The organism is Niabella aurantiaca DSM 17617 (assembly GCF_000374125.1).
GTDB classification, from domain to species: Bacteria; Bacteroidota; Bacteroidia; order Chitinophagales; family Chitinophagaceae; genus Niabella; species Niabella aurantiaca.
Genome location: NZ_KB893643.1, coordinates 171,141 through 401,826, shown reverse-complemented (window position 1 = coordinate 401,826; position 230,686 = coordinate 171,141). Strand labels below are relative to the sequence as shown.

Annotated in this window: 206 protein-coding genes, 3 tRNA genes and 1 pseudogene (1 of these 210 running past the window's edge); 119 read left to right on the top strand and 91 right to left on the bottom strand. The window is 46.5% G+C overall.

Annotation, left to right across the window (positions count from 1 at the left end; translation table 11 throughout):
• Positions 1 to 325 precede the first annotated feature (325 nt).
• The 5 genes from B160_RS0118640 to B160_RS0118620 form a co-directional block, all read right to left on the bottom strand.
• Complete coding sequence (locus B160_RS0118640; RefSeq protein ID WP_018629441.1) at positions 326 to 622, bottom strand: cell division protein ZapA; 297 nt, start codon at positions 620 to 622, stop codon at positions 326 to 328.
• A 16-nt stretch (positions 623 to 638) separates the two neighbouring features.
• The gene (locus B160_RS0118635; protein ID WP_018629440.1) at positions 639 to 929 is read right to left on the bottom strand and encodes a hypothetical protein; all 291 of its coding nucleotides are present in this window, start codon (positions 927 to 929) and stop codon (positions 639 to 641) included.
• A 27-nt stretch (positions 930 to 956) separates the two neighbouring features.
• The gene (gene pheT / locus B160_RS0118630; protein WP_018629439.1) at positions 957 to 3,404 is read right to left on the bottom strand and encodes a phenylalanine--tRNA ligase subunit beta; all 2,448 of its coding nucleotides are present in this window, start codon (positions 3,402 to 3,404) and stop codon (positions 957 to 959) included.
• 152 nt (positions 3,405 to 3,556) lie between these two features.
• Positions 3,557 to 4,795: a serpin family protein gene (locus B160_RS0118625; protein WP_018629438.1), complete on the bottom strand. Its 1,239-nt coding sequence runs from the start codon at positions 4,793 to 4,795 to the stop codon at positions 3,557 to 3,559.
• Positions 4,796 to 4,866: 71 nt separating this feature from the next.
• Positions 4,867 to 5,988, bottom strand: coding sequence for a glycosyltransferase (locus B160_RS0118620; protein WP_018629437.1), 1,122 nt, complete (start codon positions 5,986 to 5,988; stop codon positions 4,867 to 4,869).
• A 470-nt stretch (positions 5,989 to 6,458) separates the two neighbouring features.
• On the opposite strand from B160_RS0118620, the gene B160_RS0118610 reads away from it, so the two are divergent.
• The 7 genes from B160_RS0118610 to B160_RS0118580 all read left to right on the top strand — a co-directional run bounded on the left by B160_RS0118610 (position 6,459) and on the right by B160_RS0118580 (position 12,108).
• Positions 6,459 to 6,791 (top strand): hypothetical protein, encoded by a 333-nt coding sequence (locus B160_RS0118610; protein ID WP_018629435.1) that lies wholly within the window; start codon positions 6,459 to 6,461, stop codon positions 6,789 to 6,791.
• 153 nt (positions 6,792 to 6,944) lie between these two features.
• The gene (gene tgt / locus B160_RS0118605) at positions 6,945 to 8,084 is read left to right on the top strand and encodes a tRNA guanosine(34) transglycosylase Tgt (RefSeq protein ID WP_018629434.1); all 1,140 of its coding nucleotides are present in this window, start codon (positions 6,945 to 6,947) and stop codon (positions 8,082 to 8,084) included.
• 42 nt (positions 8,085 to 8,126) lie between these two features.
• Positions 8,127 to 9,230 carry an LptF/LptG family permease gene (locus tag B160_RS0118600; RefSeq protein WP_018629433.1) on the top strand — a complete coding sequence of 368 codons (1,104 nt, stop codon included), beginning with the start codon at positions 8,127 to 8,129 and terminating at the stop codon, positions 9,228 to 9,230.
• Between the two features lie 211 nt (positions 9,231 to 9,441).
• Positions 9,442 to 10,767, top strand: a complete 1,326-nt coding sequence (locus B160_RS0118595) for a citrate (Si)-synthase, eukaryotic (RefSeq protein ID WP_018629432.1) — start codon at positions 9,442 to 9,444, stop codon at positions 10,765 to 10,767.
• 135 nt (positions 10,768 to 10,902) lie between these two features.
• Complete coding sequence (locus tag B160_RS0118590; protein WP_018629431.1) at positions 10,903 to 11,211, top strand: YtxH domain-containing protein; 309 nt, start codon at positions 10,903 to 10,905, stop codon at positions 11,209 to 11,211.
• A gap of 125 nt (positions 11,212 to 11,336) precedes the next feature.
• Entirely contained in the window at positions 11,337 to 11,678 is a 342-nt protein-coding gene (locus B160_RS0118585; protein WP_018629430.1) for a phage holin family protein, read from the top strand.
• Positions 11,671 to 12,108, top strand: a complete 438-nt coding sequence (locus tag B160_RS0118580) for a hypothetical protein (RefSeq protein ID WP_157558130.1) — start codon at positions 11,671 to 11,673, stop codon at positions 12,106 to 12,108. Before B160_RS0118585 ends, B160_RS0118580 begins: the two co-directional genes overlap by 8 nt.
• Before the next feature lie 117 nt (positions 12,109 to 12,225).
• Here the strand turns inward: B160_RS0118580 and B160_RS0118575 are convergent.
• Positions 12,226 to 12,302 (bottom strand) — tRNA-Ala (locus B160_RS0118575).
• Between the two features lie 141 nt (positions 12,303 to 12,443).
• On the bottom strand, positions 12,444 to 14,504 hold the full coding sequence (locus B160_RS32010) for a TIM barrel protein (protein ID WP_018629428.1): 2,061 nt from the start codon (positions 14,502 to 14,504) through the stop codon (positions 12,444 to 12,446).
• A gap of 376 nt (positions 14,505 to 14,880) precedes the next feature.
• On the opposite strand from B160_RS32010, the gene B160_RS0118560 reads away from it, so the two are divergent.
• The 7 genes from B160_RS0118560 (at position 14,881) to B160_RS29650 (ending at position 22,547) form a co-directional block, all read left to right on the top strand.
• Positions 14,881 to 15,576 carry a LytR/AlgR family response regulator transcription factor gene (locus B160_RS0118560; RefSeq protein WP_026309856.1) on the top strand — a complete coding sequence of 232 codons (696 nt, stop codon included), beginning with the start codon at positions 14,881 to 14,883 and terminating at the stop codon, positions 15,574 to 15,576.
• A 134-nt stretch (positions 15,577 to 15,710) separates the two neighbouring features.
• Positions 15,711 to 15,908: a hypothetical protein gene (locus tag B160_RS29655; protein WP_040680073.1), complete on the top strand. Its 198-nt coding sequence runs from the start codon at positions 15,711 to 15,713 to the stop codon at positions 15,906 to 15,908.
• Positions 15,909 to 15,942: 34 nt separating this feature from the next.
• The gene (locus tag B160_RS0118550; protein WP_169540100.1) at positions 15,943 to 18,144 is read left to right on the top strand and encodes a response regulator; all 2,202 of its coding nucleotides are present in this window, start codon (positions 15,943 to 15,945) and stop codon (positions 18,142 to 18,144) included.
• A gap of 240 nt (positions 18,145 to 18,384) precedes the next feature.
• Positions 18,385 to 18,651, top strand: a complete 267-nt coding sequence (locus tag B160_RS0118540; protein ID WP_018629423.1) for a hypothetical protein — start codon at positions 18,385 to 18,387, stop codon at positions 18,649 to 18,651.
• A gap of 218 nt (positions 18,652 to 18,869) precedes the next feature.
• A complete protein-coding gene (locus B160_RS0118535) occupies positions 18,870 to 19,073 on the top strand; it encodes a hypothetical protein (RefSeq protein WP_018629422.1) in 204 nt (67 codons plus the stop codon).
• 198 nt (positions 19,074 to 19,271) lie between these two features.
• On the top strand, positions 19,272 to 21,878 hold the full coding sequence (locus B160_RS0118525) for a phosphatidylglycerol lysyltransferase domain-containing protein (protein ID WP_018629420.1): 2,607 nt from the start codon (positions 19,272 to 19,274) through the stop codon (positions 21,876 to 21,878).
• Positions 21,879 to 21,881: 3 nt separating this feature from the next.
• Complete coding sequence (locus tag B160_RS29650; protein ID WP_018629419.1) at positions 21,882 to 22,547, top strand: AcvB/VirJ family lysyl-phosphatidylglycerol hydrolase; 666 nt, start codon at positions 21,882 to 21,884, stop codon at positions 22,545 to 22,547.
• A gap of 89 nt (positions 22,548 to 22,636) precedes the next feature.
• Here B160_RS29650 and B160_RS0118515 read toward each other — a convergent pair whose 3' ends face one another.
• Positions 22,637 to 23,977 (bottom strand): sensor histidine kinase, encoded by a 1,341-nt coding sequence (locus B160_RS0118515; protein WP_018629418.1) that lies wholly within the window; start codon positions 23,975 to 23,977, stop codon positions 22,637 to 22,639.
• A complete protein-coding gene (locus B160_RS0118510) occupies positions 23,964 to 25,319 on the bottom strand; it encodes a sigma-54-dependent transcriptional regulator (protein ID WP_026309855.1) in 1,356 nt (451 codons plus the stop codon). The genes B160_RS0118515 and B160_RS0118510 overlap by 14 nt, the downstream gene beginning before the upstream one ends.
• 219 nt (positions 25,320 to 25,538) lie before the next feature.
• On the opposite strand from B160_RS0118510, the gene B160_RS0118505 reads away from it, so the two are divergent.
• Entirely contained in the window at positions 25,539 to 25,985 is a 447-nt protein-coding gene (locus tag B160_RS0118505; RefSeq protein WP_018629415.1) for a peroxiredoxin, read from the top strand.
• Between the two features lie 347 nt (positions 25,986 to 26,332).
• Positions 26,333 to 27,586: an efflux RND transporter periplasmic adaptor subunit gene (locus B160_RS0118500; protein WP_018629414.1), complete on the top strand. Its 1,254-nt coding sequence runs from the start codon at positions 26,333 to 26,335 to the stop codon at positions 27,584 to 27,586.
• A gap of 66 nt (positions 27,587 to 27,652) precedes the next feature.
• Here the strand turns inward: B160_RS0118500 and B160_RS29645 are convergent.
• Positions 27,653 to 27,958, bottom strand: a pseudogene (locus B160_RS29645) (four helix bundle protein); the annotation flags it as partial.
• Between the two features lie 162 nt (positions 27,959 to 28,120).
• On the opposite strand from B160_RS29645, the gene B160_RS0118490 reads away from it, so the two are divergent.
• From B160_RS0118490 to B160_RS0118435, 11 genes are all read left to right on the top strand, one after another.
• Positions 28,121 to 28,798, top strand: a complete 678-nt coding sequence (locus tag B160_RS0118490; RefSeq protein ID WP_018629412.1) for an ABC transporter ATP-binding protein — start codon at positions 28,121 to 28,123, stop codon at positions 28,796 to 28,798.
• Between the two features lie 84 nt (positions 28,799 to 28,882).
• Positions 28,883 to 30,301, top strand: a complete 1,419-nt coding sequence (locus B160_RS0118485; protein ID WP_018629411.1) for a S41 family peptidase — start codon at positions 28,883 to 28,885, stop codon at positions 30,299 to 30,301.
• Between the two features lie 94 nt (positions 30,302 to 30,395).
• Positions 30,396 to 32,768, top strand: a complete 2,373-nt coding sequence (locus B160_RS0118480) for an ABC transporter permease (RefSeq protein ID WP_018629410.1) — start codon at positions 30,396 to 30,398, stop codon at positions 32,766 to 32,768.
• Between the two features lie 137 nt (positions 32,769 to 32,905).
• Positions 32,906 to 35,281: an ABC transporter permease gene (locus tag B160_RS0118475; RefSeq protein ID WP_018629409.1), complete on the top strand. Its 2,376-nt coding sequence runs from the start codon at positions 32,906 to 32,908 to the stop codon at positions 35,279 to 35,281.
• 376 nt (positions 35,282 to 35,657) lie between these two features.
• Entirely contained in the window at positions 35,658 to 38,063 is a 2,406-nt protein-coding gene (locus B160_RS0118470) for an ABC transporter permease (protein WP_018629408.1), read from the top strand.
• A 69-nt stretch (positions 38,064 to 38,132) separates the two neighbouring features.
• Positions 38,133 to 40,559, top strand: coding sequence for an ABC transporter permease (locus B160_RS0118465; RefSeq protein ID WP_018629407.1), 2,427 nt, complete (start codon positions 38,133 to 38,135; stop codon positions 40,557 to 40,559).
• Positions 40,560 to 40,650: 91 nt separating this feature from the next.
• A complete protein-coding gene (locus tag B160_RS0118460) occupies positions 40,651 to 43,110 on the top strand; it encodes an ABC transporter permease (protein ID WP_018629406.1) in 2,460 nt (819 codons plus the stop codon).
• A 127-nt stretch (positions 43,111 to 43,237) separates the two neighbouring features.
• A complete protein-coding gene (locus B160_RS0118450; protein WP_018629404.1) occupies positions 43,238 to 45,685 on the top strand; it encodes an ABC transporter permease in 2,448 nt (815 codons plus the stop codon).
• Between the two features lie 419 nt (positions 45,686 to 46,104).
• The gene (locus B160_RS0118445; RefSeq protein ID WP_018629403.1) at positions 46,105 to 48,483 is read left to right on the top strand and encodes an ABC transporter permease; all 2,379 of its coding nucleotides are present in this window, start codon (positions 46,105 to 46,107) and stop codon (positions 48,481 to 48,483) included.
• Positions 48,484 to 48,568: 85 nt separating this feature from the next.
• The gene (locus B160_RS0118440) at positions 48,569 to 49,237 is read left to right on the top strand and encodes an ABC transporter ATP-binding protein (protein WP_018629402.1); all 669 of its coding nucleotides are present in this window, start codon (positions 48,569 to 48,571) and stop codon (positions 49,235 to 49,237) included.
• Between the two features lie 136 nt (positions 49,238 to 49,373).
• Positions 49,374 to 50,681 carry a TolC family protein gene (locus B160_RS0118435; protein WP_157558128.1) on the top strand — a complete coding sequence of 436 codons (1,308 nt, stop codon included), beginning with the start codon at positions 49,374 to 49,376 and terminating at the stop codon, positions 50,679 to 50,681.
• Between the two features lie 89 nt (positions 50,682 to 50,770).
• On the opposite strand, the gene B160_RS0118430 is transcribed toward B160_RS0118435, so the two are convergent.
• The 5 genes from B160_RS0118430 to B160_RS0118410 form a co-directional block, all read right to left on the bottom strand.
• Positions 50,771 to 51,529 (bottom strand): M12 family metallo-peptidase, encoded by a 759-nt coding sequence (locus tag B160_RS0118430; RefSeq protein WP_018629400.1) that lies wholly within the window; start codon positions 51,527 to 51,529, stop codon positions 50,771 to 50,773.
• Between the two features lie 144 nt (positions 51,530 to 51,673).
• A complete protein-coding gene (locus B160_RS0118425) occupies positions 51,674 to 52,123 on the bottom strand; it encodes an NUDIX domain-containing protein (protein ID WP_018629399.1) in 450 nt (149 codons plus the stop codon).
• Positions 52,120 to 53,061 carry a magnesium transporter CorA family protein gene (locus tag B160_RS0118420; protein ID WP_018629398.1) on the bottom strand — a complete coding sequence of 314 codons (942 nt, stop codon included), beginning with the start codon at positions 53,059 to 53,061 and terminating at the stop codon, positions 52,120 to 52,122. Before B160_RS0118420 ends, B160_RS0118425 begins: the two co-directional genes overlap by 4 nt.
• A complete protein-coding gene (dapF, locus tag B160_RS0118415) occupies positions 53,054 to 53,845 on the bottom strand; it encodes a diaminopimelate epimerase (RefSeq protein ID WP_018629397.1) in 792 nt (263 codons plus the stop codon). The genes B160_RS0118420 and dapF overlap by 8 nt, the downstream gene beginning before the upstream one ends.
• A 43-nt stretch (positions 53,846 to 53,888) precedes the next feature.
• Positions 53,889 to 54,764, bottom strand: a complete 876-nt coding sequence (locus B160_RS0118410; protein WP_018629396.1) for a nucleoside phosphorylase — start codon at positions 54,762 to 54,764, stop codon at positions 53,889 to 53,891.
• A gap of 128 nt (positions 54,765 to 54,892) precedes the next feature.
• Between B160_RS0118410 and B160_RS0118405 the strand changes: the two genes are divergently transcribed.
• Positions 54,893 to 54,963: transfer RNA gene (locus tag B160_RS0118405), tRNA-Cys, on the top strand.
• Positions 54,964 to 55,234: 271 nt separating this feature from the next.
• Here B160_RS0118405 and B160_RS0118400 read toward each other — a convergent pair.
• The 3 genes from B160_RS0118400 to B160_RS0118390 form a co-directional block, all read right to left on the bottom strand.
• Positions 55,235 to 59,029, bottom strand: coding sequence for a TIM-barrel domain-containing protein (locus tag B160_RS0118400; protein WP_245562242.1), 3,795 nt, complete (start codon positions 59,027 to 59,029; stop codon positions 55,235 to 55,237).
• A 191-nt stretch (positions 59,030 to 59,220) separates the two neighbouring features.
• Positions 59,221 to 59,961, bottom strand: coding sequence for a DUF3307 domain-containing protein (locus B160_RS0118395; protein WP_018629394.1), 741 nt, complete (start codon positions 59,959 to 59,961; stop codon positions 59,221 to 59,223).
• Positions 59,958 to 60,569, bottom strand: coding sequence for a SatD family protein (locus B160_RS0118390; protein ID WP_018629393.1), 612 nt, complete (start codon positions 60,567 to 60,569; stop codon positions 59,958 to 59,960). The genes B160_RS0118395 and B160_RS0118390 overlap by 4 nt, the downstream gene beginning before the upstream one ends.
• Positions 60,570 to 60,851: 282 nt before the next feature.
• Between B160_RS0118390 and B160_RS0118380 the strand changes: the two genes are divergently transcribed.
• Together B160_RS0118380 and B160_RS0118375 are read left to right on the top strand one after the other, a co-directional pair.
• Complete coding sequence (locus tag B160_RS0118380; RefSeq protein WP_018629391.1) at positions 60,852 to 61,616, top strand: SDR family NAD(P)-dependent oxidoreductase; 765 nt, start codon at positions 60,852 to 60,854, stop codon at positions 61,614 to 61,616.
• Between the two features lie 234 nt (positions 61,617 to 61,850).
• A complete protein-coding gene (locus tag B160_RS0118375) occupies positions 61,851 to 62,708 on the top strand; it encodes a fumarylacetoacetate hydrolase family protein (RefSeq protein WP_018629390.1) in 858 nt (285 codons plus the stop codon).
• Between the two features lie 143 nt (positions 62,709 to 62,851).
• On the opposite strand, the gene B160_RS0118370 is transcribed toward B160_RS0118375, so the two are convergent.
• Positions 62,852 to 63,670: an enoyl-ACP reductase FabI gene (locus B160_RS0118370; RefSeq protein WP_018629389.1), complete on the bottom strand. Its 819-nt coding sequence runs from the start codon at positions 63,668 to 63,670 to the stop codon at positions 62,852 to 62,854.
• Between the two features lie 351 nt (positions 63,671 to 64,021).
• Positions 64,022 to 66,247: an HAD-IIB family hydrolase gene (locus tag B160_RS29640; protein WP_018629388.1), complete on the bottom strand. Its 2,226-nt coding sequence runs from the start codon at positions 66,245 to 66,247 to the stop codon at positions 64,022 to 64,024.
• 163 nt (positions 66,248 to 66,410) lie between these two features.
• Between B160_RS29640 and B160_RS0118360 the strand changes: the two genes are divergently transcribed.
• Positions 66,411 to 67,889, top strand: coding sequence for a glycoside hydrolase family protein (locus B160_RS0118360; RefSeq protein WP_018629387.1), 1,479 nt, complete (start codon positions 66,411 to 66,413; stop codon positions 67,887 to 67,889).
• Here the strand turns inward: B160_RS0118360 and B160_RS0118355 are convergent.
• Together B160_RS0118355 and B160_RS0118345 are read right to left on the bottom strand one after the other, a co-directional pair.
• On the bottom strand, positions 67,883 to 68,569 hold the full coding sequence (locus tag B160_RS0118355) for a DUF1003 domain-containing protein (protein ID WP_051107217.1): 687 nt from the start codon (positions 68,567 to 68,569) through the stop codon (positions 67,883 to 67,885). The two genes, B160_RS0118360 and B160_RS0118355, sit on opposite strands and share 7 nt — an antisense overlap.
• Positions 68,570 to 68,776: 207 nt before the next feature.
• On the bottom strand, positions 68,777 to 69,571 hold the full coding sequence (locus B160_RS0118345) for a phosphatase PAP2 family protein (RefSeq protein ID WP_245562241.1): 795 nt from the start codon (positions 69,569 to 69,571) through the stop codon (positions 68,777 to 68,779).
• Between the two features lie 226 nt (positions 69,572 to 69,797).
• Between B160_RS0118345 and B160_RS0118340 the strand changes: the two genes are divergently transcribed.
• Positions 69,798 to 70,832, top strand: a complete 1,035-nt coding sequence (locus B160_RS0118340) for an Atu2307/SP_0267 family LLM class monooxygenase (protein WP_018629383.1) — start codon at positions 69,798 to 69,800, stop codon at positions 70,830 to 70,832.
• Between the two features lie 126 nt (positions 70,833 to 70,958).
• On the opposite strand, the gene B160_RS29635 is transcribed toward B160_RS0118340, so the two are convergent.
• Complete coding sequence (locus tag B160_RS29635) at positions 70,959 to 71,966, bottom strand: GlxA family transcriptional regulator (protein WP_018629382.1); 1,008 nt, start codon at positions 71,964 to 71,966, stop codon at positions 70,959 to 70,961.
• Between the two features lie 120 nt (positions 71,967 to 72,086).
• Here B160_RS29635 and B160_RS0118330 point away from each other — a divergent pair, with 120 nt between their 5' ends.
• Positions 72,087 to 72,509, top strand: a complete 423-nt coding sequence (locus B160_RS0118330) for a VOC family protein (protein ID WP_018629381.1) — start codon at positions 72,087 to 72,089, stop codon at positions 72,507 to 72,509.
• Between the two features lie 38 nt (positions 72,510 to 72,547).
• Here the strand turns inward: B160_RS0118330 and B160_RS0118325 are convergent, their stop codons facing one another.
• The 25 genes from B160_RS0118325 to B160_RS0118195 all read right to left on the bottom strand — a co-directional run bounded on the left by B160_RS0118325 (position 72,548) and on the right by B160_RS0118195 (position 100,210).
• The gene (locus B160_RS0118325) at positions 72,548 to 73,111 is read right to left on the bottom strand and encodes a DUF5715 family protein (protein WP_211218090.1); all 564 of its coding nucleotides are present in this window, start codon (positions 73,109 to 73,111) and stop codon (positions 72,548 to 72,550) included.
• Between the two features lie 125 nt (positions 73,112 to 73,236).
• A complete protein-coding gene (locus tag B160_RS0118315) occupies positions 73,237 to 73,926 on the bottom strand; it encodes a sugar transferase (RefSeq protein ID WP_018629378.1) in 690 nt (229 codons plus the stop codon).
• Positions 73,927 to 74,009: 83 nt separating this feature from the next.
• Entirely contained in the window at positions 74,010 to 75,221 is a 1,212-nt protein-coding gene (locus tag B160_RS0118310; RefSeq protein WP_040680071.1) for a polysaccharide biosynthesis protein, read from the bottom strand.
• 2 nt (positions 75,222 to 75,223) lie between these two features.
• Positions 75,224 to 76,123 carry an NAD-dependent epimerase/dehydratase family protein gene (locus B160_RS0118305; RefSeq protein ID WP_018629376.1) on the bottom strand — a complete coding sequence of 300 codons (900 nt, stop codon included), beginning with the start codon at positions 76,121 to 76,123 and terminating at the stop codon, positions 75,224 to 75,226.
• Positions 76,120 to 77,325, bottom strand: a complete 1,206-nt coding sequence (locus B160_RS0118300; protein WP_018629375.1) for a glycosyltransferase family 4 protein — start codon at positions 77,323 to 77,325, stop codon at positions 76,120 to 76,122. The genes B160_RS0118305 and B160_RS0118300 overlap by 4 nt, the downstream gene beginning before the upstream one ends.
• A gap of 1 nt (position 77,326) precedes the next feature.
• Positions 77,327 to 78,178 (bottom strand): polysaccharide deacetylase family protein, encoded by an 852-nt coding sequence (locus B160_RS0118295; RefSeq protein ID WP_018629374.1) that lies wholly within the window; start codon positions 78,176 to 78,178, stop codon positions 77,327 to 77,329.
• A gap of 29 nt (positions 78,179 to 78,207) precedes the next feature.
• Complete coding sequence (locus B160_RS0118290; protein WP_018629373.1) at positions 78,208 to 78,990, bottom strand: methionyl-tRNA formyltransferase; 783 nt, start codon at positions 78,988 to 78,990, stop codon at positions 78,208 to 78,210.
• A 10-nt stretch (positions 78,991 to 79,000) separates the two neighbouring features.
• A complete protein-coding gene (wecB, locus tag B160_RS0118285) occupies positions 79,001 to 80,137 on the bottom strand; it encodes a non-hydrolyzing UDP-N-acetylglucosamine 2-epimerase (RefSeq protein WP_026309853.1) in 1,137 nt (378 codons plus the stop codon).
• A 52-nt stretch (positions 80,138 to 80,189) separates the two neighbouring features.
• The gene (locus tag B160_RS0118280) at positions 80,190 to 81,308 is read right to left on the bottom strand and encodes a polysaccharide biosynthesis C-terminal domain-containing protein (protein WP_018629371.1); all 1,119 of its coding nucleotides are present in this window, start codon (positions 81,306 to 81,308) and stop codon (positions 80,190 to 80,192) included.
• A gap of 33 nt (positions 81,309 to 81,341) precedes the next feature.
• Positions 81,342 to 82,385: a polysaccharide biosynthesis protein gene (locus B160_RS0118275; protein ID WP_018629370.1), complete on the bottom strand. Its 1,044-nt coding sequence runs from the start codon at positions 82,383 to 82,385 to the stop codon at positions 81,342 to 81,344.
• The gene (locus B160_RS32595; RefSeq protein WP_071597051.1) at positions 82,369 to 83,046 is read right to left on the bottom strand and encodes a CatB-related O-acetyltransferase; all 678 of its coding nucleotides are present in this window, start codon (positions 83,044 to 83,046) and stop codon (positions 82,369 to 82,371) included. The genes B160_RS0118275 and B160_RS32595 overlap by 17 nt, the downstream gene beginning before the upstream one ends.
• Positions 83,047 to 83,060: 14 nt before the next feature.
• Positions 83,061 to 84,152, bottom strand: a complete 1,092-nt coding sequence (locus tag B160_RS29625) for a glycosyltransferase (RefSeq protein WP_051107208.1) — start codon at positions 84,150 to 84,152, stop codon at positions 83,061 to 83,063.
• 52 nt (positions 84,153 to 84,204) lie between these two features.
• On the bottom strand, positions 84,205 to 85,152 hold the full coding sequence (locus B160_RS0118260) for a hypothetical protein (RefSeq protein ID WP_018629367.1): 948 nt from the start codon (positions 85,150 to 85,152) through the stop codon (positions 84,205 to 84,207).
• A complete protein-coding gene (locus tag B160_RS32590; RefSeq protein ID WP_169540098.1) occupies positions 85,145 to 86,209 on the bottom strand; it encodes an EpsG family protein in 1,065 nt (354 codons plus the stop codon). The genes B160_RS0118260 and B160_RS32590 overlap by 8 nt, the downstream gene beginning before the upstream one ends.
• Before the next feature lie 155 nt (positions 86,210 to 86,364).
• Positions 86,365 to 87,432, bottom strand: coding sequence for a glycosyltransferase family protein (locus B160_RS0118250; RefSeq protein WP_157558127.1), 1,068 nt, complete (start codon positions 87,430 to 87,432; stop codon positions 86,365 to 86,367).
• 68 nt (positions 87,433 to 87,500) lie between these two features.
• Positions 87,501 to 88,586, bottom strand: a complete 1,086-nt coding sequence (locus tag B160_RS0118245; RefSeq protein ID WP_018629364.1) for a TDP-N-acetylfucosamine:lipid II N-acetylfucosaminyltransferase family protein — start codon at positions 88,584 to 88,586, stop codon at positions 87,501 to 87,503.
• Positions 88,583 to 89,224 (bottom strand): acetyltransferase, encoded by a 642-nt coding sequence (locus B160_RS0118240; RefSeq protein ID WP_018629363.1) that lies wholly within the window; start codon positions 89,222 to 89,224, stop codon positions 88,583 to 88,585. The genes B160_RS0118245 and B160_RS0118240 overlap by 4 nt, the downstream gene beginning before the upstream one ends.
• A gap of 2 nt (positions 89,225 to 89,226) precedes the next feature.
• Complete coding sequence (locus B160_RS0118235) at positions 89,227 to 90,309, bottom strand: DegT/DnrJ/EryC1/StrS family aminotransferase (protein WP_018629362.1); 1,083 nt, start codon at positions 90,307 to 90,309, stop codon at positions 89,227 to 89,229.
• 4 nt (positions 90,310 to 90,313) lie between these two features.
• Complete coding sequence (locus tag B160_RS0118230; protein ID WP_026309852.1) at positions 90,314 to 91,759, bottom strand: lipopolysaccharide biosynthesis protein; 1,446 nt, start codon at positions 91,757 to 91,759, stop codon at positions 90,314 to 90,316.
• A 12-nt stretch (positions 91,760 to 91,771) separates the two neighbouring features.
• Positions 91,772 to 92,668, bottom strand: coding sequence for a glucose-1-phosphate thymidylyltransferase RfbA (rfbA, locus tag B160_RS0118225; RefSeq protein ID WP_018629360.1), 897 nt, complete (start codon positions 92,666 to 92,668; stop codon positions 91,772 to 91,774).
• Positions 92,661 to 93,710, bottom strand: coding sequence for a dTDP-glucose 4,6-dehydratase (rfbB, locus tag B160_RS0118220; protein ID WP_018629359.1), 1,050 nt, complete (start codon positions 93,708 to 93,710; stop codon positions 92,661 to 92,663). Before rfbB ends, rfbA begins: the two co-directional genes overlap by 8 nt.
• Before the next feature lie 3 nt (positions 93,711 to 93,713).
• Positions 93,714 to 94,925, bottom strand: a complete 1,212-nt coding sequence (wecC, locus tag B160_RS0118215; RefSeq protein WP_018629358.1) for a UDP-N-acetyl-D-mannosamine dehydrogenase — start codon at positions 94,923 to 94,925, stop codon at positions 93,714 to 93,716.
• A 5-nt stretch (positions 94,926 to 94,930) separates the two neighbouring features.
• Positions 94,931 to 96,052 carry a non-hydrolyzing UDP-N-acetylglucosamine 2-epimerase gene (gene wecB / locus B160_RS0118210; protein WP_018629357.1) on the bottom strand — a complete coding sequence of 374 codons (1,122 nt, stop codon included), beginning with the start codon at positions 96,050 to 96,052 and terminating at the stop codon, positions 94,931 to 94,933.
• Positions 96,053 to 96,890: 838 nt separating this feature from the next.
• Complete coding sequence (locus B160_RS29615; RefSeq protein WP_018629356.1) at positions 96,891 to 99,290, bottom strand: GumC family protein; 2,400 nt, start codon at positions 99,288 to 99,290, stop codon at positions 96,891 to 96,893.
• A gap of 68 nt (positions 99,291 to 99,358) precedes the next feature.
• On the bottom strand, positions 99,359 to 100,210 hold the full coding sequence (locus B160_RS0118195; protein ID WP_051107206.1) for a polysaccharide biosynthesis/export family protein: 852 nt from the start codon (positions 100,208 to 100,210) through the stop codon (positions 99,359 to 99,361).
• 216 nt (positions 100,211 to 100,426) lie between these two features.
• On the opposite strand from B160_RS0118195, the gene B160_RS0118190 reads away from it, so the two are divergent.
• Positions 100,427 to 101,404, top strand: a complete 978-nt coding sequence (locus tag B160_RS0118190; RefSeq protein ID WP_026309849.1) for an acetyl-CoA carboxylase carboxyltransferase subunit alpha — start codon at positions 100,427 to 100,429, stop codon at positions 101,402 to 101,404.
• 107 nt (positions 101,405 to 101,511) lie between these two features.
• Entirely contained in the window at positions 101,512 to 102,405 is an 894-nt protein-coding gene (gene dapA, locus B160_RS0118185; RefSeq protein WP_018629353.1) for a 4-hydroxy-tetrahydrodipicolinate synthase, read from the top strand.
• 275 nt (positions 102,406 to 102,680) lie between these two features.
• On the opposite strand, the gene B160_RS0118180 is transcribed toward dapA, so the two are convergent.
• Positions 102,681 to 104,036, bottom strand: a complete 1,356-nt coding sequence (locus tag B160_RS0118180) for a saccharopine dehydrogenase C-terminal domain-containing protein (RefSeq protein ID WP_018629352.1) — start codon at positions 104,034 to 104,036, stop codon at positions 102,681 to 102,683.
• Between the two features lie 149 nt (positions 104,037 to 104,185).
• Positions 104,186 to 104,791, bottom strand: a complete 606-nt coding sequence (locus B160_RS0118175) for a superoxide dismutase family protein (RefSeq protein WP_018629351.1) — start codon at positions 104,789 to 104,791, stop codon at positions 104,186 to 104,188.
• Positions 104,792 to 104,988: 197 nt separating this feature from the next.
• On the opposite strand from B160_RS0118175, the gene B160_RS0118165 reads away from it, so the two are divergent.
• From B160_RS0118165 to B160_RS0118115, 10 genes are all read left to right on the top strand, one after another.
• Complete coding sequence (locus B160_RS0118165) at positions 104,989 to 105,552, top strand: NUDIX domain-containing protein (protein WP_018629349.1); 564 nt, start codon at positions 104,989 to 104,991, stop codon at positions 105,550 to 105,552.
• Between the two features lie 53 nt (positions 105,553 to 105,605).
• Positions 105,606 to 106,112, top strand: a complete 507-nt coding sequence (locus B160_RS0118160; RefSeq protein WP_018629348.1) for a DUF4112 domain-containing protein — start codon at positions 105,606 to 105,608, stop codon at positions 106,110 to 106,112.
• Between the two features lie 25 nt (positions 106,113 to 106,137).
• On the top strand, positions 106,138 to 106,908 hold the full coding sequence (gene rlmB, locus B160_RS0118155; RefSeq protein WP_018629347.1) for a 23S rRNA (guanosine(2251)-2'-O)-methyltransferase RlmB: 771 nt from the start codon (positions 106,138 to 106,140) through the stop codon (positions 106,906 to 106,908).
• 85 nt (positions 106,909 to 106,993) lie between these two features.
• Positions 106,994 to 107,067, top strand: a tRNA-Asp gene (locus tag B160_RS0118150).
• 196 nt (positions 107,068 to 107,263) lie between these two features.
• On the top strand, positions 107,264 to 108,637 hold the full coding sequence (locus B160_RS0118145) for a site-specific integrase (RefSeq protein WP_018629346.1): 1,374 nt from the start codon (positions 107,264 to 107,266) through the stop codon (positions 108,635 to 108,637).
• A gap of 180 nt (positions 108,638 to 108,817) precedes the next feature.
• Entirely contained in the window at positions 108,818 to 109,927 is a 1,110-nt protein-coding gene (locus B160_RS0118140; RefSeq protein WP_018629345.1) for a Fic family protein, read from the top strand.
• Positions 109,928 to 110,107: 180 nt separating this feature from the next.
• Complete coding sequence (locus B160_RS0118135; RefSeq protein ID WP_018629344.1) at positions 110,108 to 110,434, top strand: type II toxin-antitoxin system HigB family toxin; 327 nt, start codon at positions 110,108 to 110,110, stop codon at positions 110,432 to 110,434.
• A gap of 12 nt (positions 110,435 to 110,446) precedes the next feature.
• Positions 110,447 to 110,893, top strand: a complete 447-nt coding sequence (locus B160_RS0118130) for a helix-turn-helix domain-containing protein (protein WP_018629343.1) — start codon at positions 110,447 to 110,449, stop codon at positions 110,891 to 110,893.
• Between the two features lie 45 nt (positions 110,894 to 110,938).
• A complete protein-coding gene (locus B160_RS29610; protein ID WP_018629342.1) occupies positions 110,939 to 111,283 on the top strand; it encodes a VTT domain-containing protein in 345 nt (114 codons plus the stop codon).
• Between the two features lie 524 nt (positions 111,284 to 111,807).
• Complete coding sequence (locus tag B160_RS0118115) at positions 111,808 to 112,056, top strand: hypothetical protein (protein WP_018629340.1); 249 nt, start codon at positions 111,808 to 111,810, stop codon at positions 112,054 to 112,056.
• Between the two features lie 9 nt (positions 112,057 to 112,065).
• Here the strand turns inward: B160_RS0118115 and B160_RS0118110 are convergent, their stop codons facing one another.
• Together B160_RS0118110 and B160_RS0118095 are read right to left on the bottom strand one after the other, a co-directional pair.
• Positions 112,066 to 112,365 carry a hypothetical protein gene (locus B160_RS0118110; protein ID WP_018629339.1) on the bottom strand — a complete coding sequence of 100 codons (300 nt, stop codon included), beginning with the start codon at positions 112,363 to 112,365 and terminating at the stop codon, positions 112,066 to 112,068.
• A gap of 683 nt (positions 112,366 to 113,048) precedes the next feature.
• Positions 113,049 to 114,284: a DEAD/DEAH box helicase gene (locus tag B160_RS0118095; RefSeq protein WP_026309848.1), complete on the bottom strand. Its 1,236-nt coding sequence runs from the start codon at positions 114,282 to 114,284 to the stop codon at positions 113,049 to 113,051.
• A gap of 745 nt (positions 114,285 to 115,029) precedes the next feature.
• Here B160_RS0118095 and B160_RS0118090 point away from each other — a divergent pair.
• The 8 genes from B160_RS0118090 to B160_RS0118045 all read left to right on the top strand — a co-directional run bounded on the left by B160_RS0118090 (position 115,030) and on the right by B160_RS0118045 (position 119,808).
• Positions 115,030 to 116,082, top strand: a complete 1,053-nt coding sequence (locus B160_RS0118090; protein WP_018629335.1) for a fatty acid desaturase family protein — start codon at positions 115,030 to 115,032, stop codon at positions 116,080 to 116,082.
• Between the two features lie 141 nt (positions 116,083 to 116,223).
• A complete protein-coding gene (locus B160_RS0118080; protein WP_051107205.1) occupies positions 116,224 to 116,784 on the top strand; it encodes a helix-turn-helix domain-containing protein in 561 nt (186 codons plus the stop codon).
• Between the two features lie 97 nt (positions 116,785 to 116,881).
• Complete coding sequence (locus B160_RS0118075; protein ID WP_018629332.1) at positions 116,882 to 117,103, top strand: hypothetical protein; 222 nt, start codon at positions 116,882 to 116,884, stop codon at positions 117,101 to 117,103.
• A gap of 297 nt (positions 117,104 to 117,400) precedes the next feature.
• Positions 117,401 to 118,141: an acyl-CoA desaturase gene (locus tag B160_RS0118065; protein WP_018629330.1), complete on the top strand. Its 741-nt coding sequence runs from the start codon at positions 117,401 to 117,403 to the stop codon at positions 118,139 to 118,141.
• 52 nt (positions 118,142 to 118,193) lie between these two features.
• Complete coding sequence (locus tag B160_RS0118060) at positions 118,194 to 118,424, top strand: hypothetical protein (protein ID WP_018629329.1); 231 nt, start codon at positions 118,194 to 118,196, stop codon at positions 118,422 to 118,424.
• Positions 118,425 to 118,674: 250 nt separating this feature from the next.
• On the top strand, positions 118,675 to 118,953 hold the full coding sequence (locus B160_RS0118055; protein ID WP_008582794.1) for a hypothetical protein: 279 nt from the start codon (positions 118,675 to 118,677) through the stop codon (positions 118,951 to 118,953).
• Positions 118,954 to 119,176: 223 nt separating this feature from the next.
• Positions 119,177 to 119,443 (top strand): RNA recognition motif domain-containing protein, encoded by a 267-nt coding sequence (locus tag B160_RS0118050; RefSeq protein WP_008582790.1) that lies wholly within the window; start codon positions 119,177 to 119,179, stop codon positions 119,441 to 119,443.
• An 89-nt stretch (positions 119,444 to 119,532) separates the two neighbouring features.
• Entirely contained in the window at positions 119,533 to 119,808 is a 276-nt protein-coding gene (locus B160_RS0118045) for a hypothetical protein (protein ID WP_008582788.1), read from the top strand.
• 35 nt (positions 119,809 to 119,843) lie between these two features.
• Here the strand turns inward: B160_RS0118045 and B160_RS0118040 are convergent, their stop codons facing one another.
• The 3 genes from B160_RS0118040 to B160_RS0118020 all read right to left on the bottom strand — a co-directional run bounded on the left by B160_RS0118040 (position 119,844) and on the right by B160_RS0118020 (position 121,875).
• Positions 119,844 to 120,068, bottom strand: a complete 225-nt coding sequence (locus B160_RS0118040; protein WP_008582786.1) for a hypothetical protein — start codon at positions 120,066 to 120,068, stop codon at positions 119,844 to 119,846.
• A 103-nt stretch (positions 120,069 to 120,171) separates the two neighbouring features.
• Complete coding sequence (locus B160_RS0118035) at positions 120,172 to 120,435, bottom strand: hypothetical protein (RefSeq protein ID WP_008582784.1); 264 nt, start codon at positions 120,433 to 120,435, stop codon at positions 120,172 to 120,174.
• An 855-nt stretch (positions 120,436 to 121,290) separates the two neighbouring features.
• Positions 121,291 to 121,875: a helix-turn-helix domain-containing protein gene (locus tag B160_RS0118020; RefSeq protein ID WP_245562240.1), complete on the bottom strand. Its 585-nt coding sequence runs from the start codon at positions 121,873 to 121,875 to the stop codon at positions 121,291 to 121,293.
• 466 nt (positions 121,876 to 122,341) lie between these two features.
• Between B160_RS0118020 and B160_RS0118015 the strand changes: the two genes are divergently transcribed.
• The 7 genes from B160_RS0118015 (at position 122,342) to B160_RS0117985 (ending at position 128,013) form a co-directional block, all read left to right on the top strand.
• A complete protein-coding gene (locus B160_RS0118015; RefSeq protein WP_018629326.1) occupies positions 122,342 to 123,325 on the top strand; it encodes an aldo/keto reductase in 984 nt (327 codons plus the stop codon).
• A gap of 24 nt (positions 123,326 to 123,349) precedes the next feature.
• Positions 123,350 to 124,447 carry an alpha/beta hydrolase gene (locus tag B160_RS0118010; protein ID WP_018629325.1) on the top strand — a complete coding sequence of 366 codons (1,098 nt, stop codon included), beginning with the start codon at positions 123,350 to 123,352 and terminating at the stop codon, positions 124,445 to 124,447.
• A gap of 81 nt (positions 124,448 to 124,528) precedes the next feature.
• Positions 124,529 to 125,179: a flavodoxin gene (locus B160_RS0118005; protein ID WP_018629324.1), complete on the top strand. Its 651-nt coding sequence runs from the start codon at positions 124,529 to 124,531 to the stop codon at positions 125,177 to 125,179.
• Positions 125,180 to 125,221: 42 nt separating this feature from the next.
• On the top strand, positions 125,222 to 126,283 hold the full coding sequence (locus B160_RS0118000) for an alpha/beta hydrolase (RefSeq protein WP_018629323.1): 1,062 nt from the start codon (positions 125,222 to 125,224) through the stop codon (positions 126,281 to 126,283).
• 13 nt (positions 126,284 to 126,296) lie between these two features.
• The gene (locus B160_RS0117995; protein ID WP_026309846.1) at positions 126,297 to 126,743 is read left to right on the top strand and encodes a nuclear transport factor 2 family protein; all 447 of its coding nucleotides are present in this window, start codon (positions 126,297 to 126,299) and stop codon (positions 126,741 to 126,743) included.
• 23 nt (positions 126,744 to 126,766) lie between these two features.
• On the top strand, positions 126,767 to 127,504 hold the full coding sequence (locus tag B160_RS0117990) for a carboxymuconolactone decarboxylase family protein (RefSeq protein ID WP_018629321.1): 738 nt from the start codon (positions 126,767 to 126,769) through the stop codon (positions 127,502 to 127,504).
• Positions 127,505 to 127,521: 17 nt separating this feature from the next.
• A complete protein-coding gene (locus tag B160_RS0117985; RefSeq protein WP_018629320.1) occupies positions 127,522 to 128,013 on the top strand; it encodes a cupin domain-containing protein in 492 nt (163 codons plus the stop codon).
• 271 nt (positions 128,014 to 128,284) lie between these two features.
• Here the strand turns inward: B160_RS0117985 and B160_RS0117975 are convergent, their stop codons facing one another.
• Positions 128,285 to 128,743 carry a MaoC family dehydratase gene (locus B160_RS0117975; protein ID WP_018629318.1) on the bottom strand — a complete coding sequence of 153 codons (459 nt, stop codon included), beginning with the start codon at positions 128,741 to 128,743 and terminating at the stop codon, positions 128,285 to 128,287.
• Between the two features lie 510 nt (positions 128,744 to 129,253).
• Here B160_RS0117975 and B160_RS30775 point away from each other — a divergent pair.
• The 5 genes from B160_RS30775 (at position 129,254) to B160_RS32135 (ending at position 135,315) form a co-directional block, all read left to right on the top strand.
• Entirely contained in the window at positions 129,254 to 131,515 is a 2,262-nt protein-coding gene (locus tag B160_RS30775; protein ID WP_169540096.1) for a GAF domain-containing protein, read from the top strand.
• A 59-nt stretch (positions 131,516 to 131,574) separates the two neighbouring features.
• A complete protein-coding gene (locus B160_RS0117965) occupies positions 131,575 to 132,201 on the top strand; it encodes a response regulator (protein ID WP_026309845.1) in 627 nt (208 codons plus the stop codon).
• Between the two features lie 272 nt (positions 132,202 to 132,473).
• Entirely contained in the window at positions 132,474 to 133,574 is a 1,101-nt protein-coding gene (locus B160_RS0117960; RefSeq protein ID WP_040680063.1) for a PA2928 family protein, read from the top strand.
• Positions 133,575 to 133,613: 39 nt separating this feature from the next.
• A complete protein-coding gene (locus B160_RS0117955; RefSeq protein WP_157558126.1) occupies positions 133,614 to 134,708 on the top strand; it encodes a hypothetical protein in 1,095 nt (364 codons plus the stop codon).
• Between the two features lie 124 nt (positions 134,709 to 134,832).
• A complete protein-coding gene (locus B160_RS32135; RefSeq protein ID WP_018629313.1) occupies positions 134,833 to 135,315 on the top strand; it encodes a hypothetical protein in 483 nt (160 codons plus the stop codon).
• A gap of 261 nt (positions 135,316 to 135,576) precedes the next feature.
• Here the strand turns inward: B160_RS32135 and B160_RS0117945 are convergent, their stop codons facing one another.
• On the bottom strand, positions 135,577 to 136,710 hold the full coding sequence (locus B160_RS0117945; RefSeq protein WP_018629312.1) for a homogentisate 1,2-dioxygenase: 1,134 nt from the start codon (positions 136,708 to 136,710) through the stop codon (positions 135,577 to 135,579).
• Between the two features lie 185 nt (positions 136,711 to 136,895).
• The gene (locus B160_RS31780) at positions 136,896 to 137,033 is read right to left on the bottom strand and encodes a hypothetical protein (protein WP_157558125.1); all 138 of its coding nucleotides are present in this window, start codon (positions 137,031 to 137,033) and stop codon (positions 136,896 to 136,898) included.
• A gap of 195 nt (positions 137,034 to 137,228) precedes the next feature.
• Here B160_RS31780 and hppD point away from each other — a divergent pair, with 195 nt between their 5' ends.
• From hppD to B160_RS0117895, 7 genes are all read left to right on the top strand, one after another.
• On the top strand, positions 137,229 to 138,359 hold the full coding sequence (gene hppD, locus B160_RS0117935; RefSeq protein WP_018629310.1) for a 4-hydroxyphenylpyruvate dioxygenase: 1,131 nt from the start codon (positions 137,229 to 137,231) through the stop codon (positions 138,357 to 138,359).
• Between the two features lie 124 nt (positions 138,360 to 138,483).
• Positions 138,484 to 139,764: a pyridoxal phosphate-dependent aminotransferase gene (locus B160_RS0117930; RefSeq protein ID WP_018629309.1), complete on the top strand. Its 1,281-nt coding sequence runs from the start codon at positions 138,484 to 138,486 to the stop codon at positions 139,762 to 139,764.
• A 19-nt stretch (positions 139,765 to 139,783) separates the two neighbouring features.
• A complete protein-coding gene (locus B160_RS0117925; RefSeq protein WP_018629308.1) occupies positions 139,784 to 140,785 on the top strand; it encodes a fumarylacetoacetate hydrolase family protein in 1,002 nt (333 codons plus the stop codon).
• Positions 140,786 to 141,577: 792 nt separating this feature from the next.
• Complete coding sequence (locus B160_RS0117915) at positions 141,578 to 144,067, top strand: glutaminase family protein (protein ID WP_040680124.1); 2,490 nt, start codon at positions 141,578 to 141,580, stop codon at positions 144,065 to 144,067.
• Positions 144,068 to 144,138: 71 nt separating this feature from the next.
• Positions 144,139 to 146,190: a beta-L-arabinofuranosidase domain-containing protein gene (locus B160_RS0117905; RefSeq protein ID WP_245562239.1), complete on the top strand. Its 2,052-nt coding sequence runs from the start codon at positions 144,139 to 144,141 to the stop codon at positions 146,188 to 146,190.
• Positions 146,191 to 146,261: 71 nt separating this feature from the next.
• Positions 146,262 to 148,547, top strand: a complete 2,286-nt coding sequence (locus B160_RS0117900; RefSeq protein WP_018629303.1) for a GH92 family glycosyl hydrolase — start codon at positions 146,262 to 146,264, stop codon at positions 148,545 to 148,547.
• Between the two features lie 159 nt (positions 148,548 to 148,706).
• Positions 148,707 to 149,567: a response regulator transcription factor gene (locus tag B160_RS0117895; protein WP_018629302.1), complete on the top strand. Its 861-nt coding sequence runs from the start codon at positions 148,707 to 148,709 to the stop codon at positions 149,565 to 149,567.
• Between the two features lie 154 nt (positions 149,568 to 149,721).
• Here the strand turns inward: B160_RS0117895 and B160_RS0117885 are convergent, their stop codons facing one another.
• Entirely contained in the window at positions 149,722 to 152,856 is a 3,135-nt protein-coding gene (locus B160_RS0117885) for a ligand-binding sensor domain-containing protein (protein WP_026309843.1), read from the bottom strand.
• Between the two features lie 627 nt (positions 152,857 to 153,483).
• Here B160_RS0117885 and B160_RS0117875 point away from each other — a divergent pair.
• From B160_RS0117875 to B160_RS0117845, 6 genes are all read left to right on the top strand, one after another.
• Positions 153,484 to 154,899: an IPT/TIG domain-containing protein gene (locus B160_RS0117875; protein ID WP_018629298.1), complete on the top strand. Its 1,416-nt coding sequence runs from the start codon at positions 153,484 to 153,486 to the stop codon at positions 154,897 to 154,899.
• 12 nt (positions 154,900 to 154,911) lie between these two features.
• Complete coding sequence (locus B160_RS0117870) at positions 154,912 to 158,010, top strand: SusC/RagA family TonB-linked outer membrane protein (RefSeq protein ID WP_018629297.1); 3,099 nt, start codon at positions 154,912 to 154,914, stop codon at positions 158,008 to 158,010.
• A 16-nt stretch (positions 158,011 to 158,026) separates the two neighbouring features.
• On the top strand, positions 158,027 to 160,075 hold the full coding sequence (locus B160_RS0117865) for a RagB/SusD family nutrient uptake outer membrane protein (protein WP_018629296.1): 2,049 nt from the start codon (positions 158,027 to 158,029) through the stop codon (positions 160,073 to 160,075).
• A gap of 15 nt (positions 160,076 to 160,090) precedes the next feature.
• Positions 160,091 to 161,068 (top strand): DUF4973 domain-containing protein, encoded by a 978-nt coding sequence (locus B160_RS0117860; protein ID WP_018629295.1) that lies wholly within the window; start codon positions 160,091 to 160,093, stop codon positions 161,066 to 161,068.
• Positions 161,069 to 161,403: 335 nt separating this feature from the next.
• Positions 161,404 to 163,068 carry an arylsulfatase gene (locus B160_RS0117850; RefSeq protein ID WP_157558124.1) on the top strand — a complete coding sequence of 555 codons (1,665 nt, stop codon included), beginning with the start codon at positions 161,404 to 161,406 and terminating at the stop codon, positions 163,066 to 163,068.
• 111 nt (positions 163,069 to 163,179) lie between these two features.
• Positions 163,180 to 164,910 (top strand): DUF4091 domain-containing protein, encoded by a 1,731-nt coding sequence (locus B160_RS0117845; RefSeq protein ID WP_071597060.1) that lies wholly within the window; start codon positions 163,180 to 163,182, stop codon positions 164,908 to 164,910.
• Positions 164,911 to 164,985: 75 nt separating this feature from the next.
• Here the strand turns inward: B160_RS0117845 and B160_RS0117840 are convergent, their stop codons facing one another.
• The 4 genes from B160_RS0117840 to amaB form a co-directional block, all read right to left on the bottom strand.
• On the bottom strand, positions 164,986 to 166,674 hold the full coding sequence (locus B160_RS0117840; RefSeq protein ID WP_018629291.1) for an FAD-dependent oxidoreductase: 1,689 nt from the start codon (positions 166,672 to 166,674) through the stop codon (positions 164,986 to 164,988).
• 225 nt (positions 166,675 to 166,899) lie between these two features.
• Positions 166,900 to 168,441: a signal peptidase I gene (lepB, locus tag B160_RS0117830; protein ID WP_018629289.1), complete on the bottom strand. Its 1,542-nt coding sequence runs from the start codon at positions 168,439 to 168,441 to the stop codon at positions 166,900 to 166,902.
• A gap of 146 nt (positions 168,442 to 168,587) precedes the next feature.
• A complete protein-coding gene (locus B160_RS0117825) occupies positions 168,588 to 170,246 on the bottom strand; it encodes a S8 family peptidase (RefSeq protein WP_018629288.1) in 1,659 nt (552 codons plus the stop codon).
• Positions 170,247 to 170,414: 168 nt separating this feature from the next.
• Positions 170,415 to 171,938, bottom strand: coding sequence for an L-piperidine-6-carboxylate dehydrogenase (gene amaB / locus B160_RS0117820; RefSeq protein WP_018629287.1), 1,524 nt, complete (start codon positions 171,936 to 171,938; stop codon positions 170,415 to 170,417).
• Between the two features lie 184 nt (positions 171,939 to 172,122).
• Here amaB and B160_RS0117810 point away from each other — a divergent pair, with 184 nt between their 5' ends.
• Complete coding sequence (locus tag B160_RS0117810; RefSeq protein ID WP_018629285.1) at positions 172,123 to 173,199, top strand: Gfo/Idh/MocA family oxidoreductase; 1,077 nt, start codon at positions 172,123 to 172,125, stop codon at positions 173,197 to 173,199.
• A 310-nt stretch (positions 173,200 to 173,509) separates the two neighbouring features.
• On the opposite strand, the gene B160_RS0117800 is transcribed toward B160_RS0117810, so the two are convergent.
• From B160_RS0117800 to B160_RS0117785, 4 genes are all read right to left on the bottom strand, one after another.
• Positions 173,510 to 176,956, bottom strand: a complete 3,447-nt coding sequence (locus tag B160_RS0117800; RefSeq protein ID WP_018629283.1) for a DUF1080 domain-containing protein — start codon at positions 176,954 to 176,956, stop codon at positions 173,510 to 173,512.
• Between the two features lie 20 nt (positions 176,957 to 176,976).
• Complete coding sequence (locus B160_RS0117795) at positions 176,977 to 178,230, bottom strand: Gfo/Idh/MocA family oxidoreductase (RefSeq protein WP_018629282.1); 1,254 nt, start codon at positions 178,228 to 178,230, stop codon at positions 176,977 to 176,979.
• 406 nt (positions 178,231 to 178,636) lie between these two features.
• Positions 178,637 to 180,568, bottom strand: a complete 1,932-nt coding sequence (nagB, locus tag B160_RS0117790; protein ID WP_018629280.1) for a glucosamine-6-phosphate deaminase — start codon at positions 180,566 to 180,568, stop codon at positions 178,637 to 178,639.
• Between the two features lie 65 nt (positions 180,569 to 180,633).
• Positions 180,634 to 182,262, bottom strand: a complete 1,629-nt coding sequence (locus B160_RS0117785; RefSeq protein ID WP_018629279.1) for a beta-N-acetylhexosaminidase — start codon at positions 182,260 to 182,262, stop codon at positions 180,634 to 180,636.
• A gap of 142 nt (positions 182,263 to 182,404) precedes the next feature.
• On the opposite strand from B160_RS0117785, the gene B160_RS0117780 reads away from it, so the two are divergent.
• From B160_RS0117780 to B160_RS0117765, 4 genes are all read left to right on the top strand, one after another.
• Positions 182,405 to 182,908: a nuclear transport factor 2 family protein gene (locus tag B160_RS0117780; RefSeq protein ID WP_018629278.1), complete on the top strand. Its 504-nt coding sequence runs from the start codon at positions 182,405 to 182,407 to the stop codon at positions 182,906 to 182,908.
• A gap of 618 nt (positions 182,909 to 183,526) precedes the next feature.
• Positions 183,527 to 184,552, top strand: coding sequence for an isoaspartyl peptidase/L-asparaginase family protein (locus tag B160_RS0117775; protein ID WP_018629277.1), 1,026 nt, complete (start codon positions 183,527 to 183,529; stop codon positions 184,550 to 184,552).
• 79 nt (positions 184,553 to 184,631) lie between these two features.
• A complete protein-coding gene (locus B160_RS29580; RefSeq protein ID WP_018629276.1) occupies positions 184,632 to 185,375 on the top strand; it encodes a copper homeostasis protein CutC in 744 nt (247 codons plus the stop codon).
• A gap of 34 nt (positions 185,376 to 185,409) precedes the next feature.
• Positions 185,410 to 185,751 (top strand): DMT family protein, encoded by a 342-nt coding sequence (locus B160_RS0117765; RefSeq protein WP_018629275.1) that lies wholly within the window; start codon positions 185,410 to 185,412, stop codon positions 185,749 to 185,751.
• 100 nt (positions 185,752 to 185,851) lie between these two features.
• Here B160_RS0117765 and B160_RS0117760 read toward each other — a convergent pair whose 3' ends face one another.
• The 7 genes from B160_RS0117760 to B160_RS0117725 form a co-directional block, all read right to left on the bottom strand.
• Entirely contained in the window at positions 185,852 to 188,080 is a 2,229-nt protein-coding gene (locus tag B160_RS0117760; protein ID WP_018629274.1) for a sodium-translocating pyrophosphatase, read from the bottom strand.
• 242 nt (positions 188,081 to 188,322) lie between these two features.
• The gene (locus tag B160_RS0117755; RefSeq protein WP_018629273.1) at positions 188,323 to 189,825 is read right to left on the bottom strand and encodes a bifunctional ADP-dependent NAD(P)H-hydrate dehydratase/NAD(P)H-hydrate epimerase; all 1,503 of its coding nucleotides are present in this window, start codon (positions 189,823 to 189,825) and stop codon (positions 188,323 to 188,325) included.
• An 82-nt stretch (positions 189,826 to 189,907) separates the two neighbouring features.
• Positions 189,908 to 191,272, bottom strand: coding sequence for a hypothetical protein (locus B160_RS0117750; RefSeq protein WP_018629272.1), 1,365 nt, complete (start codon positions 191,270 to 191,272; stop codon positions 189,908 to 189,910).
• 9 nt (positions 191,273 to 191,281) lie between these two features.
• Complete coding sequence (locus tag B160_RS0117745; protein WP_018629271.1) at positions 191,282 to 191,842, bottom strand: RNA polymerase sigma factor; 561 nt, start codon at positions 191,840 to 191,842, stop codon at positions 191,282 to 191,284.
• A gap of 106 nt (positions 191,843 to 191,948) precedes the next feature.
• On the bottom strand, positions 191,949 to 192,659 hold the full coding sequence (locus B160_RS0117740; protein WP_018629270.1) for a DUF4397 domain-containing protein: 711 nt from the start codon (positions 192,657 to 192,659) through the stop codon (positions 191,949 to 191,951).
• 169 nt (positions 192,660 to 192,828) lie between these two features.
• Positions 192,829 to 194,457, bottom strand: a complete 1,629-nt coding sequence (locus B160_RS0117730; protein WP_018629269.1) for a sodium/sugar symporter — start codon at positions 194,455 to 194,457, stop codon at positions 192,829 to 192,831.
• 243 nt (positions 194,458 to 194,700) lie between these two features.
• Positions 194,701 to 195,576, bottom strand: a complete 876-nt coding sequence (locus B160_RS0117725; RefSeq protein WP_018629268.1) for an inositol oxygenase family protein — start codon at positions 195,574 to 195,576, stop codon at positions 194,701 to 194,703.
• A gap of 275 nt (positions 195,577 to 195,851) precedes the next feature.
• On the opposite strand from B160_RS0117725, the gene B160_RS31190 reads away from it, so the two are divergent.
• The 3 genes from B160_RS31190 to B160_RS0117710 all read left to right on the top strand — a co-directional run bounded on the left by B160_RS31190 (position 195,852) and on the right by B160_RS0117710 (position 198,949).
• Positions 195,852 to 196,190, top strand: a complete 339-nt coding sequence (locus B160_RS31190) for a PD-(D/E)XK nuclease family transposase (RefSeq protein WP_083927730.1) — start codon at positions 195,852 to 195,854, stop codon at positions 196,188 to 196,190.
• A 171-nt stretch (positions 196,191 to 196,361) separates the two neighbouring features.
• The gene (lepA, locus tag B160_RS0117715; RefSeq protein WP_026309840.1) at positions 196,362 to 198,155 is read left to right on the top strand and encodes a translation elongation factor 4; all 1,794 of its coding nucleotides are present in this window, start codon (positions 196,362 to 196,364) and stop codon (positions 198,153 to 198,155) included.
• A gap of 131 nt (positions 198,156 to 198,286) precedes the next feature.
• Positions 198,287 to 198,949 carry a 2-C-methyl-D-erythritol 4-phosphate cytidylyltransferase gene (locus B160_RS0117710; RefSeq protein WP_018629265.1) on the top strand — a complete coding sequence of 221 codons (663 nt, stop codon included), beginning with the start codon at positions 198,287 to 198,289 and terminating at the stop codon, positions 198,947 to 198,949.
• Here B160_RS0117710 and B160_RS0117705 read toward each other — a convergent pair whose 3' ends face one another.
• The 6 genes from B160_RS0117705 to B160_RS0117680 all read right to left on the bottom strand — a co-directional run bounded on the left by B160_RS0117705 (position 198,950) and on the right by B160_RS0117680 (position 203,715).
• Positions 198,950 to 199,165: a hypothetical protein gene (locus B160_RS0117705; RefSeq protein ID WP_018629264.1), complete on the bottom strand. Its 216-nt coding sequence runs from the start codon at positions 199,163 to 199,165 to the stop codon at positions 198,950 to 198,952.
• Between the two features lie 41 nt (positions 199,166 to 199,206).
• Entirely contained in the window at positions 199,207 to 200,490 is a 1,284-nt protein-coding gene (locus B160_RS0117700; protein ID WP_018629263.1) for a gliding motility protein GldB-related protein, read from the bottom strand.
• 129 nt (positions 200,491 to 200,619) lie between these two features.
• A complete protein-coding gene (locus B160_RS0117695) occupies positions 200,620 to 201,540 on the bottom strand; it encodes an NADP-dependent oxidoreductase (RefSeq protein WP_018629262.1) in 921 nt (306 codons plus the stop codon).
• 102 nt (positions 201,541 to 201,642) lie between these two features.
• Positions 201,643 to 202,881, bottom strand: a complete 1,239-nt coding sequence (locus tag B160_RS0117690) for an RNA polymerase sigma factor (RefSeq protein WP_018629261.1) — start codon at positions 202,879 to 202,881, stop codon at positions 201,643 to 201,645.
• Positions 202,882 to 202,886: 5 nt separating this feature from the next.
• Positions 202,887 to 203,228 carry a YciI family protein gene (locus tag B160_RS0117685; RefSeq protein ID WP_018629260.1) on the bottom strand — a complete coding sequence of 114 codons (342 nt, stop codon included), beginning with the start codon at positions 203,226 to 203,228 and terminating at the stop codon, positions 202,887 to 202,889.
• Positions 203,229 to 203,253: 25 nt separating this feature from the next.
• Positions 203,254 to 203,715 carry a carboxymuconolactone decarboxylase family protein gene (locus B160_RS0117680; protein ID WP_026309839.1) on the bottom strand — a complete coding sequence of 154 codons (462 nt, stop codon included), beginning with the start codon at positions 203,713 to 203,715 and terminating at the stop codon, positions 203,254 to 203,256.
• Between the two features lie 324 nt (positions 203,716 to 204,039).
• Here B160_RS0117680 and B160_RS29570 point away from each other — a divergent pair, with 324 nt between their 5' ends.
• A complete protein-coding gene (locus B160_RS29570) occupies positions 204,040 to 204,975 on the top strand; it encodes a GNAT family N-acetyltransferase (RefSeq protein ID WP_018629257.1) in 936 nt (311 codons plus the stop codon).
• Positions 204,976 to 204,990: 15 nt separating this feature from the next.
• Here B160_RS29570 and B160_RS0117670 read toward each other — a convergent pair whose 3' ends face one another.
• The 10 genes from B160_RS0117670 to B160_RS0117630 form a co-directional block, all read right to left on the bottom strand.
• Positions 204,991 to 206,379 carry a sugar transferase gene (locus tag B160_RS0117670; protein ID WP_018629256.1) on the bottom strand — a complete coding sequence of 463 codons (1,389 nt, stop codon included), beginning with the start codon at positions 206,377 to 206,379 and terminating at the stop codon, positions 204,991 to 204,993.
• Positions 206,379 to 207,359 carry a Gfo/Idh/MocA family protein gene (locus B160_RS0117665; RefSeq protein ID WP_245562238.1) on the bottom strand — a complete coding sequence of 327 codons (981 nt, stop codon included), beginning with the start codon at positions 207,357 to 207,359 and terminating at the stop codon, positions 206,379 to 206,381. The genes B160_RS0117670 and B160_RS0117665 overlap by 1 nt, the downstream gene beginning before the upstream one ends.
• Before the next feature lie 120 nt (positions 207,360 to 207,479).
• Positions 207,480 to 207,815: a hypothetical protein gene (locus B160_RS32000; RefSeq protein WP_018629254.1), complete on the bottom strand. Its 336-nt coding sequence runs from the start codon at positions 207,813 to 207,815 to the stop codon at positions 207,480 to 207,482.
• The gene (locus B160_RS32405) at positions 207,815 to 207,946 is read right to left on the bottom strand and encodes a hypothetical protein (protein WP_018629253.1); all 132 of its coding nucleotides are present in this window, start codon (positions 207,944 to 207,946) and stop codon (positions 207,815 to 207,817) included. Before B160_RS32405 ends, B160_RS32000 begins: the two co-directional genes overlap by 1 nt.
• Before the next feature lie 564 nt (positions 207,947 to 208,510).
• Positions 208,511 to 208,981 (bottom strand): hypothetical protein, encoded by a 471-nt coding sequence (locus B160_RS0117650; RefSeq protein ID WP_018629252.1) that lies wholly within the window; start codon positions 208,979 to 208,981, stop codon positions 208,511 to 208,513.
• Between the two features lies 1 nt (position 208,982).
• Complete coding sequence (locus tag B160_RS32585) at positions 208,983 to 209,069, bottom strand: SHOCT domain-containing protein (RefSeq protein ID WP_071597059.1); 87 nt, start codon at positions 209,067 to 209,069, stop codon at positions 208,983 to 208,985.
• Complete coding sequence (locus tag B160_RS31995) at positions 209,066 to 209,575, bottom strand: hypothetical protein (protein WP_040680049.1); 510 nt, start codon at positions 209,573 to 209,575, stop codon at positions 209,066 to 209,068. Before B160_RS31995 ends, B160_RS32585 begins: the two co-directional genes overlap by 4 nt.
• Before the next feature lie 28 nt (positions 209,576 to 209,603).
• Complete coding sequence (locus B160_RS0117640; RefSeq protein WP_018629250.1) at positions 209,604 to 210,215, bottom strand: hypothetical protein; 612 nt, start codon at positions 210,213 to 210,215, stop codon at positions 209,604 to 209,606.
• A 34-nt stretch (positions 210,216 to 210,249) separates the two neighbouring features.
• Positions 210,250 to 211,062, bottom strand: coding sequence for a S24 family peptidase (locus tag B160_RS30770; protein ID WP_018629249.1), 813 nt, complete (start codon positions 211,060 to 211,062; stop codon positions 210,250 to 210,252).
• 103 nt (positions 211,063 to 211,165) lie between these two features.
• The gene (locus B160_RS0117630; RefSeq protein ID WP_018629248.1) at positions 211,166 to 211,516 is read right to left on the bottom strand and encodes a hypothetical protein; all 351 of its coding nucleotides are present in this window, start codon (positions 211,514 to 211,516) and stop codon (positions 211,166 to 211,168) included.
• Positions 211,517 to 211,689: 173 nt separating this feature from the next.
• On the opposite strand from B160_RS0117630, the gene B160_RS0117625 reads away from it, so the two are divergent.
• The 32 genes from B160_RS0117625 (at position 211,690) to B160_RS32130 (ending at position 230,455) form a co-directional block, all read left to right on the top strand.
• Positions 211,690 to 211,932, top strand: coding sequence for a hypothetical protein (locus tag B160_RS0117625; RefSeq protein ID WP_018629247.1), 243 nt, complete (start codon positions 211,690 to 211,692; stop codon positions 211,930 to 211,932).
• An 83-nt stretch (positions 211,933 to 212,015) separates the two neighbouring features.
• Positions 212,016 to 212,351, top strand: coding sequence for a response regulator transcription factor (locus B160_RS0117620; RefSeq protein WP_018629246.1), 336 nt, complete (start codon positions 212,016 to 212,018; stop codon positions 212,349 to 212,351).
• A gap of 533 nt (positions 212,352 to 212,884) precedes the next feature.
• Positions 212,885 to 213,037, top strand: a complete 153-nt coding sequence (locus B160_RS31770; RefSeq protein WP_018629242.1) for a hypothetical protein — start codon at positions 212,885 to 212,887, stop codon at positions 213,035 to 213,037.
• A 273-nt stretch (positions 213,038 to 213,310) separates the two neighbouring features.
• Positions 213,311 to 213,640, top strand: a complete 330-nt coding sequence (locus B160_RS0117595) for a hypothetical protein (RefSeq protein ID WP_018629241.1) — start codon at positions 213,311 to 213,313, stop codon at positions 213,638 to 213,640.
• 228 nt (positions 213,641 to 213,868) lie between these two features.
• The gene (locus B160_RS0117590) at positions 213,869 to 215,143 is read left to right on the top strand and encodes a hypothetical protein (protein ID WP_018629240.1); all 1,275 of its coding nucleotides are present in this window, start codon (positions 213,869 to 213,871) and stop codon (positions 215,141 to 215,143) included.
• A gap of 5 nt (positions 215,144 to 215,148) precedes the next feature.
• Complete coding sequence (locus B160_RS0117585; protein ID WP_018629239.1) at positions 215,149 to 215,403, top strand: hypothetical protein; 255 nt, start codon at positions 215,149 to 215,151, stop codon at positions 215,401 to 215,403.
• 11 nt (positions 215,404 to 215,414) lie between these two features.
• Positions 215,415 to 216,338: a hypothetical protein gene (locus B160_RS0117580; RefSeq protein ID WP_018629238.1), complete on the top strand. Its 924-nt coding sequence runs from the start codon at positions 215,415 to 215,417 to the stop codon at positions 216,336 to 216,338.
• A 1-nt stretch (position 216,339) separates the two neighbouring features.
• A complete protein-coding gene (locus B160_RS0117575) occupies positions 216,340 to 216,936 on the top strand; it encodes a hypothetical protein (RefSeq protein ID WP_018629237.1) in 597 nt (198 codons plus the stop codon).
• Positions 216,937 to 216,963: 27 nt separating this feature from the next.
• Positions 216,964 to 217,341 carry a hypothetical protein gene (locus B160_RS29555; protein ID WP_018629236.1) on the top strand — a complete coding sequence of 126 codons (378 nt, stop codon included), beginning with the start codon at positions 216,964 to 216,966 and terminating at the stop codon, positions 217,339 to 217,341.
• Between the two features lie 44 nt (positions 217,342 to 217,385).
• Positions 217,386 to 218,666, top strand: coding sequence for a DEAD/DEAH box helicase (locus B160_RS29550; RefSeq protein WP_018629235.1), 1,281 nt, complete (start codon positions 217,386 to 217,388; stop codon positions 218,664 to 218,666).
• Positions 218,629 to 218,979 (top strand): hypothetical protein, encoded by a 351-nt coding sequence (locus tag B160_RS0117560; RefSeq protein ID WP_018629234.1) that lies wholly within the window; start codon positions 218,629 to 218,631, stop codon positions 218,977 to 218,979. The genes B160_RS29550 and B160_RS0117560 overlap by 38 nt, the downstream gene beginning before the upstream one ends.
• Positions 218,976 to 219,788, top strand: coding sequence for a DUF7666 domain-containing protein (locus B160_RS32580; RefSeq protein ID WP_425411198.1), 813 nt, complete (start codon positions 218,976 to 218,978; stop codon positions 219,786 to 219,788). The genes B160_RS0117560 and B160_RS32580 overlap by 4 nt, the downstream gene beginning before the upstream one ends.
• A gap of 180 nt (positions 219,789 to 219,968) precedes the next feature.
• Positions 219,969 to 220,238: a PDDEXK family nuclease gene (locus tag B160_RS0117550; protein ID WP_018629233.1), complete on the top strand. Its 270-nt coding sequence runs from the start codon at positions 219,969 to 219,971 to the stop codon at positions 220,236 to 220,238.
• 14 nt (positions 220,239 to 220,252) lie between these two features.
• On the top strand, positions 220,253 to 220,465 hold the full coding sequence (locus B160_RS0117545; RefSeq protein ID WP_018629232.1) for a hypothetical protein: 213 nt from the start codon (positions 220,253 to 220,255) through the stop codon (positions 220,463 to 220,465).
• Positions 220,465 to 223,026 (top strand): bifunctional DNA primase/polymerase, encoded by a 2,562-nt coding sequence (locus B160_RS0117540; RefSeq protein WP_018629231.1) that lies wholly within the window; start codon positions 220,465 to 220,467, stop codon positions 223,024 to 223,026. Before B160_RS0117545 ends, B160_RS0117540 begins: the two co-directional genes overlap by 1 nt.
• Before the next feature lie 180 nt (positions 223,027 to 223,206).
• The gene (locus B160_RS0117530) at positions 223,207 to 223,713 is read left to right on the top strand and encodes a helix-turn-helix domain-containing protein (protein ID WP_018629229.1); all 507 of its coding nucleotides are present in this window, start codon (positions 223,207 to 223,209) and stop codon (positions 223,711 to 223,713) included.
• A gap of 85 nt (positions 223,714 to 223,798) precedes the next feature.
• The gene (locus B160_RS29540) at positions 223,799 to 224,545 is read left to right on the top strand and encodes a DNA cytosine methyltransferase (protein ID WP_018629227.1); all 747 of its coding nucleotides are present in this window, start codon (positions 223,799 to 223,801) and stop codon (positions 224,543 to 224,545) included.
• Positions 224,542 to 225,093: a hypothetical protein gene (locus tag B160_RS0117515; protein ID WP_018629226.1), complete on the top strand. Its 552-nt coding sequence runs from the start codon at positions 224,542 to 224,544 to the stop codon at positions 225,091 to 225,093. Before B160_RS29540 ends, B160_RS0117515 begins: the two co-directional genes overlap by 4 nt.
• Before the next feature lie 7 nt (positions 225,094 to 225,100).
• A complete protein-coding gene (locus B160_RS0117510) occupies positions 225,101 to 225,574 on the top strand; it encodes a hypothetical protein (RefSeq protein ID WP_018629225.1) in 474 nt (157 codons plus the stop codon).
• On the top strand, positions 225,567 to 225,905 hold the full coding sequence (locus tag B160_RS0117505) for a hypothetical protein (protein ID WP_018629224.1): 339 nt from the start codon (positions 225,567 to 225,569) through the stop codon (positions 225,903 to 225,905). Before B160_RS0117510 ends, B160_RS0117505 begins: the two co-directional genes overlap by 8 nt.
• Positions 225,902 to 226,348 (top strand): hypothetical protein, encoded by a 447-nt coding sequence (locus B160_RS29535; protein WP_018629223.1) that lies wholly within the window; start codon positions 225,902 to 225,904, stop codon positions 226,346 to 226,348. The genes B160_RS0117505 and B160_RS29535 overlap by 4 nt, the downstream gene beginning before the upstream one ends.
• 214 nt (positions 226,349 to 226,562) lie before the next feature.
• On the top strand, positions 226,563 to 226,877 hold the full coding sequence (locus B160_RS29530) for a helix-turn-helix domain-containing protein (RefSeq protein ID WP_018629222.1): 315 nt from the start codon (positions 226,563 to 226,565) through the stop codon (positions 226,875 to 226,877).
• Entirely contained in the window at positions 226,867 to 227,118 is a 252-nt protein-coding gene (locus tag B160_RS31180; protein WP_018629221.1) for a hypothetical protein, read from the top strand. The genes B160_RS29530 and B160_RS31180 overlap by 11 nt, the downstream gene beginning before the upstream one ends.
• 41 nt (positions 227,119 to 227,159) lie before the next feature.
• A complete protein-coding gene (locus B160_RS0117485) occupies positions 227,160 to 227,525 on the top strand; it encodes a dATP/dGTP pyrophosphohydrolase domain-containing protein (RefSeq protein WP_018629220.1) in 366 nt (121 codons plus the stop codon).
• A 31-nt stretch (positions 227,526 to 227,556) separates the two neighbouring features.
• Positions 227,557 to 227,766, top strand: coding sequence for a hypothetical protein (locus tag B160_RS0117480; protein WP_018629219.1), 210 nt, complete (start codon positions 227,557 to 227,559; stop codon positions 227,764 to 227,766).
• Between the two features lie 10 nt (positions 227,767 to 227,776).
• Positions 227,777 to 227,953 (top strand): hypothetical protein, encoded by a 177-nt coding sequence (locus tag B160_RS31765; RefSeq protein ID WP_018629218.1) that lies wholly within the window; start codon positions 227,777 to 227,779, stop codon positions 227,951 to 227,953.
• A gap of 114 nt (positions 227,954 to 228,067) precedes the next feature.
• Positions 228,068 to 228,565 carry a YopX family protein gene (locus B160_RS31760; RefSeq protein WP_018629216.1) on the top strand — a complete coding sequence of 166 codons (498 nt, stop codon included), beginning with the start codon at positions 228,068 to 228,070 and terminating at the stop codon, positions 228,563 to 228,565.
• 2 nt (positions 228,566 to 228,567) lie between these two features.
• Positions 228,568 to 229,089 (top strand): hypothetical protein, encoded by a 522-nt coding sequence (locus B160_RS0117460; protein WP_018629215.1) that lies wholly within the window; start codon positions 228,568 to 228,570, stop codon positions 229,087 to 229,089.
• A 49-nt stretch (positions 229,090 to 229,138) separates the two neighbouring features.
• Complete coding sequence (locus B160_RS0117450) at positions 229,139 to 229,402, top strand: hypothetical protein (RefSeq protein ID WP_051107200.1); 264 nt, start codon at positions 229,139 to 229,141, stop codon at positions 229,400 to 229,402.
• Positions 229,399 to 229,590: a hypothetical protein gene (locus B160_RS0117445; RefSeq protein WP_018629213.1), complete on the top strand. Its 192-nt coding sequence runs from the start codon at positions 229,399 to 229,401 to the stop codon at positions 229,588 to 229,590. The genes B160_RS0117450 and B160_RS0117445 overlap by 4 nt, the downstream gene beginning before the upstream one ends.
• 39 nt (positions 229,591 to 229,629) lie before the next feature.
• The gene (locus B160_RS0117440; protein WP_018629212.1) at positions 229,630 to 229,956 is read left to right on the top strand and encodes a hypothetical protein; all 327 of its coding nucleotides are present in this window, start codon (positions 229,630 to 229,632) and stop codon (positions 229,954 to 229,956) included.
• Between the two features lie 4 nt (positions 229,957 to 229,960).
• Positions 229,961 to 230,455 carry a hypothetical protein gene (locus tag B160_RS32130; protein ID WP_018629211.1) on the top strand — a complete coding sequence of 165 codons (495 nt, stop codon included), beginning with the start codon at positions 229,961 to 229,963 and terminating at the stop codon, positions 230,453 to 230,455.
• A 186-nt stretch (positions 230,456 to 230,641) separates the two neighbouring features.
• On the opposite strand, the gene B160_RS0117430 is transcribed toward B160_RS32130, so the two are convergent.
• Positions 230,642 to 230,686 carry the end of a hypothetical protein gene (locus tag B160_RS0117430; protein ID WP_018629210.1) on the bottom strand. 510 nt of this gene lie beyond the right edge of the window, so only the last 45 of its 555 coding nucleotides appear in the window; its start codon lies off the right edge, out of view — the gene reads right to left on this strand; it ends in the stop codon at positions 230,642 to 230,644.

Genomic DNA, 230,686 nt, shown 5'->3' with positions numbered 1-230,686 from the left:
TTTAGTGGGACATCAAAAAAGATGCAGGATCACTGCGGGTTTAAATTTAGCTAACAAAGCCGAATAATGGTGCTTAAAATACAGGTATTTTGCTAAAACGTTTTCGGCAGGGAGATTATAAGCCAGGTGACAGCCGATCGCTTGTTGTTCCAGGTCTCGACATTGGGTTCCCGTTTGGCAGCTGATCCCCGGTTTTTGACATCAATATCCCGGATCTCAGATCTCGATTCTCAAATCTCCTTCCACTCAAGGAACGCAACGCATCATTGGCTAAAAACTGATTGCTGACGGCTGATCGCTGAAAGCTATCGGTTCGTCGCTCCGGTTATCCCAGCTCGCTGTCAATAATGGCTTCCAGCTGGTTCAGCTTTTCCAGGATCGTTTCGGAATCCAGGGAGGAGGTTGCCTCCGCTTTGAACTCTGTAGCAAACCAGATCAGCACCATCGATACATAATCCTGCATATCCTTGCCCGGGAATGTTTTTTTGAACTCCATCACTTTATCATTGATGATCTTTATGGAGTGGCGTACGGTTTCCTCATCGGCAGGCTCTACTTTGATCCTGAAGTGCCGGTCGGCGATCATTATATTAGCGGGGATCAGATTCTCTTCCAGTGACATGATTCATACTTTTAGGTTAAACACTTAACAGGGCGATGCACCGGTCTATTTCTTTCAGGTAGCCATTGACCCTTTTTTCAAAAGCTTTCCGTTCCTCCGGGCTCATTTGCGTATTTCCATACCGTGCAATATCCAGCTGCTGCTGCATGGCCTCCATCGTTGAAGCGGCGGATGCTGCGGAAGCTTTTGATTCTTCCAACGCCTGTTTCAGGGCTATGTTCTCTTTTTCGATGATCGCATTTTTACGGCATAGCTGCACCAGTTTTTCCTGTATTTGCTTTATTTTTTCTTCGATTGCCTGACTCATCGGTAAACAATTTCTTAAGGTTACAGATTATTTCCGGATTTCTACCTGCAAATCTCTTTCCAAACTTTGCATGATCTTTTTCATCCAGCCATCAATTTCCGCATCGGTCAATGTTTTTTCATCATCCTGGAAGGTAACGTTAACTGCCAGCGACTTTTTGCCGGCTCCCAGTTTTTCGCTTTCAAAAATATCAAAAAGCTGTACCGATTGCAGTTTCTTAAGGTTTAACTTTTGAATGGCGGCTTCAACTGACCGGTAGGGCAGCTCCTGCGCAACGATCATGGCAACATCGCGCTGTACCGCCGGGAACCGGGGGATCGGCGCAAACTGGGGTTGGTATTTCAGGGCCGCTTTTAAAATAGCGCTCCAGTTCAGATCTGCATAAAATACCGGCTGCTTTATGTCGAAGCGCGCCAGCAGGTCTTTATGAACGGTGCCCAGCTTGCCTAAACGAACGGTACCTGCTTTCAGTTCCAGCCCGTATTGGAAATTTGCGTCCTGTAATTCGTCATACTGCAGGCCCGCCAGGCCGCAACACAGGAGTCCTTTTTCCACAAGGCCTTTCAATGCAAAAAAGTCGTACTTCACACCGGGTTGTTTCCACCCGGCTGTTTGCTGATTTCCCGTCAGGTAAAGGCATAAGTGCTCCGGCTCTTCAAATTTTCCTTTTTTATTGATGCTGTAGGTTTTGCCAAATTCAAATAGTCTCAGGTCCTCGTTCTTCCGGTTCAGGTTCCGTACGACGATCTCTAACCCGGTTTCCAGCATGTCCGGGCGCATAATGTTCAATTCGGCACTAAGGCTGTTCTTCATTTTGACCACGGAACCCAATTCTTCTCCACTGTAATAGGCCTTGTTGGTAATGGAATTGGTCAGAATTTCCTGGTGGCCCGATCCTACAAAAAAAGAAACGATCTTTTCTTTTATAAGCTCACCTTCAATATTTTCATCGACAGAAGGTGTTATTTTTATTGAAGTAGGTATCTCCACATTATCCAGGCCATCGATGCGTAGGATCTCTTCCACCACATCCGCCGGCAGGTGGATGTCGGGCTTGTGATAAGGCACTGAGATGAGCAGGGAATCGATGGTGTCTTTTTCCACTTCAAATCCCAGGGACTGCAGGATGGTTTTTACAGCATCCGGATGATAGTTTTTGCCGCTCAGTTTTTTAAGATAATGGTATTTAAGCGCGATCTCTTTTTTGGGCTGTGGTTCGGGATACAGATCATAGATGTCTGAACCGAGGGTTCCGCCACAGGTTTCCAGGATCAGTGATGCGGCCCGTTTCAGAACGGTTACGGTTGCAGAAATATCCGTTCCTTTTTCAAAGCGGGTAGCGGCATCTGTTCTCAAACCGTGCCGGAAGGAGGTTTTACGTATGCTGATGGGATCAAAACAGGCGCTTTCGAGAAAAATACGGGTGGTCTTTTCTGTAACCCCGCTTTCGAGTCCGCCAAACACTCCGCCAATACACATGCCGCCTTCCGCATCGCAGATCATGAGGTCTCCGGCACTCAGCTTCCGTTCTTTTTCGTCCAGGGTAACAAAGGGCGTGCCTTCCGGCAGGTTCTTGACAATGACCTGGTTGCCGCGGATCTTATCGGCATCAAAAGCATGCAGTGGCTGCCCTGTTTCATGCTGAATAAAATTGGTGATGTCGACGATATTGTTTATGGGTCTCAGTCCGATAGCTTTTAAAATATGCTGCAGCCATTTAGGGGATTCGCCCACCTGGATACCGTCAATGCAGATGCCGCTGTACCGGGGGCAGGCTGCTTTATTTTCGATGATGATCTTCAGCGGCGCTTTGCCTTTGGGTGCTTTGAAGGCCGAGGTCTCGGGAAATTTCGGGCGTTCTGATCTTTTGTCATGATGGGAAAGATAGGCGCAAACATCCCGTGCCACGCCCCAGTGGCTCATGGCATCCATCCGGTTGGGCGTAAGCCCGATCTCAAAAATGGTGTCCGTATAGCTTTGAAAATATTCCGACGCAGGGGCTCCGGCCCGTACATCCGCCGGCAACACCAGGATGCCGTCGTGTGAAGGGCTCAGTCCGATCTCGTCCTCGGCGCAGATCATTCCCTGGCTTTCCTCGCCTCGGATCCTGGCCAGCTTCATGGTAACAGGAGCGCCGTTTAACGGATAAATAGTGGCGCCCACCGGTGCAACAACTACTTTCTGACCGGCAGCTACATTTGGAGCACCGCATACAATATGCAGGGGCGCATCACCGCCCACCTGAACCGTTGTCAGTTTCAGTTTGTCGGCATTGGGATGCGGACGGGTTTCCAGCACTTCGCCGATCACCAGGCCTTTCAGGCCGCCTTTTAGTTCTTCGTATTCATGGATGGCCTCTACCTCAAGTCCGATAGCGGTCAGGATCTGGCTTAAACGTTCCACATTGACGGCTACCAGTTGCCCTGCCGGTCCGGCAGGCAGGTATTCACTCAGCCATTTGTAAGATATTGTCATCTGTTCGTTAAATATTAATAAAATCGGACTGCGAATATACAATCATTGCGACATCCTTCGCCGTAAAAGTTGGTAGCAATAACTACCCGGAGCCTCTTAAAAAAAAGCCCCGCAAGCCAGATGAGTTGCAGGGCGTATAATTGGTGGTTTCTCTATGGTAGGCCAATGGGTTGAGAAATACGCCCCATAAACAGAATGCTGTTGGAAGTATTTTCGCTGATGATGATCCCAAACGGACGGTTGCAGATAAATTGCGGTATCTGGGGTGCGCTGGTTACGCCGATGCCAATGCTGGTGACCGCTGCCGCTTCTGTACCCTCTTCATCCACTGCGGCAAACGTATTTTGCTTTACAAAACTGATGTAGACGGGTATTTTGCTCAGCGCATCAAAATCGGCGTCAAAGGTAAAAGCTTTCCGGATGCCCATGGCTTGCAGGGTCTCATTCAGTTTGAATTCCTGTTCCAGCTTAAACCGGGGGATCCCGATATTTACCGTGATGGTTCTGAAGGATTGCTGGAGCGCATTCCATTTTTGAAGGTCCATCTGTTCGAAAAGGTCGGCAACGGCACTTGTTTTGGGCAAAAGAATGGTCATGGTAAACTGTCCGTTGCCGTATGGTTTTTGAATGGCGTCAAAGTTTGCTGCAGGGGCATATTTTACCGTATCTGTCTGGTGCATCATGTTCACCTGCATCTGGGTGCCATCTGCTTTTGTAAACGTTTCGGAAGTGGTCTTGTCTTTATCGAATTTTGCACGCCAGTTACCCTTAAGGTAGAGGGCATTCATCAGCAGCATGACCAGGTCGGGACTCAGCTTGTTCAATACAACAGGGATTTTACCATTTGTATGATCGCTGGCCCATTTATTGATCAGCTGCAGATCGGAGGGTTGAAAGGGGAGGCCGGTTACCTGTGCTTTATAATAAGCTGCCAGAGTTTCTAAAAAGGTGGTTTCAACGGGAAAGCCGTTTTTGTAAAACACAGCATTAGCAAGGCCAAAGCTTATCTCCGGGTCTGCCTTTGGCAGTTGCTCCAGGAGCGTACGGTTGGTTTTATTCAGTTCTTCAGAGGAAAGGTCCTTTGCCTGAAGGGCGTTAAGGATCTCTTCCCTGGTGTCCCCGGTTGCGCCGTTGGCTACCATGCTCATGGCCATGTGCAGGCTCAGCGGGGAAACAAAAATATTTTCCTGGTCCTGTTTTGTCTGCTGCAATGCATTAAAAAATGCGAACGAAAAACCCGACATGGATTCCCGGACTGCTGCAGAAATAGTGATGGGTGTTTGTTTGGCCGACCGCAGGTCCGGCTTTCCTTCATCCGATACATGCTTTGCACAGCTGCCCAATATCAGGGCTGCCCAGCCAGCGCAGTAAAACAATCGCCGTTTCAACATGGTTCGTCCGGTTTAAGTTGTTACATTGTAACAGAACGCAGGAACGGCCGGTTTCGCAACAGGGGGGCGTATTAATTCCAGGTTTTTTTTTCTTTTTTTATAAGCGCGGGGGTAAAAAGCAGGTAGTAGAACACCATCCAGAGGTCCATGACCAACACCCATTTGCGGAGGTCCGCCTCGTTAAGCCTTTTCATTGCCCTGGCAAAAACGAGCTGCTGGATGATGGATTTACCGGCCAGGATGCCCAGGCCGATCCGCCAGTTGTACCAGATGCAGCAGCTGAGGATCAAAAAATAAAATAAAAAATGAGATAAACTATATAATCCAAGTAATATCTGATGTTTAGGTTTATAGTATTTTGAAGTGCTGAAATGCCTTGTTTTTTGATATCGCCAATCCTTCCAGGTACGTTTCGGGCTGCTCAGGGTATGCGCTTCCGGGTCAATGACAATGGCCGTATTTTTTCCGTTAGCTACTTTATTTATAAAAAGGTCGTCGTCTCCCCCCGGCAGGTGGTTCAGGCCGGAAAAGCCCTTGTTTTTCAAAAAAATATTTTTTTTGTAGCTCAGGTTCCGGCCCACACCCATGTACGGGTGGCCGGCCAGGGCATAGGATAAATATTGCAGGGCGCTGTGAAAAGTTTCATAGCGGATCACTTTGTTCAAAAAGCCGGGGAGCTTATGATAGGCACCATAGCCCAGCACGATGTCGATGCCCTCCTCGTAAGGTTCCTGCATTTTTTGCAGCCAGAATTCGGTAGCTGGCACACAATCGGCGTCCGTCAGCAAAAGGATCTCATGGGCGGCCTCCCGGATGCCCATCGACAGCGGATATTTTTTCCCGGGGATATGTTGGGCGTTCTGCTGCAGGTTTAAAACGGTGAGCCCGCCATACCGGGCATTCAGCTCCTGTAAAATGTATTTGCTGTCGTCGACGGAGTTGTCGTTTACGACGAGGATCTGGCGGCTGGCGGTGTATTCCTGGAAAATAAGACCGGGAATATTTTTTGCAAGGTTGCGGGCTTCATCCTTACCGCAGACGACGATGCTTACCGGATGCTGCTGCGTGCTTTTCCGGGGCCTGGCCCTGAAAAATACCAGTCGGGCAAAAAAGAAGAAATAATAAAACAGGAGAACAGCCGTAAAGAACAGGAGCGCGATAAATATAATATATCCAGGGGTTAGATCCGGCATGGAGCAAATATAGGGCTCTAATTTTTATTTTGGGCATCAGGCTTTGAGAATCGGTATTCGGTATCGGGTATCCGGAATCGAAAAGCCAGCCCCAAAAACGGATTCCGGCTCTCATTTCTCATTTCTTCATCCCTTGCCAATCTGATGGCGGAAAAAGAAACGCGGTCAATGAACAGGTATGGATTTACGGACTGCGCTACTGGGTGCTGAACCGGACGGAACGTGCGCAGGAGCTGTTTAAGGGATATTGCGCCACCGCGTTGAAACGTCTTCTTTTTGAAAAGCCCGAACCTCAGAAGGTGCACCGGTTTTATCAGGAGATGCTGCCTTATATAACGGATACTTTTTAAACGGCCGTTACAGTACGATTATTTTTATGAGACGGCCCATCATTTATATATAAAAAGCAACTATGATTCCTGTTTGGCCTACCTGGATTCCGCTTACCATATTACCCGCAGAACCTGCTGTTGCAGGAATTGATCGCCCAGTCGCTGATCCAGCAGAGCATACCCGTATCCGGCAAGGCCGGTGCAATCATCGTGCGCTGCCTGGAAGTCCGATTTGAGCGTTATCCTTTTTTAAGATCGAATCCCAAGGTCAGGGACCTGTATATCATCGGGCTGGCCAGCGCTACCGCGGATCTGTTTTATGAGAACCCGAAAGCGGCGGCAGACCGGTATCTGAAGCGGTACCTTGATCTGATGGGAACCAACCTGCCAGTTGTAAAAGAGATGCAGCCGTATTGGGCGATACGGGTCAGCGAAGCCTATATCTTATCATATCCGGCAATAGCAGTATAAAGAGGCGCGCATTTTTAACACATTTAAAAAAATAGGTGCCGGGTAATGGAGCTCAATAAACGGATCGGCTACCTGGATGAGGGGATCCATTAATAGCTGCCCTGTGATTTTTCGAGCCGGTAAAGCTTATTTTTTTAATTTTGCGCCCGATTTATGGCACAACTCAGTTTTCAGCTGCAACATACCGATAAGGGATCTGCTGCAAGGGCAGGACGCATCCAGACCGATCACGGACAGATCGAAACACCCATCTTTATGCCGGTGGGTACTGCCGGTTCCGTAAAAGCGGTCACCCAGGCGCAGCTGGAAAACGAAGTGCAGGCGCAGATTATCCTGGGCAATACCTATCATTTATATTTACGCCCCGGGCTGGAGGTGCTGGAAAAGGCCGGCGGGTTGCACCGGTTCAACCAGTGGCAGCGCCCCATCCTTACGGATAGCGGCGGTTTTCAGGTGTTTTCGCTGGCCGGAACACGGAAGATCAAAGAAGAGGGGGTCACCTTTGCCTCGCATATTGACGGAAGCAAACACCTGTTCACCCCGGAGCGGGTCATGGACATTCAGCGGGTGATCGGCGGTGATATCATTATGGCGTTCGACGAGTGCCCACCCGGCGGAAGCGAATACGGTTATGCCCGGAAAAGCCTGGACCTGACCCATCGCTGGTTGGATCGCTGCTGGGACCGGTTTACCACCACACCGGATAAATATGGGTATACCCAGAACCTGTTTCCCATCGTACAGGGGGCTACTTTTAAGGACCTGAGAAGGGAATCCTGCGATTTTATTGCTCAAAAGGACGCGCCCGGTAACGCTATCGGCGGACTAAGCGTGGGAGAGCCGGAAGACAAAATGTACGAGATCTGCGACTGGTGCTGCCAGCACCTGCCCGTGCACAGGCCGCGCTATCTTATGGGGGTGGGTACCCCCTGGAATATTCTGGAGTGCATCGGCATGGGCATTGATATGTTCGATTGCGTGATGCCCACCCGCAACGGAAGAAATGCCATGTTGTTTACAACAGAAGGGGTCATCAATATCGACAATAAGAAATGGGAGATGGATTACACACCCATTGATGAAGGCCTGCCCAACCCAATGAGCAATCTGTACAGCAAGGCCTACCTGCGGCACCTGTTCAAAAGCGGGGAGATCCTTGCATTGACCATCGCCAGTGTACACAACCTGGCCTTTTACCTGTGGCTGGTGCAGGAAGCGCGCCGGCAGATCATTTCGGGAAATTATCGCTCCTGGAAAAACCAAATGATTGTTAAGTTAAAAAGGCGTCTGTAAGCCATATCTTTTTTTCGGTTATTTTTACAGCTTATATATTTCATGAAGAAACTGGACTGGTACATATTAAACAAACTGTTGATCTCGTTTGTATTTTGCATGCTGTTGTTTACAGTCATTGCCGTAGCCATCGATACCAGTGAAAAATCGGACGATTTTGTAAAATCAGGACTTTCTTCCTGGCAGATCTTTACGAAATATTATATGGGCTTTATCCCCTATATCTGGAGTTTGTTGTTCCCGTTGTTTGTGTTTATCGCCGTCATTTTCTTTACCAGTAAGATGGCATTGCGGTCAGAGATCATCGCCATCCTTGCCAGCGGTACACGATTTACGCGTTTTTTGCGTCCTTATATGGTAGGCGGGTTGCTGCTGGCAACCCTGCTGTTTTTTGGAAGGGCCTATTTCATCCCGATGGCTAACGACATTATGAGCAATTTCCGGAAAACGTATATCGATAAGAATGACCCGCTGAAGAACCGGTCGGAGAGTGCCTGTAGCACCTGTTTTTATAAGCGGGTAGACAGCGTTACCTATATGGGCGTGAAAAATTTTGATGCGGTTACGAAAAAAAGCGGTGCCTTCTTTATGGACCGGGTAAAGCGGGGCAAAGTGGTGTACAACCTGCGTGCCGCTTCCGTTCGATGGGATACAACCAAAAGACAACGGAGATGGGTGGCCGAAAATGTAGTGGAGCGCCAGGTCGACAGCCTTGGTGAGCGGGTGACCCATTCCAAGGAGAAAGTTGTGCGCCTGAACATGGCACCGGATGAACTGATCAAAGACGAATACCTGAAAGATAAGCTGACGACCCCCGGTCTGAGACGCCTGATCAAAAACGAGGAATTGAGGGGGACGGAAGGACTGAACGCTTTAAAAGTGGAATTGTATAAGCGGACCTCAACACCCTTTACCGTATTACTGCTAACCTTTATTGGTGCGGTGATCGCCAGCCGTAAAACCCGGGGCGGGAGCGGCATGCACCTGGCGTTAGGTATTGTCATAGCCGCGGTATTCATTCTGGCAGACCAGTTTTCGACCGTTTTTTCCACCAAAGGAAATTTTCCTCCTTTGCTGGCCGCATGGATCCCCAATCTTTTTTTTACCATCGTGGCCCTGCGCCTGTATAAAACGGCTCCTAAATAAGCGGTCAGTTGTCACTCGTCAGCTTTCCTAAAACTGACAGCTGGCAGCTGAAAACTGACAACTAATTGCTGCTCTCTTAAACCCTTTTACAGGTATTTTGTTAAGGATTTATTGCCTCTGAAAAATTACTAAAATATAATTTGCTGTGGCAATTGGCTTTAACTATCTTTAGCGCAAACCATTTTTTTAATAGTTAAGACGAAGAGCATATATGGAACAATTCAAAGTGAAGTTTAAAGAGCAGGCGGATAAGCTTGGGGCAGAAATCAAGACCCTGCTCCAGGAACATGGGAATACGGTGATCGGAGAGACCACGCTGGCACAGATTTATCAGGGAATGAGAGGCATGACTGCCCTGGTTACCGAAACTTCCCTGCTGGACGCACAGGATGGCATCCGCTTTAAAAGACGTTCCATTCCAGAACTGAGAGAACAGCTTCCGAAAGCCAAAGGTGGTTCTGAACCGTTGCCGGAAGCGTTGTTTTACCTGATGATGATCGGTGAGATCCCCACGGAGAAAGATGTAGAAGACCTGAGTGCTATATTGCAGCGGCGCAGCCATGTACCTACCTATGTATTTGACACGATGAAAGCGCTGCCCAAGGATACACACCCGATGACCCAGTTTGTGGTAGGGGTGATGGCCCTGCAGGCGGAGAGTGTTTTTGCAAAGCGCTATGCCGAAGGATTTTCCAAAAAGGACTATTGGGAAGCAACACTTGAAGATACGCTGAACCTGATCGCACGGCTGCCACATATTGCCGCTTTTGTTTACCGCCGTAAATACAAGGGCGGAAAAGCTGTACAGCCGGACGGCATGCTGGATTGGGCTGCCAATTTTGCCCATATGCTCGGATATGATCATGAAGAGTTTAAGGAGCTGATGCGCCTGTATATGGTCATTCATGCCGATCATGAAGGCGGCAATGTTTCGGCGCATGCCACCCATTTGGTAGGCTCTGCGTTGAGTGATCCTTATTTAAGCTACGCAGCGGGTATGAACGGGCTGGCAGGTCCTTTGCACGGGTTGGCCAACCAGGAGGTGATCAAGTGGATCTTTGAAATGCAGAAAGAGCTGAACACAGAAGCGCCGGGCGCGGAGCAGATCGCCGAATACGTAAAAAAGACCCTGGGCGAAGGAAAAGTAGTACCGGGTTACGGGCATGCCGTATTGCGCCAGACGGATCCGCGCTTTACTGCGCAAATGGAGTTTGGCAAAAAACATATGCCGGATGATCCGCTGGTGAACACAGTGTGGCGGATCTATGAAACGGTTCCCGGTATCTTACAGTCACTGGGAAAAGTAAAGAACCCCTGGCCCAATGTAGATGCACACAGCGGCGCTTTACTGGTGCATTACGGCATGAAAGAATATGAGTACTACACGGTGCTTTTTGCTGTAAGCCGGGCATTGGGGGTATTATCGAGCCTTTGCTGGGACCGTGCCCTCGGCATGCCGCTGGAGCGGCCCAAATCAGTGACCACCGCTGCCGTAAAAAGGTGGCTCAGTAAGGAAGTAGAAAACCTGGGAGACTAAAAAAAGCCCCGGGGAATGCGGAATATTTTGTAAATTGAGATGACCCGAATTGTGAGGGTACAAACTTTTTTTGGTACGGTTTTTTGGGGAGTTTAAAGAGCATCTGATTATTCAACTAAAATAAAAAAGAAATTTATGAAAAATAGAGACAAGTACATCCTTGGTATTGCCGGGGCTGCGCTCGCCGGCATCGCTATCGGCTTGCTGTTCTATACAGAAGAAGGCAAGAAGACCCGTAAAAAAGTGAAGAATACGGCCAATGACTGGGCAGATTCTTTGGGTAGCCTCATTGCCACCGGTAAAGAAAGTCTTTCCGATCTTTCGCATAAGGCCGTGAATAAAGCCAAAAAAGGATATCAGCGGTTCAAAGGCCAGGCAGAAGATGGCTATGACGAGCTTCGGGGCGAATACAATGACTTGGCTGACGAGTATGCCCGTAAATAAATAAAGCGCATCCCTGTAAACGGGTTGTCTGCAAGGTTTGTTGTTGAGCCGGAAATTTTGGTTCGCTAAAAACAATATACTTTTGAGGCAACCTTTTTTTTATTTGTAACCGTAAAACGCAAACTATGCTGGAACTAAAAGAAAAGCTGGAGAATGTGGCTGAAGACGTAGAGGAGATTGCAAAAACCTATTACCGCCTGTCAATGCTCAACATTGTAGACAAAGGCAGTAAGCTGGGATCTTCTTTTTTGATTCTTGCCCTGGTTACCGGGTTGGCTTTTTTTATCTTTTTATTTATCGGATTTGGTGCCAGTTACTGGATCGGGCAGGCGCTGGGCAATCCCATGCTGGGTTTTTTTGTAGTGGCCGGATTTCTGCTGCTTGTTTTAATCCTGATACTGGCGCTCAATAAAAAGACCATTCAACCCCTGATCCGTAACATCATCATTAAGAACCTCTATGACTAAGCCTGTTATTACGACGCATAAAGAACTGATGCAGGAAAAGGCCCGGCTCAAAGCCCGGTTGAAACAGCGCAAAACGGATTTGCGTCAGTCGGTGGAAGCAATCAAAGACACATTGAACCCGATCAGCCATATCGCAAAAACCACGAAGGATATCTGGAATGCAGACGCATCCAATCCTCTGATTGCGCTGGGGGTTACCAAGCTGACGGATGTTGTGATCCGGAAGGGCATCCTGCGTAAAGCCGGCTGGTTATCGCGGTTGATAGCGCCCGTGCTGGTACAGAAAGTGGCCACCTACCTGATCAGCGAAAAGGCGGGAGATCAGATCGGCCGTTTGCTGCACCGTGCAGCCCATAAACTTCGCGAAGACGCGCGGATGGCTGATTTTTCAAAAGGGATGAGAACAAAAAAGGGGACCGCTGTCCGCTGAAAAGCGACCATAATAAATGATGACGGCTAATGGGAAATCCTGGCCGGGATCCGGCGGATATAAATGGTTGGGGAAGAAATAAAAAAGCCGTCTCAATATTGAAACGGCCTCTTTACCTGGTGGAGGATATCGGAGTCGAACCGACGACCTCTTGCATGCCATGCAAGCGCTCTAGCCAGCTGAGCTAATCCCCCAGGCGGAGCGCAAACTTAATGGATTGTTTGTTATTGTCCAAGATTTTTTTTGAAATAGGTCTCCGCGATTTTTTGAGCCTGCCCGGGCATTAAAATGAAGCGGTTGCTTGCTTTCCAGAGCCCGGGATGGCGGCGTAAGCACTATGGATCCAGCGGATCTGTGGCGTCCGTTTGCAGGCAATCTTTATTGGGATAATAGGAGGTCTGCTCTGCATTGATCTCCTGCATATTGCTGTAAGGAAGATAACCCAGGTCCCGCAGGGCGGTTTTGGTCATGGTACCCCGGATGTACCGGGTCTGACTGGCATCCGTAGCGATCAATACCGGTTTGTTTGCTGGTATTTTAAACCGGTAGATCATCCGGTTGGTATTGCGGATATTGGTTGTGGTGTGCCGGGCATGGGGTTCTATAAAAACCGCATTTTCCGGGATGCCCAAAACGCCGGTAAGATAGCGTTTCATTTCCACTGCCTCATTATAGGGGGTTAAGAAGGGGTGTACATTGCCGCCGGATACAACAATGAATGGGGCCAGCCCTTTCTTGTAAAGTACAGCGGCTTCGCGGCAGCGCCGGGCCCCGCCGGAGTCCAGCGTTACGGAAGGATCTTCCGGCCCCAGGCCCGGTACCAGGATGAGGCCGTAGGTATAGCGGTTCCATTTGGTCTTTTTCAACTGCCGGTATGGCGCGTTGTTGAGCCCGCCGTTCAGCGGCTCAAAGCGGGCGGATTCATAGCGCCCGTTGAGCTCAAGTACACGGATGGCCGCATGAAGCGGGGTGCCCGGCAGTGTGGCATTGCCGGCTGCCTGATCCAGGTAGGCCTGTATGGCTTTGGGATACGCGTTATCTTTTGCATTAAAACGGATGGAATCGATTTTGGGATAGCGGGGGGCATCGCCTTTTATATAGATGCTGAAAATGCGGTTGATGTTACCGGCTTCGGCTTCCCATACCCAGCGCAGGTAAGCGGTGTCTTTTAGCGGGTGCTGCCGGTAGTAGGTTTCTTTTTTCTTTAGCCCGGCAACTGCTGCTTTCAGGCGCGTATTGCGGGCGTATTCTTTTACCCATGCATCGCTTATCTGCCGGATCAGTTCCGGCGACAGGCGGAGCGCTGTTGCATAGCAGGCTCTGTTGCTGCAGTTTTGAACGGCCTGCCGCAATTGCGCTGCGTAGCCCTGTGTCAATGCCTGTATACCGGTCTGAAACGCTGCAGAGGTCTGCAATGCCGCCAGTTGCTGTGCCAGGGGAAAATTCTTTTGCTCCAGCGTAGGGGTGAGGTTCGCCCCGGTACCAAATGCCGCGGCATACAGCGACTGGTAGCAGGATTTATAATCGGCTACATTTTTGGAATGGCTTTCATACAGAAAGGGGCCGTCATAACCCACCTGATCCAAAGCCTGCAGGATGGCCACCCAGTTATTTTCGCCCTTGCCGTTACAGGGAAAATAGTGATTTTCTTCCCGGCCAGTGCCGTCTGCCACATGCAGAGTCTTCAGCCGTTGTCCCATGGCCAGGATGAGCTTTTCAGGGTACTTGATATGGTTGAGGTCAATGGCGGAATATACATCACCGGGCAGCAGGTTCATCACTTCTACGGCTTCTTCCACGGTGCGCAGCAGGGGGCGTTCCCGTACCAGCCCGTGCCGCAGCTCCGGCCCCAGCATATTTTCAATGACCATAATGGCCCCCTGTTGCTTTATCATCGGATCCAGTTCCTGCACCGACTGCACCAGCTGCCTTTTGCGCAGCGGCCGCTCGTTCCGGTTCAAATACCAGCTGGGGTGAAAAAGAATGATGTGCGGATCCAGGACTGCTACATATTTTAAAATACGGGTATGCATGGCTACTACAGCCCTGCGTGCGTTTTCATCACCCAGGGAGAGGTCGATGTTTTTTCCAAAGGGCATATGAACGGACCAGATCTGTATGCCCGCCTCTTCTGCAGCTTTGCGCGCCTTTTGCGCTGTTTCCAGAAACGCTTCGTCTGCTTTTAAAAAATTACGGGCAGTATCCACAATGCCTCCCATACCCACTTCAATACAATCGATGCCGGCGGCCTTTGCTGCTTTCATTCCTTCGGGGGTGATCTTGTCCATCCTGATATTAAAGCCCAGGCGCAGGGGTTTTGGAAATCCGGCCTGCGCAACGGCCATTGTACACGGGAACAGCAGAAGGAGCAAAAGTCCTTTCCGTAAGTAGATCATTGATTTCATGAGTGGCATAATAAATAAGAAGAACGCTAAAATAGCATATTCAGATCAAAACTTTATTTTTAGGGTCCGGGGAATAAGTAAAGAATAAAATACCCGGCTTGCTTGTAAAAATTTATATGAAGTTACAACCCGGTCGTAAACCTGCTTATGGTGGAATATGTTCTTTTTGTAAATTTTTTGTATTGCTCACACGGGTGTATAATCGCTGAAACATGAAAACTTCAACGGTATGCGGTTTTATTTAACCGTGCCGGGCTCGCTGTATCATTACGCTGTTGCGGGAACCAAGGCATCCCTTGCTTTAGTACTTCTATCGGCACAATGCAAAATAAGCCCTACTTTTGATATGCTTCAAACGAAGAGGTTTATGAACTGTTTGATTGTTGATGATAATAAGATAGCGCGGGCTACATTAAAACAGCTGGCGGCACAGATAAGCGATCTGAAAGTGGCCGGAGAAGCTTCCAGTGCATTGGAAGCCTGCAATCTGCTCCGGGAGAAACCAGTGGACCTGCTATTGCTGGATATTGAAATGGAGGAGATGACCGGGCTGGAACTGACCCGGCACCTGGGGGAAAACCGGCCGGTGATCATTTTTATATCTGCCAAAGAAGAATATGCCATCGAAGCTTTTGAACTGAACGTGGCCGACTATATTACCAAGCCGGTGCAACCGGCGCGCTTCCTGCAGGCACTCGACCGTGCAAGGGAAATTATTGACAGTAAAAGTGAGCACATAAATGTGCACGCGGACGCGTTTCTTTTTATCAGGGACTCCAATGTGGTAAAAAGACTGGGCTTCGATGAGATTCTTTATGCAGAAGCAATGGGCGATTACGTAAAGCTGCATACCACACACAGGTTTTATGCTGTGCACAGTCCGCTGAAGACCGTGGAAGAACGCTTGCCGGCTCAGCGGTTTATACGCGTGCATCGTTCATATATTGTAGCAGTGGATAAGATCGACCGTATAGAGCAGGGGGCATTGGTCATCGGGGGGAAGCCGGTGCCGGTTGCAGATGCCTACCGGAATGCGCTCAACAAGCGACTGAACGTGTTATAGGAGCGAAGGCCGGATCCCGGTATCCGGTCAGAACCGCACCACTTCCTCCAACGATCCTTTTTGCCCGTTCGGCGATTCTTCAGGGATCCCGGTTTTACCGGTAGTATTTTTACATTAAGATAAACCCCGGCATCGTGAACACCCGAAAAATCATATACATGACGCTGTCGGCCCTGCTGCTGATCGGGTTTGTATATGGGCTGCTTTATGAATTGTATGTGCTTCGTAACCTGCTGGTCATCTTTTTGTTCCTGAGCCTCATCGTGGCTGATCTTATTGTATTTGTAAAACTGTTCTGGAACATTACGGCCAACCGGCGTGACGATGCCTGATAATTGGACTATATTTGACAGGAATTGCCCGGTTATGAAATCTTCCTTCCGATACATAATGGTGGTTACGTTTATAGCTGCAGTCATCATTATTGTTTTCCTGCAGTTTAATTCCAGTCGGAGCATCAACCAGCTCATCAACGGCAATGAGGACCTGATGAGCCTGTTGAAGATCAAGATGGAGCTTCAGCATGTACAGGAAAATGTAGCACAGCTGGAAACAGAGGCCAAAAGCATCGTCATACGCGGACAGGACCTGAAGGACGGCCGGTTTGAGCAGCAGGTAAAGCGCGTGAACCGGTCTTTTTATGCACTGGACTCTTTTGAAACCGATCAGATCATTGGAGCGGGCATACTCCAGCTAAAACGGCTGGTTAATAAAAAGATCGGCCTGAATAAAGAAGTATTGCGCACATTTGCCGGAGATGGTAAGGACGCCGCAGAAGCGCTGATCAATGATCAGGAGGGAGCCCTGTTTACAGACTCCATCCGCAGCCTGGCACACCGGATCGACGAGCGCTACCAGGTGAGCGTTACCCAATTGATCGACAACGCCGATACCAACGGCCGGAATGCCAAGACTTTTGGAACGATCCTGGCGGCAATTGCAGCAGTAGCATCCCTGCTGGCCTTTGGCTATATCTCTTATAAAATGGGAGAACAGCAACGGCTGATCCACCAGCTCAATGCCTCGGAGCTGCGGGCCCGGCAGTCGGCCGAGGCTAAGGAGCATTTTTTGGCCAATATGAGCCATGAGATAAGAACCCCGCTGAACGCCATCCTGGGTTTTACTGGGTTGCTGCGGAAACGGGAAACAGACCCGGAAACAGCACGGTACACCGGGCTTATTCATAAAGCGGGAGAAAACCTTTTGCAAATTGTAAACGACATCCTGGATATCTCAAAAATAGAAGCGGGAATGATGCCGGTGGAAAAAACAGCATTGAATATACGGGAAACGGTTGCTTCCATTGAACACCTTTACCGGCAGCGAAGCCAGGAAAAGGGATTGCGTTTTTCCGTAGAAGTAGCACCCGAGATTCCGGAGATCGTGGAAGGCGATGAAGTACGGCTGACCCAGATCCTTGTGAATCTCATCAGCAATGCCATAAAGTTTACAGAGAAGGGGGATGTAACAGCAGCGGTTGGTCTGCAACAGATCACGGGCAACAAAGTGATGCTGGCCTTTGTGGTTTCAGATACGGGTATGGGGATGGACGCAACGGAATCTGCCGCGGTGTTCGCCCGCTTTCGCCAGGGTGATGAAAGCATTACCCGGAAATACGGTGGTACGGGCCTGGGCCTTACCATTGTAAAAGACCTGGTGCAATTGCTGAACGGAAGCATCGAGGTGGCCAGCAAAAAAGACGCCGGAACAACGTTTACGGTGCTGCTGCCTTTCCGGGTGCTGCCTCCGGCCGTTGAAAAGGAAAATGGTGCTGCTCCTGTAAAAGGAACGGTAATGGCATGGCCGCATAAAAAAGTGCTGGTTGTTGAGGATAATGAGCTGAACCGGTTGTTGCTGGTACAGCTGCTCAGCAACTGGGAGGTGGGCTTTCATACGGCTTCCAATGGAGTGGAAGCGATCCGGTTGCTGAAAGGCACGCATTACGACCTGGTGCTTATGGACCTGCAGATGCCGGAAATGGATGGCTATACTGCCACGGCTATCATACGGAACGAGCTGCACAACCCTGTACCCATTGTGGCGATGACGGCCGATGCGCTGGCAGGCCAGAAAGAAAAATGTTTACAGGCTGGAATGAACGATTATATCGCGAAGCCGCTGCATGAAGCCGTATTGCACCGGTTACTGGTGCAGCTGCTGGAGCAGCCGGCTGAGTCGGTCACGGCCATAGCGTCGCCTGCTGTTCCACCGGAAGAAAACGGGCTGCATTATTTACAGCTGGATTACCTGCTGGCGGTAAGCAGAGGCAACAAGGCATACGAAAAGGAGATCATGGAGCAATTCTGCGAGATGGTGCCGGAGGAACTGACCCGGATCGGAACAGCCTGGCAGCAGGGCCGCCCGGATCAGGTGCGGAGAACGGCCCACAGCATGAAAACAACCGTGGGCGTGTTGGGGCTTACTGCTCATGTGGAAACATACCTGTCTGCACTGGAAAAAATGCAACCGGCCGATCCTTCCTTTTCCGGGGTTTATGAGCGGCTGCAGGAAATATGCCGGCATGCCCTGGATGAAGCGAAGGCCTATTATGTGGTACACTATGCCTGAAGGAGCACCCCGGGCGGGTATCGTTGATATCGCCGCGTTATTTTTTATGCGGGGTCCTGCGCGTTACGCCTCTGCCCGGTCCTTGAATGAACCCTCAAAACCTCGGGAAAATGCACTGCTGCTTGATGTATTTGCCGCCTGTTTTTTTTGTTTCAGCGACTGTTTTTGCCTTTTCGTCTTTAGCGGGGGTCCCTGCAATGGTACCCGGTGTATCTTTATCCGGTTATAAAAAAATAAAAAATGAAAAAGATTTTTATTGCCGTACTCGCGCTGGTCACCTTTAGCCTGTCGCAGGCACAAACCGCTCCCGCGCAAACCAAGCCCGCCAAAGTGCAGGTCGCAAAGCCGGCTCAGAAAAGCGTGGGAAAAAAAGTTGCCGCAAAGAAGGCAGATCATTCGGTTGCCCATGTAAAAAAAGATGGCACGCCTGACAAGCGGTATACGGAAAATCAACATTTAAAAAAAGACGGTACACCCGATAAAAGGTATAAAGTAAATAAAAAATAGACACGTTTTGAGTTCTTGATTGTTAAGGTGCCCTGCGTTTGCGGGGCTTTTTTTAGGACTGCGCAATCTTATTTCCCGCCTTGCGAACAGATGATGGCTTTGCCTTTTCAACGATCGATTTTGCCGTTTTGCCTATTGCGCATGTGAAGCGGCGCTGGTGCAACGTAGCTTTAGTGTAGTAAACAAAAAATACCGAAGAATCTTTTAAAAATCAAAAAATGAAAAAAATTTTAATCGCAGCAATGTTCGTATTAAGTACAGGACTGGCAGTAAATGCAGCAGGAACCCATTTTCAGGATAAGCCTGTGAAGACCGAGACCGCAAAGGTCGATCATAAAAAAGGCAAAGCCGTGAAGCATAGCAAAAAGAAAGCTGGTGCAGCTAAGAAAGCGGTAACAAAAAAAGAAGCAAAGGCTAAATAGCCGGTGCTCTTTTTATGGCGGTGGATTTTAATACTGTCTCAAAACAACCCCACTTGCTGGGGTTGTTTTTTTGGGATCGTATGGGTATACATGGATCCTTATAAAACCATTTTTTTTTAATAATTTAAATGTAGATCCGCATGGTTTTACATTGAAACGGGTTATGTTTACCGGCCCAAATAACCGGACCCGATCTGTATGAAAGAACAGCTACTAAAACAGTTCCGGAAATTTTCGCCCAAAACCTATTGGAAGGAGATCCTGGCTGTGCTTGTGATCCTCTTGGCCTTTGTGTTTTTCAGAAGTGAGCGTAAAGAACTGCAATCCATATTCCCACAGCTGCGGGCTGCGGATGGCAGGTGGATCATTGCCGGGTTGGTAGTGTCGGCCCTGTACGTGCTGCTGCAGGCACTCATGTATATCTATAGTTTCCGGGCTATGGGTATGCGATTGAAGTTAACGGATGCCGTGGAGCTCTTTTTAAAACGGAATTTTTTAAGCGTGTTCCTCCCGGCAGGAGGAATCAGCTCTCTGGCCTATACCACGGCGCAGCTACGCAGGCGGAATCTGAATGCCACACAGATCCACCAGGCGAGCGTTGTTTACGGCTATGTGGGTTTGCTGACCGTTTTCCTGATCGGGGTGCCCGTTATCCTTTATAACCTCAGTAAGCAACGGCATGCGGGGGCGGCCGGGCTTTCGTTATTGCTGCTGGGGCTGCTGCTGGGCGGCGTTTTCTTGATCGTGTATTCTTTCAGAACAAAGGGGAAACCCTACCGGTGGGTCAGCCGGAAATCTCCTTCCTTTATCAGCAATATGGACGGGCTCTTTTCCGGTGCCGTCAATAAGCGGCAGCTGTGGTGCTCCATTGCTGCTTCGCTGGCAATTGAATGCTGTGGCATCGCGCATGTGTACATCAGTATTTATGCGCTGGGAGCAGCCCCATCGTTTCAGGTGGCGGCTGTGGGCTATACGCTCTCGGTGGTATTGATGATCCTGTCTCCGTTCCTGCGCGGGCTGGGAGCTGTGGAGTTTACCATGCTGTATATTTTTATGGACTATGGCTACCGTCATGATGAAGGACTGGGCATTACCCTGCTGTACCGGGTGTTTGAATTCTGGATCCCTTTGTTGCTGGGATTGTTTGCGTTTATATGGAGGGGGCGGCAGCTGGTGGCACGCATTGTGCCGGCGGTCGCCATTTTTTTCCTGGGTATGGTGAACCTCATATCGGTAGCCACACCGCCGCTGGCCGAACGGATGCGGCTGGACCGGTACTATCTTCCGGTGGAAGCCATTCATGCATCTAAGCTGATGGTACTGGTGCTCGGCATCTCATTACTCGTTACATCGGCTTACCTCATTAAAGGACTGCGGGCGGCGTGGATCGCTGCATTGATCTTTACGGCGCTTTCCATTTTAGGCAATATTGCAAAAGCGCTGGATTACGAAGAAAGCCTGCTGGCCGGCTTCATCCTTATATTGCTGATCGCAAACAGCAAACAATACCGGGTCAAAGAAAATCCCCGGTGGATCCGTATCGGCTTTGCTACCTTTTTCATCACGCTTCTTTCCGTTTGCCTCTTTGATTTTCTCAGTTTTTATTTTATTGATAAACGGCATTTTGGTATTGATTTTAACTGGCGCCAGTCGTTGTATTACACGCTGAGGAGCTTCCTGTTGTTTTCGGATGACGAGCTTACGCCCAAAACGCATTTCGGGCGTGACTTCATCAACATCACCCGCTTCCTGGGCGCTTGTTCCTGGCTGCTCCTGGTCTATTCCCTGCTGCGCCCCCGGATCTTTGAGGATGCGGCTCCGGATGCCCAAACTGCCACCCGGCTGGCAAGAGCGGTTCTGGAAGAGCACGGCCGGTCCGCAGTGGATTATTTTAAAACGATGCCCGATAAACAGCTGTTCTTTTCCGGCATCACCAGCGGATTTACGGCTTACCGGGTGGCCAATGATTTTGCAATGGTGCTGGAAGAACCGGTTTGTGCGGCGGAAGACAAGACAGAAGTGCTGAAAGAGTTTGAAGCCTTCTGCAAACAGCAGGGGTTAAAAACTGTGTATTACCGGGTCGATGAAAGCAGCCTGCTGCATTTTGAGGATCTTGGGAAGATGAAGATCTTTATAGGGCAGGAGGCCATAATGGAAACGGACCGGTTCACCCTGGAGGGTAAGGACCGCAAATCCCTGCGCAACGGGCTGAACAGTTTGCAGAAGAGGGGCTATGAAACCCTGCTGGCGGCTGCACCGCACGGCGATGCCTTCCTCGGGGAGCTGGAATCGGTATCTGATGAATGGCTGAAGAAATTTGAAAAAAAGGAAATGGTGTTTTCGCAGGGAATGTTCGACCGGGAGGCAATACGGCAATCGGATGTGATCGTTGTAAAAGATGCCGAAGGGGTGGTCCAGGCTTTTCTGAACATCATCCGCGATTACACACCGGAGGAGTGTACGTATGACCTTATCCGCAGGCGGCTGGAAGCACCCGGCGGATGCATGGATGCATTGATCGTAAAGCTGACGGAGTATGCCAGGGCGCAACAGTATAAATACCTCAACCTGGGAATGATCCCGTTCAATGGTATGAAGGCGCCGGACAACCCGGCTGAACGCATCATCAAATATGCTTCGCAGCGTATGGGCAGCCTGCGGCATTACCGGACCCTGCGCGATTTTAAGGAGAAATATGCCACCATCTGGGAGAATAAATACATGGTTTTTGGCAATGATTTTGACCTGTTGCAGATCCCCGGTGCGCTCAGGAAAGTAATGAAACCTTTATCTGATACAATTTAAGATATGAGAACATTTTTTTTGTTTTGTGGTATGGTATGGTCTTTATATGCTGCAGCCTCCGGCACCGCGGCATTGCCGCTGAAGAGCTGGCGGGGCAATGATAAAATGCCGTTGGTCCTTTATATAAGCGGGGATGGCGGGTTGAATAGTTTTACCGGCGATTTTTGCAAGGGGGTCAACCAGCTGGGGTACACAGTAATGGCGGTCAATTCGAGATCCTATTTCTGGAACAAGAAAACACCGGAGCAGGCAGCGGCCGAGCTGACGACCTGCCTGGAGGAGCAATTCAGCGGCCGGCCCAGTCAGCAACTATTGATCGTCGGGTATTCCTTCGGGGCAGATGTTACGCCGTTTATCCTGAACCGGCTGGGCAGGGCCGTTAAAAGCCGGGTGTTTCGTACGGTGCTTATGGCCCCGTCATCCACCACCGATTTCGTGATCCGCGTGGCCGATATGTGGGGCAGCAGTAAAAAGCGGAGCATGGATGTGGTGGCGGAGATCAACCGGGCCGCCGGGCAGCGCATCGTAGCCATCCTGCCGGGAGATGATGGGGAGTTTCCGGTGCAGGCGGTTAAGCTGGGCAGCTTTAAGGCCGTGGTTTTGAAAGGGGGCCATCACTTTGGCGGCGATACGGCAGCACTTGTAAAAGTTGTTGCGGGGTATTGGTGAACACCAACTTTCAAAGACCCAAGATCCAAAATACAAAACCCAAGGGCCAAATCTCAAATCTGAAATCTCGAATCTGACCCCTCCACCGTTTAAAAATAAAGCAGGAACATCGTGCCTTCCCCTTCTTTGCTTTTCATCTGTATGCTTCCTTTGTGCAGCAGCATGATCTGTTTGCAAAGACTGAGGCCGATGCCGTTCCCGTTTTTACGGGTACTGAAGAAAGGAATGAATATTTGCTCCGCAATGGCATTGGGGATACCGGTACCATTGTCGGCAATGCGAATGTAGGAACGCTCGCCCTCTCCAAAAGCAGAAAGCGTGATCTGGGGCGCCGGGTTGGCTTTTACCGCCTCAATGGCATTGGTCATCAGGTTGATCATTACCTGCTCAATTAAACTTACATCTGCCTGCACGCTCAGGAAGGGGTCTTTAAGAATAACGTCCAGCTGAATGTTCTTCTGGTCCAGTGTGGGCTGCATCAGGTTCTGAAGGTTTTCAAAAATGTCGCTGATCATTACTTTTTTAAAAACCGGTTTGGTGATCTTATTGAGGTTGCGGTAAGTGATGGCAAAGCGTTGCAGTCCCTCGCTTCTTTTTTTGATCGTTTCCAGTCCCAGCTTCAGGTCCTCCGGATCGATGGGGGCCGGCCCGCCATCCGGTTCCTTCGGCTCCAGCTGATTCTTCAGCGTATCAGCCAGGGAAGAGATCGGTGCTACGGAGTTCATGATCTCATGGGTCATTACATTCAGCAGTTTTTGCCAGGCTACGGATTCTGTTTCATCCAGTGTGCCTTTAATGCTTTGTATTGAGATCAGTTTATCAGTCTTCCCGTCCGTGGTAAAAAAAGTGGCGCTGATCAGCAGCTTTTCATCCAGCATGCCTTTTTTAAAGGTGAAGATGGTTGTTTGCCCGGTTGCCATTTCCAGCAGCAGTTTCAGGAATTCCGGGTTCCGTTTTTCGAGGGCGCGTATATTTTTAAAATACGGGATATCGGTCATTTTTTTGAATGCCTCATTCATCCAGTTGATCAGGCCGGTTGCGTTATCAAAGGAAAGGATGCCGATCCCCGTCAGTTCCAGGATCGTTTGCAGGTAGATGTTCTCCGCCTTCCGCTCTTTATTGATCGCTTTAAAACGGTCATTGATCGAGTTTAGCCCGGTCAGCAGCTTTTTCATGTCCCCGGTAGCAGAAGCTGTGTTGTAATTTTTACTGAAATCATTGTATTTAACGGCCTCTACAAATTCCAGGATGATCCTGTCTGTTTTTTCGGAGGTCTGAATGATGCGGATGAGGACGTAGATCCAGCACGGCAGGCAAGCGCTCGCCCACCACCATTCCCGGCGCCCTCCGCACCAGGCCATCACAGCGGTAATGGCCAGTAACAGCAGGAGCTCAATGATCAGTCCCGTCCTTTTTTTACTCAATATCATATTTATTCAGCCTGCGGTAAAGAGCGGTGCGCGTCAGTCCCAGCTCTTTTGCTGCTTTTGTGATATTCCCGTTGTTCTTTTCTATCGCCAGGAGGATGGCATTCTTTTCAAGAACATTCAGATTGATGGAATCCGGCGTTTTCATCGACTCAGTGTCCCTGCTTTCAATGGGCGAAAAAACAATATCCCCCGGTTGCAGGTATTCGCCGTCGCTCATGATCACGGCACGTTCTATGGCATATTGCAGCTCACGTACGTTTCCCGGGTAATGGTAGTGGTTGAGCTTATCGATGGCTTTTTTATCCAGTTCGAGATTGGATTTAAAATATTTTTCCTTATACTGTTTTACAAAATGGCGGGCCAGCAGCTCAATATCGCCTGTTCTTTTCCGCAGCGGCGGCAGGATGATCTCTACGGTATTGATGCGGTAGATGAGGTCCTTCCTGAAACGTTTTTCATTGGCCAGTTCGTCAAGCGGAACATTGGTAGCGCAGATCAGGCGTATATCAATCGGGATGGGCTGATGCGATCCCAGTTTGGTGACCTGCCTGTTTTGAAGCACGGTCAGTAAACGTGCCTGCTGATGCAGGGAGATATTACCGATCTCATCCAGGAACAGGGTACCGCCGCCGGCTGCTTCAAAACGCCCGGTCCGCTCTTCCCGTGCGTCGGTAAATGCGCCCTTGGTATGCCCGAACAATTCGCTTTCAAAAAGGCTCTCCGTTAGTGAGCCCACATCCGTTTTTATGAACGGCTTTGCGGCCCGCCGCGATTGCTGATGAATGGCATGGGCCACGAGGTCCTTGCCGGTGCCGTTTTCACCCAGCACCAGTATATTGGCATCTGTGGGTGCGATCTTTTCGATCTTTTTCTGTACATCCTGCATGGCCTCAGAATGCCCGAGCAGGCCGCTGGTTCCCGCGGTATGGAGCTGGGCTGCTGAGGATTTCGCCGCCCGCTTTTTCAGCAGCTCTTTTATGTTCAGGATCAGTTGGTCGTTTTGCCAGGGTTTCAGCAAAAAATCAGAAGCACCTTCTTTGAGCGACCGTACCGCCAGGTCTATGTCGCCATATGCGGTGATCATAATGATGGAGGCCTTTGACCCCAATTCCCGGATCTTGCGCAACCAGTATAAACCTTCATTACCGGTATTGATACTGCTGTTGAAGTTCATATCCATCAATACAAGATCGAAATCTTTTTTTGAGAAAACAGACCGGAGGTTCTCCGGGTTTTTCTCGGTGGTTACTTCCCTGGCTTGCGATTTGAGCAGCAGGCGTGCAGCGGTGAGCACATCAGGGTCATCATCAACGATCAATATGGATGCGTCTTTTAATAGCATAACGGATAACAAAAATGAGGATAGTAAACCGGATAACAAATATTCTGTTCCAAAATTTTTGCAACTGTATCAAAAACAGACGGTTGGTGTCCGGTTTTATACGTTTTTTTTAATGAGCCCGGATTTAAGTAATTGAGTGTTATGCTGTTATTATTGTGGCACGCCGTTTCAGTACCTGATAGCAGAATCATATTCCTCAAACATTTAAAGAACATCACAATGAAAAAACTGATATGGATCATCGCCGCTTTTATTACGTTGAATGTGGCCGCCGCCGATACGAACCCGGTGCTGAACGAAAAAGTACTAAAAAGTTTCGAGCTGGTTTTTGCGCATGCAGAGCAGGTGAAATGGAAACAAGAGAAGGACAATAACGAAGCGAGCTTTAAAGTAAACGACATGCTGGTACGGGCGGTTTTTGATGACAACGGGAAACTGATCCGGACGATCCGGTATTACCGGGAGGAGCAGCTGCCTGCCATCATCCGTTATCGCCTGAAAAAGAAATTTGAAAAACAGCACATCGCCAACGTCTCAGAACTGAGTATAAATGATGAGGTAACTTATTATGTGACCTTAAAGGATGAGCAATACCTGGTCAATGCCGTGGTGAACGGTAACGGCCAGATCGTTACATCAAAAAAATACAGGAGAGGAGATCTGTAGCAGCTCCTGTATCTTTCTATCTTTCGACATTTCTCATGTATATACGGGGCGGGTAGTCTTATCTGCTCCCTTTTTTCAGCTGTCAGGGTCAATTGTCAGATTTTGCTGCTGGCCGATAGCTAAAAGCTGTCCGCTTCACTGTATCAAAAACGGACAGTTCTTGTGCGATAGCGAACAGAAAAATAAAACTTTCCGGTATTAATGTATTTACGATCAATAGTTTGGTAAATTGGCATATTGTTGCATGATGGATAAAGGACTGTAAACCGTCCAGCGAAGCGCACTGCAAAATGAACGGTCAGCTATAAAATACGCAAAAGGCATATTACGGTAAAAAAAGAGCAAACGTGGACAGAGTAATTGAAAAAAAGTTCTGGAGTAAAAAAAGAATAGGAGCCATTGCCGGTATAACGGCGCTGGCATTGTTGATCGTGTTCAGCGTGGTAATAGCCGGCGGCAAAAGCAAACTGAACGTGGACCTGGAACGGATAACCGTCAGTGAGGTTAAAAAAGCGCCATTTAAAGAGTACATACCGGTAAACGGGGTTGTGCTGCCCATCAGCACCATTTACCTCGATGCGATGGAAGGCGGGCGGGTGGAAGAAAAGTTTGTAGAGGACGGCGCCATGATGAAAAAAGGGGAACCGATCTTACGCTTGAGCAATACCGATCTTGAATTGAACCTGATCGGTCAGCAGTCTTCCGTTTATACCACACTGGCACAGGTACAACTGGCCAAGGCTACTGCACAGCAAAATACTGTGAACAACCTCAACCAGATGACGGATGCGGAAAGCCAGCTGAAAGAAGCAGCGCGCCTTTATAACCTGAATAAGTACCTGTATGAGAATAAAGCCATCGGCGAACAGGAATTCCGTAAATCGGAAATCGATTATCAGTACAAACTCAAAAAACGCGACCTTGCAGAACGCATTACGAAGCAGGATGCGGAATCCAACCAGCTGCAGACAAAACAGGCCGCCCAGTCGTTTAACAATTCTCAAAGAGCATTGACCCTTTACGGTCGCAAAGTGGGCGACCTGGTGCTGCGTGCCCCGGTCGACGGGCAGCTGACCTCCCTGGATGCGGAGATCGGGCAGTCCAAGAACAAAGGAGAGCGCCTGGGGCAGATTGATGTGCTGAGCGGATATAAAGTGCGGGTGGATATCGATGAGCATTATATTTCCAGGGTGTTCAACGGGCTTACCGGGGAAGCTGCAGTGGCCGGAAAGACTTATCGGCTGCGGGTGAAAAAAGTGTACACCCAGGTAACCAACGGACGCTTTCAGGTAGATATGGAGTTTACCGGCGCTGCTCCTAAAGACATCCGGCGCGGGCAAACCTTGCAGATCAGCCTGGCATTGAGCGATGAAATGACCGCGATCCTGCTGGCGAAGGGCGGCTTCTATCAGCAAACCGGTGGCAACTGGGTGTTCAAACTGAGCGATGATGGAAAAACGGCCTACAAGGCTGAAGTGCAGCTTGGACGCCAGAACCCGGATTACTATGAAGTGCTGAAGGGCCTCAAACCCGGTGACAGAGTGGTTACCAGCAGTTATGAAAATTACGGGGATATGCAGGAGCTGATTCTCAGGAGGTGAGAATTGAGAACGGAGATATGAGACGCTGGTGTTGAAGAAGTAGCTGTCGGCTATCAGCCGTCAGGATCAAAGTTTGTCCATGAATCCGGAAATCATTTTTTTGATCTCGATAACTTCCTGAATTAAGCTTTCTGCAAGCGTAGCGGTAATATAGAAAAGATCTTTCGAAAGGATAAGCTGGTAATGAGTTTCGGTAGCAGAACCTGCGGCAATGTCGGGGAAGTTTCTGAATTGTGGAATTGTTCTCCTGCCGCAGCCTTCCGCGATGTTTGTAGGAATAGAATAGGCGGCTTTCCGCATTTGATAGGTTAATGCCCTATTTTCTTCTTTGGGAAAGTTTTTAGTGATGCGGTAGATCGTTAAGGTGCGTTGATGACTTCTTTGTCAAATGGTGAGTTTTGTAAAGTTCCTCATAGTCTGTTTTTATAGTATTAACAATAAGTAAACATAAAAAAATATTTTAATACAGGAGTCCGGAAAAATCTGATAACTGATACCTGACGGCTGATAGCTCAAATCTAAAAACTTGGATGCATGATAAAAATATCTGGTCTCGAAAAAATCTACCGCACGGAGGAAGTAGAAACCGTTGCTTTGAATGATCTTTCCTTTGAAGTAAAAGAGGGGGAGTTCGTGGCCGTAATGGGCCCGTCTGGTTGCGGTAAATCGACCCTGCTAAATATACTTGGTTTGCTGGACGACCCGGATGCGGGCAGCTTCCTGTTCAATGGTATAGAGGTTGCCAAATTCAATGAGCGCAAGCGCGCGGATATGCGTAAAAAAAATATCGGCTTTGTGTTCCAGAGCTTCAACCTGATCGACGAGCTGACCGTTTTTGAAAATGTAGAGTTGCCTCTGATGTATGCGGGAGTAAAGAAAACAGAACGTAAAGCCCGGGTAGACGAAGTGTTGGAGAAAGTGCAGATCATGCATCGGCGCAATCATTTTCCGCAGCAGCTTTCCGGCGGACAGCAACAACGCGTGGCCGTTGCAAGAGCCGTGGTCAACCGGCCCAGGCTGATCCTGGCCGATGAGCCGACCGGTAACCTGGACAGCAGCAACGGGAACGAGGTGATGCAGATGCTTACCGACCTGAACGAAGCGGGAACGACCATTGTGATGGTAACCCACAGCGAGCACGATGCGCGCTACAGCCACCGCATCATCCGGATGCTGGACGGGCATACGGTAACGGAAAATATTTTGGTATAGGGCGTAGGATTGTGGTGAATGGTATAACATTTTTCTATTTTCCCATATTATTCAAGGATCGCCCGGTTTTTTAAAAGTAATATAATGCTAAGATCTTCTGTTGCCTTTTTTTTACGCTTTGTTTTTGCCTGCTCCGGCCTCGTATTTTGTTTTCCGGGCAATGCACAGATCGCAAATGCTATTTCCGCCGCAGATAAAGTTTATGGCCTATCGAAATTCTGGCAGGAGGTGAATTATAATTTTGTATATCTGGATAGAATTGACCGTAAGATGTGGGACAGCACGTATAAGGCCCTCATCCCCCTGGTGCAGGAAACGGAAAATGATTATGCGTATTACCGGCTGTTACAAAAGTTCTGCGCCTTGCTGCATGATGGTCATACCAATATTTTTCCACCGAAAATAAAAGGATTAACGATCATGCAAAATGTGTTCGGTGATCACCTGGTGGTTGTGAAGCGCATTGAAGACAAACCGGTCATTATACGTTCCTGGAAAAAAGATCAGTCGCTATTGCCGGTGGGGAGCGAGATCATAGCAGTGAACGGCATCTCTTCCGAACGGTATTTAAGAGATAGCCTGTTGCCCTATATTTCCAGTTCTACCGAATATGTAAAATGGAACGGCGCTACCCACTGGATGCTTGCAGGTGCTCCCGGTACCTCTTTTAATATCAAAATAAAAAAACCAGACGGGAAGCAGGCGGTCGTAAACCTGGTGCATGCATCGCCAACAGACAGTATCTATTTCCCCGAGGCAGGCGCCTACTACGATGAGCAGGAGCGGGAACTGCTGGAGTTTAAAATGCTGGAGAATGGGGTGGCTTATCTTGGGTTGAACTCATTTTCAAATCGAAAGATTGATACCCTGTTTGATGCCGTTCTGCCGCAGCTCTATCAGGCCAAAGGTTTGATCGTAGACCTGCGTTTCAATGGCGGAGGCAGCACCAACATCGGCACCTATATCCTCAAATACCTGATCAAAGATACGGTTTTGGCGGGGGCAAGATATGCAACAAGGGAACACCTGCCCGCATTTAAGGCCTGGGGTGCATATGTAACGGAAAAGGATACCATCGGGAACGCGTGGAATAAGAAATGCCTGGAAGTATATAAAGGCGTGTACACTTATAATTTCCCGTACGAGCCGCAATCGTTCGTACTAAATAGGCCCCGTATTGTGGTACCCACGGTGATCCTTACCGGAAACAGAACGGCTTCCGCTGCGGAAGATTTCCTGATCGCTGCGGAAAATCAAAAGCATATGATACGTATGGGAGAGCCCAGCTTTGGCAGTACCGGCCAACCCCTGGTTTTTGATATGCCCGGCGGCGGTTCAGCACGGGTATGCACAAAAAAGGATACCTATCCCGATGGAAAGGAATTTGTGGGATATGGGATCCAGCCGCATATTCCGGTGGTGCCAACGGTGGATGATTACCTGAAAGGGAAAGATGTGGTGCTGGATCGTGCCAGGGCATACCTGCAGCAGAAAATAAAATAGGTTGGTAATGTTGTTGAGGGGAATGGGAAATAGTTAATAGAGAAAGATGAATCGATTCTTAAATCCCGGTTCCCGATCCTTAATTCTGAATTCTATGATCAAAAATTATTTTAAAACAGCCTGGAGGAGCTTGTGGAAAAGTAAAGGGTTCTCGTTGCTGAATATCCTGGGGCTGGCTATCGGCCTGGCAAGCTGCCTGCTGCTGTTATTGTATGCAAATTATCATCTTGGCTGGGATAAACGTTTTAAGGACCTTGAGAATATTTATGTGATCGAGAGCAACCAGTTTGCAGATAACGACGTTTTTACCTATCAGGTATCTCCGGGGCCTATGGCAAAAGCCATCCAAGACCAGGTGCCGGGAGTGGTCCGTGCAGTAAGGGTCGCCGATTATTTCGCAGGGGGCATCACCCGTTATAAAGACCGGATCTTCCGGACTTCGGGCCTGAACGCGGACAGCGCATTTTTCAGGCTGTTCAGCTATGCCTTCTTAAGGGGGAATGCCCGGACGGCACTGGCAAACCCCAACAACATCGTTATCACTGAAGAATTTTCAAAAAAGCTTTTTGGCGATGAAGACCCCGTCGGCAAAACCGTGATGCGGAATGATACCGTGCCATTGGTGGTGTCGGCAGTAGTTGCTACGCCCCGTCCCAATGAAACATTTCAGTTTGACTATATATTGCCGTGGCGTGTTCTGGAAAATGAAAATCCCTGGGCAAAGGATGCAGGCTGGGGATCGAATTTTACAGATACCTATGTACAGCTGAGATCTGAAAACGATTTCCTGCCTGCGGATGCGGTCATAAGAAAAATGGTTATGGCAAACCAGAACAATTATAAAGCGGAAGCCTTTCTATACCCGCTGGCCAGGAACCATCTGTACCGCGATTTTAAGAACGGGAAGGCAACGGGGTCAGGGCAGATCTCGCAGATACGGTTATTTATATATCTGTCCATAGCCATTTTACTGATCGCCTGTATTAATTTTATGAACCTCAGCACGGCGCGGTCGCAAAAACGTGCCAGGGAAGTGGGCATACTCAAAACCATTGGCAGCGACCGGAGATCACTCGTTTTCAGATTTCTCGGGGAATCATTGCTGATTACGGTGCTGGGACTTTTGGTTTCGCTTCTGATACTTACGGTCGCGCTTCCGTCGTTTAACCGTCTGCTGCAAATAGATCTGAAACTACCGTTCTCAGACTGGGAGTTTTGGGCAGGAATTGTACTGATGACGCTTCTTACAAGCCTGATAGCAGGTTCTTATCCCGCATTCTATCTTTCTTCTTTTAAACCGGTAAAAGTATTAAAAGGATTTATCACAAACGGAAAATCGGTAGTGCCGGTCCGTAAAATATCAGTGGTCCTTCAGTTCTCGACGGCCATGTTTTTAATGGTGGCGACCTTCAGCATCTATAAACAGGTGGAGTATATCCGTAACAGGCCCATTGGCTATAATAAGGAAAACCTGGTAGAGATAAAGATGGAGGGAGTGCTGGGCGCAAAGAAGGATGTGCTGATCAATGATCTGCTGCGCGACAATGTAATTACAGCGGCTACGGGAACAAGCATCAGCATTACCCAGGGTGGGAACAACGGATGGGGATTCAGCTGGCCAGGCAAGTTGCCGGGGGAACGGGTATTGATCGATTTTTTGGGTGTGGGCTTCGGTTTTACGAAGACCTTTGGAACGGTCTTTATCACCGGGAGGGATTTTTCACCGGATCATCCTGCTGATACCGCGGGTAAGAACGTGCTCATCAGCGAAACGGCCATGAAGGTAATGAAGCTGCGATCACCAATCGGTACCCAAATAAAAGAGGAGGATGGTACGCAATACACAATTGTAGGAGTGTTTAAAGACATTACAAAGGGATCTCCCTACTACAAGCTGAACCCGATGATCGTTTTTTACCAGAACCGGCCGGGCTTTGTGGCCATGCGTCTGAATCCTGAAAAAAATATTACGGCTTCAGTGGAAGCGATCAACAGGGAATTAAAGAAACGCAACCCGGCCTTTCCACCAGGCCTGGAATTTGTTGAAGAAAACTTTGCGAAGAAATATCAGAACGAACAAATATTGGGTATTGTGACCAACGTTTTTGGCGGCATCGCCATTTTTTTGTCCTGTCTTGGATTGCTGGGGTTGTCGGCATTTGCCGCAGAACAGCGTACCAAAGAGATCGGGGTACGCAAGGTATTGGGTGCGGATGTGCTGGGCTTAACGGCACTGCTGACCAAAGAATTTTTAAAGCTGGTCATGGTGTCCTTTATCATTGCGGTGCCCGTTTCCTGGTGGTGCATGCAGCGTTGGCTGGATAAATATGATCATCACACCAATTTGTCTGCGGGCATTTATTTATTGGCGGGGATTACTGTGCTGCTGATAGCCTTACTGACCGTTAGTACCCAGGGACTTAAAGCCGCTGTTGCCAACCCGGTAAAAGCCTTGCGGAGCGAGTAGGGAATGTAGAAATATGAGAATGTGCTGATTTGAACATTTGAAAATGATCTTTATAAAAGTTGGAAAATTAAAAGTAAGAAAAAATACGTAAGGTTACATGCTGAAGTCTTGAGTCTCAAATCTCAAACGAGAATCCAATGATCAAAAATTATTTTAAAACGGCCTGGAGGAGCTTGTGGAAGAACAGATCTTTTACAATACTGAATGTATTGGGATTGTCCGTTGGTATGGCGGCAACCTGTATGATCCTGCTATGGGTACAACAGGAGCTGCGGTTCGATCGCTGGTATAAAAATACCGACAGGCTGTACCAGGTATATAACCGCGACGTATCCAGCGGGGTGGCTTATACCTATTCCTCTACCCCTAACCCGATGGGGCCGGTATTGAAAACAGACTACCCGGAGATTGAAGATGTTTCCAGGACCGCAGAGGGGCAGTTCCTGATAGCGAACAAGGACCGGCAATTTAAGCCCGGCGGGCTATTTGTAGATGCGGGTTTTGTGTCTATGTTTGGGTTCCAGGTCCTGGAAGGGGACGCCTCCGGGTTATTAGAGAACCCGGGAGACATCTTTATTACCGAAGCACTGGCAGGAAAGCTGTTTGGGAAGGGGGATGCAGTTGGGAGGCTACTTACCTTGAATGATTCACTGTCGTTAAAAGTAGCTGCCGTATTAAAAGATGTGCCTGCGGCCTCCCGGTTCCGGTTTGAATTCTTATTGCCCTGGGCTACCTGTATCCGGCTGTATGGTCAATATCCGAACTGGACGGGAAACAATGTCCGTACCTATGTATTGTTAAAACCGGGTGTGCCGGCTGCTGTTGTGGGCAGTAAAATAAAACGGGTCACGGCGGAGCATGTTCCCGGCGACCATACGCTCCGGGAGCTGACACAGTTTCTTCACCCGGCATCAAAATGGCATTTGTACAGCAAAAGCGAGAACGGGCAATTAACAGATGGCGCCATCACGAAAGTGCGTGTTTTTGTTTTGGTTGCCCTGTTGATGATCATCATTGCCTGTATTAACTTTATTAACCTTACAACCGCAAGGACCGGGCGACGGGCAAAGGAGGTGGGCGTCCGTAAGGTAGCCGGTGCACGGAAACCGCTATTGGTTCTGCAATTCCTAAACGAAAGCATCTTGCTGGCGCTTTTGTCGGGTGTCATTGCCGTCTTCCTCTTGTCCATGGGCCTTCCGGTATTTAACCGCTTGATCGGGGCGGACCTGAAACTGAATTTTGGCGATTTCCGGTTGTGGTTTTTTTTCCTTGGAATTATTTTAATGACCGGTGCCGGTGCCGGTTTGTACCCTGCCTTCTATCTTGCTTCGTTTTCGCCGGTAAAAGTATTGAAAGGAGGGCTGCAAAACAACCATGGAAGTTTTAGCCTCCGGAAATTATTGGTGGTTACCCAGTTTGCATTTGCCATAGCCCTGATCATTTGCACACTGATCATAAAAAAGCAAATGCGCTATGCCCAAGACCGGGCGTTGGGCTATAACAAAGATCAACTGCTGTTCTCACCTGTTGAGGGAGACGCACAGAAAAACTACCTGCTGATAAAACAGGCCCTGCTGCAAAGCGGTGCTGTAACAACCGTTTCGGGTACTCAAAATCCCATAACAGGGTTTGCCCCTAATTATTATGGGTTTCATTGGGAAGGCAGCACGGAGCGTGATGCAAAATCGGGCTTTTATCTTTTCAATACGGACGGGGCTTTTACAAAGACCTTTGGAACGAAGATCATTGCCGGCCGCGATATCGATGCAAGCCGGTTCCCGGCGGACAGTACAGCGGTCCTGCTGAATGAGAAGGCGGTGCAGCTACTGCATCTGAAGGATCCGGTCGGAAAAAAGATCTGGAGGGATGATATGAGTTTGACCATTGTCGGAGTGGTGAAAAATTATGTCAGCGGCTCTCCTTACAGCAATACGCTCCCGGTCATGATCCTGGGTCCGCATCCCAATTTCAGTATCGGAACGCTGCATTATAAATTGAATCCGGCCAGACCGGTGCAGGAAAATATAGCCGCCGTGACGGCAGTCTTTAAGAAATACAACCCGGGATACCCGTTCGAGTTCCATTTCGTTGATCAGGAATATGCCAAAAAATTTGCGAGCGAAGAGGAGCTGGGAACCTTAATTGGCTTGTTTTCTGCGTTAAGCATTTTCATCGCCTGCCTGGGTTTATTTGGCCTCGCGGCCTATATGGCGGAAACAAGATTTAGAGAAATTGGTATTCGTAAAGTGCTGGGGGCGTCCGCTTCGGGGATTATCGGGCTGCTGGCAAAAGATTTTATAGTACCAATGCTCATTGCCCTGGCGATCGCTTCACCAATTGCCTGGTGGCTCATGCATCAATGGCTGCAGGGATATAGCTATCGTACGGATATCGGATGGCTTGTGTTCCTCATCGCAGGAATGGTGGTATTCGGCGTAGCGCTTATTACGATCGTTTCACAAACGATCCGGGCTGCGTTGTCAAACCCCTCAAAAGCATTAAGAAGTCAATAAAGAAGTAGCGGCGGATAAAACGGGTATGGAGTGCCCCGCGGCGCGAATCTCAATTCTATGGTTCGGGCACTGCGGCCTGAGTGATGCATCGGGAAAGAGGAGTGTGGGATCTTAAAGCTGGATGCCGGTATAATAGGGGTTGGTTGTACGGGTTGTTACGGTTGGGGTTGCGGCGAGTTGGTCTGGATTTTACTTTTTTACCAGGTTGTAAAACTGTATCAAAACCGGACGGTGCCTGTTTTAAAAGCGCACAATGAGAAGATGGGAATCTGGCTCCAACCGATTGGTTATTAGTGGCCTGTCTTCATGGCATCATCGTTGGAATAAAACATATGCGGCGGATGGCGACCTGCTGCATGCCTAAACGGAGATTGTAATGATAAGGAACTATATAAAAATTGCCTGGCGCAATATCCGGAAGCACCCGCTTCACAGTGGTGTAAACATCATCGGGCTGTTTGCCGGTATCCTGTTTTTCTTTTTGATCGGGGCCTATGTATGGGGCGAACTGCAGGTAAACCGGGGGCTTAAGAATGTAAAGGATCAATACATACTTACGAGCGTGTGGAAAGACCCCAACATGGGCTATGACCTGGCAACGTTAGGACCATTGGCCAAGCGGCTGAAACAGGATTATCCGCAGTTAGTAAAGAATTATTACCGGTATGACGGCATTTCGTCGATTGTTGTTAAAGGAGATAAGCGTTTAAAGGAAGAGGTGCAATTGGGTGATAGCACGCTGTTAACCATGTATGGTTTCAAAACATTACATGGCGATCCTGCTACGGCACTCAATGAGCCGTTTTCCGTAGTGGTTACGAAGGGAATTGCTGAAAAATATTTTAACAGAACGGATATTGTCGGAGAACGGATCGCCCTGCGGAGCTTTAGAGGCGAAATTCACGATTTTAAAATTACGGCGGTGCTGGATGTCATTCCTGAAAATACGGTCACCTCCCTGACGCCCGATTATCCCAGCAACATTTTTGTACCGACAGCCAACTATACGTATTTTGGCCGCAACGACCTGGAGCATTGGAATAATATACAGATCGCTTCCTATATTGAACTGCATGATGGGGTAGTGGCTGGGGACCTGGCCGGCCCGATCAGGCAGTTGCTGCGGCAGAACACACCCGCAAATATCCAGTCAAACCTCACGGTAAAACCCGTTGGCCTCACTGAATATCACCTATCAAGGAACAATGCATTCATAAAACGGATGATTTATACATTGTCACTGGTAGCACTGTTTATTTTAATGATGGCAGTGATCAATTTCGTCAATGTAAGCATCACCAGTGCGGGAACAAGAATGCGTGAAATTGGCGTGCGCAAGGTTATCGGCGGTTTGAGGAAGCAGCTGGTACTGCAGTTCCTTTCGGAGTCGGTCATTCTGGTAATGCTCGCAACACTATTGGCGCTTGCCGCCTACCCGGTCGCTAAGAATGTGTTTGCCGGAATTGTTGGAAAGCCGCTGCCGGCTTTGATCTCGTTCCCGGTTTACTTTGCCCTTATGCCGGTGCTGTTTATTTTAGTAATCGGTTTGCTGGCCGGTATTTACCCGGCTGTCCGGTTGTCGTCGGTAAATATGATCGCCGCCATGAAGGGTGTCAAAAAAACCGTTGGTGCGCATAGCGCGCTCCGGAGAAGCCTGGTCGGTTTCCAGTTTGCAGTAGCCCTCGTAGTCCTGGTTTCCACAGCGGTCATATCACAGCAGGTTACTTATTTTTTTGGAAACGGCCTTGGGTATAACAAAGAATATCTTGTTGCTGCACAGGTGCCTAGAGACTGGACCAAACCGGGGGTAGATAAAATGATTGCGGTCAGGGATCAATTTGCCCGGATGCCCCAGGTAAAGGAAGTGTCGCTATCTTATGAGATCCCAAATGGCAATAACGGGGGTATCGTTCCTGTTTATAAGTCCGGGGAAGATTCGATGCAGGCGCGTACTTTTCAATTGTTGTCAACGGATGAAAATTATCTGCGTACTTACAGCCTCTCTTTAAAAAGTGGCCGTTTCTTCGAAGGACATAAAAAAGATTCGGGCCAGGTGGTGCTGAATGAAACCGGTATTGCGGCCCTGGGATATAAAAATGCGGAAGCCGCAATCGGAAAACAGGTCAGGATACCAGGCGATCCCGCTGTTCTTACCATCAAAGCGGTCCTGAAGGATTTTCATTTCGGTGCCATGTCCGGCAGGATCGCCCCAATAATGCTCTTTAATGTAAACTTCAACCCGACCTATCGCTTTTTAACTTTCAAATTGAAAGCCGGGAACATGCAGCAGGCTTTGGAAGCCGTGCAAAAAAAATGGACCTCCCTGATACCGGAAGCCTCTTTTGAATACCGTTTTATGGATGATGCATTAAGGATCATCTATGCCAAAGAGCTGCAGCTGCAAAAGGCTGCTTACGCAGCCACATTGCTAACCATTGTTATCGTGCTGCTGGGTGTCTTCAGTATGGTGTCGCTAAGTATCCAGCAAAAGGTAAAGGAGATCGGGGTACGAAGGGTGCTGGGTGCATCTGTGGGCAGTATCGTTGGATTGTTTACAAAGGAATTTATTGTCATTCTTTTGATGGCCATTTTGGTTGCATTACCTGTAGGATATGCGGTTATGGAAAACTGGTTACGTAATTATGCTTATCGTATACCCCTGTCGGTTGAGCCCTTTGCCGCGGCAGTTACCTGTATTGCGCTGCTTACTTTTTTACTGATAGGACTTCAGACGGTGAAAGCGGCTCTGGCGAACCCGGTCAGGAGTCTAAGGAACGAGTAAAAAAAGACAGGGAATCGCCAATGGTCAATAGTTGATGAACGTTCAACACCAGACATCAGAAATTGCATTATGCTAAAAAATTATATAAAAACCTTAATCCGCACCTTTCGAAAGAATAAGGTGGCAACGGTTATTAATTTTATCGGCCTGACCGTGGCGTTTACCTGTGCTATTTTATTATTGCTGCGGGTATACCAGGAGTTTTCTTATGATCAATCCTATCCTCACGGGGAGCGTATTTTTAAAGTATATAACTATAAAAACAGGATAGAGGGAGAAAAGCAATCCGCTTCAATAGCGTTCCCCGCCCAGGAGGCATTGAAAATGGAACGCCTCGGTATAGAAAAAGCGGCCCTTGTCCGGAATGGCGGCGGCGGGATCCGTTATGGCGATAAACAGCTGAATAGTTCCATCCGGCTTGTAGGCGCTGATTTTCTGAGTATCTTTTCGCTTCCGATGCTGGAAGGTACCGGGGCCAACGCTTTATCCAATGAGAACAATGTGGTAATAACGGAACCGGTAGCTGCAAGCTTATTTGGCACAGAAGATCCTGTTGGAAAACAGGTTGCTGTGAATGTGGGCAATAAATGGCTGCCGTTGATGGTATCCGGCGTCATCGATAAACTGCCCTATAACAGTTCACTGGATCTTCAGGTGCTGGCCCGGATTGATCTGGATCCTGACTTTCCTGTAGGTAAGAACAGCTGGGATATGGCTTCCTCCAATTTATACGTGCGGTTGATGCCAGGTGTAAATCAAAAGGATGTGGAGCAGCGCCTCCGGCAATTTTCAAAAAAATATACGGCTCCCGCGAGCGACGGGGAAGCAAAAAGAATGGGATTTAAAAAAGATGCCTGGGGCGACTACGGCGGGCTGCGGCTGCTGCCGGTCACGGAGCTGCATTTTAACACAACCGTAGGCTCCGATGATGCTATTGATAAAACCTTTCTTTACCTCCTGCTGCTTATTGCCGGGGTTATTCTTTTAATTGCCGGTTTCAATTTTGTGAATCTGAATATGGGAGTGGCTTTTACACGTTTCAGGGAAATGGGTATTCGCAAGTATATGGGTGCGCAGAAGCGGCAGATCTGGATACAGGTCTGGTGCGAAAGTGCTTTTTTAATTACGCTTTCTGCATTCATGGGTACGGGGCTGGCATTGGCCCTGGTAAAAAAGTTTAATCAATTATTTGGAGCTTCTATTACAGCATCCCTGCTTGGACAGCCTGTTGTAATAACCGGCCTGGTAGCCCTGATACTTTTTATTTCATTAATGGCTTCCGGCTCACCTGCTTTATTAATGAATCGCTTAAAGGTTAACGAGATATTAAAGGGGAAATTGATCATTAAAGGAAAGAGTGGCTTAAGAAATGTATTGATCGTTTTTCAATTTATCATAGCAGTAGTGCTGATTTGTGCTACTGTTGTCATTTACCAGCAATTTCAGCATTTAAGGACGGCTCCCCTGGGTTATGAGAAGGAAAACCTTATTTCGGTGCCCATGAGCGGTGAGCATACCGCTTCCGCCGACCCGGTCGAAAGAATACGGAACCTTTTAAATAGTCAAACATCGGTTATAAGCGTATCTGCCAGTAATATAAACCTGGGGCTTGGAAAGGATGGGAGCTCCAATAAAGAGATGTTTGGCTTTGATCATCGGGAGCGGCATATCAGAACCGCCTATATGGCTGCCGGCTTTGATATACTGAAAACACTGGGAGTGCGAACGCTCGGTGGGCGTGATTTTACAAGAAACTATAACGCAGATTCCGCTCATCATGTAATTGTTACGGAAAGTTTTGTAAAAAAGCTGGATCTGAAAGACCCGGTAGGACAGCATATTTTATATGATTCGGCGGCGAAACCCTGGCATATTGTGGGCGTGATCCCTGATTTTCATTTGTATTCGTTATATCATGAAACGGAACCGCTCACCATTGGCTTAGAGCCGGGAGCAAATTTTTCTTACCTGCTGGTTAAGGTGAAAACGACCGATCCGGCTGCTGCCATGGATCTGGTAAAAAATGCCTGGCGGGAAGTGAACCCCGGTGCCGCATTTCTTGGGTCTTATGTAGATGAAAATGTGGACCGCTGGTACCGGTCTGAGCAAAAACTGGCAAGGATGTTTTCAATAGCGGCCGGCATCGCCATTATCTTATCCTGCATGGGATTATTTGCAATGGCCTTTATTGTAACAGGACAGCGTACCAAGGAGATCGGTGTACGGAAAGTGCTGGGGGCGTCTGTCGCCAATATTGCCTCGCTGGTCGGTAGGGAATTCGTTAAACCGGTTGTTATAGCAATTTTTATCGCAATGCCAATTGCTTTATGGGCGTTGAACAAGTGGCTGCAGCATTTTACCTACCGGGTATCTATTGCCTGGTGGGTATTTGCAGCGGCAGGCGGAATAGCGCTTGTTATTGCTGTGGCGACGGTGAGCATACAGGCTATTAAGGCGGCCGCAGCAAATCCTGTGAACAGCTTAAGAAACGAATGAGCCGATAAGATAGCATAAGAAATTGTAAATGTAAAATGATACCTGCTGCGGATATCTGAGATCTCAATTTACACGCCCAACACTGAAATCTATGCTGAAAAATTATTTTAAAGTGGCAGTACGGATCCTCTGGAAGAACAGGGTGATCAGCAGTATTAATATAATCGGGCTGAGTATTTCGGTTGCATTGTGCCTTTTATTGTTTTTTTATATCCGGTATGAGCGATCCTTTGATGGCTTCCACACAAAAAAGGACCGTTTGTTCCGGCTGGAGGCAACGCAGCGATATGAAATAAAGGAAGAGGAAGGTACAAAGAGGGGCTGGCTGAAGAAACTGACCGGTGGGGAGGAAACAAACAATTCTGTGGTTTTCCCCTTTGTTATTGCAGAAGAATTGCAGGCTGCTTTTCCGGAGGTAAAAAGTATCACCAGGATGGCAGGAATGTCATTAAATGATGAGGCCTGGAAAACGGTGGTAGAGGCCAATGATAAAGTGTTTAAGGAAACAGATATACTGGATGTTGACGCCAATTTTTTTGAAAATTTTAGTTTTCCTCTTTTAAAAGGCAACCCTGCTACGGTGCTTGAGGACATCAATAGCATGGTTTTGTCGGGATCTGTGGCGTTAAAATATTTTGGGAGCAGGGATCCTATAGGACAACGGGTGGTGCTGGATAATGATACTACTCAGCAATTTATTGTTACCGGAATAGCAGCGGATGCGCCTGCCAATTCCGGCATCCGGTATAGTATGGTTTATAATATAAGATCGAGACCCGACTATACCGACCGCATCAGCAGCAGGTTGAATACATGGTCGCACCAATACATTATCGAGCTGGCAACCGGGGTGGATGCAGCCCGATTCCAGCACAAGTTAAATAGCTGGATGAGGCAAAAATACGGGCAGGAGCTTCGTTTTGACAAGCCTGAAAGGGTCCGGGAATACCAGTGGCTGTTACGCCCGCTGCAGCAATGCCATTACAGTTCAAAGGGGTGGGGCCATTATACCAATTCCCGGGTATTGTACCTGCTGACCTGCCTGAGCCTCCTGATCCTGGTACTGGCTTCGGTGAATTACATTTTGCTCACCATCGCAGGTGCCATAGGCAGGATAAAAGAAGTGGGCATGCGTAAACTGATGGGGGCGGGTAGAAAAAGGGTAGTGTTTCAGTTATGGATGGAAACCCTGCTGGTAGTGCTGCTATGTATGGTGTCCGGATTGTTTTTCGCACGCCTGGGCCTGCCGCTTTTTAACCGGCTGCTGGATGTGCAGATCTCTTTTTCGATGATCACTTTTAAAGAAATTCTTATAGCGGGTGTCTCCTTAGCCGTATTGTTGAGCCTTCTCGCGGGCTGCTATCCTGCCGCTGCGATTTCGGCCACAAAAGCAGTAACAGTGGTAAAAAGCGGCCACACCTATAAGATCAATCCCCGCTTCTCAAATCCGCTGATCGTTTTCCAGTTCTTTATTTGTTTCGTTCTGGTGATCGCCATTATTGTGATCAGCACGCAAATGCGGTACATCAGCAGGAGAGACCTGGGGTTCAATAAAGAGCAGGTGCTGCTGATTAAGAATGAAGCTATGGGAAAAGACCTGTCATCGATCCGCAACCGGCTGTTTAATTACGCCCGCACACAGCCGCAGGTAGTCGCCATGTCTGGTATCGGGGGCGATTTAAAAGGATCCTATAATTACAACAGGTTTAAGCTGAACGGAGCGCAGCAGTGGTACAGCCAGATAAGAGTGGACTATGATTATTTCAAATTGCTCAACATCCCGCTGACAATGGGTAGGGTTTTTTCGGCGGACCGGATCTCCGACACGGTTAAAAAAGCCAGGGCCTGCGTGATCAATGAGTCTTTCTATAAACTGCTGGGTCCCGGGAATGTAAAATTGGGGGAATACAATGAAACGATCCGTGCTACGGTCATCGGTGTTTGCAAGGATTATAATTTTGAAAGCCTGACCAAACCTATAGGACCGCAGCAACATGTGCTGACGGATTCCTATGAGAATTACTTCATGTTTAAAGTGCGTGGCGTGGAGTTGGGCAAAACCATTGATGGATTCAGAAAAGAATGGAGCACCCTTACCCACGACTATCCTTTCGAGTTTACATTTCTTGATGCGTCACTTGGCGAAATGTATAAAACCGATATGCGTTGGCAGCAGATCATATCGGTGGCGGCTTTTTTTGCAGTGAGTATTGCCTGCCTCGGACTCCTGGGATTTTCATTGCTGAGCATGCTGAACCGCTCTAAGGAGATCGGGATCCGGAAAGTGCTGGGAGCCACGATAAAGGATATATCTGTGCTGCTGACCCGGAAAATTGTGTTGCTGATCTTTATTGGGCTCATCATTGCCGGTCCCTTTTCATGGCTGGTAATGAACGAATGGTTACGGGAATTTGCTTATCGTGTGCAAATAAGCTGGTGGATGTACCTGTTTGCCGGTGCCCTGGTGATCGTACTGGCGTTACTTACCGTGAGTGTACAAACCCTTAAGACGGCAGTGACCAACCCGGTAAAGAGCTTAAGGAATGAATAGGAGCGGGCATGGTGAACAGAAAAGCAGAAGGAGGAACGATAAAAAATGGAGGAACGTTTGAGGTGGATGCCGGAACAGGAAACGGGGAACCGGTCCTAAAGACGGATAACGTATAAACAAATAAAACATGTTCAAAAATTTTCTAACTACTCTGATCCGGCAGTTGTGGCGCAGCCGTTTGTTCACAGTGCTGAATATACTTGGCCTGGGCGTAAGCATCTGTATCGCCTGGATCATCTTCAGGATGGTGAGTTATGAATATAGTTTTGATAAGCGAATACCCGGTGCAGAAAATATTTACCAGGTGATAACAAAAAGCAGGAGCAGCGACAACCCGGAGGGCGGTAATTCGGGGATCTCGAGGCCCATTGTCAACGTGCTGAAGAATGATATCGCCGGTGCAGCGCTGGTGGTTCCGATGTTTTACAAATACCGCCAGTTTGCAACGGTTAAGGAAGGGAAGGGCGCTGCGTCCAGGCGGATCGAAAAAGAAGAGGACATTCAGCAGGTGGCCACCTTGCCGGATTATTTTAAACTGCTTGATTATACCTGGCTTGCGGGAGACAGGAATACCGCCCTGGATGCACCGGATAAAGTAGTGCTTACAGAAGCCCGGGTAAAAGAATACTTCCCCTTAAGGACACCGCAGCAGGTAATAGGCCGCAGGATTGCTTATAACGACACGGTTATATACCGTGTTTCCGGAGTGGTGGCTGCACCGGAATATCCTAACAGCTTTGGTAAAGACAATATGGAATTTATCCGGGTTGCTCCCCAGGACCTGGATAATAACAGCTGGGATGCCGTTAATTCCAACGATCTTTTGTTTATAAAACCGGCAGCCGGCATGAAGCCGGACCGGCTGCTTAGTCAGCTTAATGCCATCAATCTGAAGCATAACAGGGAATCGTTTGAGAAGTATCACTATTCCAGATGGTATGAGGTACTGCCGCTTGCCGAAAAACATTTTGCGAAAAGGTTCAGCGCGCAAACCCGGACAGCGAATAAAAACGTGTTGCGCGGGCTTATGATCACCGGCGCATTCCTGTTGCTGCTGGCGTGCATTAACTATACCAATTTAAGCACCGCCCTTTTGCCGAAGCGGGCAAAGGAGATCGGTATCCGTAAAACGCTCGGAAGCAGCGCGCGCGGACTTATTCTTCGTTTTATGGGGGAAACGCTGGTGATCACATTGCTGGCGGCGCTGTTCTCTTTTGTGCTTACCTGGTTTGCGGTAAGGATCTTTGCCGGTTTTTTACCTGAGGGCCTTTCCGGGTACATGAATTATCCTGCCATGGCAGGTTTTATGCTGGTATTGATTGGCGGGATATCGCTGCTTTCCGGTTTGTATCCTGCATGGCTGTCTTCCCGGGTCGATACGGTGAATGTATTAAAGGGAATGACCGATAAGGTGATCGGCAGCAACCGGGTTCCGCTGCGGAAGGCACTGATCGTATTTCAATTCTTCGTGGCGCAGGTATTTATTATTGGCGCGATCATTATGAACCGGCAGCTGCAATTCATGCTGCACAAGGACCTGGGCTTTAATAAAAATGCGGTGATCACTGTAAATGTTCCGCACCGTGTGTGGGAAGATCCGGCCTTTAAGGACAAACAATTTGTTCTGAAGAATGAGCTGAACAGGAATACGGCCATTGGAGGTGTGGCATTGGGTAAGCGGCCGATGGATAATTCGATGGTGGGCTGGGCGCTTGAATACAACAACGGAACAAAGGAGCAGCATGTTGTCAATATAAAGACCGGCGATACTGATTATCTCCGTTTGTACCAGTTCCACCTGCTGGCAGGAAGGAATTTCAGGGCATCAGATACCGCTAATGAGGTCGTGATCAACCAGCAAACAGTAAAGGCATTCGGTTTCGGATCCCCGGCGGATGCGATCGGGAAATTTTTAGTATCTCCGGATAATAAGAAGAAAGCATATCCCATTGTGGGAGTGATTAGCGATTTTCACCAGTTCGGGCTGCAGTCGGCCATTGAGCCAGTACTGATCGCAATGGATAAAAGGCAGCTCAATACTTTTAATATAAAGCTCCCGCCACAGCCATCGGCATGGAAAAGCGCTATTGCATCGGTAGAAGCCAGTTGGAAGCAGGTTTATGGAAGTGTGCCGTTTGAATACAGGTTCTATGACGAAACCATCAAAAAGCTGTATGAGCAGGAGGAACGCACCCAGGCCCTTGTGCGGGCGGCCACGGGCATCGCTGTTTTTATCAGCTGCCTTGGGTTGTTCGGGCTGGCGACTTTGACGGCCTTTCAGCGAACAAAAGAAGTGGGGATCCGCAAGGTACTGGGAGCTTCCATACCGGGCATCGTGGCGCTATTGTCGCGGCAGTTTGTGGCGCTGGTGCTGCTATCTGTACTGATCGCCAGTCCTGTTGCGGGGTGGCTGATGAAGAAGTGGCTACAGGATTTTGCGTTCCGGATCGATATTCAATGGTGGATGTTTGCCCTTGCAGCTGTGAGCGCTGTGGTCATTGCGCTTGTAACCGTAGGCTACCAGGCGGTGAAAGCAGCTGCCGCCGATCCGGTCAAAGCATTGCGAAGCGAGTAAATGGCAACTGACAGATAAAATACATACATACGTTGCTCCCGGAAGCTGTTTAGATTCTTAATGAGGAAGTAAGGACCATAGTCATATGAACTGAGCAACCATTAAGGACTGTATCAAAACCGTACACTTCCTGTGTTAAAACCGCACAGCAAACAGCGCTTGCCCTGATACAATATTTTAATTTATAATGGTTTATGTTTGCGGCATAGCATTGGAAACAAAACGTTCAAAACGAAGCGAACGGGAAATAGCAGGGGTACAAACCCGGGCAACAGTAATGATGAGATTATTAATTGCGGAAGGTCCGACAGGCAAATGATCCATTAAAAGGCGCATGAAAAATACAGGATACAAGATGGAGTGCGAGTGGATGTATCGACACGGATAATAAAAAAGGCGGCATCTGAAAACTGGCAGATATGTTTAAAAATTATTTTAGGACCGCATGGCGGCAATTAAATAGGAACCGGTTGTTTGCACTGGTAAATATTTTCGGATTGGCCCTGGGCCTTACGGCATTCTGGCTTATCGCGCTTTTTATTGCTGATGAACTTAGTTTTGATCGCTATCATGAAAAGGCAGATCGTATTTACAGAGTGGTTTCCCATGGCCGGTGGCAGGGCGGTGGTTTTGACATTACGGGAACTTCGGGTCCGCTGGCCCAGGCGATGAAAGACAACTTTCCTGAAATTGAGCAAACGGTCCGTATCAATGCTGAAGGTGGGGGTGTTATCCGTTATAAGGATAAGAAGCTAAAAGAAGATACCATCCTTTTTACGGATAAAAGTTTTTTTCATATTTTTTCGCACCGTTTTCTGGCCGGGGATCCCTCCGGGGCTTTAGCAAGACCCCGGTCGATAGTCCTTACAAAAACCGTGGCAGAAAAACTCTTTACCAACTGGGAAAACGCGGTTGGTAAAACCATTTTTTTTGAGAACAACTTCCCCAATCTTGTTACAGGCGTCATAGAAGATGTTCCCCGCAACTCCCACTTCACCTTTTCGGGACTGCGTTCCTTTGATGACAATTATACTACTGATCCCGGCAATTTTATGCTTTATACGTATCTTTTGTTAAAGCCCGGTGCAAGTAGTAAAAACCTGATCTCAAAACTCCCCGCATTCTCAGCCAAAATGTTCCCGGACACTACAGGCAAGGTAAAATACAACCTGGAGCTGCAACCGGTTACGTCCATACATCTGCATTCTGATTTGAGTTATGAACTGGGAGAGAACCGGAGTGTAAAGTTCATCTATATCGTGGGGGCTATTGCGATCCTGATCTTGATTATTGCGTTGATCAACTATGTGAATATAACAACGGCAAGATCCTCCGTCCGCTTAAAGGAAGTGGCAATAAGAAAAATTGTTGGTTCCTCAAAAAGACATTTGATAGGCCTGTTTTTAATAGAATCGGTTGTGACTGCGCTGTTGGCATCCTGCATCAGTATTTTGTTAGCGATCGCATTGATGCCCTGGTTTAATGCGCTGAATGGGAAACAGCTGGAATTATTTCATTTTGGCACCGGATATACCATTCTCGCATTATCGGGTGTTTCGCTTCTGTTGGGAAGCATCGGGGGACTTTACCCGGCATTATTGCTTTCAGCTTTTAGAGTAATTCCTTCGTTGCGGAACCAAATGGTTGGTAAAAACGGTCAGGCTCTTTTCCGTAAGGGGTTGGTCGTATTCCAGTTTGCGGTAACCGTTACGTTGATCGCAGTATCTATGCTGGTATATAAGCAATTAAAGTATGTACTTCATAAAGACCTTGGTCTAAATAAAAACCAGGTGCTTACGTTTCATATTGATCGTCTGGATACCCGCAGGAAGATCGGGCGGCTGGAGGAAAGCCTCCGTCAGAACCCCGACATAAAAGGCGTGGCAGTGGCGGGTAATCCTATTGGCAATAACGATATTGGAATGTTGGATTACAGCCCGGAAATAAATGGAGTTGTTGACCCCCGGGCTACAAATCTGGGTTATGGATTGCAGGTGGATGCCTCTTTTATCCCGACATTGGAGATCGGGCTATTGAACGGCCGTAATTTTGTTGAAGGAAGCGCTACAGACAGTCAGTCGGTCTTGGTGAATGAAACCCTGGTGAAAAAAGCGGGATGGAAAAGCCCTGTTGGAATGCAGATACAGGTTGGGGGACCGGGATTGAAAACGGTAATAGGAGTGGTTCGTGATTTTCATATTTATTCGCTTCAGCATAAAATTGAGCCGATGGTGCTGCTGTTGCCCGGAAAGAATGAAGATAAGGATAATGTGTATGTGCGGATTGGTACCGATCATATGAAAGCGACGATCGCATTTATTGAGTCCACCTTTAAGCAAATGGATGCAGATGCTTTATTCAGCTATCATTTTCTTGACGACAATTTTGCAAGACAATATGTAAAAGAAGAGCGGCAGGGCAATGTATTGCTGGGATTTACGATACTGGCCATTGTGATCGCCTGTTTGGGATTGTTTGCCCTGATCACTTTTACTGCGGGGCAACAGGTAAAAGAATTGGGTATCCGGAAGGTGTTGGGGGCCTCGGTCGCAAGTCTTGTACGGCTGGTATCCTTTTACCTGTTAAAATGGATTTGCCTTTCCCTGTTAATCGCCTTTCCTGTTTCGTATATTGTTATGAACAAATGGCTGGATGATTTTGCGTATCGTACCTCCGTTAGCTGGTGGCTCTTTGTTCTGGCGGGTTTGATCGCACTGGTCATAGCTTTTGCTACCATAAGCGTACAGGCCGTCAGGGCAGCCACCGCCAATCCTGTCAAAGCATTGCGAAGCGAGTAGGGAATGCTGAATGACAAATAATAAATAACAAATCAGAAGGCGGTGAGCTTCGGTTCTCAGGTCTCAAAACTCAAATATGGACACTATGTTATTATCATTACGGGGAATTTACAAATGGGTGAACACCGGAATCAACCGTACATTTTTATTAAAAGATATTAACCTGGATATCGGCGAAGGAGAATTTGTGTCGGTAATGGGACCCTCCGGTTCCGGGAAATCCACGTTATTAAATGTGATCGGAATGCTGGATGATTTTGATGAAGGGGCTTATCATTTTATGGGAGATGCTGTCCAGGGCCTCAGGGAAAAGCAACGCGCGGCACTTTATAAACAATATATCGGTTTTGTTTTTCAGGCGTATCACCTGATTGATGAGCTGACTGTTTATGAAAATATTGAAACGCCGTTGCTCTACAAGGGTATTAAAACACCGGAGCGTAAGGCCATGGTGGCCGATATGCTGGACCGTTTTAACATAGTGGGTAAAAAGGATTTATTTCCTACACAGCTTTCCGGCGGCCAGCAGCAGCTGGTGGGCATTGCGCGGGCATTGATCGGAGGCCCGAAATTATTACTGGCCGATGAACCCACCGGAAACCTGAATTCAAAGCAGGGGGAGGAGATCATGGAGCTGTTTCAACAGCTGAACCGGGACGGGGTCACCATCATCCAAGTAACGCATTCGGAAAAAAATGCCGAATATGGCTCAAGGATCATTCATTTGCTGGACGCTCATGTAGAAAAGAAGTGAATGGTGTATGATCAATGGTTACGGCAAACAGGCAATAGTAAAAGGATATAGGAAAAGAGGCTGTTCCGGCAATGATTTGCTGAATGCCGGTAATGGATGCTCCCTGTTTCAAATCTCAACTCTGAAATCTCGATCCATGAAGTTTTTTTTTATAGGATTTTTTTTGATCACGGTCCCTGTAATGGCCCGGGCGCAGCGCAACCATTACACACTGGAAACCTGTATTGATATGGCACTAAAGAATAACCTGCAGATTGCCCTTGCCGGAAATCAGCTGGAGCGTGCCGCGATCGGCCACCGGCAAGCATGGCTGAACATGCTGCCGGATCTGAATGCCGCCGCAAGCCATGGCTGGTTCTTCGGCCGGAGCATTGACAAAACAACCAATGACTATGTCGATAAAAGCTTTTATTCCGGTAACTACAATCTGTCGGGCGGTTTGCCTGTTTTCCAGGGGCTGGCCCTGCAGCATACGGTACGGCAGGCAGCCATGAACGTAGCGGCCACCAAAATGAGCTGGCAGCAGCAAAAGGACAATATGACCCTGAACATGATCCTGGCATATCTGCAGCTGATGAATTTTGAAGACCTGCTGGTACAAAATACCGAACAGGCAGCACTTTCGGAAAGGCAGATGAAGCGGTTGAAAGATATGAACGATCAGGGGGCTATAGCGCCTTCTGATTTTTTTGATATACGGGGACAATTTGCGGGAGATGAAGCCTCGGTCATTAATGTAAAACGGGATGTGGAAACGGCAAAGATCAATATATGCGCGCTGATGAATATTCCTTATGATACCGCAATGGTCTTTGAACGGATGCCGGCTACCGAGGTCCTGCAAAAGAATACCATTGATGCGGCAACGGCCTATAATACGGCGCTGGAACATTTTGCCGGGGTACAGGCTGCCGATTATACGTTGAAAAGTGCGGGGTACGGTTTGAAAGCAGCCCGTGGAAAATTATTTCCCTCACTGGGTTTCGGATATGGTTTCGGAAGCAGTTACACACAGTTTAACGGGAACATCGGAAACCAGTTGAAAAATAACTTCGGGCGAAACCTGGGCTTTTCCTTATCCATCCCCATCTTTGGGAACCTGCAATTGCGGAATAGTGTCCGCCTGGCAAAACTGGATCTGAAGGACGCCCGGTTGCAAAACACATCCGCAAAGACGGCCCTGCAGCAAAATATACAAACGGCCTATGTGAATATGAATGCGGCTTATGAACGTTATAAAAAGCTGCAGGAGCGGGTACAGGCATTGCAGCAGTCGTACCAGGCTGCAGAGGCGCGGTTCACGGTAGGTACCTGGAACTCCGTGGAGTACCTGACGGTGAAGAACAACCTGGACCGGGCAAATGTGGATCTTATCGGCGGGAAATATGAATATTTATTGCGGGTGAAGATCTATAATTATTACCAGGGGATCAATGAGCCGTAGCCGGCAATGCTGTTGAACGCGGATGTTCCAATACCAAATACTCAATTCCAAGTTCTCAAATCTCAATTCCGGACCCCCGATTCCCAGTCCTACCTGCCTCCGTTCGCTTTCAGGTCTGCAAGGCAGCCCGCGTCCAGTTCTGAAGCTTCATTACGAGACAGGAAACCAAGCACATCAGTTGTTTCCGACGCATAGTACATGAGGCATTGTTCGTTACTGCAATGATTGCCGTGCGGCGCATCTTTATGTGCCGATTGCATGGGAGATCCCAGATCAACCAGCCCCAGTAAATGCCCCACTTCATGTTCCAGCACCGTTGCTTCCAGTTTGGTACGGCTTATCTGACCGAATCCTCCGGAGTTTTCATGGATCTTTTTTCCCATCAGCGCCGCTGAGGTATTGCGATAGGCAATGCCCAGCGTGTTGGCGTCGGAGTAATCGCTGTTGCTGTAAAGGATATAGAGACTGAACCGGTTGCCCTTGTTAAAAAGGGTGCGGTGCGCATTTTCAATTTCCCGGACCCGGCTGAGGGATAGCGTGGGAGCGCCCGGGTCAGGGATGACCTGCGTGGTTATCGTAACGCCACCGGGTTTATGAAGCCGGTTGGCCAGGAATGTTTTCAGCTGCTCGAGGGCTGCGGCATCCGGGGCATAACCGGCAACATACTGTATCTCTACCGAAAGACTGGCGAATGCGCTGCTGCCCAGTAGGTCCTTTGCTGAAGCACCAACCGGTTTATTGTAGGCGGCGGCATCTTTGTTATGGGCAAAGGGAATATCTTTTTTTGAACAGGTGGACATTGTAAGCACTACGATGACCAGTGTAACGGCTGTAACAAATCGCTTCATATCAGGGGATTAAAACGGGCTTCAAAAGTATCGATTTTTTGTTAGAATCATACAGGAGGGGGGCATTACTACCGGGACACCGCACACGGAGCTGTTTCCCGTGTTTCAGTACGTCATTCGGGCCGAGATGTGCCGGTGAGCCGTTCAGCCGCGTTCTTTTAAAAGCGCTGCGGCAATTTTATCGATGGGTAAGGTCATTACATCGGCTGAAAAATGATCCCAGTCTACAAAGCGGAAGTTTTCGGTGATCGTTTCGGGATAAACAGGGGTGCCGTTATTGAGCCTGTAGGGCAGGGGAGTAACAGGCCGCACGATATAATAAATGGAGATCAGCTGGTGTTCTTCATTAAATGCCGATTGCTGAAAGAAATCTGTCGTGTACAAATGATCGATCACTTCTACGTCTGCGTTCATTTCTTCCTTACATTCCCGCACAATGCACTCCCGCGTACCTTCGCCCAGTTCCAGTCCGCCTCCGGGAAACTTGGTGACCTCGCAGTTGTTGAAATAGATGCGCTCGTCGCTTACCAGCACCTGCCGCTTTTCATTCACCAGAACGCCATACACGCGGATGTTAAAAGATCTCAGTGTCATTCCAGTATTTTTTTTCTGAAAGCCAGCACACCCAAAACCACGGCCAGTAACAATGAAAGCACTGCCACAATATAAAACGCATAAGGCGAATGCTCAAAGCCGCTGGGTACATTCATGCCGAAGATACTTGCAATCAATACGGGGAAGCTCAGTACAATGGTGGCAATCGCCAGTCTTTTTAATACCTGGTTCTGATTGTTGGCGATAATGCTGGCAAAGGTATCCATGGTGCTGCTAAGGATATTGGTATAGATATTGGCCATTTCGAGGGCCTGTGAGTTATCAACCATAAGGTCCTCCAGGAGCTCGGATTCGTTTTCTGTAAGCTGCAGGAACTTTGTGCGTTGTATTTTGGCAAGCAGCAGTTCGTTGGAGCGCAACGCCGTTACAAAATACACCAGGCTTTTCTGGATCTTCATCAGCTCCAGCAGATGCTCGTTCTTGTTGGCATCATAAAGCTTTTGCTCAATAAGATTCCGCTTTTGATTGATTTCCTTCAGGTATTCCATGAAATTCTGGATGATCTTTTCAATGATCTTGATCACCATCATGTTCCTTTTATCCGGCTGGCGGTTCTGAAAAGTATTCAGGAATTTTTTTATGGCCGGATTTTCAAAAGAATTTACCGTAACAATATGGTTGTGGGTAAGGATGATGATGATAGGGATGGTGATGTAGTAAGCATCGCTTTCATTGAATGAATTGTTTTCAGTAGGCGTTTTGATCACGATGAGCTTTACATTGTCATCTTCATCATAACGGCTACGCTCGTCGATATCCAGCGAGTCTGTCAGAAAGTCGATGGGGATCTCCAGCAGTTCCGACAGCTCATTGAATTCCTCCTGTTTCAGCGGCGGAACAACGTTCACCCAGCTATCGCTCTCCGGCTCGAAGATCTCTACGGTGCTATGGTCAATATTCCTGAAGTATTTAATCATGATCGGTTGCGCTTATGCTGCCTTCGAAAACCTTTACAGCAGGGCCTTTGAGCCAGATGTTGTTAAAAGATCCATCGGGTTCCCGGCGGTACCGTACATTTAGTTTTCCGCCCAGGGTCTCTATATTTACCGAATTAAACCCGTTATCATTGTGATAGTATACCAGTGCCGCAGCCGTTACGCCGGTACCACAGGAATAGGTCTCGTTTTCCACACCCCGCTCATAAGTGCGTACGATCAGCGTATCGGGCTCTTTTACCTGCACAAAATTAACGTTGATGCCCTGTTCGGCAAATTCCTTGCTATACCGTATTTTCTGGCCCTCTTTAAATACATCGAGGTGCATCACATCGGGATCCAGCTGTACATAGTGGGGAGAGCCCGTGTTTAAGACAGAATCGGTCCTGTACGCCTGAATGCTTTCCACGTCTTTCATTTTCAGGGATACTTCGCCATCTTCAATGGTTGCCTCGTGAGGGCCATCGGTTGCAATAAAATGATAGGCTGGTTTCTTAATGCCCCTGTCGCTGGCAAACTGAACAATGCAGCGGCCGCCATTCCCGCACATGGAGCCTTCCCGTCCGTCAGCATTATAATACACCATCTCAAAATCATAGTCTTCTTTTTCATTGAGCAGCATAAAACCGTCGGCTCCGATACCAAACCGCCGGTCGCACAATGATCTTATCTGCTCTTCTGTTAGGCCCGAATAGTCCCCTTCCCGGTTGTCAACAAGTATAAAGTCGTTTCCCGTTCCCTGGTATTTGTAAAAAGCCAAATTCATATTTTATTTATTTCTTTTTATAACCAATGAAACAAATCCTGTTTCAGAAATTATTTTTGAATGTTTCCAGAAATTTCAGGATCAGCCGCTCCACCGCTGCTTTTCCGTCCTTTGTAAATTCCCTTACGATGCGGTTGGCCACGATGGCATTCAACGCCAGGCAGTGGTGTCCGAGTAATTTTCCCAGGCCGAAAATGGCGGAGGTCTCCATTTCAAAATTCGTGATCCGGTGTTGCCCGAAGCTAAAGTCGGTCAAACGGTCGATGAGCTGCGGATTGCGCACGCCCAGCCGCAATACCCTTCCCTGCGGGCCATAGAACCCCGGACAGGTAACGGTAATACCCTGGTGAAACCCGGTTACAAAATGCTTGAGCAGGGAGGGGGAGGCCCCGGTGATATAGGGCGTGCTCAGTCCCTGCATTTGTACATGGGTAACAAAAGACTGCAGCAATTGCGTTTCCTCATCCGTTTCCTCAGGTCGGTAAAAGTTCAAAAGATTGTCCAGCCCCAATCCGTGTGTGGAAGCTACAAAGCTGTCTACCGGAATGTCTGCCTGCAGTGAGCCGGAAGTGCCTGCGCGGATGATGTTTAAAGATCGTAATTCCGGCCGGATCTCCCGCGTTTCAAAATCGATGTTCACCAGGGCATCCAGTTCGTTCATCACAATATCGATATTGTCCGGTCCGATACCGGAGGAAAGCACCGTGAGCCGCTTGCCGCCCACCATGCCGGTATGGGTCACAAATTCCCGGTGCCGGCGTTTAACTTCGACGGTGTCAAAATATTTACTGAATTCTGCCACCCGGTCCGGGTCGCCAACGGTAACTACTGTGCCCGCAAGCTCTTCCGGACGAAGATCGAGGTGATAAACCGCGCCCCTGTTATTGATGATCAATTCCGATTCGGCGATCCTGCTCATAAAAAGGTCTTTAATCTTTGCTATTATTTACCAAAAATATCCTATTTTTGCCAGCCCTCAAAGATTAAATGATCGGATGGATGCCTGGCCCCGGTGCCGGCTGCCAAAGATCAGGGATTGGGGATAATGGTCCCGTGGCCGAGTGATCAGGCAGAGCTCTGCAAAAGCTCGTACAGCGGTTTGAATCCGCTCGGGACCTCCGGATAAAAAGTTAAAACCCGCTGTCATGGCGGGTTTTCGCTTTTTTGGGATTGTACCAAAAGTCGCTTTATGGCGTGTTGTCGTTCTGAACTTGTTTCAGAATCTATTGATCCATAACTATTATTAGATACGGAAACAAGTTGCCAATGACAAATGAAAGACTTTTGATACACCTCAAAATATTACTCCGCTTTGCATAGTTCGGGGTCTTAATTGTGCCACTGCTTTTTCCGGGTCTCCTTGCGGAAGACCCGGAAAAAAACACCGGATCAAAAGCTTACCGTATTCAGCCGCTTGTCTACCAGTATTCCGTCGGCCGGCTTCAGGTCAAAATTCAGATCATGCTTTGCTTTCAGCCGGATGATGAACAGGTCCTGCGTGCCCTCTAAAAGAGGCCGGTCTCCGATATTTACGAAGGTCGGATACAGCACTTTTTTCCCGTTGCTGTGTAACCGGTCGTTGGTCATGTTCTCCAGTTCCTTAAGGTTTAACGGGGTAATGCCTGCAAAGGTGTAGTCCTGTGTATTGTAGGGCAAGGCAAAGCTCAGTCCATTTACAGCCTTCAGTCCATTGCCTTTTACCAGGATGTCCACTACTTCATCTTTCCGGTATGCTTTCTTTGCCGTTGTTATTTGAATGTGGCCTTGTAGTGTGTCGGTGCTGCTCATGTCGGCACCTCCCTCCAGGCGTGTTGCCACGTTTGAGATATCATAGGCATCGATCAGCCCGTTTTTGTTGATATCGCCATTGCTGATGTATCCTTCAAAATCCCCGTCACCGCTTCGCAGGCCGGTATAGTTGATGTACGAGGTAAGATCGTTCTTGTCGATGATATGGTCGCTGTTGATATCGCCCGGAATATAGCTTTCAGACCCCGGTACTTTAAATACATACAATTCGCGCCCCGAACCAAAGTCTCCGACTGCTTCCGTTACCGAAATTTTGATGTAACGCGCGGTGGGGTGGTTGTTGAAAGCAAACACTTTGGTATCCCCGTTCTTAGCCCATTCAAAATTGCCGGCTTCCGTCCAGCCGGATTTATTGGTACTGTAATAGATGCGTCCTTTCAGGAGCACCCCGTTTCCGCGGGTGCGGGGAAGGTAATGGATCTTGTCTAACTGGTTAACGGATCTCAGATCCAGTACCAGATCAAAGGGTACTGCTTTTGTTCCCCATTTGGTATGCCAGAGGTTGCCTTCATCGAAATCAAACAGCTGCCCTATTTCGCTTCCTTCCTGGTCAGCAACGGATGCCGTGGCCACAATGTCTTTAATGGCAAATTCGAGCGGGTTTACTTTTGTCTTTGCAAAAATGATGGCCCAGGGAGATTGTCCGTCCTTATTAACAGCCCGCAGCTTAAACTGATAGCCGGTTTCCGGTGTCAGACCATCGAATAGTAAACTGGTATCCCGGATGGTGGTATATTGCTGGCCATTAAAATCGATCTCGTAAAAGTCGGCCTTGGGTTGTTTGTTCCAGCTGGGGGTTAATGCATATGCCTGCCGGTTGCTGTCGGTTACCTGTGCCTGTAACGGGGCGGCCAGCCTGCCGTGTTGTTTGCGTAAATGATCCGCAGGTTCAAAATGGTATCCGTTAAAGGTAAGGGTTAGGGCGCGGGCGGTCACATCTGCAGCAGCCAGTTTTATCAGCAGCTGCGGATTTTTGGTGATGGCCGTTTGTTCAAAAGAACTGCCTGCTGTAGAAAAGCGGTTCAGGTTGGGCGCCGGGTTATAGTAATATACATTGGTTTGTTTCCTGAAGGCTTCTTCTGAGGTTGCTTCCGTTAACCGGATGCGGGTGCTGCCTGTTTTTGCAGTAATGCCTGTGGGCCTTTGTGTGAGGTTTATTCTGAATTCCGTTGCTTTTTTCTTTTCAAAACCGTCGTAGGTCCCCTTTGTTGGGTGAACAACGATCGTCACCGTATTTTTCCGGACTGCAGATTCAATAAGCGTGGTGGCGCCGGTCCCCGACTTATAAGCCTCTGTCAGCCCGTCGTCGTCGTATTCGGTAAAGGCGCTGTTCCCTGAAGGATACAGCTCATAAATGCGCAGCGCTTTGTTGATCTGTGTGCTGTTGTTGCTGGGATTCGCCATCGGAATAATGGCTCCTGCTTTTACAAACACGGGCAGCTTCCAGAGCGGTGCATTAAAGTTATTGATGATCCGGTTGCCTTCATAGGCATCGCCGGAAAAATAATCGATCCAGGTGCCTGCCGGCAAATAAATATTGTTGCGGATATCGTTCCCCTTTTCGTCGGCCTTTGTATCCTGGTAAATGGGCGCTACCAGGAAGTAAGGCCCGTACAGGTACTGGTACTGCGTGGCTTTACCATAGGTATAGGCATTGGGATATTCGAGGAACAGGGCGCGGATGATGGGTAACCCATTAACAGCCTTCCGTGCGATGCTGTAGGTATATGGCAGCAGCTCCGATTTTAGCTTGAGGTAGGTCCGGTTGATGGAGGTCGCCGGCTCTCCCAGTGCATAAGGGTATTTTTCATTGGCTCCCCAGCCGTCCATATTGAGCTGCATCGGCGTGAATGCCTTCCATTGAAAATCGCGGGTGTTCACCCTGAAGTTCCTGCCGCCGAAAATACCATCCATATCGGAAGTAATATTGGGCTGGCCCGACAATCCCGCTCCCAGGTAGGTGGGAATGTGAAAGCGGATGTACTCCCATGCGCCACCGGTTTGATCGCCACTCCAGATGCCGGCATAGCGCTGGGTACCCGCCCAGCCGTCCAGGGAAATTATAAAAGGTCTTGCGTTGTGGCCGTATTTGGGTATGATCTGTCCTACATCCGCCACGCCGTTCAGACCAAATGAATACCCCGGACCTACCCAGGCTACATCCGTTTTTAGTACGCGCACACCCGCAATACCAACTTCTTTAATGATGTCCCGCTGCAGCAAAGCGGGAATGCTGTCTTTTGGATGCAGGTCCGATTGGGTCCAGAGGCCGATCTGTACGCCGTTCTTACGGGCATAGTCGCCAAAAGCCTTCAGGTTCCGGATATTGCTGTCCAGTGTACCCGTTTGCCCGTAACCCGCACCGTACCCGTCATTGGGCAGGATCCAGCCCAGGGGAAGGTCGTGCGCTTTATAACGGTCGATCACGGCCCTGGCGGAGAAGGGATAATTGTTCTTTTCTCCGTTCAGCGACTCCTTAATCCCTCCGTTATCTTTCTGGCTTTCTTTGTACCGTTTGCCGTCTTCAAAAAGGATCCCGGCGGTATCGGCTTTCCAGTAATCCCGGTTGTAGGCATTCAGATGGCCTTCGTAAAAGCCGAATTTGGGTAATAGCACGGGGTTGCCGGTAAGCTGGTAGAAATCTTTCAGTATCGATACCGGCTCTTTATCGATCAGAAAGAATACATCGAGGTAGCTCGTCTCGTGGGAAAGGGTTACCACACCTTTTTCTTTGGCTCCAAAATCATACTTTCCTTTTTTAAAAGTATACCACATAAAGCCATAGCCGTTGGTAGACCAGTAAAAGGGCGTAGGGGAGGCCACACCGCCATCCGTCCAGCTGTTCTGGTTTTCGATGGAAATGATTTTCCCTTTGTGTGAAAAGCGTCCGTTTTGCACGCCGCCTCCGTAAAAGTATTCCGCAGGATCTTCTTTCAGTTTCAGGCTGGTGCTTTTTTTGTCAAATACAGGAGGCGTAATCGTTTCAACAGCTACCTGGCCGGTTTTTTTATAAATGATCCGGAGGCGGGCGGTTGCTTTATTCAGTGAAACAGTAACGGCATTGGTCGAAATAAGGATCTGACCGCCCTGGTCTTTTACGCTGAGGGTTGCAACGTTTTTACGGGGATTGTCCACAAGGATGGATGCCGGTGGTGTGGCTTCCGGAGCACGAAGGGCGCCGCCGCCGGGATCTGAGAACATACGGAAGATCGTTTCCCCGTAAAAGTCCAGCAACAGATCTTGCTGATTGGTAAAGCGCACTTTTATGGTAGTGGGATTGATCTTTTCCGCACCGGCAACAGAAAAAGTGTCGGTGACGGGTTGCGCGGCAGTCACCTGCGCGCCGGCGGTAAAGAATAACGTTGCTGCAAGCAATGCAGTCAGTAATCTTTTTCTAAAGCATGTATTTTCAGACTCCCGGTTCATGATAGCTGGGTTGTGTTAAAATGATCCTGTAAAAGTAACCAACCCATACCGGAAAAAAATGCCTTATGGAAACGATTGCGCAGTGAGCGTTCGGCGGCAGATATCAGGGACAAACGGTTGCACAAAGAATGGCATTCCGGCTAAGGCGCATACGAGGCGCTCAGCCGGATCATTTGCTCAACGAGGATGCCGGTAATGATCGCCATCCCAAAACTCAGCAGGGTGCCGATCAGGATGTATTCGGTCAGCTTCCGGTCCTGGCCCGCTTTGAGATCGCTGAAACGGAAGACAGATTTGGCTGTTACCAGAAAACCAATGGCTACCCATTGCTGGTTCAGGATGAAGATCAGTACCAGAATGCGTTCGATGTAGCCGATCATCATACCTGCATGTTGCAATGATTTTGTTTCAATAAGGTCGGTCCGGATCTCGGTTGCCGGCGCCCATTTGGACAAGATCAGCTTAATGACCACGGAAACCGGGGTGGTCAGCAATACCAGTCCGGTGGCCGTGATCAGCAAGGCATCAGTCTGCGCCGGAGTCAGGTGCAGCGCAAAGGGCTCCGTCCACCAGGCGGCACATATGATCACGGCCAGGTGCAATACCTGGTCCAGAATAAAGAATATTTTCCTGTTCCTGGGAGTTTGCAGCTGAAGCTTTGCCAGATCGATCAGCAGGTGGCTGCCGGCAATGAGCACAGCCAGGGTCAGGTACCGGGTGCTCATGGTCAGCAGCAGGATCAGCGCAAAGTGAATGAGCACGTGTATATACAGTTTGGCGCTTCTGTATTTTTTACGCTCTTTTTCTTCTACCCAGCGGGAAGGCTGCAATACAAAATCGCCCAGTAAATGTGCCAGCAACAGTTTTATCAGTAGTGTCATGTGCTTAACCCGGTTATTGTGGTTTGATAAAATTTATTAAAATCCATCAGCAGGTCAAATTGTGCGCGCTTGCGGCTCTGGCTTACGGCGGATTGATTGATCTTTAGCTTTTCTGCGATCTGCTGCTGGTTCCATTCGGGCTTTTCCAGGAATAATGCTACAATTTCTGCGGCTGCAGGGCTCCAGTTGTCCATGATCAGTGAAGCGAAACGAGCCATGAGGTTTAGAGCGGCATCGGCTTGCTCGTTGCCGGTTGCGAACGCGAGTGTGGTCTTCTCTTCTTTCATGCTGTCAAATTTCCGGCCGGATCGTACAAACGCCGTTCCGTTCGACTCGGTTATTTTCTCCGTGCGATACGAAAGCTCGCCCACCCCGATGCTTAACCGTACATCCAGGTTTGCCTGCTGCTTCAGGATGCTTTTTAAGTGCATGCTTTTAAAAAGGGCATCTGCCGGTGGCAATTTCAACTGGAATGCATCGCCCCGGTAGATCTCCCAGTCACCGGGTGCATGGCCCTGTTTTTTCAAAAAGCTTTTCAGCAGCGGCATCCATTCTTTGGGATCCGTGGTTTCTGAGCGCATAACATCACCTGTAAGGATTGCTATCATGGTTCAAATATAAGCAAATTTACTTATAAATTTATTTATCAGCTTTATAGCTTATAATTTTTTTTATTAGGTAAATCACTTATAATGAAAATGAAAGATCTTATCAAAAATACTAAAATTATTAGTATTTTGAAAATAGTTTTCGGATCCGGAAAACAGGTATTCCGGAAATGGACCCGGATTCAACTCTATATCCTTTTTCATCTTCTTTTTTATCATTTATATGGTAAATTAGCGGCGCCATTATAATTTTAAACCTACATTATTTATTATTATTGAATTATGTTTCAGTTAAACGATAAGACCGCGGTCATAACAGGAGGAGGAAGCGGTATTGGAAAAGCAGTGGCGCTTTTGTTTGCCAGGGCCGGCGCCCGGGTGATCGTAGCCGATTTTAATAAAGAAGCAGGGCTTCAAACCGTTGGGGAGATCGAAGCCGCAGGTGGAAAGGCCTCCGGCATTTTCCTGGATGTATCCCGGCAGGAGGAAGTTACAGCAGCTTTTGAGCAGGTAGCAGCCATCGATATATTGGTCAACAGTGCGGGTATTTCCCATATCGGCAAGGCCGATACCACGGACGAAGCCGATTTTGACCGGGTGTACAGTGTAAATGTAAAAGGCGTGTACAATGCGCTGCATGCTGCCATACCCCGGATGAAGGCCCAGGGAGGGGGTGTTATTATCAATATGGCTTCGATCGCTTCCAGCGTCGGACTACCGGACCGGTTTGCCTATTCGATGAGCAAAGGAGCGGTACTGGCCATGACCCTGTCGGTAGCCAAAGATTATATCGGTGATGGCATCCGCTGCAATTGTGTTTCCCCGGCGCGGGTACACACGCCGTTTGTAGACGGGTTTATTGCCAGGACGTATCCCGGAAAGGAAAAAGAGATGTTTGAAAAATTGTCGAAAACACAGCCCATCGGCCGTATGGCAAAGCCGGAAGAGATTGCTGCACTGATCTTATATCTGTGCAGTGACGAAGCAGCCTTCATCACCGGTTGCGATTATCCGATCGACGGCGGGTTTATAAAACTGAATAATTAACGTTGTATACAGGTTTACAAAAACAGGCAGTTTCGAGTATAAAAGACCACAATTGGTCTTAGGGTTGTTGTGCTGAACTTGTTTCAGCAACTATTGGGTGGAAAATATTTGTTCCGAACAGGTCCTGAAACACCCTTCCGGGCGGAGGTTCAGGACGACCTTTCTTTATAAAAAGATTATCAACAAAAAGCTTGAACAACTTTGATAATAAATAATAAACTATAAATTAAATACATGAAACTAATCAGGTACGGGCAGCCGGGTAAAGAAAAGACGGGTGTGCTTATTGACGATGTACGTTACGATACATCGGCGTTTGGTGAAGATTATAACGAGGCCTTTTTTGAAAACAATGGCCCGGAACGGCTGAAAGCATTTGTAAGCGAAAATGCTGCGGGTTTGCCGAAGGTAGATGAGGGCGAACGTTGGGCCAGCTGTGTTGCCCGCCCTTCCAAGATCATCTGCATCGGTCTGAACTATGCCCTGCATGCAAAGGAAACCAATGCCCCGGTACCCAAAGAACCGGTGGTGTTTTTTAAATCGACTACAGCGCTTTGCGGACCTTTTGATGAGGTGGTGATCCCCCGGAATTCTGTAAAAACGGATTGGGAGGTGGAGCTGGTGGTGGTCATCGGAAAGAAAGCAGCGTATGTAGAAGAAGCGGAGGCGCTGGACTACGTAGCAGGGTATGCCCTGCACAATGATTACAGCGAACGGGAGTTCCAGATCGAGCGCGGTGGTCAGTGGGTAAAGGGGAAGAGCTGCGATACGTTTGCACCCCTGGGACCTTTCCTGGCTACTAAAGATGAAATTGAAAACCCCAATAACCTGAACCTCTGGCTAAAAGTAAACGGGGTCATGATGCAGCATTCAACGACTTCCGACTTTATATTTAATGTGCAGCAGGTGATCAGCCACCTGAGTCAGTTTATGACCTTGCTGCCGGGCGATGTTATTTCTACCGGAACACCTGCGGGGGTGGGGCTGGGGCAAAAGCCGGAGCCATGGTACCTGAAACCCGGCGATGTGGTGGAATTGGGTATTGAAGGTCTGGGAACATCGAAGCAAACGGCTGTTGCCTGGAAAAAGTAACCGCTTTGGATAAAGATCCTGCCGATCAAAAAGGGAGCGTGGCCCGCGGGTCATGCTCCCTTTTTGTTTTAACCGCTTGTTTTCCGGATCAGAATTTATAAGATAAATGAATACTGCTATTGAGCTCGTTCATCTTCGTTACATCAGTTGTTGCCCATCGACTCCAGCACTTCCGCGGTTACACCGGTAAAGCTAAAGCCACCATCATGGAACAGGTTTTGCATAGTTACGTATTTGGTAAGATCGCTGAACATAACCGAAATATAATCGGCACATGCTTCTGCAGGCGCGTTGCCGAGCGGGCTCATTTTTTCTGCATAGCTGACAAAATTGTCGAATCCTTTTACCCCGCTGCCGGCCGTTGTTTTGGTAGGCGATTGGGAGATCGTATTGATGCGCACTTTTTTCTTTACACCATAGTAATAGCCAAATGTCCGGGTGATGCTTTCGAGCAATGCTTTTGCATCTGCCATCTCGCTGTAATCGGGGAATACGCGCTGCGCCGCAATATAGGTCAGAGCAATTACGCTGGCATGCTCATTTAAGGCATCCAGGTCCCAGGCGGTTTTTAAAATGCGGTGCAGGCTCATCGAAGAGATGTCAAAGGTCTTGTGGTTCCAGTCGTAGTTCAGATCGGTATATTCTTTTCCCTTACGCACGTTTAATCCCATGCCCACGGAGTGCAGGATGAAATCGATCTTACCTCCGAAATGTTCCATTGATTTTTCGAGCAGTGCTTTCAGATCGTCCATGCTGGTTACATCTGCACCGATCACGGGTGCATTACCACATGCTTCGGCCAGTTTATTGATTTCCCCCATGCGCAAGGCTACGGGAGCATTGGTGAGCACCAGTTCTGCGCCCTCCTGATAACACTGCTCAGCGGTCTTCCATGCGATGGACTTATCATCCAGCGCTCCGAATATGATTCCTTTTTTACCCTTTAAAAGATTATATGCCATAAAGTTGAGTTATGAGCGGTAAAAATAAGAATATAATTTCTCATTTCTGATTTTTCTCCCCGTGAAGGGCGTATATTCAAATTGCTGTGACCCTACTGATCCGATAGCCACGGGATTCATTCCGGCATCTGCAGATCCTGAAACGGGCTCAGGGTGGCATTCCGTTTTTAGATGCCGGCCCACAACGACCACCCGGAATGCATGCTCTAAGAAGCTGTTTAAAAACGGGGTTCAACGATCATTTTAGCAAAAGAGGCATGGCCTCGAAAGATCCGGCAAGAACGACATTGCTTTATAAAGATGATCATCAACAAAACAACTGCATCATATTTCAACAAACCGGTCTGCAGATCACTGGCCACGTTTACCCTCCCGGTGATTGTCGGTATCTGATTTCCCGGCTTTTGCGGATTGCTGATCCAGGTAATAGCGGATCCCTTCCATTACGCCTTCGGCCTGCCGGCCACCGGAAAAATAAACGTGCCGGCTTCTGCGGAGCGAATCCAGTTCGGGGCTGTAATTGGCCACTACGATTCCTTTGGTACGTCCGCGGAGCATGTCAATATCATTACCTCCGTTCCCTGCAGTGATGAAATGATCCAGCGGCAGCTGCCATTTATAGCTGAGGTAGCGAACGGCGTTCCCCTTACCGGCCCTTACCGGCAAAATGTCGAGAAATTTATTATCGGTCAGCAGGATCTTTGCCCTCAGCCTGCGATCATCCAGGAATTTGTAGAGGTCGGCGAGCGCACCTTCATTAAAATAGTCGTTTACATAATAGCTGAGCTTATACTCCCATTGTGCGTCGGCTTCCTGGAGATGAAGCCCCGGGTAGTGTTCCAGGGCTGTTACCAGTTCTTTGCGTTTCCACTGGTGATTGATATGACTTTCCCATCCGGGATCGGGTATGAAATTCCGGGTATAGTAGATCTCTGTTCCGGCGGAGCAGATCAGGATGTCGGGTTCCGGGAACTGAAAATGCCGGAGCGCTTCCATCGTCAGGGTCTTGTTCCTTCCGGATGCGATCCCGAAAATGACCTTGTTCTTATGCGCATCTACCCATTGCTTTATCTGGTCCAGGCCCGCAGCGTCTTCGCCTTCGATCAGCGTTCCGTCGAGGTCTGAAATGAAAAAGAGGTCGGCCTTCATCAGCTTTTTACCAAAAGGCAGTTCCTGTGTTTCTTTCAGATGCGTTTTGGGCTTGTATATTTCATCGATCGACCGGAGGTAGGTCTTTACATGCGTTTCCCAGGAATAGTCTTCCTGTCCGGCACGGATGCCATTGGCGGAATATTTTTCCCAGAGCGTGGTATCCGAAATGATCTTTTTTAATGCATCGGAAACCTCTTTGGTGTGCTGAACATCTACCAGCATACCATTATGAGCTTTGCCGATGATCTCCTTGGGGCCACCGGTAGGCGATGCGACGATCGGGAGACCGCAGGCGGCTGCTTCCACAATGGTGAGGCCAAAGTTCTCGCCCGGCGTGGCATTTACGAATACACCTTTCCGCTGTGCGGCCAAACGGTAGATCTCGGGTACTTCCAGCGAGGGGTCGTTTTTTTTGGGCAAGGCCATTTTACCGTAGAGATCATATTTATCCATCAGCAGCAACAGACCTGTAAGGATCTCCTGCTCATCCTGCGGCATCTGGGTAATGTCTTTACGTACGCCGGCAAAAATAGCCAGGTTGGCCATGCTTTGGAGCTCCTTGTCCTGGCCGAAACAATCGATAATGGTTTCAAAGTTCTTCCGTTTATCGGCACGCCCGATCGAGAGGATGAGGGGTTTGCCCGGTGCGAAAAGGAACCGCTCGATCTCCGAGCTTACACGGTACATGGCCTGCTCCTGTTCCAGGGGCATGGTAAAAGAGGGCAGCCCGACTCTGTAAAAAGGATAAAAGATCTCTGTGTTGATGCCCGGGGGAATGACCCGGAATCGCGCCCTGTCTTTGTTTTGATAGGCATGGTATTGTGCCTCTATTTCATGCAGGGTACTTACAATAATGAGGTTGGCCATCTTCAGGGTCTTCTCTTCCTCATTGATCCTCCGGATCATGTTGAATTTCTGATTGATGGTTCCTTCGGAAAGACCATCCTTTAAAAGGACCGACTTTTTGTTCCATCCCAGCGAGTGCCCGGTGGCAATAAAGGGAACCTCAAAGATCTTGCTGATCTCCCCGGCAATATAATTGCCGTCTGCATAATGCCCGTGCACAATATCGGGATAGTCGTCCTGTTTCTCAATAAAACGGATCACCTTGTCTACAAATTCATCAAGGATATCCCATAAACTTTCTTTAGGTTTGTACAGGTGGCCGCCGCAAGTGATCCTGACAATGCGTGCCTTTGAAGATACGGTCTCTATTTCATGACTGTATGTTTCAGAAACCCGCTTGTCCGCGATCCTCCTTGTGAACAGGTCCACCTTTCTGACCTGTGGGTGATGGGACAAGGCTTCCAGTAGTTCCAGTACATATTTTACCTGTCCGCCGGTGTCCTTATCCCTTCCGATCTCAGGCTTATGATGCCGGATCAATCCATGGGGGCTAAAAAGTTGTATGTAGTATTCCTGCATTGCGTATCATTTTAGAGGGGGAGATCATATGTATGATTACTTTGAAGGCGGGCCCTGCCGGATAACAGACCGGCGGAAAGCATGCGCCTGCTGAATGACTCCCGGCCGCGGTAGTGCGGCAACCGGATGTAAAACGGGGGAAATATAACGTAATTTTTTAAAAATGGAGCGGTTAACAGATAATTTATATTCCGGGTCGGGATTCAGTGAGTGGGAAATTGGTGATGTGACCATGATCCTGCATAAAGGCGTGTATCATCTTTTTCACCTGATCATACCCAACCACGATTATATTGCACATGCCGTCTCAAAAGACGGTATTACCTGGAGGAGGGTAAAGAACGCCCTGTTTGTAGGTGACCCCGGCGATTGGGATGATGACATGCTCTGGACGATGCAGGTGTATGAGGCCCACAACCGGTTCGAAATGTATTACACCGGCCTGCAGCGAAAGGACCGGGGTGTGGTATCGAAGATCGGGTTAGCGGTGTCCGGCAATCTGTTTGATTGGGAGAAGCTCAACAACGAAGTATTCCCTTTTGGGCCAAGGGCGCCGCATTATGAAACTTATGAAAATAACCCCCGTCTCTGGATGAGCTTCCGGGATCCGTTCCGTTATGATTATGAGGAAAAGACCTTTTTCCTGGTCTGTACACGCGCTGCTACGGGGCCGGTTTCGCGGCGGGGCTGTGTGGGCCTGGTGCAGCTGATGGACAAGGAGCTGATCTTTCATCCGCCGCTGCATTTTCCGATGGTGTATGATGATGTGGAATGTCCCTGTATTTTTGAGCTCAACGGCCGGCATTATCTTTTAGGCTCCATTCGTGAAGATATAAAAGTGCGCTATTGGTTTGCACCGGAGTTCCTGGGAGAATATCATTGTTTTCATAACAATGTGTTGCTGCCGCAGGGTAACTACGCCGCCCGTATTCAAAAGGACGGTGACCATTTACTGGTATATAATTTCTTTTATGCAAACGGAAATGTCAATGCGCTGCGCATCTTTCCGCCTCCCAAGCAGCTGGAAACCGATGACCGCGGGCGGCTGGTATTGAAAAGCTATTACCGGTGGGACCAGATGGTGATCCAGACCATTTATCAGAACGAAATGGGGACCATCCTGCCATTGTTCAAAAACCCGACGGCAACGTTTGAACAATCAACGGATAAATGGATCTGCGGCTCCCGGAGCGGGTATGAGGTTTTTGTGCTCCAGAAATCGGCGCCCGGGTTTATCTGGGAGGGGATCCTGGCGGTGGAGGGCATGGGCAAACTGGGGCTGGTAACCGATATTGATGAAGAAGGGTCGGGGTATTATTTCAGCTTCGACGTCATCAACAGCGTCGTGCATCTTCAAAGCTGGGGCTTTAATTCCGCTAATACGCGGTCCAACTTTATTTACAGCGTATTGCAGGATAATATCTTTCATCTGAAGGAAGAAAAGGAATTTCATTTCCGGCTGATCCGGTATGGAAATTATATCGAGCTGGCGATCGATGGTATCGTAAAACTATCGCTGATCGATTATACCTATTCCGGAAACGGTATTGGCCTGTATTCGGCCTCTTCAACGATCTCGCTGAGGAGTGCCACATTAAAGAACCTGCCCCTGCCCGAAAGCGAGTACAGCGGAGATCAATGATCCCTGCCGGAAGGAGGCTTGTTTTCCAGCTCCTGCAGGCGGGCCATGAACTCTTCCTGATTGGAGAGCAATTGATCCAGTTTTTCATGAAGGATCCGTACTTCCAGTTCTGATTTCAGATTGACCATATAGTCCATTTTAGAGCGGGCCCGGTCCTTTTCTTCCTGCCGGTTCTGGCTCATCATAATGATCGGAGCCTGCAGCGCTGCCAGGCAGGACAGGAGCAGGTTTAATAAAATGAACGGGTAGGGGTCGAAGCCCCGGTTGTGCATCCAGTAGAAATTGATGAAGATCCATGCCAGCAGCAAAACCACAAAGGAAATAATGAAGGTCCAGCTGCCGCCAAAACCGGAGACCCGGTCGGCGAGCTGCTGGCCGAACGTGGCTTTATTGCCATCGTCTTCATCAATCATATCGGAGATCACCGTTTGGTTGGTCATGGAAGAAATAACGGTGTCTTCCAGTTCCGAAAGCTGGTGAACGTCCCGCAGCAGGTATTTAGAAATGTAGCGGAGCTTGTATTCATTGAGCTCATTATGGGAAATACTGTCTGAACGTTTAAGGCCGGGGCGCTCCAGCTTTATGTATTCATACAACGCGGGGCGCAGCCGCCTGCAGGGGATCTGATCGTTTTCATGGGCCCCGCCGTTGGGAGCACCGGTAAATACGGAGTCATTCATGCCTGAGCTTTTTATAAAGCTAAGCATTTGACGCCGTATTTTAAACGGGGCCGGCGTACCGGGGGCATAACATTTTTCTGGTTCATGAAGGACGGGGAGCCGGCCGCCAACCCTGGTTTGTTTTACGTCTGCCTCAGGAAATAAAACGGTTACACCGCTCAACGTCCCTGAACATCCGGAACGCTCAAAATGCGTCTGTTAAGGTCTTCAGAGTCGCTTCGTGATGTACACGCCGTAGTAGCCCGGGGAAACGGCAGGCATAAAGAGCGTTGTTTGATCCGGGTTGCGCCTCGGTCTTTTTTTCAGCTTGTTATAGATCCAATAAGCCGTTGTGGTAGAGGCGATCCCGATACCGGCCCCGGCGCTTACATCAGCTACCCGGTGTTGCTTTTTTGCGACCCGCAGCACGGCCGTGGCCATTGCTGCCGCGTATCCGCCCACAGTGTACCAAACGGACTGCCGGCCATACTCTCTCCGGAGGAACTCGGCGGATGCAAAGGCAAGCGATGCATGTCCGGAGGGAAAGGCCTGCGCATCACTTTTGTCGGGGCGCAACACCCGGGTATTGTTCTTCAATGGATAAACGATGGCGGTGGAGATACCCGCAGCCATGGCATAGAGCAGCGCCTGCTCCTGTGGTCTGTGCATCCCTTTGATACCCATTACCTGTAATCCGGCCACCGCCGCAGCAGGGGCAAGGGCCGTGTAGTTTTCCGGTTCCAGGAAGATGCTGGTTTCCCGGGCGGGGGAATGCGGTAGCCTGTCCCCGCGGTTATTTTTGTTTTCCCGTATAATGGTGGCGGCAGCGCCAAAAGTTACCAGCGCCGCCGGGAATAAATAAGTACGGGCAGTGATGTTTTCCGGGAAGAGCGACCGGCTTTTTTGTTGCGAAAGTGGCTGAAGATGTGTGCTGTCTTTAGGTGTTTGGGTCGCTGCTGCAAAGGGAACCAGGAGCAACAGGCCGGCAAAAAGCCTCTTATTGACTAAGGATATCTGGCTCAATACTGTTGTTTTTACTTCGGTTTTAGAGGAGGTACATTTCTGATGCAAAATACGGTGTTGGGTGCAATAAAGGGAGTGCCGCATATTTTTATTTACACATTTCTGTGGCTAAGGGCGGGTAGGCTCCCAAAACCATGTTAAAGGAGCCTGTGCCCGGTATTTCATTAACCTATATTAAGTGAATATGCCCTGAAGGCGGTTAAATTTGTATTCTAAATGAAAGAATATGGAACTTGGTATCAGTATGTTTGGAGATCTTCACGTTGACCCGGCTACCAATAAGGTGCAGGCTCCCGGTGAGCGCCTGAAGGAGATTATAGAGGAGATAAAATTGATGGACGAAGTGGGCCTGGACTATTTTGGTATCGGTGAGCATCATCGGCCGGATTATGCAGTACCAACGCCGGAGATCGTATTGGCTGCGGCGGCCCCGGTTACCCGGAAGATAAAGCTGGGCAGCGCGGTATCCGTGGTCAGTTCATCGGACCCGGTGAAGCTGTATCAGAATTTTGCGATGGTAGACCTGATCTCTGACGGCCGTGCAGAGCTGATGGCGGGCAGGGGAAGCTTTATTGAGTCATTTCCGCTGTTTGGATATGATCTCCGGGATTATGATGCCTTGTTTGAAGAAAAGCTGGAGCTGCTGTTAAAGATCAACAAAGAACCGGTGATCACCTGGAAGGGGAAGCACCGGGCGTCATTGCAGGAGCAAATGGTATTGCCAAGAGCTACCAATAATCACCTGCCGGTTTGGGTAGCGGTTGGGGGCACACCTTCATCCGTAGAACGGGCAGGACGACTGGGATTACCCCTGATGATCGCCATTATCGGCGGATCACCTGCGCAGTTTAAGCCCTTTTTCGAATTGTATCAGGAAACGTACCGGCGGTACGGGCATCCGGAGGATCAATACCAGGTGGGCATTCATGTGCATGGGTTTTACGGAGAAGACAGTGCAGCGCTCAGTGAAATGTATTATCCGCTGTATGCTGCTCAGATGGACCGGGTAGGACGTTCCCGGGGATGGCCTCCTTACAGAAGGAACCAGTTTGATTTTGGCAAAACAAAAAACGGCGCCCTGGTGATCGGGGATGCCAACGAAGCAATTGACAAGATCCTGTACCTGCAGGAATTATTCGGACTGACCCGTTTTGCAACGCATATGGACACCGGGGCGCCGTTGCACAAGGATATTATGAAATCGATCGAGATCTATGGTACCAAAATAGCGCCCAAAGTACGCGAGGCGTTAAGGAAGTAGCGATGCGGTTAGGTATTTGAACCCGGCCGGTCGTACTTGTTATGTTACGCCGGATCTTGTTTTGTGTGCCGCTGTTTTATGTCTTGCAGAACCTTGTTTGGTGTCCTGCTGAATTTGTTTCAGCATCTATGAAAAAGCATAACCCGCGGCAGGCATTTCCAGGTTCGCCTTATAATATTTGTTGCGGTATTCGATGGGGGTAAGGCCGGTCACTTTTTTAAATACATCCCGGAAGGCCTTGGTATCCGTATATCCCACGTCGTACATCACTTCATTTATATTCAGTCGTTTTGATTCAAATTTCCGCTTAGCGGCTTCAATGCGTACACGCTGGATGTACTCCAGCACCGTATTGTTGGTGGCTTGCTTAAATCTGCGCTCGAAGCTCCTTCTGCTCACCGCAATGAGCCCTGCCAGCTGATCGATACTGATCCGGTCGCTGATGTTATTCTCAATATAGTCCTGTGTTTTAATGATGGCTTCGTCATTGTGGTCCTTTTGCCCTTTAAAAATAGAGAAGGCATTCTGGCTGTTGCGGTCGATATCGATCGCAAAAAACTTTGCAAGAAGGATCGCCGTTTCGCGATTGGTATATTTCTCTACCAGGTACAGGAGCAGGTTCCAGATAGAATTGGCGCCGCCGCTGGAATAAACGCCGGCTTCATCCGTAATGACCGTTCCGTCGGTTATTTCCACGTTGGGATACAGCTGCATGAATTCATGATAGTATGCCCAGTGCGTGGAACATTTTTTATTATCGAGCACGCCGGTGGCTGCCAGTAAGAATGCGCCCAGACAAAGCGATGCTACTTCTGCACCACGGGCATGTATTGCGGCTATAAGCGGTAGCGCCTGCTCATTCAGTGCAACGGCCTTATGCATTTCCGCATCGATCAGCGCCGGAATGATGAGCAGGTCGGCGTCCGTTACATCTTTCAGCAAACGGTCGGTTGTTACCGTGTACAATCCGTTGGACAGGGGGATTACTTTTTTCAATCCTACCAGCTCTACCTGGAATTTCGCTGGGCAGCCGTTGGCCGCCAGGAATTCATTGGCGGTCTGGAAAATTCTTACCGCCGGAGTGATGGCTTCAATAACGCCATTGATCGGGACATAGATGCAGATCCGTTTCATGCTGAAAAGTTTTGGTAAAGATAAAAAATGTATTTGTCGCGAACAACCCCTTTCAATGGCGTATATGCCACTATTTTTTAACAGTAATTGGAGCAATTTTGTAAAAGAATCGTTTACAAAGTGATCCGGATAAAATCCTATTTAACATTCAACGGCAACTGCCGCGAAGCGATGCGTTTTTATAAAAAATGTCTTGGCGGGGAGCTTCGTTTCCAGACCCTGGGAGAATCTGTGGGGACAGAAGTGTTGCCAAAGGAAATTAAAGCCTGTATTTTGCAGGCCTCGCTGCGTTCACCCTACGCAGAGATCATCGCAACGGACATTGTGCCGGATGAGGGCCTGTATATGGGAAATAACATAGCCCTGATGCTGGAATGCAGGAGTCTGAAAGAATTGATGGGGGTGTATCAGCGGCTGGGAAAGGGAGGAACGGCTACCCAACGGGTCATTCCTACGACCTCCGGCTGCTATTATGCATCGTTAACCGATCCGTTCGGCATTCGCTGGATGTTGAATTTTGATCCTGCCGGAAGTACATTGTGAACCGCAGGCATTCAACGCTGCAGGAGAGGCTATCTGTTTTAGCGTACGGTAATATGAAAACAACTTACATAGTATTCCTTTATGTATAAGATCTTGCCTCTTGCCTGGTAATTGGCCAGCACGGAGTGGAGTGCCCGCTCCAGCTTTTTGTTAGGCCGTTTGCGCCCGTTAAAGCGTATATAGGAAATATCGAAAGAACTGCCGTAATTATGAGAGCTAAGGCCGGAAGTGGCATTGCCGTTCACTTTACGCAGCTTGCTTTGTGCGTGCAGCGTCCTTGTAAGCGAGGTGACGGTGAAGGTACTTTTTGTTTGCGCGTAGAACGACCGCGCGATCTGGTTTAAAACCGCTTTGGCCCGCGGGGTCAGGTAGGGCACACTGTAAGTGAGCTTTTGCACCCGGTAGCCTTTGCCCGAGCTTACCCTCGAGAGTTTCTTTTTATTTACATAGCTCTTTACCTGGGCACTGCTTTTCAGCACCGGCACCCCGTGCTGGCGGGCTACATTCAAATGAGCTTTATAACGGGCGCTTTGAGCCTGCGCCGGACCCTGCGCAATAAGACCCCAGCACAATGCAACGATGTAAAATATGCCTGGCTTCATAAAATGATGGGAGTGAGTCAAACCGGGGCAAAGATAGGGGTTCACGTTGAAGGGAAAACCCCGCGGAGCCAGTTTTTATACATTGAAGATGCTGCTTTTTATCAGTTCCCTGGCCTTTTTGTAGGTCATTGCATGGATAGCTGATAAGTGTCGGACAGTGTTCGCTTTGGAAGATCTCTAAATACTTTGTATGGAAGTTTTGTATCCGGATTGATGATGGACCATGCCGTCAGGAAAATGATCCAGAAATCAACCCGGAGGCTTTTATGCCTGTTGTACCACATTTCCAGTTCTCCTTTATAGGGGGCTATTACTTTTTCATAGTATTCCACGCGATCCATTTTCGTGTTGGTCAGTAATTGCTCTTCATCGCGAAAGATGATCGATCCGATCCCTGTTATCCCCGGAACAGAATCATACAAATGATCTTTGACCTCTTCGGTGTACGCATTGAATGTTTTATCAACCAGCGGCCGGGGCCCTACAATGCTCATATCGCCTTTGATCACATTGATGATCTGCGGCAGTTCATTGATTTTCGTCATTCTTAAAAAACCTCCGATGGGAAGCAGCCGGGGATCATTTCGAACGGTGATCAGCCCCGTTCCCATATTGGGACTGTTTTTAAGCATGGTGGCGAACTTAATGATGTAAAAGTACCTGTTTTTATAGCCGATCCTTTTCTGCCGGTAAAAAACATAGTGTTCGCCGGTCAGCAGGAGAATGATCACAATGGGGATCATAAACGGAAGAATGACGACAAATAGGGTCAGTGCAACAATAAGGTCAAAAAGACGTTTAAAAAAGGAGTACATTGTTTGAGGAATTAGGAACGAGATAAGGATTTTTGAACGAACGATACAATAACTGCAAGGAATAAGCCAAAAGAGTGTATCGGCTACATTTTTTGATCAAGATTGATTCCTGTTTCAATATGTTCAAAACCGGGGATCATTGAATTCAAAGCAGATACAATATCCTTTTTCTCTGCTTTTGTGTTTTCAAAAACCTGTTTTAATGTCTGTATCACTTTATCGAGGTCATCTATTTTCCTTCGTTTCGCATTTTTTACAATACCGAAAGATTGAAATGTTGTGGTATCCAGTTCTTCTTCGTCTGTATAGAACTCTTCGTATAGCTTTTCTCCGCTGGTACTGCTTGGAAAGAGGTAAACGGGGTAGAGGCCATTTTTGATATTGTCGGTCGCATTTTTTGCGTCCTCTTCAGATTTGCAGGGATGCATTTTAAAACCCATTTCTTTCAGGAAAGGAGCTACAACGTCGGCAAAATTCACCATGCCGGAGGTTTCCAGTTTCGGAAAGAAAATTTCGCCGGACTGCCCCAGGATGCAGGCGCATAAACAGATCTGTCCGGATTCATCGGGAGAAACAAAGAAACGTTTTACATCCGAGGGGCAGGAGAGCGGATGTTGTTTTAATACCCTTTCGATAAAACCGGCCAGCAGGCTTCCATTTGAAAAAGCTACGTTGGCAAAACGGGCGGTGGTGATCTTCATTTTCTCTGAGTATGCAAGGATCACTTCTTCCATTAATTTTTTACTGGCGCCCATCACATTTACGGGGTTGGCGGCTTTGTCGGTTGATACACAGAAAAAATGTTTGGGAGGCTGCTTTACCAATAACTCCAGCAGGTACTTTGCACGCGTTACATTGTTCTCGATCATGGCTTCGATCGAGAAAATATCTTTTTCGGAACGTACGTGTTTGTGAGCCGCGAAATTGGCTACAATATCGAACGGACCTTCATGTTCGAATATCTTCCTGAATGCCTTGTCGCTGAAATTTACCGGGTAGGTTTTGAAATTGCCGGGTAGTTTCAGTCCGGGCCGGCTCCGGCAATCCCGGACCAGCTCGGTAAGTCCGTTTTCATTGATGTCTGCCACGATCAGCTTGCCGGGATCATATTTCACCAGTGCCCTGATGAACGAGGATCCGATGGTGCCCGCGCCACCAATGACCAGTACGTTTTTGTCTTTTATTTCCGTATGCAATTTTTCGGCATGGGCTTCCATGTCGGGGAGAAACAGGCTTTGAGAGCGGCGGGTGATGTGTTCTCCAATGAATTGCTCGATGTTAAAGTGTAGAGGCATGTTTAGGGGGTATTAAAGCTTGTTATTGTTTTTATCAGCCCTTCTTCGGCCGTGAACGGTAATTTCTTCACTCCCAAAGAATTTTTAATTTTATTGTTTGAGATGATACGTGTTGAGGTCAGTTTAGCAATTGTAGTCTTATTGATGGGCAGGTGTAGGATATTGCCTACGGAACCAATTAAGAAAATTACCTTTTTAGGAATATTTAATATCGTTTTTTTTCTTCCTGTTTTTCTTTCAATACATCGAATGATATCAGCGGTGGAAAGCGCTTCGTCGTCTGCTATATTGTATATGCCTGTTTCGAGCCTGGTGTGATTTTCGATTATAGATTGAATCAGGAAATACAGATTGTCTATTGATAAGAAACTTCTTTTATTAGAAAACTTTCCAAAGGGGTAGGGAATTCCCTTAACTATAAATTTAAAAAGTTTATAAATGGTCCCGCGTTCCCCGGGTCCATGTATGCGTGCGGGGCGCAGGATGATGATTTTTTTTCCGGTGGTTATCGGATAAGCCAATAGATATTCCTCTCCCATACGTTTCGTTTTTCCATAGTCAGTAGTGGGGGTGCAGGGTGTTTCTTCGGTCACCTCCGTCAGGCTTGATTCCTCTTCGACGGCAGAAATGCTGCTGAACTGGATGAATGCTTTGCATTTTGAATTCATGAAATCCGGAAGTACTTTTTTTAGAATATCATAGTTCGCCTCTTTGTACTCCTGGAATGAGAAATCCTTTTTATCCGGAGTCCTTCCAATACAATTGATGATCATATCAAAGTCGTGGTCCTTAAGATCGATGGCTGATCTGCGATCTATCGGATATACCTGATATTGATGGTTTAAAAGAAGACTGAGCGCCTTTCCTATATAACCGCTTGCACCTAAAATGGCCACTTTCATATTAACTCAAGATATTTTGTTAAAATAGACTCCTCCGAGTATAATGTTTTTGCAATACATCGCGCCTTTTGACCTTTTTCCTGGAAATGCTTCCGGGCTATTTCCGGGTTTAAGGCGTTCAGAAAATGAATAAGCTCTTCTTCTTCCATATAGCCAAAGGAATAGCCGATATTGTGTTCTTTGACTAAAAGACTGATTTCAGATTCCTTATCGCCAATAAATAATATTGGTTTTCCAGCTGATAAAATGTTATAAGTTTTCGAGGGAACTCCCAGACCCTGCATCCCTTTGGAAAGAGAAACGATCCCGATATCGCAACTATTTAAGACCTCATTTTGCTCCACTCTTTTGAAGGGCGGTTTAAAGATGATATTCTTAAGCCCCTGTTCCTTTGCCATAGTTTCTAAAGGTTCTTTGAGTTTGCCATTGCCGATAAAAGCGAACAGTAGGTGATCGTTGGTTATTTTTGAGATCACTGAGAAAAGATAATCGAGCCCCTGAATGGCTCCGAGGTTTCCCGCAAACTGAAAAACTATTTTGTCCTCAGCTGCTGCCGATTTCGAATTTGAAGCTTGCGGCGAAATATGCTCGGTGTCTGCCCAGTTTTCTATAACAACTACATGCGGCTGTTTTTTGTAGTGGGTGAGTTTTTTTCTAAAGAGCTCCAGCATATCTCTCCCCAATACAATGATCGTATCATATTTGGAATATGCTTTGGTAAAAATGACTTTTAATAGTTTATAAACGATTGATTTCGGATTCATGTAAGAGGCCGGGATCGTATTTTCCGGGAAAACGTCATGTACAAGTATGGTCAGCCGGAATTTTTTTATGGTTTTTATAATGGCCGCCAAGATCAGGAAAGGAGCGGGATTTGTTACCGTAAAAACATGATCTTTCTTTTTTACTTTCGTCGCAAGGTGAATGGCGAAGGCTATTGAAAGATAACCGAACTTTAAAATACGATGTATATTATTGTTTTTATTTCCTTTGAAGCTTTTAATCCTTGTTACTTTTATATTGTTGTTTTGTAAGGTTAATCTTTTATTGAAGTTGTCGTATGAAGGATACGTGCAAATTACCTCCACGTCATATTTTTGAGAAAGCTTCTCGCTTATTTTCGTTAAGATATATGCGGTGGATGTCTCTTCTGGAAAAAAGAGCTCCGAAAAAACCCATAACTTTTGTCGTTTTATATCCATTTCATGCGCCTTGTTTGTTTACTAAATCTTCAAAACGTACAAATTCATATTGACGTTCTTTTAGCAGTTGTATGAGCCGATGCATTTTCTTTTCCACTGATTTTCGACCTAATCTGAATCGCAGATTCGTTGCAAAGGAAGTTCCTGAGGGTGTTTTGATGTTGTAGTTTTTAGAGAACTCGAAGGGGTGAATGTAGAAAAAGTAATTTTTATTCAGTTTTACATATTTGTTAAGAAGGTATTTTGTGAGTATCCATGGAAAAATCCGCAAATAACCTCCTCCTGAAATGGGGATGTTTTTGTTCTTTAGCGGCAACGTGCTGGTTTCGAATTCAAAAAAATCGTTTCTTTTCAGAATGTCATTTCTGACCGGCGTGAAACCGGTCAGATCTAAATGGCCATATAATTTATGATCGGAAAATTTAATATGACTGGCGTCGTAATGTAAATTCAGATCTTCCAGGATTTCCAGGCGTTCTCTATCCATGCTAAAACAGGGAGCGCGATAGCCTATGGCATTGTAGCCGAGGAGATCGCGAATTTCCCTGATGTTTTTGCCGGTGTCTTGCTTGTATTCTTCGATAGACATTGTTAAGGGTCTTCTATGAGAATGAGAATGTAGCGCTATTTCATGCCCCTGATTGATGATCTGTTTTAAAGTGCCTTTGAGTTTTTCTACAAGCTCACCAACAACAAAAAAAGTTGTTTTGATATTATAGGTATCTAAAATATCCAGATAAATGCTAATCCCGTCAAGGGTACTTTCTGATTGGTCGCATTTTTCTTTATCAAAATAGTCTAAATGGTACCAATCTTCAATATCCATTCCTAAAACAGCATATTTTTTATGCATTTTCTTATTGTCTTTGATGAAACCTATATTTATATCAGGCGACCACCCCTGTTTCTAAAATCTTTAAAATTTTCTACTGTGGGCCATGAAAAGTATTTATTACGGTCCACTTCATTGTCCTTTTCGATCACCGTGTCACTGTTGATATTCCTCAACACCTCACACATAACGTCTCCCCCGATATTCTTGGTTTTTTCGATTAACTGGAACATGGTTTCGCCGGGGAAAATTTCTACTTTTTTTTGTCCTAATATTTTACCATTATCAATTTTAGAATCCATATAATGCACGGAAACCCCGGTTGTCTTTTCTTTGTTGTAGAGGGTCCAAAAACTGGGCATGACGCCCGCATAATCAGGTAAATGCGAGCAATGCAGGTTGATACAGCCTTTTTCCGGGAGGGTTAGTAACTCTTTTTTAAAGATAAGGGGGGCGGAGTAGGACACTATGAGGTCCGGTGCCAACGCTGCCAGCTCTTCTATAAATCTTTTTTCGTTTGGATTCCCTATTTGCTGATAAGGGATCTTATGCTTTTGAGCTACGGATCTCAGACTTCTTGGGTTTAAAGGCAACCGGTAGTTAAAAACGGCGTCTATAATATTGATTAGTTTATTCGAAATTACACGGAAGCCCATTTTCGCAGATTGATACAGACCAAATCCTCTGATGAATAGATCTTTTCGATTCACAAGGCTTTGCGGAGAATCGACGTCAATGATCTTTATTATTTTAACGAAATCGAGTTTGATCAGTTTCTCGATATTCCGGGGAATAACAAAGGAATCTTCCTGCGTGATGATCACTATTTTCATTAATGTTCTTTTATAATTTGCTCCAGACTACCCGGTTTATATAATCGGTATAGCTTATTATTATCCGTACAACTTTTTGTGATACGTTGGGCATGGAATAGTCGGGTACCAATCTGAAATTTCGGTTGTCGCCAACCTGTTGCTGCTCTAATTGTGCCAGGCCCTGTAAAATCCTTTCGGGCTGCAGGCCTGCCATCATAACAGAACTTTCTTCCATCGCTTCCGGGCGCTCATGCGCTTCACGGATATTCAATGCCCTGAAATTCAGAATGGAAGACTCTTCAGAAATGGTGCCAGAATCTGATAAAACGGCAGCAGAATGCATTTGAAGATTATTGTAATCATGAAATCCCAATGGCTTTAAGAGCCGGATTTCGGGTGCTACGGCTGCCTGCGTCTTTTCAATCATATTCCTTGTCCTCGGATGCGTAGAAACAATGACCGGATACCGGTATTTGATAGCTATGGCATTTAAAGAATCCATCAGGTGTTTGAAGTTCTTCTCTGAATTTATGTTTTCTTCCCGGTGAGCAGAAACGACAAAGTATTTTTCCTCAGCGAGGTCAAGGCGATTCAAAACATCCGATTTCCGGATCAACGGTAAATAGTGATGCAGTACCTCGAACATGGGGGAGCCTGTTTTGATGATACGATCGGGCAAAAGCCCCTCGCGTAACAGGTATTCCCTGGCAATACTGCTATAAGTAAGGTTTATGTCTGCTATATGATCCACAATCTTCCGGTTGGTTTCTTCCGGTACCCGCTGATCAAAGCAGCGGTTGCCGGCCTCCATGTGAAAAACAGGAATTTTTCTTTTTTTGGCCGGCAAGGCGCACAGGCAACTGTTGGTATCGCCTAACACCAAAAAGGCATCCGGTCGGACCGATTCCAGCAGTGGGTCTATCTTGATCAGGATATTGCCAACGGTTTCTGTCGCATTGCTTCCCGCTGCATTTAAGAAATGATCTGGTTTACGGATGCCCAGATCATTGAAGAAAATTTCATTGAGTTCATAGTCATAATTCTGACCGGTGTGCACCAATATATGCTCTATAGCTACAGACTGGTCTAACGCTGCCAACACCCGGGAAAGCCGGATGATTTCCGGGCGGGTACCCACTACGGTCATCACTTTTAATCGGTTCATTGAATTGCTTTTTTTGGATGGTTCGGGTTCTACATAATGAGGTGCTGCAAATTTACACATTTTCAAAGAAGGTATCGGGATCCTCCGGGTTATAAAATTCATTGATCCAGAAAACCGTGTACAAATCGTCTTCACCGATATTTTTTATATTGTGCGTGTACCAAACAGGCATGTCCACATAACCCGGCTGATCGCCGGAAACCCGGAATTCAAGGACTTCGGTGGTGCCGATCTTTCGGAGCTGGATCAGTGCATTCCCTTTGATCACTGCAAAGCGTTCGATTTTTCTTGTATGAAAATGATTGCCCCTGGTGACACCCGGAACGGTAGTTGAAAAGGAAACCTGCCCGCCGGTGTTTAACCGTATGAGTTCAACAAATGTTCCCCGGGGATCAGCATGTTGGGTAAAATGTACCGGGAAATGATTTTGTATATCCATGTAACAGCGATATGTATTGAACAGATCCAGCTCGAACCTGTTTTTGAGATCGGGAATGGTCCCGTTCTCCTGATAGGTTGCTTTAAATCCTTCGAGCAATTCGAGGATCTGTGACACGTTTACTTCTGCTGTATGAGGTACTACGCAGTCGGGCTCAAAAATGCCGGTTCTGATCTTTTTTATGATCTCTTCAACGAGTTCTCCTACATAGATCAGTTTTATATTCCCGTCTACGTGAATTTGAGGGGATTCGTTTCTTGCGACCTGGTGGCAAAAGGTTGCGACCACCGAATTGTAGAAAGGTTTTCCAAAAGGGCCAAATACATTGGGAATGATCATTCCTGTGAGCGGTGCGTTGTTGCGCTCTGCCCAATGTGCTAATAATTGACGTCCTTCCTTTTTGGATTGTCCATACCGGTTCTCCTTCTCTTCCTGGGAGGATGAAGAAAAAAGAACATGACATTTTGATTGCGTGCGCTCAAAAGCGGCTATTAATGAGCGTACCAAATTCACATTGGTTTCATAAATGTATTCCTGGCTTTCATGGCGGTTCATAGCCGCAAGATGAACAATAACATCGCATTGAGATACAAAGGCATCCAATTGCTGATTGTTGCCGAAGTATTCCTTGGAAAACGGAACGAGTTCGAATGCCTCTTTCTGAAGGGATAATGTATTGTACAGATGTTTTCCTATAAACCCTTCCTGCCCGGTAATGCCTATCTTTTTCATTGATTTTGATTTTGGAATTAGAAAAGAGAGCATTTAAACAGGATAATGCATTACATTTTGTTCCTTTAAGATATCTTCTCTGATAACCGGGAGCTTTTTAAGCAACTCCTTCATCCCTTCAATGTCCAGGCGGCGGGTATTATGAGAATGATATTCTTCAATTTCTGCTTCCCGCGTATTTCCTTCCGAAAAATATTGTTCATAGTTCAGGTCCCTGTTATCTGCAGGAATGCGGTAATAGTCTCCCATATCTTTCGCTTTTAGCATGTCTTCCCTGTTCACAAGGGTCTCATAGATCTTTTCGCCATGCCGGGTTCCAATGATCTTTATTTCACTATCGGACTGGTACATCTCCAGTAATGCCTTTGCAAGGGTTTGAATGGTGGCGCCCGGGGCTTTTTGCACGAACAGGTCGCCTTGTTTACCGTTTTCGAAAGCATAGAGTACCAGGTCTACAGCGTCTTCGAGGGTCATCATAAAACGTGTCATGTCCGGGTTGGTAATGGTAAGGGGTTTGCCCGCTTTGATCTGGTCGATGAATAGCGGGATCACCGAGCCCCGGGAAGCCATTACATTCCCGTAGCGGGTGGCACAAAATACAGTTTTTGAATCATCGAGGTTCCGGGAGCGCGCTACGGTAACTTTTTCCATCAGCGCCTTTGACATACCCATGGCATTGATCGGATAAGCGGCTTTATCGGTGCTCAATACCACTACTTTTTTGACCTGGTATTTTTCCGCTGCGTTTAGCACATTATCGGTCCCCAGCACATTGGTCTTTACAGCTTCCAGGGGAAAGAATTCACAGGAAGGTACCTGTTTCAGAGCGGCTGCATGAAAGATATAATCAACACCGTTCACTACTGTTTCCACACTGGCCCGATCACGTACATCGCCTAAATAAAACTTAATTTTGGGGTGATTATAGCGCTTGCGCATGTCATCCTGCTTTTTTTCATCGCGGCTGAAAATGCGTATTTCTTTAAAATGCTCCGTGTGTAAAAAACGGTTCATTACTGCATTTCCAAACGAACCGGTTCCGCCGGTGATGAGGAGGGTCTTATTTTTGATTTTCATTGTTTTCTATTATACTTCTTAACTCAAGAATTTTTGCATTGGTTACGGGGCTTCCGAACAGGTTTATATTTTTTTTATAAACTTCCTCATGTTGGTTCCATATATCTAAAGATTCTAATTCAAAAATTGTGCGTTCATCAAATCGTTTCTTTATTAATTTGGCAGGAACCCCGCCAACTATCGCGTAGGGTTCCACGTCCTTTGTTACCAGGGAATGGGCTCCGATTATTGCACCGTTTCCTATCTTAATACCTCCCATGATGGAAACGTTTGCGCCGATCCATACATCATTCCCGATCTCTGATGCTTTGGCCTCATCATCATAGATATTATCGGTTCTCCATTGCAAACCGGTTCCGTTTTTTTTTGAAAAAAAAATAGGTGAGGTTGAGAAAAAGTTGGTTGGGTGAGTGCCTAATCCCATTCTGACATTTTCGGATATCGAACAAAACTTTCCCACTTTAACATTATACAACGTAGTATTGGCACCGATATAAGTATAGCTGTCTACGGTGCATTTTCTTAATTTAACAAATCGATTAATTAGCGCATTAACGCTTATCTTACTATAGCGATCAAATAGGCTTAACAGGGATATTTTTCTATTGAGAAGCCTGATGTAAATTGAATGCAACGAAAAGAAGTTTAAAATAAGGTCCATTGCTCTTTTTGAATTTAGTTTGCTATATGTGATTTATTCTTTCGTAAGGCAAAAAAAACAGCGTCCACTATGGATTGTGCCATCATTTGCGGCAGCCTGTTTTCTAAATAAAAGACTTTGGCATTCTGACATATTTCTAATGCTTTTTCTTTATTTAGAAAGATCCATTCCATTTTTTCGACCAGGCTATTAACCGTTCCATCAAAAAACAAACCTGTTTCTTTATCGGAAATATTAAAAATCTCGCCACCTGTAATCGCATCTTTTGATGTTAAGAAAATAGTGGCATTCCCCATGGAATTTAGAACAGAGAGCCCTGCCTGATTCGGAGAAATGCACGCAATCGATTCATCATAGTATTGAGCGATCCTATTCCGGTCATAGATACTGCCATGTAAGGTGACTGCATTTGAAAGACCATTCATTTCGATGTATTTCTTGATCTTACTTAATTCAGGGCCATCGCCAATGATATTTAGCCCGGGCAGAGTTTGATATTTTTTAAATAAAATAGAATAAGCTTCTAACAATATTTCGATGCCCTTTTGTGGATAGAGAGTGCCTACAAACAGAAAGTTCTTTTTATTCTCCATATTGTCTGTATCGCGAATTGCCACCTCAGTGGTATTATTTGCGACAAACAATTTTTCTTTTGAAATACCACCGTTGATGTACTTGGTCAGGGGATAACTACTGTAGAAGATCACTGAATTAGCGCTTTTAGCGAAAAAAAATCTTAATTTATCCCACCTGGAAGTGGAGTCAAACTTATTTTCGTAGGAAGCGCGTACCCCAATGCCCCAGAAAGATACAGAATAGTTTCTTTTTGGAAGCAGCGAGAGGGTCATCAGGGAAATCCAGTGAATATCAAATAAGCCAATTATTGCATCGTATTTTGAAGACAATCTTCTTAAGTTGTTTTTATGGAAAACAAAAGGCCCGACATTAGTTGTCGGTAAATAGATCGTCTTGAATTTGAATTTTTTTCCTACATAAGCAGGATCATTAAAACCCACGGTCAAATCCAGTTGCTCATTCAGCAACTCAAAAATTTTTTCCCGATATGGCCAGATTTTATTATAAATTATTAGCGTTTTTGGTTTCATATATATAGTAGATAACAATAAATACGAGAATTAGTCGATGGCTAAATGCCCTTTATTTTGTGGCCTGATGGTACTTTTTTAAAACGTCCAAATCGTATTGCCGGACGTTGCGTATATTTTGATACTGCTTTTGAACGGCAGGATATCTATTCCTATTCAGGTAATAGTAATTAGAATTGTCCCACCAAATTACGCCGTTAACTTTCTTGCCATTCGATGTGTGCGTGGTTATCATCTTATAGTAGTTCTTAAAAATGTCCACGGGAATAAGGCTTAAAGCCATTTTATTATTTCCGGAGTTTTGTTTATGCCATATAAATGGGTATACTTTTTTATTAAACTTTTGGGCTAAGTCAAGGGCATAATCCAAATTCAGGTATAAATAATCGCCCCTTCCCCGCTCTATTTGCGGGTAGTTGATATTGTAAACTCTTGAGTTTACATTGTACATATATAATGATGGGGTTATTATATCAGATTCTTTAATAATTGGGGTCAGCCGGGTGTTTATTTGTTTCCAGTTACCATTGCTGCCATCAAAAGTTCTCAATGGAAGACCATAGAATCCCCACTGCAAATTTGGGCGAAGGCGTTTAGCCAGTTCTAGTGTCTTAATAAACTCTTCAATAAATTGCGAAGCTTGCTTAGTATTCGAACCTGACAGCGCTTTGAACGCCGGCCCTTCCCAATCAATAATAGCAATTCCCTGGCTTTTAGAAGAGGTTTTCCGTTCAATATTTTTTCTGAAAAGGGACGGGTTCACATTTATTCCGTCTGTTGTGACTTCTTTTTGATAGAAAATAACTGCTTTTTCCAGATTGTTTTGTCGTATATAAGTTTCCTGAAGATCGTTTAGCCCTGCCATTCCGATATACAACTTGGGTTGTTGCTGGCCGAAAATTTTGGCTGAAAACATCAGTAACAACAAAACCGGATTTATGAATGACAAGATGAAGGTTCTATATAACATTTTTTTACTTTTATATAATTGACTATTCATTTGGTTTTTCTTCCTTTACGACTTTTCCCGTCCGCTTGTGATATTCGTATTTATTAAAATTATCTCTATATTTTTTGGGCAAGTGCTCCGATGTCAAAATATAATAGATACTATTTGTATAAGGCAGATATTGATAACTGTTCCATAACGTCTTTGAAATTGTTAAGCCTAACAGGATAAACAGCGAATATTTAAGCTTTCGACTTGTTGACTTAATTATTATTGTTAAGCATAGAGCAAAAAACAGCCCAAAATATAGTGTAAGCCTGAAAGCGGTGGGAACAATCATCAAAATACGGTATAAATACATATAAAGTAACCCGAAGAAAAAAAGGTAATCACCATATTGGGATTTCAAAATCACGTTTCTGTAATGTAACAGGACAAAGAATAGGAAAAATAGAATCAAGGATCCTAATGTTAGCATGGCGCCGGATTCCGCAACATACACGTTCAATAATTTGTAGCTGAACCTTGGCATATATTCCGAAAAATAGGTGGAAAATAAATTAAGGATTTCCGGAAAAAAGCCGATTGCACAAGCAGCAAAATACAGCCCTGTTAAGGTGGTTTTCGATTTGTAAATTAATTTGTTTTTAAATCGGAATAGTAATGACAGGACTGTCGGAATAATGAGGGATATATGAAAAAAGATACTAACTGAGGCGACCAGGGTGAATTTGATGTATTTTTTATTTAGGAGATAGCCGGTACTCCAAAGTAATATTATTGATCCGGTCATGAACCGCAAGGGGTTATCTATTAGCATAAATAGAAGATTGTAATTTAACATTACAGCTATTGCTAAAAACTTATCGGTTGTGAATTTTTTTATAAATCGTATTGTCGAATATAGATACAGGCATTTTATAAGGCCTAAAAAAAGCCAAAAATCATTTATGATGCCTCTGGCGAAGTATATCAGGTAATAAAATCCTTGTTCGTAACCCTTGTTTAACAGGTCTTTGTCATAGGCATAATTATAGATATTTTCGTATTGCCGCCAGTCCGTACCAACAGTATATCCGAAACATAGGAATACATAAAGCCACAACATGACTAACTTCCTTATTACGGAGTAATTCCTGTTGTATAGGGCGTTACCAGCAATGCAAAGTATATATGTTAGGATGTAGATGAACATTTAATAATATTGTTGGCGGTTTATATGTTTCGCGCTTTTTATTGTTTGCTTATAAAGATTTGTTATTGTTAAAGACTCTCGTAGATCGTTAAGAATTTTTTTGTTTCGTATTCTATTAATTCAGGCATTACGCCTGTTGCATATTCGAATTTGAGTAGTTGCTTTACATCCTCCGGATTGTGAATATCCTCAATGAAGCCTCCCGTATGATGTTCCTGTACGAAATTGTTTAAAACAGGATTATTTCGATTTACAAGCACCGGGAGTTGGTTCTTGATCGCTATGTACAATCTGTTCGGTGCACAAAGGCGATTGTTAATATAGGTAGGTAAGTACATGACAATAGCTGCATTTCCCACTTTCCAGAAATGATTCAAAATCGTATACGGCACATTGCCTACAAAATAAAAGTGATCTGCATTTAATTGATATTCGTTTAGAAAGTTAATAAACTCACTTTTCGATGCTCCCAGAATTAACAACTTGATTTCTTTTGAAAGTGTCCTGGAAAAAGCAGCAAGTTTAGCACGCCCGCGCTCTATGTGTAAAGAGCCCTGATGAATAATAAATGCAGTTCCCGTTGCAGATGCTTTTTTTATGTCGGCCAATATCAGGCTGTATTGATTATCCATTGTTTTTATGGCCAGGTCCTCAAAATACGGAAGGTTCAGAAAATAGGTCAGTCGATTTTTTAGGTTATATCTTTTTTGCAAGATCTCCATGCGCTCTCTGTTGGCAAAGATTATAATGTCCGATCGCTTCATAAGCTTTCTTTCAAAATAGGTGAATATTCTATATTGGAGCGACTCATTTTCGTTCGGCATTTCATGGTCATCGTAGATTAATTTAAATGACTTTTTTCTAAAAAGGCAATAAATGTAGACGGGCAAAACTACTGTCATGTCTTCTACGTGTAATATCCTGGGTTTTAGCTTGAAAAGGAGGAACAGTGCCCTGAGTGTGAATTCAAATACCGTAAATAATCTTAAGAAAGAAGAGTTCCTGAATGTCGGTTTAATCATATGTAGAGATACATTCTTTCCGAGGTCGATCTCCAACTCTCTATCCGGGAGAAGAATGAAATCGATCTTTAATTCATCTTTATAGTGGTCCTGAAGGATCTTGATCTGATTCAAAATCCTCCCATCATTATTTAAATTTGTTTTTGCTATAAAAAAAATATGCATTTTACTTGAATTCAGGGTTATTTATGTTTCTGCTCTTCAATAGTTTTCAGAAGCCTGGTTATTTTTGAGGTTTGACGATCGGGACCAAATGTTTTTATGCATTTTTCTTTATTGTTTTGTTTGTCGTCTTCTTTTAAAATAATAAGTCCTGTGCTCTTAATGGACTCTACTGTATGTACAATAAACCCGTTTTTAATCAAAAAATTAAATATGGGGGATCTTTCGCTCAAGTAAATCGTTACACCAGTCAGTAGTCCCATAATAATATTTCCTAATGCTTGTTGCCGATAATGATTCATGATCATAATTTCACATGAATGAATAATGGTCTGGTATTCTGAGAATTCCATAAAGTCTGTCAGGGCCTGAACTTGAAAAGTGTTGATCTTTTGTAGATATTCTAATATTGCCTTTTTATATTGAAGGTCTCCATAATTAAGAGGTATGATAACCTGCCTGGATTTTAATCCAACCTGGGTGAGGATCTCCAGGACCTCAATATGATTATTGGTATTCGAAGAAGAGTTACCCAAAAGAATATTTTTGCCGGAAACAAAAGGAACAGACTGAAAATCTTTGAAAAAAATGGGTGTGATGTAGTTGAAATGATAGCACACATTGTTAACGGATGGGTATTTATTTTTCAATATGTTGTAGTCATCCGGAATAACCGGCACGATATAGCTAAATTGCTGAATCACTCTAAGCTTTTGGCTAACGGCCTTTCGATGATTAAATACGCTTCTGCCATACTCTTTGACAAAGTCTCTGATTAAAGAATAGAAATGGTTCTTGAAATACCATTTCCGTAGGTATATTTTAGTTTTGTTTCCTATAAAAGCATTATAGAATGAGGGGAGACTGAAGCCATCCGCTCCCCAAAACATCCATATGATCGGGATATGAATTTTGTGTTTTAACAAGAATGCCACCTCCTGATCCCGCAGAAAATGGATGAATATTATATCGATTTGCTGTTCCTTTAAATATTCTGCGGAAATTAAACCGCTTCGCAGATAAAAGTTCGTAATGCCGCTAATGCGGAAGGTGCGCTGACATGCTTCAATAAATTTTTTATCATCTATTATGTGTAGCAAATTCATATTTTATTTCTTCTTTTTATTGTAGCAGGGATACCCGTCACGATGCAATTATCCGGTACATCTTTTGTGACAACCGCGCCAGCACCAACAATAACATTTTCCCCGATTCTTATATTCGGTAGTATAGTGGCATTGGAACCTATATGAGAAAAATTCCCAACAGTAACGCCTCCCAGTAACGTTGCTCCGGGAGATAATTCGACGAAATTTCCAATGTTGCAATCGTGTGTTACGACTGCATTGTAATATACTAAGACACAAACGCCTATGGTTACCGAGTTTGATATGCTGCAACCTGAAAGAATGGAAGCCCCGGTACCAATCTCAACATGCCGGCTGATCTTTGCATGTGGGCTTATTAATGATACCAGTGTCCCGCCGATATCCTTAAATTTATCGCAGATGAATTTCCTGTTTTTGGGATTTCCAATTCCAATAGCATATTTGTCGGACTTGCTTTCTGAGAAAAAGGTGCTGACACTATTAAAGGAATTGAGGATAGGGTATTCATTATATAGTAACTTTCTATCCAGATTGACATCATCAAAAAATGCAATCCCTTCAGAACTGTTTTCATATCGATCTGAAAAAACCTGTAACAGTTCTTTCGCAAATCCACCTGATCCTACTATTAGCATAGTTAATTATTTTGGTACCTTAATATAAGCCTACAAATCAAATCAATATCTTCCTTTGTTAAATCAAAGTACAGAGGCAGACATAATACCCTTTTAGAAACGTCTTCAGTAACAGGAAGTAATTCACTTGTTAAATAGGGCAACGATGATGCGAGTGATGGATAAAAATAACGTCTGGTAAAAATTTCATGCTTTTCTAATGCGCTTTTTATTTTAAGTAATAAGTCTTCCGAATCGAAAACGATCGGGTAATATGCATAATTTAAAGACGCCTCCTGATGCCAGCCGACTTTGACCGCCTTCGCTGTTCTAAGATTTTGATCGTAAATTTCTGTCAAATATTTTCTTTTTTGATGAATATCATTTATATATTTAAAATTTACCAGTCCCATAGCCGCATGTAACTCCGAATTTTTTCCATTGATTCCCAATTCCGCAAATGTCTCGTATCCTGAAATACCAAAATTGCGTACATAAGCTAACTTCTTTAGCAAATTCGCATCCCTGGTAACAATTAACCCGCCTTCGATACTGTGATAAAGCTTCGTTGCATGTAACGAGCAGATGGATACATCTCCATATTCAAATATGGATTTACCGGCAACCGTTACTCCAAAGGCATGGGCTCCATCGTAAATAACTTTCAGTTTGTGCTTTTTGGCTATCCGATCGATGGATCCGACGTCACAGGGATTGCCGTAAACGTGTGTTGCCAATATCGCAGAGGTAGATTCCGTTATGGCCTCTTCTATTTTGGTTGGATCCAAATTCAGGGACTTCGGGTCAATATCAACAAATTTTGGAGAACAATTTTCCCAAACAATACTGCTTGTAGTCGCCACGAAGGAAAAGGGTGTGGTGATAATTTCTCCTTTTAAATTAAGCGCTTTAATTGCCATTTGGAGTGCAACAGTTCCGTTGGCAACAAAGAGCAGATGATTTACATTTAAGTGCTCTTTCAACTTCATTTCCAAATCGGAAGCTAAAGGCCCCATATTAGTCAACCATTGCCGTTTCCATATATCATCGATATATTTTTTATACTCTTCTAACGGCGGTAAAAAAGGCTTGGTGATCTGTATCATGATTTTATCTTAATTTTCTTCTCTTAATTGTTTCTACAAGATAACTGAGTGGTTCTGCATGAATCAGTTTATTGAATCCCAGATAGATGAATATGCATAGCGTTATTCCTGACAGTATCTGGGCTAAAGGGCTGAATGAAGCTCCCTGCCACCTAAATGTGAAATATACCAGCAGAAACATCAATCCGGATATCAGGATTGTTGGGAGCATATCCAGAAATTGCTGTTTTGAAGGATAATTGATCATGTCTGCACTATAATACGTATTGATGAACAGTGCGAGATAATTACAAATGACGCTGCTCCAAACCAGGCCGATTACTCCAAACCTGAAGGAGGCGAACAGACCGATCACTATAATTGATTTTTTTACTATCTCTAACTTCAGAAATAATTCACTGCGTCCGTAAACTTTAAAAACGTTGAGATTAAAAGCATGAATGGGATAGAAGATGCTGGCCAGGCATAATACCTGAAAATACGGTACTGCAGGCAGCCATTGTTCTCCAAGAACTATATGAAATAATGGCCGTGCAATAGCCGCGGCTCCAAACATTAAAGGGCAGGTGATAAAAAATGTAAGCCGCATAATCTTTCGGTATACGGCAGAGATCAGTTGCTTATCACCCTGCAGTCCGGCCAGCAATGGGTAACTGACTCTATTCATGGCTGTCGTTATGATTGAAACAGGATAATCATTAAAAGCTCTGGAACGCTCAAAGTATCCCAGTTCTTTTACAGTATAAAGACGACCTACAACAATATTATAGATATTCTGAAAAATCGTGTTTAGCAGCCCTGAAAGCATTAGCTTGTAACCGAATCCAAAATGATATTTTGCTTTTTCTTTTGAATATGAAAAACTAGGTCTCCAGGAAGAACGCCACCAAAGAACGGCCGACTGTACCAGTTGCGTAGTCAGATACATAAATATAATTGACCATGCCCCACAATCAAGATATCCAAGAAAAATGCCGGTAAAAACGCCTGCGAGGGTACCGGGCATATTTTGTTTCATTATTTGCTTGAATTTCATCTGGCTTTCAAGAATTGCCAGTTGTACGGCCGAAAATGCCGAGATCATAAACGTAAGGCCGTATATACGGATCAGCTTTGTTACTATGGGCTGGTGATAGAAGGCTGCTATATATGGTGCAGCAAAAAAAATCAAGAGATAGAATGTGGAGCTTAATACAAGATTAAGTATAAAGACCGTGGAATAATCTGCTTCTTCTGCATCTTTTGTACGAATAAGAGATGCTGACATTCCACTGTCAGCGATATTGGTACCGATGGCAATGAATACTGCGATCATCCCGATTAGGCCAAATTGAGCAGGACCTAACCAGCGGGCCAATAAAATTGTTGCCAGAAAGGATAATCCCCTTAGGACCATTGAATCCATTACTGTCCATATAAGACCCGAAACTGTTTTATTTCGTAAAGACATGATAACCTGATATCAATATTTTAACACTTTCTTTCTAATGTAATCGAAATAACCACCCTTCAGACTGGCGATAGCTTGTCCAAGGCTATCTTTATCGACCCAATTATAGTTAGCTGCTACTTCCTCTATGCAGCCAACTTTTAAACCGGTTCTTTTTTCCAGCGCTTTTACAAACTCTGTTGCTTCTGTTAGGGATTCATGTGTTCCCGTATCCAGCCAGGCGAAGCCGCGGCTCAAGGTTTTTAACTTTAGTTGCCCTTGAGCCAGGTAGTGTTGGTTAATCGATGTGATTTCCAGTTCACCCCGGGGCGATGGCTTTATCAAGTGCGCTATTTTTACTACTGAATTCGGATAAAAATACAAGCCAACTACGGCATGATCTGATTTTGGCCGGGATGGCTTTTCTTCAATACTTAGCACGGTGCCGTTTTTGTCAAATTCCGCAACGCCATAACGTTCGGGGTCATCAACACAATAACCGAAGACAACGGCTTCGTTATCTTCGGTTACATTTGCTACAGATTCTTTTAATAGTTTTTGAAATCCGGCTCCATAGAAGATATTGTCCCCTAAAATCAGACACACATTATCTTGGCCAATAAATTCTTCCCCAATTATAAAGGCTTGGGCCAACCCGTCCGGGCTCGGCTGCTCGGCATAGTGAAATTGAACGCCCAGCCTGGAGCCGTCCCCTAATAATTTTTTGAAATTGGGTAAGTCATCCGGTGTTGAAATAATTAATATTTCTCTTATTCCTGCCAGCATGAGTATCGACAGCGGATAGTATATCATAGGCTTATCATACACAGGCAGCAGTTGTTTGGATACTGCTATGGTTAAGGGGTGTAACCGGCTGCCAGAGCCTCCGGCCAAAATAATCCCTTTCATACTTTTAGGTACATTATCCATTATACTGCATTTTATAATATTGTTGATAATCACCCGAGGTAACGCGGTTTAGCCATTCCTGGTTTGATAAGTACCAGTCGATGGTTTTGCTCAGCCCCTGTTCAAAAGTGACTGTGGGGCTATAACCGAGTTCCCGGTGTATTTTTGTAGCGTCAATTGCATAGCGGAGGTCATGCCCGGGACGGTCCTTTACAAACGTGATCAGTTGTTCTGAAGTATGAGCCGGTCTGCCGAGCTTTTCGTCCATCTGTTTGCAGAGTTCCCGTACCAGATCAATGTTCTGCCATTCGTTAAAGCCTCCTATATTGTAAGACCCGCCATTCTTCCCTTTGTGATAGACCAGGTCGATTGCCCGGGCATGGTCGATTACAAATAGCCAATCCCTGGTAAATTTGCCATCGCCGTATATTGGGAGTGGCTTGCCATGCAGAATATTATGAATGCAGAGGGGAATCAACTTCTCCGGGAAATGATGGGGACCATAGTTGTTGGAGCAGTTTGTTAAAACGACCGGTAACCCGAACGTGTCGTGATAGGCGCGTACAAAATGGTCAGAAGAAGCTTTTGAAGCGGAATAAGGCGAATGTGGCTCGTATCTGCTGTTTTCGGTGAATAGCCCAACTTCTCCCAACGAACCGTATACCTCGTCCGTAGACACATGATGGAAACGTTTCCCATCAAAATGTCCATTCCAGATTTCTTTTGCGGCATTTAACAGGTTAACAGTGCCCACTACATTGGTCATTACAAACGCTGCAGGGTTTTTGATAGATCGGTCCACGTGAGATTCCGCAGCCAGGTGAATGACCCCATCAGGCAAATACGCTTTGAAGATTTCAAGAATTTTATCTAAGTCTGTAATGTCGGCCTTTACAAATTTATAATTGGGAAGTTCCTCAATATCCTTTAGATTTTCAAGATTTCCGGCATACGTTAATGCGTCCAGATTAACGATCTGATAATTGGGATATTTATTTACAAATTCCCTGACCACATGCGAGCCGATAAATCCCGCTCCTCCCGTTATGATAATTGATTTCATTTATTATTTATTTGTGACACCACAAAAGTCGAGTACAATTTTTTCGGCTGCAATATTCAGATCTTTAAATACATTGTGTGCTACTAAAAAAACAACTATATCTGCATTCTTTACGGCTTCTATATAATTTGTTAGTTTGAACAAATTATGTTCGGTAATATTGGGTTCTACCACAAAGTACTCTTCGTCGTTGGCGTCCTGCAAAATACGTTGTACGATATATTTGGCAGGAGATTCGCGCAGATCATCAATATTTGGTTTGAAAGCCATCCCCATTAATGCTATTTTGGGTTCTTTATTATTTTTGAGCTGATACGCTTTCCGGGCTTCTTTTACTTTTTCTGCGCACCAAAATGCTTTATGATTATTGATTTCCCTGGCTTTTCCAATAATGCGCGATTCCAGCGGAAACTCAGAGACAATAAAATAAGGATCTACGGCAATGCAGTGTCCTCCAACGCCGCAGCCAGGTTGCAGGATATTTACCCGGGGATGTTTGTTGGCCAAACGGATTAGCTCCCAAACATTGATGTCTGCCTTGTCGCAAATCAATGACAATTCGTTGGCAAAAGCGATTTGTACATCGCGGGAAGAGTTCTCGGTCAATTTACACATTTCCGCAGTACGCGCATTTGTAGAGTGGAGCTCACCTTTTACGAATTGGCTATAAAAGGCCATGGCTTTTTTTGTCGATTCTTCGTTTATTCCGCCGATGACCCTGTCATTATTGACCAATTCAAACATCACGTTACCGGGCAATACCCGCTCGGGGCAATAGGCGACATAAATTTTATCCTGCAGATCAGGACGTTTTGCAAAAATGAGGGCCATCATTTTTTCTGTAGTTCCTACCGGAGAGGTGGATTCTATAATATAGAGATCCCCTTCCTTCAATAAAGGCAGTATTGCTTCTGTAGCAGCCTGTACATAGGAAATATCCGGTTCATGGTCGCCTTTGAAAGGGGTAGGCACCACTATTAAATAGATGTCAGCCGCTGCAGGTTTTGTTTCAGCTTTTAGATATCCTTCCTGAACCGCTTTTGCAACAGCCTTATCCAGTTCCGGTTCTACAATATGAATTTTCCCGGCATTAATGGTATCAACCACGTGTTGCGAAATATCCACTCCATGTACCGGTATACCACTGTTAGCAATGAGTGCCGAAGTAGGTAAACCGATATATCCCAATCCTACGGTTACAACTTTTGCTTGCATTTTTTTTATTTTAAGTTTTTAATGAAGTTAACAATCCGTTTACACGCCTTTCCATCACCATATGGATTATGAAGGGCCGACATTTGTTCGTATCGTTCTTTATTGTCCAGCAATGACTGCGCCTCGGAAATGATTTTTTGTTTGTCGGTCCCCACTAAAATAACCGTGCCGGCGTCCACTGCCTCGGGCCGCTCTGTAGTATCTCGCATCACTAATACCGGCTTCCCGAGGCTGGGTGCCTCTTCCTGCACTCCTCCGGAGTCTGTAATAATGATGTAGGCCTGGTTCATTAACCATACAAAGGCCGGGTAGGCCAGCGGTTCTATTAATTGTATGTTATTGATGCCGGATAAAATTTTATACACAGGGCCTTTTACATTAGGATTCAGATGGACCGGATAAATAATTTGTACATCCGGATTGGATGTGGCAATTTGTTTCAACGCCTCACAAATATTGATGAAACCCTGGCCGTGATTTTCCCTGCGATGCCCCGTGACCAGTATGAGACGCTTGTGTGGATCGACTATGTTTTCCAGTTCGGCAATATCAGCGTTTTTTAGTTGTTGTACGCGAGCCGAGCTATCAAATAGTGCATCAATAACCGTATTTCCTGTAACTAAAATATTTTGAGGATCTACATTTTCTTGTAGGAGATTTTCTTTTGAGGTATCTGTAGGCGCAAAATGGAAATCGCAAATCCGGCCTGTTACCTGGCGATTAATCTCCTCCGGGAACGGAGAACGTTTATTATGTGTTCTAAGCCCCGCTTCCACATGACAGACTTTGGCCCCCGAATAGAAGGCCGCTATGCTTGCAGCCATGGTAGTAGTAGTATCTCCATGTACGTAAACGTAATGTGGTTTAAATGATTCCAGTACGGGTTTTAGCTCTGTAAGAATACCAGCAGTTAATGTGTACAGATTTTGATCAGGTTTCATTAAGTTTAGATCAAAATCCGGAATAATCTCAAAAAAATCCAATACCTGGTCGAGCATTTCCCGGTGCTGTGCTGTTACGCAAACTTTGGTATCAAATTGATCTGTGTAGGTTAAAAACTCTTTTACCAGGGGTGCCATTTTAATGGCTTCGGGACGTGTGCCGAATACAATTAAATTTTTTTTCATAAATAGACTTATAATATAGGATCTGTCTTATCCGAAAAGAACCTTTTATGTTCTAATAATAGCTTTCTCCTTTTTTAGATTATCAAAGATTAATCTCCAGGGATTACCGATGTCCTCCCTGGTATGATTGCTTCAGAATTGACAGAATATAATTCTGTCTCGCTTTTTATGTGCTTCTGCTACCAGGCCCTCGTGCGTGGTACAGGCGCATGTAAAACCCAATGACCATGGACGGTTAATAAAACTGCCAGGAGGGAGCTTTATATAACGTAGTCTGGCAATTGCTGTTTTTTTTAAGAGCATTATTCCTGATTCTTCCAGGTTCTTCAGATTGTCCCGGAACCATTCTTCCGCTGCTTTCAAATCACTGCATAACGTTCATCTACATACCTGGTAATGGCATAAGGAGAGGGCTTGCCAATTGTATGTATTTGCTACTCTGAGCGGAGTGCGCGGGATCTTTATCAGCAGAAGGACTGGCCGCGTATGCAAAGCCCGGTACACTTATAATACGGGATGCTATGGGCATATTCGTAAGACCGGAAATATTGATTTCATTGCTTGTGCCCGGGGCGCTGATCAACTCCGGAACAGAACCTGAAGCTGTTTGGGAATAAGTAGCCAGGTTACGGATGCCACCTTTCATTAGTTCGGAATCCGGATGAAAAAATAATGAATCCAGATTTTGCCGCTGGTCAATGAAAGAATTATCCGGTACCTGCACCGCGCAATTTTTGTTTGAAAAATATTCTGTAGGATAAGGGCCGATAAAACCGGCACCACCTGTAGCCAATATCTGTTTTTTGCTCATTTCGAAGTCCAAATTATCTATCTCATTCTATCGCTTAAAGACGTCCCGGACCTTTTTCTTCAGGCTTCTTTTTGCTTTTGTATCCCGTTCGTTATTATGACCATAGCCATAACCGTAGCCATAGCCGTAACCATAGCCATAAGAGTTCTTGGGCCGGGCATCGTTCAAGACGATCATCAAATGATTTAGTTTCTTGTTGGTGTAGATATCCTGCACAATATTCAGCTGCTCCTTAAACGTATAATTATAGCGCACTACATAAGCACTGATATTGGCAAATGTACCCAGGGTGAATGCGTCTGATACCTGGCCAACTGGCGGACAGTCGATGATGATATGATCATACTCCTGTCTCAAAAAATTGAAGAGTTCGGCAATCCGCTCGCTCAACAAAAGCTCGGACGGGTTGGGAGGGAGGGGCCCTGATCCGATTATATACATTCCTTTCAGCTCCGGCACAGGTTGCACGAGGTCCGATGGACTGAGACCCCGGTCGATCACGAAGTTTGAAATGCCCCTGGAAGCAGTTATGCCCAGGCCTTTTAATAGTTTGGGTTTCCGCAGGTCAAATTCGAGCAGTACAACCTTCTTCCCACTCAGAACCAGGCTGGCCCCCAGGTTGGTACAGAAAAAAGTCTTCCCTTCGCCACTCATGCTGGAAGTGGTTAAAATAACTTTATCATCTTCACCTGAAGTGGCAAATTTAAGATTGCTCCGGATCAGGCGAAACATTTCTGAAATAGGGGAGCGGGTGTTTTCCTTTACCACCAATTCCTCATCCGACTGGGCGTGCATGATTTCGCCAAGGATAGGAATGTTGGTTCGGGAAAGGATATCTTTTTGCAGACGGACCTTGTCATTCAGGAGATCCCGGATATACATGATGGCAAAAGGAATCAAAAGACCGGCGATGATCGCGCCCAGATAGATCAACATTTTCTTGGGTGAAACAGGTTTGTCGTCGGCAGCAGTGTCATCAATGATCCTGGAATTGGATACGGTTGCTGCTAATGAAATAAGCGACTCTTCTCTTTTCTGCAACAGATATTGATAAATTGTTTGCTTAATACCCTGTTCCCGCTGGATCTCTAATAACTGGCGTTCTACTGCAGGAACGGTCTTGATTTTCGATTGGAACTGGCCATAATCCTTATGAATGAGCCCCTGGGTTACATTTACTCCCTTCTGCAGGTTACGGATGTTTTCTGAAATGCTTTTGCGCACCGTATTGATGCTCTTATCAATGTTCTGCACCAGGATATTATCCGGCTCTACTGTTGTCAACGTTTGCTGGCGTTTTAATTGCAGATCGTTAAAACTCTGGATCAGGCCATTGAGCGTCGGATCCTGGATCCCCAGAGAAGTGGGCACCAGGGTATGTTCATTACCCGGTTTACTGATATAGGTTTGCAGGGAAGTAAGAATGGAAGCCTGCAGTTTGGCGTCCTCCAGCTTCTGATACAATCCCTGGGTCTGGGTCATATACTGATTTATATCTGAAGTGACATCCGTGATCTGATTCTTCTCCTTAAATTCCGATACCTTTTTTTCCACACCCGAAAGCTCACTAACTAATGTCCGCAAACGATCGTCAATAAAAGCCACCGTATTCCGGGAAACGATATTTTTATCATCAACGGCATCCTGATTATAGACCTCAATCAGTTTGTTAATGATATCAATGGCTTTTTGTGAAACAGGGTCTTTGACCGTAATAATAATAGTGCTGGTTTGCTGATCACTTACATCGATCGACATGTTTTTAGCGTACGCAGCCGCATATTCCTTAATGTTATTAAAACGGAGAAGGATCTTGTTGTCTGAAAACCGGTATTTGGGACTAGGGACAATACTAAAAGTACCAAAGGGTTTTTGTATCTTTTGCCCGAAATGGAAAGTCTGTGATTTCCCGTTATCCTCCGTTAGTACTAATTCTGACTGGTCCTGATTTACTGATACCGAATAATTCCCAACGTTTCCTTTTAAAAGCGAATCTTCATAAAGGGTATCGATCTGTATAATAAAAGGGCTGCTTTTCCCATAAGTTTCGGAAGTGCGTATATTTCCCTGTACAAGCTGGGTAGGTTGTAACGCAGGTATTTGCCGCATAGCCCGTTGCAAGAGGCTTTTACTTTTCAGAACGCGTACTTCATTGTCTACACTCTTGGTGGTGTTAAAGATATCCAGGTCCTGGAACATCTGCATGGCATCTGCAGCACCTCCGCCTCCTTTTTTGTCGTCTTTTACCAGCAACTCTGCAGTTGTTTGATAAATGGGAGTTGTATATCGCAGATAAAAAAAGGCAAGGATCAGGCAGATAAGCACACCGATCACAAACCAATACCAGTTGCGGGTATATCGGGTAATTTCTGCCTTTAAATTGATCTCTTTAGGTTGTTCAGCGGATATGATAGATTCTTCGTTCATTTAGAAGGGGTAAATGGTTAATCATAAAAATTTCAGCTGCTGCATTCTCCGAATGCCTGCCATCATCATTAGCGGAGCAACGAAGCCAGGATCACTGCTATAGCGGAGATCCCTGCGGTTGCAATGGGCACCCAGCGGTAATTGCTTGCATCTGCCTGCTTGGCCTTCAGGTCATTCTCGGGCTGCACATAGACCACATCGTTCTGCTGCAAATAAAAATACGGCGAACTGAAAACGTTCTTGTCCGCCAGGTTGATCCGCTGCATGGTCCTTTTGCCTTCTTTTTCCCGGATCACTAAAATGTTTTCCCGGATGGCATAGGGGGTAAGGTCTCCGGCCATACCCAGGGCCTCCAGCACGTTTACCCGTTCGTCCGGAACGGTGAAAGAGCCGGGGCGGGCAACTTCGCCGATTACAGTCACTTTGTAATTCAGGAACTTAATATTTACGATCGGGGTCTTAGCGGTTTTTGCAACTTCCGCTGTTATTTTGTCCTGGGCCTCTTTACGGGTAAGCCCCACAACGTCTATTTTTCCCAGAACAGGCAGGTTTACCTGGCCGTTTTCATCTACCAGAAAACCATTCCGGGTTGCATCAAAACTGTTGTTATTGTAAGTTGCTGTCGGGTTTGTTGCGCTTCCCTGTGAGGTTATAAGAGCCTGCGGGGCGGCACCTGAATTGAAAAGTTGGTTATATTCTGGGCTTAAGGTGGTAATGGTGATCCCGAGGATGTCTCCTTTCTCGATTTTTGCGCTCATCTTATTGACGATCTGCGCCGTATCTCCTTCCGGTGGTAAATTATTGAAGTACACAAGATTCCTGCTCGTACGGCAGGATGTTGCTGCAAATACGATGAGGAACGAGAGTATTACGCACACTCCTCCCTGCGTTTTAAAGGGGGCGTTTTCGAGTATTTTCATAAATATCGAGGTTTCGAGCATTGAATAGTTTGCAAAGATAACGGAGCAAGTTTAAGAAACGATTTTTTAGGAAAGGTTTTATTTATATCATTTTACACATACGATTTAACAAAATGTCAGGACCAACCGGAAAAACGGCCGGGAATGTTTTTGACCAAAATTTCGGGTTATCCTTCAGAAATTCTTAATTTCGACGCGTATCAAGAAGAAAAAATTATGCCACAAGACCAGGTCAGACAATTTTTGGATTTTGAAAAGCCGATTAAGGACCTTTTGGATGAGATTGAATTAACAAAAGAACGGACCGAAAAAACAAAGATCGACCTTTCCGATCAGGTAGCGCAGCTGGAACAGAAAGTGGCTGAGACGCGTAAAAACATCACGGGGAACCTCACTGATTGGCAGCGTGTTCAATTGAGCCGCCACCCGGACCGCCCCTATACACATAAGTATATTGAGCTGATGACGGAGAATTACGTGGAATTGTATGGTGACCGGAATATAAAGGATGACAAGGCCATGGTGGGAGGATTTGCTACGCTTGATGGTCAGACAGTTATGATCATCGGACAGCAAAAAGGTTCCAATACGAAAAAGCGCCAGCTTCGTAATTTCGGAATGGCCAATCCCGAAGGATACCGGAAGGCGCTGCGCCTGATGAAACTGGCGGAAAAATTTAACAAACCGATCATTACCTTAATTGATACCCCGGGTGCGTTTCCGGGCCTGGAAGCTGAAGAAAGAGGACAGGGAGAAGCGATCGCCCGGAATATTTATGAAATGATGCGACTGAAAGTGCCGGTCATCTGCGTGATCATCGGTGAGGGTGCCAGCGGCGGAGCTTTGGGAATAGGCGTGGGCGACCGTGTTTTTATGATGGAAAATACCTGGTACACCGTTATCTCCCCGGAAAACTGTTCTACGATCTTGTGGCGGAGCTGGGATTTTAAAATGAAAGCAGCCGAACAATTAAAACTGACATCTGCCAAAATGAAGGAATTTGGTCTAATTGACGGGATCGTTCCGGAACCGGAAGGCGGTGCGCATTGGAACTATTCAGTTGCTGCCCACAACCTGAAACAACAATTGATCGCCTCGCTGAAGGAACTAAAACCGAAGGACCCGCAGCAACGGATCAATGATCGGATCGAAAAATTCTCCAGGATGGGATTCTGGGAAGAATATAAACAGTAAATGGGCAATAGTGAATGGCCATGATCGCCGTTTCAATATTGAGGACGCTGTAACCAAAGTCTGACATCGAATATCTAACGTCTAATATCTAAATATCTCTTACATAAATGTCATTACAACAGAAATTTACAGGAACGGGCATTGCAATTGTTACTCCGTTTAATGAAGATCGTTCCATTGATTGGAAAAATTTTGAGCGGCTGATCCATTTCTGGATTGAAAATAAAATAGAATACCTGGTTGCCGTAGGCACCACGGGCGAAAGTGCCACGCAGACCCGGGAGGAAGAGCAGGAAGTGTTTGATTTTGTTAAAAAAATCGCTGCCGGGAGGGTGCCACTTGTTGCCGGTGTAGGCGGCAATGATACACAGGAAGTGCTCGAGGCATTTGGGAATATGAAACTGGATGGGTTCGATGCGATCCTTTCGGTATCTCCCTATTATAACAAACCCAGGCAGGAGGGGATCTATCAGCATTACAAAGCGCTGAATGATGTTGCTCCGCTGCCGGTCATTATGTATAATGTACCGGGCCGTACCGGCATGAGCGTGTCTGTAGAAACGACATTGCGCATTGCGCATGACTGCAAAAATATCTTTGCCACCAAAGAAGCTTCGGGAAGTTTTGAACAGGTGAACCAGATCATGAAAGGAAAGCCGGATGATTTTATGGTGATCAGCGGCGATGATTCCATTACGCTCCCCATGATCGCCTGTGGCGCCAAAGGACTGATTTCCGTGGTGGCCAACGCATACCCACGGGAGTATTCCGATATGGTGCGCCTTTGCCTTGCCGGGAAATTTGAAGAGGCACTTCCGATCCATTTAAAATACCTGGATATCGTAGACGCCCTGTTTAAAGAAGGGAATCCTTCAGGTGTTAAATATGTATTAAATAAGATGGGCTATTGCAGCAATGCGATGCGGCTGCCGGTGGTGCCCGTCAGCAAGGCCCACGAAGCGTATATCGATCAGCTGATGGCGGTGATTGCCGGGCAGTAATACACAACCGATCGCTTTTAATGGGGCTGAAACATCCGCCCGGAGTGGATATTCAAAACGGCAATAGGCTATAAACGGGCTTTTGGATGCCATCTTTTTCCTTTCAAGTATGCCAATAGGGCTGTGTTGAAAGCCCCCATCATTTGTTGTGACAAAAAAATTGTATCAGTTTTTTTTTGGTCCTAAAAAAGTGGTACAGCAATTGACGCGCTCCGGATAAAACGGATACCTTGATGCGTTCCGGGGGCTTGCCGGTTTCCGTTATTAAGGACGGTTTAAAAACCTGCCGGCATCGGATGGTCATCTTCCGTAAACCGGATGCCGTTCTGCTCCAGTTCCGCAAGAATGGGAATATAGAGCTCTTTTATAACCGGGATCTGTAAACCGGTAGTGGTAATACGGCCGTTTAAGATCAGCCTCGCTGCAATGCCGAGCGGCAATCCAACCGTTTTTGCCATCGCCGTATGCAAGGCATCATCACCTTTTACCATAAGCGAGCTCACCGTTTTCCGCTGCTGTCCCTGTATTTCATACCCGATTTCATGAATCATAATGATCATGTCGCGATCACCGGCTGCCAGCGGTAGTCTTGTTTCCAGCAGGTATTGCAGGATATCCGCTGAAGAACGTACGTGGTTGGGGATCCGTTCATCGCTGAAGAACCCGAGATAGTGAAACAAATGACGTACAAGCTCCTGCCGGGGCGCGGCAACACAGCGCTCCAAAAAATCATCAAATGTTTCTGATTTGGTATGGACATTCAGACAGGCCGTAAACCAGTCTTTTATAGATTTTCCCTGGAAGTTTGTGAGCATCAGGTCGTCGGTGGGCGTGGACAGTCCGGCAATAACAATATAATACCAGGCAGTACAAAAGTCCGGATGCCGGAGCGTATTGCGGATGATGGTTGCTGTATTTTCCAGCTGGTAAACCGGAATATAAGCTAACGAGTTCCGGTTGGGATAACAAGCCCATTTTCCCAGTGGCGGGATCTCCAGAACCGGGCAGTTCTCAAATACTTCGGGGTAAGAGCGTTCTGTGATAACGTTATGCTCTTTATAGACGGCGCCTGCATAGCCCGCCAGTGCTATATTCCGCGGGTTCCAGCTGATCTTATAGTGCCAGGGATTGTTGTCATCCTCCGGAGCGATCAGGCCTCCGCAATGGGATCTGAAGCTGGATATGGTACCCCCTTTACTCCTGATCTTATCAAAGAGCTGCATGGCACTCATATGATCGATGCCGGGATCAAGCCCCGTTTCACAAAGAAAAAGCAGGTTGTCTTTTTCAATCAGGCTTTTTAACTGACGGAGTCCGTCGTCAATATAGGAAGCATTCAGAAAATGCTTTTTGCATTTCACACAGTCTTCGGCGATGCGCACATGAAAAGAGGGCGGCAGCATGGAAATCACAATGTCTGCGTCTTCGACCAGCTGTTTCCGGGCTTGCGGGTCATTCAGATCCACAACAACCGCTTTGCCCTGTTCATGACCGTTGAGCTTGCTTTGTGCCGGCTCCCGGTCTATATCCGCGATGGTCAGTGTCCAGTTTTCGGTTCTGGCATGGCGGAGTAGGTATCCGATCAATACCGTTGCAGATTTGCCGGCGCCAAACAAGAGGATCTTTTTCATTGCCTACAAGTTAAAGAAAATATAGCTAAGGCCGGATCCGGAATTCAGCGCGATCGCAATCGCTGGTTTATGTACGCCGGCTCCCGTGGCCGGAATAGAAAGAGGCTGCAATTACTGTAGCCTCCTGAAAAAGATAAAGGACGGTATCGTTATAGTTTTGTAATAACGCCGCATCCCACACGCGGGCCGCTGTTGCCGGAAGGTTGTGATTTATAGTCGTCCGTACCGCCGTGTACGATAACCGCACGGCCAATGATCTCTTTATCGCCCGGATCTGTGCTCCACAGATCAGTCGTTACGCTTTTGGTTCCGTGGCCGGAAGCATCCAGTTTGATATTGCCGATATCGCCGGAATGGAACGCTGCTGAGCCCCATTCTCCGTGTTCCGCCTTCGTTGGGTTCCAGTGCCCGTGCGAATTCTCACCTTTCATGCCACAATCGCCATGCTCATGGAAATGTACGGCCACATTACTGTCGGCCCGTTCCTGCATATTGATCTCTAAATCCATCCGGATCTTTCCATCGGTCAGCTTATAAAATTTTGCAGTACCGATATTCTTGGTGCTGTCGCTGGTCAGTTGCAGGTTTGCCACGGCTACCTGTGTTCCCTCGGCGGCGGCTTCAGGAGTCACTGCTGCGGTATCAGCCTGCGTTCCGGCTGTTGAGTCGGCGCTGTCGGATTCTGTAGCGCTGTTTCCGCAGGATCCCAGGATCATCAGGGCGGCAACACCTGCAGAGAAGAAGATTTTTTTCATAATCATTATTTTAAAAAGTGTTGAGTGATACTCTATTAATACGCAAAACTAAATGAATTATTGTTATTAAAGAAGGTCCGGCTGTCAGATTTGTATTTTCATACCGGAACGATTGAATGGAAAGAAGGCAATGTTATGGTTCATTCTGACAAAATACTGGAAGAATAATCGTTAATTTTATCGTTCAAACAAAAGAAATGACAGTGATGGAAAATCCATGGAAGGTATTGGCGAAACAGGAAGTGTATGACAATCCCTGGATCAATGTGACGGCTTATGATGTCATCAACCCTTCGGGAGGAAAGGGGATCTATGGAAAGGTGCATTTTAAAAATGTGGCGATCGGAATTCTTGTTGTGGATGAGCATCAGCATACCTGCCTGATCGGGCAATACCGGTTTGCCATCGATGTATATACCTGGGAGATCCCGGAAGGCGGCTGCCCCGAAGGAAGTGATCCGCTGGAGAGTGCAAAACGGGAATTGCTGGAAGAAGCAGGATTGGAGGCCAGGCAATGGAAAGAGCTGCTAAGAATGCATTTATCCAATTCGGTATCGGATGAGCTGGCAATAGTGTACCTGGCCAGCGGCCTGATACAAAGCACTCCACAGCCGGAGGAAACGGAGCAGCTGACGATCAAAAAACTGCCCCTGCAGGAAGCGTTTGGGATGGTTGAGCAAGGTAGGATCACCGATGCCATTTCCGTAGCAGCGCTTCAAAAAGCAGCGCTGATGCTGGAAAGGGGAATCCCCCTGTTTTAAAATCTTTTACGTTCCTGCGGGCCGTTGCCGCAGTACCGGTTAAAAATACGTATATGAACCAGTCCCGGGCCAATCCGCCAGTTCCCAATGATCCACGTCTGAAAACCATCCGCACTATCAGTAAGCTGATGGATGAGCAATTTTCCATCGGAGGCTTTAAGTTTGGACTGGATCCCATCCTGAATCTGATACCTGTGGTGGGTGACCTGAGCGCTTACCTGATGTCGGTTGGACTGATCATCACCATGGCCCGGTACGGGGCCTCGGGCAGGCTGGTGGCCAGGATGGTTGTAAATGCTACCCTGGACGCCTTAGCAGGGACCGTCCCCGTTTTGGGATGGATCTTTGATTTTGCATACAAAGCCAATACGCGCAACGTCAAATTGCTTACGGAGCACTATACCGAAGACAAACACAGGGGAAGCGCCCGGCCGGTTATTTTTGCCGTTTTGATCGTTGCCGGGGTCGTGCTGGTGCTTCTGGTGATCCTGGCCGTTAAGCTCCTGCAATGGATATTAGCATGGGATGAAAAATCGGGAGGCGTAAAATTTAATTTTTAAGGCCCGATTTCCTTTTCTTTGCGTAGTGAAAGATTTCAGAAAGAAACAACAAAGACCAAAAAAGTCCAGCCTGGTTTATGGAAAGCAGGCGGTATTGGAGGCCCTGGGGCAGGGTGAGACACTTGACCGTATTTATCTTGATCAAAAGCTGAATGACCCGGTCACCGGCGAAATACGGCGCCTGGCTGCTGCCAAACAGGTCCCGGTTAACTATGTACCTGCCGTAAAACTGGCACATTTTAATGTAGCTGCTCATGAAGGGGTCATCGCTCAGAGATCAAAGATCGTGTACCAGAACCTGCAGGACGTGGTTTCGCTGGTGGTTGAAAATGGCCAGGTCCCCCTGTTTTTGATATTGGATGGTATCACCGACATCCGGAACATCGGCGGGATCGCGCGCACGGCCTGGTGCTGCGGCGTGCATGCCATCATCATCCCCGACAAAGGGGTAGGCGCCCTGAACGAAGATGCGATCCTTACTTCGGCAGGGGCGTTGGAAAAAATACCTGTTTGCAGGGTAAACAGCCTGATGAAGGCGGTTGATGAGCTGCATCTGAATGGGATCACTGTTTTTGCCAGCGCCATGGATGCTTCCGTCCCGGTGTCGGCAGCCGATTTTGCGGTTCCATCGGCCATTGTAATGGGAAGCGAAGAAAAAGGGATCTACCCGGCATTGCTGAAAATATGCGATACGACGATCTCCATTCCCATGCACAACCGTTTTGAAAGTCTGAATGTATCTGTTGCCGCCGGTATGATCCTGTATGAGGCGATGAAGCAGCGGACAATTATTTAGAGAATTTATATAAAAAAGCTGCGAAAAATTTTGACAGCAAAAAATCTACAGCTATATTTGCACTCCCAACAGAAAATTGGTATAAGGATCGGTAGTTCAGTTGGTTAGAATGCCGCCCTGTCACGGCGGAGGTCGCGGGTTCGAGTCCCGTCCGGTCCGCAAAAAAGGATTATCAGCAATGATGATCCTTTTTGCTTTTTACCCCACTTTACTTTCAAGAGGCTGACTTTCAGGTTCTAATAACAGAACGCTCTAAAATTCCTTACTACCTTTAAAACAGCTTAACAATTTAAAAAAGTAGACTAAAAGTAGACTAAAAATTTAGGCTACCGGAGTCAATAAAATTGTTCAAGCTATGGCACTCCCAGTTAAGTTAATTTGTCGCACAGGCCAGGTTCATGCTGATGGAACCTGTTCCATTTTTGTTCAGTACTGCTGCAATGAAAGCCAGAAACCTTTGTTTGGAACGGATGTTAAAATACCTCCTACCTATTGGGATAAAGCAGGTCGCTGTATTAGTGAACGGCTTCCTGCAAATCATGGAGATTACAATGAGCTCAATGATGAACTAAAGAGGCTAAAAAAAATTGTCGAAGACATTGTAACCTATGCAGGGTTAAAGAAAATTCCACTTGAAGCTCGCGCCCAATTTGCAAAGACGCATTTTTCGCCAACGTTTGACTTTAACGATATTGAGACAAAAGAAAAAGAGGCAGCAGAACAGCAGGAAACTGAGAAAAAGAATCGAATAAATGTATACTATCAATTTGATGAGTACATAAAATCCAAGAAAAGGAAAGTAAGTAAAGCCACCCTTACCGTTTATGGCAATGTAAAGTCCCATTTGCTCGCCTTTGAGGCGTTCCGGGGGCAGGAAATATCCTTTGATAGCTTCGATTTTAGCTTTTACGAAGATTTTGTAGACTACCTGACCTTTGAACATATACATATCCGCAGAAAAACGGTGCAGACCGGGCTAAAATTAAACACCATTGGAAAAACGATCAAGCATCTCCGGGGGTTTATTAAAGACAGGGCTAAACGAAAAATTGTTAAGCCAATCGATCTTTCTGATTTTAAAATACCGGAGGAAGAAAGTGATGCTATATACCTGACTTATGAGGAAATCGCCAAGATTTATCAAGCGGACTTATCAGAGCATCCATATCTTATTGAGTACCGGGATCTGTTTGTATTAGCCTGCCTAACGGGACTGCGATTTTCAGATTTTTCTACTCTGCGGCCTGAAGATCTGCAATGGGGTATGCTTTATAAAAAACAGGAAAAATCTGACCATTGGGTGATTATCCCCTTACGACACGAAGCAAAATTAATTTTCACCCGCCAATTCCGCGACCGTATTCCCGAGTTGACAAACCCTGAATTTAACAGGCATATTAAGACAATTGGAAAACTTGCAGGGATTACCCAAATAGTAAAATTCTCATACAAAAAAGAGAACCAAACAATAACGGTTACCAAGTCAAAATATGAATGGATCACATCTCATACTGCACGCCGTTCTTTTTGTACTAACGAGTTTTTAGCCGGCACACCTGTTGAACTCATTATGAAAATAAGTGGTCACAAAAGAACAAAGGATTTTTACAAATATATCCGCATTACTCCTGAAGAGGCCGCAAGGAAAATTAGAGATTTATGGTTGGCCAGAAACGATATGAAATTGATAAAAGAGACGGTAGCTGAAATGGAATTGCAGTATAATTAGAGAGTATAAAACTAAAGAATGCGTAAGCTTGGAAAATACAGAAAGCAGTGGGCTATTAATGAATATTCATATTATGCTTGGGTATGTGCGGAGAATAACAGCTTTATTCTTTGCATTTTTTGCGTATAAAATTGCTAATGCGGCGAATAATTGATATATTCGTTGCATAAAACGCGTAGAATGTATATCTATCAATTGACCCAATGGCCTCATTTTCAATGGAACACGGAAGAAATAGCTTCCTTACTGGCAGGCGTACGCCATCAGCAGGGCCGGCTATTGGGGCGAATGGAAAACCTGGGGTTTAATCTGCGGGAGGAAGCCACCCTGCAAACCCTTACACTGGATGTGCTTAAATCCAGTGAAATAGAGGGTGAGGTATTGGATGCCGAACAGGTGCGCTCCTCAGTAGCCCGGCGTTTGGGAATGGATATAGCCGGTTTAGTTCCTGCCGACCGTAATGTGGAGGGCGTTGTTGAAATGATGTTGGACGCCACCCAGCAATATCAGGAGTTACTTACAGAAGACCGTCTTTTTGGCTGGCAGGCTTCTTTGTTCCCGGCAGGGCGCAGCGGTATGCACCGGATCATAACCGGCCAATGGCGGGATAACCTGCCTGATGATCCCATGCAGGTAGTATCCGGTCCTATGGGGCGGGAGACCGTGCATTTCCAGGCACCGTATGCAGACAAGGTTCCGGCTGAAATGAAAGCATTCCTGGACTGGTTTAATGCTCCGGACAAAACAGACCCGGTACTAAGGGCAGCTATTGCCCATTTATGGTTTGTGACGATACACCCGTTTGATGATGGTAATGGCCGCATAGCCCGGGCTATAACGGATATGCAGCTGGCCCGCGCAGATGAAAGCCGCCAGCGGTTTTACAGCATGTCTACCCAGATCCGGGCTGAGCGCAAGGCCTATTATGATGTACTGGAGGCTACCCAAAAAGGCCGGATGGATATAACCCCATGGATCCATTGGTTCCTGGGCTGTTTGGGCCGATCCATAGATGCAGCAGGCATCACATTAGCCGGGGTAATGAGGAAGGCCTCCTTTTGGAAACAGCCGGCCACGCATACTTTAAACGACCGGCAAAAGCTGATGCTGAATAAATTGCTGGATGGGTTTACCGGTAAGCTCACCTCCTCCAAATGGGCAAAAATTGCCAAAACCTCACAAGACACAGCTATACGGGATATCCAGGACCTGATAAACCGGCAACTGTTAGTGAAAGAACCGGCAGGCGGCAGAAGCACCAGTTACCTGCTAAATGATGCTTTGTTTTAACGGAACCGCTCTTGCACCAATAGTAAAATTGTTGGCTTAAAATAATGGGTGCATAACTTACTCTATCCGCTTTCAATAAAACTACGTATTTTAATAGTGTTACTGTTTTCAACCAGTTAGCTTGCGGTATTTATGAGTTCTCAAAATGTGAACTTTTGAATAAAAAAACGTAACTTTACTATGAAAGTTCACCTGATAGGAAAAGAAACCATAGAGGACTTTGTAAGACACAATGCCCAAAGCGGGGCCTCTTTTGCAGAATGGCTTATAAAAGTAAAGTATGGAGATTGGGACAGTCCGGCGGATATTGCAGCCACTTTTCCCAGTGTTGATTTGCTGGGCAATGGCAGCAACAGAGTGGTATTTGACATTGGTGGTAATAAATACAGGATGATTGGCAAGTATGCTTTTGGAGATAAACAGATGCATTTATTCATTTGCTGGATAGGTGCACAGTATGACAAGTTATGTGCAAATGATGAACAATACACAAGAAGCGACTATTAAAGAAAAGGAGTTATGGCAACATTAAAATATAAGGTAATTACCAGTAAAACCCAGTACAGGGATTATTGTAATGCATTGGAGCAGTTGTTGTTTTCCGGCAGTAAAGACCGGGATACAAAAGACGAAATTGCATTGCTTACCCTGCTTATTGAAAAATGGGACGAGGCGCATAACACCTTTGAAGAGTTAGACCCCATACAACTTCTGCAATCTCTTATGAAAGACCATAATCTTAAGGCCAAGGACCTGGTGCCCGTCTTAAATATGAGCAAAGGATACATTTCGGATATTCTGAACTATAAAAAGGGGCTTTCAAAAGAAGTGATCCGCAAGCTGGCCACCCGGTTTAAAATTTCACAGGAGGCGCTTAACCGGCCCTATAAATTAACGGTGCCGGAAAATGCACATTTAAGGAATGCAAGTGTAATGAACACAAAAAAAGAGTTGGAAGTTGCATAGGTACTAATTTTTAAAACGCCTTTGCCTGGACAAGCCAGACCCAAAATGAAAAAAGTAAAAGTAACTGTTGAATTGATATTAGATGAAAGATATGGCGGCATGGCATTGATTGTTGGTGCATTTCTTCCTTTGATTCGCACTTTCACTCCCATTGTTGGGGGCATCATCCAACAAAAATTCAGCCGTTTTTTGTTATTTGCCTTTATTGGTTCTGTAGGATGGATACTTTGTTTTTCAATTGCCGGTTATGTAATAGGAACCATGCCCTTTTTACGCCCTTACCTTAATTATGTAGTGATGGCAATTATTGTGCTGGTTACGGTGCCTGTTGTAATTAAAATTATACGAAGATTCAAAAAGGAAAAACAATCTCCTGATGCAGGTATTTAATCTTCTTTTTGTAAAGGGAACCCTATTGAAGCAACTCCGTCTGATATCTCCTAAATTTATACCTGATTTCCTTTTTTGAGTCCAGGTAATCCGGCAATATATTTTTTTTGTTGTAGTATGTTATTAATAGTGTATCTTCAGCAACGCAATAGCACATAAGTAATTTAAATTTTCTACGGTTCTTATTTCTCTGACTTTTTGTATTCCTGTCTCTTTCCGCTTTCATTCACGCAGTTTAACCAAAATCAATCATAAATAACGGTTGGGTTTCAATAGGGAAGCCTGATAACAGAATTGGGGGAGTTGGGTATTTCTTCAGTCCTCCGAGTGTTTTGATCACTATTTGAATTTGATACCATGTATTTTTAAAAGACAGCACCGGGCTCACATGCAGTTTAGCTGGATGAATGAAGCCCATATTATCAGGCATAATCGTTGAACAATAATTATGCACTTATAGACCATTGATCATTATAAACAAACCTGTTACGTCACAAACCTTCCCGATAAATATATTTACTTATATGACATCCGAACAAATAGGCAGCGCCATACAAAAACAAAACCGACCCGTATTCGAGATCTGGTTTAAAAGTTGTTCTTCAATTAAAGGGCTATTTATACAAACAACAGACTATAATGAATTAAAGCTGAAAAATTTTTGGCGGATTGTAGATGAAAGCAGGATTGCTGAATATGACAAGACCAGAAATGAGGATCTGGCCCGCGTTTTTTATGGAGATGGATTTACAAAGCTGGAGATTACCGGCTAATGGCGCCTTCTAAAGGCTACCGGCTTTTCTTTTAAACTCCAACAGGCAATACGTAATATGCTCAGTAAGCGATTGCTGTAACTGCAATATGCCGTTTCGTTTATAAGTGCGTATCAAATCTTTGGCCTCCTGGCCCAATTGGTATTGCAGCCGGCGCTCGTATCTTCCACACAACTGTTGAAATACATTTTCGTCTGTTTGACGGTCTAATTTCCCAGCCTGCTCTTTAAAATCGTGGTAAAGCTCTTCAAACAATCGAAACGCAGTTTTCCGGAAGCTGGTTATTATTAAAACAGGATCTTGTTCCATGTTGTTTCGTTCTTCGGTTAATAAACATAATAGCAAACTGGTATCCATACCGACGCTTACCGGCACCAAAATGGACTGTGCCCTGTTGGAGATTTAAGCCTGTTATTCAGTCCCGTATCCCGTAGCACAGGGGGAAAAAAGCTGCCGAGCTAATCCCCTGGCTTTTCCTGTAATGATACCCGAAAATCCCTAAAAAAGTAAAACAGGTCATGGGAGTAATTTACAGTTCCTGAATATACCGCTTTTTTAGGGCAAACTCGTTAATATATTGCTGAGCTTTTTAGCGTGTTTACTCTTTAGACGAACAGTTCTCAAAGAGCGGCCCCAAAATTGTTAACTAATTTGGCCAAACAACCTGTTTTATGACCCGGGGCCATACAATTCATAAAAAAATCGTCCCTATTCCTTAAGTCTATTGTTTGCCTTTTATACACTTGATATAAATAACCAGGTTTTTGCGCTGCCCAGCCAGGTGCAGGGTAACATAATTACCATTTATCTCTAACACGGTATATTGTCTTTTAGAATCGAACGGAGACTGCAGTGTAACTGTGTCTCCGATTTTTATATTTTCCATTCATACATTTTTATGCCACTGTATTTTATGATGCAGGCTTATCTCCGGAAAGCTTTCACCTAAAATAAAAATATGGCTAGGAGCTCTGGCACTACTGCATTGTTGATTAAATATGCTGCATAAACGACAGGCCCTTTCTTTTAGCCGGGCGGTTTGTTCGGCGCGGTATCTGCAACGAATCCGCTGCTTTAAAATCATCTCCGTGCATCAAGGGTACATCAAAAGCATGCCCCTTTATAACCGGTATGGTTTTACGGATCAGTTTTTGAATATCGCGTAAATACAATTTCTCCTCATAATCGCAAAAAGAAATAGCAATGCCTTCTGCGCCTGCTCTTCCCGTACGCCCGATACGATGTACATAGGTTTCCGGTTCATTTGGCAGCTCATAGTTGATCACATGTCCCATGTGGTCAACATCAATCCCCCTGGCTGCAATATCCGTGGCCACTAACACCTTTATTGCTCCTTTTTTAAAATTCAGGAGCGCCGTTTGCCTTGCAGATTGCGATTTGTTTCCGTGTATGGCAGCAGCTTTTATACCCGCACCAGTAAGATGTTGGGTAATCTTATCGGCTCCATGTTTTGTCCTCGCAAATACCAGCACTGTCTGAATGCGCTCATCTTTCAGTAACTGCAACAACAACGAAGGCTTAAACCGCTTTTCTGTGTAATACAACGATTGTTGTATCCGGTCAACTGTTGTTGCCGGTGGTGTTACTGTTATTTTTACCGGCTGGCTCAACAGCGTACCGGCTAATTGTTGAATTTCCGTAGGCATGGTTGCAGAAAACAGGATTGTTTGTCTTTGCAAAGGTAATCTGGACAGGATCTTTCGCACATCATTCACAAAGCCCATATCCAGCATACGGTCAGCCTCATCCAGTACCAGGTATTGAATATTGCTTAAAGAAAGGCAGCCCTGGTTAAGTAAATCCAGCAAACGGCCGGGAGTTGCAATAAGAATATCAGCCTTTTGCCGCAGTGCTTTCACCTGGTTATATTGAGATACGCCTCCAAAAACTGCCAGGTGTTTTAACGAAAGGTACTTTCCGTAAACACCAAAACTTTCCGCCACCTGTAGCGCCAGCTCCCGCGTAGGTACTAAAATTAAAGCCCGGCAATTATTTTGCTTTGCTGTTCCCTGCAGGTGCAACAGCTGCAACAGCGGAAGGGCAAAAGAGGCCGTTTTACCGGTGCCGGTTTGAGCACAGGCAAGCACATCTCTGTTTTGCAAAATTACCGGGATGGATTGTTCCTGTACAGGAGTGGGTGTAGTATAGCATGTGTCGCTCAGCGCTTTTAGTAGAGGCGCAATGAGCTGTAAATTGTTAAATGACAAAATTAAGTAAATTAAAAAATGATAAAATAGGGCAATGCTATTCACAAACAGTGCGAAGGCGATGCCTGTCTTACGTTAAGCAATCACTATATTTGAATGGAGGAAGGAAGACAAATCCAGTGTAGGATAACATACAAAGAACCGAAGGTAGTTCATTTAACCGGTATTGATCATTATATTTTCACAGCGATGACGTTTTGTGCTTTTTCTGAAAAATAGAAATTGTTATTCCCGGTAGGTTTTGGCTTTGTTTATAATCAATGTTTTATATAAACCCTGGTAGTCTATAAAAGCAAATCAAAATCAGGTGCTTGATAAAAATTTCATTTTTAAAAAAGGCCTGCATCCATCTCAGCCACTAGAGGTCAGCCAATTATAGAATACCGGCCGCAGCAAACAGGGTAATAAATACGTTGCCTTGTTGACCTATTGCAAATAATCAGAACAATTACAATCCCGATAATGGCGATTCTTTAACACCGGCAAAGCCGGTAAATATTAATAATGCCGGTTTAAATAAGTACCTTACGAAAATATTTCACTACATATTTAAAATGTCTGCCTGAAACGGAGCACAATTATTATTCCCCACACAACACAATGTGCGAAATTCAATTCAGCTGCTAAAGTCTTCCACCAACGGCGAACAATAATAGAATATACGGATAAACCCGATGCGAGAGAGCTTTTCGAATCAAAGGTTGCTCCAATACATCGGGCGTCTGAAAACAATAAAAATTTACGAATGAAAATTTTATCCGCCTTAACGGATCCCGTTTATACAACTAAAGCTCATTTTAGCCGCTACGAAAATTTCTGGCTCCGCTTTATGAATGACAAACGGGATCTTCCCTTTATGTATCTGCTTACCCGGATCCATATTTTCATATTGCCGGTTGCACTGCTGCTTTTTACCCCCCTGTTAAAAGGATGGGCATGGTGGCTGATGGCGCTTGTCTATTTTTACTTTTCCCAGTTTTATTTTAAGGGTCGCTTCGGGTTAATGTTCCATTGCCTGTGCCACAGGAAAATGTTCAAGCCCGGTCATCAGCAAAAAATTCATGGATACATCAGCTGGATTATTTGCCCTTTGTTTGGACATACTCCCGAAAGTTATTTCAGCCACCACATGGGGATGCATCATGTTGAAAACAATAACGAAGAAGACTCCAGCAGTACGATGCATTATCAAAGGGATAGCTTCAAAAGCTTTTTATCCTATTTTTTTAACTTTCTGTTTTTGGGAGTGATGCAAACCTTTCGCTATTTATATAGCCGTAAAAGGAAGAAGTTGTACACCCGGTTAACCGTTGGAGAATGGTCTTACATTATTTTTTGTATTGTGCTCTGTTTTGTCAATCTGAAGGCCACATTAATGATATGTGTTTTTCCGCTACTGTTTGCCCGGTTTGTAATGATGCTGGGGAACTGGACACAACATTCGTTTATAGACGGCAGCAATCCTGAAAACATCTATACGAATTCCATTAACTGTATTAATACGCCCTATAATCACACATGCTGGAATGATGGGTACCATATCATACATCACTTGCGGCCGGGTATGCATTATACAGACCTACCGCAGGAGTTTTTAAAGCGGCAGGATGAGTTTGCACGGCAGAAAGCCATTGTATTTGATGGCATCCATTATCTTCATGTTTTTTATTATTTAATGACCCGGCAATATAATAAACTGGCCAATAATCTGGTTAACATCAATAATACGTTTGAAACCAGGGAACAGGCTATTTGCCTGATGAGGAAACGCACGCAAAGGATCCCGGGTAAAGCCTGATTCATGCTACTGATCTTTCCTCAAAAGGAGTCTTTTGACAACATGGATCACAAGCAGGTCCGGATACGGCTCTATAAAGCGAGAGTGTTCGTACATGATGAAACCGGCCATGGAGGAATCTTAGCCAGGTAAATCATAGCAATGAGGATATATATAAAATACATGGTAAGCCTCCGGTGCAAAATGGCAGTACAGGAGGAATTGAAAAAGCTGGGCATTCGGCATGATTCTGTAGATCTTGGCGTAGTGGATCTTCAGGAAACAATTACCGAAGGCCAGCGCCATCTGCTTGGAATAAACCTGCTTAAATATGGCCTGGAACTACTGGACGACAAAAAGAGTATCCTGATTGAGAAAATAAAAAACATTGTAACGGAAATGATCCACCATGCGGACGAACTACCTAAAGTAAACTATTCTGATTATATCAGTAAACAGTTAGGATACAGCTATACGTATCTTTCCAACACCTTTTCTGAAGTAAAGGGCATCAACCTGCAGCAATTTATCATTATGCATAAAATTGAGAAAGTAAAGGAATTGTTATTATATGACGAGCTGAACCTGACAGAAATTTCTTACAGACTTAATTATAGCAGCGCAGCACATTTATCTAACCAGTTTAAAAAGATCACAGGACTAACTCCTTCTTTTTATAAGCAATTGAAGCTAAAACGTAAGCAAAACCTCGAAAACCTGTGATATTTGTAAGTTTAATGAACGCATGTGTAGTAATAGCACTTCAAAAACACCTGATCTTTGTTGCGTAACAAATCCGTTACAAATTAAATAAAATGTCATGTACACAGGTAAAATCACAAGCAATGAAAATTTTAAAATGATAGGAGATTGGACCAGTCAGTCAAAGACACTTAAAGAAAAATATCCACTTTTAGTGGATGCCGATCTGAAATTTGAAAAAGGAAAAGAGAATGACTTACTCACCAGGGTAGGAACCCGGCTTAACAAAAAAAGAGACGAGGTAATTAATATTCTCAGGAAAGTACAACCCAGCGCCTAACCCTTCATCTGTTTTATATACCAGTAAAGAAATCCATCTTATTGAAAACGTGGGGCAGAAAGAAATATTCTGCCTTTTTTTGTTGTTGCATTATAGCCATTAAAAAGGCGAAACGATCCATCGCCCATTGCTACAGCTATTGCATTCTATTTGACCATATGATCAAAAGGTTGTATCTTTAGCTGGTTACAGATACAGCGAAACATCCACGGGTTCCTGCTCCCCTTCTTCTTCTCATTCAAAAGCGGCTCCTTTTTATACCGTTTTCTGCATTCCTGTTTTACGCATCATAGTATTATGACGATTTTAATTTTTTTTGTAGCGTTGTGGTATCTTTCGCTATTCAGTCAGACTTTTTTTCAGCACCGGTATGCGGCGCATGGCTCCTTTACGATGAGCAGGTTCTGGGAGCGCTTCTTTTTCGTGTTTTCCTACCTAACCCAGGGATCTTCTTACATGAGTGCGCGGGCTTATGCAATCATGCACCGGATGCATCATGCTTATACAGATACGGAAAAAGACCCGCACTCACCTAATTTTTCTTCCAATATGTTTAGCATGATGTGGCGTACTAAAAAAATCTATTCAGCGATCGTACACCAGCGATATCCTGTAGAAAAACGATTTGAAAAGAATCTGCCCCACTGGCACGGTTTTGATCGCTGGGCAAACTCCCCGCTGTCACGTATACTTTGGGTAGTGATTTATATTTCATTTTTTTTGATTTTTGCTTCTTCGTTCTGGTGGTGGCTATTGCTACCTGTTGTTATTACGATGGGCGCTTTTCATGGAGCTTTGGTAAATTGGTTTGCGCATAAATACGGATATATAAACTTCAGACTCAGAAATACATCACGCAATTTACTGGTGGTAGATGTGTTAATGCTGGGAGAATCGTATCATAACAATCATCATAAACATCCGTCTTCTGTAAATTTTGGTAACCGCTGGCACGAGGTAGATCCGGTGTACCCGGTTATCCTGTTATTAAAATGGCTACGCATTATACGCTTTGCCAAAAAACCGGTAATGGCTTAAGGAAACGTATTTTTCTACCCGCTTTATTTACTATAATTTAAAAACAACTTTTATGTCCAAACATCAATTTCATGCAGGCAACAAACTGAACATCCTGGGCGGGGATAAAGAAAACATATCGACGAATGTCTGTTTTACCGGAAACGCTATTGCATTGTTAAACAATTATGCGGCCACAGGTACGACGATACATTTAGACGATTGGGATGGCTATAATGAATTAAGAAGCGGATCGCTCTACTACATTGTTACCGATATTAAAAAAGTAGCTATTTCAGTTTAAATCGTTTATTCCTGGCTTTAAAGAATATTCAGCTACCAGAAGATTCACGGAATTAATAAAGAAGCTTTATTCGTCTCAGTAAGGAATATAGTGTGCCTGGTTGCTCAAAAGAAAGCTTCCTTTATGTTTATACTACAATATTCTTTTCTGCGGATCGTTTTCGGCTGTAGTGTCTTCCCTTTTGTACTACTTCCTTTCCGGTGCCTGCTTCAATCATCATTAAAATTTTTTATCTGCTAAACTGTTTGATATGACCAGCAAAAAGATCTCAACAGCACAGGTTCCGTTATTACGGAAAGGAGATATTATAAAAAGATTTCCTTCCAGCGGAGCTCCTGAAGAACAATTTGATGAGGAACGCAAAAAGGATACGGATGTATTTGAGATCTGTTCTATAAATTCCAAAAACGATATAATAGAACTCATAACACCAGGCAGCGCGCGTGGTATGTTTCCATCTCCAGGCGATGTCACTCATTTGTTTATAAAATCCTGCAACCTTGTGGCACAGGGCATTTGGTGGATATAGGATGCAAATGGCATCCCTACTTTAATTCTCTTAATCCCTTAAAAAGAAAAACTCACATTTGCCTAAAAAGCCTTATCTTTACAAGGATAGGCATAAATACTCCATCACTTCAAGTCAGGATCAGTTACATATCTACTACGCACCAATAGCATTTATTTTTCTCCTTCTTCTTTTTTTGCTGCCGCATTTAGCCTCTATTTTTTAAAAGAAAAATTTATTTACAATGAACATGTATGTTTCAAACCTGGGGTTTCATGCCTCTGACGATGATTTGCGCGAACTTTTTAGCAGCTTCGGACAAGTGTCTTCTGCCAAAGTAATTATGGATAGAACCACCGGGAAGAGCCGGGGCTTTGGTTTCGTAGAAATGGGCTCAGTTTCAGATGCCACACTTGCAATGAAAGAGCTGGACGGTAAGGATGTCGATGGCAGGAGAATTGCTGTTTCGGCTGCAAAAGAACGGGAAGAGCGGTCTAATAGAAAATGGTAATAAATGTTCGAAGGGGCCGTCCGGCCCCTTCTTTTTTAATAGTATAACTGTTGTGAGTACTCAGTGTGCTTCATTTTAAAACATGTACCATGCATTTCCAAAAACAAGATCTGTCGGGCACCCACTATACCTGGAACAACGAACAGCCTGCTTTTAGTGGCCAGCCCAGCCGCAGAAGATTTGATAAAAATAATGGCGATCAGGTGCTTTACCTGATCAACTTTTACGCATCATTGGCCGGGCGGGTAAGCCTTCTGGAAGGCAGGATCATTGAGCAGACCATTACGCGGGATCTGCCGGATGCTGCGAAAAGTGAGGTTTCCGCTTTTAACTGGATCAGGCGCAGCGCTTTCCCAACTCTGTAGAACTCAGGTGCCCAAAATAACTGTAGCAATTTTTATCAGTCTTCTCTTTCATCCACATATGGCAATAGCTGCATGGCTATAACCGGAAAGTATCCCTGTTGGGTTGTATATTGCCATCCGAAACGTTCTGTTTTAAAAAATTCCCCCACTTCCCGGTTGTTAATATATAACCGGTAATGTCTGGAATTCATCTTCTTGCTTCTTCTCAGCTCACCAAAGATTTTTTTTCCTTCAAATTCAAATTGAACAGGAATATGCATAATTCCTTTTATTAAACCCTTAACTTTTTTGAAAATGTATTCAGACGCTGATTTTAAACGTCTTTTTTACATCCTCAGGTGAACAGTATGTTAACAACCGGCCTTATGTAAAGGCCCTCTTTTGAATGAATTTGTAGCACCTGCTAAAGGACGTCGTCTTAACGGCTATAAAATGATGGTTGATCCTTTGCTTTGCATTATTACACATTTGGAGTAGTACATCATTTGAAACATCTTCAAAAACAAAATCATCCGGCGCTTCTATTATAAATTGAGCCACTTTTTCGATACGTATAAAATTCACAGCCATTATTTTATACACCGTGCTCAGTTTATCTTTTGTATTAAATAAAGGCATTTTTTGCATAATGCAACCTTTATATAGGAAAAGGGTTATGGTTGACATTTGTTTTTATTAATAACAGATCTTCACCTGTTCAATAAATTTGCTACAGCTGTATGCTTCTTACAAATTTTAGAATCCGCTCACGCATCTTTGAATAGTTAGCTAGTACCCCCCGGGATGATCTCATCTTTTTTTCTTTCGGTTCAAGTATGAACCAGGTTTTTTTCAACCCGATGGTTCCCTTTTCCGTCTGTTTCAGATTTCCTTTTCCGTCCGTTGCCGGTTCAAAAAAGCGATTGCTTTTAGTAGCCATTATGTTCATAATTTGAAAACGCCTAAAATTAGATGCCTGGGAGGTCAATGTTTATAAAGATCTTCAATTTGTCGTTATTTGCGTTACATATTTATATGCCAGACTTACATATATCACAGGTTTGATGTGTATCTGCAATGACCGGTCCCCCACAAATGTTTTTTTATAAAGAGCGCATATAAAGAGCCGCTAACAGGTACTCTTTTTACAAAATCATAGCTCAGATATTATTTTTCATTTTCAAGGGAAAGAAGGGGTAATATTTTCCTCACCAGGAGCCAGCAGGCAGCACTGCGTCAGGAAAATAAAAGGAAACGGCTTAACAAACCATATACCAGTGATCATTATGTCGGCATATCAGTTTAGCAATGTAGAAGACGCCTGCGCTGAAGCTTTTATTAATAAGCCGTTCGGCATTCATGAAGTTATCACAGCAGTGGAACAGATTTCTTAAAAATAATGAACTGCTTAATGTCTGATTTTAACAATCTCCTGGAGCCAAACGGTTAGATTTGATACGTAATCATCGTTAATGCTTCAAATAAACGGAAGAACTATCCTCTTCAGTTCATGCTCCTGTATTCATTAGGAGTTACGCCGGTTTTTTGCTTAAATAAGCGAGTAAAATGTTGGGGATATTTAAAGCCCAGCTCATAAGCAATTTGATTAACGGTTTTGCCAGCATCATATATCTTATTCTTTGCTGTATCTATTATTTTATTCTGGATGTATTCCTGGGCCGATTTCCCAGTTTCTTTTTTGATTAAATCTCCAAAGTAATTGGCGGACAAATGTAGCTCACCAGCACAATAAGCAACCGAAGGCAAACCGATCAGCTGCGGTTTTTCAGAGACAAAATAATTGTTTAGCAATTCTTCAAATTTTTCCAGTATGCCCCGGTTAACATTTTCGCGGGTAATAAATTGCCGGTCGTAAAACCGGGTACAATAGTTTAAAAACAGCTCAATGTTGGAAGCGATCAGCGTTTTGCTGTGCTTATCGATGGACTGGCTTAATTCATAAGTAATTTTGTCAAAACATTCCAGTATAATCTTCTTCTCCCGTTCAGACAGATGAAGTGCTTCATTTGTTTGGTAAGAAAAAAAGCTGAATTCATTCATTCGCTTGCCAAGTGGCGTATTGAGCAACAGATCCGGATGAAAGATTAGCGCTGTTCCCGTGGGCTGGTATACTTCGGGATTCGTGACATCGATTACCTGGCCGGGAGAAAAAAACACCAAAGTCCCTTCCTGGTAGTCATAATAATTATTACCATACCGGATGTCCCCACACTTTATGTTTTTTAGTACAATGCAAAAAATATTAAAGGTCATCCGGTGGCCTGACCTGGGGTCCGCCTTGGAGAGATCGACAATGTTTACCAGCGGATGTAAGGTGGGGTTATTGTTGAAGACATTATAGTCGTGAACGGTATTAAAGGTAATTGCTCTTTCCATATCCTTGTTTTCTAATGTAAAAGTACAAACTCCCTGATAACAGAAGCTTTTCCTCACATCCAATCAGTAATAATGGTAGTAAAACCAGTAATCTGTATACCAACTGCCTCATTTTCAGATCGGAACTTTGCACTATTCAATTAAAAAAGCATAAAAAATGAAAAAAAGATTTTTGGGAAATAGCGGACTGGAAGTATCCGCATTAGGTTTAGGGTGTATGGGACTGACATTTGGTTATGGGCCTGCTACAGCGGAAGCTGATGCCGTCTCCCTGATCAGGAAAGCCTATGATCTGGGCATTACCTTTTTTGATACCGCCGAAGCCTATAGTCAGGGAGGAAATGAAGTTCTTCTGGGGAAAGCGGTACAATCTTTTAGAGACCAGGTGGTAATTGCCACGAAATTTGGTTTCAAAGACGGAGATGCATCCAAAGGACTGGACAGCCGTCCGGAACGTATACGTCAGGTGGCGGAAAATTCATTGAGGTATTTGAATACGGATTATATCGATCTTTTTTACCAACACAGAGTAGACCCGGATGTGCCCATCGAAGATGTCGCGGGAACCATCGGAGACTTGATCAAAGAAGGCAAGATCAGGTATTGGGGTTTATCAGAAGCCGGAATAGAAACCATCCGCAAAGCGCACGCTGTGCAACCGGTTGCCGCCTTACAAAGCGAATATTCATTATTCTACCGTGAACCCGAAACAGCGATCATCCCCACGCTCGAAGAGCTGGGAATTGGTTTTGTACCGTTCAGTCCATTGGGCAAAGGGTTTTTGACCGGAGCTATTGATGAAAACACAAAATTTGACCCAACGGATTTTAGAAATATTGTTCCAAAATTCTCGGAAGAAAACAGGAAAGCCAACCAGGGCCTGGTGGACCTGTTAAAGAGCATTGCCGCCGGTAAGAATACCACACCCGCACAGGTTGCATTATCATGGCTGCTTGCGCAAAAAAACTGGATTGTTCCCATTCCAGGCACAACAAAGGTGCGCCGGTTGCAGGAGAATGTAGGGGCTGCCGATATCCACCTAAGCAATAAAGAGTTGGCGGGTATCGGTGAAGCGCTGAAAGATATCGAAATTGTAGGGGCAAGGTATCCTGAACATTTACAAAAACGAGTAGGCAAATAAAACTGTACAGTAACCATTAATAATATGAAAAGGGAAACAGCAGATTATAAACAAATGGGCAAACAGCGATCTGGTATTTATTTATTGGTAATTCTTGTATTTGGCATTGCATCTTGTGTAGCAACGAAACCACATTCAAGTGGCAATTTGATCATTAAAGAGCAAGGGGCGTTTTCGGCAGGTGGTACGGTGGTTAAAAGTGAAGGTGAATTCGATGCCTTAAAGCCGTGGAATGTACAGCAGGGCGGGCAAACCCGGCATGGCGACCATGCTGATGTTTTTTACCAGATTCCTGAAAATGCAAAACGCTATTCAATGGTATTCTTACACGGCTATGGTCAATCCCGCCGCAGTTGGCAAACTACTGCCGATGGCAGAGAGGGCTTTGCTGATATTTTCTTACGAAAAGGATATGGAGTTTATCTTGTTGACCAGCCGGGCCGCGGCGATGCAGGACAAACCACAAAGCCAGGACAAATCACAGCAACGCCTGATGACCAAACCTGGTTTACGCAATTTCGTATCGGGTTGTATCCCAGTTTTAACGAAGGTGTACAATTTCCAAAAGACGAAAAATCGTTGGATCAGTTTTACCGGATGATGACGCCTAACACCGGCAATGTAAATGAGGGCACTATTGTTAACGCATTATCGGCTGTTTTTGATAGAACGGGTGATGGCATCTTGTTTACGCATTCCGCCGGCGGTTCTCCTGGTTGGAAAACGGCTATCCAAAACAGCCGTGTAAAGGCTATCGTAGCCATAGAGCCGGGCGGTTTCACGTTTCCTGAAGGCGAAGCACCCGAAGGGAATCGTGGTGGAAAAGGTGTGCCGCTTAACGAGTTTTTGAAATTAACCAAAATACCTATCGTGGTTTACTACGGCGACTATATACCCAAAGAAGAAACCAACGCGGCTTCGCTTAACTTTTGGCGTAATGTGCTGGCCACCGCAAGGCAATGGGCAAAAGTTGTAAACGCGCATGGCGGTGACGCTACCATTGTTCATTTGCCGGAAATAGGGATTAGGGGCAATACACATTTCATCATGTCAGATTTAAATAATGGGCAAATCGCCGATCAGTTATCCAAATGGTTACAACAAAAAGGACTGGATAAGTAATATTGGTAGTAATTCCAGGAATCCGTCTACCATAAAACTTCTTTGTCCTTTAGAACTTTGTATCATTAAATGACAGCAGAAATGAAACGGGTTAAATTATACGGGTTATTACTAAACATTTTTCTTTTAATGCTCACCTCCTGTTCAAGGGCGGAAGCCCCAGTATCTGAAAAAGAAAACCCCTTGCCTGAAAAAGGCGAATTACCGAAAGATAAAAAAGTGCTGATCGTTTACTCATCAAGAACAAAAAACACCAAAGCCGTAGCCGAAATAATTCATATGCAAACAGGCGGTGACCTGGTGGGGCTGGAATTAAAAACGCCATACCCGGCTGATTATAAAAAAACGGTAGACCAGGTAGCAAGGGAAAATGAAACGGGATCTTTGCCACCACTAAAAACTACTATTGACAGCATTGAAAAATACGATGTAGTTTTTGTCGGGTTTCCTAGCTGGGGTACGCAATTACCTCCACCCATGAAAAGCTTTTTAAACGAGTATGATCTGAGTGGTAAAACGGTGGTGCCTTTTAATACCAATGCAGGATATGGTGTTGGCAGCAGTTTTGAAACGGTAAAACAACTTTGCCCGAGGAGTAAAGTTCTGGAAGGCTTTTCTACCAAAGGCGGTATAGAAAAGGACGGAGTTTTATTTGTGATGCAAGGTGGCAAAGAAAAGCAGGTACAGATAGCGGTACAAAACTGGTTGAATAAAATAGGCTTTGTAAAATGATAAGTAATAAATGCATTAACGCTTCAAAAGGATAAATATAAAATGAAAAAATTAACATCAATAATCGCAATAGCAACCTCACTCGCTGCTACTGATATGGTAAATGCGCAATCTACAGAAAAGAGGTATCAACAAAACCCCTTTACATTGGTATATGAGGGGGCAATAACGAAGAATGAAAAAGGGAAAGTAAATATTCACCCTGTAACCTATAAGCTGAACGGGATCGATATAGCAGCGAATATTTATACGCCAGCCAACTACGATACTTCAAAGAAATATCCGGCAGTAGTGGTAGCACATCCTAACGGAGGTATAAAAGAACAAACTGCCGGGTTATATGCCCAGCGCCTGGCAGAAAACGGATATATCACTATTGCTGCGGATGCAGCGTACCAGGGCGCGAGTGGCGGAGAACCCCGCCATACTGATAAACCTCAATACCGGACTGAAGATATTCGCGGTATGGCTGACTTTATTGGCCAGTATGCAGGAGTTGATGCCAATCGTCTGGGCGCTTTGGGTATTTGTGGTGGTGGTGGTTATACACTGAAAGCTGCCCAATCGGATAAACGATTTAAAGCTGTAGCAACATTGAGTATGTTTAATTCCGGCGAGGTAAGACGCAACGGGTTTCAGAATTCGCAATTAGCTACCATACAGGAACGCGTAAAACAAGCTTCAGATGCGCGTGCGCAGGAGGCCGCCGGTGGTAAAATGCTGTATTCGGGCGTAGCGAGCATTACAGATGCCGAAATTGCCAAAACCCCGACCGATCTGTATCGGGAAGGATTTGAATACTATTACAGAACCCATGCACATCCCAATGCAACCTTTTTGTACACTACGAGCAGCTTAACGGACCTGATGAGCTGGGATGCTACCGATCAGATTGAATTAATCAACCAGCCCCTCTTAATGATGGCAGGAAGTAAGGCCGATACAAAATACATGACAGATGAAGCGTTTAAAAAAGCAACAAATGCAAAAAACAAAGAATTATTTCTGATTGATGGCGCTACTCATATACAAACCTATTGGAAGCCGGAATATGTAAATAAGGCAGTTAATAAACTGGTTGATTTTTTTGGCAGGAATCTATAAAATCATTTTCAGTATGAAAAAAGTAATGCTCGGCCTGTTTTTAGCTATTGCAGGTACACAATGGTCAGCCGCACAAAATTCCACCGCAGACCAGGAAATTATTAAGCTATCGAGGGAAAAGTGGCAATGGATGGCAGATAAAAATGTTGCCGTTCTGGACAGCCTTTTTGATGAGAGATCTATGTTTGTTCACATGGGCGGCTCCTGGGGAAAGCAGCGGGAACTTGAAACAATTAAAAGCGGCGGCATTTGGTATAAGAAAGCAGATATTCACGAGGTATCCGTGAAAGTAATTGATAATACGGCCATTCTTTTAAATAGAATAGACCTGTTGGCTGTTGTAGGTGGCAATGAAGTAACGAATCCGTTTATGGTCACCGAGGTTTATGTAAAACAGAACGGCAATTGGAAATTAGGTGTATTATCGTTTACCAGGCTATTGACTCCCGGCGGCAGATAAAGCCACTGAAAACCTTTTGTGGCATGAAAACATTTAAACTATTTATAGCACTGGCAATTGTATTAAGTATTGCTCCCTTTGCGTTAAATGCTCAAAGAGATCCGGAAAAAAGAGTAATCTTGACCCTCAGGGAGCAAAGCATTATCAGGATCGCTGCTGTTGCAGGAAAGGGTGACCTGTCAAAACTTAAAGCAGAGCTGAATACAGGATTGGAAGCGGGCTTGACGGTAAACCAGATCAAGGAAGTCCTTGTTCATTTATATGCCTATGCCGGGTTCCCGCGCAGCCTTCGCGGACTACAGACATTTATGGCCGTATTGGATGAACGTGAGGCTAAAGGTATTAATGATATTATGGGTGCGAAGCCATCGCCGATACGTAGTGAACTTAGCAAGTACGAACGGGGTAAGGCCATATTGGAAAAATTAACCGGTGTCCCGGAGAAGGATCAAAAAACCGGCTATGCTGCTTTTGCTCCCGAAATAGAGATCTTCCTCAAAGAACACCTGTTTGCTGATATTTTTGAACGTGATGTACTGACCTATGCCGAGCGGGAATGGGTAACAGTATCAGTGCTTAGCAGTATCGGAGGCGTAGAACCCATGTTGCGCTCACACTTGAATATCTGTCTGAATGTGGGAATAGCACCTGACCAGTTGCAGCAATTCACAGAAGTTATTAAGCAGGCGATTGGCAGAAAGGAAGCCAGGAATGCAAAGAAGGTGGTGAGTGAGGTGTTGAAGAATAAGAGTAAAAAATAAGTATTTAAACGGTAATAATGAAAAGAATAAATTTTAATGGACATTTCTTATTGGTGTTTTGCGTTGTTGCGGGTATACTATCGTGCAATGAAACCAAAGAAAAATCTCAGGAAAATACAAATGCGGATATCATTTTCCCAAAGGGTGAAAAGATCTCCAATAATAATTTTACCGGGACGGCCTGGTTAAAGACGCTGGTAAACGCGGATAGCGTCAACCAGGTGGCAGTGGGTAGTGTTACTTTTGAGCCCGGAGCCAGAACCAAATGGCATTCTCACCCCGCGGGTCAGATAATCCTGGCCCTGGACGGAGTCGGGTATTACCAGGAAAAGGGTCAGCCAAAGAAGGTGTTGCGAAAAGGGGATGTTATAAAATGTTCGCCTGATATTCCGCATTGGCATGGTGCCAGCGTTGATACCGCGTTTGTACAGGTAGCGATAACCGGCAGGGAAAAGGGGAAAACGGTCTGGCTGGAGGAAGTAATGGATAATGAATATCAAGCACGGTGATAAAAAATGAGCCTGTCAGCAATGTTAAATGAGCCGCAGAACAATGACGACCTGTGACAGAATGACTAATTTTGCGGTATTGATATTTACCGGGCTATGGAAAAAAAGCAGGCAGAAAAATTAAGAATGATCAATTATTCGGGCATATTCCTTTCTTGTTTTTCCGATTACAGCGAAAAATGTGTTTTGGGTTAGGCCTTAGCGCCGATGAGGCCGGTAGTACAAAAATATGGAACGGGATTTTCCCTGGCCCCGGAGTCTCAATGGCAAGCTAAATAAAATGGTACAAAAATACGACGTCCCCCAAATAAGCCGGTTTCGTCTGGTTTTTGATAGCAAGATTTGCTTCGATAACGACTTTTGTAATCCCTCTTAGATCTGCAATCGATTTAAGTTTAGCCCTCAATTGAACGTTGCTGTCTACCAAAACGGGCTCACCAAATCTAAGATGCTCTATCCCGTAGTTGATCTCCATTTTCAGGTTGCGAACGTCGGCTATTTGTTTCCATAGATAGGGTATTAATGATAATGTCAGATAACCATGGGCAATGGTAGCCTTAAATGGGCCTTCTTTTTCAGCCTTTTCTTTGTCTGTATGTATCCACTGATAATCTAACGTTGCAGCAGCAAATTTGTTAATCTGCTCCTGATCTATTGTATGCCAATTAGAAAATCCTAATTCCTTACCTAAATACGATTTAAACTCCTCAAAACTATTGATGACCAGCATATAGTTCGAAAATAAGACTTTTTTCCTTTAATGTGGGTTTTTACAGGAGGGCCATTGTCTTCAAGAACCAATATTGCGGCCTTTTTCATGCAGTTCGGTTCGTGCATATAATCTCTCCGTCCGTTTGTGGAATTTATTATTACTGGAACTTAACAACGAAGTAATGTCGGCGACGCAGATGGTTATTTTTTATTTGATCTGTTTCTGTGGCGCCCGCTTGGTTACCCGGCAACGCCCTCCGCAGGGGGTGAGTACCTAATATTTGGGAATCAGAGGTGTCAAAAAGACCTTAACTTGCACCTTTTAAATTATTGCGGGCACATGGAAACGGGTGCATTGGTTTGCCTGGAAACGAAATAGAATTGCGATATGGCAAGGGTAATGAAGCGTATGTTGCAGAACCCGGGAAAATACGACTTCTTTAACTGTTTTTCCTTCTAACCTTACTTTCTTAGCTTAATGACCTTTAATTCTTAACTCATGCTTTACAGACCTTTAACCTTTTGGCTTGTGGTGTCATTTTTTAGCATGACCTTTACCTATGGGCAGGACGGCCATACCTCTTTTAAGACCGCTTCAGTGGCTTTTGATCTGGCGTTTTCCGATCCGGATTCTGCCTTGTTGCTAGCCAGCACCGTGTTAAGCAGATCCGGCAATAATTCCCCTGCCACAGCCAATGCCTACAATGCGATTGGTTGGGCCTATATGCATAAAGGAAAGCTGGATTCCTCCTTGTTCTATCTTCATAAATCACTGCGGCTTTTTTCAAAACGCGGCAGTATGTACAATATAGCAAGGGTAAATATCAATATTTCGCAGGTATATGCCCGGCAAAGCAATTTTACACAAGGTTTAAAATACATCCTCCGGGCAGATTCGCTCAGCAATATTTTAAAGGATATGGGTTTGCAGACAGATTGTAAAAGACAGCTGGGGATTATTTATCGTGAATCCGGCGACACAAAAAAGGCGGAAAAATATTTTAAAGATGCAATGAAGGGTTACGAAACGCAGAAGAATTACACAAAATGTATTGATGTGGCCGTAAGCCTCTGCATTCTCTTCAAAAGTGAAGGACAGGTGGATAGCAGTCTGCAGATCATACAACGTGCTATTCAGCTGGCAGAAGCGCATAATGCATCACCTTATCATAAAGCGATGTTGCAGGAACATATCGGAGAGGCTTATCTCATGAAGAAAGCCTACCGGCAGGCGTTGCAGCATTTTACCAACGCTTATCGGAGTTTTGCTGAAATGAACAACCGTGGTGACATCGCTTACGAGGCACTATTCATGGGTAAAACCCTGACGCTTTTATCCCGGTATCAGGAAGCTGAAAAGTATTTGCTGGAAGCCTATGCATTAAGCGACTCGCTTAATATGCTGAATTTCCAGGTGGAAATTTCAGATGCCCTGACAGACATGCATGCTCAACGGGGACACTGGCAACAGGCTTTTACCTATTCACAACAAACGGCTGCACTGAACGATTCATTAAACCAGACTGCCCAAATAACAGCGGCCACCGAAATAAAGGAAAAATACGAAGCAGAAAAAAAAGAAGCACAGATACAACTCCTGCATATAAAGAATAATAGGATAAAATGGGGGTTTTTGGCATCCATACTGGGTTTGGCCCTTGCGGGATCAATAATATGGCTGTATCACTCCCGCAGCAGAATAAAAGAAGAAGAAATTCTTAATTATTTTGCTACCTCCTTGTATAATCAGAATACGGTGAATGATGTATTTTGGGATATTGCCAAAAACTGCATATCACGGTTAAACTTTGAGGATTGCGTAATTTACGGTTATGACGAACATCGGAAAATGTTGATTCAGAAAGCCGCATTCGGTCCCAAAAACCCTGACGGATATACGATTGCCAACAAGATCGAGATACCCCTTGGCAGCGGTATTGTGGGGTCGGTAGCCGCCTCACTGAGGCCTGAAATTATAGCCGACACTACTAAAGATCCGCGTTATATAACTGATGATCAGAAGCGGTTTTCAGAACTCACGGTGCCCATCATACTGGAGGGAAAGCTGTTAGGGGTGATCGATTCCGAACACAGCAAAAGAAACTTCTATACCAGGCGGCATTTGAAGCTGCTTCAGCGAATAGCAGATACCTGTACGAAGAAATTGACGAAATATTTTGTGGAAGACAGCATTCGAAAACAAATTGCCAGCGACCTGCATGATGATATTGGGTCTGAATTGTCGAGCATAGATATCAGCAGCCGTACTGCGCTGATAAAAAATTCGGATACCGGCTTTGTAGCGGCGCATTTGAAGGCGATCAGCGATCAGGCACACAAGACCATGGAAAACATGAATGATATTGTATGGTCGATAAACCCGGAAAATGACACGTTCGAAAGTATGTTAACCAGGATGAAAAGTTTTGCAACGGAGCTTTGCGAACCGTTGGACATAAATTTGCAATTTCGCAATGGCCTTTCAGAAAAAATGCCCCTGACATTTAACTCGATTCTTCGCAAGAATGTATTCCTTATTTTTAAGGAAGCGGTAAATAATGCGGCTAAGTATAGTTCCTGCACTACGCTTAGCATCGGATTTACCAGCCGCAATTCCGATAGTATTGTCATGAAGATAACCGATAATGGCAATGGGTTTGACCCGGCGATAGCTAAATTGGGGAATGGGCTCAGGAATATGCGAAACAGGGCGGCACAGGTAAACGCCGGTATTATTATCGATTCGGTAAAAGGTAAAGGTACTTCTATTGAACTGCAATTGAATCTTTGAACACACAAATTGGGGTATGTATTTGTCAATGGTTCTCTGAATTTTGCAATATATTTTTTATGATGAAGACAATATGGATATTTGAGGATAAGGATCTACTACGCAAAGGTCTGGAAGAGCTCCTGAACCTGTCGGATGAGTATGCCGTAACGGGTTCCTACCCTGATTGCCTTCAAATAACGGAGACAATGAAATCCGGATTGCCCGATGTGGTATTGATGGACATCGACATGCCCGGCAGGAACGGAATAGAAGCGGTAAAGCTGATAAGATCACAAAGTCTGAAACCGGCCATTATCATGCTCACCGTTTTTGACGACAACAAACATGTATTTGATGCGATCTGTGCCGGTGCTTCCGGATATTTGCTCAAAAAGAATATTTCAGCGAAATTGATTGCCGCCATAGAGGATGTATTGGAAGGCGGCGCACCGATGAGCCCGTCAATAGCCAAAATGGTGGTGCAGTCCATGCAGCGTACGGTCAATAACCCATATCAGTTCAATAAAAGTGAACAGGATCTCCTGTTACTGCTGTGCCAGGGCAATAGTTATAAAATGATAGCAGCTGCCACCGGGTTTAGTTTTGAGACCGTGCGCTCCTATATCAAAAAGATCTACGAGAAGCTTCAGGTACATTCCGCTACCGAAGCCGTATCCAAAGCGATCAATGAACGCCTGATTTAAGTGGCGTTTTTATATCGCTTTCCGTTTCTGTATTTAAACGATTTATAAAACCCACATTTTGGGGTTGTGCGGCTTTTTGCCGGCCCTCAACTTTACATCAGGTTAAAATGAAAAGATCGGAAGGGTCTTTAGTCAACCTCAATAGGGCAGTTCGGGCAATACGAAAGTTTTCCGTTGAAATTTAAAATTGAAGAATGATGTGTCTGCTTATCTGTAAAAATAAATGCTGCTTTCTTTCATCAGGTGTGCTGCTTATGTTATATATGGGTTGTATGCCGCCTGACGGCAGGATCGCCTCCGGTCATGATGAATATGCCTGGCTCCCCAATGCCTTATTATTTGAGCAAAAAAACAAAACCATTGCAGTGGGCATCAAACGGCATGGTGATGTATATTCTTATAGAGAAACGCACGGCTCATCTACCAAAGCGATGGAGAGCTCCTACTATATTGTAAATTATGATGTAGTAAACATGCACAGCATCACCGAAAAGAAATTAGATTTTATTGACGAAGAAGAAAGCAAACAGCCCCTGATAATAGGAAAGGACCGCAATAGAATATGGATATTCACGGATCAGCTTGCGGCCTATCATTCCTCCACATTAGAACAGGTGGCGAACCGAAAAGAAATAGAGCGAAAGAATCCTGCTCTGGCAACCGCTTTACTGAACGACGCAAAATATTACCGGTGGAATAGCGAAAACAAGACGATCCTTATTGCCACAGCCGACGGTACTACCTGGCAGTTAAACACCCAAAGTCTGGAGGCGCAGCCATACATTGTTGCCCGGGAAGAAAAAAAAGCGGCAGGGAAAAGAAATCTTAAAGACGACCTGTGGCGCAGCGGTTCGGAAAGAGCTTTTAAAAGCAGTCAGGATACGGCAGAAAATATTTTTTACGGGTTATACAGCACAGATGAGTTGCCCGTATATGCGGGTGCCTTCAGAAATGATGCGGCGGGTTCTTTGGACGCCGTCAGAAGTTTATGGTCGGCCTCATTTAATCAAAAAAGCACCAAACTATTTATTGACAAGGACCGCTTAAAACGGGTATCAGACCAAAAATTTCTCAATGCGTTTTTTTTGATCAACCGAAATACCTGCCGCGCATTCCACTGCACGAGCCCATCGGGGTTTATCATCGCCTATAAAACGGCTATCGGTAAAAACGGCGTGACAAATCTTGCCAGAATAACGAGGGATGGAGAAGAAGTTTGGAACATTGAGACCAAGCTAAAAGAAATAAAAGGGCTGGATTTTACCGATCAATACCTGCTTATCCAGTCTGCCGCCGATGAAAATAACCATCTCATCACTAAAATGTACAGTATCCGGTTAGCAGATGGTAAAATGTCGGTAGCTGGTTTGTAAATAATGCATTCAATTTTAAAACTATAAAACCCTATTGCAATGAAGTATTTAGTAATTCTTATGACAGCGTGTTTGCTGATTGGCAGTTGTAAAAAACAGCCATCCATACCACAACCGGCCCAGGTCGACGTATATGTAGCCGGGTATGAAAGAAATGAAAACGGCAAATTGGTGGCTACTGTATGGAAGAACGGAATGGCTCAATCGCTTACCGATGGTAATCATGACGCCATAGCTAAATCCGTGTTTGTTTCAGAAAACAATAATGTCTATGCAGCAGGCTATGAAAAAAATGCAGGCAACATTGAAGTTGCCACGGTATGGAAGAACGGTTCGTTGCTATACACACTTGGCGATGGCGCTGACTTTAGTATGGCTAACTCCATATGTATCTATAGCGGCAGTGTATACGTGGCGGGTGTTAAGCATAACGGGTCAAAGGACGTAGCAATGGTGTGGCGTGACAATGACCCCTGGGAGCTGACCAACGGCGATAACAATGCCTGGGCGCATTCCGTGTCTGTAACGGCGGGAGAAATGCGCGTAGGAGGTTATGAAAGCAACGGGACAAAAAATGTGGCTTCCTACTGGAAAAACGAAACGCCAGATGAGTTTGTAATTTGGGCTACCACCCCCAACAGCAGTATAAATAATACCCATCATCTTACCGGTGGCACCAGCGATGCCTTAGCTTCTTCCGCATTTATACAATGGAATACAGATCCTGCTGTAATGTATTATGCAGGTTCTGAAACAAACGCAAACAATAAAATGGTAGCCAAAGTATGGAAACCCGGCGGACCACAATCCCTTACTGATGGTACCAATGATGCCACTGTTACCGCTCTTTTTGTAACCGAAAGCGATCTGTATGCAACCGGTTACGAAATGACAGCGGACTTTAAATTTATGCCCAAACTATGGAAGAATGGCGATTTTACGAATCTCGCCAACGGCAGTAATAATGCCGCTGCTTATTCTTTAAAAGTATTGGGTGAGGATGTGTACATAGTGGGCACTGAGTTTACTGGTGGCGGAAACACAGCAGCCATACTATGGACGAACGGCCAGCCCGCCAGCCTTAGCACAATTGGTGCAGGTGCCTTGTCTGTGTTTGTGGCGGAAAAACCTTAATTGTAAACGATTGGCAAGAACGGGTTTCAACCCGTTTATACGCCAAAAGAGCAACAGAGCGCCATGGCGCCCGGGGCATAATGATCCGTGCCGAAGGCACTTATGAAATTACGGCTTCGTTAAAGTGCTAAAGCGCGGCTTTAACGACAACAACGCACCGGATGGCGCTTATAAGGAGGATCAAAATTTTATTTTTAAACAGCGGCTAAGAATGGTATACAGGCAAGTTTTCTCAGCGGGGGGAGTATTTACAGACGTCGGAAGAAAAGCCGGGTCTGATTTTTATCGAATGACGGGAGATGTAACATTACAGAAAATCGATTGGTTAATATTCATAAAAACGATGGTCATGAGAAATGGTCATGAAACCAAATGGACAAATAAAGAAAAATTTGATCCTATGCTTACCGCTATCCAGGCCGGTTATAAAGATGATGACACTTCCGATAAGCTCACCCGGGATCCTGAAAGGGCTAAATACAGGTTTTTTATTGAGGAAGTGTCAGCTATCCGGGAAGAGAAGCGCTACAGATGGGGCGTTTTTCCGGTATGTGCCATGGTGCTTGTTGTAGTTATGTTACTTTTATTCCTTTTTGTATTTACATGATCTCGATGAATTATTTTCCTGCTCTATGCGGCCCCGGAATAAAAAGGTTATTGGAATTTAGTTTTAATAAGGCAGGCCAAAAGTAGATCGGGGAAAGATCTGCATTGATAATCAATAGATGCTAACATAAATTTAGCATGATAAAAGAGATCTTTGCGTCGGTCCCGTTGAGGATCTTTATTTCAGGCTCATCTTTTTGGAACGGGTGGAAAAGGCCGCTTTAATGACTTCAGTACTTGCACCCGGATAAAAACAGGATGCTTACTCCGCCCAGCTCATGATATAGCCGGGGTCCTCCAGCGCCAGCGCCTGCTGCGTGATCATCAGCGGACGAAACGTATCTACCATTACCGCCAGCTCTTTTGTTTCCCGCGCGCCGATGCTTTTTTCAACAGCTCCGGGATGCGGGCCATGCGGAATGCCCGCAGGGTGCAGCGTGATCATGCCCCGGCTGACATTTTTCCGGCTCATAAAATCGCCATCCACATAATAGATCACTTCATCACTGTCGATGTTGCTGTGGTTATAAGGAGCAGGAATGGATTGCGGATGATAATCAAATAGCCTGGGCACGAACGAACAGACCACAAAAGCACCGGTCTCAAAGGTCTGGTGCACAGGAGGGGGCTGGTGCACCCGGCCGGTGATGGGTTCGAAATCGTGTATCGAAAAAATGAACGGATAGCAACAGCCGTCCCATCCCACTACATCAAAGGGATGGGTTTCGTAATGCAGACCGTAGAGCATTCCCCTTTTCTTGGCTTTGATAAGGAAATCGCCTTTTTCATCGATCGTTTTGAGATCCTGTGGCGGGCGGATATCGCGTTCGCAGTAAGGTGCATGCTCCATCAGCTGCCCGTACCGGCTCAGGTAGCGCCCGGGAAACCGCAGTGGAGTAAAAGACTCTACAATAAAGAGCCGGTTGTGCGTCTCATTAAAATGGATCTGGTAAATGGTGCCCCGGGGCAGCACAATATAGTCGCCATAGCCGAAGGGCAATTCACCATACTGGGTTTTTACCACACCCGAGCCTTCGTGTATAAAAAGCAGCTCATCGCCATCGGTGTTCTTGTAAAAATAGTCCGTCATGCTTTGCTGCGGCGCGGCCAGCACCAGGTGACAATCATTGTTTACCAGCACCGGAACGCGGCTTTCCAGGAAATCATTTTCCGGTTTTAGACGAAAACTTTCAAAGCAGCGGTGCTGCAGCATCTTTTCTTCGGCAATTTGCGGGCTGACATCCTGCTGCGGTTCCGTTTTGATGATCCGGGTGGGGGGATGGCAATGATATAAGAGCGCGTAATCATTGCTGAAGCCTTCGGTGGAGAAAAGTTGTTCGCTGTACAACCCGCCATCCGGTTTGCGGAACCGGGTATGGCGTTTGTGCGGAATCATTCCTGATGTATAATAGTGCGGCATTTTAATTACTGATTATTGATCTTAAACGATTGATGGAAAGAAATGCAGGGATGGGCCTCCGGGGAGGGCGCCTTCAAACGATTCAGGGTTCCGGGTTATTCCTTTTTGCAGCAGATTGCGGGAGTTATCCTGTGTTTTGGGTACAGCAGAACAACCAGGCATCAGAACAGGGTCCGGTGCTGAACCTGGAACTGCGCGTTCATAGCAAGGCTGGCCAGCAAAAAGCAATACTTCCAGTGGCGCTTGTCGATCCAGTAGGTGAAGTTCCTGTAGTAAGGCATAAAATAATTTCCTGACACAAAATTACCGCTTTTGACAAAATAACGTACATTTGTTATTGTAATATGCGGCCTGATTATCCATACAAGGTATTTCCCGACAAACGCGTCAACTACGTGTTGCTGATCGAAGCACTGGCTACTGACCGAAGCTGCTAACGTTTTTATTGCTCTCTGTTCCCGTTACGGGATTTTTCCACTGTTAAAATTTTGATCATGTCTGATACAGATACTGTTGTTTCGACGGCTGCTGCTGCCGTGGATTTTTTGCCCTTACAGGGCACCGATTATATTGAATTTTATGTAGGTAATGCCAAACAGGCGGCGCATTTTTATAAAACCGCATTCGGGTTCCGATCCCTGGCTTATTCCGGACCGGAAACCGGTGTAAAGGAAAAAGCCAGCTATGCGGTGCAGCAAAACAAGCTGACTTTTGTATTTACCACCCCGATAAAAAACTGCGCGGAAATCGAAGCACATCTTGGTAAGCACGGAGATGGTGTGCGGATGCTGGCCCTGAGGGTGCACGATGCCGCGGATGCCTGGGAGCAAACCACCCGGCGCGGTGGCAGGAGCTACCTGAAGCCTGTAAAAATGCAGGATGAACAGGGGGAGGTGGTGATGAGCGGCATTCATACCTATGGTGATACCATTCATCTTTTTATTGAGCGGAACAACTACAACGGGGCCTTTCTGCCGGGGTATAAAAAATGGGAGAGCGTTTACAATCCGCCTTCCGCAGGCTTGTTATATGTGGACCATTGTGTAGGCAATGTTGGATGGAACCAGATGAATAAGTGGGTGCGGTTCTATGAAGCGGTAATGGGTTTCCGGAATATTTTATCCTTTGATGATAAAGATATATCCACTGAATACTCCGCGCTCATGAGCAAGGTAATGAGCAATGGCAATGGCTTTGTAAAATTTCCCATTAATGAACCTGCGGAGGGAAAGAAGAAATCGCAGGTGGAGGAATACCTGGACTTTTACAACGGCGAGGGCGTACAGCATATAGCCCTGGCGACGCACAATATCATTGAAACCGTAAGCGACTTGCAGCGCCGCGGGGTGGAGTTCTTAAAGATCCCGGCCTCCTATTATGATACCGTGCTGGACCGGGTTGGTTCCATTGATGAAGACCTGCGGCCTCTGAAAGAACTGGGGATCCTGATCGACCGGGATGAAGAAGGGTACCTGCTGCAGATCTTTTCAAAGCCGGTAGAGGACCGGCCAACCTTATTTTTTGAGATCATCCAGCGCAAAGGAGCCAGAAGCTTTGGCAAAGGGAACTTCAAGGCTTTGTTTGAAGCGCTGGAACGGGAACAGGAAGCGCGGGGGAATTTGTAGAAATGAGTAACAGGGAAGAGCGCGTAGTGAACGGTCAATGGTCAATAGTCAATAGAGAATAGGCGAAATGAAGGTCTGCGGGTATTTGTCTTTTGGCGCTTGAATTTTTTATTTTATATTTTCAATGAAACTTTCTCAATTAGCAGAATCGATACCGGGCTCAGCCATACTGGCGTTGGGCAATGCCGTAAAGGAGCGCATCCGGAAGGGGGAGAAGATCTATAACCATACCGTAGGCGATTTTGATCCGGCGATATTTCCGATCCCTGCGTTGCTGGAGGAGGAGATCATCAGCGCTTATAAAAACAGGCAGACAAACTACCCGCTTGCGGAGGGGAACGCAGACCTCAAGGAAACCCTGTCGGCATTTATCAGGGATTTTCAGGGATTGCATTATCCTGCATCTGATATCCTGGTGGCCGCCGGCGGACGACCATTGATCTATGCCGCCTACCAGGTAATAGTAGACCCCGGTGATAAAGTGATCTACCCGGTGCCCTCCTGGAATAACAATTATTATGTGCAGCTTACAAAAGGGAAACATTGTGTGATCGAAACGGCCCCGGAAAATCATTTTATGCCGCTGGCGGAAGAAATAGCGCCGCATATCAAAGACGCCGTATTGCTGGCCCTGTGCGCTCCCCAAAACCCCACGGGCACCTGTTATTCAACAGAACAATTGAAAGCGGTTTGCCGGTTGGTGGTAGCAGAAAACGAACGGCGCGGGGCAGATGAGAAGAAGCTCTGCATCCTGTATGATCAGATCTATCATTTGTTGGCATATCAGGATGCAGCGCCTGCAGATCCGGTGATGGTGTGCCCGGAGGTAAGACCTTATTGTATTTATATAGATGCCGTCAGCAAGGGCTTTGCGGCCACAGGTGTGCGGGTGGGCTGGTGTTACGGCCCGGCACCGGTGATCGCCAAAATGAAGGCAATATTGAGCCATGTGGGGGCCTGGGCGCCAATGGCGGAGCAGAAGGCTGTTGCCGCTTTTTTACGGAATACGGATGCGGTAAAATCATTTCTTGGCCATTTCAAAAGCCGGATCTTTGACCGGCTGCAGCAGATCTGCAAAGCCATCCGGGCGTTTAAAGAAGCCGGACTGCCGGTTGACGCCATTGCTCCGCAGGCATCCATCTATCTGACCGTTAAGATCGATCTTCCGGGCGATGCTTCGGTAGCATTGCTGAACGGGGCGGGGATCGCCTTGCTTCCTTTTTCTGCGTTTGGCGCAACAAAAAGCGAAAAATGGTACCGGCTTAGTGTGGGTACCTGCAGGAAAGAAGCGATCGGACCGATGCTTCAGGAACTAAAAAATGTGTTGGAGAAAAGCAGGGAACCGGTGCACGGGTCACAGGGAAGAGGAGGCCCGTACGGCAGCCTGGAGCATTCCCCGCAGTAAAAAATGAAAATAGTTATTGATGAAACTGATATCTTATTTGGCAGACGGGAAAGAGGAGGCAGGCCTCCTGGTGGCGGATCAGGTATACAGGCCGTATAGCGCACTGCCTGCAACAATGAGCGCCATATTGAATGATTGGGTGGGCTGTTATCCTTTGCTGGCCGCAGCAGAGAAGAAGATCCTTGCAGGCGATCATACAAACATAGGAAAACGGAGCCTTTCGGGGCTGACATTACTGGCTCCGGTACCGCATCCTGCATCCTGCAGGGATGGCTATGCTTTTCGCCGGCATGTAGCCACGGCACGCCGGAACCGCAGCGTGCCCATGATCCCGGAGTTTGACCAGTATCCTGTTTTTTACTTTACCAATCATAACAGCATACAGGGCCCCGGAGCCGTCCGGTGTATGCCAGATCATTTTCAGCGGCTGGATTTTGAACTGGAAGTTGCGATCGTGATCTGCCGGAAGGGAAGGAATATCAAAGCCGTGGATGCGGATGACTATATCGGCGGCCTGATGATCATGAATGATCTGAGTGCCCGGAAGCTCCAGATGGAGGAGATGCTGCTCAACCTCGGGCCGGCAAAAGGCAAAGATTTTTCAACAGCGACCGGCCCCTGGCTGGTGACCCCGGACGAGCTCGCTTCCTTTGAAACGGCACCCCCGCAGGGGCATACGGGCAAAAGCTGGAACCTGGCGATGAATTGTTTTGTGAACGGCGAACCGGTAAGCCGCGGAAACCTGGGCGATATGGACTGGACCTTTGCAGAGCTGATCGAGCGGGCCTCTTATGGTGCGGATCTTTACCCCGGGGATGTGATCGGCAGCGGTACGGTGGGCACGGGTTGTTTCCTGGAACTGAACGGAACCGGAAGGCTGAACGACCCCGCTTACCAGGAACAGTGGCTGCAGCCGGGTGATGTGGTACGGATGGAGGTGGAAGGGCTTGGAGTTTTGGAAAATACAATCGTAAAAGAGGATACGGAATTCAGTATCTTAAAGCTGAAGAAAGGCGTTTAAACGCGAAGGTTTTTCGAGGTTGAACCGGCACCGGCAGGGATGCAAATATCCGCAGCAGCAATCCTGGTATCTCGTCTTAGAAGCTGTTTGAAAACAACATTTTGATGCTTCTTATATGCGCCATCCGGCGCGTTGTTGTCGGGGCTGACTAAAAAGGTAAATGAAGGCTCTGAGAATCGCATAAAAGACTATCAGTCTCCATCACCTACCCGAATAAATTCATCATTCGATGACCTTTTTGGTCAGCCTCGAGGCCGTAATTTCATAAGTGCCATGGGCACGGCTCATTATGCCCCGGCCATGGCGCTCCATTGTTCTTTTGGACTTATAAACGGGTTGAAACCCGTTCTTGCCGGATCTTTCGGGGCCATGCCGCTGTTGCCAAAATGATCGCTTAAACGCTCTTGTTACAGACGGCGGCTACAGCGAAGCCACAAGAGACGCGATAAAAAGCCGGCGCTTTTCTAATTGCCATCTCTGTGGCGGAAAATCAACCGCAAGGTGCAAAGATCCGCAACCTGTTTTTAATCCCCTGCTGCCCGCGTTCCGGCAGTTGAATTTTATCGTATTTTTTTTAAAGAATGAACAATTTTGACTAACTATTGAGACATTTTGAAGCGATTGTTTGCATTTTTTTAAGGAATTTCGTCAGAAGGTTGAACGGATGAAAGTCTGTAGCCATATGAAGGATTGCTGCGTTTGTCAGTTAACCCGCTGCCCGGCTTTTATCCAACACCCGCTTTATTCAATGGTGACCGGTATAAAACAATTTTAAACGAAATGTATAATTCTATGGTTCAGTTATGTTATCGAAGAACCCGGTGGTGCCTTCTGTTGATGGCCTTTATGCTTTCTTCGCGTGGTGGTCATGCCCAGGAGCAGAAAGCACCCAGCTACCCGTTGATCACACATACCCCTTATTTCAGTATCTGGAGCAATACGGACCAGCTGAACGAATCGGTGACCACACATTGGTCCGGAACCGAACAGTCGCTGGTGGGCGTTATAAAGATAGATGACCGCTTCTACCGCTTCCTGGGAAAGGAACAGGCGCAGTTTGCCCCCATTGCCCCCACAAGCGATGATCAGTCTTACAGTGTTCGGTACACGGAACAAAGGCCGGCCGAAGGATGGAACGCCCCGGAGTTCGGAGACGGCGGCTGGAAAAAAGGAGCCGCACCTTTTTCAGACGACCGGTCCATTGCAAAGACCTATTGGGATACCGATGACCTTTGGATAAGACGCTCTTTTGATGTAACAGGTCCGGTTGACGGCGATCTGTACCTGAAGATCAACCATGATGATAATATCAATGTTTATCTGAATGGAAAACAGGTTTATCACAAGACCGGATGGGTGAACCGGATGACCTATCTGGATCTGAACGATGCGTTGAAAGCAAACCTCAAGAAAGGCAAAAATGTACTGGCCGTGCACCTGCGCAATACCGCGGGAGGACGCCACCTGGATCTGGGTATTTACCGGAAGGTACCGCCGCCGCCATCTGAACAGCTGCTGAAAGCCACGCAGACCAATGTTACGGTGAAAGCACTGCAAACCGTTTATGATTTTACTGCCGGAGGCGTTGATCTGAACGTACAGTTTACCTCGCCGCTTTTATTAAAAGAGCTGGACCTGCTGGCACGCCCCGTTTCTTACATTACTTATGCCGTCAAATCCTCTGACGGGCGCCCGCATGATGTAAAGGTATACCTGGGTGCTTCCTCCAATATCGCGGTAAACGAGTCTTCACAGGAAGTGCTGGCCAATGTGGTAAACAGCGGGCAATTAAAAATGTTACAAACCGGTACTACCAGCCAGCCCGTTCTGGCAAAGCGGGGCGACGACCTGCGGATCGATTGGGGATATTTTTATGTGGGCGCCGCCAACAACATTACCACACAGTTCATTACAAGCAGCCAGCAGGACGGCATCGCCAGGTTTATCAGTAACCGGCCGGGCACCGTGCAATCCGGCGTCCGGGGCCGGAGCCTGGTGTTGAATACCATACTCGACATTGGAAAGGTAGGGGCAGCCGGAGCCGAGCAGCATATGTTGCTGGGTTACGATGAGCTGTATTCCATCCAGTATTTTCACAATAACCTGCGCCCCTGGTGGAATAAGAACGGAAATAAGCAATTTACGGCGTTGATGAATGAAGCCGCAGCCTCTTATAAAACGGTTATCAAAAAGGTAAATGAATTTGATCAGGTCATTCATGAAGACGCGCTCAAAGCAGGGGGCGCAACCTATGCAAAGCTTTGTGAACTGGCGTATCGCCAGAGCATCGCCGCTCATGCCCTGGTGGAAAGCCCGCAGAAAGAGCTGCTGTTCTTATCAAAGGAGAACTTCAGCAACGGCTCCATCAATACCGTAGATCTGACCTATCCTTCGGCCCCGCTTTTCCTGACCTACAACGCAGCCTTACAAAAGGGAATGATGAACGGCATCTTTTATTACAGCGAAAGCGGCAAATGGACCAAACCCTTTGCCGCGCATGACCTGGGTACCTACCCGCAGGCAAACGGGCAAACCTATGGGGAAGACATGCCGGTAGAAGAAGCAGGAAACATGATCATCCTGATGGCGGCCATCGCAAAAGTAGAAGGGAATGCGGCGTATGCAAAAAAACACTGGAAAACGCTGACTACCTGGGCTACGTACCTCAGCAAAGCAGGTTTTGATCCTGCCAACCAGCTCTGCACCGACGATTTTGCAGGGCATATGGCGCGGAATGTGAACCTTTCCGCAAAGGCCATCATGGCCCTGCGCAGCTATGCAATGCTGGCCGAAATGCTGGGGGAGACCGCCACGGCAAAGAAATACAGGATGCTGATACAGCCAATGGTGCCCAAATGGATGGAGCTGGCGGCTGATGGCGATCATTACACGCTGGCATTTGAAAAGAAGGGGACCTGGAGCCAGAAATACAATCTTGTTTGGGATAAGGTGCTCGACTTTCATTTATTCCCGCAGTCGTTATACGACAAAGAGATCCGTTTCTATCTGACGAAGCAGCAGCAATACGGGCTGCCCCTGGATTCCCGGAAGACCTATACAAAATCCGACTGGATCATATGGACGGCTACCATGACAAAGAACAGGGAAGATTTCGAACAGTTCATTCAGCCCCTGTACCGGTATGTAACCGAAACCAAAAGCAGGGTGCCGCTGAGCGACTGGCACGAGACGACGAATGGCAAGCAGGTGGGATTTCAGGCCCGCAGTGTGGTGGGCGGATATTTTATGAAGGTGTTCGATTACCGGTTACATCATCGTTAACGGGCCGTTCCGTTTTCAAAGGCCGTTAACCGGGGGAACAATATTATCTTTAATTGAATGTTGTTTGTATCATGCTTTTTCAAAAAGATCATCTACTGCGTAAAAGGTCCTGGTTTCCGGTTGGTATGCTTGGCCTTGTTTTGCTGGCCGGCGGTATGGCAAGGGCCCAGGCGCCCGCAACGGAAGCCGGTCTGTACCGGAACAACAGGGCCCCGTTAAAATCCCTTCAGTTCCTGAAATTGCCGATCGGCGCCATAGCTCCCGAAGGCTGGCTGAAAGCGATGCTGGTACGCCAGAAGAAGGGGGCCACGGGCAGGCTTGATCAACTGTACCCGCTGGTAATGGGGAAGCGCAACGGCTGGCTGGGCGGTGATGGGGATCAGTGGGAGCGGGGACCCTACTGGATCGACGGGCTGCTGCCGCTGGCATACCTGCTGCGGGACCAGGAGCTGATCGCAAAAGTGAAGCCCTGGGTAGAGTGGTCCCTGAACAGTCTGCAGCCGGATGGCTATTTCGGACCTGCAAAAGATTATCCCGGCGAGCCCGGCATCCAGCGGAACAACAGCCGGGACTGGTGGCCCAAAATGGTCATGCTGAAAGTACTGCAACAATATTATTCCGCAACCGGCGACAAGCGGGTGATCCACCTGATGAGCCGTTATTTCCGGTACCAGTTGAAGACCCTTCCCGCAAAGCCGCTGGACCACTGGACGTTTTGGGCACGCTACCGGGCGGGGGACAACCTCATGGTCGTACTTTGGCTCTATAATATTACCGGAGAGGCCTTCCTGCTGGATCTTGCGGATCTGATCCATAAGCAAACATTTGATTATACACATGCCTTTTTACAGACCGGCCTCCTGAAACAGCCGGGGAGCATTCATTGCGTCAACCTGGCGCAGGGGATCAAGGAACCGGTGGTGTACTACCAGCGGAAGCCGGAGCAATCCTTTTTGGCTGCAGTGGATAAGGGATTTGACGACCTGCGTAAATACAATGGTCTTGCAAACGGCTTGTTTGGCGGAGATGAGGCGCTGCATGGCAACGACCCGGTATTTGGATCGGAGCTCTGCACGGCGGTGGAGATGATGTTTTCGCTTGAAAGCATTTTGAACGTGACCGGTGATGTAAAATATGCGGACCGGCTGGAGAAGATCGCTTTTAATGCGCTGCCGGCCCAGATCGATGCGCAGTTTATGAACCGCCAGTATTACCAGCAGGTCAACCAGGTAATGATAACGCGGCACGCGCGGAATTTCAGCGTGGACCACGACGGTGCGGATATCTGCTTTGGGTTGCTGACCGGCTACGCCTGCTGTACCTCCAATATGCACCAGGGCTGGCCTAAATTTACCCAGAATCTCTGGTATGCTACAGCAGACAAAGGATTAGCTGCATTGGTGTATGCCCCTTCGGCGGTAACAGCGAAAGTGGCGGACGGCACCGAGGTCACCATTAAAGAGCAGACGGGATACCCGTTTGATGAAAGGATCCGTTTTACACTGGAGTCAGGATCAAAGAAAGCGCTTCCGTTCCCGTTTTACCTCCGCATACCGGCCTGGTGTGATACGGCCATTGTGAGCATAAACGGAACCCATTACGGGAATATAAAGGGCGATACGGTTTTAAAGATAGCGCGCAGCTGGAAAAACGGAGATGCCGTTACCCTGGAACTGCCCATGCGCATTAAAAAGAATACCTGGCAGCAGAATTCCGTGTCCATTGAGCGGGGGCCGCTTACCTATGCGTTGAAGATCGGGGCTGAGAAAAAGGAAGTGATCAATACAAAAGACCCGGTGGCCAACGGAACATCCTATTTTGAGCTGCGCCCGGTTACCCCCTGGAATTACGGGTTGCCAAATCTTTCGGAGGCACAGCTGAATGAGCGTTTTGTTGTCGAAAAACGGTCCCCCGGGGGCGGTGATCCCTGGACCCTGTCAACCGTGCCCATATCCATCCGTGCCCGGGGAAAACGCTTCCTTAACTGGCAATTGTATCATGAATCTGCCGGGCCATTGCCATACAGTGTGGCCTACGGCTCGCTGCTGGATAAAGAAGAACCGGTTACCCTGGTGCCTTATGGCGCTACACAGCTGAGGATCGCACAATTTCCGGTATATTGATTTTAATTGTATTTTCAACTGCTAAAGATTGTGTTTCACCCGGGCCGGCGGCCCTTTAAATTGGCTTTATAATGACTGTCTGGAAAAGGCTTCTCTTTACAGGTTTATTATACGGGATCATTCCCGGTGCGGTTTTTTCGCAATCCAGGCAGCTTGTTCAGTATGTTAACACACTGCAGGGAACCAATTCATCGCATGCGCTTACCCGCGGCAATACCTATCCTACCGTTGCATTGCCCTTTGGCATGCATACCTGGACGGCCCAGACGGGGCGCAATGGTGATGGCTGGAAGTATCAGTATGCAAAAAATACGATCCGCGGATTTCAGCAGGCGCATCAATGCAGCTCCTGGACCAACGATTATGCTGTTTTTTCCCTCATGCCGGTAGCCGATAACCTGGTGGTAAATGAGCAGGACCGGGCAACGGTTTTCCGGCATGAAAAAGAGGTAGCAGGCCCGCACTATTATAAAGTTGCCATGGAGAACGGTATTGCGGTGGAAATCGCTCCTTCAGAAAGAGGGGCCCATCTGCGGTTCAGCTTTCCCCGGGGACACAAAAGCTTCCTGGTGCTGGATGGATATACCGGTCTGAGCGGTGTGGAGATACATCCTGCAGCGCGCAGCATTACCGGCTATGTCAACAATGGACATGGATTTCAAAAGGGATGGAAGAATTTCTTTGTGATCCGGTTTGATCAGCCCTTTACCGGCTATGGCACCTGGGAGAACCGGAACAACGATATCAGCACCGGCACATTAAAGGCAGAAGGCGCAGGAAGGGGCGCTTATCTTCAGTTTGCAGATGGTGTGAAAGTACAGGCGAAAGTGGCCTCTTCCTATATCAGCCCGGAGCAGGCGGAGCTGAACCTGGAAAGAGAGCTGGGCGCTGACGCAACATTGGAGCAAACAAAAGAAAAGGCCGCAAAGATCTGGAACGATCATTTGTCGCAGATCCTTGTCGAAGGCGATTCAGAAGCGGATAAAGCGACATTTTATTCCTGTTTTTTCCGGGCCAGCCTGTTCTCCCGGAAATTTTATGAGCTGGATAAGAACGGGCATCCCTATTATTTCAGTCCCTACGACGGTAAGGTACATGAAGGATATCTTTATACAGACACCGGTTTCTGGGACACGTTCCGGGCGCAGTTTCCCCTGAATGCCTTGCTGCATCCTGCCATGCACGGCCGGTATATGCATGCGTTGCTGGATGCCCGGGAACAGTGCGGCTGGCTGCCTTCCTGGTCGTTTCCCAATGAGCAGGGAAGCATGATCGGCAATCATGCCATTTCTTTGCTGGCCGATGCCTGGGCCAAGGGCATCCGGACCTTTGATCCTGTTAAAGCGCTGGAGGCATATGATCATGAAGCCAACCACAAAGGGCCCTGGGGGCCGGCCAATGGCAGGGATGGCTATAAAGAATACAATACCCTGGGTTATGTGCCGTATCCCGAATACCGGGAGGCTACCGCAAAAACGCTGGAATATGCCTATGATGATTTTTGCGGTTATGCGCTCGCAAAAGCGATCGGAAATAAAAAATACATGGAGCAGTTTGGCGCCCGGATGTTCCAGTACAAGAACCTGTTTGAACCCATAAGCGGGTTCATGCTGGGAAAGGATGCCAATGGCAACTGGGTAAAGGATTTTGATCCCACAGAATGGGGCGGCCCTTATACTGAAGGCAATGCCTGGCACTGGGTATGGTCGGTGTTTCACGATGTGGCCGGGTTAAAGCGGTTGCTGGGCGGTGACCGGCAATTCATCAAAAAGCTGGATTCGGTCTTTTCGGTGCCCGGTACCGTTAAAGTGGGCACTTACGGTGGCATGATCCATGAGATGTCGGAGATGATAATGGCGGACATGGGGCAGTATGCGCACGGCAATCAGCCCATCCAGCATATGGCGTATTTGTACAACTATGCCGGCGAACCCTGGAAGACCCAGTATCATGTGCGTACGGTAATGAAGCGGCTGTACAATGCGTCGGAGAACGGGTATCCCGGGGATGAGGACCAGGGGCAAACGTCTTCCTGGTATGTGTTGAGCGCCCTGGGGCTTTACAGCGTTACGCCCGGTACCTGTGAATACGTGATCGGGAGCCCGCTGTTTAAAAAAGCGACCATTACATTGGAGAACGGTAAACAATTCATCATTGAGGCGCGGAATAATTCGGAAAAAAATGTATATATCAGCAAGGCGCAGCTTAACCAAAAAGCATATTCCAAAAACTTCATTACCTACCAGGACATTGTAAAAGGCGGGCATCTTTATTTTGAAATGAGTGCAACGCCCAATAAAAAAAGAGGAGTGGAGCAGGGCGATCAGCCTTTTTCCGTAAGCCTGGCGTCACCATAAACTCCGGGCTTTGTGTTATGTTGTTATTGTTCTCACAGAAACCACAGAATGCCACAGACTTCTGTGAAAATCTGCGAAATCGGTGCGCCATTACCACAGCGGGAAACGGCCCGGGAACCCGTACTTGGAAGAATCCGGCGGTTTTCGTAATTTACAGGCTTGTTCAAAACAACCAAAAACGATCAGGGCAAAGGATTTAATATGGAAGAATGGATCGCCGACCAAAAGGAGCAAAAGCCGGTAGTGCTGCTGGTTGATGACAACGAAGAGATCCTGGACTATCTTGCCGGTGATCTGAAAAGCCGCTATACGGTACTTACCGCGCATGACGGGGCTGAAGCGCTCCGGGTACTGGATACCGCATTTGTTCAGCTGATCGTGAGCGACGTTATGATGCCGCATATAGACGGGTTCGCATTCTGCGAAAAGATCCGTTCCAGCCTGGAATTTAATCACATTCCGTTGATTTTACTGACCGCAAAAGACACACTCCAGTCAAAGATACAGGGGTTAAAGACCGGGGCGGATGCCTATATTGAAAAGCCGTTCTCATTGGAGCATCTCTATGTGCAGATCGAGAACCTCCTGGAAAACCGGGCCCGGCTAAAAGATTTTTATGCCCGGTCGCCACTGGCGCATATCAACAGCATGGCGCATTCAAAAATGGACCAGGATTTTCTGGAAAACCTGCACGGGCATATTGTCCGGAATCTTGAAGATGCCGGTCTGGATGTAGAAAAGCTGGCCCTGCTGATGAACGTGAGCCGCCCTACTTTATACAGAAAGATCAAATCCATTTCCGGCCTGGCACCGCATGATATCATCAACCTTACCCGGTTGAAAAAAGCGGCCATCCTTATCAATGAAGGAAATCTCCGGATCAACGAAGTGGCCGAGCTGGTCGGGTACAATTCGCCCAGCCAGTTTAAGCGAAATTTTCTGAAGCAGTTTAAGATCAGTCCCACTGCGTATATCGATAAGGTTACGGCAGCATTCAACAAGCACCCGGAGGACGAGTAATTCCGGTATCAATTTTATAAAAATGTACTCCATCTCAAACGGTTTGAGGGCACAGACCTTCTTCCGGCACCCCGGCCGGGCCTCACTGATTGCCACGGATCATTTTGCCTGCACCCTGTTCCGGATTTAAGAAAGTTTTGATGCCGGCGCTGTTTTATGATCCCGGGGCCAGCGGCAATATAAGTGTAAACACATTCATATGGTCCTCCTCGTGGTAGGTAAGGGAGCCCCGGTGCAGAAGGGCTAATGACCGTGCAAAAGGCAGACCGATGCCTGCGCCGGGGATATTCCCGTTCTCTTTTGAACGGAAAAAAGGCTCAAAGATCCGGGCACCGGCATCGGGGGAGATCATCCGGCCGTCATTCTTTACAGTGATCAGCACCGCTTCTTTTCCGGCATCGGTTTTCATCTGCACTTCGCAACATACCAGGGAGCGGCCGTATTTAATGGCGTTGTCGAGGAGATTGCTCAATATTTTTATAAGTGCATCTTCATCTGCCTGCAGGATCATCGTTGCGCTGCTTTTGTAAAACCGGTAGCTGATCTGTTTTTGATCAGCCGCGGGGCGAAAGCTTTCCCAGGTCGTTTCCGCCAACGCCGCTATATTTACCGGACCCAAATGAATGGTGTAATTACCGGACTCGATCCTCCGGAAGTTTAGCAATTGGCTGGCAAGCCTCAACAGCCGTTCGGTATTCCTGTTCATGACCGTCAGTTCCTTTTCCGCTTCCGGTATCTTGTCCGTCATTTTTAACAGCTTATCCATAGGGGCTTTGATCAGTGTGAGCGGTGTGCGGATCTCGTGCGCAACGGTGGTAAAGAAATCGATCTTGGCCTGGCTGAGCTCTTTTTCCTTGTTTAGTGAAAACAGCTGCATTTGCCGCCGTTGTTTTTCCTGCTGCCGGTTACTGATGAACTGCAGCGTTCCCAGCAGCAATAGCGCTGCAAGGATAAAATAGATCAGATAGGCACCCTGCGATTTCCAGAACGGCGGGCTGATCTCCAGCAGGATGGATTTTTCGTTGGGCACCCATATTCCGCTGCTGTTGGTTGACCGTACCTTAAAAACATAGCTTCCGGGGGCCAGGTTATTAAAATGCACCCTTTTTTCAGCGCCGATAAAATTCCAGTTCTTGTCCAGCCCTTCCAGCTTATAAGCGTATTGCAGATTGTCGGGCGAGGTATAACTAAGAGCGGCAAAGTCAAAGCTAAATGTGGCCTGGTCATGCCTGAGCCGGATACTTTTGGTATGCAAAAGCGATGTGTGCAGTGGCGATTGCGGCGTCTGCGGTTCCATATTTTTGTTGAACATCTGCAGCCGGGTAAAGTAAATGGAAGGAGCGTGGGTATCTATGTAATAAGTATCGGGATCGAACTTAATGAGCCCTTTTACACTTCCGAAGTACATAGAGCCGTCCTTGTCTTTATAGGCAGAACGGTGGTTGAATTGCTCGCTGATCAGCCCATCCGTCTTTTTAAACACCTTGATGGCGCCGGTTTGATGATCGATGCGGACAAGTCCCATGGAGGTGCTGGCCCATATATTGGATCCCGAGTCCTGCAGAAGGGCATATACCATGTTGCCCGGCAGGCCGTTGTTGGTATTGTACAGGCGGAATGTCTTTTTATCGGGGCTGGTCACAAACAGTCCGTTTTCCGTACAGATCCATATCTGCTGCTGCTGATCTTCGAAGATGTTCAGGATGCGGCTTTCCCGAAGCAGGTCTGTACCATGGGTATTAATGGAAAGCCGCATCAGCCGCTGATCCTGGTCAAGATAGAATACACCTTCCGTGTGCGTGCCCAGCCAGAGGCGATGCCGCGAATCTTCCATTACTGCAGAATAGAACGCCTGGGAAGGCAGCCCGGCGAACCGCGTGAACCGTTTTGTTTGCGGATGGTACCGGAACAGTCCGTTTGCCGTACAGATCACAATGGGCCCGGCGCTTGTTTTATAGATGATATTGATATAGTTGCTCCGGATATTTTTTTGATCTTCGTCTGCTTCGTAGTGCGCCACGATCTTTTCTCCGTTCAGGTCCATGATGTAAAGCCCGTGCTCAAAAGTGCCAATGTAAAGGTAATGGTCGTCGGCCAGCAAGCCGTGAATATTGGTAGAAGCAATGGCCGGTTTCATCCCGCGCTCGATAAGGTTCTCAAACTGTTTTGTGCGGGCATTCAGCTTGATCAGCCCTTTATCCTCGGTCCCGATCCAGAGATTGTGCCGGCGGTCTTCGGTGATCTCCCGGATCACGTTCCCGGCAATGGAGTGCTTTCCCGGCGCGGGAAAATCCTTTTCGAAATGAAGGATGGTATTGGGATAGTAGTTGATGCCGCCAAAATAGGTGCCCACCCAGATCCCGCCTTCGGTATCCCTGCACAGGGAATAGACAGCGTTGTCGGAAAGTGCATAAGGATGATTGCTGATCTTTTGAATATGTTTTGCCGTATTCTTTTTCAGGTCATAAATGTAAAGCCCGGATTCCGTAGCGATCCAGTAGTCATCATTGCGGGCGTGAAGGATGCCTCTTATAAATAAAGCATTATTGCCCCGGGCTGCCAATTGTGCATCGTTCCACGAGCTTGTAACGGGATTAAATTGTTTTAATCCTTCCCGGGAAGTGCCGATCAGCAATACACCATCCGCACTTTCATAGATCTTTTCGATCGAGTTGGAATGCTCCGCTGCGGGGATGGGTGGTTGCGGATCAAAGCGGTCTGTAAGGGCATTATAACGCGCCAGGCGGCCGTTGCCGTAACCGATCCAGACAGTTCCGTTTTTGGCGCGGAGAATGGAGGATACATGATGTATTTCATTGCTGCTGTAGCACGTTAGTTTTTTTGTTGGGAAATGATATTTATAAAGCCCGGTATCTTCGGAAAACCAGAGGTTGCCCCGGGCATCATCCTGTATGGCCCGTACTGTTTTGCCGCGCGTGCCCGGCAAACGCATAAAGTTCTCGCCTGCTGCGTTAAATGAATAGATCCCTTTTTCCGTTCCCACCCATAGGGTACCGCGCTTGTCTTCATGAAGATAATAAATGGCGTTGCTGGCCAGGCTGTGCGCGCCGCCGCTCCGGTATATTTTAAAAGCATAGCCGTCGAACCGGTTGAGACCATCCGGCGTACCAAACCACATAAAGCCGTTCCGGTCCTGCAAGGCGGCGATCACCGAATTGTGCGACAGCCCGTTTTCCACCTCGTAATGCCGGAAATAAAATGACTGGCTGTATCCACAGACAGCAGTCAAAACAAAAAGTAGCAAACAATGAGCACGTAATACGTTCATCAATTCTAACTATAAATGGGATCCGCTGTGCAGCTGTTAACGATGCCGGCCTTTATTCAACCATATAAAGGCTCCCTTCCATACAAAGGCAGCGTAAGTTAATCATATCAGGGGAAATAGTAAAGATTGAGACAATTTGAAATGTTTTTGATCAGAAATGAATTAACAGTTTTTTAACGACGGGTTAATTTTGATCCGTAAGTGGCGAATGATTAAATAAACTGAATTTCTTGCATATGAAAGGGAGCACTCCTTTAGGGATTGTGACTGTACTGCTTATACTGCATGATTTGTTCCATAGTAAGTGATTGGGCTGCAGCCCGCATTTCCGGGGCGGTTATTCCTTCTTGAGGCCCGTACAATAAATATGTTTAACGATATGATAAAGTCAGGACATACGATTGCTGTTAGGAAGCTGTCCCTTACTGCCTGTACAGGAAAAGAGAGGGATCCGCTTACAGCCAACCAGCCCGGAATGAACTTTGTAATGCCGCAGACAGGCCTGGCCGGGGATCCGGTTACCGGGTGGTCCGTCATAAATAATGGACATCCTTCCGACATCCCGCAGCCGGGCCCGCGGCTTTTATGCTTCGCCCGTAAATAGTGATAAAAATAAAATACATACAAATGAAAAGATCTGGTTCATTATTATTCAAATGGCTGTTTGGCCTGCTGGCGGTGATGGTTATGATCCTTGCCTGCAAGAAAAAAGGTATTGTGGATCCTGCAAACGGAACACCATATAACCCGACAGAAGACGTAGTTGTACAGGATTTCTTCCCGAAAACAGGTGGTAGCGGGCAGCAGCTCGTAATTTACGGGGAAAATTTTGGGGATGATAAGTCCATCGTTTCTGTCAAAATAGGCGACAAGGATGCTACAATAATCAATGTGCACCACGATGCCATTTATTGTATTGTTCCTGACAAGGCTTATACAGGTGAGATACAGGTAAAAGTGGGAACGGGAACCAGGCAGGGGGTTGTTATGGCAAGCGAGGCGTTCAATTATCAGAAAAGAATGGTGGTGACGACCCTGGCCGGCAAGAAAGATGAAAGGGATAATTATGATATAAAAGACGGCACTTTTGAGGATTGCGGGGGCTTTTATAATCCTTCATGGCTGACTTTCGATCCGGATAACCCCAACCTGTTGTATATGGGCCAGGACGGGGGCGATATCAGGTTGCTGAATTTTGAGAACAAAACGGTTACGACCCCTATTACGCGAGGCATGGGTGGTTGGGAGCGCATCCGGACAATCGCTTTTACGCCGGATAAGAAATATATGATTATTGCCAATGACCAGGGCGATGTGAATGGCAAAAGCACTTCCATATTATCCCGGGCAAGTGGCTTTAAAGACCCGCAGGTGCTCACTTCCTATAGGCAATGTAACGGGGCCTCTATACATCCTGTAAACGGAGAGTTGTATTTTAACAGCTATGAAAAAGGACAGTTTTACAGGTTTGACCTGAACCGGTATCTCGCAGATCATGACCTGGGGATTAAAGATTACCAGGAGCTGTTTAAGATCCAGGACAATAACTGGGAGTTTAATATTAACATCGCGCCGACCGGCGACTATGCTTATATTATTGTCATCAACCAGCAATATATATTAAGGACCGATTATGATTGGAATAGCAAAACCTTTACGCAGCCCTATGTTGTTTGCGGGAAGCCGCGTTCGGCGGGGTGGGTTGATGGAGTAGGTACAACGGCCAGATTATCTAATCCCTATCAAGGGGTATTTGTCAAAAATCCGGACTACGCGGGGAAAAAAGATGAGTACGATTTCTATTTCACCGAACAGCTCAATCATGATATCCGTATCCTCACTCCCGAAGGAAAAGTAACCACTTTTGCAGGAAGGGGCAGCTCCAGTATCAATCCTGATCCGTGGGGTCATATTGATGGAGGGCTTCGCACAGAAGCCCGGTTTGACCGGCCGGAGGGGTTAGCCTATGACTCGGTAAACCAGGTGTTTTATGTGGGCGATTGGATGAATCGTTGTGTTCGGAAAATTTCTTTAGAAAACTAAAATATGATTGCTATGAAGAAATTGCTGATGAAAAAAGTTGCTGTTTTTTTCCTGCTGTTTTTTACCGTGATGACGGCCTTTTCCCAAAACAACCGGATGACTGTTCATGGAAAAATAAGCGACCGGGAAAGTGGAGAACCTTTGTCGGGAGTAAGCATCTCGGTAATTAACTCAGCCGGGTTGGGTACGTTCTCAAAAAAAGAAGGCGTATACACCATTAAGGTAGAGGCCTACCATAAATTATTGTTCTCCTATGTGGGCTATGATACAGTAGAAGTGCAGATAACCGATCAGGATAACGTGAATGTTTTGATGCAAAAATCAAGTAACAGCGTTATGGACGAAATTGTTGTTACAGGTACCCGCCTTGAGAAAAAAATTAACGTTACCGGTGCCATTACTACGGTAGATATGGAAGCAATCGGGAAATCGGCTCCAAGCGCCAGTATCGTAAATTCATTGGCGGGCAATGTGCCGGGAATTATGGCTATGCAAACTTCCGGGCAGCCCGGAAAAGATATCTCGAACTTTTGGATCCGGGGCATCTCTACATTTGGAGCCAACAATAGCGCGCTGGTGCTGATAGATGGATTTGAAAGAGACATTAATGAAGTGAATATTGACGATATTAAATCAATTTCTGTACTCAAAGATGCTTCTGCTACGGCCATGTATGGGTCGAAAGGGGCAAATGGTGTGGTCTTGATTACCACAAAGCACGGAATCATTGGTAAAACCAATATCAACGCCAAGGTCGAATCCTCTTATAACACCCGTACCATCACTCCTGAATTTGTAGACGGGAACACCTACGCCCATTTAATTAATGAAGCGCAGATAACACGGAATCGTGCTCCCATATATAGTCCTGTTGAGCTGGAAATATTACGTTTGGGCCTGGATCCTGATCTGTATCCGAATGTGGATTGGTCTCGTCAGCTGTTAAAAGACGGAGCAATGACCTATAACGCAAATCTTAACCTGAGCGGGGGCGGTACTACAGCCCGGTATTTTGTATCCGGCGGTTACCTGGATGAGAAAGGCATGTATAAAACAGATGATGCGATAAAAAGGGATTATAATACGAATGCCGATTATAAAAAATGGACATACAGACTCAATACCGATGTGAATGTAACCAGAACGACTGTTTTGAAATTAGGGGTATCCGGCTCTTTAAGAAAAAGAAACAGCCCCGGTTTGGGAGATGCGGATGTGTGGGGAGAGCTGTTTGGTTATACCCCCGTCCGCACGCCCATTTATTACTCCAATGGATATGTGCCTGCTGTGGGTACCGGCAATAAAACGAATCCCTGGGTAGCGGCCACTCAGACCGGTTTTAATGAAACCTGGGAAAATAATATTCAAACAAATTTTACAGTAAACCAGGATCTGAACTTTATAACAAAAGGATTAAAATTTGAAGGCAGTTTTGGTTACGATACCTATAACTCCAGTACTATTGAACGCCGCAAATGGCCGGAACAATGGAGGGCGGAACGGTATAGGGACAGGGAGGGGAACCTGGTTTTTACCAACATGTCTGGCCCAAGCGAACTGCATCAGTCCAGTAGCTCTGATGGCAGCCGCAGGGAATTCATTATTGCTTTGCTCAATTATTACCGCACTATAAAAAATGATCATAATATAGGTGTGGATCTGAGGTACACGAACGAAGCCAATACATTTACGCAAAACCTGGGAACGGATATTAAGAACGGGATCTCAAAGAAGAACCAGGGGGTTGCAGGACAGGCATCCTATAACTGGAGAAATAAATACTATGCGAATTTTAATTTCGGCTATACAGGATCAGAAAACTTTAGTCCCGGGCACCAGTTCGGTTTCTTTCCTGCGGGCTCAGTTGCCTGGAATATTGCTGAAGAAGACTTTATTAAAAATAACTTAAAGTGGATCAATTTCTTTAAGATCCGCTATTCTTATGGCCGGGCGGGCAACGATAACCTGGGAAATAACAGGTTCCCGTATTTATATACGATCGCCGAGGGGCTGGACGGATATGAATGGGCCGAATTTAGCAACAAAAAGACCTATGGAGGATTAGGATTTACTCAGGTGGCATCGCCGTATGTAACCTGGGAAGTTGCGACCAAACAAGACATTGGTTTGGACCTATCACTTTGGAATGACAAATTTTCAATGACTGTTGATGCCTTTAAGGATGAGCGCACAGGAATTTATATGGAAAGAAATTTCTTACCTGGTTATGTTGGTCTCACAAGCACACCAAGTGCAAATGTAGGCGCTGTCCGTTCCATGGGCGTTGACGGAAATGTTACGGTGAAGCATAATTTCAATAAAATCAATGTAACCCTGCGCGGTAATATAACGTATAGCAAAAATGAAATACTGGACCGGGATGAGGAAGAAAGTGTATATCGCTACCAGATGCAAAAAGGATACCGGGTTAATCAGACAAGAGGTTTAATTGCTTTGGGCCTGTTTAAAGATTATGAGGATATCAGGAACAGCCCTGCGCAGACATATGGAGTCTATCAACCCGGCGATATTAAATATAAAGACGTAAATGGAGATGGCGTCATCAATGATGATGACGTCGTTGCCATTGGTTCAACCAGTACCCCGAATTTAATATATGGCATGGCCGCTTCCGTCAGCTGGAAGGGATTAGATGTGGGTGTACGGTTCCAGGGTGCAGGAGAATCCAGTTTCTTTATATATGGAAAAACAGTGTATGCATTCAGCGAAGGCGAATGGGGCAACATCCTGAAAGGTATGGTTGAAGACCGGTGGATATCGGCAGATATTTCCGGAGATCCGGCAACCGAAAATCCAAATGCTTCCTATCCCAGGTTAAGTTATAATGGAAATGGCAATAACTATCGTAATTCTACCTATTGGTTACGTAACGGGGCTTATTTAAGGGTTAAAAATGTGGATATTGGTTATACGCTTCCTAAACAAATGCTCAATAGAATTCATATGAGCAGTTTGCGCGTGTATTGTTTGGGCACTAATTTGTTAACCTGGGCGCCTTTTAAATTATGGGATCCGGAAACAACAAACCCGAGAGGCGAAACGTATCCTTTACCCAAGTCGGTTACTGTTGGACTAACAATCGGTTTATAATATAAAACGTATTTTGATGAAAAAAATAACAACCATATCCATTTTTATTGCGGTGGTGACGCTATTGATTTCCTGCAAAAAATATCTGACCACCGACCAGTATTTTAAGGATCGGATGACCCTGGATAAAGCATTTAATAATGAAAATTACATTGAAGAATGGCTGGCAAATGCTTACTCATCCATTACCGGGATAAATGCCGATGTGGCAAGTAAAGGCTACGAGCCGTTCAACTTTGGCGATGATATGTATTACGGAGACAGGGATGGGGCGTATGACCCACAGAATGCCAGCTCTTTGAATTATAACAAATTTAGTCTTGGCAACTATCATGAGGGGGATGTTCAGTCCTGGACAAAATGCTACCAGGGCATCAGGAGCGCCTCTATATTTATACAAAATATTGACCAGTCCACCGTAATCGATGCGGGCAGGAAGGCGGATTACAAGGCACAGGCCCGGTTCTTACGCGCTTATTGTTATTGGCTTTTACTCAGGAAGTACGGCCCTGTTCCCATTCTTCCTGATGATGGAGTCGATTATACGGATAGCTATGCCGATTTAGCGTTGCCCAGGAACTCTTATGAACAATGCGCTGAATATATTGGCAAAGAAATGGTGCTTGCGGCCAGGGATCTGCCACAGAATCGCGGTCAACTGGCCATAGCCCGGCCAACCAAAGGTGCAGCATTGGCAACCCGTGCTAAAGTATTTTTGTATGCGGCAAGTCCTTTGATGAATGGAGGTGAGCGGAGTATGGACTATAAAGCGCAATTGGTAGATGATAAAGGAACGCCCCTGCTTTCGCTTACTTATGATGAGCAAAAATGGGCCCGGGCAGCCGCTGCGGCAAAAGATGTGATGCAGTTGGGCGTTTATTCCCTGTTTGTTGCACCATATAAATCATCAGGTACCATAACCCATCCTGCTACCATAACGCCGCCATATAACGCTGAATTTTCAGACAAAGCATGGCCTGAGGGATGGGCGGATATAGACCCGTTTGATTCTTATCGTGCCCTGTTTGATGGTGAAGTTCCTGCTTCTTCAAACCCGGAGCTGATCTTTACACGCGGGCAGAATCAATCCTCCGAAGGCATCAATGTGATGGTGGTGCACCAATTACCACGCATAGCCTCCGGCTGGAACACACATGGTTTAACATTAAAACAGTGCGATGCCTATTATATGAACGATGGTGCCAATGTGCCCGGGAAAGATATGGAGTATGGAAGAGGAGATGGCAGCCAGCGGGTAGGAGGCTTTGTAACCGATCAGGATGTTACAAGTGGGAAATATAAGCCCCTGGCGTCCGGCGTATCCTTACAATTTGCCGACAGGGAACCGAGGTTTTATGCCTCGGTAGCCTATAATGGCAGTGTATGGCACCTCACCAATGAGTCGCAGGTCAATAACAGGGAAAAGCAGGTTTTTTATTATCGTGGGTCGGGTAATGGGTATACCAATACCATGTTTTGGCTGAGAACCGGTATCGGGGTAATGAAATATGTAAACCCGCAGGACACTTATGAAAATGGGAATTTGAGTAAAGTGGTACCAAAGTACGAGCCGGCCATTCGCTATGCAGACATATTACTGGCCTACGCCGAGTCTTTAAACGAATTAAACGGCTCCTATTCTATACCCACTTGGGATAGTTCGGGCGTTTATACCATTACCAGGGACGCTGAAGAAATGCGCAAAGGAATCAGGCCTGTCAGGATCAGGGCAGGATTGCCCGATTATCCCGGTACCGTATATTCGAGCAACGCTCAATTGCGCACCGCGATAAAACGTGAACGGCAGATTGAATTGATGGGTGAACAGCAGCGGTATTACGATTTGCGCAGATGGGAGGATGCCGCCACTGAGCTGACCCTTCCTATATATGGCTACAATACGCTTATGACCGCCACTCAAAGAGATTTATTTCATCAGCCGGTGGCAGCTTTTGCCCTTCAAAGCACCTTTGCATCCAAAATGTATTTTTGGCCTATTGCAATCGAAGAATTGAGGCGTGATGCCCGTTTAACGCAAAATCCGGGCTGGCAAACTTATAAATAATTAAAATATTTACGAATGAAAAAGATCGCTGCATTCCTGTCCATCCTGTTTGTTTCCGGAAGTATAGCTTGCAATAAGGATTGGGTTTCTGAACAATTTGAACATTATGTCTCTTTCAAAGCACCTTTAAATGGAGATGATGTTACGCCTGTTTATATCCGCTACAAACCGGATGGTGTTGTTAATTATCAATTGCCGGTAATTGTTAGCGGCTCAACGGATAACGACAACGATTTACTGGTGCATATCGGCGTGGATCCCGATACCCTGAGCGCCTTCAATAATGCGAATTTTCAAAACAGAACAGATCTTTATTATAAAGAATTAACAAGTCAGTATTTTACGATTCCTGATACCGTGTCTATTCCAAAAGAGGTGAATACAAACACGATAAAAATCGGGTTCTCGCTTAAAAATATTGATCTGGTAAATAAATGGATACTTCCGCTGACCATTCAGCCTTCCAACGGTTACACGCCAAACCCAAGAAGGAATTACTCCAAGGCATTATTGAGGATTGTACCGTTCAATGATTATTCCGGGGTCTATAGCGGCACGGCTCTCAAAATTTATTTAAAAGGAGAAGAAAACGGGGCAGCAATAGTGAAGAGCGAAATAGAGGCTTATGTTGTTGACGAAAATTCAGTCTTTTTCTACGCCGGTACTGTTGATGAGAATAAAACGGATAGAAGGTATTATAAAATACACGCCCATTTTGATGATCAGACCAAAGAAGTTACACTTGGTTCTGATAATCCTTCCATGAAGTTAAAGGTAAATCAAAAAATTTATTATACGGTTGAAGACGTTAAGGACGAGCTTCAGCCCTATCTTGTTCACAGGTATGTTACCATCAATAATATTGATTACAATTTTACCGATTATACATCTGCAACCAATGCGTCCATCGATTATACCGTTCGTGGGTCGCTGATTATGGAAAGAAAGATCAATACACAGATACCGGATGAAGATCAGGCAATCCAGTGGTAAACGCTGCTGCCGGAGGAGGGCCGGCAGGCGGTCATTGGTCGTATTGCGTTTTAACAGAGCGCCGCTCATTCGTAAATCATGCACCCGCCACCCGCTTTCATTGCTGTATTTTGCCCTCCTCAGGTTCAAATTGTGCGGTATTTAATAAAATTGAATATGAAAAAATATCAGATGCCAGGCGGGTTTGATTTTTCTTTTCTTGTTTCCTGAAAGGGAAGCAGAAAAAGAAGGGATAGGATTTCGTTGTACATTTGTGCCGTATCATATTGCTTTGCCATGTGGAGCAGCTCCGGTACGGCCTCCTCGTGTTATTGGATCAAAAAAATAAAAAAGCAGTGGCATACCTACGCATCATCTTTATAGTGATCTTCTGTCTGGGCTTGCGGCCTTCCGGAACTGCACAGTCCAAACGTCCCAATATAGTCCTCATCCTGGCGGATGACCTGGGGTATTCGGATGTGGGTTGTTATGGCGGGGAAATAGCCACACCCCATATCGACCGGCTGGCAGCCAACGGCGTCCGGTACGCCAGCTTTTATAACACCTCGCGCTGTTGCCCTACAAGAGCGGCCTTGCTCACGGGTATGTACAATCACAATGCCGGCATCGGCGAAATGACCACCAACCGGGGGCTGCCGGGTTACCGGGGAGCGCTTTCCGAAAACACCGTTACACTGGCAGAAGTATTGAAAAAAGCCGGTTATCATACAGCGATGGCCGGCAAATGGCATGTAAGCAATACCCTGGAGCAGCCAACCGCCGAAGCACAGCTGCGCTGGCTCAATCACCAGGAAGACCACCCTTTTTTTTCGCCGGTGGAGCAATATCCCGTAAACCGCGGCTTTGAGCACTATTTTGGAAATATCTGGGGCGTGGTGGATTACTTTGATCCGTTTAGCCTGGTAAGCGGCACCACACCAATAAAAACGGTACCGGACCATTATTATCATACCGATGCCATCAATGATACCGCCGTTCAATACATTCATACACTGAGTAAACAGAAAGCGCCTTTTTTTCTTTACGTGGCGCATACCGCACCCCACTGGCCGTTGCAGGCATTGCCGGAAGATATCCGCAAGTATGCGCACACCTACACCGCGGGCTGGGATGCCATCCGCCAGGCGCGTTACCGTAAGATGGCCGCGCTGGGCCTGATCGATACCAATATCGTAAAGCTTTCCCCAAGGGAGGCCGGCGCCGCCAGCTGGGAGCTTAACCGGCATAAGGACTGGGATGCCCGGGCTATGGCCGTGCATGCAGCAATGGTGGACCGGATGGACCAGGGTATTGGAAGGATCATTGCCGCGTTGAAGCAGGAAGGAAAGCTGGACAACACGCTGATCATTTTTTTAAGCGATAACGGCGCCAGCCCCGAAAATGCAATGGCCTACGGGCCGGGGTTCGACCGCCCGGGCGCTACCCGTATGGGTGACCCCATCCGCTACCCTGTAAATAAGGGGGCAATGCCGGGCCCGCAGACCACATTCGCCTCTATCGGAGCAGCCTGGGCCAATGTGGCCAATACGCCTTACCGTTTTGCCAAAGCATCTTCTTTTGAAGGTGGGGTGCACACGCCCATGATCGCCTGCTGGCCAAAAGGGATCAAAGGCAAGGGCCGGGTGTCGCGCACCACCGGGCATGTGATCGATTTTATGGCAACCTTCCTGGAGCTGGCCAAAGCTGACTACCCGGAAACCTACAACGGTCGTACCATCCGGCCCATGCAGGGGATGAGCCTGGTGCCTTCATTCAAACATAGCGGCGCTCGTTCATCGCGGCTGCTTTTTAATGAACATTTTGGCGCACGCTATGTGCGGGACGGGAACTGGAAGCTGGTAGCAGCACCCGGCAAGCCCTGGCAGCTTTTTGATCTGCAGCAGGACGCTTCGGAATTGCATGACCTGTCTGCCCGGTACCCGGAACAGGTCAAACGCCTGGGCGCCTTATGGGAGGAGTGGGCGCATCAAAACAATGTATTTCCCAAAAAGAAGCAGTAACAGAGCACTTTAGGGTGGCCGGAAGCCGCTGCCGGCCCTGTGCAATCGTTTCCACTAACATTGGTTTTAAGGGAAGAATGATGTATTTTGCCTCCTACTCAATTCATGATCATGCGTTATCTTCTAACAACAGCCTTGCTTTGCACCATTCGTATCTTATCGGCACAGGATATCAGTCTTGCGCTTCAAAAAGAACCTCCGATGACCACGGCGGAAAAAACTGCCCGCTGGCAAACCCTGAAAGGGGGTACGGCCGTTGGTTTCCTCAACAGTAATAAACGGTATCCGCAGGACCGCATTCCGGAAGCAGCAGCTAAGAACGCCGAAACGCTGGTAGCCTGGAAGGGGGAACGGGTGCATACACAGCTGGGCGTATGGTCCGCAAAAGAAGGAGCGGTAGCAGCGGCTGTCGGATCCCTGAAATCTGAAAATGGTGCGGAGATCCCTGCTGACCGGGTGCAGACCGGGTTTATGGGGTATGTCATGACGGATGAGTTCCGCAACGGCTGCGGGCATCGCAAACCGGTAGATTTTGACTCATCGCTGGTGGCGGATGCAATTGATTTTGGAAAGACCCGTGCCGTTCTGAAACCAAACCAGGTACAGCCCATATGGGTAAGCATCGATGTGCCGGCAGATGCACCGGCGGGTAACTACGAAGGGCCGATCACCATAAAGGCAGATAAAGAATACCGGCTTAGGCTTACCGTTAAAGTGCTGGATAAAGTGTTGCCCCCGGCATCGCAGTGGGCATTTCATCTTGATCTGTGGCAGCACCCGGCGGCAGTGGCCCGCGTGCATAATGTACCGTTATGGAGCGATGCGCATTTTGAACGGATGCGTCCATACTATGCAATGCTGGCAAAGGCCGGACAAAAATTCATCACTGCCAGCATTGTGAATGAGCCCTGGGGGCATCAGACCTATGACGATTATCCCAGCCTGATCAAATGGACCAGGAAGAAGGACGGCGGCTGGAGCTTTGATTACAGCCTGTTTGATAAGTACATCACTTTCGTAATGAGCACGGGCATCAACCAGCGCATCAACTGTTACAGCATGGTTCCCTGGAAGGTGGCTTTTCAGTATTATGATGAGGGCCTGGGCCGCGATACGGTATTTACCGGCAAGATCGGGTCAGAAGCATACAATGTTTTCTGGACACCCATGCTAAAGGATTTTACCCGCCACCTGAAGGCGAAGGGCTGGTTTGAAAAGACCACCATTGCTATGGATGAGCGCCCCATGGATGCCATGAAAGCGGTGATCAGATTATTGAAGGGAATTGACAAGGACTGGAAGATCGCGCTGGCAGGAGACTATCATGCGGAAATAGAAAAAGATATTGACGATTACTGCATTGCTTCGGCGCACCAGTTCCCGGCAGATGTGCTGGCGGCCCGGAACCAACGGGGACAGCTGAGTACCTGGTATACCTGCTGCACGGAAAAATACCCGAACGGGTTCACCTTCTCGCCGCCCGCAGAGCATGTCTGGATCGGCTGGTACACGGCCGCCAAAGGGATGAAAGGCTACCTGCGCTGGGCCTACAACAGCTGGACGGCGGATCCGGTGAACGACAGCCGTTTCCGTACCTGGCCTGCAGGAGATACCTACCAGGTATACCCCGGACCGGTTACCTCCATCCGGTTTGAAAAAATGATCGAAGGCGTGCAGGATTTTGAAAAGATCCGCATTCTGAAAAAAAAGTACAAAGAAAACGGCAACGCCGCAAAACTAAAACAGCTCGAAGCCGCCCTTACTGCATTTGAGATCAAAAACCTGGCACAACAGGCTGCAGCGGATATGGTAACAAAAGTGAAGCCGCTGATCAATCAGTAGGGAAGGCGTCATCTCAGGTTCGAGGTGTACCCTTTCATCTTTGATGCGGCACGGTGATGCTGCGTGCGCTGCCGGCTAATTTCCCGGGCCCAGCACCTGTTTCCGCTTTTTTAACGCATGGCTCAGTTGCTGGTAAGGTACATCCTGTACGGGTATGCGCGCGTCAATGGCCAGTGAGGCTGCCGCCGCCGCTGATTGTGCCAGGATCATGAACACCGGTTCCATCCGGATGGATCCATAGGCGATATGGCTGGCAGAAAGACAAACGGGCACCAGCAGGTTGGTGCATTCGGTACGTTTGGGAGTGATGGATCCATAGGAGATCTTATAAGGCCGGTCCGGAGCTACACCTATATCGCCTTCATTCTGTACCTGCCCTTTTTCATCTACATAGCGCTGCGCATTATGCGCGTCCATCGCATAGGAGCCCATTCCAATGGAATGCGGGGTCTCTTTCCTGGCCAGCACATCCTGTTCTGTCATGATATAACTGCCCGTCATACGCCTGCTTTCCCGGATATACAATTGCCAGGGCCACCCGCCGTTGTCCCTGAATTCATCTTCCGGTAATCCCCATTGCTGCATGCGCAGCCGTATCTTTTCCGGAACACGCCGGTCATTGGAAACAAACCAGAGCAACCCTTTTTGGTAATCCCCGTGGTCTTTGATGATCGCTTTCCGGCGCTCGTACGAAGCTTCCGGGTAGTCATAATTCATGCCAATATAATCGGTGCTGAAAGGACCATGGTTGTTGGTGTCGGTCTTTTTATTGGGAATGGCATCAAACTTTTGGAACCATTCGTTCCACCCCGTTTGAAATACCCGCAGCAGCAGCAGGTACTGATCCGGATTGTAGTGCTCCGGCTTTGGAAAGGGACGCCGGTTAGCCGGGTTGGCCGACATGCAGACACGGAAGCAATAGGCCTGTATGCGGTGATCTCCTTCACCGTTGTTACCGGGGGGCTCATCGCTGATGCCGGGCAGCAACCCCGAGGAAGGATCACCGGGCGTTTTGTAGGGATCTACCGGGGCGGACAGGACCATAAAGTTGTGCCGGTGCTGTTTTACACCTTTCTGTATCCCGTTCCAGCGTTCGCCATATACATTGCCGGCTTCGCGGCCAACATGATAGGAAACCCCGGCAGCCGCCATCAGGTCGCCTTCATAGGTGGCATCAATAAAAACGGTCCCTGAAAATCTTTTTTTTGAAAGTGTTGCAATGCTGCGGATCTTCCGGTTCTTAATGATCACTCCTTTTTCCCGGTCGAGCCATTCATTGCGATATACCGGTATCCTGTATTCTTTTATATAATCTTCAAAGATCTTTTCCGCTACATGCGGCTCAAAGATCCACATGGTGCGGTTAGCGCCATCAATGGCCGGGGTTCCCTGTCCTTTGTTCCCATAAGATGCTTTTGTTTCCCATTTCCACGCAGCGGGATCGTTATAATGCTCCCAGATGCGATGGTAAAAGTCGCGGGCCAGTCCGCCGATCACCGATTTGTCTCCGGTATCGGTAAAGCCCAGCCCGGAAGCGGAGAGCCCCCCGAGGTGCCGGTCGGGCGATATAAGAACAACCGATTTGCCGGACATCCGGGCTTCAACTGCGGCCATTACAGCGGCGGCAGTTCCTCCATAGACAACGATGTCATACCTACGGCCACTTTGCGCAACGGAGTGCAGGGAGATCACGAACAAACAGGGGAGCGCAATGCTCCGGATCGCTTTACAGAAGGTTCTTTTTACAGATGAAATTCCGGTCATGGTGTGGCTTTATCGTTATGCAGATCCTGTAAAAATACATTTTATACCGGTTGGATATCCGTAACAGACCCTTTCATTGGCCTGAAGGGCTATCACATCAGCATTATACGGGAAAGTACCGGCCTGAATGATCATTCAGTTTCGTATGAATAGGTAGGCGAATGGCCGTTAAAAAAAAGTCTCCACAAGCGGGTTGCCTGCGAAGACTTTTTTTAAGATTATGAGCTATTTAATGATCTTAAAGAACCGGCGCCATCTGGGGCCGTCTTCATAGCTGAACCAGATCATGGCAGCTTTGCCCACAACATGGTCTTCCGGTACAAATCCCCAGTAACGGCTGTCCTGCGATTTATGCCGGTTGTCGCCCATCATCCAGTAGTAGTCCATTTTGAACGTGTATTTATCCGTAGGGGTGCCATTGATCGCAAAACTGCCGTTTGCATGCTCTACGAGCGTATTCTTTTCATATACCTGTATGGCCCGGCGATACAGGGCAATGTTCTCTTTTGTAAGGGTAATGGTAGCGCCTTTTTTGGGGATCCATATGGTGCCGAAATTGTCCCGGTTCCATTTGAAGTGGAGGGTGTCAAAAGGGAAGGTGCCCTGCTCTACAAGGCCGGCCGGCGTAACATCTTTTACAATGCTGTTCGGATCGATGACGGGCAGCTTTTTCAGGATCTCCAGTTCGGGCAGGGTGAGGTTAATGCTGTAATTGCCTCCGTTCAGCATGGCAAAATCCGGGCTGTTGCTCTCCATATTCAGCCGTATTCCGGATTCCCGGAGAAAATCAGCATCAACCGGCGTATTGTTCTTTGTACGGAAGGTATAGAATGTGGCCGATGTGGGAGCGATATTGCCCGGCTGGTTATTGATGTAAACAATACCGTTCACAATTTTGAGCGAATCGCCGGCAATACCAATACAACGTTTTATATAATTGTCGGTTTTATCGACCGGGTGCACCGCCAGTGGCTGAAACTGCGGATCGTTTAAGACGCGGTCCCTTCCCAGCATACGCTCAAACATATAATAGGGCTGGGCCGATTGGAACCCGTCCTTGTTGATCACCGTATCGCCCTCGGGGAAGTTGAAGACCACGCAGTCATTCCGTTTCACCGGGGCTGCAAACCAACGGATATAAGGAAGCTCGATGAGCGTGGTATAGGACTTTGCGCTGCTTCCCGGTAGGTAGTTATGTACAAAAGGTACAGAGAGCGGGGTATTGGGGATCCGCGGCCCGTAACTGAATTTGCTTACAAAAAGATAATCATTGATGAGCAGGGTCTTCTCCATGGAGCTGGATGGGATCACATAGGCTTCAAAGATGAAGATGCGGATCAGCGTAGCAGCAACAACTGCAAAAACGGCGGCATCCACCCACTCGCGCCAGGCCGGCTTCTGATGGTGTTTTACACCCTCGGCCTTAATGAAGCGTGCGTCTTTATTGCGGGCCAGCCAGGGAAAGTAGAAGGGCGCCAGTATGGCGGCAAAAAAATGATCGGCAATGGAGAACCGGCAGAATACTTTTGCAAACTCGATAAAGATCCCCGGGGTGATGAACCAGCCTACAACCGGGATGAACTGCCAGAACACCCAATGCTTTGGCCGTCCTGCAATCTCCTGCATCACCCAGGTGTTGTAAAACGGAACAAAGGCTTTCCAGGGTGCATATCCTGCCTTTTTAAACAAGGGCGCCAAACCAAAGGAGGGAAGAAAAACCAACAGCGTACTGATCAGATAGACAACAATTAAATGGTGTACCGGCATCGATTCAAACTATTTTAATCAACAAATTTATTGCAAAGGGGGCACAATGTAACCTTTTGCCTTACAGAATTAACAATTTAACCCCTTTTAAGCAAAGAGGCCGCCCCCAAATATATGGAAACAGCCTCTTGCTATAACAAAAATCTTTATTTGTGTCTTTTTCTGGCTGCGGGTTTTACGGCCTTATTACTGCTGCCCTTATAAGTTTCTGCTAATTTAACGGCTTCATAAGCGTTTACGATCCCCCCGGTTACCGACAGGTCGGAGAGGGGTACTTCCGTTCGGGTTTCGGGGTTGGTTACCTTTGTGTCGGGTTTTAAAACCGACCGTTCGATGATCTCTTTTACCTGAACGGCGCTCAGGCCGGGATAGTAGCTCATGATCAGCGCCGCCAAACCGGTAACAACAGGCGCGGCCATGCTGGTGCCCTGCTGGTTGCCATAGGTATCACCACCGGGAAGGGTGGAGTAGATCAGCACGCCGGGCGCAAAAACATCTACTTCCTTTTTTCCGTAATTGGAGAAGTTGGCTACGAGACCGCTTTTGGCATCCGGGCCGCTGGCTCCAACAGTGATCCAGGTTGCGGGCCTGCTTTTATCCAGGTAATATGCCGAAGGAAAATTAAACGTAGTGTCATTGTCCTGCTTATCGTTTCCGGCAGCGTGTACCAAAAGCACCCCCTTTGTTACGGCATATTTCACCGCGTCATCCACCCATTTTTTTTCGGGGGAGAAGCCTTTGCCAAAGCTCATGTTGATGACCCGCGCACCATTGTCGGCGGCATAGCGGATGGCAAGGGCGATGTCTTTATCATGCTCGTCCCCGTTGGGCACGGCGCGTATGCTCATGATCTGTACATTATCTGCCACGCCGTCCATCCCCTTATCATTGTTCCTCGCTGCGCCTACAATGCCGGCCACATGCGTACCATGCATCGCCGATTCCTCGTTCACCAGAACGTTGTTGTTGCCATAATACCGGTCGTTGATGTCGTCGTAATTGTCTTTTACCACTTCATCGCGAAAGGGCTCCGGCGGCTGCTTTTTATTGTTCATCTTTTCAATATCCTGCTCTATATTTTCAAGAAGGTCTTTATTGCTGATGTCGTCGCTGTTGTTGTCTTTGCTGATGGAGGTCAGGAAGGTCTTGAATTGGTTGGCATTAAAGGTGGTCGCCCGGTAATCGGTGAGATCTTTGACCGTGTACTTTTCTTTTTTCAGATCGATGCGGATGATCTCGTCACCAACTTTCATCATTTTGAAGATCCTTTCAAGGAAAATGTCATCCGTTCCGTTTTCATCCGGTTTAAGAACTTCCTTCTTTGCGCGCTGCCAGGTCTTAAAGGTCTCCTGTTCCGCAGCGGGAACCTCGCTCACCGTCTTTCCTTCGTATTTATCCTTCAGCTTCCAGTATACGCGGGCCGCTTCATAGGAGTCCTTGGTCACGTTCTCCTTTCCGTCCCGGCTGCCGATAAAATTCCAGCCATGCACATCATCCACATAGCCATTCCTGTCATCGTCAATGCCATTTCCCGCGATCTCTCCTTTATTGGTCCAGAGCACCGGCCGGAGGTCTTCATGGGTGGTATCGATGCCGGAGTCAATGATCCCTACGATCACGGAACTGCTTTTTTTGTTTTTCGACCGCAAGAAATCATAGGCTTTATTTACGCTGATACCATAGTACCCATCGGTTTTCAGGTCTTTCAGGTGCCATCCTTTCGGAACATCCGACTGTCCGTAACCGGTAATCAGGAACGCACTGCTCAACAGGGCCAATCCGGCCTTTTTCAACAATTTCATCATGTACTTCAGATTGAGTTTTCTTATGCAAAAGCTACAAATTTAGCGGATCTGGTTTTAAGAATATCCTAAAAAGATTATTCTTAAGAACAGGATCCGGTATCGTTTTATACGATGCGCTGCCGTTTTCGGCGGTTGCACCCTCTTTTTTCTTTAGGCAAAATTTAGCAGTTACAGGTCAAACCGGATACCCTGGGCCAACGGAAGCGCTGCACTGTAGTTGATGGTATTCGTTTGCCGCCGCATATAATTCTTCCAGGCATCGCTGCCACTCTCCCTGCCGCCGCCGGTCTCTTTTTCGCCGCCGAATGCACCACCGATCTCCGCACCGGAAGTGCCGATGTTCACATTGGCGATCCCGCAATCACTTCCGGCATAGGACAGGAACTGCTCTGCCTCCCGCAGGTTGAGCGTCATGATTGCAGAAGACAATCCCTGGGGTACCCCGTTCTGAATGACGATGGCTTCCTCCAGCGTTTGGTATTTCAACAGGTATAATATGGGGGCAAAGGTCTCTTCTTTTACTATAGTATATAGAGGTTCTACCTCTGCAATACAGGGCTTTACGTAGCATCCGCTTTTGAAAGATGCTCCTTCCAGTACACCTCCCTCTACCAGGAAGCGGCCTCCTTCAGCCCTGCATTTTTCAATGGCATTCAGGTAGGACTGCACGGCGGCCTGGTCAATTAACGGGCCTACATGATTGGCCGGATCCAGGGGATCGCCGATCTTTAACTGGTTGTATGCCTGTTTTAATTTGGCTTTTACCGCTTCATAAACCGATTCGTGAATGATGAGGCGGCGGGTAGTGGTACAGCGCTGCCCGGCGGTACCTACTGCCCCAAAAACAGCCCCGAGCAGGGCAATATCCAGGTCGGCGTCTTTTGAAATGATGATCGCGTTGTTGCCGCCAAGCTCCAACAGGGAGCGGCCCAGCCTGCCTGCCACGGTTGCCGCTACGGCCTTGCCCATCCGGGTGGAACCGGTTGCAGAAACAAGCGCGATCCGGGGATCGGCCGCCAGCCATTCGCCGGCCGAACGATCGCCTGTAATTAAATTACAGACTCCGTCAGGAACATTATTATTTTCAAAAATATGTGAAATAATGTTTTGACAGGCAACGCCGCAGAGCGGAGTTTTTTCGGAGGGTTTCCAGATGCAGGTATTGCCACAAACCAGGGCCAGCATGGCATTCCAGCTCCAGACCGCTACGGGAAAATTAAAGGCGGAGATAATGCCCACAACGCCCAGCGGATGGTACTGTTCATACATCCGGTGCCCCGGGCGTTCGCTGTGCATGGCCAGCCCGTACAATTGCCGGCTCAACCCCACGGCAAAATCACAGATATCGATCATTTCCTGCACTTCTCCCCAGCCTTCCTGGAGGCTTTTCCCCATTTCATAAGAAACCAGCCTTCCGAGCGATTCCTTTTGTCGGCGCAGCGCGTCACCGATCTGGCGTACCACCGCTCCACGCCTGGGAGCCGGCCAGCTGCGCCATTCGGCAAAAGCCTTTTGTGCCTGTGCTGCCACCAGCCCATACTGCCCGGCTGTGGTCGCCGAAACAGTACCGATCAAAGCTCCGTCGACCGGCGAGTAAGACGCGATATCTTCCGACAGCGGTTCCAGCCAGGTGCCGCCGGTACTGGTGCCGCGGTTTGTTTTTTCGATGCTCAGCGATTTTAAAAAATCCATATGCGTTTATTTGATCCGGTAATTTACGAAAAACCGGCAAAAGAAGGGGCTGTAGCCCGGGCGTCGCGAAAGCGGGCGCTCCCAATGCGGCGGTTTGGAAGGCCCATGCATTCTGCCTTTAATTTTACGTTGATTTCCTGTAAGTTTGGGATATTTACCGGAGTATAAAAATGAATGAGATCATATGAGTGAAAAACGTTTACGGGTGCTGGTTGCCGGCTGCGGAAATATGGGAAGTTCCCATGCTGCGGCCTATCATCAGATGGAGGCATTTGAGATCTGCGGGTTGGTATCGCGCGGCGGCAGCAATGCTGCGCTCAACGGGCAGCTCGGTACGGATTACCCGCTTTACGCGGATTTTAATGAAGCGCTGGCGGCTGTTCAGCCCGACGCGGTTTGTATTGCCACCTACCAGGATACACATGAGGCGTATGCCATCAGCGCCCTGGAAGCCGGTGCGCATGTATTTATTGAGAAACCGCTGGCAGACTCCGTTGCGGGGGCGGTCCGTGTGGTGGAGGCTGCAAAAAAACAGGGTAAAAAACTGGTGGTCGGTTATATTTTAAGACATCATCCTTCCTGGAAAAAATTTATTGAGCTGGCCTCGGGTCTGGGGCGGCCGCTGGTAATGCGGATGAACCTGAACCAGCAGAGCAGCGGGCATGCATGGCAGGTGCATAAAAAATTCCTCTCCCATATGAGTCCCATTGTGGATTGCGGCGTACACTATATTGACGTCATGTGCCAGATGGTGCGCTCAAAACCGGTACAGGTAACAGCCATTGGCGCGCGACTTTCCGAGGCGGTGCCAGAGGATAATTACAATTATGGTCAGCTGCAGATCCGTTTTGAAGATGGATCGGTGGGCTGGTATGAAGCAGGCTGGGGGCCGATGATCAGCGAGACCGCTTTTTTTGTAAAGGATGTGATCGGACCGAAAGGATCGGTTTCCATTGTTGCGAAACGTGCAGGCGGAACTGGCGCTTCGTCCGATATTGATGCACATACAAAGACCGAATCCATTTTATTGCACCACGCTGATGTGGATGCCAGCGATCAGTTTACCAAAGCAGATGAATGGATCGATATGCAGGATGAACCGGATCACCAGGAGCTCTGCAACCGGCAGCAGCGCTATTTTTACAATGCGATCGTTAATGATGAAGATCTTACGGATCATATGAATGATGCGGTAAACAGCTTGCGGATCGCATTTGCCTGTGATGCATCGGTAAAGACAGGACAGGTGGTGAAGCTCTGAGCGGGCATTCTTTTTTAAGAGAATGATTTCTAAGAAGCTGTTTAAAAATAACATGGTTAAGTGACCGCTCCGCACAGGCCGGGAGATAAGAACTCACCGCCTTACCGGCCAAAGCTACTTTTCCATCAGTCCCTGCAGGAGGGAAACACCCCGGGCCCGGACCAAGGACCGGTAGCTCTGCTGAAGATACGGCGGCGGCCGCCCTGGTCCGGGTTCCTCACGCACCCGGAAAAATGTATGTAGCTGAAATGACATGCGCTAAAAAAAGGGATTACAACCGTAACCCCTTTTCACTTTTTGCTATAAATGATTATTTCTTGCTCAGGTCCTTTATACGCAGGTTTCTGAATTTTAGAAAGGAACCATGCCCCAGGAACCCGATATGTCCCGTTTTGTTCAGCAACCCGGGGTGCTTTTTATGATCGGGCGTATCGGTATTGTTCTTGCTTGCTTTGGCGATATCGCCGTCTACAATGGTCTTGCCGTTCAGAATTACCGTGATCCGGTTTCCAACCGCTCTTACTTCCTGGTAGTTCCATTGCCCCACCGGTTTTAAATAACCTCTCAGCGCCGGGATGATGCCATACACGGATCCGTGGTATTGATAAGGCTGCAGGTCTTTATAAATAGGGGCTTCATTATCCAGGATCTGCAGTTCCATACCTTCGTAGGCGGCATCTCCTGTTAAAGGAGCACGGATGCCCAAACCATTATTGGCACCCGGGGTTAGCTGGAATTCGAAACGCATGATGAAGTCGCTGAATTCTTTTTCGGTGTACACATTGCGATTGGCGCCTTCCGGAACGGCAATAGAGGGATCGCAGATAATGGTGCCGCCCTGGGCAAAATAGCCTTCGGTATTGCCGGTCCATCCCTTCATGTCTACTCCGTTGAACAGGGGTTCAAAGCCATCTTTCTTTTCCTGTTCGCTCAGCACATAGGGCTGGGGCCGCGGAATTTCCCGCACATAAACATCGCGAAACTCCAGGCGGGTACCATGGGCCTGCAGTTCAATGGCCTCTTTTCCAAAAATAGGAATGTTGCGGTCCCAGTAGTTTTCCAGTGTTACATTGTTGGTCACCAGCTTGCCGTTGAGGTAAACGGTTACTTTATTACCGACCATCTTAATGCGGAATGTATTCCATTCGTTGATGGGATTGTCGGCAAAAACGAGGGGTGTGCTTTTATTTTTCTTATTGTTGTACAGGCCGCCGGATCCCACCTGTGCGCCCACATCCGTCCGGGAAGGATCCCAGGTCTGTACCTGTGGCGATCCTCTTAAATAAACGCCGCCGTCTCCTTTGGCTTCCATTCTCCAGTCCACAAAAAGCTCAAAGTCTTCATACATCCTGGTGGATACCAGGTTGTCAAATCCTTTACCGTCAAACACCAGTACGCCGTTCTCTACCCGCCAGTCGTTGCGCATTTGCTCATCAGCTTTCTTTTGCGCTGCTGCTAATTGCTGGGGTGTCATCTTTGCTCTTGTCAGCGGGTTGCCTACCAGCCCCTTCCAGCCGGAGAGGTCCTTACCGTTGAACATGGAAACATAGCCGGGATCTTTGGGAAGACCGGCCAGTTGTTTTACCCAGGCAGCTTTCTGGTAGGCGGCTTCCCCGTCTTTGTTCAGGGAGATGGCTTTATTTACAATGCCCTCCACCAATGGCCCGTAAAGATCGGTATGATCGGTAACGATCGCCATTACGGCCTGTACTGCGGCCTGCTGCAATGCCGGATCATCCAGGTAGCTGGAAACAAAAACAAGGGATAAGAGGGAGCTGTTGCTGCCGATACCCTTGAGGATCTTTGTTTTTTGCCCGTTGCTGACCGCAAGCTGCATGGCTTTGCGGAACATCAGCACCTTCTGGTCTACCGGATTCTTAGACCGGTTGATGCCGGCTATAAAGCTGTTCAGCGCATCGTTCCTGAAGCGGGCATTTGCCGGATCTTTCGCGATGGTATAAAGCGCGTCCAGTGCCGCGGCATCGCTCCAACCCGAAAGCGCTTTCAATGCGGCGGCTTTCTGACCGGCGTTGCCGGTGTTGAAATCATTCAGTACCACATCCAGGGCTTCCTTGCCGCCAATATCAGCCAGCACCGAATAATAATGGGTCTTGCCGGCACCGGCGTTGTTCATCAGCTCCTTTACGGCGGTTACCTGGCTGGCCTTTGTTTTCTTTTCTTTAATGGCAGCAAACAGAGATTGTTGCAGGGCATTCGCTTCGCCGGTATTGGACACGTTGTTCAACAGGCCGGCGATCTTTGCTTCGTCACCCGGAGCAACAACGTAGGGAAGGGCCTTGATGGCTGCAAGCCGTACCGCTGCATCGGTATTGGTGGCATCGGCAAAAACAGTACCGGCGTATTTTTCGCCGCCCCGGCGGGCCACAATGTCGATCAATGTTGCACGTGCTGCGCCTGAGGTTTGCGGGAGCAGGGCGGCAGCCTGGCTGGCTACATCGGTACCCTTAATGGTCAGTAATGCCTTTTGGGCCGCATCAAGCGTGGTGGTGGATGATGCGTCTTTAGCGGGAGATTCATCGGCAGTGCGTATCAGGTTCAGCAAGGGAGCGATGGCTTCGCCTTCACCGGCGCGTGCAATAGCTGCAATGGCTGCCAGCTGTACCTGTTTATTTCCGGAACTGAGTAAGCTGGTTAACAGGGGTAATGCGGCTTTGTCCTTATGTTCACCGAACACGTGCAGCAGGTTTGCCTGTTGTACCGGATCCGATGTATTTTTTACTGCGTTCCGGATCTCACCGGAAATTTGTTCGTTGTAAGATGCTCCAAGCAATGCGACCGCCGCGGCCTGGTATTGTTTGTCGGAAGAGGCGAGGGCCGCGAGCAGTTCCGGACGTGCATTTTCGCCGGCTGTTTTATAAAGCAGCCCCAGTGCAGCGTTGCGGAATTGTACGGGCAGCCCGTTCATGGCCAGTAGCTCGCGGGCCGTTTTTTCCGTAACGGATCTGCCCGGTCCCTCTGCTGTTTTTGAAAGATAACGCAGGTATGAATTTACGGCGTTGGATGCTTCCGGCTGATAGCCTGTTTTCCGGGCTGCCGCTTTCAGCGTGGCGGCAGATTGCGGGTCACCGATCATTGCCAGCGCGTACAACAGTGCTTTCCGGGTATTCAGGTTCTGAACAGAAGGATACAGCTGCTGCAGTTTTTTTGCCGCTGGTGCATACTTCAGATCGCCGAGGGCCTTTATCAGCATCATCTGCTGTGTACCCTTTGCGGCGGAAAGCGCATACAGGAGCGCATTAGCGGAGCTGCGGGTGTTTACGCGAACCAGAACACGGGCTGCAGGATCGGTAAGCCTTTTATGAAGCAGGTATCCTTTTACTACCGGCACAACTTCATCGCCCGCCACGTATTGCAACTCCTGCAGCAAAAAATCTTTTATTTCATCGTTTTGAACGGTCTTCAGTCCATTAGCCAGCGCCAGTGCTGCAATGCGTTGGGCACTGCGGTCATTGCCTTTTCCCAGGTATTTGGTCAGTCCGCTCAGCGCGTAGCGTGCTGCCTGGTCGGTCCGGTTTCCCGGGGGCTGAATTTTAGCAATAATGCTCCGGTAACCGGGTGCACCGATTGCCGTCAATTCCTTCATGGCAGCATCCAGCTCTGCTGAACTTTGAGGAGGCATTTTCATCAGCAGGTCTGCAACTTTTGTTGCTGTGGTTCTTACATCTCCTTTTTGCTGCGCATTGGTAAAGCCAGCCATCAAAAGAAGCAGAAAAGTCAGTATTGTAAATTTTTTCATCGTTTGTTTTTTGGGGATCATCAAATGGACCAGGGGCCGCGCATGGGTTGGTGAATGAGTGCATTGGCCGCAGCATCGTTTACGAATTCCAGTTTTACCGGGTCAAATTGCAGGGACCGGCCCAGTCTTACCGCTGTAATAGAGAGGTTCACCAGGGTGGCGGACCGGAAGCCATTGTCTTCATTCAATGCAAATTTCTGACGTGTTTTTACCGATTGTGCAAAGTCGTCCAGCTGTGGTTCCGGATCGGGCATTGCCGCCAGCTTCTTATCGAGGTCGGGGATCGTTGTCCGGAACCCGTTGAATACTTTTCCCTTCGGGCCCTCAATATAAGCAGCATTGGTATCGCGGTTCTCACCGTCCAGGATGATCTTGCAGCCGTCCTCATAAGTAAGCTCAATGCGTTTCCAGGTACCCGCTGCGTCCGGGTCCTGCTCCGGTGCATCTACGTCGATCCTTACGGGGCTGGTATGATCCTTTCCTAAAAAATATTGTACCGGGTCCAGGTAATGCTGGCCCATATCGCCCAGGCCGCCGCCGTCGTAGTCCCAATAGCCGCGGAAAGTCTGGTGTACCCGGTGCGCGTTGTAAGGCTTAAAGGGAGCGGGCCCCAGCCAGAAGTCATAGTCCAGCTCCGCCGGCACCGGCTGCACGTTGAGCGCGGTCTTGCCCACCCAGAAAAATTTCCAGTTAAAGCCGGTGGCTGCATTTACGGTCACTTTCAGCGGCCACCCCAGCAAACCACTTTCCACCAGCTTTTTGATCGGCTTTACCGTGGTATTCATCCCGTAAAAATTATCTTTAAAACGGAACCAGGTATTGAGCCGGAACATGCGCTCATTCTGCTGGATCACTTCCCGCACGCGTTTGCCTTCACCAATCGTACGGGTCATGGGTTTCTCGCACCACACGTCCTTACCGGCATTGGCCGCATCCACACTCATGATGCCGTGCCAGTGTGGCGGGGTGGCAATGTGCACTACGTCAATGGCCGGATCCTGCAAGAGCTCCCGGTAATCGTGATAGGTTTTGGTACCCTTCGGAGATTTGTTCAAGGCCTGTGCCAGGTGCTTTTTGTCCACATCACAAATAGCCACCAGGCGCGCGCCGGGATAGCCAATATGGCCCTGACCCATAGAACCGACACCGATGATGGCTTTTGTCAGCTGGTCGCTGGGCGCAATATGCCGCGGACCTCCCAGCACATGGGAAGGCACGATCGTGAATGCCGCAAACGATGCAGCACTGTTCTTGATAAATTTTCTGCGATTCATTATAAATGTTTAATGGCTTTAAGAAGTTAGTAAACCGTTAAATGCATGATGCTGTTAAAGATAAGCTGAGCAGGTAAATAACTAAAAAAAACAGCGTTGTTTTTTTGTATCTTTTTAATAAAGAAAAAGGTTGGATAAAAATTATTGAAATATGAGCAATTCTTTATGAAAAAAATAGCATAAGTTTTGAGCCTGCACCACAGTCCTGTCGCAATGTCTTTTTGTCTTTATAGCGTACAGATTTCGCGGCTCTTCACAGATGAGACAGGTAGCCCGTGACTTCCGTGGGCGACTATAACAACATCATTTGGTGCCCGCATAAAAAAATGCGCCGATCCGGAATGGGCGCATTTTGATAAATATGAAACAGAGGCGATTCAATAAACGGTCCTCTTTTTTTTGCATCCTAATAATACCAACGCACAAAGGCCTCCATTGCGGCGTAGTGCGTCAGCCCGAGATCAGCGTAGATCGTTGCGGTATTGGCGTTCCGCTCTTCGGCACGCTGCCAGAACTCACGGTTGTCGGAACCCTGGAAGGGCACCATATCTTTCTGTGATTGGTGGATGAAGATACCAAACCGTTTTTTCAGCACCTGCTCCGGGCTCATCGGGATGGCCATTTCAATGTCTTCAATATTCCACTCCTGCCATGCGCCCTTGTACAGCCACAGCCAGCAATCGCTGATCCACTCGTCGCCGTCCTCGCGGAGCCGCTGTAAGGCCGCCACAACCGCATTAAAGCATACCAGGTGTGTGCCATGCGGATCTGCAAAATCACCGGCGCAATAGATCTGTTGCGGTTTTATTTTCCGCAGTAGTTCCATGGTGATCTTGACGTCCTTTTCGCCCAGGGGTTTCTTTTCTATGGTGCCTGTTTCATAAAAAGGCAGGTTCATAAAATGGATATTGCTGTCAGGGATGCCTACATAACGGCAGGTGGCGCTGGCCTCACCGCGACGGATCAGCCCCTTGATCTCGCGGATGGTGGGAGTATCGATCTGGTTGGGTTTTTTCCCGGCCACATATTTGCGCGTTTGTGCCAGGATCCTGGCCGGCTTATCCGAATCTATTTTTGCAATGGTGTTAAAGCCCACTGCAAAATCAAGAAAGCGGGTTACGAACTCATCAGTTACGGCAATATTCCCGGAGGTCTGATAGCCTACATGCACGTCATGTCCCTGGTCGTGGAGGCGCTGAAACGTACCGCCCATGCTGATGATATCGTCATCCGGGTGCGGGGAGAAGATCAGCACTCTTTTTGGATAAGGGATGGAACGTTCCGGGTGGGAAGGGATCACCGCATTGGGCTTTCCGCCGGGCCAGCCGGTAATGCTGTCGCGCAGCATATAATATACTTCCAGGTTGATCTCGTATGCATTGCCTTTCTCCACCAGCAGATCGCTCAACCCGTACTCGTTATAATCCTCGTTGGTAAGGGAAAGCACCGGTTTTTCCAGCTGCAGCGCCATATGGACCACCGCTTTTTTGATCATTTTAGGAGTCCATTCCACTTCCCCGGTGAGCCAGGGAGATTTCAGACGGGTCAGTTCGGATGCCGCCGGTTCATCCACAATGAACTTCACATCGGGATGGGTTTGCAGCAGGGAGGCGGGTACGTGTTCGGTCTCGTCTTCTTCCACTGCGGCTTTTACGGCTTTCGCCTTGCCGGCGCCCCAGGCCATCAGGATGATCTGTTTGGATTTTAAAATGGTGCTGATACCCATGGTTATGGCCATCCGGGGCACTTCGGAAATATTGGCAAACTCGTAGGAATTGGCGATCCGGGTGGAATTGTCCAGGTTGATCAGCCGGGTTTTTGTATAAATGCCCGATCCGGGTTCGTTAAAACCAATATGGCCGTTGTTACCGATGCCAAGGATCTGCAGATCGATGCCCCCGGCCTTCTCGATCAGTTGCTCGTAGGCCGTACAGGCGGCCTTTACATCTTCCTTGGCTACTTCACCATTGGGAATATGGATATTTTTTGGATGGATGTCTACATGATCGAACAAATGTGTTTGCATAAAGCGGTTATAGCTCTGGATGGCTTCCCTGCTAATGGGATAATATTCGTCCAGGTTAAAGGTGACCACATTTTTGAAGCTCAGCTTTTCTTCCTTATGCATGCGCACCAGCTCGGCATACAGGGTTTTGGGACTGGAACCTGTAGCCAGGCCTAAAACGCATTTTTGTTTCTGTTTTTGCTTTTCGCGGATCAGCCCGGCGATGGCTTTGGCAATGGCCAGGGAGCCGGCTTTCAGATCGGGGAAGATCTGCACTTCTACTTTTTCCAATGTATCCAGATGATTTTGCTTAGCAGTTTGTGACTTAGGCATTTGTATGATTTTATATTGATTTATAAATGAATGGGCGCACCTGTTTCGGCAGAAGCCGCGGCAGGTTATTTCCCAAAATAGTTGGCGCCCCAGAGGTCGTACCGTTTCTTTTGGGTTTCCAGCCTTTTTTTGAAATCGTCGAAATTGCGGTCCTGAACCGGTTTCCACAGGGCTTCGCTGAGTGCGCTCATTCTTGGAAACAGCATGTATTCTGCTTTTTTAGGATTGCTTATGTATTCGGTCCACAAATTGGCCTGGCCGCCCCAGATCAGTTTGCGTTCTTCAGTGCTGAGACTGTCGGGAACGACTTTCCAGTTGTACACCTTTTCTATGGGTAAATGATTGCGGTTGTTGGTAATGGTAACGGAGTCTTCTTTGGGCGATTGCTGGTAGTCGAAATACACATAGTTGTTTGGCGTCATGATCACCTGGTGTTTTTGGCGTGCTGCGGTAATGCCGCCTTTTTCACCCCTCCAGCTCATTACCGTGGCATTGGGAGCCAGGCCACCTTCCAGGATCTCGTCCCAGCCGATGATGTTCTTGCCCTTGGAATTGATGAATTTTTCCATGCGCTGGATGAAATAGCTTTGCAGGTAATGTTCAGCCGTATGCTTGCCATCGCCTTTTATGCCCAGCTCTCTGATCCTTTTCTGGCAGTTGGGACACCGTTCCCAGTGTTTCTTGGGGCACTCATCGCCGCCGATATGTACATATTTGGAAGGGAAGAGGGGCAACACTTCATTCAGCACGTCTTCCAGGAATTTGAACGTGGTTTCTTTTCCCGCGCAGAAAACGTCTTCATACACGCCCCAGGCCTGCTGTACCTGTTTTCCTTTTACCTCGCCGCTCCAGCTGACGCCTTTGGCCGGACGTGTAGGCTCATCAGGAAAGCAGCTTAAATACGGGTAGGCCGCAATGGCGCCGCCCCCGTGCCCGGGCATTTCTATTTCCGGGATTACAGTAATGTATCTTTTGGCTGCGTAGGCTACAATGTCCTTTACCTCGGCCTGGGTATAGAACCCGCCGTATTTTTTGTGATCATTCCCTTTACCCGGAAAATTGCCGATGATGGTGCCATTACGCCAGGCGCCCACACTGGTAAGTTTGGGATATTTTTTTATTTCGATCCTCCAGCCCTGGTCTTCAGTAAGGTGCCAGTGAAAATAGTTCATTTTGTGAAGGGCAATATAATCAATGTATTTTTTTACAAAATCCACCGGAAAGTAATGACGGCCTACATCCAGCATCATACCCCGGTATGCCAGGTCCGGCGCATCGGTAATGGATACGGCCGGAATGGAGAGCGTGCTGCCTTTTTCTACCGGAAGCAGCTGGATCAGGGATTGGGTTCCGTAAAAAGTGCCTGCTGCAGAATTGCCGGCGATGCGGATGGCCGAAGGGTCGGCCTCCAGTGAATAACCATCTCCCGAGGCGGACCTTGTGGTAAGGACAATTCCCTTTGTTCCTTTGGAAACAACCCGCAGGGAAAACCCATAATAGGATTTCAGGTAACTGTTAAAAAGCGCTGCAATATTCTTATCATCTTTTGATACGGCAACAATGGGTGTGGAGCGGTTAAGGGTAAAGCTGCCGTCTTTTACAACAACGGACTGTGGCTGCGGAATGATGCTGATTTCCTGGGCCCCGATATTGAATACGAAAAGACAAGCAATAAAGCATAAAATAGCGCGCATAACAAAGGTTTGAGTTTTGTGCGCCAAGTTAAGGATTTTTTGAGTTAGAAATTAAGAAGGAGTAATGCAAACGATTGTCTTATTTTCGTGCATCGCAGCGGTGGGTATAAATAATATAGTTACCGGTGTCTTTAATATGGGGATGACAAATATTGAAATTATTGAATTGTTTTTTTCGGCCTTTGGAAGCCTGGATCACCGGGGCATGAATGCGCTCTACAGCAAGGAGATTATTTACAGTGATCCGCTTTTTGGAATGCTGGAAGGGGAGCAGGTAGCGGACAAGTGGGAAATGGTCTGTATGGGGATCCGGGAATTTGAACTGACCGTTATCAAAACCGAAGAGATCGATCATGAATATGCTACCTGTAAATGGAAGGCCACCTGGCGTTCTTCCCGTTCAAACCGGCGGATCCGTTTTGAAGCTAAATCGTTCATGCGGTTTGCCGATCAGCAGATCATTGAGCACAGCGACGGGTTCAGTCTTACCAAATGGATCGCGCAGGCTTATGGTATAAAAGGGGAGTTTTTTGGGTGGACAAATTTTATGAAGCGGCGGGTACAAAAAGAGTACCAGCGGCGCCTGGAAGCGTTTTCAGATACAAAACGGCTGCAACTGCCCGATGCGCCGGGTACTGCTTCCTGATCACAGGCACCCTGTGTCGTCAGAAGCTATTTAAAAATAAAATCTTGATCTTCTTATAAGCGCCATCCGGCGCGTTGTTGCCGTTCTGAACTTGTTTCAGGATCTATTGATAGATAACTATTATTAAATACGGAAACAAGTTGCTAATGACAAATGAAAGACTTTTGATACATCTTTAACGAGGCCGTAATTTCATAAGTGCCATGGGCACGGATCATTATTATGCCCGGGGCCCATGGCGCTCTGTTGCTCTTTTGGACGTATAAACGGGTTGAAACCCGTTCTTGCCGGATCTTCCGAGGCCATGCCTTTTTTGCCAAAATGATCGTTGATCCCCGCTTTTTATAGATGACGGCTACTGCGATTCCCTAAGTAGCGGCGATAAAAAGCTGGTACTTTTTAATGGTTATACGGATGCTCCCGGATCGTTTTTAAACAGCTGTTCAGATTTCGTTCTTTTTTGACAGAATTTATTCGCACATTTATGGTGTGAATAATTAGTGTGTCTGGCCGCCCTGATTGGTGTATTCACGAGTCAGAAAAAGGGTTATGCTTCCAGGGTAGGTTTAACCGGAATGAAATGCGCGGGAATGATTAATTTCGAAAAAAAATAGGTGTATGATCAACAGGAAACGTTTTCTTCAGCTGGGGCTCCTTTCCGGAGTAACGTCGTTATTACTCAAAAATGGCCGCGGACAGGTGGTGTCGCAAAACGGGCCGGTCGTTATATCTACCTGGGATGCGGGGTTGGCCGCCAATAAAGGTGCCTGGGAGATCCTGTCAAAGGGAGGCAGTGCCCTGGATGCCGTGGAGCAGGGTGTTAAGATAACAGAAGCGTCGCAGAACTGTTGTGTGGGCCTGGGCGCCAATCCGGACCGGGATGGAATTGTGACGCTGGACGCCAGCATTATGGATCATCAGTTCAATTGCGGCGCCGTAGGCTTTTTGGAGCGGATCAGACATCCCATCTCCGTAGCCCGCCGCGTGATGGAAAAAACGCCGCACGTAATGCTGGTGGGCAGCGGGGCACAGCAATTTGCCGTGGAAGAAGGTTTTCCGCTGGAACCCCAGGAATTGTCGGCGGACGCGCAAAGAGCCTATAAGAAATGGCTGGAAGATTCAAAGTATGCCCCCGCCATCAACCGGGAAAACAAGGGGCATGGTCCGTTTGCACCCGAACGGTTCGATAATGGTGAATGGAATCATGATACCATCGGGATGCTGGCCATGGACGCGATGGGCAACCTAAGCGGCAGCTGTACCACCAGCGGCATGGGGTTTAAAATGCGGGGCCGGCTGGGCGATTCGCCGATCATCGGTGCGGGGCTGTTTGTAGACAATGAAGCGGGCGCCTGCGTAGCTACCGGCCAGGGAGAGGATGTGATCCGGGTGGCCGGTTCGCACAGCGTGGTGGAAATGATGCGCCAGGGGTACGGACCGGAAGTGGCCTGCCGGAAGATCATTGAACGTATCGTAAAGATCAAGAAAGCGGACGCGCAAAAGATCCAGGTAGCTTTTATCGCTATCAACAGGAACGGGGTGGTAGGTTCCTACGCCATACACAAGGGGTTTAACTATGCCATCAAAACAAAAACAAAAGAAACCCTTGTTGACGCCAATTATCATTTTACATCCGGACAATAAACATCTTACTAAAAAACATTTCACTAAACAACATTTCACTCAAAAGCATTTCACTAAAACCTCTCACCAAACAACCCCCATGTCCCCTATATACAATGAATTTACTATAGAGATCGCTACGACCGATTTTGAATCCACGAAGAATGCTGTTGCAGGAGGTGCGGACCGTATCGAACTTTGCGCCAACCTGGGAGAGGGGGGCACTACCCAGTCTTATGGAGTGATCAAAACCTGCCGGGACAGATTTGATGTTCCCATCTATCCGATCATCCGGGTAAGGGGGGGCGATTTTTTATATACGGAGGAAGAGTTTGCATGCATGCTGGCGGATGCTGTTAATTGCAAAGATCTGGATTGCGATGGTGTGGTGGTGGGCTTTCTAAAAGCGAATGGTGAAATTGATGTAGAACGCACCGCCCGGATCGTTGAAGCGGTTTATCCGATGGGTGTTACGTTTCACCGCGCGTTTGACCGGTGCCGAGATCCGCTGGAAGCGTTGGAGCAGATCATTGGTGCAGGGTGTGAGCGGATCCTTACCAGCGGGCAGGAGCTTACGGCCATACAGGGCGCACCGTTGATCCGGCGGCTGAATGAGCAGGCCGCGGGGCGGATCATCATTATGCCCGGGAGCGGGGTGCGCACCGACAATGTAAAAGCGCTGGCTGCTGATACCGGCTGCACCCAGTTTCACAGCTCCCTCCGGGAAATGATCCCTTCAAAAATGAAATTCAGTACCCCCGCATTTGTCAATGATGCAGAGAGCATCCGGCATTCGGGCATCGACCCGGCTAAGGTTACTGCCTTTAAAAAAGCGTTGGTCTGATCTGTGGCGGCAGCCATAACTTTGTTCCTTATTTATGTTTTACAGAACCATTCTCCTGTTGATCTGCTCCAATGTCTTTATGACGCTGGCCTGGTATCATCATCTCAGGAATGAGAACTGGCCCCTGTGGAAGGCGATCCTGCTAAGCTGGCTGATCGCATTTTTCGAATATTGCCTGGCTGTACCGGCGAATCGTTTCGGGCAGAAGGCGGGTATGAATTTATTTCAATTGAAGATCGCGCAGGAGGCGATCACCCTGGTGGTATTTACCATCTATGCCGTGGCTTTTGCCAACAATGCGTTTCACTGGAAATACCTCGTCAGCTTTTTGCTGCTGATCGGTGCCGTGTATTTTGTATTTGCAGACATAAAGTAGGCCGTGGTCGCAGAAGCGCGGCATTCTTTACGTTGATATTCCCGGAAAAGAAAAGAGTTGTTTCCAATGAAACAACTCCAAATATATTTTGTAATCTCCGCTATTTTGAAACGCTGCTAAAATGCGCAGCGGTCTTACCGGAGGCCGTAGTGCTTTTTGTCATTTCCTGTTTAACGGGGGCCGGCTGTTTGGCCACGTTCCCTTCCACCTGTGCAAGGGTAGGTGCGATGACGAGGGAAACGATCGACATCAGTTTAATAAGGATGTTCATGGACGGACCGGAAGTATCTTTGAACGGATCGCCCACGGTATCACCGGTCACTGATGCTTTGTGCGGATCGGATTTTTTGTGGAACATTTCCCCGTTGATCTCTACGCCTTTTTCAAAGGATTTCTTGGCATTGTCCCAGGCCCCGCCGGAATTGTTCTGGAACATCCCCAGCAATACACCCGATACGGTAGCACCTGCCAGAAAGCCACCCAGGGCTTCGGCGCCAAAACCGGGTAAAAAACCGATAATGATGGGAGAAATGATGGCGATGGCACCCGGGACCACCATTTTTTTGAGGGAAGCTTCGGTAGAGATGGCCACGCATTTATCGTATTCGGGCGTTCCTTTTCCCTCCATGATACCCGGAATGGTGCGGAATTGCCTTCTTACCTCTTCTACCATGGCCATGGCGGCTTCACCTACCGCGCGGATGGCCAGTGCCGAAAAAATAAAGGGGATCATGGCCCCCAGGAAAAGGCTGGCCAGTACATTGGCTTTATAAATATCGATGCCTGTAATGCCGGCGACCCCTACAAATGCGGCAAACAATGCCAATGCGGTCAATGCTGCAGAGGCGATGGCAAATCCTTTACCGGTAGCAGCGGTGGTATTTCCAACGGCATCGAGTACATCGGTCTTTTCCCGTACTTCTTTGGGCAGTTCGCTCATTTCGGCAATACCGCCCGCGTTGTCGGCGATCGGGCCAAAAGCATCAATAGCCAGCTGCATGGCCGTAGTGGCCATCATTGCGGCAGCGGCAATGGATACGCCATATAAGCCTGCACATTTGTAGGAAGCCACGATACCAGCGGCCAGTACCAGAATGGGCAAAAAGGTAGATTCCATACCCACGGCCAAACCGCCGATCACATTGGTGGCATGCCCCGTTGAGGATTTTTTAATGATGGAGTTCACCGGGCGTTTGTCCATTGCGGTATAGTATTCGGTAATGACGGTCATTAGCGCGCCCACGGCCAGTCCTACCACAATTGCGCCCAATACGCCGTTCTTGGTAAAATGAAAGCCCCGCAGTTCCATTTGTTCCGGGAGGATCCAGTACACCAGTGCGGCGGATGCCAGGGCGGTTAAGATAATAGAACCCCAGTTACCCATGTTCAGTGCTTTCTGAACGGTTTGAGTATTGATCCCTGCGTTTTCACTGATCTTTACAAAAAAGGTTCCGATGATGGAGAACAGGATCCCGGTCCCGGCGATCAGCATGGGCAGCACTACCGGAGAATAACCGCCCAGGAAATCCGCACCGTTTGCCACATCAATCTGCTGCCCCAGAACGATCGTTGCCAGTACCGTGGCCACATAAGATCCGAAAAGATCGGCGCCCATACCGGCAACGTCTCCTACATTATCACCCACATTATCGGCGATGGTAGCCGGGTTACGGGGATCATCTTCCGGAATGCCTTTCTCTACCTTTCCTACCAGGTCGGCACCCACGTCGGCAGCTTTGGTGTAGATACCACCACCTACGCGGGCAAAAAGGGCAATCGATTCCGCTCCCAGTGAAAAACCGGTCAGCACTTCAACAGTGGTCAGCATTTCCGCTGAATTCAGGTCGGCATCCGGTGCAAAAAAGTGTTTCAGTACAATATATAATCCGCCAAGGCCCAACACGGCCAGCCCGGCTACGCCAACTCCCATAACGGCTCCACCGCCAAAAGAAACATTCAGCGCTTTGCGCAGGCTGGTTCTTGCGGCGTTGGCCGTGCGTACGTTTGCAAAGGTAGCAGCCTTCATCCCGATATAGCCGGCCACAGCGCTTAAAACGGCTCCAATGATAAAAGATATGGATATCATCCAGTGGGAGTGTGGATTGGCATTGGCAAGCACTCCCAGTAAAATTGCAACGATCACCACAAAGTAGGCAAGGATCCTCCATTCAGCTTTTAAGAAGGCCATGGCCCCCTCAGCAATATGATTGCTGATCTCTTTCATCCTTGGTGTTCCTGCATCTTGTTTTACAACCCATCGAAATTTAAATAAAGTGTAAATGAGGCCGATGATGGCCATGAGAGGTACTAAATAGATCAGATGTTGCATATAAATTTTTCTACATTAATATATTAGGCATAAGCAAGGTTGCAAATATAAGTGTTGCATTCAACAAGTGAGTTGTTATTTTTGAGAGCCAACCAGCGGTTTTTTGAGCCGTCAATCGTTTTTATTTGAACTTTTAAATCATTTATAAAGCTTTTTTGAAAGCTATGAAAAAGAAAGTGAAAGAAGCGATGTTCTGGTAAAATATTGCATGTGTAATTGGGAAGAACGGACCTGCCGGTTGCTCATGACAATTGCTGAAAAGCGTTTCCGATGTTTTCGATAATGTCCGTGGCCAGCATTGCATCCATCCCTTTGTTCTGGGCGGCAAGATCGCCTGCAAGCCCGTGCAGGAACACACCCATAATGGCCGCTTCTTTGGGCAGGTAACCTTGCGCCAGCAAACCGGTAAGGATGCCGGTGAGCACATCCCCACTGCCTCCTTTTGCCATTCCGGCATTTCCGGAAATGTTGAAAAAGCCAGTTCCGTCTGGCAGGGCCACCAGGGTATGATGCCCTTTCAAGACGATTATAATATTTAATTCCATTGCCTTAGAGACAGCTACCTCTATTTTTTTAAAATTGTGATCCTGTGTTCCGAACAGGCGGGCAAATTCTTTTGGGTGCGGTGTAAGGATGCTGTCCGGCCGCAGCAGATTTAAAAGGCCGGGGTTTTCCCCGATGATATTCAGGGCATCCGCGTCCAGTACAAGACGCCGTGTTTCCCGCTCGAGCAATTCCCGTAAGAAGGACTTTGTTTTGATCGCTGTTCCTATGCCGGGCCCGACCCCGATTGCGGAAAACAGGTCCGGAGCATAGTTGGGATGGGCAATATGGGTCGCTTCAGTATCGGGCAATAGCATTGCCTCCGGGGCGGCCGTTTGCAGAATGGGAACACTTTGTTCCGGTACATGGGCGCTTACCAGGCCGGCGCCCGCTCTCAGGCAGGCCCGGGTGCTTAAAACGGCCGCCCCGGTTTTCCCATAGCTGCCGGCTACGATCAGGGCATGGCCAAAATTCCCTTTGTGTGCAAAGGCGGTGCGTGGCCGGTAGAGCTGCCGGGCCATTGTTTTGTTGATGAGGTGGAAACGGGTGTCCACGCGCTCGGGAAACGCAGGATGGAGGTTGATATCAATGAGGTGTACCTGCCCGAAAAACGCTTCGTTCTCGGCAGCCAGGAATGCCATTTTCAGTACCTGGAATGTAAGTGTGTGCCGTGCCCGGATGACTGGCTGGTTAAGGGAAGACTGATCGCAGAACAGCCCGCTGGGCATATCGATGGAGACGGTGGGTGCCGGGGCATTGTTTAAATGATCTACCAGCAGTGCCGCCCGCCCCGTCAGTCCCCGGTTCAACCCTGTTCCGAAAAGCGCATCAACAATAATACATGCATCAGGGATCAGCGGAAAGTCCTGTTCCGACCGGAGCTGGTAAATGGGAATGGCGGACAGATGGTGCAGGATATTGAAATTGGAAATGTAATCTTCTGATCCTTTTGCTTCCGACTCCAGTATAAAAACGGTTACGGCCTTGCCGGAGTTGTAAAGGAGGCGGGCGATGGCCAGTCCGTCGCCCCCGTTGTTGCCTTTGCCGCAAAAAACGTAATAGCTGTCTGCAAGCGTGTTTTGCTGCAACCACCGGGCACAGGCATTAGCGGCGCGTTCCATCAGTTCCAATGAAACAACCGGTTCATACTGCATGGTGAACTCGTCCCACTGCCTAATTTGTGCTGCGTTCAGTAATTTCATGGCTGTTCTAAAGATAGGAATCTTTGCATAAAAATGCGGGATGACCAGTCCCGCATAAACGAATAACTAAAGCAACAAGATCCTAAAAGTCAAATTTCAGCCGGATGCCCATACCGGTATAGTTCAGCTTCTGGTCCGATACGTTCTTCATGGGCACTTTCAGAAAGGGTTCGATGGCCACATTGTTTTTGGGCGTGATCTTCTGTTTATAGCCGAAAGAAACGTTATAGAACCCGAGGAAGGGCGTCCGTTCCTTTCCGGATGCTTCCGGAGCGGCATCGGAAACCGAAGATTTTATGACCTGTATGTTCTTGTCTTCTTTCAGGATGCCCTGGTTGTTCTCGACCGAGATCTGCTGGTTTTCGCTGTCTTTATAGTAATACAGGGCATTGTCCCTGACCACCACCATTCCGGATACCCCGGCAGTAGCATACAGCCGGTTGGTAATATTGTAGCTGATATCAATAGGGATGTCAAAACCACTTAAAGTAGCGTTCACCTTTTCGAGTTGCTGCTGAGGCACAGCAGCATCATTATTAACGAGGCTTCTTGCGGCGGAAGCGCTGAAAGCTGCCGGACTGTTCAACGTCGCATTAGAAGAAGGGAAAGAAACATCAAAATCACGTGAAGCCGTCATTTTATTGTGCGCGACCCCTGCGCTGATCTTTATTTTATCATTTACCGCATAACCCAGCGAAACTCCATAGCCCATATTTACGTCGCTTTCCCCGAACATGGGCGAGATGAAGACGCTGGGAGACCATTTCTTTGAGCGGCTGTTCTCCCGTTCTGACGGGGCGGATTCCCGGGCCAGGAAGAGGGGATTTTGCTGGCGTACCGGTGGCTGCTGGCCTGCTGTTGCATTGCCGGGCGCAACAGGGTTGGGCCAAAATGGTTTGGGGGCGGGCTTCTGTCTTGTTGGTGTTTGCCCGTGTCCTGCAGTCACTTCCGTTCCTGCAGACGGGGGCGCCGGCAACACGGGTGTTTCTTTCAGAACATCATTTTGTGCAACCGGTTCCTGTCCGCTGGCGGTAAGAGGCGTTCCGGGTTTTTGCTGTTCCTGCGGAGAAAATACCGGGTTGTTCCCGGAGGACCGGTCTGCCGTTAACGGAGCCTGGGTGTCCGGTACGGGGAGTGTTATTTGACTGTTCCCGGTGGCCGGATGGTTCTTTTGGGAGGGTGACTGTGCGCCATCCTCCTTCACGATCGCCGGAGAAACGCCGGCAGGAGGTGTTGTTATAAAATACTGGACGCTCAGCAATACAGCGGCAAGAACAGCTGCGGCAGCCGTGATCTTTTTCCACAGAGGGATCACCCGGGCAGCTTTTACCGGAGCCTGCAGGTGCTGTTGGGAAAACTGTTCCCAGGCGCCCTGCCGGTAGTCCTCCTCGTGGTTCCGGAGTACCTCTTTAATATGTTTTAAAAAATCATCCTGATGGTCTTCCATGACTTTTCATTAAAAATTTTTTATATAAAGCGCTTTCAATTTATTTTTCGCCCTTGAGAGATAAACCCGGCAGACATTCTCCGAAATCTGTAGCATCCGGGAAATTTCTTCATGGCTGAATCCTTCGATTTCGTATAAACTAAAAACGGTTTTTTGGATTTCAGGCAGTTGATTCAGCAGGGACATAATGTCCTTTACTTCGCTGGACTGCACCCCGGAAGGGTGCTGCTCCGGAAAATGGTTCTCCGACGGTTCCTCCTGTAAGAGATTCATTTTCTTCTTTCTGAGAAAATCGATCGCCGTTCTTGAAGCGATCTTGGCTACCCAGCCTTTAAAGGACTGCTCAATATCCGCCGAATATCCGGGTGCCTTAAAGGAATCCAGGTGACTAAAGATTTTCACAAAAGAGTCATTCACCAACTCTTCCATTACATGATAATCATTTACATAACGCCTCACCACGCCTTTTATAAAGCCATAATAGCTTTTATAAAGCGCTTCTTTGTGTGGTACTGAGTCCTGCCCGCATTTTTTCAGCACCAGTTCCAGTTCGGCGTCCTGTATTCCCAAATTCCCTTTGTTATGTTTTTACACCTTCTTCTAAATATACCAAAAATCAGCCAACCGGCGCTGGGGCAACGGAGGCTGATCTTTTTATGGAAATATATGGGATCTACTAATAATAGTGCGCCATCGCTTCTACAATCAGTTTTCCGTTGGTAGTGTTCATCGACTTAAAACCAGTTGTCCAAATAGTATATTGATTTCCATTATATAAATTCTTTACCTCCGAGGTGGCCAGTACTGTATTCGTACCGGCTGCCCTTGCCTCAAACCGGATGTCTTTTGCCGACTTGAAGCTGACAAATGTACTTACATTTTTGTACCCGATGTTTTTTGCGACTGCGGTAGGATTGTCCTGTATGTAAAGGTCAATGGCTCCGGCGTCGGGGCTCATATTGGCAAAACGGATCAAAATGGAATCGCCAACGGGGGTCATAACACTGTCGCGTACCAGTACCGCATCCATTTTGCTCAGGGTGTCCACAATAAAGATGGAATACCGTTTGCGGGGCTCGAACGTTACGTTCTTTGAAAACAGGCTGTCCGATTCTCCCCGGTTGAACACATACAGTTTCCGGTCACCGGAATAAACGCGGGTATAATTGGTCCGGTAAGTATAATAAAACTCATTCAGCAGCCAGCGCTGGGTTCCTTTAAACTGGATGTCCAGTGGCATCCCCAGCGGGGCACCGTTGATAATGCTTACTGCGGCGGCGTTTTGAAACTCGGGGCTGTCGTAATAGCTGTCACGATCTTTTAAACAGGAGCTTAAAAACACCAGGGTCAACAATAAAAAGCTGCCCAGAAAAACTTTTTTCATCATTTTCAGATTTTGAGCGATATAAATGTTGTTCTGATAGAGGTAACGCAGCTATGAAATGAAACGCAACATCCAGGGATTAAAAAAATCCCGGAAATGCCTGAAAACGGTTGCTTACTTGTCGCCGGTCAGGTTTTGATACCGGCCCGGCGGCGCGGACGGCGTATGGTCATTACCAGAAAACGGTGTATAAGGCGGCAAGAATACCGCAGATGATCACGGACCCCATCAGGAAGCCCGGCGATACCCGGAAAAGCCGTTTATCCGTTTCGATGGCATCCGGAGCGGCTGTACGGGGAGATGCGAGGCTGATGCCGACCATCAGCAGGATCACGCAAAAAAAGGTAATGGTCATCCGGTCGAGGAACGGGTAATCGGGAAAGGCCCCGTGGGTCCATGCGGGCAGGAATTTAAGGACCGTGGAGATGGGGATGGTGAGCACGGCGCCGGCCAGTGCTGCATTGGCAGTGGTACGTTTCCAGAACATACCCAGCAGGAAAATAGCCAGCACCCCCGGCGAAAAAAAGCCGACATATTCCTGGATGAACTGATACGCCTGGTCCAGCGATTGAAGGGCAGGGGTAACCAACGCCGCCAGCAGCATGGCTGTAATTACGGCCCAGCGCCCCACACGTACCAGTTTCCGCTCGGATGCTTCCCTGTTAAAGAATTTTTTATAAATATCCAGCGAAAAAATAGTAGAAATGCTGTTGGCCTTACCCGCCAGCGAAGCCACGATTGCCGCTGTAAGCGCCGCAAATGCAACGCCCTTCAGACCCGCGGGAAGCAGGTTCATGAGCGTAGGGTAGGCATGATCCGGTTTTACGACGCCTGAGGCATCGGTCATTTCCTGCTGAAACATTCCGTTCTGGTGCAATACGAACATCGTAATACCGGGCAGCACCGCAATTACGGGGATCAGCAGCTTTAAAAAAGCGGCAAAAAGGATCCCTTTCCTGGCTGTTTTCAGATCGGCACCCAGGGCGCGTTGCACAATGTACTGGTTACAGCCCCAGTAAGCCAGGTTATTGATCAGCATTCCGCCGATCAACACCGACATTCCCGGCAGCTCATAGTAATGCGGATCGCCCTTTTTAAAGATCATGTGAAAATGGGCAGGCGCCTCCTTTCTTAAAATGCCTAATGCTTTCCAGATATCGCCTTCAAATCCAAACCGGTCTGCCAGCAGGGAAAGGGCCAGGTAGGCGGTGATCAGTCCGCCAACAATCAGTACGATCACCTGCACCACGTCGGTATAACCGATCACCTTCATTCCGCCCAGGGTTACAATAACAGAGAACAGGCTGAGCCCTGCAATGCAGGCTTCGAAACTCAGGCTGCTGATGGAGGAAATGGCCAGTGCGCCCAGGTAGATGATGGAGGTCAGGTTTACAAATACATAGACCAACAGCCAGAAAACAGCCATGATCGTGCTGACCTTGTCATTGTAACGGACCGAAAGGAACTGCGGCATGGTGAAGATCTTATTCTTCAGGTACACCGGTATGATGAATACCGCAACGATGATCAATGTAGCGGCGGCCATCCACTCATACGAGGAGATAGCCAGCCCCAGCGCAAAACCGGACCCGCTCATGCCGATGAAATGCTCGGCAGATATATTGGAAGCGATCAGAGAGGCCCCGATGGCCCACCAGGTAAGTGAACCTTCTGCAAGAAAGAAATCCTTGGAACTGGGGGTTGCTGATTTTTTCCGGCGGTAAACATAATACCCGTAAGCAGACACGGCAATAAAATAGATCAGAAAAACGAGATAGTCCAGCGGCTGAAGTTGATGCATCGGGAATGGTTTGGGAGATGAAACAGGATTACCCGGGTGGATACCCGGCAGGGGTGCTTCCTTCCTTAACTCAGGGCACTGCAACGCCATCGCTGGTTCAGGGTTCCCCGGTTATGAATATGGGAGTGGCTAAAAAGTATTTTTCGGCCGGCAAGTTGGTAAGGCGGAAAGCCCTGAATAATGGATATACGATACCTTTCCGCCTGATCTTTAGCTCGCCGCTTTTTCGTCAACCCCGGCTTTTTAAAATCTTAATGTTTCGGGAAGGTAACTGCTTACCAGGGTTTCATAATAGGGCCGCAATTTTGTCCAATCGGGGGGCTCGGGGTTTTTGGAATAGAGATCGTACGGATTGAACAGCTTGACCCATTTCAGCATTTTCTTATCATGGTCGTCGGTCAGGTATTCGTAAGCGCCCTCCCTGTGCCAGGCATAAAACGAGTGGTAACGAAGCATGTAGAGGCCTTCTTCCGGAAGGTGCTCCTTCATGATCTGGTAAATATATTCGTCATGTCCCCAGGACATGGTTACGTTCCGGAGACCACACCCGGCTTCATACAGGCCCAGTTTGGTGCTGTAGGTCGGATTATCGTAGTCGGGATTGCTTTTAAAGAATTCGGGGTAAACAATCTTATCCGAGTAGGCACATCCCACAGGAAACGTGTCGCCCACCACAGCCCATTGCGGCTCACCAAAAAGACAAAGAACCTTGCCCATATCGTGCATAAGCCCGGTGAGCACCATCCAGTCCGGATGTCCGTCCCTGCGGATGGCTTCAGAGGTTTGCAGCAGGTGCTGGAACTGGTCCAGGTCGGTGTCCGGATCGGAATCATCCACCAACTGGTTCAGGAAATCAAAAGCATTCCAGACCGTCATTTCCTTCCGGTTGAACTTCAGGAAATCAGCTCTTTTTTTCATCACAAAATCGTGTGTCTGCAAGGTGTGGTTCAGCCGGTAAAACTCTTTAACAGTATCCCGTTGCGGATCTTCATAGTTGCGGTATTCATCCGTGGTCTTTGAAGTGGCGATGGTTTCAGGATCGGGGTATCTGCGCAGCAAATCATCTTCCCATTCGTCAAGACTGGCCAGCGGGGTATTGTTCGTATTTGTCGTACTCATGATGGCGGTTTAATAAATGAATAAATTTGAATCGTTTGATCCTCCTAAACTACTCATTTTATTTTAAACCGGCTGGCTAAATTTGGGGTTTTGTCAGGGGCAGCGGGTAATTTTAACAGAACAGTGATCGGTGGGCCGGACGGTTATTACACAGGCCCCTGGTCAATTTTATGGAGGGCTGAGAAAATTGTATCTTTAACGATGGCTAATATGAAAGACACACCGATCGTGCCGATAGGTACCTCGACCCCCTAACTGATTTTGGTTTCAAAAGGATATTTGGATCTGACCCTGATAAGGGCCTGCTGATCGCATTTCTGAATGCCTTGTTTCAGGGCCGGAAAGTGATACGCGATCTGGAGTATCATCTGCAAGCGCATGGCGGTGCGGCAAGACATTACCGTAAAACCATTTTTGATCTCACCTGTACAGGTGCGGAGGGTGGAACGTTCATCATTGAACTGAAAGCTGTTCCGGTTATGGCAACAGTTTTTTTTACGCCAGGTGGTTTCCGGTTTGAGTTTCTGACTTGTATAAAATATTTTAACTTTATCATTGATCTCCATCTCAAAATTCTAACAACTGCAAAAAAACAATGCTTTAAACAATTGTAACGGGTTTATTTACAATAGGCTTACATGATGTTGTAAATTTTTGATCCGCTAAACGTTGCATTGGACCGGTTTGCCGCAGGGAATGTTAGTGAGCCCGGCGCTGCAGCCGGAAATTCCCCGGAATTTCCTCTGAAAAGCGTACCTTTGCAGCCCCGAAAATGGGGCATCAGCATGAAGAATATACGGAATTTTTGTATTATCGCGCATATCGATCACGGAAAGAGTACCCTGGCAGACAGGTTGTTGCAGGCCACCAATACCATTAGCGACCGGGAAATGATGGACCAGGTGCTGGACGACATGGACCTGGAGCGGGAAAAGGGGATCACCATTAAAAGTCATGCCATCCAGATCGATTACCGGTCCCCGGCGGGCGAAAACTATACACTCAACCTGATCGACACCCCGGGCCACGTGGATTTCAGCTATGAAGTGAGCCGTGCCCTGGCAGCCTGCGAGGGTGCCCTGCTGCTGGTAGATGCCACACAGGGGATCCAGGCACAAACCATCAGCAACCTGTACCTGGCTATTGATAATGATCTCGAAATTATTCCGGTAATCAATAAGATTGATATGGACGGGGCCATGATCGACGAGGTGAAGGACCAGATCATTGACCTGATCGGCTGCAAGCCGGAGGATATCCTGCTGGCCAGCGGGAGGACGGGGCTGGGTATTGACGAAGTGCTGGAAGCCATCGTGGAAAAAATACCTGCGCCCGCAGGCGATCCGGAAGCGCCGTTACAGGCCCTGATCTTTGACAGCGTTTTTAACAGTTTCCGGGGCATCATCGTTTATTACCGGATCCTCAACGGAGCGCTGAAAAAGGGCAACAAGGTGAAGTTCGTAAGCACCGGCCAGGAATATGAAGCAGATGAGATCGGGATCCTGAAGCTGAAAATGACGGAACGGAACGAAGTGCGCGCAGGAGACGTGGGCTATATCATCACCGGTATTAAAAATGCCAAAGAAGTAAAAGTAGGGGATACCATTACACTTGCCGGCAATACCAACCCCGTGGCGATCAAAGGATTTGAAGAAGTAAAGCCCATGGTATTTGCCGGAATTTACCCGGTGAATACGGATGAGTTTGAAGAGTTGCGGGATTGCATGGAGAAACTTCAGCTGAATGATGCCTCGCTGACCTTTGAACTGGAAACCTCACAGGCGCTGGGATTTGGTTTCCGTTGCGGTTTCCTGGGAATGCTGCATATGGAGATCATCCAGGAACGGCTGGAACGCGAATTTAAACAAACGGTGATCACCACCGTGCCCAACGTAAGTTTCATTGCGCATACCACAAAGGCCGAAACGATTATTGTAAACAACCCGACCGAATTTCCGGACCCGGTGAAAACGGACCGGATCGAAGAACCCTATATCAAGGCACAGATCATTACCAAGCCGGATTATATCGGAAACATCATGACGCTTTGCCTGGGCAAACGCGGCATCCTCATCAATCAGAGCTATCTTACCACCTCGCGCGTGGAACTGATCTTTGAAATGCCCTTGACCGAGATCGTATTTGATTTTTACGATAAATTGAAGTCCCAGACCAGGGGCTACGCTTCTTTTGATTATCATCCGATCGGATATAAGGACAGCGATATCGTGAAGATGGATATCCTGCTGAATGGAGATAAGGTGGATGCGCTGAGCGCCCTGATCCACCGCAGCCGCGCACACGAATTTGGACGGAAGCTTTGCGAAAAGCTGAAGGAGCTATTGCCCCGTCAGCAATTCCAGATCGCGATACAGGCAGCCATCGGGGCCAAGATCGTAGCCAGGGAGAATATTTCGGCTATGCGTAAGGATGTTACGGCAAAATGTTATGGCGGGGACATCAGCCGGAAACGTAAACTCCTGGAAAAACAAAAAGAAGGAAAGAAGCGGATGCGCCAGATCGGTAATGTGGAAGTTCCGCAGGAAGCGTTCCTGGCAGTGTTGAAACTGGATGAGTAGGTAGTAGCTGTGGGCCTTCAGTTTTAAATTATCAGCTTTGAGCTTTCAGCATCGTAACTTGATCTCTGCCGGTTAACAGCAATGCTGTGGCGGATAACTAACAGCTAATAACAGGAAATAAAGGAACAGGAATGAAGAAAATTGCAGTTATTGTAGCCGGAGGAACAGGTGTGCGAATGGGAACAGAACTACCCAAACAGTTTTTATTGCTGAAGAACAAACCCCTGTTGTATTATACGATCGATACATTTTTAAAAACCTACGAGGACCTGGACATCGTGCTGGTATTACCCGAGGCCTATACAGATATGGGCCAGGAAATTATCGATGCCTATTTTGATAAGGACCGGGTACGTCTTACCATTGGTGGTGCCACCCGTTTTGAATCAGTAAAAAACGGGCTGCAACTGATAGAGGAAGAGGCGATCATTTTTGTACACGACGCCGTACGCTGCCTGGTCTCATCCGGATTGATCCGGCGCTGTTATGAACAGGCGGTTGAAACCGGCAGCGCCATACCGGTGGTACCTTCCAGCGACAGTGTACGGTTGCTTACTGAAGACGGCAGTGATGCGCTGGAGCGCGATAAGATCGTGTTGGTGCAGACCCCGCAGGTATTTCACAGCAAAATACTGATCCCCGCGTTTTCTATCGGACAAAAAGAGAAATTCACGGATGAAGCCTCCGTGGTGGAAGCATTTGGTATGAAAGTATCGCTGGTAGAAGGCGAGAAGAACAATATCAAGATCACGCACCCCCTGGATCTTGCAGTGGCCGCGCAATTACTTACCTGACTACTGCTGATGGAGCTGGAACAGCCAGGCCATCAATAACAGCCCCCCGCTCAGGGTGGCGGCAATGCTCATAAATAACAACAATCCCAGACTGATGATCCCCAGCCAGGTTTCTGCAGCCAGCAACCAGGCGTTGATGCGGCGGTACAGGTAAATACCCGTAAATAACATCAGCGGAAATACACAAAGTGGGATCAATAACTGGATACCGGACATAATCAGCCGACTGTTTAGTACAACATGAAGTTATTTAAAATTTATATACCGGCCAGTTTTTCCTCCCAGCCGCTCAGTTTCAGGAACTGCCGGTAGTCGCGGATGTGCAGCATGTCATAAATTGCTTTCTTTTTGTTACCAGCCTTTTCGTAAAATGATTTACAGATCTGGTACCCGACCCAGTAGCCCTGATCCGGCGGGTTGTCCGGCGACGATGTTTTGGAGTTGGCGATCCAATTGCCGTACCGGCTTTGGTACATGTCTTTTTGAAACCGGGACCAGATCGCTTTCTCTTTTCCCTTTGCCCAGCTGAACAGTACCGGATTGGCCGTGGCTCCGCTGATCAGTTCACCTATAAAATCAGCCATACCCTCTACGATCACCGATCGCAGGGTGGTGGTGTCATCGCTGTTCATACCTTCCTGCTGAAAATGAATAGCTTCATGCGCAATGATGTTCGGCAGGTAGCTGATATTGTTCATCCGGGTCTTTAAGCGGTCGCTCAGTTCCTCTGTGCGGGTGCTGTCTGTTTTGCAGATCTGGTTGATGCCGATCAGCAGCCCATTCCCGGTAACGGTACCTGCGGAAGTAAAAGCACCGATGACAAAATAAACATCCGGGAATTTTGCTTCGGGGTAAAGCGCTTTCAGTTTTTTAAACGAAGCCAGGAAATCCTGTTTGAAGGCATCCGATTTGAAGGTAGCGGCCCTTATGGAATGATAAAATGCCGGTGCGGAGCGGATATGCGCGATGAAGTCATCGATGCTGTTCACTTTATAGGCCATATAATCTTCCATTCCTGAACTGGCACTATCGAAATAGAGCTGCTGAAATATCCTGGTATAGTTGGCCGTGTCAAGACCGGCAGCGTCATACGCCCTCCAGAACCGGTGAATGTCATCGGTTCTGAATGCTGTTTTTTCCGGATCGCTATTCAGTGGTTTGCTTTTGGGAATGCCGGCCACCAAACGGTGCCATCCCTGCTGTTGATGAAGCGTCAGGAGGTCCTTGTCGTTCTCCATATGGTCCTTGTCGTTGTATCCCAGACCAACCGCCTGCTTGAGTGCATTGAAGGCGCTGTCTGCATTTCCGGAAAGCGCCAGCGCATTGGCCAGGTTGTAATACAGGTCGGCTTTTTTTATTTTAAAATCTGCAAGATCAATCGCGGTTGTATAACCGGCAGCGGCTTCGGCATATTTTTTAAGCCGGAAAAGACTATCCGCCGCCGCCTGCGCTGATCTTACAGAAGTCGTGGTCTGGGCGGCGGCACTGCAATAAGTGAACAACAGCAAAAAGAAGCCGGTCCTTTTTATCAATAAACTCATACGCTTTTTTGTAATTTTTCAAACGATTATTATAAAACACCATAACCCGCAATGTATACGTTACCCGGATGCTGTGCCGCATTTTCAACACTTTCAGCTGTACCGGTAGAAGTGGGTACAGGAAAGGTGTCAGGGGTTCAGCAACAGTTTCCCGGTGCGGTGCCCGTTTTTCATAGCAAGAAGGGCTTCCTTTGCATCAGACAGTACATAAACTTTTTCCACAGTTATTTTCAAAACACCATCTGCAAGCTGTTGCAGGCTTTTTTCCAACCGGTCTGCATTCGGCCCTCCAAAGATCATTTTTGCATGCACCTGGTGTTGAACCGCCTTTTCCTCCGAGGGGGGTTGTATCAGGCTGATCAGCCGGCCACCCGGTCTGAGCACCGCAAAAGAATCTTCCTGTGTCTGGCCTCCGATGGTATCGAGTACCAGATCCACCCCGTTTGCTACTGTTTTAAAATCCTGTGTGGTGTAGTCGATAAAAACATCGGCCCCCAACTCTTTGATCCGCTGTTCATTTTTTCCGGAACCTGTTGCAAGGACATAAGCCCCGGCTGCTTTTGCCAGCTGCACGGCCATAGAACCGATACTGCCGGATGCGCCGTGAATAAGGACCTTTTCACCGGCCTTCAGCCCACCCTCGTCCAGGATGGCTTTGGAAGCGGTAAGCGCTGCAACAGGAATGGCCGCAGCGGCTTCAAAAGAAACCGGATCCGGTTTCTTCACGATGTCGGCTGCTTTTACCACAGCATATTCTGCATAACAGCCACCGAAAGTTCCGGGGTTGCCGCAAACCGCATCGCCCGGTTGAAAACCGGTAACGCCCTCCCCGGTAGCTTCCACGATACCGGAAAGCTCGGAGCCCGGTATTACCGGCAGCTGAATCCCCGCCTCTTTCCCATATACTTCTATTACCTTGCGGTCGTACGGGTTTACAGCGGCAAAAACCACTTTCATCAGGACCTCGCCGGCCTGTGGTTGCGGAACCGGCATTTCTTTGAACTGAAGATTGTCGATATTTCCGAATTGCTCAAGGACGATTGCTTTCATATACTTGCATTTGAAAAAAAATATAGCCGCCTGTTCCGGGTGGCGGATCATCAACGGCAGCGGGGAATCTGTCTGCCGGAAAGGGGCAGATCCTGGTCTAAGTTAGGGCTTATCTTTCAGTTCATCTATTTTTTTCTGTATGAGCTGCTGGTCGTTTTTCGACCGGGCAACGTCCCTGGCGGTCTGAAAAAGTGTGCGGGCTTTTCGGGTGTTTTTCTGATCCAGGTAGAGGGTTCCCAGCAGCACAAAATAAAAATGATTGTCGGTAAGATGGAGCTTTTCAGCGGCTGCGATCGCCTCCTCCGTTCCGTTGGCCTTTGCCAGGGCATAGGTGCGGTTCAATGCGGCCACCGGGGTGTATTCAAGGATCAGCAGCTTATTGTATAGCTGAAGGATGGCTTCCCATTTTTCTTTGTTGTCTTCCGGATGGGTATGCCAGTAAGCAATGCCCGCTTCGAGGTGGTATTTGCTGATGCCGCTGCCCCCTGCCGACCGGTTCAGGTAGTAGAGCCCGTTTTCGATCAGCTCGCTGTTCCAGAGGCGGGTATCCTGGTCTTCATACAGAATGACGGCTCCCTTGCTGTTTGTACGCGCTTCAAAACGGGAGGCATGAAAGCACATCAATGCCATCAGTGCGTTGGCGGCGGGTGTGTTGGTGACGGTATTAGCCAGCAACAGGAGGTTAAGGCGCATTGCCTCCATGCAACATTCTTTTTTTAACGGATGCTGACCGGAAACCGAGTAATAGCCCTCATTGAATAACAGATAAAGGGTGGTCAATACGGTTTCTATCCGTTCTGCTACCATCTGTACAGAAGGCGGGGAAATGGAGATGTTCTCCTCCCGCAGCTTTTCTTTCGCGCGTTTCAGCCGTTTGTACACCGTTTCGTTATTGCTCAGGAAGGCATCGGCGATTTCCTGTACGCCAAAACCACAGAGCAGGTTCAGTGCCAGCGCCACCTGTGCTTCTTTTGAAACGGATGGATGGCAAACCGTAAAGATCATGGCCAGCTGACTGTCTGCAATGGCCGTGCTGGACAGATCGATATCGATTTCTGTTCCGGCGGACTGGTTTTTCAGGTCAGGTATAATTTTCTTTTCAAAAAGGTTATCGCGCTTTAAATAATTACGGGTCTTGTTTTGGGCAACTGTATACAGCCAGGCAACCGGGTTTGGCGGTACCCCCTTCATGCCCCAGAGCTCCGTAGCCGTTAAAAATGTATCGCTTACAATATCTTCTGCTACTTCAATGTATTTAATACCAAAATGATTACAGAGTACAGCGATGATCTTGCTGTACTCTGTACGGAATAAATGCGGAAGCAGGCCGTCTTGTTCCATGATGCCTATATTACACTGATCTCACGCACTTCAACCGATCCCCCGATCTCATAGACCGGACATCCTTTTGCAATTTCTGTGGCGTCGTCAATGGTGGCCGTCTTTACCACTACGTACCCGCCCAGGCTTTCCTTGATCTCACAAAAGGGGCCATCAGTTACCAGGTTGCCGGGGCGCACTACCCGCCCGCCTGTTTCCAAACGGTTGCCGCGGTCGGCCAGTTTATTTTGTGCGGCGATGCCGCCGATCCAGTCCATCCACTTTTTGGTCATGGACTGCAGTTCTTCCGGCGATCGTTTGGCATACTCGACGTAATCGGCGCGGAACAGGAATAAAAAGTCTTTCATTGTATTATTTTTTGTATGTTATTATTTAAGCAAACTGGCCAACTTCGTAAGTGCCCACAGGCGCCCCAAAGGCAATGTTGATGCGGTTATAGGTGTTGATCGCTGTTACCCCCAGGGTCAGCGCCACCAGCTCCTTTTCCGTAAAGTGCTTTTTTACTTCTTCATAAATGCTATCCGGTATCAGTGTGGCGGTGAGCCTGGTCAGCGCTTCTGCCCATGCCAGCGCGGCCCGCTCCCGGTCGCTGTAAAACGGCGCTTCCCGCCAGGCGTCCAGTACATACAGGCGTTGTTCGGTTTCCCCGGCGGCTCTCAGGTCTTTTGCATGCATATCGAGGCAAAAGGCGCAGCCGTTGATCTGCGATACACGGAAATAGATCAGGTGCAAAAGCTGTTGATCAAGGGTTGATTGTTTCAGGTACTTTCCCAGCGGATACAGCGCTGCAAATGCCTCTTTTCCTACTTCCTGTACGTTGATTCTTTGTTCCATGGTTTCAATTTTTTTCCCGCAGGGCGGGATGGTTATTAAATGTTTTATACTTTTATAACAACCGGTTGGTATGAAATTGGACAAATCGGGAAAATATTTTTTTTCTTGGTCCCGCAGATGCTGATCACAGCGGAATAATTGTTGCATCTTGCCGGAAATGGCGCGATATGAGCATCCTTATGTTGTATTTTTGGAATTACAGATCACACGGTATTTTATTACGAATATAGGGGAAAACAGAGTACTGTTGTTGGGATATGCAGGAATGAGGGTCCGTCAATTAACGAGACCGGAATTTTATTTCAGGTTTGTAAAAGCAGGTTAATGGATGCAGCAGCAATTCGATACATAAAACGCGCGGATATTGATGCGGGCAAATGGGATGCCTGTATGGATGCAGATAAAAACGGAACGGTTTACGGGCGCAGTTTTTATCTCGATGCGATGGCACCCTGCTGGGATGCCCTTGTATGGGGAGATTATAAGGCTGTAATGCCACTGGTCTGGAACCGAAAGTTCGGGGTCCGCTATCTCTACCAGCCATATTTTACCATATCGCTGGGCGTCTTTGGCGAACCATTGCACCCGGATATGATCGCGCGGTTCATCAACGCAGTCCCATCAAAATTCCGGTATTGGGATATCGCATTCAAGGAAACGGATCCGTTGGTGAGCGATCTGGTGGAAAGGCCTGTAAAAATTGTTACCCGGACAAACCATTTGCTGTCTTTGAACGATCCATACCCGGTGCTGGCGTGTAACTATAAACGTTCTGCCAAACGGGTACTCCGGGATATTGAAGCGCAGGCGTTCTATGTTGAAAAGGGTATACCTGTTGCTGAACTGCTTCGGCATTACAGCTTTCAATATGGAAAACAACTGAAAAAGATCGGCCCGCAAGTGTATGCGCGTATGGCACAGTGCGCGGAGCAGGGGCGGGCCCTGGGCATGGCAGAAACCTATTCTGTAAAGTTTCCTGATGGCAGCGTCGCTGCATTTTATCTGATGTTCAGGGATCAGCGGGCTATTTATTCCGTATTGGGCGGATCAACAGATGCGGGAAAGAAACACGGAGCCTTTTATTTTATGATTGATGCGATCATAAAAGAGTATGCAGGAACCGGTAAAACCTTCCGGTTTGAAGGATCCGACGTGCCGGGGATCGCTTTTTTTGACGCACAGTTCGGATCCCGGAAAGTGAGTTATTCAAGGATTTTGATGAATGATCTGCCCGCATTGCTCCGGTTGCTAAAGCGATAACATTTTGAAAACGGCTCATTTCCCTTTTCCCTGTAAAAGGATCCGGAATGTATGCAGTAAGATTTTAAGGTCCAGGAGCAGGGAAATATTCTCAATGTACATGAGGTCGTAGCGGTTCCGCTCGATCATCTCCTCCAGGTTCTCCGCATAACCAAATTGAACCATTCCCCAGCTGGTAAGTCCCGGGCGGGCTTTGAGCACGTATTTGTAAGAAGGAAAGCGCTGTACGATCTGCCGGATGAAATAAGCCCGTTCCGGCCGTGGGCCCACCAGGCTCATATCACCTTTCAGAATGTTCCAGAGCTGGGGCAGCTCGTCCAGGCGCCATTTCCGCATGATCTTTCCCCACCGGGTAATCCGCGGGTCATTCTTTGAGGAAAGCAGGGGAGTACCGGTTTCGGCATTCACAACCATCGACCGGAACTTGTAAAGCATAAACGGCTTTCCTTTATACCCGATGCGCTCCTGTTTGTAAATAACGGGGCCGCCGCTGCTGAGCTTTACCCGAAGGGCCACAAAAAGATAGAGCGGAAACAGGAGGATGATGCCCCAGAATGCGCAGGCTACGTCAAGGACCCGTTTGATATTTGATTGCCAATTGCTCAGTAATGTATTGGGTATGTGTACCAGGCCGCCTCCTAATACACTGCCGATCTTTACAGAGCCGGAAAGGATATCCAGGGTTTGCGGGATCAGGTTTATTTCCACATCGCGCTCGCTTAAACGGGCCAGGAGGTCTTCAACGGATGTCTGCGACGACCCGTTATTGTTAATGACCACCATTTGGACACGATGCTGTGCAATGATGGCTTCGAGCTCCTCCACCGGTCCCAGCCTGGATAGCGCAGTACCGTTCAGGTGAGGTGCGGGCGTTAGCTCTACGTAGCCGATATAATGGAACGCCGCCTCCGATAATCCCTGGCGGGTATTGGTTACAATGGTGTCTACGGATGGCGTATCGCTCAGGAGCAGGGTATTAAAAACAACAGACCGGTGCTTGATCTGGTATTTCACGATCGCCAGGATCATTCCCCGGAAGATGCAGGTGATCGTACAATGTAAAAAGATCAACCGGAATAGCAGATGTAGAATACCGATGTATAAATGGTATTTTAATTCGGGGAAGATAAAGATCAGCGTGGCGCTGCCGATAAAAGAACAGACCAGTGTAACAAGAAATTCTTCTACCCGCGACTTTTTATAAAGATTGCCATAGCTGCCTGCCAGTGTAAACAGCAGCAGCCACAGTACCGGAACAATGAACAGCGTAACCAGCCAATCTGCTGCTGCCAGGTTTCCTGCACCTCTGCGAAGCAGGCTGATAAAAATGAACCAGGACAGGGCAGCTCCTGCATAATCGGCCATCAGGTACCACGCAGCGGAAATGCTTTTTGGTTTTTCCACTAATTCTTTATTGTGTTATTGCCAATTTTTTCCAGTATCTGGTGTGCCACATCCATGGCTTTTAATCCATCGATTTCTGAAACGACCGTTTGGGTATTGTTCAGGATGGCATCCCGGAACTCTTCCAGCTCTTTTTTGATGGCATTGACTTCCGGAACGGCGGGGTTGGCCATGGCAATGGTCTTTTTGCCCCCGGGGGTATCAATATCGAAGGCAAACACATTGGTGTCTGCGGCCTCTTTCAGCTTAATGATCTCCGTTTGCTTGTTCAGGAAATCGATCCCGATATAAGCGTCTTTCTGGAACAGGCGCATTTTCCGCATTTTTTTCATGGAGATGCGGCTGGAGGTGAGGTTGGCCACGCAGCCGTTGTCAAATTCTATCCGCACGTTCGCAATGTCGGGTGTTTCCGTAAGCACTGCCACACCGCTGGCCGATATGCGCTTTACATCGCTTTTTACAATGCTCAGGATGATATCGATATCGTGGATCATCAGGTCAAGGATCACGCTTACTTCTGTTCCCCGGGGATTAAACTGTGCCAGCCGGTGCACTTCGATGAACATGGGTTTTAAGGCAACCTCCTTTAGTGCAAGAAAAGCAGGGTTGAACCGTTCTACGTGCCCTACCTGCAGTTTGATATTGGATTCTTTAGCCAGCTTTACCAGCTCCCTTGCCTCGTCCATCGTATCGGCAAATGGTTTCTCCACAAATACATGTCGGCCCATTTTGATGGCTTTCTCACACCACTGATAATGAAAAGTAGTGGGGGTTACGATATCGATGGCATCGCAGAGTGCCAAAAAGGCGTCCGCATCAAAAAAACGCCTGATGTTGTATTTTTCAATGATTTCGCTTGCAGTTTCTTCATTCGGGTCATAGAAACCCACGACCTCAACGCCTTCGATCTCCAGCCAATTATTCAGATGAAATTTTCCCAGATGGCCTACACCAACGATCCCTATTTTTAACATACGCATATTTGTGTGTTCAAAGATAATTGAATGCAATTACTCATACATACTATATTTCGGCGATCGCCTTCCAGCTAAGTGTATGTATCCCCAATGCTTTTTCTTCATTTTGCTCGCTGCCATAAGTCAGGATGCATGGACCGTTGTTGGTGTTCTTTTTCCGGTATCGGAAATTACGGAGCAGATCCGGGTTGAATTTTCTAGCAGCTTTTGTTTCAATTGCGATCGTCTGTTCACTTTTTTCCGGTAATAAGTCGATCTCTTTCCCGCACTGTCTCTGAAAAAATACATGCCCTCATTGATGCCGGAATTAAACCGGTTCTTTTTAATTTCGGTCATAATCCGGGTTTCAAAAATACTTCCGTACAGATGATGTTTTTCGAGTGCTGCTGCCGGGCCCTGGGGCAGTGTCCCCATTGCCCGGCTCATAAATTCATAAAAATAATTTTGATGCCGGTTCATTATGAAATATCTCTCAGGAGTCTTACATCCCGTTGTACATAGGTTTGAAGACAGGATGCCATCCATTTGGCGGGATTCAGCCCCTGATCCCATATTTCGGGATAGGCTCCGGTAATAATGTGTTTGTTCACCGCACCGGATTCCAGTTTTGAAAAAAAGATATAATTTAAAAATAGAGAGAGCGGCTAAATGGCAAGTGAGTAGGGGCTAAAAAAGAAAAGTGCAGGATCTGATACAGACCTGCACTCAATTTGTTGATTGCCAACTTTAGTAGTTGACCCATAAGGTCTATTTTTTAGGCGTAATTTTGCCATTTGAGGCATAGATTGAGGCGTAAAATACGGCAAATATCTTTTTAATTACTTTTNTAATTTTGGTGCTATCTGGTGCTATCTGGTGTTGAAATACAGGCTAAAATAGAAAAGGGCGTTGATTTACAACGCCCTTGAGTTGACCCATAAGGTCTATTTTTTAGGCGTAATTTTGCCATTTGAGGCATAGATTGAGGCGTAAAATACGGCAAATATCTTTTTAATTACTTTTCCCCAGGGGGCTCTTTTTGTTCTCTCGATAATGATATTTTTATTTATTTACCTTTGTGACAAATAGCCATCATGAGCGATAATATTCAATATGATCCCAAACAGGCCGGATCGGGATACGCCTTTATTCTTCTTGAGAGTATCCTCAATGAATTAAAAGAGATCAGGAAACAGCTTCTTACCAAAGATCGAATAACAAAGAGCGATTATAGCGACCACGAGTGCCCAAAAAGCAATAGCGTTACTTCGGCCTGATGCTTTTATTGCCTTTTCGCTGTTTTCTATGGATACCTCAAGTTCTTTTCTTGTCAAGGCGCGATCATAGTCTTGTTGTCGCTGGTATTCCTGAGACTGTTCAAAATCTGCGATAAACCCGCCTTTCTTCATGTAATTTTTTAATTCATCCCGCGGTATGATAATTGATGGAGTTGATAACTGCCGGCTTGCTATAACTGGGTTTATTTTTAATATCACAAAGTCTAAATAAAATTCGACAAGCTCTTTTGTAAACCCAAGCTGTTCGGCCATCTCCCATATAGGGATGCCATTCCTTATTTTACTGAGAAACTCCAGTGCTTTTTGAACATTATCTGCATCTTGCTGCGTCAATTTTCTTGTAAACATCTTATTCGCTTTTCAAAATCTTCTTCTTTTCGGCCTCAAACTCCTCCTTTGTTAGGACGCCGTCGTCTAGTAGCTTTTTTAGCTTTATGTTTTATATTTGTCTGAAAAATTTTCTTCAACTTTAAAATAATAATCATTTAGCGCTTCGGTAGTGCTGTCTGAATTTTCGCAATCTTTTACATGTAAAAGCATATCCCTTATTATTGACAACAGGCGCTCTGTTTGCTGTATCAATGCCCATTGAACGTATGTATTTGATCCCCGTTCGTATATCTCATACTCTGCTTTTACGCACTTAACAAGGCTCCTATTATAATCCCGGAGTATTCTAAGCCGGTCAAGATTGGTTTCTGCTTTTATTGGATAACCCAACGCTGCAAGCCTTTCATGGTATTGGAAAGCATCGATCAAAGATTTAAACCAATAATTAATAGACCGCAGATCTAATGCGATACCCATCCCCTCTATACCACCATTGATCTTTTCCTCTAAAAATACAAGATCAAGCTTAAACTCTTGTAAGAAACTTCCGTCACGTACCTGCTCTGGCGAATACGTAGGGAACTTTAATTTTGTTGGGAGTTGCGGTTTCATTACATGGTATTGCAGTCCACCGAAGAGGCTAAAAAAAGTTCTTTTGCGCCTTCCAAAAATCATCTTTGTTGACAAAAATTGTCCTAAAGTAGAAGGCGTATTCAATTTTATTGTTTCCAAGCAAAATAGGCAACACCAACCGGACCTCTTTGTTGATCAACTCTGGGTTGTAAATGGAGAATATAGCCAAATCTCTGTCACCAGCTAAAAACTCTTTGCGCTCCCATGATCCACTTTTATAAATAATATAGTCCGACGGCGCGACAACCTCTGTTATTTTTGACTTTCGGTAAACAGTAGTAGGAACCTGCTCCTTTTCCTTATCAAAATACTTAGTATCCCCGTGAATAAGCTTATATGAGTTGCCATCAGTATTTATTAAAACGGCTTCATTCCAATCTACTTTTAATGTACTATCGGACTTGTTTTCTAAGATAAACCTGACACTGCCATATGCTTTCCGAAATTTGATGCTGATAACATTATCGACCCAGCTGTAAGTAGTCGTGTCGTTTCGCTCAATAGTTCCTGTTGAGTTGGCTTCAACTTTTGTTAATTCCAGATAATAGCTTCCTTTTTGCTTTTTTTGAGCCAGACCCATGAGAGGAAGAAATAGCATCAAAAGTAGAAAATGCTTCATAATATTAGTTTTGATAAAAATGTGAATAACTATTTCATGTTCTCTTTAACATCCAGCCTTCTATAAGCCAGATATTGTGAATCCTTTCCTTTGGTATATCGAAATCATCATAATCTTTGTTGGCGCTCCGGAGAAGGAACTTTCCTGAATCTTCACTTTTGCGAATAAATTTTAGAAACCTCCGATTGTTTTTCATAACTATTCCGAAGATTTGGCCGTATTCAATATATTCCCTCCAATCCTCCAACTTGCGACCAAAACAAACACTCCCGTTCTTTATTAAAGGCTCCATACTATCCCCAAACACATTGAAAGCAATACATCCACTGAAAGCCGGAATGTTCATTTCGTAAGCCGGAAATTCTACATTGTCTTCATAAAATACTATCCCAGATCCGGCCTGAAAGTCTTCATCGAAAAACCTAACAGGATCTTTGCCTTGTTTAGCACTTCCCGTTAATAATGGGTTTACTTGGAATAGATTGCTATTGTCTACACCCTGATCAATGACATGATTTTTTTTATTTCTACGTTGCTCTGTGTAGGATGGTGATGCGTATTGAATCATGTCCCCGATGCCAGTTAATAGCCAGACCTTATTTAATTCAGGATATGCCGTGAGTATTTTATTTATACTCTCTTCGCGCATCCCCTTATTTATGTTGTTAACGGCTCCGTTTGAAAGGCCGGCCTTATCTTGAAAATCTTCCTGCGATATGCCTAAATAGCTTATAAAGTCTAAAATTCGCTGCTTAAAAGGCGATGGGGGTATTATTTCTTTTTTTGATTTCACCGATGAATCTTCTGTATCTTTGTTTAAAATTTGTTTTTTATGCGCCTGCGCCATCTATTTATTCGACTTCTATCCAGTTTTATTGCCCTTGGAATAATAATGGCGGTTTTTAAATTTCCCGTTATCGAAACATTGGCATTAGGTATATTCATCAACACTATTTTAATATTAGCCACTTTAGATAATCATAAAGGGCCGCACCGATAATATAAATTATAACACCAATTACAATAGCTGCCAGTGTTTTATTCAACCAAGGCGACTTACTATACCATAATTTAAACAGCTTCCACCTGGTTGCTTTAGGAACGCTTAATCTGCTTTTCTCCAATAGCCACCCATCATTATCCTGCCTAACAAACACATAACCCAGCCTTTGCAAAAGGGCGGCCCGCCTATCTCCCTGCTTTACAATCACGCCATCCGATTCATTAATGTAACCAATTAATTTATTCAACGCCTTGACGTTTCGAATAAAATACAATATTTCAAAAAACCCATAACTCATTGATTCTCAATAGTAGTTGTTTTAAATTATTGATTTGAATCAAGTATTTAGGTATTTACAGAAAAAACATCTAAATAAATTTGTTTTTACAGATGAATCTTCTGTATCTTTGGTGTACCGAACAACAATATAGCAAAAATACAGGATAACCCAATAACTAAAAATAGACACTTATGGCTACTGAGGTGCAAATAGAGAAAAAGTCATTCAAGAGAATCTGGGAGGATATAGGAGACAGGACAAAGAAAAATGTGATTGATGCCTATAAGCGTGAGACCGGGTTCAGTAAGAACACGTTTTACAACCGCAAGAATGGGGAGGGGGAGACGCCATTAGATGAGGCTGAAGCTACTTTGATCGAAGAGATTTTCGAGCGCTTTCACTACCATGACATCTGGGATAAGAATGTAGGATAGATATAAAACGTACATGGCCCTGTGTTTCTACACTGGGGCTTTAAAAAAGAACTAATCCATATAATCATAAAAAATCAAACGAAATGAAGAGTCAATCAACTAAAATGCAATTGCTCACTAAGCGAGAACGGGAGATTGTGGAAATGGTTGTAGAAGGTCGGATGCCCTTCAAGGCTGTTGCCATTACATTAAAGATTGCGCTGGACACCGTTCACAATCACATCAGATCAATTTACGGAAAGTGGAATGTAAGGTGTTTACCTGACCTGATATGGTCTTACAATGTAGACACTTTTTGGATGATCAGAAAAACAACCGGATCTCCTGCGCCTGCACCATTGAGTATTATAAGGAAGGATCCAAAAGTGTTCCGGATGAACAAAACAGAATCTGTTTATCAGCTTAAAAAGGCATCGTAATGGAATCGGTCGTAAGCATAATTGGGACAAAGGTTAAAGGCCGGATATTAGTCAACAGGTCTGAACTGTGTAAGGTTCTTGGAATATCTCCGCGAACATTAACCAATAGGATTTGCCTGCATCCAGATCTGAAAGATGCAAAAGTGGAAACAGTTTCTGGCGAAATGTTCGACCTGGAAAGAGCGCTTTCAATTAAAGTACTTCCAAAACAATCCGCATGACAGTAAGACACTTAGAAACATGGGCGGTTGATGTTGGCCACCGGTACATCGTTCAGCAAAATATAAATGAAAATAAGGCTGTGTTTCTTTCTCATAAATACGACCCGCGAGAAAGGCTAAAACAATATTCATCTGTTGTGGCAATATTCAACATCAAATTAAAGAAGCCATGAAAGCGGTCATCCAAACAATAATCATTATCCTTCTTGCTCTTGCTTTCTGTTTTGTGTCATGCAGGAAACAAGACCCGGGGACTGCGAAGGACAATAAAAGAAACTGTTCCTGCCCATCAACTAAAAAACCAGAAGTGAAATGATCCAAACAATAATAACCACCGCCACTTTTCTTGCCATCCTTTATATCGGCGTTAGATGGGCGGACAGAAAAAGAAAGCGCGATCAATTAAACGAACAAACAAAGTGGCCTGAATCTGGGTGGAAAGACGAAGATTTCTATGGCTGGTAAAACCAAAAGTATATGCAAGAAATAATTACAAAAATAAGATCAGCGCAGAATCAGGCGCAACTACATGAATCTGGAAAACTAATGCGGGCGCATGTAGCAAATCATCCGGAAGACGAGGGAGTATTGTTGAGCGAGTTTAGGCGCAAGTCTATGCGGATGGTTAACACAAAACGACTGACAACAAATTATTAAGATTCTCATAGCAGTTAGTTTTTGGTTTCGGCCCTGTTATTCTTATCTGGGGCCTTATTTTAAAAATTTAAAATTTATAAAATGGAATTTAAAGGAACACCTGCCCCCTGGTTTGTTCATCCTACAAGCGCCGCCGGATCATATGGGTTGCCGATATTTTATGAAGTAGGGAATGAAGAAACATATTATTCTCAAAAGTTTATCAACTGTCTACCTAACGAATATATTGCCATTAGCAACGAGCAAGCAAAGGCAAACGCTCAGCTGATATCCTGCGCACCAGAAATGCTGGATGCCTTAATAGATCTAAAACAGACCATAGAGTTCCTGGCGAGCAAGGGGTACACAAATGAAAACAGCGCAGCTATGCAGAGGGCAAAAGACATAATCAAGAGGGCGACAACAATCTAACCAATCATATGCGGCCCAGCGCATCCGGTCACCAAACAAAAAGGAGGTATATCATGAAACGTTAGCAACTCTATTAACACGCAGAGATTTAAAAATGACAAAAAAGGGATTCGGCGCGGGATGCCCTACCGGTTCGAAACCGGACGCCGAAGCGGATTTAAAATTTCACTAAACACGGGCTGTTGTTTCTACAGCGGGCCTTTATTCTAAAAGCTAAAATCAATAAAAATGAAATACTTAAAAATCAAAAACAACGGAGAGTTGGATATAAGGCTCGTGGCACTTATGGGAGGAACAACAAAGGCGAACGATAAGTTTAAAATAGGCCAGTTTGGAACCGGACTGAAATACACGCTTGCGTTTCTTTATAGAAATAATCTGGATTTTAAGATATTCTCAGGAGAGAAAGAAGTAAGGCTTCATATAGAAAAGGAAGATATACGGGGCGAACAGTTTGAAATAATCTGTATTGACGGCAACAGGACTTCTATCACTACGCGGATGGGCGAAGATTGGTTGGCCTGGATGATCATTCGCGAGCTGTGGTGTAATGCGCTGGACGAAGGTGGGGCTGAACGGTGTGAAACAGAAGTTGCCGTGGGGGATCCAGGAACCACATCGTTTTATATTCAGATTGATCGGCAAATTGAGAACGTAATAAAAGAATGGGATAAGTATTTCATTCACAATAAATCGCATCTGTTTAAAACGGGAGTTTATACAGTTTATGAAGGCGGTCCGTCTTTGAGGTTTTATAAAAACGGCGTGTTGATTTTTGAAAACACTGATAAGCCTGCTCTATATAGCTATGATATTTCTAATGCCGATATAAACGAACTAAGGGAGTATAGGGGCAATATCACGCAACCTATTGTTTATTGTTTATCAACGATGAATAAAGGACAGGTGTCGGATTTCCTTGATTCGGTATCCAAGGGGCAGTTTGAATATGAATTGGACTGGAACTGGTATCAGGACATGAAAGAAGGCTGGAAGGAGGCTATTGGTAGCGCCAAAATTATTACTGAGAAAACATTGCAAACAATTAAAGACCGAGGAGGTAAACCGGATGAGGCGGGTTTGATTATTGTTCCCGAAAGTTTATACAAAAAACTGTGTAGCTCTTTTGAAGGAATAGGAGCGACAAGTGTGGCGAGTGGTTTAAAAGATTTTTATGAGGACTACTGCGAAAGAACGGAGAGCCGGATTAAACAGGCTTTGACTATACTGGAAAGTTGTGGCTATGTATTTCACCCTGAGCTTGAGTTTGTGTACGGTTTCTTTGAGGATAAAACAACCCTTGCTCAGGTCCATTTGAAAACACGCAAAGTGTATATCTCTAAAGCATTTATTCAAAAGCCTTTGTTTGAGGTTGTTGCTATGCTGATAGAAGAGAACGAGCATTTTAATACTGGGCTTTCGGATGAGACTAGAGCGTTTCAGCAGCACTTCATTAACCTGTACACGAGACAGCTGTTATCGAAAGAAAACATTGAAATCTGATAACCATGCACAATCAAACATTCACAATAGTAGATGAACATGGAGTTGAGTTACTGGTAAACGCCGACTACGAAGTGTTGTCCGGCAGTACTGAAGAATGCCACGGTATTCATTCATTCCCGGCGTCGGTTTATGTGAATATTAAGTGCGTCGAGTTGATCATTGCAAAGCGCGGAACAGTAATCACGCATCTGCTCAAAAGAGATCAGATTGAGGCGATCGAAGATGAAATTATTAATCAGCTGGCGGTAGCGGCGTAAAAAAATATATTATGACAACATTAATACAGCACAATAATAAAAATTACAAGGTTGATCTTGAAAACAGGAGAATTACTTTTTTAGATACGCGTTTTTATTATAGCGAATCGGGGCAGTTCCTTCCGTCTGTCACAACTATTTTAGAAGCATATCCGAAAGGCGCACAGTATTATGAATGGTTGAAGAAAAACGGACAGGATAGTGACGATATACGGGATGAGGCGGGCCGACGTGGTTCAATAGTTCACAACCTTACAGAACGATATGATGCCGGAGAAGAATTGAGCCTATTGGATAATAACGGAAATCTGGGGTACACGCTTACGGAATGGAATGCCTTAGCGAAGTGGGTAAACTTCCGGGAGCGCCACAAGTTTGATGTTATATACAGTGAACAAAACATTGTTTCAGATAAGCTTGGCCATGCTGGTACACTCGATCGCATTATAAGCATCGATGGTGAGCTGTGGTTGCTTGATATTAAAACATCCAGCGCAATTTATCCATCTTACTGGCTTCAGGTGGCGGCTTATAAACAGATGGCCGAAACGGAACTTAATTTAAAAATTGACCGCGTTGGTATATGGTGGTCTAATGCAAAAACCAGAACTGAAAAAGAATACCAAGGTGTAGGATGGCAGCTCGTTACTAAAACCGATACAACAAAGGACACAGAGTTGTTTAACGCTACAAAGAAATTGTGGCTTGCCGAAAACGAAGGATCGAAACCAAAGCAAGTATCGTATTCATTATCTTATCTGTTAGACACAATGCCCGCGCAGCTGGTTTGCAAGAAATGCGGTGTAGCTGATGACATTGTGATCGGCGAAGGCAAGGGGCCACATTTTGCGGCAATTACATGTGGGTCATGCGGCGGGTACATTAAATGGGCTACTGAGAAGGAAGTGAATTCTTTAACAATTAAAAATAAATAAGATGGCTCTTGAAAAAAACAACAATGCCGTGTTTCTGTCAATTAGTGACGGCAAAATCACAAGAAGAGTAAAACAGTCTACCCAAAGTAGCGTAACCAGGGTTACAAAAAACGGCCACACAATTCATGAGGAAATTTATGACAGCGTGTCTGGTATTATTACTGATATCAAACCATACACGCATGATCAGTACGGCAAGTTCTGGAATGTAAGGATAGAAGATGGTGGGGACGCCTATGTGCTTCAGATGAATTATTCCGGAGGATACTCATCTGCATTCCTGAAACAGCTCCCTAATGTGGACCTAAATGAGCGTGTGCGGTTTATTCCTTCGATGAAGGAGGTTGATGGCAAAAAACGCGTAACACTATTCCTGAACCAGAATGGACAAGCACTTAAGCACTATTATACAAAGGACGATCCCAAAGGTTTGCCCAATATGGTACAGGTTAAGGTTAAGGGACAATTAACCTGGGATGATTCTGATATGATGGAATTCCTTGAAAACATGGTCAATACCGAAGTGTTGCCTAAACTGAAAAAGTCTGACCCTGTTACCGCTGGCTCTGCTGAAGAAAGCGACGAGGCTCCATTTTAATTCATTCACCAATTAAAATAAAAATCAATGCAAGTCACAAATGAGGGCTCGGTTGAGTTCAACAACACTATCACCAAGTCGTTAAAATACGACTTCTCTGCACCAGAGATTCACGATTTATCAATGAGCCTGGCAAACACTGTGCAGGATCTTGCACAGGTTGAGGCGGAAAAGAAAGCGTCGAATGCAGGTTATAAAGGCCAGATCGATGAGCATAAGAAAAATATATCCGATCTGTCTGCCAAAATATCCAACGGCTACGAGTTCCGGGATGTAGAGTGCGAGGTGATCTACCACAAGCCGGAGACTGGCAAAAAGACCATCATCCGCTCAGACACCGGTAAAGCGATTGTCGAAAAGATGACTCCGGAAGATAATAACCTGTTCAATCAGCAATTCGATTAACTAACCCATACCTGCGGGGTGAAAGTCCCCGCATCTTTTTTATCATGGAACTACGCGATTATCAAAAAAATGGGGCACAGCAAATTGTAGAATTGTTGTCAACGTTAAAAATTGCTGTATTGGTATGGCAGCCGCGCTGCGGTAAAACGCTTGCGGCGCTTGAAGGTGCGAAATTGTACGGTGCACAGGATGTGTTATTCGTGACTAAGAAAAAGGCGATCAGTAACATTGAATCCGATTACAATAATTTAGGATACGCTTATAACCTCACTGTCACAAATTATGAATCGCTTCACAATTTTGTCGATAAGAAGTTTGACCTGGTGATCGCTGATGAAGTGCATACCTGCGCGGGATTTCCTAAGCCTGCTGTAAGAACAACGCATTTAAAAGAAATCGCAAAAGGTAAGCCTGTTATACTTATTTCTGCAACAATCACACCCGAATCCTACAGCCAGATTTATCACGAGTTTTATATCTCTTCATTTTCACCTTTTGCTGAGTACAAAAACTTTTATGCATGGTTTAAAGATTTCGGTTATCCAAAAAAAAGGTACGTTTTCAATCGCGAGCTAAATGATTACAGCCACTCAAAGGAGGAGAAAATAAAAGAGGTTGTTGGGAAGTACATGATCACAATGACCCAGGAGCAGGCTGGATTCAATCAGGAGATAAAGGAAGAGGTTATTCGCATCCGAATGCAGGATTCCACCTATTGGCTGGCTAAGAAATTGATTGCTAAAAAGATTCATATTGGTAAGGATGGCTCCGAATTGGTTGCCGACACCGAAGTGAAGCTCCGGCAAAAATTACACCAGATCTACAGCGGAACTGTCAAATGTGAAGATGGTACCACACAGATTTTTGATATTAGCAAGGCAACCTTTATTAAGCAGCATTTTGCAGGAAAGAAGATTGCCATTTACTACCAATATATTGGTGAGGGTGAAATGTTACGCCGGGCATTTGGGTCGGCAATTACAGAAAGTCCAGAGGTTTTTAATGAGAGCGATAACCGGGTTTTTATTTCTCAGATCCAATCTGGAAGAGAAGGTGTCAACATCGCTACCGCCGACTGCATGATTATGTTCAATATAGGGTATAGCTCCGTATCCTATCAACAAGCAAGGGAGCGCATCCAAGATAAGAATAGAAAAAAGGAAGCACTTCTATATTGGATTTTCGCAGACGAAGGGATTGAGCATAATATTTACAAAGTGGTGTCGAACAAGAAAGACTATTCTATGCGCTGGTTTCTAAAGGATTTTGGAATTAAAAAACAACCAAATGTCATCACTAAAGAGCCTGCAGCTATTGCTCATTAATGATCCAGAAGTTTTGGTAGATAAGCCAACACCTAAGCCGGTAACAATGCTGGATCTAAATGAAGAGCATCCACTGGTAGAAGAATCGGACGTGTATTACCTATATCCCTGGCGAAATAAAACAGAAGCTGCAAAAGGATTAAAGGAATGGTTTGATAGTGTATTGATTCCAGAGGTAATAACCATCAAATGCACACATATTAAAAAGGAAGTGATAAGCGTTTGGTTCGATATGATAAGAAAATATTGGCGGGACGACCGCTATGTACGAGATAGATTATTTGACTTAAAAACAATAAAAGACTATTTATGAAAAAAGGGTTTAAAGGGTTTAATAAGGATTTTACTTGCCGTGATACACAATACAAGATAGGCGATGCCTACGAGATTGAAAAAGACAAAAAGCTGGCCTGCTGCCCTGAAAACAGCAACGAGGCGGGCCTACATTTCTGCGAAAACCCAATGGATGTGTTTAATTATTACGCACCGGCCGAAAGCAAATTTGCAGAAGTTGAGGCTGAGGGAGAAATAAAACAAGGGGGTGATGATTCAAAAGTATCTGCCAGGAAGCTGCATATCCGTGCTGAATTAACATTGAATGGTCTATTGAAAGCCGGCGTCAAATTCATTTTAGATCGCGTAAAATGGGATGAGGCCCCTGCGACAAACACCGGGAACCGCTCGGCTGCGACAAACACCGGGAACCGCTCGGCTGCGACAAACACCGGGGACCGCTCGGCTGCGACAAACACCGGGGACCAATCGGCTGCGACAAACACCGGGGACCAATCGGCTGCGACAAACACCGGGGACCAATCGGCTGCGACAAANACTCGGCTGCGACAAACACCGGGGACCGCTCGGCTGCGACAAACACCGGGAACTACTCGGCTGCGACAAACACCGGGGACTACTCGGCTGCGACAAACACCGGGAACCAATCGGCTGCGACAAACACCGGGGACCAATCGGCTGCGACAAACACCGGGAACCGCTCGGCTGCGACAAACACCGGGGACCAATCGGCTGCGACAAACACCGGGGACCAATCGGCTGCGACAAACACCGGGAACTACTCGGCTGCGACAGTTGAGGGTGCAGAGTCTGTGGCAATATCATTAGGCATCGAGGGAAAGGCGAAAGCAAACAAAGGGTCCTGGATTGTTTTAGCTGAATGGAAAAGAGACGAAAACATCAACTGGCACCGCACAGCTGTAAAATCGTTTCAGGTGGATGGCGATGTTGTTAAGGCTGATACCTTTTACATGCTGGTTGGTGGTGAATTAAAGGAGGTGAAGTAATATGCTGGAAAGCGCCATTCAATCAAAAATCATAAAAAGACTTGAAAAATCCGGATGGATTGTTATTAAGCTCATTCAGACCACCAAAAACGGCATACATGATATAATAGCGCTAAAAAACAGCAAGGCTGTCTTTATTGAGGTAAAGAAGCCTGGAGAAACACCAAGTGATTTACAGAAGTATAGGCACAGAAAAATAAGAGAAGCCGGATTTGATTCATTTTGGGTTGACAATGTTGACGACGAGCAATTGTTTAAATATTATAAATAAGGAGGTGGAAATTTATGAAGCAGGAGGACTTTTACAAGGCGCAGGATATTCTTCGCCGGATAAATATTATAGAGTGCGTAATAACTCATGACACAATAGATGACAAAGTGTTGGATAAGTTGGATGTTCCATTGAGAGAGCAGATAAGAGCGGACATAACCGCTTTTACAAAGAAGGGATTGATAAAGATGAAAAATGAACTGGAGAAAGAGTTTAACGCACTGTAATGAGTAAGAGAATAGAAATAGCGAAAGAATATATTAAGTCCGGCGTTAGTGTTATTGCGACTGATGCAAATAAGAGAGCCGTCCTGCCATGGAAAAAATATGAGTTGAATTTTGCAACCGATGATGATCTGAAGGAAATGTTTGGGCACCACAAAACAGAAGGTATCGCTGTACTGTGTGGTAGACTTTCAGGAAACCTTGAAGTGATCGATATTGATTGTAAGTATGATACTACGAAATCATTATTCCAGGACTACATACAGGAAATAACAGACGCAAATTCTGATTTGGCTCAACGCCTGGTAATCGCAAAGACAAAAGGCAATGGATATCACATTTACTACCGGTGCCCAGTTATCGAAGGAAATAAAAAGCTGGCCCAGCGATTTACCACAGATGAAGAAAAGGCTAAAAACCCGCATGAGAAAGTGAAAGTGTTGATTGAGACCAGGGGGCAGTCCGGGTATGTGATAGCGCCGCCAACAACCGGATATAAGTTTACTCAGGGAGATATCGGGTCTATTCCAGAGATATCGGAAGATGAACGCCGGGTGATACTTGAAATAGCGCGATCATTTAATAAAGTCATTGAGGAATACAAGCACCACGACTACACGGAAAAGAAGCCGTTCCAGAAGTCGCCATTCAGTGATTATAATGACAGGGGGGATATAGTAGGACTGCTTAATTCGCACGGATGGAAAACGGTAAAAGAGAATGAAAAAAAAGTAGTGGTCCTTCGCCCCGGGGAAACAACATCAAAAAGCAGTGGTGATTTTAACCGCGAAATGAACCTTTTCAGCGTTTTTACCACCTCTTCTGAATTTGAACCCAATAAGGGTTATAAGCCCTCCGCGGTGTTTGCGATGCTTGAATGTGGTAACGACTGGAAGGTCGCTGCAAAAAAACTCCTTGAAATGGGCTACGGAGAGCCGTTTAAGAAGCTAAATAAATCGGTCCGTAGGGATATTGCCCGGATGCAGGACCAGGGGTTGGATGACGACAGAATAGCCCAACGGGTAGCGCTGGACAATAATATGACTCCAGAGGCTGCGAAACAGGTGATCAAATCTTTGAATAAGGATGACGAAACGGATGATTTTTGGTTCTGGGATAAAGAATCTGAAAAGCTATCATTGGTGTATACCCGGTTTGTGGAGTTCTTGAACGCGCAGGGATTTGGCTTATTTTTCTACGACAAGGGGTCACCAATATTCAAAATTGTCAAATGCGTGGACAATATCCTGGAAGAAACAACGACCGAGCGGATTAAAAAGCACATTGAGGGGTATGTGAAAGATTTAGGTATCGAAGGAGTAGAATACACTGAGGAAAACCTTTTGGAGAAGATATACCACAGTAGGGATATTTTCTCAGACAGCCTTTTTGAGTTCCTTAAGCCGATCAATATTGATTTTTTAAAGGATACGAAAACGGAGTGCTTTATTCCGTACCGGAACGGAATTGTCCGGATCACAAAAGATGAAATTAAGCTGTTTAATCACGGGGGGATTCACAAAGTGATATGGGATAGCGACCTGATCGATTTTAACGTTGATATTTCCCAGGATGATGATAATGAGTGTGAGTTCTCCCTGTTTGTCGAAAAAATTACCGGAGATGACCAAAACAGGCTTTTACAGGCCATATCTCTGATCGGGTATGTTCTCCATAAGTACAAGGATCCGGCCCGGCCGTATGCCGTTATTTTGGGCGAAGAGACGGAAGATGAAAGTAAGGGCGGCGGAACCGGTAAGGGGATATTCACAAAGGCATTTGAACACATGATGCCGGTGGTTACCATCGATGGTAAAACTTTCAGTCCAAATAAGAAAAATTTCGCCTACCAGCGGATAAAATTGAACACAAGGGCTGTGATTCTGCAAGACGTGATCCATAATTTCGATTTCCAGGCACTGTATAACCTGATCACCGAGGGAGCGACCATCGAGAAAAAAAACCAGGATGAGCTATTTATACCCTACAAAGATAGCCCCAAGCTGCTGGTGACCACTAATTATGCCGTAAATGATAATTCGAACCATAGCAAGCGGCGGCTTAAGATCATCGAGTTTGCCAGCTACTTCAGCCCGGACAAAACGCCGCTCGATGAATTTGGGCACCTTCTCTTTGACGACTGGGATAATGACGAGTGGAACCGGTTTTACAATTTTATGTTCTTCTGCATCCGGTATTATTTAAAAAATGGAATTGTTGATTTGAAGCAGTCGAGGAATTATAAATTAAAGAAACTAAAATCACAATGGGGTGAAGAGTTTGTAAGCTGGTTTGAGGATTATTCAGCAAATGGTTGCTCTAAGCTTCAAAAAGTATCTGACCTAAGGGAAGAGTTTTTGACAATATCAGGAGTGGATGGAAAGGAGTATTCAATGAAAAGATTTAAAAAGGCTGTTAAAACCTGTTCAGAAAATTTCTCATTGAAACTGGTTGAAAAGAAGGTTCGGGAGGATGGTAACCGATTATATATGGGTTTAGACGCAGGGAATGGCATTTCGGTTACAGCTGAAACGCAGTCCAGTATTGACTTTGTAACCGTGTAACCGATGTAACGCTTTTTTCGCACTCTACCCTTTTATATAAAATAAAAAATAGAAAAATAAAAAATAGAAAATTTTTCTCAAAAAAACGGTTACATCGGTTACGGAGTTGATTATCAATGAGAAATGGGTTACAAAATCGATTACATATCGATTACATCAGTTACAATAAAAAATCATAATATGACAGTGCAAAGTATTTATAAAAGAGCAGCAGACGCAGCTGGCGTTCCTTTTGATGACGTAAACAGTACAACAAGGAGAGGGGACGCCCCTTTAGCCAGGCAGGTATCACATTATTACCTGTATAAGTACTACGGATTAAACAAGTCTGAGCTAAGTCGGATGTTCAATGTGGACCATACAACTGTAATACATGGCATAAGACGAGTTTCTGAGCTCGTTCAGACAGGGGATGCAAAAGCCATGGAAATACTTGGTAGATTCTCAGATATTGATATATCAGCAATAGACAGGGCCTACAAGGTGGTTTACCACATAAATAACCTATTTGAAATCTACGATAGGCACAAAAATAAAATAAAGGAATTGTCATCCGGACCTATGACGCTTGCCAAGTTTAGATCCATTTGTGGGAATGCAAGCCGGTTTTTTATCACGAACGGGGATGAGATAGAAATACAACTTAACAAAGTTGACTTTATTAAATTATTTACAGTTGTGTCATGACCCCTACAACCCTTTTTTTAACCCTCTCCGCGATTGCTATGATCGGTTTGATTACCGGTATAGTGGCGGAGGTAAATAGGAAGAAATGAGGCACGCGGCATTTTTCAACGGGATTGGGTGTTTTCAACTGGCAGCCCGCAATGTAGGATGGGATAACGTGATGTCGGTTGAAATAGATGATTGGTGTAATAGGCTCACAAGCCATCACTTTCCTGAATGCAGGCAACACGGGGATATTAAGACGGTAAATTTTAAAGATTATGATGGAGCAATTGACATTATTTCGGGAGGATTCCCATGCCAGGACATTTCAGCATCGGGGCTTGGGGGGGGGATTTACGCATCAAGAAGCGGACTTTGGAGTGAGTATGCGCGAGGTATCAAAGAGATTCATCCTGGATACATCCTTATTGAAAATTCACCTTTGCTCCTTAAAAGAGGGTTCGAGCAAGTCCTTTATGACCTTTCCGAAATCGGGTATAATGCAGAATGGGAAATTATATCAGCTTCCGACTTTGGAATGCCGCACATCAGGAAGCGCCTGTGGGTACTTGCCTACCCCTCTTCACACAGATGGAAAGGCATACTACACAGTGTCAAAGCAGGCTGCATTGAAAAGAGTGTCAAAGCGGATGCATTGGATACACAATGCCATCCTTTTCTACGATTTCAACAAGGCTATAGCGAACCCCCGATTTTCAGAGTGGATGATGGGGCTCCCAAAAGACTGGACGTTGTTAAAAGGTTAGGTGGGTGTGGTAATGCGGTTGTTCGCCAGATACCGGAGGCCATATTCAGCGCCATTAATCAATACGAAAAACTTTATTCATGAAACACAAATTAATTGAAACAGAAAAGGCCCGCGTGCTGATCGTGGATCTTCCGGCGGGCGTAAAGAACGTTATCCTTGAGTTCGATGAAGAAACTAAATGGCCCTGGATATCATATGTTTTAAATGGAACTGGGCACAATATACCATTGTATTGCAAGGAGCCCATTAATCCCGGCACCTGGCTCCCCGCCGGTAAGCTGGGAGAAGTTCCGGAGGAGGTGGCGGAACTGATTGTTGAATCGTCGTATTCTGTCTGCCGAAATCCTGGTATACAGTATAAAAACTACTTCCCAGAGAACAATGGAGGTCCTGGGTTTTCTATTGCGCGTTGGTCGTTGGAGTCTTTGGTGCGTGCAAACGTGAATCTGCGGAACCCGTTGGGAGATAAACCACCTAAGGCCTCATGTCTTATAGGAGGAATGGAGCTGCTGGTTAGGGATTCTTTTTCAAATCAGCTTAACCGATCGCGGCATCAAGCCTGGCAGGCCGAAGAGGAAACCGTATTTAAGAAACCATTTTTGTTTTACGAATCAAAGGAGAAGAAATGACAAAAAGATGAAAACAGCTGAATTAAATAACCTACCCGTACCGGTGCTTCTTGCGGAAATACCGGAAGGTTGGACCATTGGTGACAAATCAGCCCTCGGTCCTCATACATCAACATCTGTGCATGGTGAGCACATTGGCCGGCAAAAGGTCTGGTATTTCCCAAAGGGGTACGAATTGGTGGGGAGTCTATCAGAAATGCACCAGGAGGATTTTGACGAGTTGGTAGAGTGGTTTGAGACAGGTGAATACTACATTGACTACAGGATTGGTGGTTGGAACGGAGATATTACTGCATCGGAATCATTCGATTCAGCCATAGAAGCTGCCGGTTATTCAATTTCCGATGACAACATTAACGCCCACTTAGGCAAGATAAAAGAAAAGTACAAGGAATTGGAAATAAGCATGCCATCAGCCCAGGATAAGGTACTGGACCTGGAAAGAATTTATGTATTTAAAAAATTCAAAGACAATGGATAAACAAACAGACCTGCTACAGCAGGTAAAGGATGAATACGCAAAGGAGCATTACCCAAATTATCCGGATTGGGATCACTTTATATCAGACACTCCTTTTCATCAACGCGAGTTTCATTATGATCAGGTAGCCGAAGCCTACCACGCCGCAAAACTTCAGGAAGGTAAAACAAACCTTTTAAGACTTATGTATCTGGCCGATCACATTCTTTCTATGGATAAGCATATGGCAAACCAGTTTCAAGGCAGTGACTACCGTCAGATGTGGGAAATATGGAGAGGTGTTGCTGATAAGGCAATCGAGATCGAACAACAATTAAAATCAAAGCGATGAACACTACAGAATTAATGGAAGAAAGAAAGCACATATGGAGGTCCGCGGGACTTAATCCAGATAATTACTCTAACGCCGTTGGCCAGGCTATGCAGGAGTATGCCGAAGCCTACCACGCCGCCCGCATTCAGGAACAGGGCGAAGCATTTCCACTGGATGAAGTGAGCGGGTTGCTTAGTGATTACATCGCCGAAGAGTATGGTGCAAAAGCCATTCAAAAATACCTCAACACCCGGGCAGCCGAATATGCCGCTGGGAAGGTGGCGGGGATGTATACGGAGGGGCAGGTGATAGAAGCAATAAGAATGGCAAGAAAAGGATTTGATAACGGAGAGATATTCTGCCTGGAAGATCTTTTTGGCACTACCGAAGTAGAAACGATCGGAATAGATTATATGTATTCAGAAGGCGAAATAATCAACCAAATAAAGCAATCAAAATGAGCAGTCAAAAAATGACTTTGGTAAGTGAAAGTAAGCCTCATTGTTGCCCGATATGTAGCGGAACAGGAACGGTACCGAATGGTTTCTATCGTCAGGTTTCTGGACAATGGAGCAGTTCTTCTGATGCAACACCTGAGCAGTGTAGGTCCTGTAGGGGAACGGGTATTGTGTGGGAACAAAAATTCACACACTTAAAAAAGGAAGGAGGTGGAGAATGATACAACTTAGAGTTCTACGCAACAGATCGGGCTTAACGCTGCGGCAAGTCGAAGAAGCTACCGGATTGAGCAATGCCTATCTGTCACAGTTAGAAACAGGCAAAATAAAGCATCCCAGCGCACAGGCATTGTATGTGCTCGCAAAGCTGTATAGCACTAATGTTGAGGATCTGCTGATCGATGCCGGGTATATCAAAGATGATCAGCGTGTAATGCCGGTGCCCATGAAAAAGACCCTGGAAGAACGGGTTTCGGATTTGGAGCATGAAATCGAGTTTTTAAAAGCTAAAAGTATTGTTTATGGCCGATAATCAGCAACACATTAATGACAGCCAGCGCACCGGAGGGGTTGTGCCAAAAACAACCGGCAATATTTCGATCTCATACAGCGTCTATTGCCCTCACTGCGACAAACATCTGGATGATTATTGGGATCGTGAATGGTGGGAGAATTATATGCCGAGTTTTCCGTCCGATGGGATTGATAGCACTTACGAGGTTGAATGCCCAAAATGCAAACAGCAGTTTGATATTGAAGGGTTTGAACATTAATCACCAACCGTCAAGTAATACTTGACAATTAAAAATAGAATATGACACATGAACAATTTTTAGCCATTACAGAATGGCAAGACAAAACATTCCCTGATTCAACAGTGCATTCCCGTTTAGCCCATCTAAAAGATGAGATCAGGGAAATAGAAGACGAAGTAATGATAATGGGCGACCCTCGGGAGGAATTCGCTGACGCCTTCTTTCTTCTGTTTGGCGCCGCTTATAAAGCCGGAATGAGCTACGATGATATCGTTGATTTCATTGATAAAAAGTTTCAGAAAAACCTTAACCGAAAGTGGGGTAAACCGGACGAACGGGGCGTCGTGAATCACATAGACAATGAACCCAGAGACGACCAAGGGCGAACGTTTGACCAGTGGGCTGAAGATGAGTTTTGTAGATAATTAACCCGGATACGGCCACAAATAAAAGTATATGAGAGTAGAAAAAACAAAGCATCAGACAATCTTCACCTCCTTTGATGATCAGGGGGACTATAAGGTAACAATTCAAAACGATTGCAGCCAAGTGCAGGTGACCGTTGCTATCGACGAGGACGACCCCGGCGAGGAAGTTTATTTCAACGTAAATCGCAAGGAGTTAACAGCAATAAGAGATATGATAAATCAGGTTTTGGAATATTAAACAACTATTTATGGAAAAATATATTATCACATTCGAAGATGGGCAGCACTATATTACTGACACATACACAGACGATGATTTAGCAGGGCTGTCATCCGGTGTATTAACTATTATCAGGCTGTCTGATGGAAAAGAGTTGCAACCCGATCTGTCTTGGTCGGAACTGCCTAAATGGGGAGAATTTTAAACGATCAACCGGCCCGGAAGGGCGATAAATGAAAATGACAGAAGCAATCATTATAGGCCTCATTGGCGGCCTGATCAACGGTATCGTTTATTGGTTTATTAAAAATAGAAAGAAATGAGAGAATACATATTCCGGGGGAAGCGGGTAGATAACGGCGAATGGGTTTACGGATGCCTGGTAAATAACCTGTGGGTAAAATCTGAGCTGACCGATTCGCCGGGTGTGGCCACCGTTGAGATTATCGCCCGTTTGAATGACTACGAATGCTGGGAAGATCTGGAGGACTGTGGAAACATAATTGAAGTCATGCCCGAAACAGTGGGCCAGTACACCGGCTTAAAGGACAAGAACGGTAAAATGATCTTTGAGGGGGATATATTCTTTGAAGAAATAGAACAGGATCACGGAGATGAGCGCAACTATTTTGTTGTTACCTGGATAAACGAATGGGCAATGTTCTCTTTGCTATCGATTTCAGAAAAGGACGAATACATTGATACCGGAATTGAGCATCTTGATAGAATGATGCCTTTCAATATTGAACCAGATGATATTGAAAAGTTACATCGGGCTGGCAACATTCATGAGAATAATGAGCTTTTAAAACATTAATTATGGAATCGAAGAAAATATACCCGGAAGACGTGGTTTTGGAGCCTGTAAAATTGGACTGCCTTAAAGCCCCTAATGGTAAAATATACGCTCACTATTTTAAGGATAGGGCTATTTACGATAATATCACTCACACTAAGTGCAAAACCTGTGGCATAAATGATTCTGAATACAAAGGAGGTGACTGCTTTAGTTGCCGGTCAAAGAAGGCTCGGGAGCGGTACATGGCCCTTCCCACTACGAGCGAATTCCCGATTTGTGACGATGATAATCATTTCTTTTGGGATGAAGGCGATTTGGAAGAGTATCTGGAGGATAACGATTTGGAAATGGAAGACATGTATCTGTATGCCGCAGAAAGAAAGCCATTTATCCCTCTGGATTATGAATATTGGAGTGATCAATCAACAGAAGATGGCGAATTGCCATCTAAGATGGAAGCGCTGATCGACGACTTTAATAAAAAACTAAAAGACATTCCAGGCCTGTATTTTCAAAATGAAAAACTGAGATACCGGCCATGACAACAATAATTCTAACCGCCTTCCTGGCCTTTTATTCGGCCGGGGTTGGATGGGCGGTGATAAAAGGGAAAAGGAGATGATGCGCTGCCACTATATCTACGATAAAGGGGAAAAGATACTGATTCCTGGGTGTGGTACTGGGGACTATATTGATAAAATCGAAGACTGTGTGTGCGACAAAAGGCCGGTTACGTGGGCTGGTTTCGAGCGTAAGGCCTTCAAGGAGCAGGTGGAGAAAATGAAAGCGCATATATCTGAATTGGAATTATTGGTTGAAAATCTTCAGGACAAATTAAAAAGGAGGTATTTATGACAATAGATGAGGCGGAGCATATTGAATACTTGTTAAAAACAATCCGCGAGTACGGAAACGCCCATGCCAAGATAATGAGACTGCATAAGGATGGCGATCATGATCAGGTAGCCAACATCGCCTTAGCCCTATGTAAAGAGATCAAGAGTTTGTATACGGACAAACTGGCAAGTTTGAAAATAAATTAAAGTAACTGACCGGGCATGCGCCCTGTTTAAAAAGGTAAAATGAGTAAGAAACGCAAAAGGTCTCACACGACAACAAAAAACACCGTGGCAAAGCCGCCGGTTACCAGGTTGGCCGAATATACAATGGATGTGAATGGTGTTTTTACGCTGGTTACTGACATTACGGACCCGAAGGTTTTCGACCGGTTGTACCGGGAATGGTTTGATCATCCCGCGACGTTCATGTGGTGTGGCGAAAGTCTGGCGGGATATATTAAGTACAAGATGCCGAATAATTTCTGCGTCATGAAAGAAGAGTATGAGGCGATAACAAAAGGCAAAGTCATCCATGCGACAAGAGAGGAATGGGAGGCTGAAAACAATTAAGACTATGAACACCAGATGGACCCGGGCGGATGTCGACGCCTTCAACGCCAAGAGTGGGCAAATACCCCCGAAAATTCCGGGTATTCCGGCGGTCGCTTCCGAAAAAGCGGGTAATTCCCCTCAAATTCCGATAATTCCGGGTGGAGATTCCGGAAATTCCGGAAAATTCAAAATTGCATCTTTCGCCTTGGGGAGACTGAAGACCGGGAAAATGAATAAAACGGAGGCCCTATACCGTGATCATCTGGAGTTAGAGAAGCGTGCCGGGGTGATTCAGAATTACTGGTTTGAGGCGATTAACCTAAGAATAGGTGACAACTGTTTTTATAGGCCCGACTTCCTGGTTATGATGGCCGATCGCTCATTGGAATTACACGAAACAAAAGGATGGATGACTGATGATGCACTCGTGAAAATACGCGCAGTAGCAGCAATGTATCCTTTCCCTTTAAAGGTTGTGAAGCTGGTGAAAGGCGTTTGGGAGATAAAAGAATATTGAATTCTTTGGTTTTTTAAGTATGATTAATGGAGACCGGCGGTTTCTACCGCTGGTTTTTGTTTGTATTCAAAATTATTTATCTTTGTAGCGACAATTGTCTGGCGGGTGCCTGACATTGTGGACAGAAAATATACAAAAATATGGCGAAAGAAACAGGGACGACCAAACCGAATACAACAAACACTTCTACGAAAGGCGCAAAATAGACGAAATAAGCATACTTGTAAACAA

Excerpts from the sequence above, each read along its gene's own strand:
- B160_RS0118640 (WP_018629441.1), bottom strand. The coding sequence starts at position 622 with ATGTCACTGGAAGAGAATCTGATCCCCGCTAATATAATGATCGCCGAC.
- B160_RS0118635 (WP_018629440.1), bottom strand. The coding sequence starts at position 929 with ATGAGTCAGGCAATCGAAGAAAAAATAAAGCAAATACAGGAAAAACTG.
- pheT (WP_018629439.1), bottom strand. The coding sequence starts at position 3,404 with ATGACAATATCTTACAAATGGCTGAGTGAATACCTGCCTGCCGGACCG.
- B160_RS0118625 (WP_018629438.1), bottom strand. The coding sequence starts at position 4,795 with ATGTTGAAACGGCGATTGTTTTACTGCGCTGGCTGGGCAGCCCTGATA.
- B160_RS0118620 (WP_018629437.1), bottom strand. The coding sequence starts at position 5,988 with ATGCCGGATCTAACCCCTGGATATATTATATTTATCGCGCTCCTGTTC.
- tgt (WP_018629434.1), top strand. The coding sequence starts at position 6,945 with ATGGCACAACTCAGTTTTCAGCTGCAACATACCGATAAGGGATCTGCT.
- B160_RS0118600 (WP_018629433.1), top strand. The coding sequence starts at position 8,127 with ATGAAGAAACTGGACTGGTACATATTAAACAAACTGTTGATCTCGTTT.
- B160_RS0118595 (WP_018629432.1), top strand. The coding sequence starts at position 9,442 with ATGGAACAATTCAAAGTGAAGTTTAAAGAGCAGGCGGATAAGCTTGGG.
- B160_RS0118590 (WP_018629431.1), top strand. The coding sequence starts at position 10,903 with ATGAAAAATAGAGACAAGTACATCCTTGGTATTGCCGGGGCTGCGCTC.
- B160_RS0118585 (WP_018629430.1), top strand. The coding sequence starts at position 11,337 with ATGCTGGAACTAAAAGAAAAGCTGGAGAATGTGGCTGAAGACGTAGAG.
- B160_RS0118580 (WP_157558130.1), top strand. The coding sequence starts at position 11,671 with ATGACTAAGCCTGTTATTACGACGCATAAAGAACTGATGCAGGAAAAG.
- B160_RS32010 (WP_018629428.1), bottom strand. The coding sequence starts at position 14,504 with ATGATCTACTTACGGAAAGGACTTTTGCTCCTTCTGCTGTTCCCGTGT.
- B160_RS0118560 (WP_026309856.1), top strand. The coding sequence starts at position 14,881 with ATGAACTGTTTGATTGTTGATGATAATAAGATAGCGCGGGCTACATTA.
- B160_RS0118550 (WP_169540100.1), top strand. The coding sequence starts at position 15,943 with ATGAAATCTTCCTTCCGATACATAATGGTGGTTACGTTTATAGCTGCA.
- B160_RS0118540 (WP_018629423.1), top strand. The coding sequence starts at position 18,385 with ATGAAAAAGATTTTTATTGCCGTACTCGCGCTGGTCACCTTTAGCCTG.
- B160_RS0118535 (WP_018629422.1), top strand. The coding sequence starts at position 18,870 with ATGAAAAAAATTTTAATCGCAGCAATGTTCGTATTAAGTACAGGACTG.
- B160_RS0118525 (WP_018629420.1), top strand. The coding sequence starts at position 19,272 with ATGAAAGAACAGCTACTAAAACAGTTCCGGAAATTTTCGCCCAAAACC.
- B160_RS29650 (WP_018629419.1), top strand. The coding sequence starts at position 21,882 with ATGAGAACATTTTTTTTGTTTTGTGGTATGGTATGGTCTTTATATGCT.
- B160_RS0118515 (WP_018629418.1), bottom strand. The coding sequence starts at position 23,977 with ATGATATTGAGTAAAAAAAGGACGGGACTGATCATTGAGCTCCTGCTG.
- B160_RS0118510 (WP_026309855.1), bottom strand. The coding sequence starts at position 25,319 with ATGCTATTAAAAGACGCATCCATATTGATCGTTGATGATGACCCTGAT.
- B160_RS0118505 (WP_018629415.1), top strand. The coding sequence starts at position 25,539 with ATGAAAAAACTGATATGGATCATCGCCGCTTTTATTACGTTGAATGTG.
- B160_RS0118490 (WP_018629412.1), top strand. The coding sequence starts at position 28,121 with ATGATAAAAATATCTGGTCTCGAAAAAATCTACCGCACGGAGGAAGTA.
- B160_RS0118485 (WP_018629411.1), top strand. The coding sequence starts at position 28,883 with ATGCTAAGATCTTCTGTTGCCTTTTTTTTACGCTTTGTTTTTGCCTGC.
- B160_RS0118480 (WP_018629410.1), top strand. The coding sequence starts at position 30,396 with ATGATCAAAAATTATTTTAAAACAGCCTGGAGGAGCTTGTGGAAAAGT.
- B160_RS0118475 (WP_018629409.1), top strand. The coding sequence starts at position 32,906 with ATGATCAAAAATTATTTTAAAACGGCCTGGAGGAGCTTGTGGAAGAAC.
- B160_RS0118470 (WP_018629408.1), top strand. The coding sequence starts at position 35,658 with ATGATAAGGAACTATATAAAAATTGCCTGGCGCAATATCCGGAAGCAC.
- B160_RS0118465 (WP_018629407.1), top strand. The coding sequence starts at position 38,133 with ATGCTAAAAAATTATATAAAAACCTTAATCCGCACCTTTCGAAAGAAT.
- B160_RS0118460 (WP_018629406.1), top strand. The coding sequence starts at position 40,651 with ATGCTGAAAAATTATTTTAAAGTGGCAGTACGGATCCTCTGGAAGAAC.
- B160_RS0118450 (WP_018629404.1), top strand. The coding sequence starts at position 43,238 with ATGTTCAAAAATTTTCTAACTACTCTGATCCGGCAGTTGTGGCGCAGC.
- B160_RS0118445 (WP_018629403.1), top strand. The coding sequence starts at position 46,105 with ATGTTTAAAAATTATTTTAGGACCGCATGGCGGCAATTAAATAGGAAC.
- B160_RS0118440 (WP_018629402.1), top strand. The coding sequence starts at position 48,569 with ATGTTATTATCATTACGGGGAATTTACAAATGGGTGAACACCGGAATC.
- B160_RS0118435 (WP_157558128.1), top strand. The coding sequence starts at position 49,374 with ATGAAGTTTTTTTTTATAGGATTTTTTTTGATCACGGTCCCTGTAATG.
- B160_RS0118430 (WP_018629400.1), bottom strand. The coding sequence starts at position 51,529 with ATGAAGCGATTTGTTACAGCCGTTACACTGGTCATCGTAGTGCTTACA.
- B160_RS0118425 (WP_018629399.1), bottom strand. The coding sequence starts at position 52,123 with ATGACACTGAGATCTTTTAACATCCGCGTGTATGGCGTTCTGGTGAAT.
- B160_RS0118420 (WP_018629398.1), bottom strand. The coding sequence starts at position 53,061 with ATGATTAAATACTTCAGGAATATTGACCATAGCACCGTAGAGATCTTC.
- dapF (WP_018629397.1), bottom strand. The coding sequence starts at position 53,845 with ATGAATTTGGCTTTTTACAAATACCAGGGAACGGGAAACGACTTTATA.
- B160_RS0118410 (WP_018629396.1), bottom strand. The coding sequence starts at position 54,764 with ATGAGCAGGATCGCCGAATCGGAATTGATCATCAATAACAGGGGCGCG.
- B160_RS0118395 (WP_018629394.1), bottom strand. The coding sequence starts at position 59,961 with ATGACACTACTGATAAAACTGTTGCTGGCACATTTACTGGGCGATTTT.
- B160_RS0118390 (WP_018629393.1), bottom strand. The coding sequence starts at position 60,569 with ATGATAGCAATCCTTACAGGTGATGTTATGCGCTCAGAAACCACGGAT.
- B160_RS0118380 (WP_018629391.1), top strand. The coding sequence starts at position 60,852 with ATGTTTCAGTTAAACGATAAGACCGCGGTCATAACAGGAGGAGGAAGC.
- B160_RS0118375 (WP_018629390.1), top strand. The coding sequence starts at position 61,851 with ATGAAACTAATCAGGTACGGGCAGCCGGGTAAAGAAAAGACGGGTGTG.
- B160_RS0118370 (WP_018629389.1), bottom strand. The coding sequence starts at position 63,670 with ATGGCATATAATCTTTTAAAGGGTAAAAAAGGAATCATATTCGGAGCG.
- B160_RS29640 (WP_018629388.1), bottom strand. The coding sequence starts at position 66,247 with ATGCAGGAATACTACATACAACTTTTTAGCCCCCATGGATTGATCCGG.
- B160_RS0118360 (WP_018629387.1), top strand. The coding sequence starts at position 66,411 with ATGGAGCGGTTAACAGATAATTTATATTCCGGGTCGGGATTCAGTGAG.
- B160_RS0118355 (WP_051107217.1), bottom strand. The coding sequence starts at position 68,569 with ATGAATGACTCCGTATTTACCGGTGCTCCCAACGGCGGGGCCCATGAA.
- B160_RS0118340 (WP_018629383.1), top strand. The coding sequence starts at position 69,798 with ATGGAACTTGGTATCAGTATGTTTGGAGATCTTCACGTTGACCCGGCT.
- B160_RS29635 (WP_018629382.1), bottom strand. The coding sequence starts at position 71,966 with ATGAAACGGATCTGCATCTATGTCCCGATCAATGGCGTTATTGAAGCC.
- B160_RS0118325 (WP_211218090.1), bottom strand. The coding sequence starts at position 73,111 with ATGAAGCCAGGCATATTTTACATCGTTGCATTGTGCTGGGGTCTTATT.
- B160_RS0118315 (WP_018629378.1), bottom strand. The coding sequence starts at position 73,926 with ATGTACTCCTTTTTTAAACGTCTTTTTGACCTTATTGTTGCACTGACC.
- B160_RS0118310 (WP_040680071.1), bottom strand. The coding sequence starts at position 75,221 with ATGCCTCTACACTTTAACATCGAGCAATTCATTGGAGAACACATCACC.
- B160_RS0118305 (WP_018629376.1), bottom strand. The coding sequence starts at position 76,123 with ATGAAAGTGGCCATTTTAGGTGCAAGCGGTTATATAGGAAAGGCGCTC.
- B160_RS0118300 (WP_018629375.1), bottom strand. The coding sequence starts at position 77,325 with ATGGATATAAAACGACAAAAGTTATGGGTTTTTTCGGAGCTCTTTTTT.
- B160_RS0118295 (WP_018629374.1), bottom strand. The coding sequence starts at position 78,178 with ATGCATAAAAAATATGCTGTTTTAGGAATGGATATTGAAGATTGGTAC.
- B160_RS0118290 (WP_018629373.1), bottom strand. The coding sequence starts at position 78,990 with ATGAAAATAGTGATCATCACGCAGGAAGATTCCTTTGTTATTCCCCGG.
- wecB (WP_026309853.1), bottom strand. The coding sequence starts at position 80,137 with ATGAACCGATTAAAAGTGATGACCGTAGTGGGTACCCGCCCGGAAATC.
- B160_RS0118280 (WP_018629371.1), bottom strand. The coding sequence starts at position 81,308 with ATGAAAAAGATAGGCATTACCGGGCAGGAAGGGTTTATAGGAAAACAT.
- B160_RS0118275 (WP_018629370.1), bottom strand. The coding sequence starts at position 82,385 with ATGAAAATCAAAAATAAGACCCTCCTCATCACCGGCGGAACCGGTTCG.
- B160_RS32595 (WP_071597051.1), bottom strand. The coding sequence starts at position 83,046 with ATGGACCTTATTTTAAACTTCTTTTCGTTGCATTCAATTTACATCAGG.
- B160_RS29625 (WP_051107208.1), bottom strand. The coding sequence starts at position 84,152 with ATGAAACCAAAAACGCTAATAATTTATAATAAAATCTGGCCATATCGG.
- B160_RS0118260 (WP_018629367.1), bottom strand. The coding sequence starts at position 85,152 with ATGAATAGTCAATTATATAAAAGTAAAAAAATGTTATATAGAACCTTC.
- B160_RS32590 (WP_169540098.1), bottom strand. The coding sequence starts at position 86,209 with ATGTTGTGGCTTTATGTATTCCTATGTTTCGGATATACTGTTGGTACG.
- B160_RS0118245 (WP_018629364.1), bottom strand. The coding sequence starts at position 88,586 with ATGAATTTGCTACACATAATAGATGATAAAAAATTTATTGAAGCATGT.
- B160_RS0118240 (WP_018629363.1), bottom strand. The coding sequence starts at position 89,224 with ATGCTAATAGTAGGATCAGGTGGATTTGCGAAAGAACTGTTACAGGTT.
- B160_RS0118235 (WP_018629362.1), bottom strand. The coding sequence starts at position 90,309 with ATGATACAGATCACCAAGCCTTTTTTACCGCCGTTAGAAGAGTATAAA.
- B160_RS0118230 (WP_026309852.1), bottom strand. The coding sequence starts at position 91,759 with ATGTCTTTACGAAATAAAACAGTTTCGGGTCTTATATGGACAGTAATG.
- rfbA (WP_018629360.1), bottom strand. The coding sequence starts at position 92,668 with ATGGATAATGTACCTAAAAGTATGAAAGGGATTATTTTGGCCGGAGGC.
- rfbB (WP_018629359.1), bottom strand. The coding sequence starts at position 93,710 with ATGAAATCAATTATCATAACGGGAGGAGCGGGATTTATCGGCTCGCAT.
- wecC (WP_018629358.1), bottom strand. The coding sequence starts at position 94,925 with ATGCAAGCAAAAGTTGTAACCGTAGGATTGGGATATATCGGTTTACCT.
- wecB (WP_018629357.1), bottom strand. The coding sequence starts at position 96,052 with ATGAAAAAAAATTTAATTGTATTCGGCACACGTCCCGAAGCCATTAAA.
- B160_RS29615 (WP_018629356.1), bottom strand. The coding sequence starts at position 99,290 with ATGAACGAAGAATCTATCATATCCGCTGAACAACCTAAAGAGATCAAT.
- B160_RS0118195 (WP_051107206.1), bottom strand. The coding sequence starts at position 100,210 with ATGAAAATACTCGAAAACGCCCCCTTTAAAACGCAGGGAGGAGTGTGC.
- B160_RS0118190 (WP_026309849.1), top strand. The coding sequence starts at position 100,427 with ATGCCACAAGACCAGGTCAGACAATTTTTGGATTTTGAAAAGCCGATT.
- dapA (WP_018629353.1), top strand. The coding sequence starts at position 101,512 with ATGTCATTACAACAGAAATTTACAGGAACGGGCATTGCAATTGTTACT.
- B160_RS0118180 (WP_018629352.1), bottom strand. The coding sequence starts at position 104,036 with ATGAAAAAGATCCTCTTGTTTGGCGCCGGCAAATCTGCAACGGTATTG.
- B160_RS0118175 (WP_018629351.1), bottom strand. The coding sequence starts at position 104,791 with ATGAAAAAAATCTTCTTCTCTGCAGGTGTTGCCGCCCTGATGATCCTG.
- B160_RS0118165 (WP_018629349.1), top strand. The coding sequence starts at position 104,989 with ATGACAGTGATGGAAAATCCATGGAAGGTATTGGCGAAACAGGAAGTG.
- B160_RS0118160 (WP_018629348.1), top strand. The coding sequence starts at position 105,606 with ATGAACCAGTCCCGGGCCAATCCGCCAGTTCCCAATGATCCACGTCTG.
- B160_RS0118145 (WP_018629346.1), top strand. The coding sequence starts at position 107,264 with ATGGCACTCCCAGTTAAGTTAATTTGTCGCACAGGCCAGGTTCATGCT.
- B160_RS0118140 (WP_018629345.1), top strand. The coding sequence starts at position 108,818 with ATGTATATCTATCAATTGACCCAATGGCCTCATTTTCAATGGAACACG.
- B160_RS0118135 (WP_018629344.1), top strand. The coding sequence starts at position 110,108 with ATGAAAGTTCACCTGATAGGAAAAGAAACCATAGAGGACTTTGTAAGA.
- B160_RS0118130 (WP_018629343.1), top strand. The coding sequence starts at position 110,447 with ATGGCAACATTAAAATATAAGGTAATTACCAGTAAAACCCAGTACAGG.
- B160_RS29610 (WP_018629342.1), top strand. The coding sequence starts at position 110,939 with ATGAAAAAAGTAAAAGTAACTGTTGAATTGATATTAGATGAAAGATAT.
- B160_RS0118115 (WP_018629340.1), top strand. The coding sequence starts at position 111,808 with ATGACATCCGAACAAATAGGCAGCGCCATACAAAAACAAAACCGACCC.
- B160_RS0118110 (WP_018629339.1), bottom strand. The coding sequence starts at position 112,365 with ATGGAACAAGATCCTGTTTTAATAATAACCAGCTTCCGGAAAACTGCG.
- B160_RS0118090 (WP_018629335.1), top strand. The coding sequence starts at position 115,030 with ATGAAAATTTTATCCGCCTTAACGGATCCCGTTTATACAACTAAAGCT.
- B160_RS0118080 (WP_051107205.1), top strand. The coding sequence starts at position 116,224 with ATGAGGATATATATAAAATACATGGTAAGCCTCCGGTGCAAAATGGCA.
- B160_RS0118075 (WP_018629332.1), top strand. The coding sequence starts at position 116,882 with ATGTACACAGGTAAAATCACAAGCAATGAAAATTTTAAAATGATAGGA.
- B160_RS0118065 (WP_018629330.1), top strand. The coding sequence starts at position 117,401 with ATGACGATTTTAATTTTTTTTGTAGCGTTGTGGTATCTTTCGCTATTC.
- B160_RS0118060 (WP_018629329.1), top strand. The coding sequence starts at position 118,194 with ATGTCCAAACATCAATTTCATGCAGGCAACAAACTGAACATCCTGGGC.
- B160_RS0118055 (WP_008582794.1), top strand. The coding sequence starts at position 118,675 with ATGACCAGCAAAAAGATCTCAACAGCACAGGTTCCGTTATTACGGAAA.
- B160_RS0118050 (WP_008582790.1), top strand. The coding sequence starts at position 119,177 with ATGAACATGTATGTTTCAAACCTGGGGTTTCATGCCTCTGACGATGAT.
- B160_RS0118045 (WP_008582788.1), top strand. The coding sequence starts at position 119,533 with ATGCATTTCCAAAAACAAGATCTGTCGGGCACCCACTATACCTGGAAC.
- B160_RS0118040 (WP_008582786.1), bottom strand. The coding sequence starts at position 120,068 with ATGCATATTCCTGTTCAATTTGAATTTGAAGGAAAAAAAATCTTTGGT.
- B160_RS0118035 (WP_008582784.1), bottom strand. The coding sequence starts at position 120,435 with ATGCAAAAAATGCCTTTATTTAATACAAAAGATAAACTGAGCACGGTG.
- B160_RS0118015 (WP_018629326.1), top strand. The coding sequence starts at position 122,342 with ATGAAAAAAAGATTTTTGGGAAATAGCGGACTGGAAGTATCCGCATTA.
- B160_RS0118010 (WP_018629325.1), top strand. The coding sequence starts at position 123,350 with ATGAAAAGGGAAACAGCAGATTATAAACAAATGGGCAAACAGCGATCT.
- B160_RS0118005 (WP_018629324.1), top strand. The coding sequence starts at position 124,529 with ATGAAACGGGTTAAATTATACGGGTTATTACTAAACATTTTTCTTTTA.
- B160_RS0118000 (WP_018629323.1), top strand. The coding sequence starts at position 125,222 with ATGAAAAAATTAACATCAATAATCGCAATAGCAACCTCACTCGCTGCT.
- B160_RS0117995 (WP_026309846.1), top strand. The coding sequence starts at position 126,297 with ATGAAAAAAGTAATGCTCGGCCTGTTTTTAGCTATTGCAGGTACACAA.
- B160_RS0117990 (WP_018629321.1), top strand. The coding sequence starts at position 126,767 with ATGAAAACATTTAAACTATTTATAGCACTGGCAATTGTATTAAGTATT.
- B160_RS0117985 (WP_018629320.1), top strand. The coding sequence starts at position 127,522 with ATGAAAAGAATAAATTTTAATGGACATTTCTTATTGGTGTTTTGCGTT.
- B160_RS0117975 (WP_018629318.1), bottom strand. The coding sequence starts at position 128,743 with ATGCTGGTCATCAATAGTTTTGAGGAGTTTAAATCGTATTTAGGTAAG.
- B160_RS0117965 (WP_026309845.1), top strand. The coding sequence starts at position 131,575 with ATGATGAAGACAATATGGATATTTGAGGATAAGGATCTACTACGCAAA.
- B160_RS0117960 (WP_040680063.1), top strand. The coding sequence starts at position 132,474 with ATGCCGCCTGACGGCAGGATCGCCTCCGGTCATGATGAATATGCCTGG.
- B160_RS0117955 (WP_157558126.1), top strand. The coding sequence starts at position 133,614 with ATGAAGTATTTAGTAATTCTTATGACAGCGTGTTTGCTGATTGGCAGT.
- B160_RS0117945 (WP_018629312.1), bottom strand. The coding sequence starts at position 136,710 with ATGATTCCGCACAAACGCCATACCCGGTTCCGCAAACCGGATGGCGGG.
- hppD (WP_018629310.1), top strand. The coding sequence starts at position 137,229 with ATGTCTGATACAGATACTGTTGTTTCGACGGCTGCTGCTGCCGTGGAT.
- B160_RS0117930 (WP_018629309.1), top strand. The coding sequence starts at position 138,484 with ATGAAACTTTCTCAATTAGCAGAATCGATACCGGGCTCAGCCATACTG.
- B160_RS0117925 (WP_018629308.1), top strand. The coding sequence starts at position 139,784 with ATGAAACTGATATCTTATTTGGCAGACGGGAAAGAGGAGGCAGGCCTC.
- B160_RS0117915 (WP_040680124.1), top strand. The coding sequence starts at position 141,578 with ATGGTTCAGTTATGTTATCGAAGAACCCGGTGGTGCCTTCTGTTGATG.
- B160_RS0117905 (WP_245562239.1), top strand. The coding sequence starts at position 144,139 with ATGCTTTTTCAAAAAGATCATCTACTGCGTAAAAGGTCCTGGTTTCCG.
- B160_RS0117900 (WP_018629303.1), top strand. The coding sequence starts at position 146,262 with ATGACTGTCTGGAAAAGGCTTCTCTTTACAGGTTTATTATACGGGATC.
- B160_RS0117885 (WP_026309843.1), bottom strand. The coding sequence starts at position 152,856 with ATGAACGTATTACGTGCTCATTGTTTGCTACTTTTTGTTTTGACTGCT.
- B160_RS0117875 (WP_018629298.1), top strand. The coding sequence starts at position 153,484 with ATGAAAAGATCTGGTTCATTATTATTCAAATGGCTGTTTGGCCTGCTG.
- B160_RS0117870 (WP_018629297.1), top strand. The coding sequence starts at position 154,912 with ATGAAGAAATTGCTGATGAAAAAAGTTGCTGTTTTTTTCCTGCTGTTT.
- B160_RS0117865 (WP_018629296.1), top strand. The coding sequence starts at position 158,027 with ATGAAAAAAATAACAACCATATCCATTTTTATTGCGGTGGTGACGCTA.
- B160_RS0117860 (WP_018629295.1), top strand. The coding sequence starts at position 160,091 with ATGAAAAAGATCGCTGCATTCCTGTCCATCCTGTTTGTTTCCGGAAGT.
- B160_RS0117845 (WP_071597060.1), top strand. The coding sequence starts at position 163,180 with ATGCGTTATCTTCTAACAACAGCCTTGCTTTGCACCATTCGTATCTTA.
- B160_RS0117840 (WP_018629291.1), bottom strand. The coding sequence starts at position 166,674 with ATGACCGGAATTTCATCTGTAAAAAGAACCTTCTGTAAAGCGATCCGG.
- lepB (WP_018629289.1), bottom strand. The coding sequence starts at position 168,441 with ATGCCGGTACACCATTTAATTGTTGTCTATCTGATCAGTACGCTGTTG.
- B160_RS0117825 (WP_018629288.1), bottom strand. The coding sequence starts at position 170,246 with ATGATGAAATTGTTGAAAAAGGCCGGATTGGCCCTGTTGAGCAGTGCG.
- amaB (WP_018629287.1), bottom strand. The coding sequence starts at position 171,938 with ATGGATTTTTTAAAATCGCTGAGCATCGAAAAAACAAACCGCGGCACC.
- B160_RS0117810 (WP_018629285.1), top strand. The coding sequence starts at position 172,123 with ATGAGTGAAAAACGTTTACGGGTGCTGGTTGCCGGCTGCGGAAATATG.
- B160_RS0117800 (WP_018629283.1), bottom strand. The coding sequence starts at position 176,956 with ATGAAAAAATTTACAATACTGACTTTTCTGCTTCTTTTGATGGCTGGC.
- B160_RS0117795 (WP_018629282.1), bottom strand. The coding sequence starts at position 178,230 with ATGAATCGCAGAAAATTTATCAAGAACAGTGCTGCATCGTTTGCGGCA.
- nagB (WP_018629280.1), bottom strand. The coding sequence starts at position 180,568 with ATGCCTAAGTCACAAACTGCTAAGCAAAATCATCTGGATACATTGGAA.
- B160_RS0117785 (WP_018629279.1), bottom strand. The coding sequence starts at position 182,262 with ATGCGCGCTATTTTATGCTTTATTGCTTGTCTTTTCGTATTCAATATC.
- B160_RS0117780 (WP_018629278.1), top strand. The coding sequence starts at position 182,405 with ATGACAAATATTGAAATTATTGAATTGTTTTTTTCGGCCTTTGGAAGC.
- B160_RS0117775 (WP_018629277.1), top strand. The coding sequence starts at position 183,527 with ATGATCAACAGGAAACGTTTTCTTCAGCTGGGGCTCCTTTCCGGAGTA.
- B160_RS29580 (WP_018629276.1), top strand. The coding sequence starts at position 184,632 with ATGTCCCCTATATACAATGAATTTACTATAGAGATCGCTACGACCGAT.
- B160_RS0117765 (WP_018629275.1), top strand. The coding sequence starts at position 185,410 with ATGTTTTACAGAACCATTCTCCTGTTGATCTGCTCCAATGTCTTTATG.
- B160_RS0117760 (WP_018629274.1), bottom strand. The coding sequence starts at position 188,080 with ATGCAACATCTGATCTATTTAGTACCTCTCATGGCCATCATCGGCCTC.
- B160_RS0117755 (WP_018629273.1), bottom strand. The coding sequence starts at position 189,825 with ATGAAATTACTGAACGCAGCACAAATTAGGCAGTGGGACGAGTTCACC.
- B160_RS0117750 (WP_018629272.1), bottom strand. The coding sequence starts at position 191,272 with ATGGAAGACCATCAGGATGATTTTTTAAAACATATTAAAGAGGTACTC.
- B160_RS0117740 (WP_018629270.1), bottom strand. The coding sequence starts at position 192,659 with ATGATGAAAAAAGTTTTTCTGGGCAGCTTTTTATTGTTGACCCTGGTG.
- B160_RS0117730 (WP_018629269.1), bottom strand. The coding sequence starts at position 194,457 with ATGCATCAACTTCAGCCGCTGGACTATCTCGTTTTTCTGATCTATTTT.
- B160_RS0117725 (WP_018629268.1), bottom strand. The coding sequence starts at position 195,576 with ATGAGTACGACAAATACGAACAATACCCCGCTGGCCAGTCTTGACGAA.
- lepA (WP_026309840.1), top strand. The coding sequence starts at position 196,362 with ATGAAGAATATACGGAATTTTTGTATTATCGCGCATATCGATCACGGA.
- B160_RS0117710 (WP_018629265.1), top strand. The coding sequence starts at position 198,287 with ATGAAGAAAATTGCAGTTATTGTAGCCGGAGGAACAGGTGTGCGAATG.
- B160_RS0117705 (WP_018629264.1), bottom strand. The coding sequence starts at position 199,165 with ATGTCCGGTATCCAGTTATTGATCCCACTTTGTGTATTTCCGCTGATG.
- B160_RS0117700 (WP_018629263.1), bottom strand. The coding sequence starts at position 200,490 with ATGAGTTTATTGATAAAAAGGACCGGCTTCTTTTTGCTGTTGTTCACT.
- B160_RS0117695 (WP_018629262.1), bottom strand. The coding sequence starts at position 201,540 with ATGAAAGCAATCGTCCTTGAGCAATTCGGAAATATCGACAATCTTCAG.
- B160_RS0117690 (WP_018629261.1), bottom strand. The coding sequence starts at position 202,881 with ATGGAACAAGACGGCCTGCTTCCGCATTTATTCCGTACAGAGTACAGC.
- B160_RS0117685 (WP_018629260.1), bottom strand. The coding sequence starts at position 203,228 with ATGAAAGACTTTTTATTCCTGTTCCGCGCCGATTACGTCGAGTATGCC.
- B160_RS0117680 (WP_026309839.1), bottom strand. The coding sequence starts at position 203,715 with ATGGAACAAAGAATCAACGTACAGGAAGTAGGAAAAGAGGCATTTGCA.
- B160_RS29570 (WP_018629257.1), top strand. The coding sequence starts at position 204,040 with ATGGATGCAGCAGCAATTCGATACATAAAACGCGCGGATATTGATGCG.
- B160_RS0117665 (WP_245562238.1), bottom strand. The coding sequence starts at position 207,359 with ATGCGTATGTTAAAAATAGGGATCGTTGGTGTAGGCCATCTGGGAAAA.
- B160_RS32000 (WP_018629254.1), bottom strand. The coding sequence starts at position 207,815 with ATGAACCGGCATCAAAATTATTTTTATGAATTTATGAGCCGGGCAATG.
- B160_RS0117650 (WP_018629252.1), bottom strand. The coding sequence starts at position 208,981 with ATGTTTACAAGAAAATTGACGCAGCAAGATGCAGATAATGTTCAAAAA.
- B160_RS31995 (WP_040680049.1), bottom strand. The coding sequence starts at position 209,575 with ATGAAACCGCAACTCCCAACAAAATTAAAGTTCCCTACGTATTCGCCA.
- B160_RS0117640 (WP_018629250.1), bottom strand. The coding sequence starts at position 210,215 with ATGAAGCATTTTCTACTTTTGATGCTATTTCTTCCTCTCATGGGTCTG.
- B160_RS30770 (WP_018629249.1), bottom strand. The coding sequence starts at position 211,062 with ATGGCGCAGGCGCATAAAAAACAAATTTTAAACAAAGATACAGAAGAT.
- B160_RS0117630 (WP_018629248.1), bottom strand. The coding sequence starts at position 211,516 with ATGAGTTATGGGTTTTTTGAAATATTGTATTTTATTCGAAACGTCAAG.
- B160_RS0117625 (WP_018629247.1), top strand. The coding sequence starts at position 211,690 with ATGGCTACTGAGGTGCAAATAGAGAAAAAGTCATTCAAGAGAATCTGG.
- B160_RS0117620 (WP_018629246.1), top strand. The coding sequence starts at position 212,016 with ATGAAGAGTCAATCAACTAAAATGCAATTGCTCACTAAGCGAGAACGG.
- B160_RS31770 (WP_018629242.1), top strand. The coding sequence starts at position 212,885 with ATGATCCAAACAATAATAACCACCGCCACTTTTCTTGCCATCCTTTAT.
- B160_RS0117595 (WP_018629241.1), top strand. The coding sequence starts at position 213,311 with ATGGAATTTAAAGGAACACCTGCCCCCTGGTTTGTTCATCCTACAAGC.
- B160_RS0117590 (WP_018629240.1), top strand. The coding sequence starts at position 213,869 with ATGAAATACTTAAAAATCAAAAACAACGGAGAGTTGGATATAAGGCTC.
- B160_RS0117585 (WP_018629239.1), top strand. The coding sequence starts at position 215,149 with ATGCACAATCAAACATTCACAATAGTAGATGAACATGGAGTTGAGTTA.
- B160_RS0117580 (WP_018629238.1), top strand. The coding sequence starts at position 215,415 with ATGACAACATTAATACAGCACAATAATAAAAATTACAAGGTTGATCTT.
- B160_RS0117575 (WP_018629237.1), top strand. The coding sequence starts at position 216,340 with ATGGCTCTTGAAAAAAACAACAATGCCGTGTTTCTGTCAATTAGTGAC.
- B160_RS29555 (WP_018629236.1), top strand. The coding sequence starts at position 216,964 with ATGCAAGTCACAAATGAGGGCTCGGTTGAGTTCAACAACACTATCACC.
- B160_RS29550 (WP_018629235.1), top strand. The coding sequence starts at position 217,386 with ATGGAACTACGCGATTATCAAAAAAATGGGGCACAGCAAATTGTAGAA.
- B160_RS0117560 (WP_018629234.1), top strand. The coding sequence starts at position 218,629 with ATGTCATCACTAAAGAGCCTGCAGCTATTGCTCATTAATGATCCAGAA.
- B160_RS0117550 (WP_018629233.1), top strand. The coding sequence starts at position 219,969 with ATGCTGGAAAGCGCCATTCAATCAAAAATCATAAAAAGACTTGAAAAA.
- B160_RS0117545 (WP_018629232.1), top strand. The coding sequence starts at position 220,253 with ATGAAGCAGGAGGACTTTTACAAGGCGCAGGATATTCTTCGCCGGATA.
- B160_RS0117540 (WP_018629231.1), top strand. The coding sequence starts at position 220,465 with ATGAGTAAGAGAATAGAAATAGCGAAAGAATATATTAAGTCCGGCGTT.
- B160_RS0117530 (WP_018629229.1), top strand. The coding sequence starts at position 223,207 with ATGACAGTGCAAAGTATTTATAAAAGAGCAGCAGACGCAGCTGGCGTT.
- B160_RS29540 (WP_018629227.1), top strand. The coding sequence starts at position 223,799 with ATGAGGCACGCGGCATTTTTCAACGGGATTGGGTGTTTTCAACTGGCA.
- B160_RS0117515 (WP_018629226.1), top strand. The coding sequence starts at position 224,542 with ATGAAACACAAATTAATTGAAACAGAAAAGGCCCGCGTGCTGATCGTG.
- B160_RS0117510 (WP_018629225.1), top strand. The coding sequence starts at position 225,101 with ATGAAAACAGCTGAATTAAATAACCTACCCGTACCGGTGCTTCTTGCG.
- B160_RS0117505 (WP_018629224.1), top strand. The coding sequence starts at position 225,567 with ATGGATAAACAAACAGACCTGCTACAGCAGGTAAAGGATGAATACGCA.
- B160_RS29535 (WP_018629223.1), top strand. The coding sequence starts at position 225,902 with ATGAACACTACAGAATTAATGGAAGAAAGAAAGCACATATGGAGGTCC.
- B160_RS29530 (WP_018629222.1), top strand. The coding sequence starts at position 226,563 with ATGATACAACTTAGAGTTCTACGCAACAGATCGGGCTTAACGCTGCGG.
- B160_RS31180 (WP_018629221.1), top strand. The coding sequence starts at position 226,867 with ATGGCCGATAATCAGCAACACATTAATGACAGCCAGCGCACCGGAGGG.
- B160_RS0117485 (WP_018629220.1), top strand. The coding sequence starts at position 227,160 with ATGACACATGAACAATTTTTAGCCATTACAGAATGGCAAGACAAAACA.
- B160_RS0117480 (WP_018629219.1), top strand. The coding sequence starts at position 227,557 with ATGAGAGTAGAAAAAACAAAGCATCAGACAATCTTCACCTCCTTTGAT.
- B160_RS31765 (WP_018629218.1), top strand. The coding sequence starts at position 227,777 with ATGGAAAAATATATTATCACATTCGAAGATGGGCAGCACTATATTACT.
- B160_RS31760 (WP_018629216.1), top strand. The coding sequence starts at position 228,068 with ATGAGAGAATACATATTCCGGGGGAAGCGGGTAGATAACGGCGAATGG.
- B160_RS0117460 (WP_018629215.1), top strand. The coding sequence starts at position 228,568 with ATGGAATCGAAGAAAATATACCCGGAAGACGTGGTTTTGGAGCCTGTA.
- B160_RS0117450 (WP_051107200.1), top strand. The coding sequence starts at position 229,139 with ATGGGCGGTGATAAAAGGGAAAAGGAGATGATGCGCTGCCACTATATC.
- B160_RS0117445 (WP_018629213.1), top strand. The coding sequence starts at position 229,399 with ATGACAATAGATGAGGCGGAGCATATTGAATACTTGTTAAAAACAATC.
- B160_RS0117440 (WP_018629212.1), top strand. The coding sequence starts at position 229,630 with ATGAGTAAGAAACGCAAAAGGTCTCACACGACAACAAAAAACACCGTG.
- B160_RS32130 (WP_018629211.1), top strand. The coding sequence starts at position 229,961 with ATGAACACCAGATGGACCCGGGCGGATGTCGACGCCTTCAACGCCAAG.